This window comes from Paenibacillus sp. JNUCC-31, from assembly GCF_014844075.1.
Classification (GTDB): domain Bacteria; phylum Bacillota; class Bacilli; order Paenibacillales; family Paenibacillaceae; genus Paenibacillus.
On the sequence record NZ_CP062165.1, the window covers coordinates 3,054,458 to 3,285,143 of the forward strand.

Consider the following 230,686-nt stretch of genomic DNA (forward strand, 5'->3'; position numbering starts at 1 on the left):
AACAGTAGTCATTTCGATAAAGAACCATCCGTTACAAGCATATCAGTATCTCCTAAATTTACGAAGAAATGGACTTTCCTGAGGGTTGACTCCGTTCACTCATATCCTCACGATCGGATGACGCACGGGTGAAGTGACGCTCCAGCTTCCGGCTGGCCCACAGGGATACAGCAACAAACAGCAACACGCCGCCCCACCGAACGGGGTGCTCCATAAATTGCGCTACATTAGAACCAATATACGTGACGCAGAAGATCATAATGGCTTTACCAAAGCTCACAGCAAGCAGGAAAGACAGCAATCTCATACGTGCAATACCTGCCGCCACATTGATGATGACAAACGGACCGACCGGAAAAATACTCAGCAAAAATACATAACTGAAGGCATTCCGCCGAATCCATACCATGCTGCGCTGCACACGGGGTTTGTTGGCCCAACGTTCTACAAAAGCCGATTTCCCAATCTCCCGTACGATCAGGAATGTAACGGTGCAACCGAGTATCATTCCGATCCATGAATATAAAAATCCTGCCCATAACCCGTACACCGCACCGTTAACCCCAACAATCAGCAGCGTGGGAAGCGGAGGCACGAATGACTTCATAAAGGTAAGCAAAATGCCCGGTAGCGGGCCCAGGGAGCGAAACTTCTCCAGCCAAAAACGAATATTCTCTTCCGTAATATAGGACATGATGTCCAAAGATGCCGGGATCATCTGCTTCCCTCCAATCCATACAGTAAAATCTTTGAAGATTAGGTGTTTATTATAAGATACTTCTGGTAAGTTGATGTTAAGTATCTCTACTCGCTTCTCCTCAGTATAACGTACATATGAACTCTTTACCGTTGTCAATTTGAAGAAATATTCACATCACAACTCTGAAACACAAAGAACACACCCGGACCTGTTCAGTCCTGGTGTGCTCTTCATATCGGATATCCCGCTTGAAACGGATTGTGAGCAAGCCATAGCAAATGAAATTTATCGCTTAGCGCTTATTCCAACTGTGCTTCCTGCATGGCGAGTTCATTCAGTTCTTCCTGATGCGCAGCATTCCACTCGGGAATACCGGAACGCATGAACTCTTCGGCATCCATCGCTGCTTTGGACTGGTTGCACAGATTGCACGCACAGACACAGTTTAGCGGGGTGGTATGGCCACCTTTGGCTCGCGGCAGAAGATGGTCAATCGTATCCCCATACGATCCACAGAAGTAACAGGTATAGTGGTCACGGGTCAAAATATACCGCTTAAAGTCCTTGTTGCTGAATAATCGGCGAATCGTGTACCGATTAACCACAACAGCGGCCTTTTCCTTGACCAGCGTGACCGCCAGCTCCATATCCACTTCCTGATGCCAGCGCCGTCCTTTGTCCGTCTTGCCGCGCATGCGCACCATGCCTTGCCGGTTAGTCCGAAGCGATGCCGGATCTTCCGGGTCAATTGCTGCAGGCACCGCCGGCGCATGACGGCGGGGACGGCTTTCCGTTCCAGCCCCGTGACTGCGGCTGGAATGCGCAGGCGCCCGCTGCCCGGATGATCCGGCACGGGCTGTGTCTTCGCCGCCCGCCTTGGGCGCACGCTCCTTGCGTGCCGGGCGCGGCTTCGACCCGGGCGAGCCAAGCTGACGCCCGGGTGCAGGAGGCGCAGCCTCCATGCCAGCATCCGGCGCATGGCCGGGTGCTGGCCTTGCAGCGGCAGGCTGTGCTGCAGCCGCTGCGGTTCCGGCGACCGTATGGGCATCGCCACGGTCGCTCAGGGCCGGCGCACTGGCCTCAGCAGCGATGCTGCGGGCCTGGCCTGCGCCGGATGGGAGCGCGGCAGCACGTTTGCGGCGCCGCTTGCGTTTGCGCTTGGCTGCGGTCGGCTGACCCGCAGCCTCTGGCTCTGCTGCCGGGCCTTGCGGCTTAGCTGGCAGCACCGTCTGGGCCGCCGCAGTCTCCTGTTCGGCGGCCTGATCTTCGCCAGCGGCTATCCGTGCGCTGGCACGCTTCGCAGATGGTTCAGCACTCGCTGTATGCACCTGCGAAGCTCTCTCCGTCTGCGGTACAGATCCCGTCTGCGGATGATCTGTAGTCCCGCTTTCCTCATCCATTCGTGTGATCGGCTCCGTACGCTCCCTACCTGGTTGTAGCTCCGGGCGCTTCGCCTTTCTCCTTCTTCTCCGCTTCTTTTGGTTGCCCGAAGGCGAAGAGGAAACCGTTGCAGAATCAACCAGGTCAGCCATATCGCCCTCCACCGAAGAAAATGAGCCTATGGATGGCTGCGACTCCATACGTCTTATAGACGCGTTGACTGATGCCCCATCGACTGCATCGGTGATCCGGGCTGCAGTTTGGTTGGCAGACGCTGAAGCTTTGGCCGTATTATGCCGGGCTGCCGTGGTCCCTTTTGCGGTCTTCAACGCCTTATCTGTCTGCGGGATGGATGGGTTAACATTATCCGCTTGTCCACCGAGCTGGCGACATTGGCGGCAGGCTCCACGTCTGGCTCCGGGACCAGCCCGCTTTCCGGTTCTTCGTCGAAATTCGGACAAAGATCGCTTTTGCCCGCAATACATACATGTCTTGGTCAGTTGCGCTTCATGTTCCGTCATTTCCTGCCGGAAAGGGGCCGAGCCCGTCTCCATGTTGTCACCTCGGTTCCGTATGAATCCGGTTTCTTTCCATTGTATCACATCTGCTCGCGAACACACTCATAGCCAGATGTCTCATAGTCTTTTTCCTTGTATTCCTGGGCTCCTCCACATTCGTGAAGAATGTGTTCAACGTATTCCAATATATCTTGCATCGGTCTCCCGCATTGTTCACATGTTGTCATTTATCTCACCTTGTTCCTGTTGTTTAGGTCGTCGACTTATAAAATGATTGAAATTGCTTCCGCTTTCTCATTACCCTTCGAATATAAAAAAGAAACACTCGTTCGCCATAGGATAGTCCGCTTCGAATCCAAAAAAACCGCTTCCCGCTCAACCCTAAGGTCGACCAAGAAACGGTTTATTATTCCTGTATTGGCTATAAATTTAACGCACATCGAGTTGTCCCGAGTTTTGTTGTGGCACCAAACGAGGTTTTGGCTTCGGCAGATTGCCGAAGATGACCCAGGCCAATGGGACAAATCGGGCCGTGAGTCCAACCACGAGCCATGAAGCCAGCAAAGCCACTCCGAATCCTCCGGCATACCAGAGATGAATCAGCCAGGAGACTCCGGTTTGTGGCGGGTAGTTCCGATATACCAGCAGGAAGAACGGATGAATCAGATAAATACCGAAGGACAGCGCCCCCAGCCGATTGAGCGGCTTAACGATTAGCGATGGCCCTTTGCGATATAGCAAATATGCGATTTGGATCAATACGAGCGCACAGGCGAACGTATGCAGGTTCCAGAAAAATTCGTACCACAGCGTGTTATACGTGGCAATTTTCATACGTAACAGATAATAAATATATACATGACCGAGTCCGGCAAAAATCCATACCGCCCACAGCATAATCCATGAAACTACACGAGCTTTGGTTGCATTTTCCCGGCTGATGACAAACCACTGCTTAATCTTCGGAAAATATACCCCGATAAAAGCACCCAGCATGAAGTAAGAGAAGTACGAAAATGCCCAGCTTCCTTTATTCGGCACTTGAAATCCATATTTATTACTGACGATAAATGCCCACTGAATGAGTAACCCGATCGGAACAGACCATTTGACCACCGATGGATATTTCTTAAGCAGCCACAACACCAACGGAAATATCAAATAAAATTGCATATTGATAAATACAAAATACAGATGTGTATATGCCTTGCCCGTGAACAGTTTCGTTATGAAACTCACTGCCGATTCTCCAAACGGGCGTCCCTGATAATGTGTAATATGCAGCAATATAAAGTACATCAATGAAAATATGAAATACGGCAGTAAAATATAAACGAATCTTTTTTTGTAGAAATTACTTACCAGCTTTTTGTCCAGCGGGCGAGAATAATAGTTATAGAACAGCACAAAACTGCTCATGAAAATAAATGTTGGGGTACCATATTTCATAAAGATATTAATAAAGTTGTAAAGCCAATAATACCCCGAACCCGTCATGTCCACCGTTGCAAACGAAGTGGAATGCACACACAGCACGCCGATTATGGCCATGGCACGGACCAGATTCAGCTCTGGAATTCGCTCTCTTTTGATGGTTTCACTCATGTTCTACGCTTCTCCTTCATGTGTTCGTCAATATGTCAGATATGACTTAGTACGATAAGCTCTCTATCTATTAAAAGGCATAATGCTTAAGATGGGTAGTCCAATTTCTTAAAATATTCTGAATTCCCAACAATTTTCATCGTATTTTCATGACTATATATGTAAAAAAAGACCGCTATGGCGCGGTCTCAGGCACATTTTGAAACTTTATACATTTTTGTTGGTTCATCGGGCTGAAAATGGAAAATCTCAACCTTTTAGTCCCATCCCTGTTAGGTGATCCGAAGCTCTAAGCTCCAATGACCTCCTAACGATCGGTCTGACGGCTGGCCAAAATTTGTTTATACACGTCAATCGCTGCATGGCGAGATGCCTTCAGATCAACGATTGCATTCTCCCTTGGCATATGGATTTCTTTGCTGTCCAAATCCTTCAGACCTGGCAACCATTTGCGAATATAATCCCCTTGCGGATCATACTTCTCTGACTGTGTTACAGGATTGTTCACCCGGAAATACGGAGCTGCATTCTCACCCAGGGAAGCACACCATAACCAGTTTCCCCGGTTCTGTATGTTGTCATAGTCCCGCAGCTTACGCCTGAAATACGCCTCACCCAATGTGAATGGGCATTGCAGATTTTTGGTCAGGAACATGGCGGTCAGAATACGGAGCCGATTCGGCATATATCCAGTCTCATTCAGTTCCGTCATCGCTGCATCGATAATTGGAATGCCCGTTTCGGCTCTACACCACCGTTCGAAGTGAAGATCACTGAGCGCGGACAGATCGTAACTCTTTTCATATGTAAAGTAGTGACTCTCATACACCGCACGATACAGATAGAAGTCACGGAAACATAGCTGTCTGATCCATTCACCCGCTTGCTCCTTGCGAATCGCTTCATCGTACAGCTTGCGGATGGATACAGCCCCTACAGCTACATAAGAGCTGAGATGACTTGGTTCATATGCTTCATATTCATCTCGATGGTCGCCATAATCAGCTATCCTGTCGGACAGGAAGCCCTCCAATAACCGATAGGGGTCACTCGAGTCCGATACATTGAATGTCAGTAATTCTTGTGGTACACGAAGGGAAGCTGGCCATTCGATCTGCTGATCGCTGACCTTCACATCGGCAACCGTTGTTGTCGAAGGGGGATTGGGATGCTCATTCATGAATTCTACCCACCTACGATGGAAGGCAGCAAATACTTTATAGGGCTCAGCCTTTCCCGTAAAATCAGCAAATCCCGCCAGATCCATCAGCAGATGATCCGTCAGCTGCGTAAAAGTCACGCCTCTCCCCTCGGTCACTTTGCGTATTCCACGGTCACGCTCGAAAGCATACGGGGTCATGTCCCGATGTACAACGACCTCGTCTACACGCCCTTGCAGCTGGTCGAGGACATCATCAACGACCTTGGCTGGTTTGCCGTAGGCCACATGCAGTTTGCATCCTTCCTCCCGGTACTGCTCACCAAGCTTCGCTGCATGATGGAGAAAGTTGACACCACTGTGTTCCTTCTCACGGTTCTGCCGCAATAGAAATGGATCATAGATGAGTAGATGCAGACTTTCCGCTTCCTGGTTCCGTAAATAATCAAATGCAACCAGATCATCCGTACGCAAATCTTTGCGATGTATGAATAACTTCATGCCTTATCCTCCTGCCCGAACTTCCGTTTACCGTGCCATCAGCTTCTCATAAAGTCTGCTTGTTTCCGGCTCCGGTTGATGTCCTAGATCCTCAAGCAGAGTCCGTGTGAATGAATCGTACAATTGGAGTATGGCTTGCTGATCATCCAGTGATGCATACACATTCATCATTAACCGGCAGATTTCTTCGGCATAAGGCTCACGTTCCAATAGTTCACTCAATTGTTCAATCGCTTCCTTACCCTGTCCTTGATTCATATTCCATTCGGCGAGGTCCACGACCAGTCGTATATATTTACGTCTCAGTTCTCTCGCTTTGGCTTGAGCCCAGCGATAATCATGTTCCTCCAGATAGTCGCCGCGGTAGAGTGGAACGATATCTTTCAATTGAGCCACATTATCTGGCGTAATTGCAGCATACGCTGTCCCTTGTTCAAATTGCTCCACATCACTCACCAGATTGCCTGCTAACAGACGATAGCGATTCATATTGTATTCCAGCTTACCCGTCATGCCCCATTCTTTCAGCAACTTGCGGATCTGATAAACGGACGTATGCAGATGGGTTAACCCTTTCTCTTGGGTGACATCTGCCCACAACTGATCTAGCAGAATCTCCTTGCTTACCCATTCCCCCCTGTGATGAAACAAAAATGCAAACAGTTCCTGTGATTTGGTTGTGCGCCACCTGTGTTTCTGCGCTTTCTCATCCAGGCTTCTATAGATATCCAGATGTTTAAAGGTAAGCAATCCGGGCACATGGGTATCCACCCCGTCAACCTCTGGTTGTGAAACCTGTACCTCGGTAGTTGCAGCAGCCGGGGCAGACAGGGGGATTATGCTGGCGACAATTCGATCGATTGTTTTGGCTAGTCTTGTGGAGCTCACCGGCTTTAATACATAATCCAATGCATGCAGTTCAAAAGCTTCAATCGCATGATCGGCATAAGCCGTTACAAATATAATACGAATGGTGTTATCCAATTGCTGTATATATTCAGCCGCTTCCAGTCCATTCATTTCCGGCATGCCAATGTCCAGAAAAACAACGTCCATGCGCTCTTTTGCCAGAAAATCCAAACCATCACGGGCTGTTAAAAAACACTGCACGGGTGTAATCCGTCCGTCTGAACGTAACAGGCGCTCCAGATGGAGCTGCGCCGGTTTCTCGTCATCGATTACAATGGCTCTCACGGTTCTTCCAGCCTCCTGCCATGAAAATATTCATAAGAATACCGACCTTATCGGCATCCGCTTATTAGTCTGTTAACCACTCTCGTTTACATCAGCAACACTATTTGGAGAGATTACCCCTTTTGTACGGGTATGCGAAACCGTATCTGTGTCCCTTTACCCGAATGACTCTGAATCTCCAACCCTTGACCATACAAGGAAAGCAGACGCCGATTTATATTCTGTAACCCTACACCCCCGGGACCTTCTGTACGCCCCGACTTCACCTGGGCCAAACGCTCAGGTGGTATGCCCACACCGTCATCCTGCACCTGAACGACAACATGCTCACCTTCTATGGAAACAGTGAGGTTTACCGTGCCGCCTGCCGCTCGCTCCATCACTCCATGACGAATGGCATTCTCCACAAGCGGCTGGATACTGAGCGGCGGCAAATAGAGACGCACATCAGGGTCCACGTTATAGTTGACCACCAGACGTTCCTCAAAGCGGGCCTGTTCCAAATGTACATAAGACTCCACTAATTCCAGCTCCTTAGCCAGCGGAACCAGCTGGTCCCGGTTCTGAAAATCGAAGCTTCCTCTCAGGTATTGACTCAGTTCAATAAGTAGATCTGTCGCCTTGTCCGGGTTCACCGCACACGTCGCAATAATGACGTTAAGTGCGTTATATAGAAAGTGCGGCTTGATCTGGGCTTGCAAAAAGGCCATTTCCGTACGGATGACCTCCTGCACGGAGGTTCTCATCTCGATTAAGGTCCGTACCCGGGCACGTAATTCCCCTGCATCGACGGGTTTGCTCAGAAAGTCATTGGCACCTGCCTGAAAGCCCAACTTAATATCCTCGGGCATCCCGCGAGCCGTCAGCATCAGAATAGGCAGCTCGGACAGGGAGCTGTGCTCACGCAGTTTGCGGCACAACTCCAGCCCAGACATCCGCGGCATCATCCAGTCTGTAATGACCAGATCAATGGACGGGTGCTCTTCACGCAGCTTCAATGCCGCCGCCCCGCTATTCGCTGCAATGACACGATATCGTTCAGTCGATAACAGATTGAACAAGACCTGCCGATTCACCGGGTCGTCGTCCACGATCAGAATGGTATGCTCCGCCTCCCCGTTGTCCTCCATATCATCCGCTTCGACTGAAACGGTATCCTGCACTCTTTTTTCTTGAGCAGGTACATAACGGGCCGCTGCAGGCCGCGAGCTCGTTTGTAGCAGAGGCGTCTTCACAATGGGCAGTGTAAAATGAAAGGTTGAGCCTTGCCCTGGCTCTGATTCCACCCAGATGGTTCCTCCCCCAAGCTCTACAAGCTTGCGTGTGATGCTCAGTCCAAGACCCGTTCCCCCGCTTACCCTCTCGCTTGTTCCATTACCTTGTTCATAGGCCTGGAATATGTCCTCCTGCTTCTCCGGGGCAATTCCGACACCTGTATCCGCGACAGATACCGTTACCAGGTCTCCATCCACACGGGCATACAGGCGAATCTCACCCTGCTGGGTGTACTTATACGCATTACCCAGCAGGTTATACAGAACCTGCCTTAATCGATCCTCATCCGCCTCAACCAGCGGCAACGCTGGAGGCCAATGCTGAATCAGCACAACGGGTTTGTCCTCGAAGGTGAAGCCGGAAACTTCAACTACCGTCCGGGCCACCGATTCCAAATCAACGGCTACCCGATTTAAATCAATTTCACTATTTTTGAGCTTGGCAAAATCCAGAATATCGTTTACCAGCAGCGAAAGTCGCTTTCCGGTTGACGTAATCATGGACAGATTTTTGGCCTGCTTGGGCGTGACCGCTCCAGCTGCTCCTTCCAGCATCGACTGGGCGATATTAATGATGCCATGCAGGGGAGTTCTTAGCTCATGAGATGTATTCGCCATGAATTCATCCTTCAGACTGTCGATGGCGAGCAGACGTTCAGATAACGCTTCGACTTCACGGAATGATTGTGCGAACCGGAGCGCTGTAACAATCATCTGGGCAAAAACAAATAACAGAAGCTCGTACAGCGCGAGAAATGTCGTATCCATGGGGGTGAACGCACCCACGGTATGCAGCATAACGACCATGCATATGCTCATCATGCTAATTAGAACGAAGTGGCTGTCGTTGGGCCTTTTCTTTATCCAATGGAGCATGGCCCGCAGGGTGTAACCGATCACCACAAGTGAAATGAGCAGCATGGGCAGCTCCAGCCACGAGAACAAAACAGGAGACATGGTCAGACCGATAGTGCATTGTGTAATAATCAGAACCACACCCAGACGGACAAACCACGGATGGACCGCTCCAGGTACAAGAGCATCCATATAACGAAGCAAGTAATAATAAGCGAGAGCAGCGCTGATGAATTGAAGCCGCAGAATTTCATTGCTCGTCAGGAAGGGCAGCAGCGTTCCCAGCAACTTCTCGCCATGAGTCAGTGCGTACATCGCACCCGAAAGGCTGAATAATCCCAGATAACGAAGTTCTTTCTCACTGCGCCGCAGCCTGAAAAGAAGCAGGAAGAAGGCTGCTGGGAGAATAAATCCGAATAACGTCATCAGATCCTTAAGCCAGTCCTGCTGTTGGCTTTTCAGTATGCTATGCTCGTCCCCGAACAGAATGGATGCGACAATGCCGCCAGACGAGTAGCTGTAGTTGGATACTTGAATGATAATATCTGCAATGTCGCCATCTATGGATGTGAAGCCCGTAAATGGCAGATTGAGCTGGATGTCCGTATCCTGTGTTGGGCCGGGCAGCCCTTTACCGCCGATCTCCTTGCCATCTATGAACAAGCGATGGGCCATACGGATATTTCGAGTACGTATTCCATAATCGTTCTTTTCTGTTCTCGGGGTTATCCTGACACGCAAATGATAGGTTCCGTAGCCATGAGCTTCTCCAAGTGTCTTGTTCCATTGGGACGGGACATGAATGCGTGAAGGTGGAGAAAGCGGCTTACGCCCCGATACATTTGCCTCAAAATCGACAGGTGTCAGCATCTGACCCGGATAGAAATCCCACGTACCATTCAGAGCAGCTGCCCCCTGCCTGTCAAATTCCCATGAACTCAGATCTATGACTCCGTCTCTTGCTTGAGGATTGCTTCGTTCGGAAATCAAGTTCTGCACAATCGACCCCAGAGGGAAGACAACAATACAAATAAAGCTAATGATGAGCATAATCCAGTGTTTTTTCATCTATGTATCCTTCCGCCTCCACGGCGACAGACGTCTAATTTTGTCGTTTTATACCTATAGTCCCATGTTACACGTTTCTGTTGCTGACGGAAATAGTTGGCTCATGATATTTTCGATCAAAAAAAGCCGCTGGCTCATCTGCCGGAATGTATCCCTGGCAAAGAACCTGCGACTTCGTTTATTGGTTATTCTACGCTTGTCCGACCACCTGAGCGAGCTTCTGTACAATACCTGTCCAGCCCTGTTCCATCCGTTCGCGGACCATGGCGTGAGCCTGCCCAAATTCAGTCAATTTGTCCGCGTCCCAACCGCTGTGAATCAGTGTAAAGTCAGTACCCTGTGCTTGCTCCACCAGTTCGAAGCTCAATGTCCAATCCTTGCCCCACCGGAATGACAGCTTGTGTGGAGGCTGGACTTCGGTCACTTTGCACGGAGATTGCCCAAAGGGTCCAGCTTCCAGTATAAATTCATGCCCTTCCACCGGCTCCAGATTGCTCGGCATAAACCACGATTCCATACCTTTTGACGTCGATACGATCTCCCACACCTTCTCTATCGGAGCGTGTAGCAATACTTGCTGCCGGATATCGGGCAGTGCACTTGATGATTCCACTATAAATCGCCTCCTACTATATATTAGCATTTTGCTTCACTCCATATTGTCGCTCACGGAATTCGTGCAGAACGCCCATTTAACTTATTGTTCGAAATTAAGGGATGACTGTCAAATATGTTCCTCTAACAACAGGTGTGCTGTTGACTGCCTTTGAAGACAAACCTATAATTGGAACATATTACATAAAGGGTGTGTGATTCCTATGTTAGTCTGCTCCGAAAAATCCAATTCCAACCGTTGCAGGAAGGGATAACTCCTCTCAACCCCTCCCTTCCACATTCTAATTCAAATGATGTTGTGGAGGAATCGTAACATGTCTTTTAGTTATTATGGTCCATTATGTACCGAGGTTTACAATGCCACCAAGCCCATTGGACACTCCCTTGGAGGCGACATTGAATTTTATCGTGATATTCTGATGAACTGCAAGGGACGCATCCTTGAAGCGATGTCTGGCTCAGGTCGAATGCTAATCCCATTACTTGAAGCAGGTTTGAAAGTAGACGGTCTTGATTATTCAACCGATATGCTCAATTCTTGCCTTGCGCTTTGCACCGAGCGGGGACTGCCCAAGCCTGAATTGTTCGCTGCTGATCTGGAGACACTTGATCTCCCTTATCGCTACGAAGCCATTATTATTCCCGGAGGCTCCTTGTTGCTTATTCAAGACAGACAGGCTTCCGTGAAGGCACTGTGTAATCTGTATCATCATCTGGAACCAGGAGGCCGGCTTGTCCTTGATCTCTTCCTGCCGGATGTGACGAATACTACCCCGTACTACTCAGGCACCTCGACTGTTCAATTACAGAATGGTGACACGATTACAATGGAAAGTAAAGACATCGAATTGAATTTGCTTCAGCAGTACAAAGTGAGTCTGATTCGCTACGAAAAGTGGCGCCAGGGCACACTAATTGCTACGGAACTGCAACAGCTTGCATTACGTTGGTACGGAGTAGAAGAGTTCCGCATGATTCTGGAACAGATTGGTTTCTCCGACATATCAGTATACGCCGACTTCGATCCTCACCGGGCACCGTCCCGCTCCGATCAGAAATATGTGTTTGAAGCGACTCGAAAAGCTTGAATATTATAGAAGATAGGATCTAGATTCAGCTACAAAATCAGGCCACAGCATAAGATTATCCCATGCTGTGGCCTTTTATTACAAATATATCAATGTTAAATTAAGCTCAGTATCCGCGTGAATATTGCTCCGCAATAGCGGCTTTATCCTTGCTGACACCCAACTCCAGAGCGGCATGTGTCGCCCAGTACGGGTCACGCAGCATACCTCTGCCAACGGCAACCAGATCCGCATCACCATTTCCGATAACCGCTTGAGCCAGAGCTGAATCCTCAAGCATGCCCACCGCGATCACAGGAACGTTCAGTTCTTCCCGGAAACGACGAGCAAATGGCACTTGGTAACCAGGGTAGTTACCCGGTTTACGTTGTCCTGAAGGTCCTTCACCACCGGAGCTGATATGGAACATGTCCACGCCTGCTGCCTGATAAGCACGGGAAATTTCAATGGTATGATCAATGTCATATCCGCCATCAGCGTATTCCACCGCCGAAATCCGCATAATGAGCGGCATGTCTTCCGGCATTTCTTGTTTCACTGCACGAATGATTTCGACGCCAAAACGGGAAAGGTCCTGTCCATATACATCCTCCCGATGATTCATCAATGGAGAGTGGAACTGATGGATGAGATAACCATGAGCACCATGCAGCTCAATGGCATCGACTCCGGCAGCTACTGCACGACGTACACCGTCCGCAAACTTCTGTACCATGGCTTGTGTTTCCTCTGTAGTTAAAGCATGCGGTGTATTGAAGCTCTCTCCAGGGAAAGTAACCACTGATGGAGCTACAGGCTGTGCCGCATCCTCTGCTTTACGTCCGGCATGTGCGATCTGAATCGCCACCTTGGAGCCATAAGCGTGAATGCCATCCACCAACTTGGTAAAGGCAGGAATGTGTTCATCTGACCAGATGCCCAGGTCATTGTCAGTGATACGTCCGTCCGGATCAACATCCGTCATCTCGATCACGATCAACCCTGTACCCCCAACCGCACGGCTTACATAGTGTACCTGATGCCAATCGTTCGGGATACCGTCTTTGGCAGTTACGGAATATTGGCACATCGGTGCCATGACGACCCGGTTGTTTAATTGAAGCCCCTTGAATTGATACGGGGAAAATAATTTCTCTGTCATTCAGTTTGCATCTCCTATTCCATATAATGATATATGTTGAGGCATTCACTTGCTTTCCAGCTCGGAAAACCGCTGCCCGTTCTTACCGTTCACTAGCGATTCGAGTTATGCTCACTCTTGCTGAACACACTCTTTCACCACTACTATTATGAACAAGACTCCCCATATTACAAGTACGTACATTTTTGTTACATAGTACCCTTTTTGATACCTAGTCTGCATCCAGCTCCGATTGATCCATTACTCGAAACCGTTCCAAAACATGATATGATAGCCATACAGACATACAGGATTTAATATAAAATAAGTGGTCAACTTATATACTAACCGAGCCAAAGGAGCGATTACTGGTGAAAGATATTTTAATCCAACGACTGATTACCTATGCTCAAATGGATACACAATCCGATGAAAGTAGTGAGACATGCCCTTCCACACCCGGCCAGCTGGTCTTGGGAAAATACCTGGTTGAAGAATGCAAATCCATCGGTTTGCAGGATGTGACCATGGACGATAACGGCTATGTGATGGCGACATTGACATCCAATACAGACAAGGACGTTCCAGTAATTGGTTTCCTGGCCCATCTGGATACGGCTACCGATTTTACAGGCAAGAATGTCAAACCACAGGTCATCGACAACTATGATGGGCAAGATATTCTACTGAATCAGGAACTGGACGTGGTGTTATCCACCACCGATTTCCCGGAACTGCGTGAATATAAAGGCCACACCTTGATCACAACAGATGGCACAACTTTGCTTGGGGCAGACAACAAGGCAGGCATTACCGAAATCATGACGGCGATGGCTTATCTGATTGAACACCCGGAATTGAAACACGGAAAGATCCGCGTCGCCTTTACTCCGGATGAAGAGATTGGCCGCGGGCCACATAAGTTCGATGTTCCTGCTTTTGGAGCCAAGTATGCCTACACGGTGGACGGCGGACCACTCGGTGAGCTGGAATACGAAAGTTTCAATGCTGCTGCTGCCAAAATTACGGTTCGAGGTACCAACGTTCACCCGGGTACGGCCAAGAATAAGATGGTCAATTCGGCTAAAATCGCGATGGAACTGAACCGCCGTTTACCTGCAGAGGAAGCTCCCGAATTCACGGACGGTTATGAAGGATTTTATCATTTGCTGTCCATCGAGGGAGACGTCGAACAGACCAAGATGAGCTACATCATCCGCGACTTCGACCGGGAGAAGTTTGAGGAACGCAAAACATACTTGTTGAATGTCGTTAGTGAGCTGCAAACCAAATATGGTGAGAAAAGCATCTCCATCGAATTAAATGATCAGTACTATAACATGCGGGAAAAAATTGAACCAGTACGCCAGATCGTCGATATTGCGCATGAAGCCATGACTCGCCTGGGTATTGAGCCGATTATTCGCCCGATTCGCGGAGGCACGGACGGTTCTCAGCTCTCGTACATGGGCATGCCTACACCCAACATCTTCACCGGTGGAGAGAACTATCACGGCAAGTTCGAATATGTGTCGGTCGATAATATGGTGAAGGCCACGCAGGTCATCGTGGAAATTGCTCAATTATTTGAACAGCGTGGGGATGTTTAATCTACATTCCATTTCTGTATGTAACAGCATTGGAAAAGAACCTGTCACTTAAAGCAGGTGGAGGCAAAAGAGGCGCCCTCTGACATCCAGAGGGTGTCTTTACGTCTATGCATACAACTGGTTTGAGGCCCTGCCATCTTCCCTATTTATTCGTACATATTGCCTCCCGCAATTTCACGCAGCTGCTCCAGATTGCAGATGACGAGCTTTCGCCGTTCTTTTCGAATGATCTCGCGGTCACAGAGGTCATGAATGACCCGGTTTAAGTGCCTGTAGCTTGTACCCAGCATATCTGCCAGCTCTGTCAGCTTGGAGGTCTGGATTTCTTCCGTAATCTGCTCCCCCTGCTCCATCGTGGACAGCAAATAGCTCGCAAAACGGCTCTCGACCGGGTATAGCAGATTAAGACTCGACAAATTGGAGAAGGTATATAACTTGTGGGTCACATGGCTGAGCATAAAATGGAGAAACTTCGGATTTTCTGCATATGTATTTCTGAGATAACGATAACTCACACCGAGCAACAGGCTCCTGTTAACGGATTCCACTGTATTTTTGGCTTCCTTGCCATTAACCAGCTCCAGGTCTCCGATCAACGCAGGCGGCGTACTGAAACGCAGTAACAGAGATTTGCCATTCGGCAGTGTCGTATAAATCTTGAGCTTACCCTGAACGAGAAAATACAATCGTTCGGGACGTTCACCTTTGGCACATATAATCTCTCCCTTGGAGGCTTCCAGCAGTCTTAATTCAGCAAGCGCAGGCTCGTCCAGCACCTGATCCAGGCCATGCTCTCGAGCAAGTTGGCGCAGCAATCCAAAGTCCATGATCTCTCTCATCCCGGATTAACCCCCCATGTGTGATTCTGCATATACAAATGGACATATGTCCCATAAACCATATACACCCGTACAAATATCTTGATATAAAAATAGTTACAACTAGAACTTATATCCAATAAATCAGTTTAAATAGAAATTACTTTTAACTTTAGACTTTGAAATGACAATATTTTATTCAAAAAGGAGTACAGGATAGCGCAATCTTATCCGATGAAAGATAAAGCATGCTGTTCGTCTCCAAATTTAACCTAATTTAGATAAGTGAAAGGATGGTTCGACCTACCATGAATGTTGTAGAAGCCCTTTTGAAAGTGATGCCTTATATCCGTTTGATTCTTAGAGAACCAGCCAGTTTGACCGTGTATGATCACGAAAAGGTATTGTATTCCGTCTCCACCGATAAATTCAATCTCGGATTCAACGAAGGCGATCCTCTTTTGGACGGATATAAAAACTTCACTGCGCTCACGAACGGACGCGAAGCCACGCTGACCCACTTACCAGCTGAATTCTACGGTATTGAGCTGGATGTTCTAAACATTCCGATCTTGGATGACAATCATCAGGTTGTCGCCATCTTCTGCGTGTCGTACGATCAATCGAATCAAAATCAGCTTGAAGCTATTATACAAGAGAATCGAACCATTAATGGAACTCTGGTCGATATGGACCAACACGTCGCTGCTCATGCCGAGGAATTGCAAGCCACCAGCGAACAAATTCTGGAGAACACACGTCTAGCGGTACACAACTCTTCCCAGATTAACAAAGTGGCCGGATTCATTCGTGAAATCTCTGAACAAACCAATCTTCTTGGACTTAATGCCGCTATTGAAGCTGCGCGTGTAGGTGAAGCCGGCGCAGGTTTTGGCGTCGTAGCAACAGAAGTTCGCAAACTTTCGGTCGATGCCAAACAGGCTACCAGTGATATTGATATTAGCTTGAAAGATGTACAAGAAGTTATTAAACAGATGGAAGTTGAAGTCTCCCAGATTGCAGCCTCTTCACAGGAGCAAGCTACACTCGTATCATCCTTCACGGATGTGATCGAGAAGCTGAATGAAACGGGTGAACGCATGAAAGCTCTGTCCGAGCAACTCATTAGTTACTCTGTGAACCAATAGGAGAAATATCTCTCAGGAATGGAACTCGTTTGGGCGGATAATGCTTAAATCTTATTTCCTCATATGCAACAAACAGGACTCCGGGACTTCCGTTAAGGAAATTCCAGGTCCTGCTTGAGTTGCCTTTATCGTGGTGTATTTCACGAATTCATTCTACTTGGTCCCTGTAACCTCAGCCTCGGATTCCCAACACTCCACTTCACCCGGAATGTGAATACGATCCCTTGTAAAGATGGGGTCACGCCCCTCGGCCTTTTGTTTCCTATAATCCTTGAGCGCTTCGAATGTCACTTTGGACAACATCAGGATGGCAATCAGGTTCACTACCACCATCAGCCCCATAAACAGATCAGCCAGATCCCATACCAACTGCACCTTGGCTATAGCACCGAACAGCACCATCGCGATGACGCAGATACGATATACCCACAGCCAAATTTTATTGGACTTGATAAATTCAATATTTGTCTCTCCATAGTAATAATTCCCGATGAGCGTACTGAAGGCAAACAGAAATACCATGACGGCCAAGAATCCGGATGCCCATGAGCCGATATGCACACTTAATGCCGCCTGGGTCAATTCAATCCCGCCCAAATTCGAACCTTTGTACACGCCTGACAACAAAATAATCATGGCTGTACTCGTACAGATGACCAAGGTATCTGTCAACACGCCAAATGCTTGAATAAGCCCTTGTTTGACTGGATGAGTTGTATCCGCCGTTGCCGCTGCATTCGGGGCACTACCCATACCTGCCTCGTTGGAGAACAGCCCACGCTTGACACCATTCATCAGTGCGGCTCCCAGTGTACCACCCGCAACCTGTTCAATACCAAAAGCATTTTTCACAATCAGGGCAATCATGGCTGGAACCTGAGTGATGTTAGCCAATACAACAAATGCAGCCACACCGATGTATAACACCGCAAGAACGACGACAATGTATTCGGACGCTTTGGCAATCCGTTTCACACCGCCCATAATAATTCCTGCAAATACAACCGCCATAATGATGCCGACTGTCAACCGATCAACACCGAAAGAATTTTTGAATGCTACGGTGATGGTGTTGGACTGCACTGCATTAAAGACCAAACCGAACGACAATGTAATGAGAATCGCGAACAAGATCCCCATCCAACGTTTGCCCAGTCCCCGCTCCATATAATATGCCGGACCCCCGCGGAATCCACCATTGTCTTTAACCTTATATATTTGAGCAAGCGTGCTTTCCACAAAACTGGAGGCCGAACCAATAATCGCAATGATCCACATCCAGAACACTGCCCCTGGTCCGCCCAAAGCGATGGCCAGCGCTATACCGGTGATATTCCCGGTGCCTACACGGGCTGCCATACTGATACAGAATGCCTGAAACGGCGAAATTTTGCCAGGCTCCTTGCTTCTTGGCTCCGCAAGCACTTTGACCATATCTCCAATCATCCGGAATTGCATGAACCGGGTCTTGGTGGTAAAGTACACTCCGCATACGACCAACAAAATAATTAATAGCTTGGACCACAGAAAATCGTTGAAAACGACGACAATATCTTGTATTGTTTGCTCCATCAGCAATGCCCCTTTTCGTTGGTGTATCGTTAAAAAAGTGTCCCAGCCGTATGACTGAGCGGATAAATCTCATACTACTGCATAAAGCATGCATTTCTGTCGCCTAAACGACCGCTTCACGCTAAACACGATGGGGTTAAGTGTAACGTTTGTACCATTTCGCATAACTTTGAATCCACACTTATGGATGTTACTTATACTACAGGGACATCTACGAAAACCGACAAATACCTACATGGAATAGTTTAATTTTTTTATAAATTAGCAACGTTTATCCATTCACTGTCACTTTACCTGACATAATATTCAACTTATATTGGGATATATCTAAAGTTGGAACGGGTCTTCACACCAGGATACGCAACCAAGTATGATAAGAGTGTACATGTAGAGAGGCAAGATTAGATTCATAGAGGTAACGAACGGAATATGAAGGCACGATCACACAAATTGATTCTGAGGCGGTACAGACCGTTTCTTCACCATACATTGATTAATCGCATCATTTGCGGAGAAAGGAGTTACGACATGCGTTATTTTATCGTGGATGATGATCCAGGGGTTCGTTCCATGTTGATGGATATGATAGAGGATGAAGGGCTGGGTGACATTGCTGGGGAAGCGGAGGACGGAGCACATATCCACGCCGAATTGCTGGAGTTGCACAAGGTCGATGTCCTGCTGATTGATCTGCTCATGCCACAGCGGGACGGTATTGAAACGGTACGCGCGCTTGAGGGAAGGTTCGAAGGCAAGATCGTAATGATTTCCCAGATTGAATCGAAAAATATGATTGGCGAAGCCTATTCGCTAGGCATCGAATATTACATTACGAAGCCGGTTAATCGGCTGGAGATCCTGTCTGTTCTGCGTCTGGTGGAAGAACGCCTTCGCATGCAGCAATCCATTGCAGATATTCAGCGGACGCTGCAGGGGTTGGCCAGGCTGCAATCTCCCGAACGCGCTGCGTCACAAGCTCCAGACAAAACGATTACCACAGCAGGGCATTTCCTGCTGTCCGAGATGGGCATGATCGGAGAAGCAGGCAGCAGGGATCTGCTGGACATGCTGGAATATCTGGAGCAAGTCGAGACGGAGGACCATAAGCTGTCTCCTTACATGTTCCCTTCACTGAAGGATATTTTCCAAAATGTAGCGATACGCAAACTGGGCAGAGATGCTTCCCCGGCAGAAGTGACCAAGGAGATTAAGGCATCGGAACAGCGTGTCCGGAGAGCCATTTTCCAGACCCTAAGCCATGTTGTGTCTCTGGGACTGACGGATTATACACATCCGAAGTTCGAAAATTATGCGTCAAAGTTCTTTGATTTTACCGAGATTCGCAAAAAGATGCTGGAATTGCAAAACAATGTGGAACCTTCCCTGTCCCAGACACGGATTAACACGAAAAAGTTCGTTCAGGTCTTATATCTGGAGGCCAAACGGTTGCTGCATTAGTGTAAAGTCTCGATGCTCCTCATTGAATGCGGCAATATGCATGTACCATAGAACAAGCGGGCATGATTCAACTGGAATGACACAGCACACAGTCTTACACCCACTGCGTCTGTTCCAGCTATTTTCATGCCCGCTTGTTTTTTCATGCTCATCTATATAGTCCAAAGTAAGGTTGATATTCAAATTGTCTGCTTGCTTCGGTTCATTCGATTGTACTCATTGATCAGTTCATCCAGTGCCATGGACTGTTTTAGCACATCAGGATGTCCAAAACCACCCTCGTTATGCTCTACCAACATATGAAGGTTATGTCTAGCATTTTCGATTTGACTTTTCAATTCCATACTCATAACCATCGCCCTTAATACCTCCTTATTTCTGTGTTACATTTTAGGTTTTCCTGTCAATCTATAGTTGGATTAACATTTGGCATAGTTGGCATGGATTTTATGGTTTCTTCTCCATAAGTTGAAAGTCGCTATGTTTTTAAAAATATTAGACATTCCAAAAACGGCTTGAAATCGCCTTATTTAGGGTTCAAATGTGATTTTATAGCAGAAATTTCAATGGACTGGCTTCATCATCAAACGATTGTGACATTATTGTGTATGTTGAAAAAAAACAAAAAACACCCCTCTATCCTACAGGAGCCTCCAAGAGGGCATCCTATATATTATAGAGAGGTGCTGAGGGTTAAACTTTTTTTAACGGGTGACCTTCACCTTAATCACATCACTTGTAACCGATCCACTCGTGTTAATCCATTCCACATGGTATTCATACTCGCCTGGTGCGCGATCTGTAATCACCGCCGTTGCCGTCTGTGCATTCGGGGATGCAGCGGTCAGCGGCTGGCTGTCGATTTCTTGACCGTTCTCATACAGACGATAGGAGGTGGCATTCGTGCCCCACCACATATTCACCGTAATGGTGTAGTTTCCATCTCCATCCCAGTTGTCATGAGAAAGCACCGGTTTTGTTGGTGCAGCATCTCGCACGGTTACAGTATGTGGCGCGCATTCGGTTGTCCCCTTTGAATTGATCAGTTCGCAAGTATACACATACGTACCATCCGCCCGTCCCGAAATATCCGTAGATGCCTTTTGGGCAGAAGGGGTAGAAGCTGTAAGCTTCTGCGTATCGATCAGTTCACCATTCTCATACAATTTATACCGTGTACCGTTATTCCCCCACCACATATTCATCGTGATGGTGTAGGTTCCGTCGGCCAGGCCAGAGCTATAGCCCGCATTGTCGGACAACACAGGTACACCGGGTTCACCTGCGGCCTGGTCTGCGGCAATGACTGTCACTTCTACGGAAAGCTCGGTGATGAGTCCCACACCATTCACTGCCCGGGCTGTAAATGTGTGTTTGCCGACCAACCCCGCCAGCGTAATTTCATCACCCTGCTCTACAGCCTCACCATCCCAAGTTAATTGCAGAAGCGTGATTCCGGACTCCGGATCTTCTGCCTTCACACCAACTTTGAGTATATCCTCTTCACTCATCTGTTCCGCAGGCATTCCGGTAATGACCGGAGGCGTTGTATCTTCCATTTCTTGCGGAGCACCTACATAACGAATATTCGGTGCCGCTGGCTGATCCATGCCTACTCCCAGATGGAAGCCGGTGTGTGGCGGCTGGTTATAGGCTACATTTTGCCAAGCTACCCCAAGGCGGTAAACCGGATCATGCATCAACGTGCGAATGCGCGCAACCGTCTCATCTGTCGTCGTATAAATGCGTAATTCCGAACTGTCCTGGCTGCGCCACATCACTTCTTCACGCCAGTCGCCAAACAGATCGGCCTGCAAGCTCGGGTTGGCTTTGGTACCATTGTTCGAAGCCGCACCTGTTGCCGTCAGCAGATTAACCGTCGTTTGGTTCTGGGCATCCCATTTGTCGACACGAATGCCATCCTGCAGTTCACGCAGCAGGTCTCCGTCCCACCAGATGCCGAAGTTGGTGGACGATGGAATCTTCGTCGAGATTAGTTCGCCCTGAGCACTGTAGAGCCCGGTGATCGGAATGTGCTGTTCATTCGTAATTGTGGCTGCCCACACTTCCGACCCCGGATAATTCGGATCAATATCCGCAGCCATGCCGCGTCCGGTATCGATACCTGTGAATACACCCCAGAGAATCTCACCGGTAGCTGCATCACGCATTTCCATACCGTACTGCGAATCTTTGTGTTCGTGTACGTCGAACACCTCCAGTCCCGGACGAGTCGGGTCCAGATCACTTAGATGCATCGCATCACCATGCCCAAGTTTCGTATTGTAGAGCGGTTTGCCATCATCATCAATAGCCATTGCGCCAAATGTAATCTCATCCTTGCCGTCCCCATCCACATCTGCAACCGAGAGATTGTGATTTCCTTGGCCTGCATACTCGCCGTAGCCATCATCATTGGAGTCAAAACGCCACACTTTGCTCAACTTTCCATCACGGAAATTGTAGGAGGCCAGCACGGTACGCGTATAATATCCACGGCTAAACATGGCACTTGGATGTTCACCGTCCAGATACGCCACCGCTGCGAGGAAACGGTCCACCCGGTTTCCATAGCCATCTCCCCATGAAGCCACATCTCCGCGCGGCGGATCATATTCCACCGTATCCAGCGCAGCCCCGGTTTCACCATCGAATACAGTCAGGAATTCATCCCCAAGCAGAACGTAGCCCGAACTGTTCCGGTGATCTGCATTCGCGTCACCAATGACCTTTCCTTGCCCATCGACAGTGCCATCCGCAGTACGCATCATCAGTTCCGCTCTGCCGTCACCGTCGAAATCATAAACCAGGAACGGAGAGTAGTGCGCTCCCGCACGGATATTTGGCCCCATATTGATGCGCCACAGTCTTGTTCCATCCAGCTTGTAAGCATCCATGTATACAATGCCTGTGTATCCGGATTGAGAATTATCCTTGCCGTTGTTTGGCGACCACATCAGAATAATTTCATATTCACCATCACCATCAACATCACCTACACTGGCATCCCCCGCATAATACGAATACGGCTGTCCGTCTTTCGTATATGCATCGGCAGGCTTTTGCAGAGGTACAGACAGGTACTGCTCCTGCCAAACGCCGAATTCCTTCGTTGCCGCTTTTTCAATGCCGTTTTCTACTGTCATGACGCGGTATTTGGACGCATCCGTGCCTTCGGCATCCGTAAAGTTGGTGCTTCCCGTTATCGGTACATCGTTAAGCTTAACACCATCCCGATACAGATTGAAAGCAATCGTCTCCGCATCCAGACCCAGCATGCGCCAGCCGATATAGTTGCCGTTTTCTGTTTTTACAGCGACCGGAGCACGGTCCAGATATTCCATTTCACGATTTAGCGTTGTTGCTACAGGTGTTTCGAGTACCACCGACAGTTCGGATACCCCACCTGCATTCACAGACGCCACTTTATAAAAATAAGGAATGGTGCTGAGAATGGTGGAGTCTGTGTATGCCGTCTCCTTGGTGCGAGCGATTAAGTCATACGGCCCATCCTGCTTCACAGCACGATAGATTTGATATGCACGTGCTCCTGCTGATTCCGTCCAAGTGAAGGAGACGTCATTTTTGTTAATGCTTAGTAACGACAGACCTGAAGGGACCTGTGCCTTCTCTACAGATGAATCAATCGTCGAAACAGGTAATGCATTGGATGCTACCGATTCTGTACCTGTACGATCTGCAGCCGTTACCGTATATACATAATTCATGCCCAGGTCGACCTTGTTGTCGATATAGGTTGTTGTATCGGTAGTTGCCAGCAACTCGGCTTTGGTTGCTCCGGTTGACTGACGGTACACCTTATACTGCACGTCATCCCCAATTGCATCCCATGACAATGCAGCCGTGATCGGATCACTCTCCAGATCCAGGCCATCCAGTTTCAGATTAGAAGGGGCCACCAAGACGGGTGTAATCTCAAGTCCGTTGAGATGCGCCGTAGCCCCGCTGAAGATCAGGTTCATCTGTCCATCCTGGACGTTAATCTGGTTGATCACTTTTTCGGCTATATTTTGAGCGCCGGAAGATACCGTTCCATAATCTTTGCCTTCGATGTTCATATTGGTTTTTGCTGATCCAATCCAGTCCCCCGTGTACGTCTTGACCGAATAGGTACCATTCGGCAGATCCACTTTGAATTCATATGAACCGTTAAAATAAATGACGAAGTCACGGCGCAGATGATCCGTCCCGCTGCCACGATCCCGATCTGCCATATTGGCGGAAGACGTTAATCCATAACCGCGTTCAGGCGTATACAGTGTATTCCGATTGACTTCCGTATACCCTTCAGCAACCGGAGATCCTACCGGGCCAAAATCATACCGATACGTTGCCGATTTGGTGGTGAAGCTGACCTCATCCGAAGGTTCGGATTCTCCGCGGCCATTCACAGCGGTTACTCGAACCGTGTACGACTTGCCTTCCACCAGACCGGTTAGTGTTAAAGTAGATATAGTTGCCGTTCCTGCCAGCTTGTAGGCAGACTCCGGCTCTGTTGAAAGCTTACGGTACACTTTGTAGATGTCTGCGGTATCATCCGCCGTCCATTTCAATACCGCTCCAGCGTTGCTAATGCTGCCCGCCTTCAATCCGGCGGGTTTGGCTGGCAACTCAGCCGGAACCTCGGCATCCTGAACCGCTTCCGATAAGGGCAGATTCAGTTCACGAACCGCACCTGCAACCAGACGGGCAATCTGAATGGCCCCATATTCCTGGAAGTGGGTATTATCTGTTGCCCCGTTCGGGAACGCCTGATAGATACCCGGTGAGACATGGAGGAAGACAGACAACGTCGCTTCCGGCCCAATGGAATCATAGTACGCAATGCTTAGTGCGCTTAGATCGATCAGCTTCACATTTTTCTCCGAGGCTACTTCTTTCATCGCCTGCACATATTCAGGGAAGGACACATTGAACTTTCCTGTGTCTGCGTTAAAGTCCCTGCGACCCATTGGGGTTACCAAGACTGGGGTAGCTCCCCGCTGCTGCACACCGTCTATGTAGGTTTTCAGATAGTTTTTGTAATCGGCGGGTGAAGCATAGCGGTCTGGAACACTGATCGTTGCATCATTATGTCCGAACTGCACGAACAGATAATCTCCCGGACGAATGAGGCGCAGAATCTCATCCAATCGCCCTTCGAATATAAAGGATTTGGAGCTGCGTCCACCGATGGAATGGTTTTTAATTTCCACGGCGTCACTGAAGAAGGACGGGAACATCTGCCCCCAACCGGCTTGGGGCTCCCAATACGGATTGTACGTTTGCATCGTGGAGTCACCCGCAAGGTACACCGCAGGCTTGTTACCTGCTTCGCGTTCCTGCTGTTTGGTGATTACCAGTACATTGATATTCGCAGCCGTTCCGGAAAATTCAAAGTTCATCTGCCCATCCACCAGAGCGATATCAAAACTCATCTCCAGATACTCACCCGCTGCCTTGGTGTTCGGCTGAACCTTGTTCATGCTCTCCACCTTGATGGCTATATCTGTGTTGCCTTCACTGTCGCCAGCGACCAGGGAGACGGTATAATCACCGCTTGGCAGGTCTACCTTAAATCCGCCCCCATCGGTAATTTTGGCAAAATCCGATTTCACCGGATCACTTGTACCCCGATCCTGAACAATTACCTTGGACAAATCCGTGAAGCCATACCCCTGTTCCACCGAATAGGCAGACGTACTGTCCACCCCTGTATATTCATTCGCAACAGCTCCTGAGCCAAAGTCATATTTATAAGTGCCCCCGCCGGATGCTTCCCCATTCGATACGGCTGCACTTGCGGTTGGCGTGCCAAACATCGTACCCCAGCCCAGACTGGAAATCGTAAATACCCATAGAAGCAAAACCAAGCCAACTCGCCGCGTCTTCGCGATCATGAACACCCATCCTTTCGTTTCTCATCATGGAATGATATAGCCAGAACGATGGTACAATCCTTAAGTAAGCGCTTGCATTTTGTTGTTTTAAAAAGGATCTGCTTTTTGATTAATTGATCACCTCTTTAATTTTAGTTTTCAAGTTCTTTAATGCTTCACATCAGTAAACTTTGAGGCAAAGGTTTTCATTTCCCCTCGATACTATCCCTTCTTCCAGGGAATGAACATGTAAATTTCCGTCTTTTTCCACCAAAAAACCGATTTCTTCGTTCGTGATCTCTAACACAAGTCTCACAAGGGATCGGATTACAGTTCAAAAGGTAATAAAATCCCTTTTCATACGAGGGTCATTCAGGTACAATAGGGCGATGTGTGTGTCCGGACCAGGCGGATACGAATTACGAAGTATAGAGGACGATTCGGTTCTAACCGATCATCCTGATTTGATTATTTGGAGGCTCATCAACACCATGCAAACTGATTCACAGACTAAAGTCAAAATCATAAACGCCGATCCCAGCGCGATGGGATTATTTGGGTTGGCCATCGTCACTCTGGTCGCTTCCTCCCAGAAGCTTGGCATTACAGACGGCCTTAGCTATGCCATTCCTTGGGCCATTTTCCTGGGCGCCTTTGCCCAGTTGTTCGCATGCATTCAGGATTCCAAACGCAACAATACGTTCGGCACAACTGCCTTCGGCGCATACGCATTCTTCTGGTTCGCCATGGGCGCCAACTGGCTGATCAAAATGGGCGTGTTCGGCTCCACTCTGGCAGAACAAGCAGATGGCAAGCAGCTCGGATTTGCTTTTGCCGGATACCTTGTGTTCACCCTGTTCATGACGCTGGGTGCCATTGAAGCCAACAAAGTATTGCTCATCATATTCATTCTCATCGACTTCCTGTTCCTTGGTCTGACCTTTGACGCTTTCGGCGTAGCTCCTCATATCTTCCATACCATCGCAGCGTATGCTGAAATGGGAATTGGAATCGTATCCTTGTACGGCACAGGCGCTTCTGTACTGAATGCTCATTTTGGCTACACGTTCTTGCCGATCGGCAAACCGTCCGGCATTTTCAGACCCAAGGCTTAATATACAGCATCCAACCGCCCGCGCGCCGGTCCGCGCCAGGCGGTTTTTTTTGAATTATGCATTCAATTGAATATCCATTTGACGGACACCTATACTAGAACTAACATATAGAGACGATGGACTCGGCAATCTTCCAGAGTGCATTAGCCATACTGTCAGGAGGAAAAAGTGGATGAGAGAGATACCTAAACCTACAGAGTTTGACCAAATAGAGAAAAAATACATGCGGGAGACACGTTGTTTCAAGACGGCAAGAGTGTTCCCTACTGATGTCAACAATCATAACACGTTGTTTGGCGGAAAACTCATGTCCTACATCGATGACATCGCGTCCATTACAGCATCCAAGTTGTGCAGGGTCAATACCGTCACAGCTTCAACCGATTCAGTCGATTTCCTGTATCCGATTAACCCGACAGATTCGGTGACGTTGGAATCCTTTGCTTCCTGGACGGGACGAAGTTCAATGGAGATTTTTGTGAAGGTGATCCGTGAAGATCTCAAGACCGGGGAAAAGAAGATTGCGGCGACCGCATTCCTCACCTTTGTCGCTTTGGACGAAAATAACCGTAAACTCATCGTCCCCCGCATCATTCCGGAGACGGAAGAAGAGAAGAAATTATACGAGACCGCTCCAGCCCGGGCAGCCATGCGGAAACAACGGCGGGAAGAAAGCAAAAAATTTGCCGACTTCCTTACCGTTACATACCCTTGGGAATAAGAAAAATCACTCCAGCTTCACAAATCCAAGGGTCATCCAACATGCTTATCTGGACGATGCCGGAAATGTGGATATTGCTCTGCTATCCGGCAGTTCGCCACCCATGGCGACACACCACTGTTGATAGATGCGATAGGCAGCGCCACTCTCCAGCAAACCCTGGCATGTATAGATACCTTCTTCTATTGAATTGACACGCCCCGTCGCATATAGACGGAACCCGCCATTCAACAGAACCTGGTTCACAAAGGCGATATGCCCATTCCCTCTTAACACGGCTTCACCTACTTCAAGCTGTTTGGCTGCCGTCCACACCAGCTCCGGTGCAGGAATATCCAGGTCATAGGCAGCCGGGTCTACCAATTCAAGCCTCATTTCGCCCTGTTCCACGGCATAGACCCGAGTCGGCCGATCGATATACAGGTCTTCCGAACCCTCCATCCCCTGTACAACATAAGCACGACGATACTGGAAACGGGTGAGCAGCTTGGCAATCCGATCCAGAAACGTATTATGAAATACACCAAAAACCAAATATGGCGATTGGTTAAAATTAATCAGTTTCTCCGCCGTGTTCAGAACTGTACGAAATCCAAGCTCTTCCCGCAAAGGACGAAGTTGCCGGAGAGGGGCGCACCACTCCTCGGATGAAACATACATCACTCCTGTACGCAGGGCAGCACTTCTGGCATCTTCACGATCCATCTCCCATGTATTAATCCCCGCTTTTCTTAACAAAACCGATAACGTAACTCCCCACTTCGGTGGCAGAGGTTCACTTCCATGCAATGTCACCGGAAGGCCTGCAGCAGCGAGCACAAACGCAGTCGGAAATGTGGCCATAAAGGACTTGGTGCGTCCATCATACGGTCCAGCACAATCCAGTCCTTCCCGAAATATGGATAGACGCTCCGCATGGTTCTGACAAGCATGAACAAACGCTTCAAGCTCTTCGACATTTTCCATCTTCATTCGCTCAGCCATAAGAAAGGCAGCCGTCTGGGCAGGCGATACCTCCTGTCTGAGGATTTTTTCTGCTACAGCCAGTGCCTCCGCATAATGCAGATCACGCGAGCCTCGTTTCCCTCGCCCGACTTCCCTGAGTATTTCGGACATATCCACAAAAAAACCTCCTTCCCATTAAGACTGGAGCAGTTGATGCGCCTTTACAATGGCTGTTGCCACATCCACCATCCGTTTACGTTCATCCATCGCTTTCTTGCGCAGCAAGTCATAGGCCTCCGATTCGGAAATCTGCTTCAGATCACACAGGATTGCTTTGGCCATGTCAATCCATTTCCGGTCCTCCAGCCTGGATTGCAGCTGCTTGCGCTCCTGCTCCCACTGCTTGCGTTCCATATAACGCTTGGCTGCAAAATGAAGGGTCCAGTGAATCTCCGGCCCGCTCATGGAGGGGGTGAGTATTCCGTCAAAGGACGTCTCCACCTCGCAAGATTCTGCCGAAGAAGAGGCCGTATCCGGGGCACACCACCAGAGCAGTGGTGTGTCCGACTTCCCCTTTCCCAGAGATTGCACCCAATACTCCATGTCTGCCAGAGACAAATGAAGGATGGATGCGTCAGCTCCGCCAGCCAACTTCAGCGCCTCCGTCTCACTGTCTGTCACCTGCACATGATACCCATTCGCTCCCAGTAGTTTCTCCGGTGTCAGAGGGATTGCATCAATCGAGGCAGATAGTGTTGGCTGAACACGGATGACCAATAAAGATCGCATGATGGATCAATCCCTCCCTATTACATTTGGCATACTCAGATAAAAGGGGAGCCTCGTCTGTTCTCTGCCCCACACTTATGTCATATTACCTTACAAATTGAACAAATCTTTATTTGATGACATTCATTGTTGAAGTGAATCTATGTCGTTCGCTCCTAATGCCGATAAACCCATGTAAACATAATTAACTTTAAATTTCAAATACTTTTTTATGTTAACTATATTGACATGAAGAGATGGATCTTTTATAGTTAGGCCATAACAACTCCATATTTGAATCGATCACAGCTACAACGGCGTAGCTGGTTGAAACGGCAATGAAGCCTGTTTTGCAATCTCGGAGCAAGGGATGCGTATGTGTATGCGCAATCCTCCGAGGCATAACAGGCTTTTTCTATTTTAGAGCAATGTTTTGGGCATTTAGCAGAATGGAACCAAGGGGGCTAACTACAATGAGTACAACGAAAAAATTGGTACTGGTCGGCAATGGCATGGCAGGAATCCGAACCATTGAACATATTCTCAAGCTCGCACCACACGCTTATGAAATCACCGTCTTCGGCGCTGAGCCGCATCCCAACTACAATCGCATTATGCTCTCCTCTGTCCTCGCAGGTGGCACGAGCATTGAAGATATTGTGATCAATGATTGGAGCTGGTACGAAGACAATGGCATTCAGGTATACCCGGGTGACCCTGTCATCCAGATTGATGCCAATCGCAAGGAGGTTGTATCCCGGAATGGTGTACGCGCAACCTACGATGAGCTGATTATGGCGACAGGCTCTCAAGCCTTCATGCTGCCACTCCCGGGAGCGGACAAAGAAGGCGTGATCGGTTTCCGGGACATCAAGGACTGCGAGACGATGATGGCCGCATCGCAAACGTATCGCAAAGCCGCCGTCATTGGAGGTGGCCTGCTTGGACTGGAAGCTGCGCGGGGCCTGCTCAATCTGGGCATGGACGTGACGGTCATCCACATTAACGGGCATCTGATGGACCGGAATCTGGATTTGCCAGCAGGTCTAATGCTCCAGCGGGAGCTTGAGGAGCAGGGTATGAAGTTCCTTTTGAACAAACATACCGAAGAAATCACAGGCAAACATCGGGTCAAAGCCATTCGGTTCACAGACCAAACGGTGCTTGAAGCCGATCTGGTCGTCATGGCCGTCGGAATAAGGCCCCAGGTTGAACTGGCCCGTCAGGCGGGCTTGGACGTGAGCCGAGGTGTCATCGTGGATGATTATATGAACACCAGCATACCTGGCATCTCGGCTGTGGGCGAATGCGCAGAGCACCGCGGGATTGCATATGGACTGGTGGCTCCATTATATGAGCAAGGCATGGTACTGGCGAAGCGTCTTGCGGGTGCGGCAACGGAAGGTTATGAAGGATCTGTGACTTCGACGAAGCTCAAAGTATCCGGTGTAGACGTCTTCTCCGCAGGGCAGTTCAAGGATTCAGCGGGCACCCGCAGCATTCGCATACAGGACGACGTGGATGGTGTCTACAAAAAGATGGTCCTGAAAGACGGAGAGCTGATTGGAGCTGTATTGTTTGGTGATACAACAGATGGTGCATCCCTTTTCTCCCTCATTAAAAGTGGGGAGAACATTAGTGGACGCGAAAAAGAAATATTGCTCGGCGTACCCTCAGGTTCCGGTTCAGGCTCTGGTCCATCCATTGCTGAACGCATGGCAAGTATGCCAGTTGACGAGATCGTCTGTGGATGTAATGGTGTTACCAAAGCTGCCATCGGTGATGCTGTGCTGAACAAAGGATGCAACACACTGGGTGCCATTAAGTCCTGTACCAAAGCCTCAGCTTCCTGCGGTGGATGCAAACCGATTGTGGAATCATTGCTTGTCCATTATGCAGGCGATGCTGTGGGTGAACAGGTGAAAGAAGGCATCTGTGGCTGTACTTCCTATGACCGTGATGAGATTGTTTCCCAGATCAAGGAGATGGGACTGAAAACCGTGAAGGAAGTTATGAATGTACTCGGTTGGAATGAGCCTGAAGGCTGCTCCAAATGCCGTCCATCCCTCAACTATTATCTCGGCATGATCTGGCCGACCGAATATGAGGATGAGCGGGTATCCAAATTCACAAATGAGAGGTATCACGCCAACATCCAGAAAGACGGCACGTATTCCGTTATTCCACGGATTTATGGCGGTGTCACTTCCCCGGCAGAGTTGATGAAGATTGCCGCAGTTGCGGAGAAATACGACGTACCCATGGTGAAGTTCACGGGTGGGCAACGGCTCGATCTGCTCGGTGTACAGAAGGAAAATCTGCCGAAGATTTGGGAAGAGCTTGATATGCCTTCCGGCTTCGGTTATGGCAAGGCATTGCGAACCGTCAAGACATGTGTGGGCAACACGTTCTGCCGATTCGGAACACAGGACTCCATTGAGATGGGCATTCGTCTGGAGAAAAAACTCGACAAGATGGTCGCTCCTGCCAAAGTGAAACTCGCTGTCTCAGGTTGTCCACGGAACTGTGCAGAGGCCACAATTAAGGATCTGGGTGTTGTTGCAATTGACGGAGCATGGGAACTGCATGTCGGTGGCAACGGTGGAGTTAAGGTCCGTGCAGCCGAGCTGTTATGTACGGTGAAGACTGACGCTGAAGTGGAAGAGTGGACTTACGCCTACCTTCAATACTATAGAGAGAATGCACGATGGAATGAGAGAACAGCGGCTTGGATTGAACGGGTCGGTCTGGATCATGTAAAAAAAGCACTGGAAGACCGCGACGTACGTCTCGCACTGGTAGAAAGACTTGAATTAACCCTGGGGCGTACCGTCGATCCATGGAAAGAAATCATTGATAACGAAAAATTGCGTAAAAACTTCACCCCCTTGGCTGATGCACAGCCCACAGCCCACTAGAAGAGGAGGATCAGCCATGAATAAATTACGAATTGGACACCTTACGGATATTGATGAGAAAGGATCACGAACATTTAAGGTACTGGATACTGAAATAGCTGTCTTCAAATTAAGTGACGGAAGTCTGCACGCTGTAGAGAATCGCTGCCCTCACAAGGGCGGCAGACTGTCAGAAGGCATGGTATGCGGGACGGCAGTCCATTGCCCTCTGCATGATTGGAAGATTGATCTTCGCAGTGGCAAGGTACACGAACCGGATGAAGGTTGTCTGAACACATACCCGACAGAAGTGGATGGAAACAGCGGGGAAATCTACATCACCATTGCAGGTTAAAGGTTAAGTTACCCTGACATCAAGGAGGAATACGCTATGGATTTTGTTAAACCGGCAGAAGTATTGCAATCAATGGTCGAGGCAGGAGAAAGCAAAGCCAGAATGAACCGGGTACAGCTGCTGATCCGAGGTTTTTTGGCGGGAGCTATCCTTGCTTTTGCAACAACCCTGGCGTATACCGCTGTATCTCAAACTTCCATTGGTTTGGCAGGTGCATTGATTTTCCCAGCGGGGTTCGTCATTATCATTCTGCTGGGGCTTGAACTCGTAACCGGGAGCTTTGCCCTGATCCCGCTCGCGGTGATGAAGCGCAAAGTCAGTGTGATGGATATGCTGAGCAATTACTTCTGGGTCATTGCAGGCCATGTGATCGGATGTTTATTCTATGCTCTATTATATGGGCTGACTCTTACCAAAATGGGGACGGACATGAGCAACCCGCTCATCCAAACGCTAGTCCAGACCAGTGAAGCCAAAACATTGGGGTATCAACACCTGGGCGGAGCAGGTATCGTTCTTGTGGTCATCAAAGCGATTCTATGTAACTGGATGGTCACTCTCGGAGTGGTCATGGCGATGACCTCCACTTCCACGCTCGGTAAAATTGCAGCGATGTGGTTGCCCATTACTATCTTTTTCGCACAAGGTTTCGAACACGCTGTAGTGAATATGTTTGTCATTCCGGCAGGCATGATGCTGGGCGCCGATGTCAGTATCGCAGACTGGTGGCTGTGGAATCAGATTCCCGTGCTGGTGGGCAACTTCATTGGCGGTGCCATATTCACAGGATTTGGCCTTTATGCAGCTCATAGATGGGGAAGTCCTGTCAAGCTTTCATCCACGCTGGCAACCATTCCGGGTGGCCGTTCAGGACTAGCCAGTCCTGATACTGCATCCAAGCTGGGGACACCATCATGAGCCGGGGCCTGGTAAGTATCGTTGGTGCAGGTCCTGGAGATCCTGAGCTGATTACGGTAAAAGCCCTGAAACGCATCCAGTCCGCAGATGTCATCCTGTATGATCGACTTGTTAATGAGCAGTTGCTTGCCGAAGCCCGTGAAGGCGCGCTCCGAATTTACTGCGGCAAAGCCCCAGGCCTGCATTCAATGACTCAGGAAATGATCGGACGTATATTGGCCGCGCATGCTGCAGAAGGCAAACAGGTGGTTCGACTCAAGGGCGGCGATCCATTCATCTTTGGGCGCGGAGGTGAGGAAGCCATTGTACTTGCACAAGCCGGAATTCAATTCGAAGTTATTCCGGGTATCACTTCAGCTGTGGGGACATCCGCTTCATCTCTTATACCGTTAACACATCGCGGAGTGGCTTCATCCTTCGCATGTGTAACCGGAACCGGGAGTGACGGAAACGTATCCTCTGTCCGCTGGGACCTGCTCGCCCATAGTGTAGACACCCTGGTGATCTACATGGGCATCAGTCAATTGCCCCAGATTCAGCACGAATTGCTTCACCATGGCAAAAGCGGCTGCACACCAGCGGCGCTGATAGAACGAGGTACCACCTCGCAGGAGCGAATTATTACAGGTACACTTGCCGAACTTCATTCACTCGCCCTGTCGCAAAACGTAAGTAATCCGGCGCTAATTATGATTGGAGAGGCCGTCCGTGTACGCGAACAGGTGCTTCAACTGCAGCAGGCGGCTAATACCTCGATGACAGGGTAACCTCCCCTACCCTTCCTATCTAATCCAACATCATACGTTCATGAATCGTCCGACCCTTCTGCCCTGGTTCAATCAGCAGACGGGTCGGTTTGATGTTAATTAGCGCTGTCAGCTGCTCCCCCATGTAATGCGCCGAATATTTAAACCCGATCTCGGCCCAATGCATAATGACGCCGACCGTTGCTGAAACAAGATAACTCAGCATAATATCGTAATTAATCGTGTATTCACTGTCTTCAGTTACGAGAACGAAGTCTTCCGTTAAATAGGTGCGGAACATATTGCTTAACCGGGAAGCCATATCACTGTGCATCGTCATTAAGGCCCGAAAAATATCCTGATGAGCTTCGATATATTCAAACACCGGCATCGTGGATGGCAGCAATGTCGTCATGTCCACCTCCTTCAACTTCGCGTAAGGCTCCGCATAGGCTTGTCCCACGCCCTGCATGAAATCATCCAAAATGAATTGCAGCAGCTCCGGTTTGCCAGGGAAATGCAAATAAAAGGTTCCCCGATTATAATCCGCCCGCTCCGTAATATCACGGATCGTAACGGCGTCAGCTCCCTTTTCCAATATCAAAGAAACCGCCGCCGCAATGATGGCATCCTGCGTTCTTCGTGCTCTCCGGTCCTGAGGCTGTTCGATAATCAACATTTCCACCTCCTTTGTCCATTATTGTAACCTAAATGAACACCGCTTACATCTCTGTCCGATAGCAGACATATGCGCTGTCAATGATGATTGTCACATTCCTATGTATATCTTAACATTAAGACAGGAACGATAGACCACAGGTTGAATGTTTTCTTTTCATTACACCTGATCTTAATTCATAAGGAGCGAACAAATCATGAGTACAACATATACCCAAACAGCCGTCATTACTGGAGCAGCCGGAGGCATTGGTAAAGAATTGGCACGCCGTCTCGCTGAACGCAAAATTAATCTGGTACTGGTCGATCTGAACGAAGACGCCATTCAGCAAACCATCACAGATCTGGGTCTCGACAAAGAGCACGTTATTGCGGTAAAAGCGAACGTATCTCAGGAAGCAGACGTAAAAAACTATGTGCAGCAAGCACTTGATACGTTTGGCCGAATCGATTATTTTGCCAACAATGCCGGGATTGAAGGTCCAACTGGATTAATCGAAGACCTGAGCGTTGAAGCACTCGACCTTGTATATAACGTCAATGTGCGGGGTGTATTCCTTGGCTTGCAGAATGTGATTCCAGTCATGAAAAAACAAAAATCCGGTGCAATTCTGAATACATCTTCCCTTGCAGGTCTAATGGGCGCTCCTGCTGTATCTCCATATATCATGTCCAAACATGCCGTTGTTGGTCTTACCCGTACAGCAGCAAATGAACTTGCGCCTTACGGTATCCGGGTTAACGCCGTATTGCCAGGAACCATTAACACACGCATGATGCGTCAAATTGAAGCAAACTCCGGTAATGTGGAAGATTATCAATCCGCTACCGTAGCCAGCATTCCGATGGGCCGCTACGGTGAGCCGGAAGAAGTCGCAGCGATCATGAACTTCCTGCTGTCTGAAGAAGCTTCCTATGTGACTGCTTCACTCTACACTGTAGATGGCGGTATGATGGGTCAATAAAAAGCTGTACCGATGGGCGATCCGAAAGGACGTGTGCGAAGCCCAGACGGTACAAACTAAAAAAGACCTCAACACCACAATAACGTGGAGGTTGAGGTCTCTTTTCTAACTAGTCCTAAAGAATCCAGGAAACCTTATAACGGTCGATAGAGCTTAGTTCCCGAACTATCGAACCTCAGACACGCTAAAGCCGCAGATAAGCTGCAATTGCACCGAAAAACCACAGAAAGCGAGAGAATAACGTCACTCGGATTCCTTAAATGATCAGACAAGTGATAAATGCCTGAATAGCTTCAATCAGGTTCGTTAGATGTTTGCCTTCTTAATCCACGTAGCCTGCATGGCCTTTTTCCATTAAGTAGTCCATCTCGGCATCCAGAATGCCTTCAACGGTCAGTTCATCCAGCTTCACATCTTTGCGGCTTAGAATATAGTCGGCCAGATCATCACCGTCGATATCCACGTCACCTTTGGCATTTTCATGCGCCTTGTTAATGTAAGCTTGCTCATGCTTCAGAACAAGGGCGATATTTGCTTGGCTCGCCTTGGTCTTCTCTGCAATATACTCCATCATTTCCTGTTCATTAATCGCATTCGTTTCAGTCACGTTCTCTGTCAGCTCCTTGATTCATACATTCTGTTGCCATTGTAGCATAGGTTAACCCATTACATGCAGAACTTATGCTTGACGATCGTTAACTCTTTTTCCAGTCCCCTATTCCCGTAATTGAAATAATCACTTCATCTCCAGCTTTAGGACAAACGGACGTAGAATGTCGCACTTTCACCTACAACACTTCGAGCGTAGATCTCGCCCTTGTGCTGTTCCACAATCGAACGGGCAATCGCAAGACCCAGTCCGTGTCCACCATGTTTCCGCGCTCTGGAAGCATCCGTACGATAAAATCGATCAAAAATCCGGTCCAGATGTTCCGGCGCGATGCCGTCCCCTGTATTGGAAACCGCCAGCACAACCTCATGATTCTGTTTCTTCAGTGATACATTGACCGAACCTTTGGCTCTGGAATATTTCACGGCATTATCCAGCAGGATCAGAACGACCTGTTTAATCTGTTCGCTGTTCCCATGTACCGTGAGCTGTGGTTCAATGCTGTAATCCAGTGATATATTTTTCTCGAAAATGACAGCTTCCATCGTCAAAATAATCGTTTCGACCGCATCACTCATATTAAATTTGGAGTGAATCATCGAGGCACGCGAATCGTCAATCTGAGTCAGATATAACAGATCATTTGTCAGTCCCGACATCCGCTCTGTCTCTGACTTGATGTAATTCAGCCATTTGGCCTGATTTTCAATCGTATCCTCCCGGTTCGCGAGAAGTACGTCTGTATTGGTGTTAATAATCGCAAGCGGCGTTTTCAGCTCATGCGAGGCGTCGGCAATAAACTGCTTCTGCTTCTCAAATGCTTCCTTCACCGGAGCAATGGAACGATTGGCGAAATAACGGCTTAGGAAGTAGATGACGATGACCATGAACAATCCGACAACGGCAAACGTATAGATCAGGTTCGTGAGAATACCCTGTTGGGCCGTCACATCGATGAAAACAATCATGTGCCCCTCGCTGCTCGGATCGATCACATAAGCCCAGTCTGTTCCATCCAGTGAGAATTGGCCAGTCTTTCGGTCCCTGTCATCCACTTTATCGACCTTTTGCAGTGCTTCGGCATAGAACGTCTCTTCCATATCAAACCTGGAGTTCGTATCCGTGATCTTCCATGCACTGTCCGTCTTGATCATAAACGATACGGAACGCCCCGGCGGTGAGTTCGGATCTCCTCCCGGCGCTCCATTACCAATGGAATCAGACGGTAGTGACCCCGTCCCTGAATCCCTGTCATCGCCGCGCGGCATCTTGCTGGTGTTGTACGGCCCATGATAGAAATCGGACACTTTGAATAGCTCCATGTTGGTTTCACGCTGTACATTCTGGTATGTAATGATATAGATCGTTGCAAAAGCAACCAGCATCATAATCGAAATAGATACCAGATTCACAATCAGAAATCGATTTCTGAGTTTCTTGAACATCAGGACGTCACCTCAAGTACATACCCCACCCCACGAATCGTATTAATGCGAACTGTGGAGTTCAAGAAAGTTAACTTTTTACGTAAAAATGAGATGTACACCTCTACGTTGTTATATTCAACTTCCGAATCGAATCCCCACAACTTCTCAATGATCTGCTCTTTGGAAGTTATAGCCTGTTTACGCGTGACCAAAAGCTCCAGCAATTCATTTTCCTTCAGATTAAGTTTGATTTCTTTCCCCTGAACAGTCAGTTTCAATTGCGTCGTATTCAGTTCAATATCACCAAACTTCAGCGCATCCTCCGGCACAACCTCTCCCTTTCTTCTCAGGGCAGCACGAATCCGGGCAAGCAGTTCCTCTGTTGCGAACGGTTTTGCGATATAGTCATCAGCGCCATAATCCAATCCGGTAACCTTGTCCGACAGCTCTCCTTTGGCCGTCAGGAGAATAACCGGGGTATGATTTCCTTCGCTGCGCAGTTTCCTCAATACGGTGATTCCGTCCATTTCCGGCATCATGATATCAAGCAGCAGCAGATCATAGATGCCGCTTAGTGCATAGTCGAGTCCCGTTCTCCCGTCATGGACCAGGTCCACGGAGTAATTGTTTTTCTTCAATATTTGTGACACGGCTTCCGCCAAATGAACCTCATCTTCCGCAATAAGTATTCTCATCGGTTCTTCATTCCTCTGCATGAATTGGTTTCGAAATATTTCAATCTATTATACCAACGATTATATCAACGGAACCTTGAATCAATCTTAATTCATTTTTTCCGAGAACTATTAAAGGAAGGTAAAAAAAGATCAACGGAATGTAAAATCATTTAAGATTCATTCAAGGTTGGCCCTCTAAGATACAGACATGGAAGCAATACACGATGAGACAAAACATACAAAACATGGACGAAAGGACTGAACCCGAATGGCCATTGAAGTATTCAACCGATATGAAAGCAAGTATCTCCTGACCGATGAGCAGTACGAGAACTTTTATGCTGACTTGTTGAAGTATATGGAGCTGGATGCTTATAACAAGAAACATGAGTTTTACTCCATCAGCAACCTGTACTTCGACACTCCGCATGACTCCCTGATCCGCGCCAGTCTCTCCAAGCCCAAATATAAGGAGAAACTGAGATTGCGTGCTTACGGAGTTCCTGAAGAGAATGCCAAGGTGTATCTGGAGATCAAAAAGAAAGTGTTCGGCCTGGTGAACAAACGCAGAACTGCCCTGAAGCTGGATGAAGCCTACGATTTCGTTCATACCGGACAGGCGCCGGAACTGGCTGATTATATGAATAAACAGGTCGTTGAAGAGATCAAGTACTTCCTCCGACTGTACGACTTGGAACCTAAAGTGTATCTGGCCTATGAACGCAAAGCCTTGTTCGACAAGAACAGCCGCGATCTCCGCATTACCTTTGACACCAACATCCGCAGTCGCAGATATGATCTGAAACTGGAGCAGGGAGATTACGGTGAACCGCTGGTGAAAGACGGACGCTGGCTGATGGAAGTCAAAGCCGAGAAAACCGTCCCCATGTGGCTCTCCCAACTCTTGTCCGAACATGGCTTATATCGCACCGGGTTCTCGAAATACGGCAATGAGTACAGACATCTGGCAAGAACAACGAACCTGAATTACCAGACAGAACGTATACTCGTGCCGGGTACAGACTTCAACCCATCCATAGAATACGAAAAAACAATCACAGAAAGAGAGCGTGTAGTATATGCTTGATTCCATTTTTAGCTCAGCACTAACCGACACCACCCTGACTTTTAGTAATGCGATTCTAACGATCGGTCTTGCCATCATCATGGGGGTCATCATCAGCCTGACGTACATGAAGACCAATCAGAGCACCTATTCACAAAGCTTCACACTAACCATGGTCGTACTTCCAGTCATTGTCGCCATTATCATTCTTCTGATCGGCAGCAACATTGCCCGGGCATTCAGCCTGGCGGGTGCCTTCTCCATCATCCGATTCCGAAGCGCACCTGGTGACCCGAAAGACATCGCTTATGTTCTGTTCACCATGGCTTCCGGTCTTGCCTGCGGTGTAGGCGCATTCGGTTATGCTGTAATGTTCACCATCATCCTGTGTGTATTGATGTTTGTTCTGAGCCGCTTCAACTTCGGCGGGAAGAAAACCCAGCAAAAAACGCTGAAAGTCACCATTCCGGAAAACTTGAGCTATGAAGAAGCACTGAACGAAGTGTTCCATACATTCAACGTACCTTTTGATCTCAAAAAGATCAGAACGACCGAACTCGGCAGTCTGTACGAGCTTGTGTACAGTGTTACCATTCACGAGAGTGTAAGCCAAAAAGAATTTTTGGATGCGATTCGTACACGAAACGGCAATCTGGATATCTCGTTAACGATGAGTCCAACACCAGAATACTAATTTGAATTCGAAGGGAACGATATAAGATGAAAAAGAAAATTATAACGGGCAGCAAATTGTGGTCCATCGCCATGATTACGGCAATGGTCACGGCTTGCAGCGCTCCGGCTGCGACCAGCAGCACCGCAAATGCCGCAACGTCAACAACAGGAACAACCAAAACGGTATCCGTCAGTGAGCAAACATCTGTGAAATACACTGATCTGGTGTCTATGGATGCTGATGATACCAATGTAAGCTGGAGTGCAACGGATTCCACAACAATTAAGCTGAATGGAACGACCGCCTCCATCACAGGATCAGGTGCAAAAGCAGCCAACGGATCGGTAACCATCTCTGCAGCGGGTACCTATGTTCTTAGCGGCAAACTAACCGATGGGCAAATTGTGGTCAATGTTGCAGATAAGGGCACCGTACATCTCGTATTAAACGGGGCGACAATCAATGACAACGACAGTGCAGCTATCTATATCCAGAAAGCGGGTAAAGCCATCATCACGCTGGAGGAAGGTACCGAGAATGCTGTCTCGGATGGCAAAACTTACGTATACGCCGACGCAACAACGGATGAGCCGGATGCAGCCATCTTCAGCAAGGCAGACCTGACGTTTAATGGTACAGGCAAGCTGACGGTTACAGGTAACTACAATGAAGGCATTACGAGCAAGGATGATCTGAAAATCGTTAGTGGCACAATTAACGTCAAATCCGCCGATGACGGCATCAAAGGTAAAGATATGGTGGCGATTCAAGCCGGTACCATTACCATTGATTCAGAAGGTGACGGCATTAAATCCACAAACGATACGGATACGACCAAAGGCTTTGTTGCCATTGCTGGAGGTACATTCAACATCCAGAGCGGCAGCGACGGCATTCAAGCGGAAACCGCATTGGTTACGAATGGCGGCACATTTGACATCGTAACCGGGGGAGGCAGTGCCAATGCACCAGAAAAAGTAGAAGAAGGACCATTTGGCGGCGGTGGCGGCGGATGGGGTGGCGGTACACCTCCAACCGATATGGGCACACCACCGGATGGGGAACCACCTGCCGATATGCCTAGCAATGATGGAACGAACGCAACAGGCGCAGCACCATCCGGCTCCGCGAATGCAACAGCGACTGCTGATTCCAATGCAGATGCAGACACAAGCACAACGGCTGCAGAAGAAGAAACAACGAGTGCCAAAGCACTTAAAGCAGGAGCAGATCTTACCGTCAATGGCGGTACGTATACGATCGATTCCATGGATGATTCCCTGCACAGCAACAACAATGTGACCGTCAATGACGGCAAGTTCAGCATTGAATCCGGCGATGACGGCATTCATGCAGATCAGGCGCTTACGATTAACGGCGGAACCATTACCATTGCCAAGAGCTACGAAGGTCTTGAAGGTGCAAGCATCACCCTGAACGATGGGGATGTGGATGTGACTGCATCGGATGATGGCGTGAATGCATCTGGCGAAATCAATGCAACGGATGCGGATACTGCAACCACTACAGATGACAGTACGGAGAAAGCCGATACAACTGCAGCTTCCAACATCTCTGTTACAGAGACAACAGGCACTACATCCACAACATCAACTACGGAGCAATCCAATCAAAGTACAGACGCGAATAGCAATACTCGCCCACAAGGCGGCGCTCCAGGTGGTATGCCGGGTGAATCCGCCAGCAGCAGTGAGCTTCATATCAACGGCGGCTCTCTCACCGTCAATGCAGGCGGCGACGGACTGGATTCTAATGGCTCCATCTATATGACAGGCGGAACCGTTATTGTGAACGGTCCAACAGACAATGGCAACGGAGCACTGGACTATGACGGCAACTTTGAGTTGAGCGGCGGATATCTGGTCTCAGCCGGCAGTTCCGGCATGGCTCAGGCAACATCTGAGGCATCGACTCAAAATACCATTGCCATGACGTTCCCTGAAACGCAAAAAGCAGGAACACTGGTACATGTGGAAGACAGCGAAGGAAACAACATTCTGACCTTTGCCCCAGCGAAAGATTATCAAACATTGGTTGTTAGCTCCACGGATCTGAAAAAAGACGGTTCATACGTGATCTACTCCGGCGGGACTTCGACTGGCACAGCAGTGGATGGACTTTATACCGACGGAACGTATAGTGGCGGAACCAAAATGGTTGCCTTCCAATCCACAAGCAATGTAACTTGGGTGAATGAATCCGGTGTAACAACTGCGAATTCAGGTATGGGTGGTCCAGGCGGAGGCCGTGGCCAAGGCGGATTCGGAGGCGGAAGAAACAGAACAGAGTACAGTACAACGGGTACAACAACCGACACTACAGGCACAACCGATTCCACGAAATAGGTTAAGATTCTGGCCATTAAAGCTAATATAAATAGGGGATTAAAAAAGGGGATGTCCCATACGTCATGAATATGACGGGGGACATCCCTTATATCGCGCGGTTTAATAAAGGTTGGCATATGACGATCCCGGCAAACGGCCGAGCAAGCAACGTTTTTTTGTTCTTATGAACCCGGTACACGCTATTCGCTCCCATTTACCCAGGTCTGAGATCTAACGAATCACAGTGACGTTATTTCGGCGATCAGTCGTTTTTTTAGGTTATGACGCTGTATTCTGACGGAATAACGTTACGGAGGTTCGTTAAACGTTGCAATCCTTGATTATCGACCTTTTAAGATCTCCAAGGTTCATTAGCGCTTATTACATGATTTTCCACTAATCAAAACGTATATACATACACCTTCGTACGCAACGTATCCCGGCACGTGATGGTCCGTAGCGGTATCTTGTCTGGCAATGCAAAACAGACGCTAATAACCTTTGCTCCTGGAGGCAGTTCCCGGCTGAATTTGTCCATGAGCCGATTCATTGCGCCGGGGAACAAATAACAGATGACGCAATCTGCGTGTTCATATGAACTGGTATAGATGTTGCCACGGATGAACCTCAGCCGCCCCTCCAGAGAATGGCGTTTTCCCTTCGCCCGCCGGAAGTGGACACTTAGAAAAGCTGTCAGTTGGGAGGCCCACAAGGGAACGATTGAATTTTCAATCCCCGTAAGCCGTTTGCCAGGGCAATGCCTGACCACGTCCAGTGCCAGCGTTCCCCACCCGGAGCCCGCTTCAATGACGTCACCGTAACCGGGAATGCGATTGACCTCCTGAATGACTGTCTGCCTGACGATGCTGGATGTGGGCATCGGTGAGATTCCATTTCTCCAACTGACCAGCACGATAGATACCACGGATATAAGTGACACCACAGCAATCAGCCATGGTATAAATTGAATTATCAACATAACCTCAACCCTTTGGATTTAATTAAGAGGCAGCATTTGTACCTTCATCATAACAAAAGGAGCTTCCCCAGGTCCAAAAAAACCTGGCAGAAGCTCCCTTTTTCTTATTCTAATTTGGCTTTTATCTCATTCCATCCTTCTGCTCATTCCACGCATTCAATCCGGCACATGGGACTTCATGTATACCCCTTTTTTGTACACGGACTTGATTGTAAAATGAACCCCCAGCTTGCGATTCGTCCGGTAAATCAGCGAATTAATCTCGTCAATGCCTACAGACTCACTCTCCAGCATGCTTCGCTCCGGCCACACTTGGCCGACAATCTGCTCCCGAGTCACGAAGTGATCCAACTGGCTGTACAGCAGTTTGAACAGCTGGTACTCCTTCTTGGACAGCGGAATTTCCACTTCGCCAATCTGCACGGTTTGCAGGTGATCCTGCAAACGCACACCCTCACCCAGCAGATCGGATATCCGATACTCCCTCGTTTCTTCAAGATCTCCCTCTGTGCGAAGCTGGATCAAGCCGTTGACCAGCGTCAGGCTATCTCCCTCGGCGAAGGGGTATTTCTCATAAGGAACAAGGCGCTGCCCGTTCAATTCGGTTCCATTTTTGCTATCCAGATCCTCAATCCACAGCTGATGCTGCTCATCATAATGGATGCGGCAATGCCGCTTCGATATCAACTGATTGTAGACAGACAAGTCCAATTCATCTCCACCCGTATAACGCCCCACTGTAATGGAGCGCCCCTGGCTGACATAAGCGAACGAACCGTCACTTTCCTGCCCTGGCGTACGAATGACGATTTTTGCCGTCTCCCGCATGTTATTCTCCCACCTTCAAATATCACTCTATCTCTATGAGCGTTCCGTTTCATAAATAATGATAAATTCATCAGATTTGTTCCATTGTTTGCATTCATAATAATTTATATAGTGTATACAGGCATCGTTATATGCTTTTCTCTACTATACCAGACGTTGTGCCCTTTTTCTCATAACGGTCGTATACATGCCTTAGCCCAATCAACAAGAGAGGTACCTCACTATGAACAAAAAAAACATTTTCATATATGTGCTGCTCGCCTTCACCCTGTCCATAACATTAACCGTGTTATCTCGTATGAACGATGATGGCGGAGAATCACTGAAAGGCACAACTACAACCGAAACGTCGTGGTTGCAACTAAACACCCACCCTTAATTCTACTCTATTATAACGCGATCACCGCGAAAAACGTTTCATGAATGTCATCTTATGCTGGGTCATGCCGTGCTAGGTGAGTATTAGATTCTAATCCGTTCATCAGAATAAGGCCCCTGGACGCTAATAACCAGCGCTCAAGAGCCTCATTGTAGTGCAGTTTTATGATATGGATACCGATTAAGCTCACCTGATCATGACTTCTTTTAAAAGTGATGCTACTGCGGAATTACATGCCATCAACGCCGCTTGTTTCTCATGCGTAACTTCCTCCACCCATACACAATGAGAGCTACAGGACCAGCAATCCATAACAACTGCCATAACATGATACTCAGGTCAAATCCCATGTTCTATCCCTCCTCACATGAGTGTGAATGCTGCGTCAACTATCCCAAGATTATTTCTTTTCATCCTCCAGCAGATCCGATTCATTCAGCCGTTCGGTCTCCTTGGCCTGTATTTCCTCCATCCTGCTCGACACCTTCTGATACAGATAGGAAATCCCGAGCAGCAGTATGCCAAAGCTGAAATATGCAATGATTTTGCTGCCGGATGTGAGCAATCCTGCATCATAGAGCACCATTTTCCCGGTGGAAAACAACGTCAGGCCCAGACCGAGTCGCCGAATCATCACATATTTCCTACGGAACCCATAGGCAATGTACAAGATGGCAAGAAGCAGATAGATCAGGCTGAAAATCAGCCCAATATCTCCCCATTGGAACTGAATCGTCAGGAATACAGTGATCACACCCAGCAGATAGACCCCGGCGATAACCGGGTACCACTCAATGCTCTTGAACTGCCTGCGGATTGCCGCGATCAGCAGATCCCTTCCTGCAAAGAACACGCCCACGTTAAAGATAATCAATACAAGCAAGCCTACAACCTCCGCCGCCGTATGCTGCTGAACACCCGGCTGAAGTGCCGGCATGGTTAACGTTACTGCCAGTGCAATACAACAACCCACCGCATGCAGGAAGACGATATAACCCTGCACGATTCGATCACGCAAAAGCTTCACTTTGCCCAATCCATAAGCCAAGGCAAGGGTCAGCGCAGCGAACATCAGCCACTTGTAGAACAGGTATAACAGGAATGAGTCATCGACGACTTTCATATACAATTCATTCGACTCATACAGTACATATATCCACAGATTGGCGAGTGTCGCGTACTTGAATGCATTCAGGAAACCGATCTCTGTCAAGCTATAGTGGTATTTCTCTGCGGACAGAGAGCCGTTGCGATCCATGGCGTAATAGAGCGTAATAAGCAGCGCACCAAGCGTGATGCAGGAGTATTTTAGCATGAAATAAGATTGCTCCCCCATAATGAACAGCACCAGCACATCATAGTACACAAAGGTGAACATGCACAGCAGCACGATGCCCCATCCGGCACGCTCCACCAGCTTGAATCGCTTCAGATGTCCGAGCGTAACCAGTAGAACCCCTTCGATCAGCCAGCCCATGGACAGCCACTTTGCACCAAATTGGAACGGTATAATCAGAATGGCAAAGGTCAGAGAAGTCACGTAGAACAATAGAAGGGTCTGCTTTTCCTGAGGCATCCTCTGTTGGACAAACCGGGCAAGCCCGAAATAGACCATAGCGAAAATCAGAGCAAGCAAGCCCTGTGCGTCATTCCAACCCGCGGCATCGAACAATACATACAACATCAGACAGCTGATGCTCGTATTCATCGCCAGCAGTGCAAAGTCCCACCAGGTTAACTTCACCCGATGTTTGAATGGATAAGCCAGTGTTATGCCGAGATATAATGCAAACGTCACAATGGAATACACCATGCCGATCTGCTCACTTGGCGAGAGCCATAACAGGATGAGCATGGACGGTGTGTTGAACAGAAAACTGATATAGTGCACAATCGGCCACCGTTTGCCAAATGAAATCCATACAATAATTCCGTTTAAGAGCAACAGATAGATCATGGCAACATACACAGCCGAACCTTGAAGGCCAAAATAGGCCATGTAGGAGATTAACGGTAGATACCCTCCAACCAAACCAAGGGAGCAGATTGTCCTGGACTGATACCTCAACGATAGCAGCACGGATACCGCCGAAACCAGGACCGACAAGGCAAGGCCTGTATATAACCCGATCATATGCAGCAGAAAGTAACTGTAGAAGATGGAGCCAAACAGAACGGAAATGCCGCCGCCCAGCAGCCCCATCGCGAACGTCTGCCGTCTGCGCCGGAACAGCCACTCACCTCCGGCAAGCATGAGCACGCCAAGGAGGAAAAAAGCGCCGCCTTTCATCTCATCGTTGAACCAGGTAGCGTATGAGTAGCGAAACGCCGCTCCAACCCCGAGAATAATGAGCAGGATGGCGACCTTGTTGATCCAGCTTAGGCCAATCTTCATCTCCATCCGGTTCTGGCGAATGCGCCGCTGGATGATCTCTTCGCTTAATCCCTCTTCCGCCATATGCTCGTATCCCTGCTGCATCTGCCCACGCAGCGCCTCTTCTCTCTCCCACAGGGTCTGTCTGTGCGCCTCAATACGTTCCTGCACCTCAGCAGCCAGATAATCAATTCTCTCCTTCATCTCGGTGGCTTCGCTCTGAAGCTCCTCTGAAGCCCTGTTGAATATGGCATTCAAATTCACTTTGGCACGATGTTCATGCGCCGCGAGCCGATCATTATGTACACTCGTCTTTCCCCGAAAATACGTCTCCATCTTCTCCTGGGATACACGAATGAGATTTAATTTCTCATCCAGCATCTGTTCGGACAGAGCCATCCGAAGACGGGCATTCTCTTCCTCCATCTTGCGAGTGCGTACTTCAAGCTGTTGCAGCTTGAGTTGATGCGCCTCATATTGTGCTCGCAGATGTTCATTCTGCACGATCAGATCATCGGATTGATACTCCTGGAGCAGCGCATTATATTCCTTCAACAGCTGTTTCTGCTGCTCCTGAACCTGGTGAAGCCGATCCTTGAACTCTTTCATGAGCTTCCTCCGTTGGTTGATGTTGATTTTGTTTCCTATATTTTACTATATGTATGCCATAAAGTGGGGTTTAAGGAATAGAATCATTTACCGTTCTCTGTGGATTGGAAGTCGTTATGGGATTTATACAAAAAAATGCTTACATAACAAAAAGCCCGGGAAGCATCAGCTCCCAGGACTCTCATTCATTGATATAGTCATTCTGCACACGTATACAACTTCCGGTCATCTTACTGAGCCTCGGATACTTGCTTACGCCGGATCTTTCGTATCCGCCGTCTCCGGCTCCATAATTTCGGTGGTATCCGGGTCTAGCCAGTTCGCGATCATCCCTCGCACATATTGCAGATCACTCTCTGACAAATCATAGTACCATGTGCCGCTACGCGTTGCTCCCTCACCCTTCAGCATGTAATTGCTGATTGTTGGTGCGTTGTCTTTCATATATAGAGACTCGGCAAATTTCATAATGAAATCCGAGTTCATGTTGGTTGTAAAATTCGATCCAGCGATCTGGATAACGTCCGGGATCTTGGTGAGATTTTTGACCTCAAGCGCACGATTCATGAAGGCACTTAGAAAAAGACGGTGCCGCATCGTCCGATTGAAATCGGAATCTTCCCGGTAACGTACATAGCCCAGCGCTTCCTCTCCGCTGTAGATCGGTTTGTTGGCTTCAACAAACAGCTTCTCATGCGTTTTCAATTTGTTCTCAATATTTTTCTTAATTGGCAATTCAACACCGCCAACCGCATCAACAATATCCTTGAGTCCGTTAAAATTAATTGCGGCATAGAAATCGACTTTGTTTTCCAACAGATGTTCTACGGTATCCATCGCCATCTTGGCTTCACCATGAGCATACGCAGAATTAATCTTCGATTTCACATCCCGGCCGATAATATCGGTATAGGAGTCACGCGGAATCGACAGCAGCAACACTTTATTTTCCTCCGGACGAACGACAGAATAGATGATCGTATCCGAACGACTAGGTTCGTTATCCCGTTGGTCAATCCCTAGCAGCAACAGCGAGAATGGATCGGTATGTTCTACAACGGGTGCATCCTTATCGCCAACCGGCTTGAAGGATTCATCAAGGGCTTCCTTTACAGTACCCGAGGCAAACAGGTTAAATGCCAGCAGGACGAGTTGTTTTTGATAGATAAATCCGACTCCTCCCAGCACAATGAGTGTGCTAAGGATGATAATTAGAGGCTTCTTCCATCTCTTCTTCGGCTTCTTCGGCTTCCGTCGGGTTAAATGTGCAGCATTGTTCTCCATCATATCTCCTTTAATAACGGTCTTAGAATCATTTAACTATATTAATAACACGTTTTCAATAGATTACGTTATAATCTCCTATACAAGAAATGACAGAGAAGGAGCGATGAACGATGGAATATCGACGTTTGGGGAATAGCGGTCTACGTGTTTCCGCACTTGGACTCGGCACCAATGCCTTTGGTAAACGGGCGGACGACCCGACTTCGATCCGCATTATTCATGCGGCACTGGATCAGGGAATTAATTTTATCGATACCGCCAACATCTACGCCGGAACGGAATCAGAGCGGATTATCGGACAGGCCCTTACAGGTCGACGGGAAAACGCTGTGCTTGCTACCAAAGCCGGACTCCCCCGGCATGACGGTCCCCATGGGCGCGGTTCCTCCCGCTACCATTTGCAGCAAGAGCTTGAACATAGCCTGCGGCGCCTGCAAACGGACTATGTGGATCTGTATCAGATCCATACCTTTGATCCGCACACACCGCTGGATGAGACGCTGCGCACATTAGACGATATGGTCACTTCTGGCAAAGTCCGCTATATCGGAGCTTCCAACTATGCAGCCTGGGAGCTGATGAAAGCTCTTGGTACCAGCGAGCTGAAAGGATATGTACGTTATATCTCGACCCAAACCAGCTACTCTCTGGCTGATCGCACACCTGAACTTGAACTCGTGCCGATGTGCCTTGATCAAGGTGTCGGCATCATACCGTATTTCCCGCTGGCTGGTGGCATTCTGACAGGCAAATACAATGGCGAAGCTGGCGTACCTTCCGGTTCCAGAGCGGATACCGATCCGGCCTTCAATCGTTTCCTGCTTGAGCGTAACATTAATTTAGGTGAACAAGTGAGCCAAAAAGCAGCCGAATTCGGATGCTCCCCGAGTGTACTTTCACTCGCCTGGCTGCTGGCAAGACCTGCCGTTTCAACCGTAATTGTGGGCGCTACCCGTCCCGAACAGCTGGAGCATAATCTCGCCAGCCTGGACATGAAGCTGACCAAGGATATGATCGCCGAGCTGGATCAGCTTAGCGATTCATTCCGCCATGGTGAGCCTTTTGCCACGTACCGCTTAGATTAAAACCAACCTCCCTGCGAATAAGTTCGAGGGAGGTTGGTTGGTTTATGTTGGACATTCTGAATGTCGTATTTGTATTCGTATATTATAATTAATCCCAATTCCACTACAATCTGTAGTTTAATCGGATATAGAAAAAAAATCGCTATGAACTAACGATCTGATTTATGTTTGATAAATGTCTGCATGATCTCCATGTACTCTTCTTTCCGATCACTGATAAGGTCGAAAAATGCATTGTCTGCTGCCTCAGCCAATTCGATCCCCTCAATTGCCAATCGCGTTCCTTCCGGCGTGGTTGTAATAATGTTGGCACGAGTATCGGTCAGATGACGATTACGGACAATCAGTCCTCTTTTTTCAAGAGTTCGAAGCACCTGGGAAGTCACGTTAACATCAACGTTGGCAAATTGGGCAAGTTGGACTTGGGTTACGCCTTTCCCCTCTTGATCGTGTTCATTCAGCCATACACAGGCATGTAATAACACAAACTGGGGTTGTGTCAGTCCAAGAGGCTCCAGAACCCTACGCATTTCCTTTTGCCACATCGTGGTGACCTGCCATAACAGGTACCCCGGACTTTCTTGTGCGTTTTTATATCGTGAAATTTTCATTTTATACCTCCATCGTTGATACCTTGAGCTTAACCTTATAACGTTTGTTGAAGCGAATCCGTTTCAACGTTGTACATTCTATAGGGAATAATTAGCGCGAAGGAATAAATTGTTTCACCCATTGTCCAAATCCCTGCGGATTACGACTCTGGATCAGGACAATCCCCTCACCCCGGAATCGGCATACCAGTCCTTCACCGCTGGTCACGCTGGATAACCACCCTTGTGAAGCCTTCTCAATGCGATAATCCATATAATTGGGCCATGCCACCAAGTGAGCATTATCCACGATCACTTCTTCACCCGCAGTCAGATGGATAGCATGGATTGCACCGTATGACGACAAGAACACGGTTCCTCGTCCGCTGATCTCTATAATAAAGAAACCCTCTCCCGAGAAGAGGCCTTTCTTCAAGTTTTGCATTTTGGTATTCACCTGAATACCTTCGGTTCCGGCCAGAAATCCATCTTTCTGTACATAGAGCGAATAAGAGCCATCCAGTTCAATCGCCTCCACATCCCCCATGCTTGATGGTGAGAGCAGAATTTCCGCAGATCCCCCTGCAGCCGTCAATTCCTGAAAGAAAAATTTCTCGCCACTGAGCATTCGTCCGATTCCGCCGAACATGCCGCCCTCAGCAGATCCCTTCAAATCAACGGTTGGCGTCATGGATACCATTGCCCCGCTCTCTGCCTTGAACCGTTCTCCCCGCTGCAAGTGAATCTTGAGCATCGCAAATGCACCATCGTATAAAATTTCATAGTTCATGGCTTCATCAGCTCCTTGTTGTCCGTGTTAAAATCATTTAGCCCATTATCCTCCAACACGGAGGATTTGTCTCCGTATTCCTTAATAATATGCTGATCTCCCCAATTACATAGTGCATTTAGAATCGGTTCCAAACTTCGGCCATAGTCGCTCAGCTCATACTCTACTTTGGGAGGAACCTGATTATATACGATTCGGTTCACAATCCCGTCATCTTCAAGCTCTCTAAGCTGTTGAGTCAACATTTTCTGCGTAATTGCGGGCATAATACGCTTGAGATCACTCGTCCGTTTCTTCCCGTGTGTCAGATGGCAGAGGATGACGCATTTCCACTTGCCACCGATGACTTCAAGCGTTGCTTCAACTGAAATATTATATTTCTTTCTGATCATGCTGCATGTCCTCCCTGGGATTGTTATTCATAAAAGCAATGGCTATATAGGCACTAAAAAGTACGTAGGGTACTAAAAAGTACGTACTATTCATTTTATGTCGAATAACTCATAATAGCATTTGCCGGTACGTAAATCTACATTCTGGGGAGTTGAACAAGACAATGTTACATGATTCAAAACGCAGTACCTGGGCATTGCTGGCGCTGGCAATCAGTGCGTTTGCCATCGGCACCACTGAATTTATCAGCGTTGGTCTGCTGCCCCTTATTGCAGATGACCTGGGCATTTCCGTAACGACAGCGGGACTGACCGTTACTTTATATGCATTAGGCGTAACCTTCGGGGCACCGATTCTGACCTCATTGACGTCAACGGTGTCACGCAAGACGCTGCTGCTTGCCATTATGGTTGTTTTTATCGTTGGTAACACCATGGCGGCGCTCTCAAGTGGAATTACCATGCTGCTCATAGCACGAATCATCTCCGCTCTGGCACACGGCGTATTCATGTCCATTGGTTCCACCATTGCGGCAGACCTGGTCCCTGCAAACCGCCGGGCGAGCGCTATTGCTATCATGTTCTCTGGCCTGACCATTGCTACAGTAACCGGTGTACCCCTGGGTACACTCATCGGTCAAAACTTGGGCTGGCGCGCAGCTTTCATTCTTATCGTTGTCGTAGGTGTTGTGGCCTTTATCGGCAACATGCTTCTCGTGCCATCCACGTTGCAACGCGGAACGCGAACTGCATTCCGTGAACAACTGAAGCTGGTCACAGGCGGACGGTTGTTGCTGGCTTTTGCCATTACAGCTGTGGGATATGGGGGAACGTTTGTGGTGTTCACTTACCTGTCCCCACTATTGCACGATATCAGCGGATATTCCGAGAAAACGGTCGCGGGAATTCTGCTGCTGTACGGGATCGCCATTGCTATCGGTAATATTATTGGAGGGAAAGCAGCCAACCGCAATCCGCTCCGAGCACTCTTCTATATGTTTATCATTCAGACCGTCATTCTGGGCATACTATATTTCACAGTTCCCTTTAAGCTAGCAGCATTACTCACCATACTCGGCATGGGCCTGCTTGCCTTCATGAATGTGCCAGGGCTTCAGATGTACGTCGTGACGCTCGCAGAACGTTATGCTCCACAGGCCAAAGACGTCGCCTCCGCCTTTAACATCGCAGCCTTTAACGCAGGTATCGCAATTGGTGCATATTTAGGCGGTGTAATTACGGACTCCATCGGTCTGATTCATACCACATGGGTTGGTGCAATTATGGTTCTGGCTGCTGTGCTTCTGACTGGCTGGGCAAGAGTGCTTGATCGTAGAGATCCCTCTTCTCCATCAGAGACAGAGTCAGGTTCAGTCAGAACCGCAGGCTAGCATGCATCATTTCCCTGTGATGAAGTACCATTGCGGAACCGGTTTGCCCAATATTGTATTCTAGTATAATACGTTGATTCTAATTCGATCTATAGTGATCTATAGTGATCTAATTGAAGAATTCCTCTGGGCTAGACTGAAAAAGAAATATAATAATAATGGATACAAAATTTGAGGAGGATTTCACATGACAGCACAACATTTACAATCCACAGTAACATTAAATAATGGCATTTCAATGCCTTGGTTTGGACTTGGCGTATTTAAGGTAGAAGAGGGAGCTGAACTCATCGAGGCTGTTAAACAAGCGATTGCTCACGGATACCGCAGTATTGATACAGCTGCTATATACGGCAACGAATCCGGTGTAGGTCAAGCGATTGCCGAGGCTTTGAAGGAAAATAATCTGAAGCGTGAAGATCTGTTCATTACCTCCAAAGTGTGGAACGCAGATCTTGGATATGAAGAGACGCTTGCGGCCTATGAAACAACGCTGAGCAAACTTGGGTTGGAATACCTGGACCTGTATCTGATTCACTGGCCAAAAGCAGGCAAATACAAAGGCGCATGGAAAGCAATGGAACAACTGTACAAAGCAGGCCGCATTAAAGCCATTGGCGTCAGTAACTTCCAGATTCACCACCTTGAAGATCTGATGCAGGATGCCGAATTGAAGCCAGCAATTAATCAGGTAGAGTACCACCCTCGTCTGACTCAAGTTCGTCTCAAAGCATTCTGTGAGAAAAACGGAATTCAATTGGAAGCTTGGTCCCCGCTGATGCAGGGTCAACTTCTGGACAATCCGGTTCTGACCGAAATTGCCACTGCGAAAGGTAAATCGGTAGCACAGGTCATCCTGCGCTGGGACTTGCAGAACGGTGTCATCACCATTCCGAAGTCTACCAAGGAAAAACGTATTGTCGAGAACTCTTCCATCTTCGACTTCGAATTGTCCAATGATGAGATGGAGCGTATTAGCACCCTGAACGAAGATGTTCGCGTTGGACCTGATCCGGACAACTTTGATTTCTAATTTGAAAGATAACTAAATAAGCTAATGCCTATACAGGTAAAAAAGCAGGCAAAACCTCCAATCTTCGCTATGTGCGAAGTTGAAGGTTTTCCTTCTTTTTTGGCTTCAGTAATTCCTTCGTCCCTAAAATACCCCATCAGCTTGAATAACCTTTTGCCATTTCTATTTTAGAAGGCTCCCATTTCCCATTAACAAATGCATATCTAACGATCGCATCCCCTAAATAATGACTTGTTGAAATCTGAATTGGTAACTCCGCAATAAGCTGGTTATCCTGTATCTCAAATCTCAATATATTCTGAACCATAGGTTGTTTAAACCAATCGTTGGAATCGCTCTCGCTGAACTCAAAGGAGTGCTCCTGACCATCAACGGAAACTGTATACTGTCGAATCTCCTTATGTGTTTTTAGATCAACTTTAATATGACTGAGAACAAATTTTCTCGGGTCCGATACCAGTATTTCTGTAAAATCTGATTGAAGCACATGCACTTCCGAATCATGTACTCCAGTCCCCGTCCCTTTGGTCAGAATAATGATAATTTCATCTTCCCCATCTGCATCTAAATCAACGACCGATATTTGAGGATAAAAGGAAGGATTGGCTACATTGCTCCAATTGAATGTTTTCATTTCCCCGTTTACTTCTACATCTAAAGATGAAAATATATCTTTTTGTATTTTATCCCGAACACCATAAATAGCTATTTTCTGATCTGAAGTCTCGGATAGTCGTGTATTGAGAGTCGATGTAGCTGGTGGTGTAGCATTTAATCCAGAAGCGGCCTCATATGTATTTGCAGGACTTGAAGACTGATTATCTGCCCCACATCCAGATAACAAAATAGCTCCCACCATTGTGACAATACTGATTTTTTTCAAAAAGTGTATCCTCCAGTTCATTTTTTTTGCTATCGATCAATGTCCCGCTCTTAGACCTGAACTGCGAAGAACCTCGGCTGCCCTTAACGGTACAAGGGATATGTTCACAAGCCTAATTTAGTGCCATCTGGTGTCGACTTTTATGTGGAAGCATTTGGGCAAGAGGGCCGTGGGGACGTAAACATACGTGCTCATTTTCTAAGGAACACAGGCCGTCTTATTTAGAGCCAAAGCCCTCTTTTTCAATAGTAAGGAACACCTGACACGCTATTTTTCTAAAACACCCTATAAAAATGCTAAACACTACCTTAAATTCGGATATAACGTGTCTCCGATTCCTTAGCCTTATACAGGCGCTTCAAAACCCTGAATAAGACGTCTCAGATTCGTTAGTGCTCCGCCCACAAGCGAGAGGGGCGATTTCGAATACCCAGTCGAAACGAAGGTCTACAATACAGAAAATTACTCTTGCAACGACTAGATTAATTGCTTACCGTTCTTATTCAGCAATTAATTGCTTCTTGCTCAAATCGAGTTTATAAAGAGCGTCTTTTGCGTCTTCTTTAGGGGTACCCGCTCCAACGGGCGGATGAACAACTAAACCGTCATTTTCGACACTTGGCAAAGGTTCGGATTCAGAATACAGAAGTTTCTCAGAAACTTGGCCCTCTTTAACGATCTCTAATAGGAATGCATCTCCACTTTGTTTGGTGACCGCGAATAAATAACCTTCCAATCCATGCCCTGTTTGGTATTGTGGGGTGAGGATATAAACATCAGCATCTTCAAAACTCACCCTTTCAAAGGTTAATGTTTTGTCAGATGGCTGAACAAATAAATATGCCGGTAGTTCCAATAAAACTTTATCCTGATCTTCGTGTCTGTAGACAATAGAATAATTACTCTGGAAGGTCTGATCTCCCTCTTGTCCCTCCGTACTAGAAACGTTTAAATGTCCTCTTTCTTCCTTACCATCGGAAACCATAAGCAGGGTTCCCTTCTCCGTTTGTTGTTCTGCCTGAATTGATTGGTCTTCATTAACTGAATCAATGGTAATTGAATCCGTGAGATCCGACTTGGGAAATACACTAGATATATCACCCGAAGAATTTTGTTCTGGTGTAGAAGAATTATTGGTGGTTTCTTGATTGGTATTTTTGCCGGGTGTAGTCGCACCACTGTCTTTTTGATTATTACAGGCGAGGAGCCCACTAAACAGCAATACCGATGACGCTAATAACAAAGTATATTTCTTAATTGTAAACTCCCGCTTTCATATACAAATTTTCCTAACATTATACCAATCCATTTATCCAATAAGTTTAATAAATGTATTTCTTTGTTTAAAATCGCGTAATATTTAAGTTCTAATTTAAAATTCATTTAGAGAACTTCATCACTTTTTTCCTCATGATCTGTTAATATTAAAGGGCGAGTGAACCCGGCAAAAGTTTCTCGCCCAAAGTCGATTGTTTATTCAATCGGCTTTTTTATTTGTGCTTTCTCTCTATTATACTGATTGATTAAATCATCCAATACCATTGACTGTTTGATTACTGCGGGGTGTTGAACCCCCCTGTGCTTTTTTGCCAGGGCGTGAAGGCGAGTCCTGGCACGTTCAATACGCAACTGTATGAGAAGGCTTCTTTTCATAGAACCCCATCCTCCTTTATGATATTTTAGGATATGTTGACAGATAATAACATAATCTTTTAAAGGCACAAAAACGATGAAAGCTAACTCTTAGGAAACTCGAAAATACCTTGTGGTAAATTTTCTATTTCATGAACCCTCTCAAAGATTCAGTATTGAACCATTTGAACAAATCATTTACATAAGATCAGAATCAAACATGCGTATTCCCCAATATTGCATCCCATATCCATAATTCAGGAAAGCAATCATTTCTTAAACAAACGAAAAAGGGCGCTCCCGAGGATCAGGAACACCCTATATACTTTTGCTTCATGTTAAGTACCCCAACCATGCCCCATTGTAGCCAACATTATTGGCGTAGATACGACAATAGCAACACTACAGAGAACCAAGTAGTATAACGTTTTTTTTCGCATTGAGCCGATGCACCTCACTTGATAGTTTTTTGAATTTCTCTTTCGCTTCGAGATCCGCACAATCTCTATATTGCTCAAAAAGAGCCATACAAGTAATGATATTTTTTCCACTATTTATTGTAATCGATAAATTCAAACCTTCTAACACAAGTTTTATTGCAGTATCAGCATCCTTGCTTGCATTGAAACGATACACAGCCAGATCACCGAGGAATTGGGCGTAGCTCTCTTTTAAAATAGTCGGCTTATACTCCCCAAACTCCGTTTTGTCTGATTGATAGGGGATATATGCTGCAAAACGCTCTAAGATGCTATCAATATCCAATCCATATAAATTGGCTGCTTGGACCATGTACCTTACAGCAATAAATATTTCATCTTCTTGCGATGCTATGTAATCCGCATATACGTGCAAAACATCCACTTCTCCGGACATTAAGCGATAGAGAAATGTGTTCGCAACGGCCCATTCCGAAAATTGTCCAACAATCCGTTTGGCTTCCTCATCCTTTTCTTGAACCCAACTTTTCCCGCCAGCATACAGGGATACAAATTCCAATGCTCTTTTGTAGTCTCCACACTCTTCACTGGCCACTGATCGAGCCAGATAAGCATAAAGAATATAGTAATACAAAGGTCGTTCCGTCCCTTTCTGGGCTTCTTCTGATCGTTCAGATCGACATTGTAAATCATACTGAATCGTTGCAATCCGATGCATTTCCTTGGCTAAAGCATCGACTTTTGCCCATTTGTGAACCATTCCAAAAACGTGCATCAATTGTTTTAAAGCTTCAAGCTGATCCGCTTCATCGAGACGGTTAACGTACAGCTCAAATTGAGTTGCCGCACGCACATTCTCTTCCAAATCCTCTCCCAAATCAATCAGGAACAAACGGTAATGACACAGCGCGAGCCGCTCAGAATGCTGATACTTTTCTGCCTCACGCACACTCCTATATAAAATCCCTGCAGCCGAACGTTTGTTATTGGCAAACAACTTTTCAGCTATATCAAAAAGCACAGAGACATAGGAGAGATCATCCAATAGACGATTAACAATTTGTTCGACACAATCCAAACGATCTAATTCAGCGCAACGAATAATAAACGGCCGGATGCGCCGGATGGAGATCAAAAAGGAAAAGCATTCATCTATGTAATCATCAAAAAAGAAGTCTTCGGGTAATCCCATCCCTGCGGTAATAGCGACAAGCTGGCTCATAGATATGGGTTTATTCCCCTGCAAAATACGGCTAAGTGTACCGGAATTAATACCAGATATTTCAGCAAACTGAGAATGTATAATATAGTTACTTTGCATATGTTGCATCAGTTTTTTTCGAATTGAATTTGTAGACTCCAATACAAAACACCTCACGCAAAAAAAACCAAAAAATAGGATTACATACCTATATATAACTTATCTTAGTTAGGAATCAACCATCGGTCAACAATAAATGTATTATTTAGAAAAAAGCTCCTACAAAAATATTGTAAGAGCTTTCCCCTTCCCCTATAAATAACCCGGCAAAGGCTTCTGGAAAGCCGTTAAATTTGGCCAATCTAATTATACATAACGAACTATAGATCTACAACTATAGTACATGTTTATTAGATCGTTATAACTTCAACGCAACTCATATACAATTTTGTCTATACCATGTATAAGGGGTTATAACGTGAAATTAAAAGAGGCACGCGAAGCAGCAGGATATACACAAGAATCTCTAGTATTAAAAATCAACGAATTTATGAAATGTACCCTACGACATTATCAGAATATCGAATATGGACTAAAAATCCCCAGTGTTGTCCTCGGCCTACTTATCGCTAAATTGTGCCGGATCGATGCGAATACTGTGGACGAATGGAAGATCAGGAATAAAGAAATTCAGTAATTTGAAAAGCTCTGTATCCCTGATTCTGTTGACCACATCACGACGATCCAGACGAATTGCCGGATGCATACCACGACGAGAGCTTCATTCATATGGGCAAAAAACCACCGGATCAAGGACCGGTGGTTTTTCTTGTCTACTGCAGATTTCAGTTAAAAATGTTGTAATTCAATTTTTAACTATTGAAGCTGCCACAAGGCAGGAACGTTAGATGGCTCCCACCCTGCCAAGGAGGTGTGGGACTGCAAACATTTATACGTCTTACCGCTATATGTGACCAATTGTCCTGCAGTATAAGCTGTGTTGACCTGCCATGCGGATACGCCGGGATTCGTCGTTCCTGCCGAAGTTTTCACGCTCACAGCGTTGCTCGCTGGCGACACATTGCCTGCCGCATCTTTTGCTTTTACCGTAAATGTATACGAGGTATCCGCCGCAAGCCCGCTGATCGTTGCCGTCGTTCCGGTTACCGTGGTTGCCAGTGCCGTTCCATTGTACACGTCATAACCCGTTACACCCACATTGTCATTGGATGCTGTCCAGCTCAGCGTGATGCTGGATGTTGTTTGCGCAGTAGACGCAAGGTTCGCTGGTGCAGTTGGTGCTTGCGTATCGCCTCCTGGCTGAGCTGTTGTGCTTACAGTTACAGCATTACTGGCTGCAGACAGATTACCTGCCCCATCTTTTGCTTTTACCGTGAAGGTATATGAAGTTCCCGCTGTAAGTCCGCTGATTGTTGCTGTCGTTCCTGTGACCGTTGTCGCAAGATTAGCGCCATTATAGACGTTATAACCGGTAACCCCTACATTATCCGTTGAAGCATTCCAAGCCAGCGTCACTGAGTTTGCCGTCACACCTGTCGAACGGGCATTCCCGGGTACGCTTGGTGCCGTCGTATCTACTGGTGGCACTGTACCTCCGGTAGGCAGATCGGCTTTCAGTTTGTTTTGGAGTGTTTTGTTACGGTCACCGCTGAGCTCCCAGAACATCGCTCCGCCGAGTCCTTTGCTTTTGATATATGCCGTTTTATATCCAACGGACTCTGCATCATCATAACTGATAAAGCGCTTGTTGGACGCATTATAGAGATATGGTACTTTGGCCGTGTCATTCCAGTAACGCGTGTATCCATTTTTGTTGATGTAATTGGCTTCCAGATCGTAGAAGTCAAAGGAACCTGCTTCCCATGTTCCAACGGAAGAACCACCTGTGCACGTCTGATACTGGCCGTTTCCTGCCTGTGCACATCCATCCCAGCCACGGCCATAGAATGGAACACCAAGCACGAGTTTAGCGGCCGGTACGCCTGCATCCAGATGCCCTTGTGCTCCGGCTGCCACATTAAATGTATTGGCATCTGGCACGCCAGCGGCTGAAGCCGCAGGATCATAGTTCAATGGCGCATTATGTGCGCTGATCTTTTGCCAAGCGCCGTTAAAATCGTATGTCATAATGTTAATCCAGTCGACGATGGCGGCAATTTTTGCAAGCTCGGTATTGGCAGCATAGGTCGCAGACGCGCCGCTTGCAATCGTAAGCAGATACTTCTTGCCGTCTACAGCTCCTGCTGCATCCAGCTTTTCACGGATTTTGCTCAGGAGAAGAGTATAGTTTTGCTTATCTTCAGGACGTTTGCTGTTACCATCAAGTCCGCCTGATACCGGGTACTCCCAGTCCAGATCCACTCCATCAAAATTGTACTTCCGCAGGAAATCGACGGCGGAATTCGCAAAGACCTCTCGGGTTGCAGCCGTGGCGGCTACATCGGAGAAACGGTTGGACCACGTCCATCCTCCGACGGAGATAATAGTCTTCAGGTTTGGATTGGTTTGTTTCAGCTTGTTAAGCTGATTGATATTGCCTGCAATGGGCTGATCCCACGTATCCCCTGCAAATGTCTTGCCCGTATCGATCCATGGATCGCCGAGCACAATCGTTCCGTTCGGGACATTAATCGTTTGGCTTTTTTCATTCTGACAGGTCCAGGTTACCGGATTGGGTCCCGAAGGGTCCGGATTTCCATGAATGCCGTTCCAGCAAATATCAGCAAACGCATAGTTGATATGCGTCACTTTGGTCGGGTCGATATCGGCTACATTATAGTTTCTGCCGTACGCAGCCCAGGACGGATAGTAACCAACGATTTTATAAGAATCTGCTGCTTCGGCCGTAGCAGGTTGGAGCGTGAAGGAAGGAACAATGACGGATAAGAGCAGGGACAGACCAAGGAAAAACTTTGCAGTCTTCTTAAAAGCAGTGTGTTTATTTAAATTGATCATTTAATACACAACCTCCTCTGTCTTTTGCGTGCTAAGTCCATTCAGGAATGGACGATGTGCGTTCGAAAACTGGTTATTCGTATACGCGTCCCAGTTGATTGACCAGGTCATAATGCCCTTGAGACCGGCATAGCCCGCAGGCTGGCGCAAGGTATAAGAACCGCCGTATGTTACTCCTTTGATCAGATAGTTCAATGCCTTTTGCAGCTCGGCTGGTGCCGTATAGCCGCCTCCAGCCGCCTGCTGGGAAGCTGGTACGCCAATCGCAATCTGATCCGGGCGGAGAGGACTAAAGAATGGACCTGAGCTTCCGCCTACGTTAAACCCTTGAAGCAGCATTTCGGCCATGGCGACATGAAAATCGGCTGTCCCTTGAGCGTAAGAACGTCCATCCAGCCCCACCATCGAACCGGTGTTATAGTGCTGCACATGAAGCAGGGTCAGGTCATTGCGCAAGGCATGGATCACTGGAAGATACGCCCCCCATGGACCACCATAGTTCAGATATCCGCCCTGTACGTAGGCCGTTTCCGGTGCAGCGGTCAGGACAAAATTAGCACCAAAGTATGATTTAAGCGCTTTCACGCCGTTAATCAGGTTCACGATCTTCGGAGTCGTTGGACTGCGAAAGTCGGTATCGCCCGCATTTAAAGACAGGGAGCTTCCTTCAAGATCGATGTCGAGACCATTGAATCCGTAAGTCGAAATAATAGATTTGAGGGAATTCTCGAACTGTTGTCTCTTGGTCGCATCTGTGAGCTCAATCGTGCCATTGGCTCCTCCCATAGATATCAGTACCTTCTTCCCTTGGCTTTGAAGGTACGCAATGTCCGACTTGAACTCTTCTACCGTAGCGTTATACGGAGTAAAAGCGAGCGTTCCGCTGCCGGGTGAAATCGGCTCGGCAAAGGAGACATTAATAACGTCATAGGCTGATGACACGTTGCGCAGTTTAATATTGGTAGAGCCATTGTCGAAGTTGTGCCAGTAGCCGATCAGCCATTTGCTGCCGCTAGGCCCAGGATTCGAAGATCCGGTGGAAGTGGTAACGCTGAGAGAGGTGCTTGCTGCGGACAGATTGCCTGCCGCATCTTTGGCTTTAACTGTAAAAACATATGTGGTGCCGGCTGTCAGTCCTGTTACTACAGCCGTAGGCGTTGGAGTGTTCGCCGCGAGAGTACCGTTCCGGTACACTTCATATCCGGTGACACCCACATTGTCCGTGGATGCGTTCCAGGTAAGATTGACCGATGTCTGCGTGACGAAGGATGAGGTTAAACCTGCTGGGACGGAAGGTGGTGTCGTATCCAGAGTTGGAGTTCCCCCTCCAGTACCTTCCCCGACGTATTTCCACAATGCAGGCACATTTGAGGGCTCCCATCCGGTCAAAGCCGTATGGGGCTGAATACATTCATAATCTTTATTTAAATAGGTTACTAGATCTCCTTTTTTGTATGCGGTGCCTGCCTGCCATTGGGCAGCGGCATCTGCTCTTGGTGCAAACCATGTAATAATCAGAAGAAATGCCAAAGCGAATGTAATGACCGGGCGGAATCGAACAGCTTGATTCAAGCAAAATCCCTCCTGTATTCAAATTATTTTCACCTTGCAAACAATGCTTCACTGGTGCACATACATGTGATCCGCGATCTATAGAGCTCATACAACCGTCTAACGATGAGTATTCCTTCACTCCCTTTCCTTATCAAAATGGACCTTCCCTCTCGTTTCTCTTTTTAGCAGACATCATCCAATTTTACAGGGAATTTACAGATCCTCACCCTGTATTTAATCAGTAAAATGCAATTGAGATAAGGGATAAATTATTTCTATTGGGGGCGAAAAATGTAATATACCGCACAAAAAAGGCTCTCCACCAAGTCCTTAGGAGACTTGAAAGACAGCCTTTTATCTTTTATTTCGCAGAGAAGAGGGCATCTCTTGCCGCCGATTAGCCTCCCTCCCCTTCGAAAGGTTGCCACCCGTCCACACCAGACAGAATCAGAGGTACAGCATACTCGGCCGCCTCCTGCTCACTGAGTATTCTCGCCCATGGTACTCGGCCCATGGCATTGCCAGCCCCAGGTCCGGCACTTTGGTATTCTGCGTAAACCACCGTCGTTTCCGCATCAGTTTTGTTCCAATTATGCCAGCCCTCCTGCTTCACATGCACCCCCATCCAGCAGTTCAGGAAGCAGACTTTGGCATGATTACGCCACGGTCTCCCCAGATATACGGACTGAGCGGGGGCGTTGCTGGTCAGATCGCAATCGATAAACACATACCCATAACGAACATCCTCAGGTGTGGAAGCCGCGGTAATCCAGCCATTCACTTCTCCCTCCGCAGCAGCGACATCGCTTAAGCGATTCTTCGCAAAGATCTCACAGCCCTGGAACACCGCCGTAGCCGAGCCAAAAATAAAATCCACATCGCCCTCAATGTAACAGTTCTCATAATATTGGCGCAGCTTCCGCCGCTCTGCCCCGTCACGCGGCCCCCCGAAGAAACTCCGGTCAATCGGCTGCTCCGGCAGCGGTCCGGTAAAGATCGTGTCCTGGTGACCCATAAATCGGCAGCGGCGAAAGGCCGCCCGGTCTCCATCTACGTAAACGGCCAATGCCTGCCCCACGTCCTTGCCCGGTCCGGCAGAGTTGACAAAAGAAATCCCCTCTGCCGTAAAATCATCAGCACCGATAAAAACCGTATAGGAATGAAAGGTATGATACAACTCCCCGTTCGGGAATTTCTTGAGCGCATAATCACCATACGTAACTATCGTCTGCTCTGCGCTTTCCCCAATAAGGTGAACTTTCGATTTTACGATATCCAGCTTCTCCACATAGGTTCCCGGCTTAATGCGAATCTTGAACTTATCGTTGTAGTTGGACGGAATGGCATCAATGGCCGCTTGGATCGTGGAATAATCGCCGCTTCCATCCGCAGCAACCAGATAACCCTTCATGCCCAGATCCAGATTCGAGCCTTGTGACATAGGCTTGTTCATGGCAATCGCTCCATCTCCAGCGCAGCCAGCAGAAGCGGGGCCAAACCCATGAAAGAGTCACTTACAATCTGCTCGCCGACATAATAACTGTATGAACCATCCCGATCCAGACTGAGCCCTGCCCCGTGACAGATCGCATTCAGCTTCACGCCTTCCTCCGTTTCTTCCACCAATCGGGACGTCAATCCTTGCCATCCCTTCTTTGCGGCCTGCCTGAAATGCGGCTCAAGGTAACGCAAGCGAACACCCTTCGCCATGGCATACACAAACATGCTTGAACCGGAAGCTTCCAGATAATTGCCCTTGCGGAATCCCTGATCCAGCACCTGGAACCAGAGTCCGCTATCCTGCTCCTGTACACGTACCAAGGCATGACACATACGCTCAAAGATGCCAATGATGGTGCCCCGTTTCGGATGATGAATCGGGAAGTGCTCCAGACTATCCACGATCGCCATCGCATACCAGCCCATCGCCCGGCTCCAGAAGTGTGCGGAGCATCCGGTTACGGAATCGGCCCAGATCTGCTCCTTCGATTCATCCCAGCCATGATAGAGCAGACCCGTGCGCGGATCACGCGTCTTGCGTTCGATTAGCAAAATCTGATGAGCCACTTCATCCCACAGATCAGGCCGGTCAAAAGCCTTGGCATATTGGGCCAGGAATGGAGACGACATATACAATCCATCCAGCCACATCTGGAACGGATAGATTTTTTTGTGCCAGAATCCACCCTCCGACGTTCGAGGCTGTCCTGCGAGCTGGGTTGCGAGCAGATGTGCAGCTTCAGCGTATCGCTGATCCCCGGTAGTTTCCAGCAGTTCGAACAGGTTCTTGCCCTGATTGATCTGGTCGAGATTGTACTCTTCCAGGAAATACGTTCCGATCGAACCATCCTCCTGAACATACAGATCCATATGTCTTTTCATAAAAGAAACATACTCGTCCTTGCCGTATTGCTTACCGGTACGTGCCATTGCAATTAACGTCATTCCCTGGACATATGCCCACCGTTCTGAAGGAAACACATGATAGCCCTTTCCATCACATTGTTGGATAATCGTTTCCGCTATTCGCTCCGACCAAGATAACTGCGTTTGTACCTGCATAAAAGAACCCTCCCTGGACCTTGAATGTTGTACTCAGCCTATCATTAATGCTCAGACACTTGCTGCCGACAAACGGCCGTCGAATTGCGATGATTCAGCTTCGGTTGGATAATCACCGGATAATCCGTCTGCTCATCACGAATCAACGATACGATTAGCTCTGCTGCCTGTGCTGCCAGTTCATCCAGCGGCGGGCCAATAGTTGTTAGCGCCACTTCGGCATACTGCATATCCGGCAAATCATCATAACCGATTAACGAGATATCATTTGGCACATTGTAGCCAGCTTCCAGCAAAGCCCTCAGCGCACCTCGGGTCACCAGGTTGTTCAAGCCAATAAATGCCGTTGGCGAATCGGGTCCAAACGTATAATTCCGAATGGCAAAATACCCATCCTCCCAAGAGGAATATGCAGGCAGCACATGGCGGTGATCAAATTCGAGTCCTGTGCGCTGCAATGCTTCCCGATACCCTTCAAGCTTGATATTTTGAGAGTTTCCAATGAAACCAATCCGGCGATGTCCCAGTGATTTTAGATGCTCAACCGCTTTGTATATGCCCTCTTTCCGGTCGATCTTGATGTAAGGGGAATTCGGGGCTTCATCTGTACCAAGCACGAAACATGGCATGTTCAGTGTTGCAAACTTCTTCCAGAAGGCATCCCGATTGTCCAGCGCATAATCCCACAGGATACATCCATCCACGCGAAGCTGGCTAAAAACATCCACCCCATCATCCGCGACGACCAAAATCATCTGGTATCCCCGCTTCTTCAGCTCCGCATGCAGATTGCCCGATATATTCGAGAACAACGGATTGCTCAGTTCATCAAGAACAAAGCCAATAATGTTGCTTCTGCCGGTGGAAAGCTGCTGTGCCATAATGTTTTTTCGATATTGATGCTTCTCCGCAACCGCGAGCACCTTCTGCCGGGTCGCCGGTTTGATGCGGGGATCACCGTTGAGTGCCTTGGATACCGTGCTGTAGCTCACTCCCGCCAGTTTGGCAATGTCCTTAATGGTTATCAAAATCAATCAACACCTCTCAACCCTTGGGAAGCTTATTGCTGTGCAGCCTTATACCGGTCATATTGCGCCTGTCTGCCGGCAATAACCTGCTCAATGTTCATTTTTTTCAAAGTCTCGATATAACTGTCAAACTGATCCAGACTGGTATCTCCGCTTATAAATTTGAAGTTCATCTCTTCCACATACGTCGTAATATCCGGCATGGACATGCTCTCTACACTCGCTTCATCCGGCAGAGCATATACGAATGGAAACGGCTCGTGGATGTATGGCTCCAATTCCTTGTCGAGCTTGGCATGCCATTCGGCCACAACGGAATCGGCCGAATCCGTAGACTGAATGTTCGGCAGATTCACGGGACCAATGCCGAGTTTCTGGATATAGTCATTGTCCTTGCCTTTGTCCGTGAATGTCTTCACGCCATTTTCTTCGGTATACGTATCACCCTTAATGCCCCACGTATAATACGTCTGCGCTTCTTCACTTACCGCATAATCCAGGAAACGGAAGGCGAGCTCCGGATTTTTGCTATCCTTGGAGATTCCAAAAATGCCGCTCACAGGCGTACGTCCGATATAAAACTGGTCTCCATGCGGGCCTTTCAGTGGCAGAATGCCTTTGAAGATAGGCTCCGCCGGATCATAATCCTTGAATAGCGGACTGTAGACCATCGACATGTACCAGCTAAAATTAAACGTGGCTCCAGTTACATCCTGCGAGATACGGGAGGTCACCTGATCGCTTGTGGTACTGGCATAGTCCACCCCGAGCAGACCTTCTTTGTACAGCCCATTGAGGTATGTCAGATATTCTTTGTAGGCGGGCTCATAATAGCTGAAATGCACCTTACCCTGGTCATCGGCATAGAACTGATTGGACAGATCGAGGCCAAAAGCAGGACCAAATGCCATCGGCACAAACTTGGATTCCATGGACAACGGTATTTCATCCGCCTCGCCGTTGCCGTTCGGATCATCTGTCTTGAATTTGCGCAGCATCGCTGTGAACTCATCCAGTGTTGTTGGTTCATTCAGTCCCAGCTTCTTCAGCCAGCGTTCATTGACCATAAACAATGGCATGTAGTTTTTCGTAAGCGTTTGCTGCGGAACATAATACATTTTACCATCTGGCGTCGTTAAACTGGCTTTGACCGATGGGGATTTGTCGTATATTTTTTTGAGATTCACACCATACTTCTCTACCAGGTCATTAAGCGGAATAAACAGGCCACTATTAATGTATTTCATGAGCTGATCCTGATCCGGCAGATAGACGATATCCGGCAATCCCGTTCCAGCCGCAAGTCTTGGATTCACCGCATCCGCGTAGTTCTGCGGCGGAATGAGATCCCAATCGACCTTTACCCCGGCGTTACTCTCAATCTTCTTCACAATTTCGGCAGTCGATAGATCCACGTTGGTTGTCCATGCATTGGTCCCGAGAATGGATAGCTTGGCATCCTTCTGATCCGTTACCGGCCCTGCACCTGTGTAGTTGAACGCTGGCTCCGAGCTTGGTGAGGCACTTCCTGTGTCTCCCCCTGTCCCTGTACCGCTGCTGCATCCGGCGAGACTAATGGCAAGTATCACCGCGAGAACACTTTTTCTTCCGGCCCCTCTGATTATCATCCGTTATTCCTCCTTGTTATGAACAACCTTGGGTGATGCATGGTGATCAATAAGGCTATCCTTTCACGGCTCCGAGGGTAATCCCCTTGACGAAGTACCGCTGGATAAAAGGGTAAATCGTAACGATGGGCAGAATGCTGACCACAATCGACACATACCGAACCTGAAGGGTGGACACCGCCAGTGCGCCCGTGGTCATCGTACCCCCCATCTTTTGCATGACCTCGGGTGAAGCCATAATGAGGACCCGGCGCAGGAACATCTGCAAGGGCTGCATATCCTGTTTGCCCAGATATAGAAGGGCCGAGAAGAAGTTGTTCCAATGGAAAACCGCGTAATATAACGTCAGCACGGCAAGTGTCGGCTTAATGATAGGTACCGCCAGGCGATAAAGCATCGTCAGTTCATTGGCCCCGTCGATGCTGGCGCTTTCGAAGATTTCATTCGGAATACCCTCGAAAGCTGAGCGGCAGATCATGACGTTAAACGTAATGACCAGCACAGGAAGTACCATCACCCAGCGGGTGTTATATAGCCCCAGTGACGTAATCAGCATGTAGACCGGGATGAGCCCACCCGAGAAATACATGGTGAAGGCGATGAAAAAGTTCAGCTTTCTGCGCAGGAAAAATTGTTGTCTGGATAACGGAAATGCAGCGAGGCACGTAGCTACAATATTCAGCAGTGTACCTATAACGGTGTACCACAGAGTGTTATAGAAGGACACCCACAACTCCCGGTATTGCAGCACCATTTTGTACCCGGACAAGGTGAATCCTACTGGCCACAACGCAACCTTTTGTTTGTCGATCGCATCAACCGAGCTGAATGAAACGCTGATCACGTACAGAAAAGGATACAGCGTAACGACGACTGCCAATATGGTCAGCAGGTAGACAAATCCGTAGAATAACCGGTCACTTCTCGATTTTTGCATACAGGTCTCCTTTGGGTCGGGATATGGTCTTACCAGAGTGACATCTTGGTCAGACGCCGGGTCATCGTATTAGCCGCGAACACAAGCACAAAGGTGATAATAGAGTTGAACAGGCCGACGGCTGTCGCAAATCCGTAGTTCTGTCCTTCAATCCCCATTCGGTATACGTAGGTGGATAACACGTCTGCGGTCTCATAGGTAGCACCGTTATAGAGCAGATATACTTTCTCAAATCCTACGCTCATAATGCCTCCAAGCGACAGGAGCAGCAGGATGACAATCGTTGGTTTAATACTGGGAAGGGTTAGATGCCACAACTCCTGGAACTTGTTAACCCCGTCAATTTTGCCGGAATCGTACATTTCGGGGTCAATGCCCATAATGGCTGCAATGTAGATAATGGAGCTGAAGCCAAAGCTCTGCCAGATATCGGAGCTGGTGAATATCGTTCGGAACCATCCGGCGTCCATCATGAAGTTCACTTTCTCCATACCGAGCTTGGCAATCAGGGTGTTCACGATCCCGTCCGTGGGTGACAGGAAGTTAATAATCATGCCCGCGACCACGACGGTGGAGATGAAATGCGGAAGGTAGGTGACAGTCTGGGCGAACCGCTTGAACGTCTGATTCTTGATTTCTACAATACAGACGGCGAACAGAATGGGGATGGAGAAGCCGAACAGGAGCGGCAGGAAGGCGAGCAAAAACGTATTGCGCAGCAGCCTCCAGAAGTAGATGGAATTCACGAACTGATCAAACCACCTCAGGCCCACCCATTCCCCGCTGAACATTCCCTGCCCCGGCATGAAATTGCGGAAGGCCAGCAGCATGCCCGGCATGGGAACATACATGAAGATGACGTAATACAGAAAAATGGGTGAGAACATCAGCAGCAAATACTTATCCCGTTTGATCAGGCTGAATAGCGTGGACATGCGATTTTTCACCTTTCAGACACCCCTTCGCATTAAAATTACAACGTTTGAATTTTCAGGCACAAACATGCCGCTTCATGCATCATTCGGTGAAATCCACTTGAACATAAAATACATTTTGTCCCTTTAAAAATGGAATATTAAGACAAACAAGAAGCGAATAAAGACGTAGACATAAACACAAAACCATAATTACAACGTTGTAATTTCACCCTAAATGTATACGCTTACAAAAACTATTTTTCCCATCTTAGCAAAGTCCATCGGGTTTGGCAACAACAAAAATCAGTGTTTGCTTGCGAAGAGATCTATATGCTTTTACCGATCTGGGAGACATGTTAGCGGGCAAAAAAGCGAGAAAAAAGGGCAACGAACGAATATCTCCCGTTCTGCCCCTCTACTGTCCTGCCTCCACCAGCGTTCTGGTGCAGCGCAGAATTGTTCTATTTTTGAAACGTGTGCCTGTGGCTTCAACCTCTTCGGATTCTACATCTGGTTTCGATACTCCATCGGTGTTACACCCGTCACGCGCTGAAACGCCCTCTAGAACTGACTGACATTGGAGAACCCCAACCCAAAGCTGATGGTGGTCACAGAATCTGTTGTATGGCGCAGTCGTCGGGTGGCTTCCTCCACACGCAAATTCAGCACATACTGATACGGCGTTGAACCCGTCAGTGCCTTGAAGGAACGCATAAAGTGATATCGGCTCTGGTGCGCAATCGCCGCCATCGATTCAATGTCCATTGGACTTGTATAGTCACTGTGTATATACTCCAGCACGCGCCGCAGATGGGGGTCAATGAACGCTCCGCCGTTGCTGCTTGTTCGCTGAAGCAGATTCTGAAACTGCCCGTAAACCAGACCAGCCCCCACGCTCCCCGCCATACCTGTTCCTGAAGTTGCCAGCGTCAGGTTACGGTTACTGCCATTTGGTTCACCTGTCAGCATCCGTCCAAGATAGGTCTCTACGGCAAGCTCCGTTTCCTGTATCTGCAATGGTTCAGGCGCATCGTCCAGCAAAATGGCGTTCCAGCCTCGAAACAGTCTGCTAATTTCAGCAGGATCGAAGCTTTGTGTGGTCCGAAATTCGGTCTGCGCCCCTTGCCTCCCTGAATCCTCCAAGCCGCCAACTGGCGGATTACGAAACTTGATCACGATAACCGCCGAATCCGAACCAATCTCGAAAAAGTGCTCCATCCGGGGATGGGCAATAATCCCCAGTCCTGCTTGCAAAGGATACGTCTGCTGTTCCTGCACCAGATGACACTCACCTCTTACCGGCAGCGTTACCTGATACCAGTCATCATGCACATGGGGTTCGTTGGCGAATCCGCCAGAAGCCTTCCACAATTCCAATCCATTCAGCATCATGTTTAATTCCATCATTTCCTCACCTGCTGACATTATAGCAAATCGTGCTCACTTTCCAAGCACTTTTCACAAAGACAATATCTGTCTGTATCTTTTATCATGGTAAAAAAATAATTCGAGGTGATCTCCCGTGGCACAAGCCGCTGTAAGCAAAATGCAAATCAATCACTCCGCCAATTGGGCGCTTGCCGGAGTCAGCTTCGCCCATCTGCTGAATGATGCGATGCAGACTGTTGTCCCGTCTGCTTTTCCGCTGTTCCAGCAAACGATGCAGCTCAGTTTCGCCCAGATGGGCTGGATTGCCTTCACATTGAATATTACCGCATCGGTCCTACAGCCACTGGTCGGTTATATGTCTGATCGCAAGCCGATGCCGATCCTGCTGCCCGGAGGTATGTTGTTCTCCCTGATCGGTGTTCTCGGCTTTGCCTTGTCTTCCGAGTTATGGATGCTGCTTGTCTCCGCAGCGTTGATTGGCATAGGCTCATCCATCCTGCATCCTGAATCCTCACGCGTCGCTCATTTGGCGGCAGGTCGAGGACGCGGAATGGCACAGTCCATCTTCCAGGTCGGTGGCAATACAGGTCAGGCTCTCGCCCCGCTGCTGGTTGCCTTTATCCTGCTTCCGCATGGACAGCTTAGTTTTCTGTGGCTAATGGCTTTTGCTCTAATCGGGATCGTTATCCAGTCTTCCGTTAGCCGTTGGTATAGAGACAAATTGGCGGATAATCGCAGCCGTCAGCAACAGCCTGTACAGGCAAATGGCATTGTGCAGCCTGCTGTTCAGCCTGCAAGTCGGAGATTTATCGCTTTTACGATGGGGATTCTCATCTTGCTGCTGTTTTCCAAATTCGTATATATTGCCGGCATGACCGGATACTATGCATTCTATTACGCCGATGCGTATAACCTGCCTCTTTCGCAGGCACAGATCTGCCTGTTCGTTCTGCAATTTGCGGGTATGGTTGGCACCTTGCTCGGCGGCCCACTGGCTGACCGTTATGGACGCAAACCGATGATCTGGTTCTCCATCGCGGGTACTGCTCCATTTTCACTGCTGCTGCCGTATGCGGGACCTGCTTTATCGATAGTATTATGCGGCATCATCGGACTGATTCTCATGTCCGGCTTCAGCGTTATCATTGTATATGCACAGGAGTTGCTGCCACGTCATATCGGAACGGTGTCCGGATTGTTCTTCGGCCTGTCATTCGGCATGGCGGGACTTGGATCGGTTGTGCTTGGTTCCCTGATTGATGTGACCAACATTTCATTCGTCATCAAACTATGTTCCTTTTTACCGCTGCTTGGGGTGTGTGCTGTATTCCTGCGCCGGGATCGGCCACGAAACGCCTAATATGCATTGAAACGTCAGTTGTTTTGTGACTACAATAGGGTCAGGATATTCGAATCGAGACAGAGGCTAAACAGAAGGAAGGAATAACCCATGATCATTGATGTACAGCATGTTACTTGGAAAAGGGGGCCAATCACCCTGCTGAACGATGTCAGCTGGCGTGTAAACGAAGGGGAACATTGGGCACTGCTCGGCCTGAATGGTTCCGGTAAAACCACCCTCCTGAACATGATCACCGGATATCTCTGGCCGACAGAAGGCACGATAACCGTGCTCGGACACCGTTACGGGGATGTGGATTTGCGCGAGCTGCGGAAGTCGATCGGCTGGGTCAGCTCCTCCCTTCAGGAGAAATTATATGGCACCGACCGTACACAATATGTCGTGATCAGCGGTAAACATGCCACCATCGGACTGTACGATAAACTTTCGGATGAGGATCTGGATCAGGCAAGGGAATTGATGCGTACGCTCGGCTGTCAGCATCTGTGGGACCGCGAATACCGTACCTGTTCCCAGGGAGAGAAGCAGAAACTGCTCATTGCCCGAGCTCTGATGGCTAATCCGCGTGTGCTCATTCTGGACGAACCCTGCAATGGGCTTGACCTGTTCTCCAGAGAGCGGCTGCTGGAAAGTATCCGTGAGCTGACACAGAAACCGGACACCCCTTCGCTCATCTACGTGACCCATCATACGGAGGAAATATTGCCAGTATTCAGCCACAGCCTGCTGCTTCGGCGGGGCGAGATTGTGAATAGCGGATTAACCAGTGAGTTGATGAACCGGGATGTACTGAGCAGCTTTTTTGAAGCGCCTGTGGATGTAGATCGGCATGGACAACGGGTCTACGTAAGGGCAGCAGAACAATAATTTCTGCATCTATTCACAGTCAGAACAATCCAAGCAGCCCAAAAATCTTATCCACATGTGGACAGGTTTTTGGGCTGCTTGGCTATATTATGAATTATCCACAGTTTTCTGTGTATTATTTGCGGGCAGACAGGAATAAAAACAACGGAATGCGCTGTCTGCGCAGGTACGTCTCCTCGTTCACAAAATACGGACGCTGAGGCGCCGATTCCCGCAGATGCTGTACTTGAAATCCTGCCTGCTGTAATGCCATGTAGTAGGATTCGATGGAGCGATGCATTTTTTTCACCGTGCCTCCAAGCCATTGCTGCTCCCGGTATCCCTCTACAAAATACTGATCAACCACCCAGTTGGTTCGGGTCCCCGAAGGCTGCAACGTCGACGTAATTACAGGATGTTCTACCGAAAATATGAACGTACCATTCTCTTTTAACGTGTGGTATACCTTGCTGAACAGGCTATTCACATCTTCAATATAATGAATCGCCAGTCTGGAAATGGCCAGATCATATGTATCCGCGGGATAGCTCCAGTCTTCCATGAACGCTTGTTCAATCTGTGCGTTCTGGCCCTTTATCGATTCATGGGCAGCCTGGAAGATTATACACCTCCGGAAGTTAACTCGGGAATACCTTTCAGATTAGGAATTGGCAAACCTCGAATAAATATACATGCCAACGTCCTCTTTCTCTGCTATAGAAAAGCATGGATCAAGAACAATACAGCAAAAGCGAGACCCGATCTCAGATGCCACTGCCGATCCAGCTTCTTGTAACGGAAAAACCCAGCAATCGGAACAGGTAGCAGAGCCAGACCGGCGAGCAGACCCGTAATATGGCTAAAGTCCAGCTTAAAATCGAACAAAAAGGCTCCGACCACATGAAGCGCAATCAAACCCATCGCAACCATGGCAACCGGGACGTGTACTCGCCGGGCAATACCCAGCAGCTTTACAGCCAGCTTCCTGATTCCCGCCCAGGCGTCAAGCCACTTTCGTTTTATCACAAACAGGATCACGTAATAAGCCAGCACAACAAACAGCAAGATTCGGGCTTGAGAGCCATAAACCTTATACGCCTCGCTGATGTGATGGTCGTTCCAATTTGTTGTACTGTGATACAGATGAATTAAACTCCACAGACCGTAAGCCAAAATAACTGCGGTTAACACCAGACTGATCCCTATCCATTTGCGGTCTTTTTGAGGAATATAAGCCTTCTTCTTCACGGCTGACTTGTTCATGATCACTGTCCCTTCCCCTATCAGGGATCGAATGTAACGAAATTTAACCTCTCTGGTATTATAAGAACAGGCGGCTCTGCTTTGCAGAACCGCCCGGCTCGTGGTTGGTCAAGTAGCTTACTCAGCCAAAGCGCTGTGTTTTGTACCATTTGCTCTCACGTTTCTTGATCTTGTCCATAACCAAAGAGTAGAAAGCCTTGATCGAGATGATAATGAACAGCTGTGCATACGTAAAGTAGGATACGCAGGCGTAAATAAAATTACGCGTATTACTCTGTCCAATATCTGCCGCGAGTGCAAGATTAATCTGTAATACATATATAAAGTACATTAATGCCCATCCAATGACGAGGAACACATAGGCATCTCCGGCAAACTGGAACGGCGAACTCACGTCCGGTTTAAATATTGCAATGATCTGGTAGACGAGATTAACAAGAAAGATAATATCCGATACAATAATGGCGAGCATAAACCAAAAATAGCTGACCGCATAATAGAGAACTAATAACTTGTTGCGCCAGCTGGATCGGTTGAACAGGTTATGGATATTATCCAGAACGACCTGATAGTTCCCTTTTGCCCACCGTTCACGCTGCTTCATATACACGCTGAGCTTCTCCGGCTCTTGCTGGTACGCTTCTGCTTGGGGTGCAAGGGCAACAAACTGACCACGATTCAGAATCTCAAAGGATAATGCTGTATCTTCCGTGATCGCTGTAACATCCCAGCCGCCGATCTCCCGGATCAGCTTTGTTTTAATTATATAATTGGTCCCCGGAATGGAACCGAGCTGGAATAATTCCCACAGCCCTGTATGATACACCCGCTGAGATGTGATAATCTCCAGATTAATGCATTGGGAAAGGAAATTTTGTCCCCGGTTCCGTGCTTTATTCCGGCCAAACACCACACCGTATTGTTCCGGGTTTTCCAAAGCCTTCTGTGTCAAGAACATCAGGGAATTCCGCTCAGGGGCAGCATCGGCATCAAAGATGCAAATCCACTCTCCGGTGGATATGTCCAGACCGTCATTCAATGCACCGGACTTGCCTCCTGTACCCTTACGCTCCATAACGGTCACATTCCGATGTACATAACTGGTTTTAGTCAAAAATGTCCGAAGCTTCTCCGCTGTATCATCGGTGCAGTTATCTGCAATAACGATAACCTGGACTTTATCCTCCGGATAATTCAGGCGCAGGATATGCTCTACAGTAGCCACAATAACCAAACCTTCATTATGTGCAGGTACCATAATGGTTACGGTCGGATAATGATCCATATTTACGGGAATCTGAATCCCCTTTTTATCCTGTTTTTGGATAAAACGAATGGCTCCAGCCATAATGACTATGGATTCAAATACGGCAATCCATATACTAAATATCGATAACAGCAATATAAAGTCAGCCACTTACCTTCCTCCGATCGTACTTGCGATTCACCTTGGAGCGAAAACGAAGAGTGGCAATCGTTAATGCAATTGTAAAAACTGCGAGTATACAACTGACGATGATACAGATCGGGATGAACCAGGACATATATTCCACAGAGCATCTCTCCTTTCCTACTAGTTTAGATATACTCTCCTATGAGATCTGTCTCTGTGTTCCGTTCCAGTGCAGCAATAACAGCATCAATATCCTCATACTTTCCGAACTGTTCCTTCTGGAAAACCAGTGCACCGGATCGAATAACCGTCTGTAGTTCATTTCCTTTTTTATCAATCATCTGCAGATCCATCATCGCTTTTTTGATCCGTTTTGTAAGCACTGGCAAGTACTCCACATCGGTCATCGGGCAAATGATCACAAACCGTCCCCGACCCACAAAAAACTTGTAATCCTCATACCGGATTTGCTTCTGGATCGTATTGGACAACTCTAGCAGAAACTGTGCATATCGTATGGAACCAAGCGATTCCAGCACCAGTGGCAAAAATTCAATCTTGAACATCGCCATGCTGAACCCATAGTGCTCCGAGTAACGTCTGGCGAGATTGCTTTGCTTCATGACCGTATCGGCAAGAGCTTCCTTGTTGCCCAAGGATGTATCCGGGTCAATCTGCGGAATACGTTCTTGCAACTCCTGCAGACGTTCCATGACGCGGGCAGTGCGCACAAGGCTTGCCTTGATAAAAGCAGCCACAGCCACATTGGCCGGGATTAATAGCCACCATGAGAACGTAAGCACATTCGCATCCGCATAGGTAACAAGCCAGACAAAATAAGAGACCAGATATACAAATCCGGCAACGACAGACACCCCGACAGGTATCACAAAACCAAGAACCAGCGCTACAAGCGATGCGATGCTGAACACCACATCCAGTGGGGTATAGCTCTGATTCATTTCAATTTTTAGATAGACAACGAGTTGCTGGATCACAGCTAATCCGATCAAAATGGCATATCCCCATGCCATACGAAGAATGGGTGCTTTGTTCCTCATAGTGACCTTCTCTCCGGTTAATGGATTTGTGATGTCTAAGTGATGTCTAAGTTACGACAAATTACGACATGAAAACACAAATATTATGCTAACACATTAACCAAAATATAAAATGACATTTATATTACTTTTTAAGTGTTTTTTGCAATTCAGTCTCACCAAGCAGCGGAAACAAGTTGTCAAACATATGTGTATTTCCATCAAATACATATCCTCCTGGATAAGCTTTATCCAGATTGCGAAGGGTGATCATATGGTTATACAGCTGCTTGGCCCATTTTGGATCACCCGATCGAACAGCGAGCAGTATGGCGAGTCCATAGACGGATGGAGATTCATAGGATACCGCAGAGGTTCGCTCCGAGCGTTTATATTGACCCGGCAACCGATGACGGGTATTGAATTCCTTTTTCAGAAAGGTAATGAGCTTGTCCGGTTTCCGGCCGGTTACCGTAAGATGATTAGCCACAATCAACTGGTCAATCAGGTTGACCGTGTCATCATATGTATATTTTTTCGTTTCGACATCAAAGGTTTTAGGATAAAACAAGCCGTCATCCGGCATGCTTTTCAGCAGTGATTCGTATTTAGCATAGGTTCCAGGCTCCAGCATCTCATGCTGTTCCATCGCCTGGAGAGCCCGCAGGTCAACATAAACCAGGCTTAATGTACCCGTATCGGGGGTGTTTCCATGGGCGAAATCGTGAAAATCAACATAATATCCCTTGTTCTGAACGGATTGTGTCAGGGTACGAACAATATCCGACGCTGTGGTCAGCTTCTCTTCCCGGCTCTGTCCCCATTGATCTGCTGCCTTCAATAAAGCATCGACAATTCGAAAATCATCACCAAGCGCATTGGTAGTCACATGTGATGCCCCGTTCGCGTCCAGTTTCCAGGCAATGTAGTTTTGCGGCATCAGAAAATAGGTCGTTAACCGATCATAAGCCTGCTCAAATAACACTTGATCGTTCTTGGCGACGGCGTATTGCATCCACAGACCAAGAGATTCAGACAACGCCTCTCGGCCTGCCACGATATCTTCATCTTCTGACGGAGCATCCTGGAGATACGTTGCCAGTGTGCCATTGGGGTTGGTCATATGATGCTGGACAAATGAAACGGTTGGGGACAGCTCGTTCATGACAAATCGCTCCTTTATGAAAATAATCCATGCTGCTGCGATGCTGACGGCCAGTATGACCAGCCATACCAGTCTTTTCCGATTCATGATCTGCATGCTGTCCTCCTGCGTTGTTTCAACTTTCGAATAACTACTCTTCTCCTTGAGATAGGGCTTGCTAAGTTCTGGGATGTAAGGATCAAGGGTAGAGGTATGTTTCATTCAGATTGATCCATATAAGGCCGGCGGCCGCCCTTTTTGACAAATTTCCAATCCACTTCAATGTTATGACGCATCCGGCGCAGAAGCTGAACGGCAATCTCGATCTCTTCATCCGTTAAGCCCTCCAGCGTTACCTGGTCGGAATGAACACCCTCTCTGCGGATAAACTCCCAAGCTTCCAGGCCAGCGTCAGTCGGATATAACAGCTTATTCTTTTTATTACCCATTGCCGACTGTTTGACGACAAACCCGTCCGATTCCAGTTTACTAATGGCTCTGGCCGCCGTGGTACGATCGACTTTAATTAATTCAGCCAACTGGTTGGGAATAATGCCTGGATTTTCGCAAATGCGATAAAGATACAGATACTGTCCACGAGACAGGTTTAAATGTTGGAATTCAACGTTACTAATCGAATCCAGACAGCGGGCAATCATACCAATTTCACGCAACACTTCTTTTTTTTCAGTCAATGTCTTCACTCTCCTTATTAAATTGTTGCATTCGCAACATAATTGATGATATAAATGATTGGAATCGATTTAAATTTTAATCATAACAACACATGTAATAGGTTTACATTCATGCTATGTACCAGTTTACCATGTCAGGATAGGATTACTATTGACCAAAGGAGAAACATTCATGAAAACAACTATTGTTGAAGCGAATAACCAGGAGGTGCTCGACGCCTGCTTTGCCATTCGTACCGCTATTTTCGTTGAAGAACAAGGCGTGTCTGCCGAGGATGAGTTTGATGCCTATGACGCCCTGGGTACAGAAGCAAGACATATTCTACTTTACGTGGACGGTGTACCGGCCGCTTCATCCAGACTGCGTGTGGTCGAAAATGTTGCCAAATTGGAGCGAATCTGTGTGATGCTGAATTATCGTAAACATGGACTGGGTCGTGTTCTGATTGGTAAGCTTGAGCAGATGGCGCTCGATCAAGGGTTGGAGAAGGCCAAGCTGCACGCACAGGTACAAGCCTCTGGGTTCTACGAACGTCTCGGATATATGGCAGCCTCGGACATATTTATGGAAGACGGCATTCCTCATCTGCTGATGACCAAAAAACTGAAATAACGACAAAAAGAGCATCCTCAAAGGTCTGGAACAGGACTTGGGGATGCTCTTTTTGAGTTCTAAGGAACCCAGCAAGTGTTATTATTGGCGATTTAGCCATTTGGGGAATGTAAGGAATCTTACACACCTTATTTTCTGTTTTGTAAACCTAACTTGTACTTCTTATCCTCATCCCAAAGCCAGACGGCCTGGCTGAGGTTCAGCGGCGTTATTTTTCATCTGTTTACTGCGCAATTGTCCGCAAGCCGCATCGATATCGGTACCATGCTCCATACGCACAGTGGCGTTAATGTTATTCTTTTTCAATGTATCATAGAATCCCAGAATGGATTCTTCTGTACTCCGCTGATATTGACTGTGCTCATCCACCGGATTATACGGAATCAGATTGATGCTGACCATACTTTTGCGACTGGACAACAGTTCAGCCAGTTCTGCGGCATGCTCCCGCTTGTCGTTGACGTCCCGAAGCAAAATATACTCAAACATAATACGCTTGTTTGTCGTAGCCAGGTAATAATCCACCGCGTCCATCAATTGTTCAATCGGGAAGGCCCGGTTGATCTTCATGATCTGTGTACGCAGTTCGTTATTCGGTGCGTGCAGGGAAATCGCCAGATTGACCTGAAGATTGCTGTCTGCAAATTCCTTGATCTTGTCAGGCAGCCCACTCGTGGATACGGTAATCCGCTTGGCAGCAAGCGCCAGACCTTTACGATCCTTGATCACTTCGATGAAGTCAGACATGTTCTTGAAATTATCAAACGGTTCGCCAATACCCATTACGACCACGTTCGTTACCCGCTCACCTTGACCAGCTGCATCAAGATACTGTTGTACATGCATAATCTGTTCCACAATTTCGCCACCGGACAGATCCCGGCTCTTCTTGATCAGCCCGCTCGCGCAAAAGCTGCAGCCAATGTTACATCCCACTTGGGTGGTTACACATACAGTTAGCCCATACTTTTGGCGCATTAAGACCGTTTCAATCAGATTGCCGTCCTGCATACGAAGCAGAAATTTCACCGTACCGTCCGCCGATTCCTGCTTCACATGTTCACTCAGCGAGTTCATCGTGAAATGCTCGGCAATGACATCCAGACATTCCTGACGGACGTCGGTCATCTCTGTAAAATCATTCACACGTTCCTGATATAACCACTCCCAGATGCGGGAAGCGCGGGATTTCTTCTGCCCGTGCTCCGGCAGCCAGGCACGTAATTGCTCTAATGTTAATCCATATATGGATGATTTAATCATGTTATTGTCCTCTTTTCGCAAAAAGCATATGGCTCATCGGTTCAATCGAAAAAACCTCTACTCTGTATTGTCCCAAAATTGACGAGGGAACACAAGGGCTTTTGCATTTCTTCCAAGAGGTTTTATTCATGGCAAATCTGCACAGCAGCTTTATGTCAAACAACTACACTCCTCTGTATTTAGAAGTGGATAATACCGGAGGTATGCAGCAGAACCAGAAACACCAGAATCGGCGCTACGTAACGCAGCATAAACAGCCATACCCGGAACCAGCCTGCACGCAGGCCGGATGCTTCGGCTGCCTTTTTCCAGAAGTAACCGGCAAAAATGGTCACCAGCAATCCACCAATCGGAAGTAAAATGTTGGACGCCACAAAGTCCATCCAGTCGAACACACTCTTCGAGCCAATGGTCCATTCAGGGAACAATCCGAGTGACAGTACCGATGGAAGCCCAACGATGAAGACTGCAAGTGAGATAATCCATACCGCACGGCTTCGGCTCCAGGACAATCTCTCCATAAAATATTTCACTGGAACTTCCAGCAAGGATACCGCCGATGTTAACGCCGCAATCGCGAGGAGCACGAAGAACAACCCGCCAAACAAGAAGCCCAGCGGCATAGCTGAGAAGGCTGCCGGAAGAGCCACAAAGATCAGCGACGGTCCCTGATCGGGTGCAATCCCAAAGGAGAATGTCGTTGGGAAGATAATCAAACCTGCAATGAACGCATAGATCAGGTCTCCCGCACCCACGGCTATCGTTGCTGCACCGAGGGATTGATTTTTATCAACATACGAACCATACGTCACAAGAATACCCATACCCAGCGATAGGGAGAAGAACGCATGTCCAAGCGCAACCAGTGCTGATTCGGTCGTAAGCTGCGAGAAGTCAGGATTCAGGAAGAAGGACACTCCCGCACCGGCTCCTGGCAAAGTCACTGCACGGACCATCAGGATAATGAGCAGTACAAGCATTGCGGGAATCAGTACCTTGTTAAACTTCTCAATCCCGTTGGATACCCCTTTGGCAACAATCCAGCCTGTGATCAGGACTGCAACCAGTTGCCATACAATCGGCAAATAACCACCCACGAAGTTGCCAAATTGTCCGGCATAATCCGGATTGCTATACAACGTACCACTGAAGGACGTTACTGCATATTGAAGCGTCCAGCCCGCAATAATGACATAAAAGGAAAGGATGATAAACGGCGTCAGTACTTGCAGCAAACCAGCCGCAAGCCACCCTTTTTGCCCACCTGCCTTGATAAAGGCCGTAGCCGCGCTACCTCTGCCGCTCCGACCAATTGCAAGCTCAGCCAGCAGAACAGGCAGACCAATCAACAGGAGGCAGACGATAAAGAGCAGGAAAAACGCAGCTCCCCCGTTCTCTCCCGTAATATAAGGAAACTTCCACATGTTGCCGAGACCGACTGAACTGCCAATGGCAGCCAGAATGAAACCGGCCTGTGAGAAGCGTTCACCCTTGTTGGCTCCGTCTTGATTCAAATTGGGATTATTAGACTTACTCAAATTCATTCTATCTACTCCATCTGTTCTAAGATTTTCCGTTATTATATAACAGTCGTCCCCTCAGGTCATTCGAAAATCGAAATTAATCGAAATGTTATTTATTTACAGCAATGTCTGCATTAAATATGGCTCCCCTTCCTTCTTCGCTTAACAAAGAAAGCAGTGTGCAATGTGCAGCCCCTGTGAACCTCCTCAGAAGCAGTATGTGATAAAAAGGAGCGCGCCAACCCTGCCCTGTTGTTCGGCACATCCGCAGATGAGCTGCAAACCTAACTAAACCATGTAACCAGGCAAATCATTCGTTTTCTCTAAACCTCAACTACCACCTAACCATAAGGGAGGCCCTGTTAGCTTGTCCTCAAAAAAAAGAGGTGTTCCACACAGCCAATTTCGTAGCTGAAGGGACACCTCTATCCATATATCCATATTAGATTTTAATTTCAAGCAACTCATATTTGATAATGCCCATTGGCGCATTGACATGAATGACACTGCCTACTTCTTTGCCCATCAGTTCTTTGCCAAGCGGGCTCTCATACGATATTTTGTTATCGGCAACATCAGCCTCGGCTGGACCAACCAGCTTGTATTCAATCTTCTCGGCAAATTCAATATCATTAAGCAAAATGGTTGAGCCAATGCTTACTTTATTCGAATCGATATTGTCCGAAGTGATGACTCTTGCTTTGGTCAGCATTTTCTCCAGAATCAAAATGCGGGTTTCCATAAAAGCCTGATCATCTTTGGCTGAATGATACTCACTATTTTCCTTCAGGTCACCGTAACTGATTGCGAGCTTCAGACGCGCCGCCAGTTCCTTACGCTTCACCGTCTTTAAATCCCTCAGTTCGTCCTCCAGCTTTTCCAAGCCTTCCTGTGTCAAAATCACTTCATCATTAGCCATTTTTCCATCTCCTAATCCTGCTTTCTATCTATATTCTAACCTATATCCCCTCCAAACGGTTAACATACCCCAGAAAAAGAAATTACACTCCCATTCATGGAAAGATGTGTATGCGGCATAACCTTTATAGTTCACTATCCCCTAAACTGTACTGGTACAATCACAGTAAACCTATATGTTCATCTTAACTATTCACTTTTACAATGAAATCAGGGAGCAGCCCTTCATAACGGGTACCTGCAGCCCACTACATGACTTGAGGTGATCTGGATGAATGTTACATTGACTCAACCTGAAATACGGGCCTACCTGAAACGGATAGGCATTGATGATATCAAGGAGCCTACACTGGAATTTCTATCCGAAATCCAGCGGGCACATGTGCAGCATCTATCCTGGCAAACGGTCGATATTTTTGCTGGTCGGCCTGCGGGCATCGATCTTCAGGAATCGATCCAGCTTATATTACAAGGACGCAGTGGTTACTGTTTCCATCTGAATGGAGCATTCAGTATTCTGCTTCGCTCCCTGGGATATATGGTGCATTGGCATCGTGCCGGAGTTCAGCCACATGGAGAGCAGCCCCGAGTGAACTCGTTCCATCTTGGTCTTTCCGTCCTTCTGCCAGATGCAGACCCGAATGTGGAGCGTTGGATTGTGGATGTCGGCCTGGGCGGCATGCCCTTTGAACCTCTCCCTCTTCGTTATGGAACCTACGGTAAAGCGCCGTTTACTTATACATTGTTGCCATCATCCGTTGTCTCTGGCGGATGGCGACTTGAATATGAACCCAATGGGCCAAGTGAAGGTGTCGACTACGCTCCCGAAGAGCTTACCCGTCTGGAAGAGTTCCTTCCCAAGCATGAATTCTACAGTCAGTCAGCCGAATCACCTTGGCATAACGCATTTTTGCTCCGTCAGAGGGATGCAGCCCACAGCAACGAGCTGCGAGGATGCATGCTCCGCACGCATGGGATCGAAGGTATACGCAAAATGGAGATTCAAACCTACAGCGAATGGAAAGATGTACTAGCTGAGCGATTCCACGAACCGTTGGTGAATTATACGGAACTGGAACGCAGAGAAATGTGGAATCGAGTACGGGCTGCACATGAGGAATGGAAAAGAACACAACTGGCCTGAGGCGACATGAGGAAGACGCGAGAAACCGGAGGAATATAAAGGAAAGCCCGCCATAGATGCCGAATACATCGTCAGGTGATAAATGATGATAACTATTCGTGTTCTGCAAGTTCCGGCAGAATTGCCGGAAGGCTACTGGAACTTTTTCCTGTCGCACGTATCGGAGGAAAGACGGGAACAAGCTTCACGGTTCGTTCGTCTGGCGGATGCATATCGCTCTGTTCTGGGTGAGGTGTTGACTCGGGTGACGCTAAGCAAGCTGACTGGCCAAAAGCCGGGGGAGCTGTTCTTTACCCGTAACCAATACGGCAAACCTGCCCTCAGTCACGCTTCCAATGTCCAATTTAATGTTTCACACTCCGGGGATTGGATTGCTTTAATCTCTGGCGCTGGCGCTACCGCTGATCTGGGTGTAGATGTGGAAAAAATAGCGCCGATCGACATGAAGATTGCGGAACGCTTCTTCTCGCTAACAGAGAGCAGCTTTCTGGCTGCCGAGCCCGCTGAGATGCAGCTGGAGACGTTCTATCGCCTATGGACGCTCAAGGAAAGCTACATCAAGGCCGTCGGCATGGGTCTGTCCATGCCGCTCGATTCTTTCTCCATGATCCGCAACGCTGACGGGAACTGGCACTCGCCGGAAGCCGCTTCTTATCCATTCCTTAGTCTGCGGCTGGATCAAGGACATATGTTGGCAGCTTGTTCCGCAGGTGAAGAATTGCCTGCCCAGCTTGATGTCATCACAATGGAAGAGTTGTATCAGGCATTAATATGACAGAATCCCTGGCGAACCCCGCCAGGGATTTTTGATATTCAATGGACTGCATCCACATACTCTGATCTGAATGGATATCTTGTTCAACTGGGTTAATCCCCAGCTCCTCACTGATAATTCGTCGTATTTTGTTCAAGAAAGTTCCATTCATGCCCCCATCTAGCAGCATCAGCACGTAGACAATAATGACAATGGCGAGCCTAGGATTCAGACCGAATTTCATCTGATACTCTCATGAACAGCACCAGGCATGCCTAGTTCATCACAGAGGCTCAATGGTTTCAGATCTGTCCATTGTTCAGCGATGTAATCGAGGCATACCCGACGCTTGGCTTTGCCAAGCATCATGGTCCAACCTGCGGGTACCGCAAGGGAAGCAGGCCAAAGGGAATATTGACCTTCCTCATTAATTAACACCAGATAATTGCTGTCTTCATGTTCAAAAGGGTTACTCATCGCCTTATCCTCCTATTTATGTTGAATGTTGCGCTTGTTCAGCTCTTCCAGCTTGGCAGCCAGTGTTCGGCAGATGTCCTCCAGCGGGCCAGGCTGACAGAGGTCCTTGTGACGACAAGCAATATCATGACGCTCCAATTGGCCTCCGATATATGCATTCCACATTTCCGGTTCAATCGGGTCGAACCATTCCGGAATAATGGTGGAACGGAAGAAGATCAGCTCCCCCTCGAATCGGGATGGCGTGTAGGCCCCCAAGATTCGTACGGAATTTTCATAGGTCTTCCGCAGCTTCATGATGGTTTCTTCGTCCAAACTCGCCAGCGCACTGCCCTCACTGCGCAGTATGCGCATAGCTGTTGCCATATCCAGCGGCCCATCCCCAATGCTGTCCGGATCATAGCCACCCAGTGCAAGCAATGCGGTTAACGCTTCTTCCTCATCCGGTTCTCCACGAATCGGCAGATAATGGCTCGGATACGCATCCAGCATGGCGAGGAACTCTACTTCTTCGCCTTCGGACTCCAGCTGCACCGCCATGGCCTGAGCAACGTTACCTCCGAGAGACCAGCCCAGCAGACGGTAAGGCCCTTCAGGTTGTATCGAGCGGATATGACGGATGTAATCGGCCGTCATCTCTTCCAGTGTCGGCGGAAGTTCCTCAATCTCGGCAATGCCTCTGGCCTGTAACCCATAGAGCGGATACTCCATGCCCAGATGTTTCATCAGCCCCGCATAACACCAGCTTAGCCCTCCTGCTGGATGGACACAGAATAGGGGCAGATGCTTCCCATGCGTTCTAAGCGGCAGTAACACCTGAAGCGAACTTTTCCCTGAATCCGAATCCATCTCCAACCGCTCTGCCAGTCCCGCTACGGTGGCTGTTTCGAACAGAATGCCGATTCCCGGCTCCCGGCCCATAGCCTCACGAATGCGACTCATCAGGCGAACAGCGAGCAGGGAATGCCCACCCAGTTCGAAGAAACTATCGTCGATGCTTACACTTCGCAACCCCAGTACTTCGGCAAATAAATCACAGAGGATCTGCTCTTGCGGGTTACGGGGTGCTCTGCCACCTGTCGTTAACTGCATCTCCGGTGCAGGAAGTGCTTTGCGATCCAGCTTGCCATTCGGAGTAAGCGGCAGGGTCTCCATCGCAACGACCGCCGATGGAACCATATAATCGGGAAGGCTGGCGGATGCATGACGACGCAAAGCAGCAGATTCCAGCTCCCCCCCATCTGATGCCGGAACGATATAAGCTACAAGACGCTTATCTCCCGGCTGATCTTCACGGACAATTACTGCAGTCTGGGCCACGCCTGAAAATCTTGCCAGTGCCGCTTCAATCTCGCCAAGCTCAATACGGAACCCACGTATTTTCACCTGCTGATCCGCCCGGCCCAAATAATCGAGCGAGCCATCGTACAGGCGCTTTGCTAGATCTCCCGTCCGGTACATGCGGGTACCCGGGGGGCCATATGGATCAGCGACGAATCGCTCTGCTGTAAGATCCGGCCGATTCCAATAACCACGGGCCAGGCCCGCTCCGGCTACATACATCTCTCCGGTTACTCCTGTCGGTACAGGCTCCAGATGATCATCCAGCACGTATACCCGAAGATCCGGAATAGCGCAACCGATCCAACTGCTCGCCCCCTCCGTAGAACTGCCTGCATGCAGTTCCTGGTAGCTAACGTGAACCGTCGTCTCGGTGATGCCATACATATTGATGAGTTTTGGTGCATCATCCGCATGACGTTCATACCAATCGGCCAAGCGGCCAAGCTCCAGTGCCTCGCCTCCAAAAATCACGTAGCGGAGCGCGAGCTGCTGCCCCCAGACCGGATTTTCCCGATCCGCCTGCATGAGTTGGTAGAATGCGGATGGCGTCTGGTTCAATACGGTTACCTTTTGCTTAACAAGCAATTGCAGGAACGCTCCCGGTGAACGGCTGATCTCATGAGGCACAACGACCAATCGCCCTCCATGCAGCAATGGTCCCCAAGTTTCCCACACGGAGAAATCAAATGCATAGGAATGGAACAGGGTCCACACATCGCTCGCGTCAAAATGGAACCAGTGCTGCGTAGCATCCAACAAACGGATGACATTGGCATTCGGAATAACAACCCCTTTGGGCTTACCTGTCGAACCTGAGGTATAGATCATGTAAGCCGGGCTCAGCTCAGTTACACGTCCGTTACGTTCACTGTCTGCCGGATTTCGCTCATCCATGGCTTCCAATTGCCACAGGGTATGCGGATCGTCCATATTAATACACTGAACTTCCGCTACCTGCGGAAGCAAGGCATACACCTCTGTACTCGTTATCATCACTTTTGGTGCTGCATCTGTCAGCATATGTCTCAATCGGTCTGCCGGATAATTCGGGTCCAGTGGTAGATAAGCTGCGCCTGCTTTGAGTACGGCAAGAATACCAATGACCATCTCCACCGAGCGAGGCAAGGCCAGCGCCACCATCTGTTCCGGCCCAGTACCTTCAGCGATCAGTAACCTGGCAAGCCGGTTGGCTCTTGCATTCAGTTCCCCGTAGCTCAAGGTGATATCCTCATAATTCAGGGCTGTCGCTTCCGGATGGGCTGCTGCTGTTATTTCAAACCGCTCAGCTATGGTCAAATGCGCATCTTCACTCAACGTAAAGGACCCGTCCTTTTCAAGCTGCGCCTGCTCTGTCGGAGTCAAGACATGAAATCTGCTGATCCGTTCATCCATCTGTTGCACTGCATCCTCAAGCACCTGAATCCATCGGACCACAAGTTCGCCTGCGGTAGATTCCCGGAAGAGATCCGCACTATATTCCAGCACACCTTCAATTCCGGCTGGAGATCCGTTATGCTCACGCCGCTCTGTCAGCTCTAGCGTCAGATCAAATTTGGATGAACCCACACCATGCATGCAGGTTTCCGCCGTAACACCCGGCAGATCGAGACGAATGTCCGGTGTATTTTGCAGTACAAGCATCACTTGGAAGAGTGGATGTTTGGAACGGGATCGCGGCGGATTTAACACTTCAACCAATCGTTCAAAGGGCAAATCCTGATGTTCATATGCAGCCAGATCGATCTCCCGCACACGGGCCAGCAGTTCGCGGAATGTGGGATCACCTGAAGTATCGGTACGCAGCACAAGGGTATTAATGAACATGCCAACGACTTCATCCAGCGCATCATCGTTGCGTCCGGCAATTGGTGTTCCTATTGCAATATCCGTTCCTGCCCCCATTCGGGTAAGCAGCAAGGACAGTGCCGAGTGCAGCACCATGAACAGGCTGACTTTATTCTCACGTGCGGTTACCATCAGTTGCTCATGCAGACGTTGGCTGATCGTAAAGGGAACTGACCCGCCGCGGTAACTGGACACGACTGGACGGGCATAGTCAGTAGGGAACGTAACCTGCTCCGGTAAATGGGCCAGCTGGTTGGTCCAGAATTCCATCTGCCTTGCCATCAAACTGTCCTGCTGCTTCTCATCCCCCAGCAATCTCTCCTGCCATACCGCATAGTCGGCATATTGAATGCGAAGTGGCTCCCAAGCAGGGGCAGAACCCCGCAAACGTGCCGTATAAGCCTCCGACAGATTCCGGATCAGCGGCGACAATGACCATCCATCTCCGGCAATATGATGGAGCAGCAACAGCAGCACATGCTCATCTGCCCCGGTTCTGAATAATTCGGCGCGGATGCCCGGCTCAGTGGAGAGTTGAAAGCTGTAGCGTGACGCTTCTGTCAGAAGCTCGGGAAGCTCCTCCTCGGTAGCAGCGGTTACATTCCATTTCACTTTGACATCAGCGGCATTCAGGATATGCTGGCTCGCAGAACCCAGTTCAGGCGGATACAACGTTCGTAATGTCTCATGACGGTGTACAATATCCTGTAGAGCGTTCTCCAAAGCATCCGCATCCAGCTCCCCGGTCAAGCGGGCAACCAGCGGAATATTATACGTCGGATTGGCGCCTTCCAGACAATACATGAACCATAATCTCTGCTGGGCAAAAGAAAGTGGAAGCTCGCCCTGACGTGGAACAGGCTGAATAACAGGTCTCACCGATTTCGTCTGATCCAATCGTTGGGCTAGTCCTGCTGCGGTTGGAGCTTCAAATACACTGCCAATGGTTAGATCTGCACCGAAAACATCACGGATTCGTGCTGTAATTCGCCCGGCAAGCAGGGAATGTCCACCCAGTTCAAAGAAATCATCGTCAATGCCCACACGACCTACACCCAGAATTTCAGCAAACAGACTGCACAGAATTTCCTCCTGTGGTGTACGCGCCTCCCGTCCATTGGCATTTGATAGCAAAGTGGGTACAGGAAGCCGTTTACGATCGATCTTTTTATTCGGTGTCAGCGGCATCTCGGGCAGCAGCATGAATGCAGAAGGCACCATGTAATCCGGCAACGCATCAGCTACATATGCTCTCAGTTCTGCCAGATCCATACGATTTTCGAGTTCATACTCAGCTACTACATACGCTGCCAGCCGCTGGTTTCCCGGTTGGTCTTCGCGAGCCATGACCGTGACCTGAGTTACGCCCGGATATCTGGAGATTACCGATTCGATCTCGCCCAGTTCAATTCGGAATCCTCTAATTTTGATCTGATGATCTGCGCGACCCAAATAATCGATGGAACCATCCGGCAGCCATTTCGCCAAATCACCTGTGCGGTACATCCGACTGCCTGGCTGACCGAAGGGATTGGCTACAAAGCGTTCTGCGGTCAGATCAGGCCTGCCCAAATACCCCCGCGCAAGTCCCTCACCCGCGATATACAGCTCCCCTGCTACACCCGGAGGTACTGGCTTCAAGCCTTGATCCAACACATATAACTGCGTGTTGCGAACCGGACCACCAATCGACGGTTTCCCCATTGCCCCTGTCTCCAGTGCTGCTGCCGTCGAATAAATGGTCGTCTCGGTCGGTCCGTACTGATTATTGACGTGACACCCCAGCTCCTGCAAAGAAAGCTTCAGTTCCACCGTCAATGCCTCTCCTCCGGTAATCACGGTTAGCCCGTCGAATCGCCCCGGACGGCTCGTCACCAAAGACTGCCATAACGTAGGCGTGGCCTGCATGATGGTGGTTTCCCGTTCTCTCATCTTCTCAGCGAGAGCTACCGGATCAAGAATTGTCTCTTTATGTGCAATATCCAGCCGGGCCCCCGTCGTAAGCGGCAGAAATACTTCCAGTACGGATATGTCAAAAGCAATCGTCGTTACCGACAGCCAGCGGTCCTGCGGACCCACCCGTAATCTCGTCTTCATATCCTCAAGCAGGTTCGCCAGCCCCAGATGGGTTACGGCTACGCCCTTGGGCTTACCTGTGGAACCTGAAGTATAGATAATATAAGAAGGATTGAGCAGAGAAGCTGTTCCTGTCAGATCATCACCTTCGGGATTCGTTTTGAGCTGGCTACTGACTTTCATTGCCATAGCCGGTTCATCCATCACCATGACAGGTGCACTGGACAGGGTCGGCAGATTGGAAACATTGCTCATCACCGTCACTACACAAGCAGGCTTGGCATCCTCAAGCATGTAGATCAGGCGCTCTTCGGGATAGTCAGGATCAAGCGGCAGATAAGCAGCCCCCGTTTTGTGAACAGCCACAATGGCAATAATCACGTCCAGTGAACGGGGCAGAGCAATGGCTACCTTCTGTTCTGGTCCTGCCTGATATCGCTGTATCAATTCATGCGCCAACTGATTCGCCCGTTCATTCAGCTCCGCATACGTCAGGGATTCCCCTTCGAATGTCAACGCCGTTGCAGAAGGCGTGCGGCGGACCTGCTGTTCAAACCGTGCTGCCGAATGGCTGTCGGCTGGCACCTCTCCTGTTCCATTCCATGTAACCAGTACTTGCTCACGTTCGAAAGGGAGCAGCAATTCCAGACGCCCAACCGTTTCCGTCTCCATCCCTTCCTGCATCACCTGGTTCAGAAGCTGCATATAACGCAGCTGATGGTTCAGCAGTTCGGAATCACTGTAGATGGACGGATTGGCATCAAAATCAATACTTAGCCCATAACCATGACCCTGGTCCACCACATGAATGGACAGATCATCCACCGGACCCGTGGACAGATTATGAATCATGCCGCGCTGCCCCGCGAAGTTCAATTCATGGTGGAATGGCATCACATTAATCATGGGTCCGAACAACCGACGATTCTCCCCAAGCAGCTTGAGATCACGCCGCAGATCCTGGTGACGATAGCGCTGATGTTTGCGTACCACCCGAATCTCCTGGACAACCTGTTTCAGCAACTCTGACACGGTCATTGTTGACTCCACGTTGAGACGCAGCGGAAGCACGTTCATGACCATGCCCGGTACCCGAAGAGATGCTGATCCCAATCGGCACATTACGGGCAGAGCCAGCACAACGTCCGTCGCCCCTGTCATCCGGTGAACGTAGATGGCCGTTGCCGCTATAAACAAATCCGGCCAGGTCGAACCGAACCTTGCCGCTGCCGCCTGCATTTGCTCGCGCTGTGGCTGTGTAAGCAGACCGCTCTGCCGCAGGAAGTAGGTAGATGTTCGCGAAGCTCGTTCCCCCAGACTGACAACATCCGGTTTGTCTGTGTAGCGGTCCATCCAGAACTGACGATCCTGCTCTTTGTCCGCCGAGGCAAGATACGCCTCGTCTTCCTGAAGAACGGCGGATAACGAGCCGAACGATGCCGCTCGCTGTACTTGGTCTGCAGCTTCCCCTCTTACACTTGCGGAGTATAGGCTGGCCACCCTGCGGGTAATGAGTGAAACACCATATCCGTCAATCGCAATATGATGAATGCGCTGGTACCAGTAATAACACTCATGGCTCACCTGGAACAGCGCCTCCGTGAAGAGTTGCCCTGTCGCCAGATTGACGGGATGGGCCAGATCCTTTTTCATCCACGTCAGTGCTGCTGTATGGGGCTCCGCTTCTTCCCTCACATCAATAACATGAAATGTCCATGTATCCGTGGCATTCAAAGACTGCCACGGACCTTGTTCATTTTCGCCATAAACCATATTCAGCGACTCAGCTTCCGAAACGGTCTGACGCACACTCTCTTCGAATCGTCTGGCGTCTACGTTGCCCTGAATGACCACATACTCGGCGGTGTTGTACATCGGATTGTCCGGATTCAACTGCTGCGCGAACCAGATGCCGGACTGTGCAGAGGATAGGGGCCAAGCCGTGTTCCGACTGTGCGGCGTATGCACGGCCCCGCTCAAAAGTAGTCTCCGTTCGGGAGTACTTTCGTATAGGCCTTATCCAGCAACGCCGCCCATGCAGCCAATGTAGGCAGTTCTGCCAAATCCACAAACGTTATTCCCGCTCCTTCCACACGAAAGCGCTCAGCCAGATTCATAATACGAATGGAATCCAGTCCCCAGTGCTGAATCAGATCATCATGCTCTCCAATGTGGGCAGGCTGCTCCTGCAGCATCTCTCCGACCTGGTTTCTCAATGCTTCCAATGTCACATGGTCAACGCCATGACTTCCCTCCTGGAGCCTCTCCGCTACAGATGCCCTCTGCTGCTCAGCCTCCGATACAACCTCCTGAGCAGGTGAGGCATAGGATTGGCCCTCTTGCTTACCCGCCTCGGATTTCAGCACTCCTCCAATTATGTCTGTGGCTGAATCATTTAGAGCCTCAAGCAAACGCCCGGTTGTCAGTGTTACCGCGCATCGTTCTGCTGCATACGTCAGAGCCATGCGATGTTTTTCAGCCGAAAAATCAGCTACTGCATCCGCAACCAGGAATGCCTGAATGTCACGCATAAAGGCTTCACAAGAGGTCATCAGACATCCGATATGGGCATAAATGCCGCAGACGATCAGTTGATCGCGACCATGCTGCTGCATGAGTTCAAACAATTCTGTCTTTTGGAAGGCGCTGTATCGCCATTTGGTCATGAAGGTATCTTGCGGAGCGGGTGTGAGCGTTTCAATAATTTCTTTTTGCACAGGCCCTCCATCAATCCCAGCCCCCCAAAAGTCCAGCTGTAACCCGCGCTGCTCCGGTGTCTGTCCGCCCGGTTGTGCGGAGTAGACCACCGGAATGCCAAGCTCATGACACTTCGTACGAAGTTGTGAGATATGATCGATCAGCTCTACTACAGGGGATTCCCCTGCCGTAAAGGCGTTCATGAAATATTGCTGCATATCGTGAATCAGGAGTACTGAGCGCTTCGCATCCGGCGTCCACGCTACCTTGTTGCCAGGAAGCTCCGACTCTATAGGCATTGCATAAGGTTGAATCTTTGGAAGTGCCATGAATATCCCTCTTTTCACCTATATTTATCCCAATCTTGTTCATGGTTCATCGTTGCCCTGCAACGCTATCGTTCAGGAATCACTATCAGGAGATGGGCTGTTTGGTGGTAATCATCTCGCGTAACGCTTTTTTGCTGACCTTGCCAACTTGCGTCTTGGGAAAAGATTGTACAAACTCAATCCGATCCGGGATCTTATAGCTGGCCAGTCCCCTGTTACGCAGAAAAGACTTGATCTCGGCAGCAGCCGGAACCTCACCACTCGGCACGATAAACGCACAGGAACGCTCACCCAAATATTCATCCGGCATGGATACAAGTGCCGCATCATGTACGGCAGGATGGGCCAGCAGATGATTTTCCACTTCCTCGGCTGCCACTTTATCGCCGCCACGGTTAATCTGATCCTTCGCCCGTCCTTCCACAACGAGATATCCATCAGCCGTAAGGCTGGCAATATCCCCCGTACGGTAGAAGCCCTCCGTGGTAAAGGATCTGACATTATGTTCGTCTGCCTTGTAATAACCTCGAATCGTGTATGGTCCCCGCGTCAGCAAATGTCCCGATTGTCCCTGTTCCACTTCAATGTCCTCGTCATCCACGATTCGTACTTCGTCATACGGAGACATTGGCTTACCCTGAGTGTTAACGATGACATGCATCGGGTCATCCAGACGGGTGTAGTTCACCAGTCCTTCTGCCATGCCGAACACTTGCTGCAAGGTGCAGCCAAGGACAGGTTGGACACGCGCAGCTACCTCGGCGCTGAATTTGGCTCCCCCAACCTGAAGCACCTCAAGTGAGGGAAACTTGATCCCCCTTGTAGCCGCTGAGTTCAACCATATGAGCGCAAGTGGTGGTACTAGAGCCGTGATAGTCACCTGATGGCGCAGAATGAGTGGAAAAGCTTCATCCGGGCTTGATCCCCGTGACAGCACAATCGTTCCACCCGCGTACAGCGTACCCAGAAAACCTGGTGAGCTCATCGGATAGTTATGTGCTATAGGCAGCACGGCCAGATAAACACTCTCCGGGCTAAGCCCGCAGACCTCCACACTTCTACGCAAACTGTAGATGTAGTCATCATGGGTGCGGGGGATCATTTTGGACAGCCCGGTACTTCCACCGGACAACTGTAGAAAAGCAACGTCGGAAGAAACCGGCTCATCCGGCAATTTAATCGGATCTGCATAGACATCTTCCAGAGCCGTGAATCGCCCCGCTTCTCCCGCCACGAATACATGCTGAAGCCCCGGGACCTCTGCCTGAACCTCTTCTGCCAGTGTTCGGTAGTCAAACCCTCCGTCCTGATCAGGAATGACGTATGCTACGGCTTCGGAGAACCGGGCAAAATACGTGATTTCGCTCTTCCGATGCAGAGGTAGTGCGTATACAGGCAGTGCACCAATGCGGAATAAAGCGAAACACACCTCGATAAACGCTGTGATATTGGGCAGCTGGATAATAACTCGATCATGCTGTCGTATTCCCTTTGCATATAAGCCAGAAGCCAGACGATCCACCCGTTCGTTCAGCTCCGCATAAGTTAATTGTTGTTCACCGCTGATAACGGCTACTCGATTGCCATATAGATCCGCGCGCTGGCGTAGCATTTTTCCAAACGTAATGCCTTCCCAGCAGCCTTCCTGACGATAACGCTTTGCAACTTCTTCAGGCCAGGCCTGAAATCCTGATAGCATCACTCATGCCTCCTTCATACTGGACACAGATGAATTCAAGCCCATGGCAAGCAGCATCGTTCTGAACTTCGCTGAGGTCTCTGCCAGCTCCGCTTCTGCTGTGGAACCTGCAACAATACCTGCTCCAGCGAATAGTTTAAGGGTTTTGCCTCCCACTTCCGCACATCGGATCGTTACGGCCCACTCGCCGTCACCGTCACTGTCACACCAGCCCACCATGCCGGTAAATAGCCCACGTTCGAACGGTTCCTGCTCTCGGATGGTTTCCCGGGCGGCCTGGACAGGCGTGCCGCAAATTGCAGGTGTAGGATGAAGAGCAAAGGCCAGTTCCAAGGACGATGTATTCATGTCGGCAAGCTCCCCGTGAATTTCCGTAGATAAATGCCACATGGTCCGTGTCTGGATCAAGGAAGGTTCTGCCGGGACGGATAGCTGCTTGCACAGCGGACGCAGTGCTTCCGCGACAGACTCAATGACTACGGCATGTTCATGGCGATCTTTGGCTGAAGCCAGTAGCGCTTCTGCGCGGCGGCGGTCCTCAGCCGGATCTTCACTCCGGGCAGCAGACCCGGCAAGTGGATTGGCTCTGACTTTGGACCCTTTTCGGGTAACCAGCAATTCGGGACTTGCCCCGATGTAAGTCCGATGGGTTTCTTTCCCCACCTCAACATTGGCACGTTTATCCGTTGTTATATTACTTTTTAAAGAAGGGAGATTCGTAATCGGAACGGCAAATGTATACCCATGTGTGTTATCCCTGAACAAATTACGGAGTAATTGATGCGTGTCCACGAAGCTCTGTGAAGTTATCTGCAGCGTACGGGATAGAACAACTTTGTCCAGATTCCCTAGGTTCAGATCAACCAAAACGTTGTTGACGCTTTGCTGAAATATAGCTCCGGCAGGTTCTTCACGCACCTTACAACCCAATGCGACTGGACGTTTTTCCACCTTTGCTCTGGAGTCCGGGGATAGCGGTTCAGCCCATTGCACCGTCTCTGGCACAAATAGCTCAGTAGAAGAATCAAGCGGATCAAATGGAATGGCCCCGACCACCATGGGTTTGGTTTGCCCTGCACGTCTGGCCTCATCCATAAGCTTTTCTATTCGATCAATGAAGAGATGCGTTTCTTCGCCACGCTTTTGCTCACTAATATCCATGGCAGCATAAGAATTTGGGTTGTTTTCATCTGTAACATTTACATCAGACCATCGAATTCGTTTCCCTTGAGCCAGCAAGGTATGTTGCGGCGAAGACCAGAAAAAGGACGTCCCCTCCCGATATTGATCCAGAAGGTGTAAGGCGGAAGCTGTAACAACGGTACCCGCTTTTGACATGATTATCATCTCCTTATCTTGATTCAGGCACCCAGCGTGGCGCCTCCATCCACACACAAGTCATGCATCGTAATATGTCTGGCCTGATCCGATACCATAAACAGCACACTATCCGCGATATCCGATGGCAGGGCCAGACGGTTTAGCGGTATGCCCAGACGGTAATCCTCTTGGGAACCAGCGATAACCGCCTGAGCTCCCTGCTCGTCCTGCCATAATGCTCGCTGCATGGCAGTATCCGTCGAGCCTGGGGACACAATATTGCAGCGAATATGCTGTGAGGCGTACTCCAGGGCCAGGCATTTGGTGAAGATGGTCGAAGCCGCTTTGGACGCTGCGTAGGCAGACATATGCATCCGGGGTACGCCCGAAGCATTTGAACCAACTGTGACGATCGCCCCCGATTGACGTTCGGCCATGTTTCGTACCACTGCACGTGACATGTAAAATACGCCATGCGTGTTCACATCAAAGGTCTTTGTCCATTCCTCATCACGAAGTTCACTCACTGCCCCCGTGTAGAGTACCCCTGCTGCATTCACCAGAATGCCAATGGGGCCCACGGTTTCTTCAATTAGTTGAACGACTGCTTCGACGGCTTGGTGATCCGATATATCCACAGGACAGGCTGTTGCCTGATGGCTCTGATTTCGCAGATCTGTGACCAGCTGATTCAACTGATCCTCGCGTATGTCGACAGCGGCAATTATAGCCCCTTGCTGCGCAAGCAATCTCGCCACGGCCTCACCGATGCCTTGCGCAGCGCCGGTAACCACGGCTACTTTTCCATCAATCCCTGTGTAACTCACTCCTGTTCCTCCCTTAGCATTACTGCTACCTCTCCTGTTAGAGAGATATGTTAGCCTGCTGAACCCGATTGGCTCATCCGTAAATCCGTAACATTTCTGTCCGCTTGTCTTTCGCCCAATCTCCCATACCGATCCCTCTGATTGAAAAATGCTCCGTCTCTTTCCACCTACGACTCCGGGCTGCAGGCAAAACGCATCGTACGACTAATCAGAAACGGCAATACGGATACATGATTCTCTTCTTCAAACTCGGTATATTTAATGTCCAGACCCGGCTGATTCAGCGCAGATAACCGTTCCGTAAGACTCGAAGCCTTATCATTGTTGCGCGCAGGATGTGTCTTCTCCTGTTCACCCATGCCAATCCACACCTTGACGTTCACAGGATGCTGCTCCAGCCGTGCGACAAATTCCTGTTCCTCCGCCTGCATGACGTTCTGATTCCAGTGAAGCGAAGGGCTGCCTGCAATGTAATAGTGAAAAGCTTCCGGTTTCTTGAACAAGGTATGCAGCACGAACAATCCACCAAGCGAATGTCCAAATATGGCCTGTCTGCTCCGATCGATCCGGAACTGTTGTTCAATATCCGGTTTCAGCTCCTCCTCAATAAACTGCAAGAACTCATCGGCCCCGCCCTGTTCCGGCAAAGGGGTTCCGTCCGACTTCCGGGTATATTCCGTAGTGGCCTGCGGGGTAAAGTCATAGTATCGGTGCGGCGAAAAAGGGCCTGACGTTGGATATCCAATGCCAACAACAATGGCCGGAAGTGCTCCGGTCTTCTCCGGTCTGCGTCCCTGTACACGAACGGCTTCCACCATCGTTCCGAACACAGAGTTGGCATCCAGCAGATAGATCACCGGATACCCCGAAGGCGGTGGCGCTTCTGCCGGTTGGAACACCATGATCTGATAGGCATGATTGCCGTTGCGGGATTTCATGGTCCATTGTTCGGCGCGCGGAATCTGTATGGTACTGCGTTCGATATGTTTAAGGGGGTCAGATGCGGGTTGATTGGGCTGAAACGTCATTACGGATGGTTCCTCCTCGTTGTTCTGCGTATATAAGTTGAATACTGAACTACACATACACTCCGCCGTCAGAATAACCTTCCAATCGCTGTTATCTCCAGATTTCCTCTATCCCCTTTTATAAAGGGAGAAATCCGGAGATAAAGGCGAACGCTCCGCTTCTCCAGGTTGTTTCTGACGTCTCCGTTTCTGTGTAGTCATAAACTCAACTTATACTGTTATGTTTAATAATATTATTGAAATGTGTGAGATTGATTCTCATTACCAATTATAAGAGAGTCGATCCGGCTGTCCCATGGACGATATCCAGAAATGATTTTGATTATCTCCATATTTCTATATTTGTGTAATCGACCTGGTTGCACGTAAAAACAAAAGAACTCCCTCACGGCATACCTGAAACGCTGGAATCATGTCCGGTTTCGGGTGCTCCGCGGGGAGCTGTACTTCTCATGTCATATGGAAGATCAATTCATTAATAAAATTCCTGGGTTATTGCGTTAACGCCTTCAACGTATCGTCAATGACATGACCATAAGCGATCAAACCTCCACCCAGCCACGGGGCCGGCTCCACAGCGTATACATGTCCTGCCTTAACCGCAGGCATGCTATTCCAGACTTTGGTATCCGTCAGTTCTTTCATGCTGCCAGGACCTTGTTCCACCGTAAAAATAAAGTCGGCATCAATCTCAGGCAACACCTCGGTAGACACCGTTGCGCTGTTCTCGGTTTGCACCAGTGCAGGCTTGCCAAGCCCTAATTGCTGATAAACCACATAACCGCTGAAATAGTTACCGCCCATCATGCTGATACCCCGAGGAGCAAAACGAATAATGGCTGCTTTCTTGCCCTCGGTCACTTTTGCGAGCTTGGCTTTCGCGTCATCGACCTTCGCATGGTACGTCTCAATGGCTTTTTCAGCCTCAGCCTTTTTGCCCAGCAAATCGCCGATTACCTGCAAAGACTTCTCTACATCACCTGAAGCATTCGTAAATACGTAGGTGGGTGCAATTTTGGAATAACTCTCATATACACCGTTCTCGGCATATTGGGCCGTGTGTAAAATGATAAAATCCGGATTGTACGCCATCAGCGCTTCCGGGGAGGGCAATCCGCTGGAGAAATCGAGGGTAGGTATACCGCTCAGTTGATCCTGGAGGTAAACATGCCCTTGCGTTCCGCTTGCCCATTGGGCTACCGGTTTGATACCTAGTGTCAGCAGAGAATCCTCCAGGTACGGTGCAAAGACACGCTCTGTATGCTCAGGAACGAGTACATCATGTCCCAAGTCATCTTTTACCGTTCGTTCACCTGTAGTTTCTTCCTTTGCATCTTCTGCCACTGACGTTCCAGATGATGCCGTGGTCGATGCCTCCGTTGTTGGCTGCTCTTTCTGTGCTTCTCCCGCATTTTCTGATTTGGTACCACAGGCAGACAGCAGCCCCGTAATCAATACCAGTACGAGCATGGCCGAGAAACCGGCACTACGAAATGGACGAACGGAACGGAGTCCGTAATCTTTTTTCTGTTTAAACATGACTTATCCCCCTTGATAAACATTCTCATTTAGATAGATGGATTATATGTCATGTTGCCCGGGAATCACCATGGACGTTATCCAGATATACATTTGGACAATATCCCGTGAAAATCAGCAGAGCTTCATCCAGCATACGCATCACGCCTACGGCGGAGTAATCAAACCAGGGATCACCTGTAATCAGATGAATCTGATATTGCTTTACTGCCTTAAGCTGACGCCATACAGGCGAATGTTGTAAGCTGAGCCAGTATGCCCGCGATGCTGCCTCAGGACACACCATAACGAGAATCCGATCCGGATTTAGCAAAGCCAGCTGTTCCAATGTTAACGGCGTGTTGGCCTGAACATCAGGGAACGTATCCAGCCGTAAACCATTATCGTACAAAACCTCTTCAATACCCGGATTACGATATAGATATAGATGCTGCCCGTACACTCGGACAACGATGACCTTCTCCCGGCCCACTTTCTGCTGTACGGAATCGCGCGCCTTCTGGACTCGTTGGTTGTATACACTGATCCATTGTTCCGCCTGTTCTTCCCTCTCCAGAAAAGCGGCAATCATGCGTAACTGTGCACGCCAATCCAGGTGATACTTCGGCACAAAACAACAAGGTGCAATCTCAGCCAGTTTGGCCTGATCCTGATCACTGATCTGATCCGTACCCACAACAGCGTCCGGCCGAATATGAACCAGTCGTTCCACGTTGGCTTCAAATCTCAAGCTGGTATACGGATCTGTCAGTCTCAAGTGTGACTGAATCTCTGTACGGTGCGCGTTATAATAATAAGCGGTCCATTTGGGATCAATCGGCGCAGCGACAGGCATGACATTAAGCGCCAGAAGCTGTCCAATGATGCTGGAGGAGCAGGTGGCGATGCGTTTTCTCGCATTTTTGGCATAATCCGAAGGAGATACGCCCACTTCCTTTTTAAATTTGCGACTAAAATAATACTCATCGCTATAGCCTACCCTCAGCGCGATTTCACGAAGTTTGTACCCGGTTTCTTTCAGATATCGTTTGGCCCGATTGATGCGAAGATCGGTCAGATATTCCATTGCACTCTGTCCATAGGTCTTCTTGAAGAGATCCACGAAATATTTCGCACTGATATTGGCTTTGTGGGCGAGATCCGCAATAGACAATGGTTCGTCATAGTGCTCGTCCATATATCCTTTTACCTTGGCAAGATCCGTCTTGGGACTGCGGCCGGTAACGGGCAAGTGCGCAGAGGTCTGCGAATCATTTTCCAGTAACATAAGGCCACTCCTTTCGATCTGCTTGATCGGTTTGATATGAGATGTACAGTGAATTAAAGCTGTTACTATATCGCCTTAACGAAAATGATAATCATTATCAATTAAAATATCACATTCTTTTCCATTCAGTCAATTCATATATGAAAAAACGGACACAATCCGATGTTAAGACAATCCAATAAACGCCGAAAAAGCTAACTGCATGCTTGAGCACGAGTTAGCTTTTGATGATGAATTGCATGATTGGATTGGATTGGAAAAGTTGAAGTGAATTAATCCCGGCTCCGCAGCTTGCCAAGCAGACGAATGATTTCAATATATAACCATACCAACGTAACCATTAATCCGAATGCACCGTACCACTCCATATATTTCGGAGCACCGTTGTCGGCACCACTTTCAATAAAATCAAAATCAAGCACCAGATTCAACGCGGCCACAATGACGATTACGACAGAAATGCCAATTCCGATCAGGCTATTGTCATGCAGATAGGGAACGGTAATACCGAAGAAACCAAGTACAAAACTCAGGAGATACATGATCATGATGCCCCCGGTTGCAGCTACAACACCCAGCTTGAAGTTCTCCGTAGCTTTGATCAGTCTTGTCTTGTATGCCATCAGCAGCGCGATGAATACTGCCATGGTCAATAAAGCAGCCTGCAACGTAATGCCGTTGTACAACGACTCATACGTAGCCGAGAGCGCACCCAGAAACAGCCCTTCTGCGACCGCATAGATCGGTACAAGGTAAGGCGCCGCAACAGGCTTGAACGAAATAATCAATGCGAGGATAAATCCGGCGATTGCCCCTCCGTATGCGAGAGGAAGCACTTCCTGCCCATTGAAAAACATCATCCAGGTTGCAAATGCACTGCCCAGCAGGATGATCAGCGTAATAAACGCCTTGTTTACCGTACCGTTGATCGTCATGTTACTTTGATACCGATCATCTCCATACCCGCTGGAGTTTTCAAATGTACTATCTTTGAGTGTTGGGTTACCGCTACGTCCGATCAAAACAATCACCTCTTCTATGTATTTGGTTCATCCTGTACTACCATCTCTACGTTCTACATTGCTCATTTTACGAATTACATATTAAAAAAATCTAATGCTACTAAGCAGACGTGGGATGCAATCCGCAGATCACATCCTTGTCTGTTGACGCAAGGTATAGGCTATATGTCCCAAACGTTACGAAGAATACTTTTACACTTATTCTGCACATTCCATCATTTGATTCTGATTCTTATCGCTCTTGGGCTATATTCGAGATACCTATTTGTACAGCACCTTGTCTACATTGTATTTCGCACGCATCGTGTTGATGATATAGGTCTCGTAAATTTCGCGATCGACCGGATCTTCAATAACACACACTTCGATGGTGGTTACTTCCTCGCGGTGTGACTTCATGGGTGATACGGTATCTTCAAAATGCTTTTTGATGCGCGGTCTTAATTTTCGTGCTTTACCGACAAATAACAACTCACCAGCGGCATTGTAAAACATAAAGATACCGCCTTTTTCCCTTGTAATCAGGTGGAAATCGGTGAATCCATAAATGTGGCTGAGCTGTGGGTCAGCCTGCTTCGTGATGGTGACATCTGGTGTTGGCACAGTAATATTAATCAATAGGCTCACTTCCTCGTTATCTATAGGTTTACATCCTATCATATATCCCATAAGGACACCATTTCATTCTATATGACGCACAATTCACGCTTTTTTCAACTATTACGACAAATATTTCAAAAAAAAGGTTAACTTCCCTGATTCAAAGTGGTACTATAGGGGTATGAGGAAGAATTTGGGCACTAAGACATACGTCTTTATATCTACTTCCGTCTATTGTACCCTATGATTGATGATCTTTTTCATACTGAATTCTGTTACGCGCGCACGACAGGAGTACAGTTAGCAAGAACCCAGACCTATAGCTTTCCGATTCAACATCTATTCGACCCTTGCAGCAAGCAAACGAAGAAAGATCCTAGAATTTTAACTGGCCATTGTAGAAATGGATTCACTTAGAAAGCCTGCAATTATAGCCGTACGAGAGTAAATAGACACACGTAGAAGGACAGATAGCTATCGATCCTAGAGAGATTAGTCATGCAGCGCCACCTAGAACGTCATAGCAGCAGAACTATAAAAAGACGGATCACCGTTTCACCCCAGCCCGGCATAATGCCTGGGCTTTTTTACGTTTGCGCAAACAACCAACCACTCCGTAGGGAAACAGAGGTATCGTGGTTCTTTCTGCTGGGGTTATAATATGGCAAGATTGCAAAAGAGGGAGTGATGGGATGTATTCCGATCTGCAACTCACGGAGGACCGCCCTGTATATATACAAGTCAAAGATTATATGAAGCGATTGATGCTTAAAGGCGGCCTGCAAGCCAAACAAAAGCTTCCTTCCACCCGTGAACTCAGCACACTTATGAAAGTGAGCCGCAGCACGGTCCTGCTCGCCTATGCTGAACTAGAAGAGGAGGGTCTGATTTACGCGGTCAAAGGCAAAGGCAACTACGTCAGCTCCACTGTTGAAACGCCTGAGGCTTCAGCCGGGTGGCAGGTGGACTGGAACGAGCGTGTCAGCGACTACGCGATTCAGGCGGAGCAATATGATCTGATGAAGCATGGCTCCGGCTCGGAGCGCGGTGAGATTTCATTTACCAGCATTGCACCCGATGAGAAGCTGTTTGACATGCACAATGTAAAAAGGGCCTTCCTCGATCGGATGTCTCTTGAAGGCGAAGTGCTGCTGAATTACGGATATGCGCAAGGCTACAGGCCTCTCATGAAGTATCTGCTGCGTTATATGGAAAATAAGGGTGTTGACCTAAGCGGCAAAGATATTCTAATCACCAATGGATTTACGGAAGGTTTCGATCTGGTCCTGAGCGCACTACGCAAAAAAAGCGGCAGGGCCCTGTGTGAGAACCCGACACATCATACTGCGGTCAAAAATCTGAGGCTTCATCAATTTCAACTCACTGGTGTCGATATGGAGCCAGATGGCCTGAATCTGAGGCAGCTGGAACGGGAACTTGCAGCAAATCCGTATGATCTGGCCTATCTCGTGCCCTCCTATCACAATCCAACCGGGATCGTGACATCACCTGCCAAACGTGCCGAGATTATTCGGTTGATGAACCAGTACCAGGTACCGATCATCGAAGACGGCTTTAACGAGGAATTGCGCTATTCCGGCTCCCATGTCTCTCCCCTTATTGCCAGTGTGGGCAAAGGGAACGGGCTGGTGTATCTGGGCAGCTTCTCCAAGGTGCTGTTTCCGGGCCTGCGCGTAGGCTGGGTCATTGCGGATGCGGCATTGATTGATTATCTGGAAAGCATGAAACGAGCGCGCAGCATTCATACCTCGACACTGGACCAGTCCCTGCTCTATCAGTATTTGAGCAATGGCAATTTCGAGAAATATCTGAAGCGGGCCCGTACGGAATATAAGCGTAAATATGAGCTGGTCGTTCGCTGCTTGCGGCAGCATCTGCCGATGTGCCGGGTTTCAGGCGAAGGCGGTCTTCACCTGTTCGTACAATTCCCACCGGAATACCGGACGAGAGATCTGCTCACCGCTTGCAAGGCAAAGGGCGTTACCTTTATGCCCGGCGATACCTTTTATCTTGAACCGGGGCAGGGACAACATACGATGCGTCTGGGCTTCTCCCGGGTCAGCGATGAGAACATTCGCAAAGGCATTCGTATCATTGGCGAAACCATTGCTCAAATGAGATGAGGAGGATACACATGAAAGTTGGCGTGATTATGGGTGGCACATCTTCGGAGCGGGATATTTCCCTGCTCACCGGACAGGAGATGATCAATCATCTGGATACAGTGAAGTATGAAGTTATTCCGGTGGAGATCAACAGCAAACGGGATCTCATTGAAAAAGCGGCGGGACTGGATGTCGCACTGCTCGCTCTGCATGGTAAGTATGGGGAGGATGGTACCATACAGGGCACGTTGGAGTCGCTCGGCGTTCCATACACAGGCTGTGGTGTACTCGCAAGCAGCGTATGCATGGACAAAGATATGTCCAAACGCCTCATCCAGCATGCGGGCGTACCTACCGGCGAGTGGCTTCAGGTGAGCAGTTTGGATGAATTGTCATCAGCCACTGTGCAGCAATTAACCTATCCTGTGGTGGTAAAACCCAATTCAGGCGGTTCCAGCATCGGAACGCAAGTCGTGCAGGAACCTTCGGCTCTTCATGCAGCTGTAGAAGCGGCGCTTGTTTGGGACGAAGTTGTCATGATCGAACAATATATCGCTGGCGAGGAAATCACCTGCGCCGTTCTCGATGGTCAGATGCTTCCAGTAATCTCAATTCGTTCAAATGCGGAGTTTTTCGATTATACCTCCAAATACAATGATGGCGGCGCTGAAGAGCAGGTCGTCCATTTGCCTGCGGATTTGCATAAACGTGTAGAAGCTGCCGCACTCACCTGTTACCGGGTTCTAAAATGCAGTGTCTATGCCCGTGTGGACATGATGATTCGGAACGGCATGCCCTATGTACTTGAGGTGAATACGCTGCCGGGGCTTACGCGGAACAGCCTGCTGCCCAAAAGTGCAGCCGCTGCAGGTATTTCCTTTGCCAGTTTGCTGGATTCCATCATTGATCTCTCGTTAAAAGAACGTCAAAAGGAGGCGACTCGATCATGAGTCTGAATATAACGATTCGTCACAGTTCAAACGAAGATCTGCAGGACATGGTCATTCTTATGGATCAACTCGGTTATCCAACCACGTATGCCGAGATGAAGGAGCGTTATTCGCACATCGCTGCGGATTCAAATTTTGCAACGTTGGTTGCCGAAGTCCGTGGCCGTGTCGTTGGATTAATTGGGTTACAGACATCTTACCTGTATGAAAAGAACGGACGACATTGCCGCATCCTGGCTCTGATCGTGCATGACCAGTTCAGAGGCACCGGCATAGGTCGTCAGCTTATTTTGGAAGCGGAGCAGTGGGCAGCCACTCATGGCGTGGACTCCTTGTCCCTGAACAGCAGCAATCGCCCGGATCGTGAAGCTGCGCATAAATTCTACCAACAGATGGGCTTTACTGCGGGAAGTACCGGGTTTAGCAAAAAGCCGAAGGCCTTGCAGCATAGCTGACGCTGATGACATCATGACGGCTTCCGGATTGAATTCACCATTCTTTACAGGGTAACCACAAAAACGCCCGTTTCCAGCACAAAGGCCGGAAACGGGCGTTATCTAGGATTTCTACTAATTATGGCCGGTCGATGAAAATCCAGCCTGTTTCTTTTTCCTGATCTACAGATGCTCCAAGAGATTCTGCCATAAAGCGCAGCGGAACATAGGTTTTGCCGTTTTTGCCTACATAAGCGGGTTCAACCATCGTTACTTCCTTGCCTGCAACGGTTGCCTTCTTGGAACCTACAGTCAGGACAATCTCATTGCCAGTGATATCGTCAATGACAACGATTTTCTCCGATCCTTTGGTCCATTTTACTTCAGCATCCAATTCCTCGGACAGATAGCGCAGAGGAACAAATGTTGTATTTTTAACGGTGATTGCGCCATAGGATTCGTCGTCCGGATACAGCATGACATTTTTACGCGTAATGCCCGCTTCATCTTTCAACAGCTGATACATAAGTGAATTGGAATCAAAATTACGCAGCATCTGACCTGGCGTGATGTCTCCTTGCATCAGATCGATTGCGCCACCCGTTTTGTCCACGGCATCCACAGTCACCGGTCCGCCAATATTCCACAGTTCGCTATCACCGTATACGGATACCGATTTAATCGGCAGATCTTCCGAGGCAGGCAACGCTACTTTGAAATCGTAGTTCTGTTTACGAATATTCAATGCGCTGTCCAGATAGAAGTCCAATTTGAGCTTGGTCTCTGTTCCGAACACCGTCTTCAGTTCAGGTGTCTCAGTCAACAAACTGTTGAGTTCCTTGTCGTAATTGGCCAGAATCTCGTCAAGACCACCCTTAATCATTTCGTACAATGAAGCAACCTCAGCATCCCGTGATTCGCTAATAACAGAAGGCAGGGCACTGCCGTCGCCAGGATCAACCGTGTTTATCGTAACGAGGATAGGGTAGAACACATCATACAGATCCCCAATCAGATCCTTGAGTCCTTGTTCATCCTGAGCAACACTGGTCAGAAACGGTTTAACCATGGCAAGAAGCTCTTCCCCACTGATCTCCACATGCAGCTTGGAGAGGCTGAGTGATTCACCGTTAACCGATTCCTGTACCGGAGTTACCGAAATATTTTTCGGGTTGGACAAATGCTTCAGCGCAAAGTTCAGCAGTTTCGGGGAAAGCTCCTCGATCTGCTTCTCCAACGCCTTCGTATCTAGCATAGGAAGCGTGTTATCCGCCAAAGATATGTATAGAGGCTTCTGCGCTCCGTCAACATCAATGACCATTTCCGATTTATCCATCGACAGATGGAAAGGCAATTTCTTTCCTTGCATACTCAGTGTACCTTTGATAGACGCCGTGCTGGAGTCCTTCACTTTGGCATCATCAATATTCAATGAAACGGAATTAATGAGTTCAATCATTTGAAACGCATCCTCATCGACGAGGTTTGCTGCAGGTTCAACTTTTATATGCATGGACTGTTTGGATTCACCGGATTTGACGGTTGTACTGTTGGCAATGGCTTTGCCAATATCTACGCCACCTACGGCCTGACATCCCGTAAGCACAACCATCATTAAAACGAGTGGTACGGCAATCCACTTCAATAGCTTGTGATTTTTGATACGATCTCCTCCTTAGGAAAAATGTGGTTCACTCCTATTATGAGGGTTACAGGTAATTGTTGTAAACCGGATCGACAAATAAATACCAAAAAAAGGCCGGACAGCTGTCCGACCTCTGATTGACGTTATTTTTCAACATGTATCGCCATTGAGTTTAATCGCACTATTGATGCAATCATCAACAGTAAGTTTACTCTTGTTCTTTGCCCTCTGCCTCGCTGTCGCTGTTCTCATCCGCTTCTTCGCCATCGGCGCTTGCAGGGGACTCGAATTGATCCGGTTCGTCATCCTGAATGGCCTTGTTTTCTTCATTCTGGTCCTGTGTCATATCGTATTCCCTCTCTTCTACCGGATTTTAAGCAAATATGCCCTCGTTTCTATCCATAACCGGAATGATGATGAATTAAACAGACGGAGACAGGAACTTAGAAAATATAAAAGACAATCCCGTTCCCGCTTGCAGCCGTTGCCAGATATAAAGCCTGAACATCGTCCAGTGTCTGAACGATTTCCTGGAATGTCTCCTCTGCGTCCCAATCATCCATGACAGGGTAAACACCCTCAGCCACCATTTGCTCCAGGCTAAACCGTTTCTTCAATTCCTCAGGTGTCAGTTGTTCTAACGCCATGTACGCCTCAAGGACCTGTTCGTTGGTCAGGAGGAACAGATCCATATCTGAATAATTGCCTATATATTGTTCACCTGCCATAGGGACCACATAGCCCAGAGGGGGCTCTCCGTGCACCATGTCACCAGTCAATGTAAACTGAATCATCTGCCACATTTTATCGATATCCAGATCGACCGAACAATCATGCACACTGACTTCCCCTGATTTGATGGATTCAATCAATTCCTTGGTCACCACAAGATATCTGCCGGACATGCCCATACCCGTATCCCTCCTACGCATTGACTTCTCTTCTTTCCCATTAACCGTGCACGTTGTACAAGAATCGGGGTAAAGAGGTGAAAAGGAACAAAACTTACAAGGAGGCACAAATTCCACAAAAAGTTTGATTATAGCCTCAATTATGATGAGCTTGATCTGCGCAAACAGCCCGAGCTGTATACCGTTGGCCGGGGAGAGCAAGGGGTATTAATGGTGGATCACTACAAAAGCGAAATCTTACCGCACTGGCGGTTCAAAACACCTGAAATTGCGAAAGAATCCTCGTGACCTCTCAGATCTTGGAGTGCGCCCGGTCCAGTTACCGTCATGCGCTCCCAAGCTTTCTCGAAATGGCTTCTCGGGATTTTTATGCTCGTTGTGCTGAGTATAACCGCATTCTGGACAAGTTTATATGTAAAAGCCTTTCCTCTCATTTGATGAAAACCAGAATCCTCATACTTACTAATAACGTTCCAAACTTGATCAGATGGTTTCATAATTCAAACCTCCTTTGTATTACTCCATAAGTCCAGGCTTGGTGAATGTAGCTTTGAACCTTCATAGGCAGGGAGTCCAATTATTTGTACTATTCAGTTTTGTTTGTATTATCTACACGGGATACCCTTCATATACTTATGGCTTGTTATTTCCGTTACCAGGCATAACCTCTCAAACTAAAAAACTGTTGTCATTTATCACCCATTGCAGTGACGGGAGTAAATGACAACAGTTTTTTAACATGAAGCCGCCGTATGTTAGTCAATTATTATAGATTCTCATTTTAGGAAGAATGCTTTTTGACAATTTTACCGGGCTAATTTATAGGTGTTAGTTTTATCTGTTTGTTTACTTTTATATTTGAATAAAAGATCGCCATTGCTGTCCACTTTATCAAACAAAATGATGTGGTCGTATTCCATTTCATTATTTCGATCTAGTCCCGCTGTTATTAAGTAGTCTTTTTCATATGCTGGAAGATTAATTGCCTGATGAACATATGTTCCTTTTTCTTCCTTAAAATCATACACGATAAGATGCTGTGAATTGTATTCCCTTAAAATCATGAAATCTTTATTGTATTCTTCAATCATATAGACTTGGTCTATTCCCATGATCTCTGTCAAATCAATAGAAGTTTGAACTTTCCCCTCCTTATTAAGCAATTCAGCATGTTTGCCATCAGTAATTAATACATTGTCTTGTGCCTTTTTATTGTTTGATACGGGGTAGTACCCCATGACTGAAAAATTAGCTTGATCGATTAACTTATCATTAACAACCATTGCCTGTCCCGAAACCTTAACCGTTCCGGATGGTCCCGATATCTGGTTATAAGCAATGTACGACGAAGAGTCGGATAACTGGGAAACGTAGAAATCGTTTAGAACAGATAACTTAGTATCTAACTTCCCTATTTTTGCTCCAGCCTCTCTTGATTCTGCTTTACTCAGTTCACCTGTTTTGAGATTGATCCAATAAGTTATTGTCTTATCGCTGCCCATCGCATAAGTTCTTGACACAGTCAATGTTTTCAATGAAGAATTCCAAACAACAGACTCTCCTGTGGCAGTAGCCACAAATTTTAAAGGAATATATGTTTTTCCGTTGATTACTTTGGCTGCTACTTCTAGAGAAGTTGGATTGTTGTTTACAAAGGCTGTTTTACTACCTGCTGTCATTTTGATTTCTTTATTAACCCCATATAAATAGGCTGTTTTTGATGGCTGATCCCAATAAACTTTTAGGTTTAGCGCCTCGCCAACTTTTCGAATAGGCAATAGTACCCTTCCGTTGCTCACAATTACAGGTTCGTTTAATTCACTTAGTTCTTTATCTATCCCTGACTCTACAACAACATCCTTCACTGTAATATCCTTCGCCTCAACTTCCTTTGCAAAACCAATACCAACAAGGAATAACATCGATAAGAAGCATACAATACCTTGTTTTTTCAACATAACCATCCTCCTTTTTTTTCCATCACTCTTACTTAACGAACTTTCTACATTAAAAGTTACATCTTGAACTGCTTCGATCATAAAAAACCTCTGCCCCATAATGGAGCAGAGATTTAGTGCCATATTAGAACATGAGTAATTACTCAGGTAGCGTTGAATCAACAATAATAGTTGCACTATTTCCACTTATACTTACAGTTGCTCTATCCGTCGCCCCCAACACCGGGGTTTTGGCTACTCCATCCAAAGTAATGCCACTAAATGTAGCACGTACTTTACCTGGAGGTTGTTCACCACCGGCAATTGTGACCAGAAATTTAAAATATTGTTGGTTAGTCATATTAACATTGTTTGTCTCAATGATATTAATCAGAGTAGTATCCGTTGAATCTGAACAACCAGCATTTGCACAAATAGCTAGCCCAGTTGTTTTCAAACGTACAGCTTTGCTGATATTTCTTGCCTCATCACTATAACTTCTCCAAAATGCCGTAGTTATGGTTGAACCCAACTTATAACCATTACTTGAATGGACTTTATCATATCCAGGCTGCGTTACTGCACCCATACATTGCTTCGTTGAGTTAGGTTTCACGCAAAGTCGAGGTCTAAATCTAGCCTCTCCGCTGGCGTTGTTGTAAGTAACATTGGCATCGACTTCTATAGATGAATTTCTTAAACCTGTGTAAATATATGTAGCTTCACTAGGTGCGCCTGTAAGTTGACTGGCAGTAGGAAGCTGCCACTTGGATTCTAACAAATTACCAGTGGTGCTATTAACTAAAATTCTCCCACCAATTCCATCATCAATATCATTTGAAAATGGTTTGATCTCTGTTAGGGATTGATTATCAACTTGATCCTTCTCCTCAACAAATAAACTTTTACCATTTTTCGTTTCTTCATAGAAGTAATAATGGCTGTCATCATCAAAGTAATAGTTAATTACAACATCCTCTGTTGAGCTGGTTTTAAAACTTGTAGAACTTGAGTTATATGATGCTTTCTCATCAGAAGCAATTCCTTCTGCTCTATTAATGACATCTAAGAGCACACTTTCAGAGAGACTTAAATTATCTGGGTTGGTTACTTCAACCGAACTCAAAGAAAAAGTAGTTGTACTATACTCTGTGCTTTCGGCAAACACAGATGCACTAAAACTAGTTGTTAGAAGAATGGAAAAACAAGTTAATAAAACCTTTCTAATTCTCATAAACAGCCTCCCGATACCATTATTTGTTAGATTCCATATAGAAGTATACCAATGAAGTTTGTAATTTTCAATAAGAATATTCAATAAATTAAAATAAATGTTTTTATTTGGAATAATTACATTTTTTTATTTTCGCTCAATCCACTTGCTGTAAAAAAAATCCACGAAAAACACGCTACTATGATGCGATGTTCTTTTTATATGTCTTCTCATAGGGGAATTAACTGGATTGTCATCAGTAAATTAGACAGCTTTTTTAAGGGCTTCTTGGCGATAATGAACAGGTGTCAGATATCCCAACGTTCCATGAATCCGATGTTTGTTAAACCAGTTAACGTAATCGTATAATTCTAATTCCAGATGGCGAAGGCCCTGAAAGCTCATCTGGTGGATGAACTCGGTTTTCATGACTTTGTAGGTGGCTTCGGCCACGGCATTGTCATACGGACAGCCTTTCATGCCTAGTGATCGACCGATCTCAAAAGTTTCTAAAGGCTCATCCATTTTGTGATTCTTAAACTCGCTCCCACGGTCGGTATGAAACTATTGAACTTGACGCAAATCGCCTTGTACCTTAGCAAGGGCACGTGAAACCAGAGCAGCATCCTTATTTGGGCCTGCACTTTAAACAATAAGCATCTACCTACTGAGCCAGATCCAAATTATGATACACTCACTTATCTTGTTGGTGGGGCTGCGTTTTTAGCTGTTGTTATTACAGCAGTCATATTTGCCCCCTCTATTGGGATAGGTGGGGCTGTATGCGAACTGCAACGGCAATTATTGCATTCTTCGCATCTAGATTTGCTGGCGTTGATGGCGGAGGAGCTTAAGTTTCTGACATAATGAAAGACCAAAAAGAAATCGGACACTGTTATCCTATCAGTGTCCGATTTCTTTTAAGACAAATCACTTCAGTTGAGACTTCCCCCATCTAAATTATGTTGAAGTTGAGTAGATGAGAATTACTCAGTGATAATATCAGATTGATTGCTTTCCTCCACTAAAAAATCAAGTACTTGTTCCTTCAGTAGAGAGTAGTGGTCCTTTTGTTCATCTTCAAAATGAACAGTTTCAATACTATTGCTAGTAAGGCTTTGTGTATTAAGGTCGGAATCAATTTGATATTGGCCTTGATACATTCCTATAATTCTATAAGCTCCGGTTTCTGTTGCTCCCAAGAAGAGAACATAGTTATCGAAGGTGTTCATTAAGTTATATCCTTCAATTGTGTAAATAGCCTCTTCGTCTTCATAAGCAGGTTCCGCCACTGTAATTACACTGTCTGGTTGATTGCCCTTGTAAATTTGCTCAATTTGAAACTCAGATTTACTTGCCCGAACAACGACTTCTCCTTGGTCATCTGTTTGAAAGTATGCACTTCTATTGCCAGTATATTTTCCAGAAACAATTAGATCTGCATGTTCTTCAAGCTCATTAACTGTATTAACGACAGGGTAGTCTGCATGAGCAGAATAAACTTTTTTCTCACTCTGAACTGTTTCAGACGCTTCAATACTCTTAGGGATAAAAAGGATGCAAGCCAATGCAGAGAAAGCGATCAATGCAAAAATGAAATATGGTTTTTTGAAAGTTTTAGTAGTATTCATATTTTTTAGTCCTCCTCTACCATCTGTATTGAATATTTGCTATATCAAGTGGGGTAAATGTAGTAATGTTCTTTTTGCCAGGTTTCATTATGGAGGATACATCTAAATACTCTTGGTGATCTAGAGAAACAAGGTGTCCCACTTCATGAGTTACAGTACCTTGCTTGTTAGAAGATGTAAACCCCCATTTATTCATTACACCATGATTAAGTATCATTGTTGCATAACTCCACGTTTTTGACTCTTGTTTAGTTATAGCTTTCCCGCTTGAGTCGTAGGGTTGAACCACTGCAAAGTAATCCAGATCAGGATTAGTGTTCACAGAAATCCTAACTTGAGCTGTTGTAGAAGAAGTGTTAGTAAAACCAATATTTGCATTAGTTATATTATCTAACTGATTCAATGCATTTGAAACAAATGATGAATAGCCGTATGTAGATACCGAAGCTGCCTGATAAACTGAAATATTGCTTACAGAAGTGAACGAATTTGGCACAAACGCAGCTGAATTAACAAGTCCTGATGATGTTCCATTAAATTCAATTTTATCGATTACATATCCAGTACTAGTAAGCCCATCTTTGTTTGTGATTAGGTTTACATAAGCTTGTCCGGTAATCCAAGGAGTCCAAACATCAGTCGTATATCCTCCGTTAGAAGAATAGTATATCGTTCCTGCCTCTTGAGTTGTTGAATTATATGCGGATGAAACGGAAACACGGTCTCCATTAGCTAAACCAATTCTAGCAAAATGTAGCCTGTAGCTGGTGATTGTAGGAGATAAGTTGATCATAATATCCTCCACCTTCAACGTAGTTATTTGGATAATTGCTTGAGCGCAGGTCAATTTCTTCAACCGTGGCAGCGTTTGCTGGTGGTACATATGCATTTTGTGATAAAACAAACAAAATAACTAAAAAAGAGTAGAATAATTTACTTCGTAACAAGATCATAAATACTTCCTCCTATTGAATGTATTGTAATAACAAAATATAATATAAATTTCATCCAAAATTTATCAATAGAGAGGTGTAATAAAATTAAAAAAATATTCATTTATGTAATTATTTTGTCGATTTTGTGTATTCCTGTTGCAGCATTTGCAGCATCAGGCGTGTCACAAAAGATTGGTATTTGGGTAAACAACAAAGAAATAAAACCAACAGCAGGTGCTGAGGCAACTATGATCAACAATCGTATATATGTTCCTGCAAGTATTTTTAGAGATGCTGGATTTTCAGTTGAGTATAAAAAGTCGAAACTTACGATGATCAATAAAAATCTCTTGTATATCCGAAACTTAGATGTTCTAAATGCGTTTCATTATACTTTTATCAATAATTTCGAAAAAATTGATCAGGAAATAAGCAACATACTTGGTAACTTGTTGTTAGAAAAAGATGTTGATACGACTAAGTTATCGGAGTTAGTCAAAACTGTAGATCTTGATTCTAATAGTTTTGATAATGCTAATTTCACACCGGTTGGAGATTATTCATCCTCCTTTGACTTTGCCAGTGCTAGTAAAAGTTTTAATGTCTACAAAGAAGCCATTGACTTACTAAAAAAATACATTGAAGGTGGGGAAAAAGAACAATTAGAAGCGTTTTATGCAAAGCGAGAGACTGCCCTTCAATATTACGCTCTATTTACTGAGGAATTTGATCAGGTTTTCAAACGCAGTTCTCTAAATGCTATTAAATAAATTCAAATCGATGGCAAAGGAAAACCCACTGTTACGGTCTATGGCCTAATTAGTGGGTTTTTCTTATGTAGCAGATTAGTTTGGACTTAAGCATCCGAGCTACAGTAATAGACTACAAGAGATTTTCCATTAATGTTATGAAAGCTCTCTTATGAAGTGCTCGTCAATCCGAAAAAACAGTCACCCCCATCATTCCTTTTGAGATGATACGAATGAATTGGAAATTTTCGCTTAGTTTCCTCACTAGATACAGCCCTTTTCGGAATGATGATACCCTGGCTGTCCGTTAGATATAAAAAACAGTGCTTTCATCTTCTCATACAATGGAGAAATGTGAAGCTTTAGACGATTATGCTGCATCGATCCATTCTATAGTTTTTTCACAAGACTTTGTTCCAAAGGTTATTCAAAGCCTGCTCAATGGTTTTTCGCAAAAGATTTTTTGCGCGCACCTAGTGTCAATGCCAGAGATTTCGAAAATTATATCGATCGCACGTATACCCTTGGAAGTAAAGGGGGGACGAATAATGAACCTCCAGTAATGGAGGATGTTATTCGTAAATACACAATCGAGGAGCCTAATGTAAGTATCCCCACTTATATTATTTTTTTTAGCGATGGTGGAGTCAGTCAAAAAGGAAAAATTATGCGGCTTATCTGAAAGTTCATACAAAAATCTGTTCTGGCAATTTGTTGGCCTGGGACAAGCAAATTACGGAATCCTTGAAAAACTCGATGACATGTCCGGACGCTTTATTGATAACGCTAACTTTTTTGCTCTGGACGATATATCCAAGATCAGTGATGAAGAATTATATGATCGGCTTCTTAGTGAGTTTCCAGATTGGATCAAGGAAGCACGATCCAAAGGTATTCTCGCCTAAACAGCTCGTTTGCCAAGCAAGTCATATATTCAATCAAATTTCTCTTCGTTATTAAAGACGCTGCCAGTGAGTATTCCCTCTCTGGTAGCGTCTTTTGGTTTGCACGTTTATACCCGTGCCTTTTGCGGCTTACCACTCTTCGAACGAGGTTGAAGCATGCCCCCTACAACCCGCAGCATTTGTCTGCGCGGCATAAGGCGGGCCAACTGGGCCGTCCAGTAATTGGAGGCCCCTGGCACAGCATACGGCTTGCCTGACTCCAATGCCTTCATCGCCACTTCCACAACATGCTCGGGCGTATCCCGTTTGCCTACCGAGGCCTCTTCGGCTCCTACTACGTCAAAGAATGAGGTCTCTGTTGCTCCGGGACATAGTGCTAGGAACTGCACGCCACGTTTCCTGTTCTCTTCATACAACGCCTCTGTAAAAGAAAGGACGAAGGATTTCGTAGCCCCATATACAGCCATGTATGGATCAGGTTGAAAAGCAGCCGTAGAAGAGACATTAATGATGGTACCACTCCGCTTTTGCAGCATGCCTGGCAGGAATAGATGGGTCATGTTCATAACCGCGAGTACATTCAGCATAATCTCTTCCTGCTGCCGTGCTCCATCCACCTGCTCAAATATTCCATGCGTAGCAAATCCCGCATTGTTGATTAATGTATGGACCTGTATGCCCCGATCCTTACATTCCTCATAAACACGTTGTGGTGCATCCGCTTGGGATAAATCCGCTACAATGACTTCCGTCTTCACTTGATAGGTTCGTTCAATGCGCTCTGCCAGTTGACGCAGCTTGGACTCTGACCGGGCGACCAAGACCACATGTTTCCCTTTTGAGGCCATTTCCAATGCAAAAGTCTGCCCAATTCCTGAGGAAGCTCCTGTAATGAGTACCCATTGATTTTGAACCTGCTTCATATCTCATCCACCTTTTCAGAACACTCGTTTTTTATCGGAAACATTGTTTCCTAATGAAATCATCGTACCCTTTTGTCTTCTTCCTGTCAACTGCTTTTCAACATTTGACGATTTCCAGCGTAAAACAGTAGAATGACGATAAGAAACAAGGTTTTCGTTAAACAACAATATGGATGTATGAGGATGATATAGATGAAAGACAACAATACGGGTTCCAAAGAATCCACTCACACGGTCACTACCTTTCAGGAAGCCAGACTTCAGCACTCCGAAAATCTGCGCCAGAACATCGTGCATGCCGCTGCAGCCTTGCTGCAAGAGCACGGTCCCGAAGCTGTCACGGTAAGGCGTGTGGCAGAACGCATGGAGTGCTCGACCAAAATTATATATAACCTCTTCGGCAAGAAAGAGGGGTTAGCCAAATACCTATACTTGGAGGGGTGTACCCTCCTGTCCCAATCGTTTGAATCTGTACCTGAGCAAGCATCATTTGAGAATTATTTTCGCGATCTCGCTTATGCGTACTGGGATTTCGGGATATCACAATCCAGCTTCTATCAGCTCATGTTTGGTGGTTCATTTGCAGAGTTCAAACCGGATGAAGAGAGTCTGCAAGGTACAGCAACAGCCCTTAAACAAATTACGGCCTTGGTTGTGGCTGCAATTGAGCAGGGAATGCTTCAGGAGAATGACCCCCTGCTTGCAGTCCGTATGATCTGGGCCCCCCTGCATGGTGTCATTCATCTGTACTTGGGAGGTCATATTGAGAGTGAGGAAGCTGCCAAAAGACTATATGATCATACGTTGTCCATGGTTATTCTCTCCCTTGTTGGAGCATCTTCCAAATAGTTAAGCCAGGAATTGAAAAGTAAAAGAAAGAAGGAGCAGGCACTTCACCGCAATGCGATGAAGACCTGCTCCTTCTTTCTTAACTAGATATAAAAGGAATTTACGTTGTCAATTAACGCGCAACTTCGTTCTCAGCTTCCCAACGCGAGATTTCAGCACGAACTTTCGGTGCTACCTCTTTACCGAGCAACTCTATGGCTCTCATGACATCCTCATGCGGCATTGTACCGAGGGGGGTGTGTAACATGAAGCGGGTAATACCGACTTCTTTGCGCAGGTAAATAATTTTCTCAGCCACCGTATCCACATCACCCACATACAGTGCTCCTTCGAGACTTCGTGCCGCGTCAAAGGTTGCACGGCTATAGTGTCCCCAGCCACGTTCCCGGCCCAACATATTCATTGTAGCCTGCGCTGGCGGGAAGAATTTCTCTACCGCTTCATCGGTTGTATCTGCAATGAACCCATGAGAGTGGGAAGCCACAGTCAGCTTGGAAGCATCATGTCCCGCGTGTGCGGCTGCTTTTTTGTACAACTCCACCAGTGGTGCGAATTGAACAGGGCGACCACCAATAATGGCGAGTACAAGCGGTAATCCAAGCAGACCTGCACGGACAACCGATTCCTGGTTACCGCCACTGCCGATCCATACGGGCAGCTTTTCCTGTACCGGACGCGGGTAAATGCCCAGATTGTTAAAGGAAGGGCGGTGTTTGCCTTCCCAGGTTACCTTTTCAGAATCACGCAGTTTGAGTAGCAAATCCAATTTCTCGTCGAATAGTTCATCGTAGTCATTCAAATCGTAGCCGAACAAAGGGAAGGATTCAATAAACGAACCCCGTCCTGCCATAATCTCCGCACGCCCATTCGAAATGCCGTCCAATGTTGCAAAATCCTGAAATACCCGTACCGGATCAGCCGAAGACAAAACGGTCACTGCACTGGTCAGCCGAATGCGTTTGGTTTGTGAAGCTGCTGCTGCCAGAATGACAGCTGGTGATGAAGCGGCATAGTCGGCACGATGATGTTCTCCCACGCCATATACATCCAGCCCCACCTGATCTGCCAAAACAATCTCTTCAACGACGTCGCGAATACGCTGCGCATGACTTATAAGTTCTCCTGTTTTTACATCTGGGTTCGTCTCCACAAATGTACTGATTCCAATTTCCATTGTCTGTTCCTCCCTGTTATGAAGCGATCCCCGTTCATCTAACCTATTGTAAGTAGATCACCTTTTGTTATTTATCTTAATATTGAACTATTTTGATGAAAAATACAAGTGCCCCCTGTTATCCAGAGGACACTTTCGTGAAATATTCTTCTCAAAATACAATAATTCCATGATTATTTCTTTCTACCAATGTACAGCAGATGAGATGAGATTCCCAATATCGACGGGTCTTTGGCTGCCTCAATCATGTACTGGATCAGTTCATCGTATTCTCCGCGTTCTTTCCAATATTGCTGCTGCTCTTCGGTGAGCATCGACCTCAGACTGGACGATCCGATCAGGTCTACCGTCTCAAATCCGTGCTTCTCCATATATGGGTTAATATCCTGAATGTTAAAATAGTATGCGCCCGTAAACCTTCCTTGATCCGAATGATCGAAAATCCCCTTTTCCATAAAAGACCGGATGGCTTTCATGTGATCATGTGGTTTCCATTGCTGCGGAAATTGCAACGATGTAATGCCCATTCGCATCCGGCTCTGCATCGCTACGTACACAGTTCCCCCACGCTTAGTCACCCGATGCAGCTCCCGTACCGCAGCCACCCGCTCTTCTTCTTTCTGCAAATGATACAGCGGCCCCAGCATCAGAGAAGCATCATATGTCTCATCTGCAATACCGTTCAGATGGGTCGCATCCAATACATGAAATCCGTCAAACTGCTGAGTCAGATCCAATTCCTTTGCCTTCTGCCGGGCCATATCCACAGATGCAGGGGTCAGGTCTGACAGCGTGACATGGTATCCAAGTTTGGCAAGCTCCATCGCATATTTGCCTGGTCCTGCGCCGTTGTCCAGCACAAGTCCGGTTGCCGGAAGTGACTCTCGGATATAATGCATGTTAATGATGAACTCCAGCGGTTCCCGGTCCAACCTTCCCCACTCGTCAAATCTGGAATAATACTCAATCACACGCGATCTTTCCATGATTCTGCACCTGCCTTTTCTCAACATTAAGGTCATATAAAAAAATAAAAACCTGCCGCCTCAACTAAGAGGCGACAGGTCTGACCTTCGCGGTACCACTCTTCTTGCCATGAACAGGATTGGAAACGACATGCTCCAACCTATCCTTCCATAACATCTCAGGACCTGATGACGGAGGTTAACCGTCAGAATCTACATGAAGTCAGTATATATCATCATTCTCAACATCCAGCCCTTCGTTCGCTGAATAATGACGATACTCACGTAACTGCTTTTCGATTCTGCTGCTCACAGGTGAGTTGGGGAAGATTGGACTGCCTTGCACCAAATCGACAGTTCTCTGGACCAAACCTTGAACCTTAATGCTCCTGATCATTGCGTTTGACTGTTAAATTTTATCCAGTATAGTACTTCTAAATATTTCCTGTCAACTCTTGTTTTCCAATGAGTTCCAGATCTTTTCTTGCCTCAAATACATCAAGCAGCTCTATTTCGTTTTCTCTTCCAGCTGCACAGCCACTTCACGATCAGGCTCCTCTGTACTGTACATCCAAGGATATACGATTGCCGTATCCGATGTGTACTTCTCATAGCGATCAATACCCAGGTTTTTTCCGTCACCGGCAAATTGAGTTTTGGCCGGAGTACCATAACTTCGTTTTCCCTTCTGGATCGTATAGGTCTGATTAATTCCACCAAAATGCAGATCATCACTATATCTCTCCACGTACAAATCACCGTCCTTGCGGTAATATGTCCAATGGATTATAGAACCGCCCAGATTTGAATCAAGTTGCTGTGGTTTCTCACTAATCGCGGATAACGTAACTGGCTCAAATTCACCCTCAAAATAATTGACTTTATGATGGGCATAAAGGGTCATTGGTGTATCTGGATTGATTTCCAGACCAGCGCTCACTTCAAAACGTAGTTCCGCTTCATGCTTCGAATCCTCTGACAGCCATACTCCTCCATCTAGCTGGGCTCCATTCACATCAAGTGTGTATCTCAAATAGGGTAGTTGCAAGAACGGTTCATGATGAGCAAGGGTCACCCTGATTTGGGTAGGTGTAATGATGGTTTCCTTAACGATCACTTCATCCGATTGCTGATCCAGAGGGATATTCAGCACTCTTTTACTCGTACCACTAAGCATCTCTGTTTTATCCAGACGTATACCGATATCTAGCGATTGATCCATTTTGCCTTCTTCTTTACTGTAAGCCAGTACATAAGATGATGCTTGTTGCTTCAACGTCTTCAGGTTATAGAACTGTTCTGATATATATTCACCATGTTCTCCAGGTTTACCGTTTATACTCGGTGCATTCTCCTCCAACGTCTGACCATTCTGATCGTATATCTTCAAATAAGGAAAGGCATAGTCACGAACCTCCGGCTGATCAAAGGTTAATGATGTAGACAACATCATCTTATTTTCCTTCTCGTTGAATGCGCTCACTACAAGTTTACCCAAACCATCCTTGTTAATATTGAACACCTGTGATTGCTGCTGAGAAAGATCTAGGGTAATTTCCTTTTCTTCCGGAACTAACACTTGGATTCCACCTACAGTGAAGTCAACATTTGCTTCTTTTTCTGATGGTGTCCACTCCGTCTCAAAGTACCCTTTAAACTTGCCATCGGTCTGATCAAGAACATGATAGTACCTGCCTTCGATCAGCTTGCCGCTCTCGTCCCGCAGGCCAATAGAAGGGAATCTTACGGTATCACCTTTATACTTACCAGGGTCCAGCGAATACAAAATAACCGTGCGATTATCATCGGAAAAGGCTGTATCCAGCGTTAATGTTACCCCTTTTACTGTCACGGACTGATTCAGTTTCTGTCCAAGCTCCTTTTGTATGGCATTCTGGATACCACTGCGGTGATTTAAAAGATCACCCCAATTATAGTGGACTGCTGCATATACCGGCGTCGCCATGAGAATAACTGCAGCGGTTCCGATCAGTGCAGTCTTTTTCCATTTGAAGTGTTGTGGCCCATATGCTTTATTCTCTGATACATGAAGTTCAGGGCAGCGCTCCTGATCCTGCCCTATCTGATCCCACATGGCATCGAAATCGGGATAGCGAATATCCGCATCATTTTTCAGATGACGAGACAACAGATTTTCCGTATGCTTCACTATACATTCCCCCTTTCTGATGTTGCTTTCTGGCTTGATCCCATTTTTTCCTAAGCAATCGAATTCCCTTATAAACTCTAGACTTCACCGTACCCAGTGGTACTTCCAGAATCTCTGCAGCTTCGGATAAACTCAATTCATTCATATAACGCAGCAGAATCGCTGAACGTATCTTCTCAGGCAGCTCATGAACCCATTGTGCCCAGACCTCGGACTCCTCCACATGCTCGATCAACGTATCAACCGGATCAGCGGTTCGTTGAGGCGTGAGAATAAACTGCTTTTTCTCCCGCTGCTTGGCTGTGCGCTCCTTCTTCAGAAAGTTAAGACAATGATTCACCGTAATTCTCATCAGCCATGTCTTCAAGTACTCAACCTTCTGCCAATCCTGACGAAACACCGTAATAAAGACATCGTGGCATACATCTTCTGCATCCTGAGCATGGTGGAGCATGTAGTAACAGGTTCGGTACACATCCTTGTTGTACATTTCAAACAATTCCTTTTCGTTCAAAAGCTTTACCTCCTCTCTCTGCATCAGCCTTTTCAAATCTATAGACAAAGCCGATCCTTCAAAGGTTCATTCTTACCCTTTCTCCACACAACAAAAAAGAACCTCCACTTCCACAGCATTGCAGAAATGAACGTTCTTTATGGCTTAAACCGAGGCCAGTAACATGGAATCCAGCCCGCCTAAAGGAGATTTGCTAGATTTTTTTCACAAACTCGGACTTCAGCTTCATCGCGCCCAGACTGTCGATTTTGCAGTCGATGTCATGGTCACCGTCAATCAGACGGATGTTTTTGACTTTGGTACCCTGCTTAACCACCAGCGAGCTGCCTTTCACTTTCAGATCCTTAATGACCGTAACGGTATCGCCATCATTCAGGACATTACCATTCGAATCACGTACGACTTTCGTTTCTTCTGCACTCTCTTGTTCAGACGCTGGCGCCCATTCGTGCGCACACTCTGGACATACCAACAAATTACCGTCCTCGTACGTGTATTCGGAATTACATTTGGGGCAGTTAGGCAAATTAGACATATGTATTAAACTCTCCATTCATTTTGTGGCTTCCTCGCAAGTATACGGGATCGAAGTCCATTGTTCCACAGGAAGACTTATTATGTATCGCCTTATCATCTCTACAGCTCCATGTTAAATCCAAAATGGAAGAGGTTAATTGATTTTAAACTAAATTTAAGATTGCCCCGCCCTCTGATTTAAGGAAGGCTCCTTATACTGAAGTTCCAGAACAACAATTGTAGATCATCACAACAAGTTACTATTCTTATAAGTCGTGTCTCACACGAATTGCTGATATACATTTCCGATTAGAAGGAGTTTCTGCTTATGTCACCCTATATATTTCCTGTCCAAACGGCATTCTTGATTTTTGTCATTATCGCCATGTTTTTACTGGTTCCTTGGTTGATCTACGGATATCGAAAAGATGGATTTTTTAGCTGGTCCCGATTCGGTATCAGTTTTTCATTTATTTTCTACCTGCTGGCTGCGTACTGTCTGGTCATTCTTCCTTTTCCGACCACGCGTAATACATGTGCACAGCAAGCAGCGGATACGGTCTATTACAATCTGGTTCCATTCACCTTTGTAAAGGATATTATGAAAGAAACACCAATCGTCTGGTCTCAGCCTTCCAGTTATATGGGGATGATTCAGGGCAGAGCTTTTCTGCAAGTTCTGTTTAACGTCCTGCTTCTTATGCCACTTGGCGTGTATATCCGTTATTTTTGGCAAAAGAGATCGTACTGGAAGCAGGCCTTGTTAAGTGGATTCGGCTTGTCTCTGTTCTTTGAGATTACCCAGATCACCGGCTTCTACGGTTATTATGATTGCCCGTATCGGTTGTTTGACGTGGATGACCTGCTGCTGAATACTTCAGGAACGGTACTCGGTTTTTTTGCAGCACCCATCGTACTTGCCTTATTCCCGTCTCGTGCAAGTATTCAGGCGAAAAGCGAACAAATCCTCGAACAAAACAAGGTCTACCCTGTAGCCCAACTGCTCGCGCTCATTATCGATAGTGTAGTTGTTGTGTTTGCAACCAATTTAATGTCTATTTTCAATCTGACTCATACAAATGCCATGACCCTTATGCTAAATACCATGATCGCGATGCTGTTTGTATTTTTCTTTATCCCATCCCTGAAAGAAGGCAGAACACCAGGTTCAGCCCTGATGCGATTCAGATATGTTGATCAACGGACTGGCGAGCCTTCCAGCACTTCCCTGTTCAAAAGATTGCTTGCACTTTACGCCCCTTGGCTGTTTGTGTCCATTGCTCAAATGATAAATGAGTATGCTTTCTTAAACGAAAATGCGATGCTCCAGCCCTACAAAATATGGCTTTCTGTCGGCATTGTTGGTTTGCATGTGCTGGTTCTCTTGGTATTGTTCGTTCATGTCATGGTAGTGCTATTCTCCCGAGGCAAACGCGCATTCTATTGTGATGTGGTATCCAATACAAAAGCATCCCGAAAGTAAACTTTGGACTCACACAATTCACAGCACACAGGTACAGATGAAAAATAGTACCCTAGCGGACCGTCCTTAAAGTCGACAGGTTCGATCCCCTCATAACAAAAGGTGTGCCTCGTCAGCCAATGACAAGGCACACCTTTTGACTATATAAGATAAAGTCCCGATGGGATTGAACTATAGCCCCAGCAGCTCACGTTTGGAAGCATCAGGGTCATGAACCAACTGCACTTCATGATTGAAAATCAGCGTAGCCCGGTTGTCCTCATAAGCAGACCAATCTATTCCCGCTGTCTCTGGCTTGCCCTGCTTGGCAAATGAAATCCATGCATCCTGCACCTTACCTGCCAGTTCTGCTGCGGCGTTATCCGGTTCGGCATTCATAAACTTCAATACAGGCAATGTATTAAAAGCAAAGAATATATCGATGCTATGAATTGATTTTTGCAACAGCGGATGCTCCGGCATGACCCAATCGAACCGATACATCCATACAGGTGCATGCTTCTGCTGAGCTGCCGCATATTGCACAGCCGAGCGCCAGAAGAACAGATCCGTCATCACTTGGGCCTGACCATCTGCAGTCTTGGGATAACTGTCCGCAATGGCAGCCCGGTTCTCCAGATCAGGGGTCATGAAATCAACCGCATTCACCATGTCGATCTCTTCGGAATATGGCACATGGGGCTGAATGAACAACGATCCTTCATGCAAAGTGGTTCCGATCAGTACAGGGATATTCTGTGCCGCGCCCTCTTCTATCGCCTGGAGAGGTGACTTCGGAAGTGTAACTCCATCCAGTACGGGCTGGAATAACAGGGCCATGCCTGCACCGCTTTGTTGTTTGACCGTCTCGCCAGCAGCGATAATTTGTTCCACTGGCATGGTTTTGAGTTGTTGCAGGTCGTCTGGTGTTACACCCAGTGCCTTCAGCATGCCATCACGAATGGCTGAAGCCTGCTCTGCTGGCACAACCTGTGAAGCTCCACTTTGCATAATGGCACGATGGAACAATCCCTTGGCTGCTGGCATCGCCATCAAAGCCGCAATACTCATGCTGCCCGCAGATTCTCCAAATACAGTGACGTTACGCGGGTCACCGCCAAAAGCCTCGATGTTATCCTGTACCCATTGCAGTGCAGCAATCTGATCCAGTAAACCCACATTGGATGCAAAGCCTTCTCCAAGCGGAGCCAGATGCAGGAAACCGAGTGGTCCCAGGCGGTAGTTGATTGTCACAACGATAACCTCTCCGCGCAGAACAAGTTGTGTTCCATCGTACATCGGCTGGCTGCCAGCGCCTGAGACGAATGACCCACCATGAATCCATACCATCACAGGAAGTGCATCATGGCTTTCTTTTTCAGGTGCCCAGATATTCAGGTAAAGACTATCTTCCGATTCCACCGGAGGCTGTCCGGATATGCCCTCGGTTTGAGGATTTCTTGGCTGTATATTTTCAGGGCCAAATTGCTTCGCGTCTCTGACTCCATCCCACGACTCGGGTGGTACCGGAGCCTGAAAGCGTAATTCACCCACGGGTGGCTTGGCATAGGGAATGCCTTTCCATACACTTGCTCCATGCAGAAGCTCTCCTTGAACCGTGCCATATCTAGTGTTCACTTGAAGTTCCTTCATGCGCATATACATCCTCTCTACTGATCGATAGTTCCGGCTGACGACTGGGTTGCTCAGATCCGATTGTAACCTTGTCACGACATGAAACCCTGGCTATGTGTTTATTAAAACGTACAGAAAGAGTGACTTTCATTGCTTCAACGTTCTCACCTATGTACTGACAGGCGCGTTTCCACTTATTTGAGTATAAATCCCAGCAAGACCCATTTACAAGTTTACCCTAATCCACCTTTACCACTACGTTTCACGTGGAACTTTTACATCCAGAATAAAGACTTCGCTTCAATTAACGAGCGAAGTCTTCTATTGCTGCCCTGCCTATGGACATCCTGCAATGAAAAGAAAGGATGAGGGCATACATTGCACCTTGATCTGACTTTATCAACTTTTCCCGATGAATGGATCAAGTACCGCCGTTTACTTTTACCGGATAATGAACCGTATATTCCGTGCCTTCCATCCAGCTGCCCGTCACATGGTCACGCCCCTTAACGACAACGCGATCACGGTATACGTCCACCTGTAAACTCTCACTTCCCTCCAGATGCTCATCCTCATCGGTCCAGAGATAAGCTACGGAAGAGGCATTAAACATCGTTGGCATCTGTCCTTTACCTTCGTACATGGTACGCTGGGCCTCTAATTGCCAATGGGTGTGCCCGGAGAAGAGGATCACCTGCGGATAACGACTTAGAACAGCCTTTAATGCTGCGTCCTGATTCACGCCATACCAACCCTGTTCCTTCATGGAACCCGCCACCGTATCCATTAGCGGTTGATGGAGAAATACGAATATCGGCTGCTCAGGCAAAGCTTGCTCCGACAATTTCATTTCCAGCCATTGCAGTTGAGCGACAGACATATCACAATCTTTCGGATGAGGCTGCTCCGTACCCAGAAAGATATAATGATAACCGTTGATCCAGTGGTCGTGGTACGATCCGTTCATCCCTGTGGTTGCTGTAAAATCGTTCAACCGTTTCTGCCACAATGCATCCATTGTAATAGAACGCCCTGATTCCTCAATCTCCCCTGCCTCCGGTCCGTCTTGGTCAACCTGACCATCCCTGCGTACAGATTTATTTTGGCCTATAACTTCTGAATGCCCCAGCACCTCACCCACCTCATGCTGGGTCATTGTGGTTAGGTTCAACGGCGGATCTCCCCATAGAATGGCTCCTATATCATGATTACCTAGGGTGTAACGTATTGGAGGCAGTGAATCGCCTTGAGCCTGGAATATACGCCGCAACTCCTTGTATTCTTGCGGAAGGCCACGATCAGTCACATCGCCCACGTGCATAATTCCACTGCTGCCATGGCTATATGTTGCCATGTCTTCCAACGCTTTCTCCAGATGACGGTTATGGATATGGTCCGCCTGATCCCGTACATGTGTGTCTGTAATAACCTGGAAGCTGACTATCGGCTGTTCAAATTTATTTTCATTTTGCATCAGGAATCACTCCATTTCAGTCCAATAATGCCAATCAGAATGAAGCCCATCCAGACGATCGACATCGCCTTCAGACGTTCTCCCAAAAAGTAATGTCCCACGATACCAATCAACGTGATGCCTACGCCCGACCAGATGGCATAAGCAACACCCAGCGGCATATACTTCACAGCAAAATTTAACAGGGTAAAGCTCGCTCCATAACAGGCAAACATGAAAATGGAAGGCCATAATCGGGTAAACCCATCCGAGACCCTCATCAGAATGGTACCGCTGAGCTCCAATCCAATCGCCAGGGCAAGCAGTATCCATCCCGTATACGAATGACTCGTCATCGATTTACCTCGACTTCCAGCAATTCATGAAATGAACGGACCGTAAGATCCGCAAGCTTGATATGAGCAGGTTCACCGACAGCAATCTTCCAGGCTGCTCCCGCAGCACGAGCCATCTCCATATCACCATCCGTATCGCCGATCACGACAGCTCTTGCAGTAGGTACACCCAGACGCTCACACGCCAGCAACAACATGTCAGGAAACGGCTTTCCCCGTCCTACCTGATCCGTTCCTACAACTACGGTGAAAAAAGATTCAATACCCATCCACTTCAAATGACTTAGGGCATTTTCTGTCTCATCTGCTGTGACAACGCCCATTTTCATTCCCTTGCTTCGGCACTGCTCAAGAAAGGCAAGGACGCCCGGGAGGGGCTGAGCAGGGCGTTCCTTATTCATGGCGTATTCTGCCTGTAGCAGGCATTCCCTCACGATTATTTTCGCTTCCGCCCAGCTTAATCCTGCACGGTAGCCATGCCAGGTCAATACGGCGTAGACTTCCTCCATCGTTCCCATGGCAAGGGGCCCCCGCACATCATAGCCGTTCATCCGGCCTTGCTCATCATGGGATGTTCCCCATATATGAGGAATCTCTGCTGAATTGAATGGAAGACCACGGGCAACAAGCTCCTCCCGGAAATTCTCCATCACACGAACTGTCCAGAAACCCCACATGACTGTAAAATCAAGCAGAGTCCCATCCTTGTCAAACAAAATGGCCTCTACCGGGGTAGACAGGCTCCCCAAGTTTAATTCGGGCATCGATTACGCTCCTTGTCTGCTGAATTACTAGGTCAGAAAAGCGGTACATGTCTGCACCGCTCCTCCAAGTTAAGCTTGTTTCCTTTGTTATTTCACGCGATCCAATTCTTTTTGAGCCTTTTCCTTGGCTTCTTTCAACGCTTGTGCTGCTGGAATGTTATTAATCTGTACCTGATCTGCTGCATCCTTCAGCGCATCATTGATTTTGCCTCCGGTCGGGTCCTGGAAAGGAGCCGAAGCATGGGAAGCCTGCTGCAGTGGAACCTTGATTTGCGGGTTCTCTTCACTGAACGTTTTGAATGTAGGATCTTCCTGAGCCGATTGACGAACAGCAATGTAACCTGTGTTCATGGACCAAGCTGCTGTATTGGCTGTTTCCGAGAAATACGTCAGCCACTTATAGGCTGCTTGCTGCTGTTCCGGACTTGCTACAGCCGGGATGCCTGCCATGATGGCACTCGCTACAGGTTTGCCTTGGCCCACACCTTCCCAGCCCGGTTGTTCCATGGCTGCAACGATACTGAAATCCAGATCTCCCTGATCACCACTGGAACCGGTGTATCCGGCTGCTTTATTTTTCATGACATCATCAATCGTTTTGTACCAGTACTCCCAGCCTTGGCCGCCATAATGAATTCCCATGGTCTTGTCCTCATTAATCCACTTGCGGAACAACTCCCACGTCTCTACCCATTCCGGTGAATCAATCATTACGGTCTTGCCATCATCACTCAGAATTTTCCCGCCCTTACCCAGCACGGCGTCGATCATGTTATCGCTACCCCACATCGGCTCCCAGCCGTAGAAGGTTGTCTTGCCATTCTCCTGTTTGCTCATCTTCGCTGCCGCTTCAGCAAGTGCCTCCCACGTGGTCAGAGTGGCAGGATCGATATGATTCTCTTTCAGAGTATCCATACGGTAATACATGATCTGAGTTGTTCCATACATCGGTAAGAAATACTGCTTGCCGTCTACTTTTCCCTGCTCCAGGAAGGTCTGCACGTAATCTTCCTTGTTAAAGCTCTGATCGGCAGTGATCAGCTCATCCAGGGGTGTATAGTACCCTTTGCGCGCCCAGTCGATATTGGAGCTTAGTACAGCGGCGGGTACTTTTTTCGAAGCAATGGCAGCCTGAAGTTTTTGTTCGGTTTCCGTGTAATCTGCTTGTACAATCCCTTTCACAACAACCTCACTCTGGGATGCATTGAAGGCATCAATTGTCTTCTTCATGTTATCGCCCAGGTTACCACCCAGACCATACCAGAACTCAATCTCTACCGGACGACTTGATGCAGAATCAGCTCCATTCGCCGCTGCTGCTTCTGAACCCTTGCCTGTGCCGCTATCGGCCGAGGAACCACATGCAGTGATCAGGGCGAAACTCGCCGCCAGTACCAGCGACATGCCCCCTCTCCACCTGAGCTTTAATTTGTTCCGCCATTTCATACTCGCTTGACCCAATTTCATTTTGATTCCTCCTATATAAAGTATGTTGTGAAAATCAGTTCTTGTTCACGCCGGCAGTAATATTCACACTCTGCATGATCGTTTTCTGGGTAAACAGGAAAAGGATAAGCAGCGGTGCAATGGTAAAGGCACTGGCAGCCATGATCTGCGGCCATGCCAGACCGTAGGCTCCACCTTCCACGAAAAAGCTGCGCAGACCTGCGGATACCAATTGCAGATTCGGGTCTTTGGTAATAAGCATTGGCCAGAAATAGTTGTTGTACTGGTCAATGAATGTAATCAACACCATCACGGCAAACGACGAACGAACCAGCGGCGTCATAATGGTCCACAGAATGCGGAAGTGGGACGCTCCATCCAACTGTCCGGCTTCCACCAGTTCGTGAGACACCTGCATGAATGCCTGACGGATCAGGAAGATGGAGAACACACTGACACAGTTGGACACGATCAGTCCGGTATAGGAATCCAGCAATTTAAGCTCGCTGAGCACCAGATAACTGGGCAGATAAACAGCTGTACTCGGAATCATGTAGCCTACCAGGATCAATCCGGTGAGTACCCCTTTCATGCGAAAACGCATATGGGTAAGTGCGTAAGCCATCATGCTGGAGTTGATGACCTGGATCAGACATATCGCTGCCGCTACCCCTGTGCTGTTCAAAATGTAGCGGAAAAATGGCGCAGACTGCCACGCATCCACATAATTGTTCCAGCGGAACGTTTCAGGCCAGAAGGTTGGCGGGAACTGCCAGATCTCATCATTGGTCTTGAAACCGCTAATGACCATCCAGTAGAACGGAAATGCCATCGTCAGACTGATCAGGGCAAGCAGCAAATAACGGAGTGCGGTGGCAAATCCTTTTCTCCCACCAGGGATCTTCCGTTTCTGCGTTTCCTCACGACTATTATCTTTTCTGGTTTGTTTGCTTAGAGCGGTCATGTTCATCAGTAGTGCACCAGGCGTCGGCCGAGCAGGAAGGATACCCCTGACAGCAGAACGCAGATCAGAATAATAACAACGGCAATGGAAGAAGCCTCGCCTACATTGAAGGATTCAAATGCAGATTGATAATACATATAGAGCAGCGTCCTTGTTGATCCAGCCGGTCCCCCTTGAGTCATCACGTTGATCTGGTCGTAGGCCTGAAGCGACTGGATCGTCAGGATGATGGACAGAAAAAACGTAGTTGGCGAGATTAACGGCAGTGTAATGCTTCGGAACTTGTCCCAGCTGCCTGCCCCATCAATCGATGCTGCTTCAAGCAAATCGGATGGCAGATTACGCAATGCGACCAGGTAGAATACCATGGACCAGCCGATCGATTTCCACAGCGTGACGATGAGAACAGCTACCAGTGCCCAGTTTGCATCTCTCAGCCAGCCGATCGGGGAAATCCCGACCCAGCCAAGCAACAGATTAGCAAGCCCCACTTCCGGCTCGAAAATCCAGGACCATGCAATGGAAACCGCGACAGTCGGGGTCACCCAAGGGGAGAAAAGAAGCGTCCTGAATAGACCGGAAGATTTAATCTTGCTGTTCATGAGCAGTGCCAACGCCAATCCACCAACGATCGTGGGCACGACACTTCCAAGACCGAACAACAGCGTAACTTTTAATGAACGGTAAAATTCAGAATTGGTTAGCAGATAGCTGTAGTTATCCAAACCGACGAATAATTTGTCAGGACTCATGAAGTCCCAATCCGTAAAACTCAGATATACAATGTATCCCAAAGGCCCCAGCCAGAAAATGAGTAATGGGATAAGGGCAGGAAGGGTGAAGAGAACCGCTTCTGTCTCCCTCCATAGTTTCACACGCAATTCCGCACACTCCTAATCGTCCAAATTTTATTTAATTTTTCTAAAAATCAATCCTTCAAACACCCTTTATTCTCTTCTGTACAAAAATGATTGTATAATACATTTGAAAAATGTAATTCCGGGTTATGTTAAAATAACGGGAGGTCATGTAAAATATGAAATGAAAACAGGGAGTCCCATCCATATACTAGAGGTGAGATTGTGGGAAAAGAAGCTGCCGAGGACCAAAATCATTCTTCGTTGTCCTATCGGCCTGAGCTGAGGGAGAAAGTGATTGGCGCGATTGCCAATACGATGGATCTATACGGAGTCAATCATTCATTTGGCCAACTGTATGGCATTATGTACTTCGAAGATCGGCCCATGACGCTGGAAGAGATGAAAACGTCCATGAACATGAGCAAAAGTAATATGAGTTACGCTGTTCGTTCTCTTACCGAATCTCAGATGATTTATAAATTGGAGGAAAAGCGGGAACGTCAGGATCAGTATCTGGCCGAAACCAACTTTTTCCGTACGTTCCAGAACTTCTTCGGGGCCAAGCTTCAACGGGAAATCGACGTGATGCAGGAAAGCCTTCGGGAGGTCATTCCGCAGTTATCGGAGATTATTCTCGCCAGAACCACTCCGCCGGAGGAACGGGAAGAGGCTTTGCGGGATCTGCATAAGCTTCAGCATGCCGAGCAGTATTATAATTGGTTACAGGGATTTGTAAATCAACTGCGGGATGGCGCGTTTTACAAAGACGCTCCGCATGAAAGTGATTAATGCAGCGAGCGACGATGGTTGCAGGACTTGTTCTGGCTTTAAATGATCAAAAGGGGAGCCCCGCCATGTTTTTCATGGTTGGGGCTCCCTTTTTGTTGTTATAGATATGGTTCCCTTATTTCTGTGCCGCAGCCTCAATGTCTGCATAAGCCCAGTGTGTTGCAGGTACGTCTGTAAAAGATGGTGTATTTACGCCTGTTGCCGGCGTCCGTTTGAACAGTACATTTAGTACTTTCACAGCTTCAGCGCGGGTCAGTTTGTCGTCCGGTTTAAATGTACCATCGTTGTATCCAGTCATCAGGCCAGCCGATTGTACATAGGTAATCGCATCCGAAGCCCAAAGGTCAGCAGATACATCGGTGAATACAGCGCCATCTGTTGCTTGTGATGTGCTGCTTGTTGCGTCTGTACTTTGTTGCTGCATCCAGCGGTACGCAATGGTTGCCATTTGTGCACGGGTGATCGAACCCTCTGGTGCAAATTGAGTGGCATTCATGCCATTCATGATGCCTGCGGATTGCGCTTTTTGAATATCACTTGCTGCCCAATGGGTGGCAGATACATCGGTGTAGTTTACAGAGCTCGCCGATGCGGTTCTCGCTTCCTCAGACAGATTACGAGCCAGCATCGCTGCCATTTGCGCACGGGTTACGAATGCATCCGGGCGGAAATCAGCACCAAAGCCATTGATATACGGGTTGTGCGAGCCTTGGGAAGCGTTCAGTCCATCCACCACAACGAGCGTGAACGTACTGAATTTGTTAACTGTAAACTCGATGCCTTCACTGGAGTCGCTGAGCTTCACCAGTTTGCCTCGAATCAACTCTCTCGTACCGTCACTGTGTTCAATGTATACAGCCAGGTTGTCCAATACTTGCTGACGGGCAGCAGGATCGGTTGGAAGACTATCGCGCAGCGGCAATGTCAGTGTTACTTCATGGCTTTGCATATTCGTTTCGATCTCAACTGGACGAGCCAGTACTTTTACGTTGGAATTTGGAGTAATCTGTTGGATCAAATGCTCCTTCTTCGCACGTTCTTCCACTTCTTTGCGTTCGGATTCCTTTTTCAATGGAACGACGCGGAAGTACAGATCCTGATCAAATCCGGCAATCGACCTCGTTGGAACCGAGATAACCGCGTTCGCTGTGGAAATCTCAAGGTTAAGCCCACCATCATTCAGCTGCTTCACCGCTGCTTTTGGCAGTTCGATGCTTGTCTCGGACACCGCATCTTTGGTGTCAGGAATGACAATACGTGCTGTGTTCATGTTCAATTGCTTCGCTTTTTCCACCGATTCCTTGGCAATCGCCTCAGACATCTTCACGAGGTCCTTCATCATACCGTTGGCCTCGGTTGTACGTGTAATTGGTGTTTTGGTCAGGTTCGTGCCGTTAGCTCCGTTGACATCCACCACGATTTGTTCCTGTTTGCTTGTTGGCGCAGGCGTGGAGGTTACCGGTGCAGTTGTGGACGATCCACCACCTGTACTTCCGCCCGGGTTAGGGGTTGAACCATTTCCATTACTGCTATCGCCATTTGCCGTGAAGACAATCTTCACCGCACGTCCTGGCATTTCGTCACTGATTGCTTTGTAACGAACCCATACCGTTTTGTCGCCACTAAAATCAAATTTCTGAATGGAGGCAACATCAATCCAGTTCAGTTTACCATTAAAGGAGATCTCCATCCTGTCATCCAAGCCAGTTATGGTGTTGTTGATATCATTTCCCGTTACATTCGGGGCCGTGAAGAATTGGTTAATTACATATTGTAGATTTCCAACATCCTCGTAGCTGTCTTGTTCGTTAAGCACCCATTCCGCCAGTTCCTTACGACCTTCTGGGTTGAGTTCAGCTCTCTTGGATAAGTCAAGGGCACCTGTACGTCTAAATTTATACTTATTGAAGAACGCCTCCCCCGCAATCCATTCGTTCATGGCATGATCTAGCCATTGATCCATTAGCGGAATAGAAGCAGCTTTCTCAAAGGACTCCAAAGGCATAGAAAAGAGGTTCAGCACAATGTCCGGATTAACAATATCCCCTTTAAATGCTCCTTCCAACCTTTCAAAAGCCACTAGATGCAGGTATTTATAAGCGAAAACACCTTTATCTACTTTGCTACGGTCCAAATGTTGTTGCCCCATACTGCGTAGCACATATGTCTGTTGGTCATTAAAATAATTCGGTCCATCTACTAATTGCTGTGCAAGCAGATCCAATTTGTTCTGAAGAAGATCGAGTTCCTTCTGCCCCCAAATGGATTGCGCCAAAACTCCCAGATCAATCATATATTGAACCTGATCTTTATTCTTATAATCATTTTTCACATAATCGATCAGGAATTTAGCGACGAATGTTCTCTCCTGCAATGATAAAGCACCGTACCCATTAGGCAGAGTAATACCCAGTTCAGGATCTTCCATAGCCAAAATCATAGCATTAATATTGCTGTTGCTCTTTGCAGCATTCACGGCAGCCAACGCATCAGTTTCATTGCCAGGGAAAAATTGATTAAATGCAGTCTGAATGGCTTCAAAACTTGCATAACCACCACTCGGTCTTTGATTAATCATGTGATCAATCAATTGCTCCAGAACTTCTGGCGCCAGGTTATCCATTTTGCTCATATCCAAAGGAAAGCTCATCATCGGGTTTTCCGGATTGGCAGTGTTGTATGAGAGAATATCCCTCTGAATGTCACGAAACTTCTGCAACGATCCCAACATTTCCTCAATCGTATTCGCACGATTAATGAAAGGCGTCTTTTCCACAGCTGTTTCTGTATATTTCAGAACACGAGAAATGGACGTTGTGTTTTTGAGTCTAAGTTCGTACAGATAAGCAGTCGTACGTTTATCAATCTCGGAGGAGTTGAGATACAAGTTAATGAGCTGATAAAATCTGTCTTCTGGACTAGGGTAATCAAAATGCTGCCCGCGTTCTGCCTGTTTCGCATACAAGTCATCAAGTGCAAACCTTGAAGCTGGTCCCCCGATTTGGCGAGTCACTTCAAGGGCTTTCAGAGCTAATTGCACCAAAAACTCAACTTGCCCCTTGTTCTCATATCCATTGCTTGTTGGCGGCTCAATATCTAATAAATATTGTGCAATAGCCTCCTGATCTCCTACAGGCAAAGATTTAAAATCAGGCTCGACTATGAATTGCTCATTACTAAGCAGCGAAATAACTTCTGGGATAAAGTCATTGCTGTTGCCTCGGTCTGCATTTTTTTTGAGTTCGTTGTATTGATCCAACTCACTCAGCTGCACAGTGAATTCGATAGATTGCATTTGATATGCAGTTTCCAAATTTCGATCTTTAACAACTACATTGAAATAGTACGTATCGCCTTCAATTAGATCTGTGATTATTTTTGAAAATGTACCATCTGTAGATTCTGAACCATTAATCGGATCACCGTAGGGATGACCTAACGTCCCGCTGATTTCTTCCATATTTTCAAGATCAGAATCGTTGGATATGTAAACCTGGTAATTTACATCAGGTGGGGTAGAAGATCCGGATTCTGCATACTTCCATTGCAATTCAATTGAGTTCTCGTTCACATACTTTATCGTTAATAGACCATTATTTCCTGGTGCTAGATACGATGCTTCTGCACTTACCTTTCCTGCTGGTGCTGCCAACCATGGAGCTATCAACACCAAAATGAGCAGCATGCTAATTATTTTTCTGAATTGCATATATTCTTTCCTCCCTCATCTCGCTTATCGAAATATAGGCCTATTGTATTATGCAACTCTGAACGGATTCTGAACATTCGCTCCAATAAACGGAAAAAGATCCGGTCTGTAGGTAAAGAACAGGCCGGATCTCAAACTTTTTTCGTCATTATTCATCATTTTTATTTCTTCGAGTAATTATAGAGACCTACATTTCACAAAATTTAAGACTCTGCTGGACACGCTTCGCAGTTTCATTTATCAAAATGGCAGCACGTCAACGACTGCGGCAAGATCTGCACAATACACTGTAATGCTCCTATCCATGTAGACATCCACCGTTCAGTCTCTTACACGCTTAACACCCTCATAACCTCATCACAGGATTTTAAGAGATCAGACCCAATTTCAGCACTCTCGCAATATTCTCGGTTGTACGCTCCACATTCTCCGGGCCTTCGCGTAAAAGTTGTTCCACATCTGCATGTACCAGCTTCTCACGCAAGCTCGTGTATTCAATGACAATCTCAATGCCTTTGCGAAGCACGGCCTGTGTAAAAATCAAAAGCCCTGCGCCCAAACCACCTGCTGCACCAGCACCGGGCACATCACGTATATCCTTGTTCAGCTGCTGCTTCACCACATCCGCAAAATGGGACAGATTTGCATCCAGTAGCTGCACCATTTCCGGTGTAGCCCCTTTCTGCGGCCCGAATACCCGTGAAGCGCCATGCTCCCCGCATAACGGATTGGTCACGTCGCATGCGACAATGAATTCCACGTCCTGCAATCGCTCATCCAGGCCGGATACATCGATATGAGCAAGTTGATCAAGTGCCCCACCTCCACGCGCAAGTGGCTGGCCTTGTGCATCCAAGAACGTTGCACCAAGCGCTTCGGCCATGCCTGTACCGCCATCATTGGTTGCGCTGCCGCCAATCCCAATAATGATTTTCCGAATACCCTGATCCAGACATGCCCGAATCAGCTCTCCCGTTCCATAGGTTGTCGTATGAAGCGGGTTACGGGTTTCCTTGGTCACCAGATGGATGCCACTGGCCGATGCCATCTCAATCGCTGCCGTTAACCCATCGCCCAGAATGCCATACTGCGCAGTTACGGTCTGCCCAAGTGGCCCGCTCACCTCTCGCTGGTGAATCGCTCCCCCAGAAGCATCCACCAGCGACTGCACTGTGCCTTCCCCTCCGTCAGCCATTGGTACATGAATATAACTCGCAGATGGGTAGATTTTACGCAATCCTTTTTCCATCGCCAAACATACTTCTTTCGCTGTCATGCTCTCCTTAAACGAATCCGGCGCCAGTACAAATGTCGTCTCTCCCATCTTCTCTCACTCCATCCGTATTAATGGATAAATATTGGATCTCATTTGGTGAACTCCCGCTTCAAGTTCGAAATGCGGTTGTGCATACTCCGAAACACAAACAGAACAGCCTGTTGCCCGGACATCCGTGGCGGCAGGCTGCTTCATGCTTTTATTCCTTGGAACCCGGATCTTCGTTTCCCGGCTTATACTCCCTTAACTTCCCTTCATATACCAGCCGTAGTTGTTCACTCTGGCGAAAATCATCCGGGGTCACTAGCGCAGGCAGCTTGTTCCACAGTTTAATGCCTGAGCGTTGCAGAATCTCGGCAACAAATTGCGAGCAAAAGTAGGAGTTGCTGAACTCCACCGGCTCCTTTAATGTAATGCCAATCACACCCAGCAGATTGTACATATATTTCTGGCGGCTGCGAATGAAGATGTGCAGCACCCGCTTCATCTTTTCCACTTCACGTTCCGTCACCTGAAGCTCATAAATGACACATGTAGTATTCGGATATTTGCTGTATGTACCTGTCTGAATGTCTTCCTTAACGAACCCGCCATTCAGCGGATTGCTGGGATGCTTGCGACCGAAGCTATAGAGCTCGGATAATTCCCGGTCAAAGGAGATGGAGGCATGATTATATGGCGCTCTGGTGTAGCTTTGAATAACTTTGGTAAACAACGTTCCCGTATTGGTAAGCAGGATATAGATCGAGCGTTTATCTGTCATAACGAAATTTCCCCTTATCAAGTTCACACTATTCCTTCATAATAACATAGGTACCCTATATTGAAATCTTACTTCTGGATAAGCAGGTGATCATACTTGAGCAGTTCACTCTTTACTTTAACACTGATTTTTATAGCTTTATTGGTCATACATATCGTATACAAAATCATTACGAAGCTTCAGCCGGACAAGGACTATTCGGGCATTGGCAACAAAATTAAAACCTGGTGGGGCATGTTGGTCATCTTCTGTCTTGCCACTCTCTTTAATCCGATTGTCTCCTTGATCTCCCTGATGGTACTCACATTTTTCGCTCTCAAAGAGTACTTCTCCATGATCCGCAGCACCCGCAAAGCAGATCGCCGGCTGTTTCTATGGGCGTACCTGGCGATTCCGGTGCAGTTCTACTGGATCTATATTGGATGGTATGGGATGTTTATTGTGTTTATTCCACTGTATGTCTTTTTGGTACTGCCCCTGCCACGTCTGATTAATAAGGGAACGGTTGGCTTCCTGCGTAGTGTCAGCTCGACGCAATGGGGATTGATGCTGATGGTATTTGGACTTAGTCATCTGGCGTACTTTCCGTTTGCATCACCGGAATATGGTTCAAAGCTGGTTCTGTTTCTGGTCGTGTTAACCCAGCTGAATGATGTGGTGCATTATCTGGCCTCGCTCTATCTGGGCAAACGCAAAGTGGTGCCCACGGCCAATCCATTTTTGACATGGGAAGGGTTCGCCTGTGCCTTCGTTGCAACCACCGCTGCCTCTTATTTCATTCATCCATATCTGACCCCGTTTGATGCACGGTTTGCGCTTTTCATCGGTGTGTTAATTGGTCTGGCGGGATTCTTCGGAAGTCTGACGGTTTCTGTCCTGAAACGGGACTTGTTAATCGGGGATGACAATAAGTTCGATGCACTGAAAAAAAGCTACCTGAGCCGGGTCGACAGCCTGACGTACACCTCTCCGGTCATGTTCCATGTCGTTCGTTATTTCTTCGACTTTATGTAGGCAAGCAGTCGTATCCGTTAAGATACGAGAGCGTGGTACACCCTGGATTAAAAATAAGATATAACATGGCGTCATTACAAAAAGCAGCCTTAATGGCTGCTTGCACATTTATGAGGGAATGAGAGACGCACGCATAGTGCGTCTTCTCCACCCTTTCTCCATTGGAATCAAATGATAAAAACACGCACATAACTAAAGCTCTGCCGTATTATTATTTTAATTTAATTTCCTTCTCCGAGGTGACTTCGTTCCCCTCTTCATTGGTAAAGACAAATGTCGCTTTGCCCCGTTCACCCTTCATCTCTTCCGAATAGATAAATCCGGAGAATTGCCCGTCACCACTAATATAAAATCCTTCTTTTCCATTCGCGCCATGCTCGATCGCTTCCTTATAGGAATTCACAATCGTTACCGTGTTGGACGTCCAGCGCATCTCGGATAAAGCGTAGCCCTCAGGAATTTGTTTGATCGCAAAGTCAAAGCTGTTGCCTTTAGACGGCTTATCCGTCTGGTCAATCACGATCGTGACCTGTTCTTCCGCATTGGCGGAAGATTCCGATTTAGCCGAGAGCTTGCTCTCATTCCCGCTTTCGTCCGCCTGATTATTGTTATTCTTTGCCTCAATATTGGGAACGGAACTCTTTCCTGCTTCCTCTATGGGCTGCTTCGATTGCGGATAGGCATGTTCCTGTACGGACTCATTATTGTTTTTCGCTCCACATGCACTGGTCAACAGCAGGATACATAGAGCAGACACCCAGAGTATAGCTTTATTTGTATTGATATTCATCGTTGGAACTCCCTCCATATTCCTCTAAAGTAACAAGCATTATGCAATCATCCCAAGAGAACTTTCCAATCAGCACCTTCTATAGTAATTACTACACCATATCGTCTCACATTAAGCTCCATATTATGTAAATGAGTTATAAGATAGCTCGATCATTTCATTGATTGTGCGTGTTCACCAGAATGGATCAGGCGTAAAAAGGGGTCAAAGCAAGCGATCGGAACGTTCCCGCGGAGGACTAAGCACCAAAATTCAATTGCTAATTGTGATTTAGATAACATAAAGTTAACCTTATTCATAAATAATGTAAATGTTATGTCACTCATCGCTTCAATTGCTCTGATATAATTTCTGCTAGAGCGAGCCTCCCAGTAAACAAGTAACAACTCAACCGGAAAAAAAGGTGATATAAAACGAAGAAACAGGAGATTTTAATCCATACGGGGATTAACTCAGTTATCAAGCGAGAAAACATGCGAAAACATAACTTTATAGTAGGAGTGTGAGATATGAAAAAAACATTATTGGCTTGTATGATGATAATGCTGATGTTAGCATCAGCTTGTGGAAAGGTTGAAACGACTTCAAGTTCAAATACATCTAGTGAGCCAAAACCTGAAGCAAAGGAGTCTACCAGTCCAGCTAGCACCTCCGAGTATTGTTCGCAAGGACGTGAAAAATTGGATAGTGAAACTGAAAAATTTATTTACGGAACTTGGAAAGTCAAGAAGCACCTTGGGTTTGCAAATTCTTATAATGATGCTTCTGAATATCCAACAGGGCAAAAATTTATCGGGGATGACCTTATAATCGAAAAAGACCTTTTTTCATCTAAAGGACTTAAAAACTATAGTGATTATCAATATGAGCTGAAGAATCCATTATATGAAATTACATCAACATGCGATAACGCTGACGCATTTTATAGACTATATAAAATAGATATGCCGGATCTGAATGCTAATGATGTAGTAAAAGTCATCAATATAAGTGATCCATCAACAAAGCTCAGTATACCTGTTAGCATAAGTTTCTTTGTTGTTAATAACGATAGGCTGATCTTATTATCAGAGGCGACTATTTTTGAGCTTGAAAAACGGATGACTAAATGAGTTTGCCTGTGGTAATAAATTTTGTGATAAAAGAAAGGTCAGTCATAAAGGCTGACCTTTCTTGTTTGTGTTGTAAGACGATTGAACTATAGTGTATACACTGGATATTTATGAGTATAACCCGAGCCTTTACAGAATAGTTCAGCTTCTTCATTTCTACGTCTTTGCAAACTTCTATCATATGAAAATGCTTTACTTACTAGTTTAGAACAATTGTCAAGTTCCTGAGTTGAACGTGGCCCTTGGAAAGATGGGTAGATTAGCTTGTATGCAAGCAGAGCTACTACATCATCGGTACTAAGCACCCCAGAGCCTGCATTAAAAGTAAGCGAAACAAGTGCATCAAACTGATTTTGGGAAAGGGACATACCTGCAGGAAGTGCCACTTTATTTACGGATGATACAGCACTTGCAGTATCATTGGTGAAAAATGTATTTGCCTGAGACTGAGTAATTGGAGAAGTATAACTGAGTCCCAAAGATTTTGATAGAGCGTCAGCTTGTGCTTGGGTTAAAGTTGTATTCGCTGTGTATGTTTTAGACTTTGTTATCAGATGTCCATACCCAACTGTTGGAAAACCTTTTGGATCGGCATAAAATTTTAAGTTAAGTCCCTCATGCCCTTTCATAAATGTTGCTCCATTAGCGCTTAGATTTGCCATAATAAATCACTCCTAAAGTTATTTTTATTCGTTATGAGAGCAATAAGGAGGAATCATAGCCAGAACAACCATTCCCAAGTTTTCTGCGATGCCGTATTGCCTTCACATATATATAAAGAGAAATGAGTCTCTTTTTTTACAACCACGCTCCAAATTTTATTTCAATTCACTAGAATCGAAAGTCTGTATCACCTCAATCATTTTGACATAGAGTTCCTGTCTTAAATCATCTCGATGATCGTGGGGGACTTGTCGCAAGGAGGCTTTGATCTTTGGTATAAAAGATTCTAGGATATGTAATGTTGCCTCCTGATCGTGGTGTTGCTGTGCTTGTACTAAAAGTTCGGCCAACATAAAATTACCGCTTTACGTTTTTTGTATTTCATTCTTCAAGGCATTAATGACATCGCTTAGATTAGATATTTTTTTCGCCCTGTCAAATAGTGAACATTATCCTTTAAAAAGTTGTTTTGCCGCAGGTGGGGCAATCGGTGTCTTATCCGGCTGGCTGCTTCTGGGCGAAGTCATTCGGGATTGCGTCTATATGGGCGGGCTATGCATATTCCTGGGGATCTTTCTGGTAAACTGGACTGGACGGACAAATCAAAAGAAAACATCTTCCCAATAAACATGCTACTTGGTGAAATAAAAATATTCATGCCTGATTTTCGGCGATGCCCAGTGCATCGTTTTTTTATAATATCAACAAGGATCAATTCTACTGATATAAGGACGTGCGCCAATGATTTCTGCCGAACGGAAAGAACAATATTACCATGCTCTGGTTGCCAAGGATTCGGAATATGAAGGTTTATTCTACGTTGGAGTCAAGACGACGGGCGTATTCTGCCGGCCTACTTGCCCTGCGCGAAAGCCAAAATTCGAAAACTGTGAATTCTATGAGACGGCGCAGCAGGCATTGCTTGCTTCGTATCGCCCTTGCCAGCGCTGCCGCCCGTTATCCCATCCCAATCAGGTATCTGATGTGGTACGCGTATTGGTGGAAGCCGTGGAAAACAATCCGGAGAAACGTTGGAAAGGCCAGGATTTCAAGGCGTTATCCATCGACGAATCCACCGCCAGACGTCAGTTCAAGAAGCGATTCGGCATGACCTTTGTCGAGTATGCTCGTGCCCGCCGCATGGGATTGGCCCTGAAGAATATTCGCTCTGGTCGCAAGGTCATTGATGCCCAGCTGTCCACCGGTTACGAGTCCGGCAGCGGGTTCCGGGATGCCTTCTCGCGAATCATGGGCGCAGCGCCTACACAAGTGGATGAAGAACATGTGTTGAAGGCGTCCTGGATCGACACCCGTCTTGGACCCATGATGGCTGTAGCTGATGAGAAAGCATTATATCTGCTTGAATTTGTGGATCGCAGAGGTCTGGAGCGTGAGGTGGAACGATTGCGCAAACGGACGAAGTCGGCCATTGTACCTGGGATTACAGAGCCCATTCGTTCAATCGAACGGGAACTTGCGCAGTATTTCGAAGGGACATTAACTTCATTCCGCACCCCGTTGTTCTGTTTAGGAACACCATTTCAGAAGAGCGTCTGGGAGCAGCTGATAGCGATCCCTGCGGGGGAAACAAGGTCATATCAGGATATCGCGAATGCACTGGCTAAACCCACAGCATGTCGAGCGGTAGCACAGGCGAACGGAGCCAATCAGCTGGCCATTGTTATTCCTTGTCACCGTGTGATCAATGCCAGTGGTGAACTGGGTGGATACGGCGGAGGCCTGACACGCAAAAATTGGCTTTTAACTCACGAAAAGCAGGGTGGTAGCTGAATAACCCAAGAGGTAAAAAACACCAAGCAAATATTGCAAAGCAAATGGCATGATATAACGGAGGAGATCAACCTTATGAATACCTTACAAGAAAAAGCAGCGATTTTTCACCAATCCCATGTGAAAGGGAAGCCATTGGTGCTGGTCAATATATGGGATGCCGGGAGTGCACACACCATCCAATCTGCTGGAGCCACAGCAATCGCTACCGGAAGCTGGTCTGTAGCTGCAGCTCATGGTGAACAGGATGGCGAAGCGATGCCATTCCAGCTGGTTCTGGACAATCTGGCCCGGATTACAGCGAGTGTGGATTTGCCTGTAACGATTGATATGGAGGGAGGGTATGGCAGGTTTGCGTCAGAAGTGAAGGAAAATGTGAGCCAAGTGATCCATCACGGTGCCGTGGGAATTAATATTGAGGATCAGCTCCCCTCTGGCGCGGGACTGTACGCTGTGGAGGAGCAATGCCTGAGACTGTCGGCTGCCCGGGAAGCTGCGGATGAGGCAGGAATTCCGCTGTTCATTAACGCCCGCACGGATATCTTTTTGCAAAATGCACCTGAACGACACAATCATGCTCTCCTGGAAGAAGCGCTTATCCGTTCCAATGCTTATGCAGAAGCAGGCGCCAGTGGTCTGTTCGTTCCGGGCTTACAGAATCAACAACTGATTCAGGAATTATGTGAACGTTCATTGCTTCCTGTCAACGTGATGGTTACATCCCATGAGCCTTCACCGGAACAACTTGCCAGGCTGGGTGTGGCGCGTGTGAGTTATGGGCCTTATCCTTATCTGCAAGCAATGGAACATTTGAAAGAGCTGGGACGAAGTATTCTATCTGGAAAATAACAGAAAGGCGCGCTTCTCATTTCCCCCAGAGGGAGGCGTGATTTCTCACGACTTTCAATAAAGGCCTCTATTATAAAGCGATCATCTATGATGTGAATCCTCAAACAGGTGTTAGACTTCACCTGTTTTTTGATGCTTATTCCTTTTCACTTATGTTATAATCACCACTATTGAACATTTACAGGAGGCACATATGCTTAACGTTGAACAAAAGCTTGAAGTGCTACAATCGTATCCCCAACTGCAACGCAAAGATGTTTCTCTCGGTCGTGTTAATTTCCACTACGAAGATAGTGCGTATGATAAAAAGATTGTTGCTTTGCATATTCATCCTAACGGTAACGGTTATATCTATGCAGGGCTGCTGCCCAACTATGAGACCGATGATAGAGGATTCGTCAATATTCGTGATTACTCCGAAGCGGATCTACGCACATTGCTAGATGAAACGATCAAAGCGATGTCTTACAATCCCAACGCCGTAGAATCAAATGAGCCGGAACAAGCAAAAGCTGCTCCTACATTGTCTACAACCTCTGCTGGTGGCGGAACATGGATCGATGAAGATGGACATACACTTACTTTAAAATATGAAGATGACATGTGGTATGTATATTCCGGTCTAAATCTGGATATGGCTTTCGAATCTCGTAGCGAAGCTGGCGAGTATCTCAAAGACGAAGGATTCAAACCACAGGCCCAGGCTTAACTCAACCCAATTCATTTGGGATGCACAAAGATTCACCAAGTTATATAAAAAACACGAGGCGTATTCGCACTCGTGTTTTTGTATTCACAATGAATCGTTGTCTGGCTTCCTTCATATAACAGTTTCCCATCAGTCTTTTTTGCCTTTCATGGAAATCGGCGCGTTCTTCATCATAGGATAAGTGCTCAGAAGTAAAACACCTCCAATGACCCCCAGAACCGTGAACAATGCGATGAGATTGACATTCGTAAACCACTGTACCCACATACTCAGGTCGGATAAAACAATTACCAGCGTAACAATAAGACTGACCCCAAAGAACAGGACGAAAAAATTGCGCATCCCCAATCTGATCCAACAGACGGTTGAGAAGGTGGAGAGTCCCAGCACCAGAAAACCAATCATCAGATCGACCCATAGATAGGTGAAAAAATGATATTCGCTTGAATACAGCATGCCTGGTTGATAAAAGGTTACGTTAAGCATTCCATATTCGTGGAGAAGATGTGTTATAAGATAGATTACATTCAGTATGGTAATGGTACCTACGACCATCCAGAGCGAAATCATATAGAAGGATTTCATGAACTGAATTCGTGTACTGCCTATACCTATCGCAACCGGAAATAATGTGATGATCCCCGCGATCGCGAAAGCACAGATCCCTCCGTACATCGGACCAAATAATTGCGTTGTATACGTTACATCAAATATGAATCCAATGGCCAGATAGACGACAGTAAGCATAAGGGTTATGAAGGAGAAGATCATTAAATACCAACGCATATCATCCAAAATCAACCGATTCGTACCTTTTGTTGCGTTCATCGCTTAACCCCCTCTTGATTACGGGTCCTGTGAATCAGATAATCTTGTAATGTCGCTTTCTCAATGGAAAGCCCCTGTGCATGAGCGATATCTTTCCATGCTTTGGAGTAGGGCTCATCAATCATCACTTTCATGGTCGTTCCCATCCGGGACGATTCTATGACCTCCACGTCTGCTGTTACGCGGTTGATATCATCTATTCCCCCTGTTAGAAGAACTCCTTTTTCGCGCATCTCTTCCATCGGCTGATTAAACAATACTTTTCCCGCTTTCAGAACGATTAGAGACTCACATAATGGCTGAATCTCCTCAATATGATGGCTTGATATCAGAATGAGACGCGGGTTATCTTCATAAGTCTCCAATAAAGCATTGTAGAAATATTTGCGTTTCTCGGCATCGAGTCCGTTGGTTGGCTCATCCAGGATCGTTACCCTTGCATTACTGGCCAGACCCAGTATCATCTGGGCGGCGGTCTTCATGCCTTTTGAGAATTTGCTGATCTTCTTTTTCACTGGCAATTCGAACCTATCGATTAATTGCTCTGCAAAGGTCTGATCCCACTGAGGATGAAAGTATTGACCGAACCGAACCATATCGTTGATCGTCCAATTCCTACCCAGGGGATGATTCTCCTGGATATAACACAGATTCTCCTGTGCTGTCAAATTGTTGTATGGATTCTGACCCATCACTTGAATGGTTCCAGCATCAGGTCTATTATGGCCTGCGAGCAGACTCATCAGGGTTGTCTTGCCTGCGCCGTTTCTCCCCCACATTGCACTGATGATTGGCTCGCTTTCATGTATAGTTACGTTATCCAGCACCTGTGTCTGTTGATAGCTGTAGGTCACCTGCTCGATCTGAATCATAGTTCACTCTCCTTATCCTTCTTGCCTCGGATCAAATCAACAATCATGTCCTCGTTCATGTGAATGCGTCTGGCCTCTTCAAGTAAAGGCTTGATAAATTCTTCGTAGAAATGCTGCTTTCGTTCAACAAGCAATGCTTCCCTGGCTCCCTTCGCAACAAACATGCCAACACCTCGCTGTTTGTATATAATACCTTTGTCTACGAGCGATTGAAGTCCTTTCCGTGCCGTGGCTGGATTAATATTGTAAAAGCGAGACAGTTCATTGGTTGAGGGAACCTGTTCCTCCACCTTTAATCTGCCGTCCACAATGTCATCCATAATCATCATGGCGATCTGATGAAAAATAGGCTGAGATTCATCCAAAGTCGATTTCATGCGATTCCAACTTTCATTCAATGGTTAATTAGTTAGTCGGTTAGTTACTCATGTGACTAACTATAGTATACAGAAACCAAATTGTAAATAGGCGAAGCATTAATTGATTATTTTTTTTATTTTGGCTCGATTGTATTGATTAATAAGGCCGTCGAGAACTACAGATTGCTGGATAACTTCAGGATGAAGCAGGCTGTCGTATTCTGACTGCAGGCGGTAAAGCTGTTGTCTGGCCTCTTCGATCTGTGACATCAACTCCAGGCAATCCATAATACCCCTCCTTTTTGTCATATTTTAGTTTATTATGCCAATCGATAGGCCGCAAGGGGTACGACATACTTTTTCTTCCACCAGACGCAAAAAAAGACGCCTCTGAATGAATATTCAGAAGCGTCCCTTGGCTCAGGATTATGTCCCTAAACCGTGGTCATTAGTTCGGTAAATTGATGGGTTTGGAACTTCCTCAGTAGGGACAGGTCCAATAACAGGTGTAACGATGTTCACCACTATACTACATGTAACTATCAGCAAAGCCAGCTTTCTCTTCATTGAGCTTCTGCACCTCACTAATCAAAATTTTGTACTGCTGTATAGCTGTGTCAGACGCATAATCCCTATATTGCTCAAATAGCCCGACACCTCTAAGCATACCTCGTCCACTACAAATTTCAATAGAGAATCTTAAACTATCGAGGACAAATCCTAATCCCGTAAAGTACTCGTCTTTCTTTAGATAATATGCACCCAAATCCGCTAATAGACGCAGATATCGATCATCTGTAACCTGTCTGCTGACTTTTCCAATCCGGTTACTCTGCTCCTGGTACGTAAAGTAAGATCCATATTGTTCGAGCACATCATCAATATTCTCATCATAGCGAATTGCAGCAGTCACGATATCACAAAGTGCTGGAAATATCTCATTTTCCTTGGTTGAGATGTAATTCAGATACTCAGGCAAAACTTCAAACTGTCCGCCCATTAATTGATATATATAACGGTTGCCCTCAGCCCATTCCTGAAATTGATTAATGACAATCATTTCATCTGCATTAGGCTCTCTCACCCAACTATAATCCGCATATAATGACACATATTTCAAGGCGATTTCATAGTTATTTAAATGAAAATTGGCACTTCCAGATGCCAAATATGCATACATAATATAGAAAACAATCGGCCGCTTCGTTTCTTCCTGTTTCCTCCTGCCATTCAGCTCATAATGAATAGTTGCTTTCACTTTAAGCTTTTCAGAGAGCTCCTGAACTTTGCTCCACCTGTGAAGGGATGCAAAGGCATTAATCAATTCGTTGAGAGCATCAAGCTGGTAACGTTCATCCAGTCGATCCACATAGTATTCGAATTGAGCGGCAATGATCAGATTTCGTTGCTGATCATTGGTTAGTCCCAGTCGGAACAGTCGATACTGACACAGTGCAAGCCGTTCGGAGTGCTGCATTTTCTCACTTTCGGCTATCGTTTCATATAGTAGAACGGCTGGTTCGAATCTACCTGCATGATAGAATTCCTCAGCCAGATCAAATAACAAAGGAATATAAGATAGATTATCCATCATTAACCGAATAACCTCTTCAATACAGTTCAATTTATTCAACTCAGCACAACGATGAAGGAAGGGTCCCAGTCTTCGCCAGTCAGGGGTAGCATGGACAAAACACTCATCTATGTACAATTCATAGAAGAAACCTTCTTCAAGTCTCATAGCTGAAGTGATTCGATCCAGCTGCTGCATTGCAATCGGACGATTCTTGTTCAAGATATTGCTCAGCGTACCCGAATTAATTCCTGATATTTCCGAAAAAAGACTAATGGACATCTGCTCACGTTTCAAATAACTTTCTAAATGATCACGTATCGTGGTTGTTGGCTCCAAACTAACACCACCCTCCAAAATAAAAAAACCATAAACAGGATTAACGGTATGCAAAAGTAATTATATGTAATAATTAAGCAAGGGTCAATAAGATAAATTCAACTAATTTGTATTAATTACAAAATAATCCTTTTGTCGATATGGAGAGCTCTATCCTTATTTTATACCGTGGACGAGCCTGCATCAATTAAAGGATAAAATAAAAACACGAGCGAAAAAAACGCTCGTGTTTTACATGCAATATAACAGAATGATCTGCTATATATTGATATTGATTTTGGTTTAAGGCAGTACATTGCCAGCCGCACGATAAATTTCGTACCACTCCTGGCGTGTAAGGTGAACATCGCCTGCTTTGATGCAATCCTGCAAACGCTGGATATTCATCGTACCTGTTACTGGCTGCATGTGCGCCGGGTGTCGCAGCAACCAGGCAATCGCGATGGTGGTATTGCTCACTTCATATTTTGCAGCAACCTCATCGATTTTTGCATTCAGTTCCGGGAACTTGTCGCTGCCCAGGAATACGCCTTCGAAGAATCCGTATTGGAACGGGGACCACGGTTGAATCGTGATATCGTGCAGGCGACAATAATCAAGAATACCGCCATCACGGTTAACCGCGGCATCATTCTCCATATTCACGTTGATTCCACTGTCAATCATCGTAGTGTTGGTAATACTCATCTGCAACTGGTTGGCTACCAGTGGCTGTTTAACGTATTTTTTCAACAGTTCGATCTGGTTCGGGTTCTGGTTGGATACCCCGAAGTGACGAACTTTGCCTTCACGCTCCAATTGGTCAAAGGCTTCAGCCACTTCTTCAGGTTCAACCAATGTATCCGGGCGATGCAGCAACAGAACATCCAGATAATCGGTTTTCAAGCGTTGCAGAATGCCATCCACCGAATTCAAGATGTGCTCTTTCGAGAAATCAAACATGCCTTTGCGAATACCGCACTTGGACTGAAGAATCATATTTTCACGAACCTGGGGATTCATCTGCACAGCGTCTGCAAAGATCTCCTCACACGCTCCGTTTCCGTAAATATCTGCATGATCGAAGAAGTTCGCGCCTGCTTCCATCGCGGAATGAACAAAATGTTCAGCTTCTTTGCTGCTTAATGAATTAATTCGCATGCAGCCAACAGCTACAACTGGTATTTCAAGTTCGCTGCTGCCCAGTTTAATTGTTCTCAAGATGCTTTCCCTCCATATTCGGATCGTATTGTATACCTGTGCCCAACATCATTGCCTGCTGGTATATACTTGTCTTCCATCTATGATTGTGACACAGAACTGCAATCGTTTTCAATGGAATTATAGAACTCTTATATGGAATAATGAAGGTTTTTTTATTCACCGCTCCCCCACTTATATTTCTTCCGGGACAATCACTTCAATATGCCGAGGCAATACACGGATTCGAATGGGCAGAGAAGGCCCTTCCTCCCCGTCCACATTCGTACGAATGGCTTCCGTGGAGCGGACGTGTACTTCTTTTGCCGTAAAGTAATCCACATCCTTATGGTTCTTCAGATTGCCAAACAGCAAGGACGTTCCGAGAGTAACCGTATTAAAGACGTTCATGCTCCGAATCACAAAACAATGAATTAACCCATCATCCACCGCTGCTTCCGGAGATAATTTCTCAAAACCTCCAACCGAATTGGTCAGCGCCGCGAGAAAAAGTGGGGATTCACCTTCCCAGAACTGCCCGTCATACTCAATAGTTAGTAGCTTGGCGGTTGTGTTCATCAGGTCTTTTAAGCCTTCTTTCATATAAGCGAATGAACCCAGCCTCCACTTTTCTTCCGATGATACTGAGAACAACGCCTCTGCCAATGAACCGGCTGCCACCACGTTGGCAAACAGACGATCATTAACTTTACCCAAATCCACCCTATGGATCTGGTCTGAACGCAACTGCCGAATGGCTTCCTCCGGGTCAAGCGAGATATTCAGCGCACGCGCAAAATCATTCACCGTGCCCAGTGGCACCACACCCAGTCTGGGACGATGTTCCTGATCCATCATGCCGTTTATCGTCTCATGCAAGGTCCCATCCCCACCGATAGAAACAACGAGGTCACAACCATCTTTGCAGGCACTCAGACAGAAGCTCGTCGCATCACCTTCTCCGGCTGTCACGTTGACCACTACTTCATACTGCACTGATTCAAGAATTTCTTGCACTTGGGACACATATTGCCGAGCCTCTTCCTTGCCTGACGATGGATTGCTAATGATCATGGCTTGACGCATACCCGCATCTTCTCCTCCAAATGGCATTCTTTACTTCATCTATACCCTAACTGCCCTCATGTTGAATAGGTTATGGGGAAGTTGTACGATTTTTTTGAAAAAGATGGCTGGAAAAGTGCAGTGTAAGGTTCATATCATATAGAATAGAAGTATAGTTATCTGCTCGTCGTGAATTTCTTGTTCCTTTTACCTGATGATGGGTTAATAACTATAGATGTGTTTATCTATTCTATCTGTCCATATCGTAACTATAATATTTTATCAACATAAATGGGTACTCACAAAGTACATAAGAACAGTACATTTATCTATCCTCAAAATCGGAATCGGAGGGAATTCATGCAATGAGAAGAATGACTCTACTATTTCTAGTCTTTATCCTGAGTATCGGGGCAGCCGGGCAAGCGATGGCCTATACCGCATCAGACTTGGGCGAAGGAATAATCAAAGATCCTGCACTGGAGAACGGACTGAAGCTGATTCTGAACAAACCGATAGATTCCCCTCTAACCTCATCTGACCTGGAGCAGCTGAACGTCGTGGATCTGAGCAATGCAGGCATTCAAAGCCTGGCCGGTCTGGAATACGCCACGAATCTGACTCACCTCCGGCTATATGGCAATGAGATTGAAGATCTGACACCGCTGGAGCATCTGACTCAGCTTCGCGAAGTTGACGTTCGCAATAATTACATTACATCCATTGATGCTCTGGCTGAACTAAAAGACCTGGGACGGCTGTTTATCAGCAACAACTCCATTTCTTCCATAGACGTTGTACGGGGATTCACCAGACTACATACGTTTCACGCCAGCGGAAACCAGATTGCCAGTCTCTCCGCGCTGGCAGATGCAAATGATCTGCAATGGCTCGAAATCTCCAATAATGCAATAACCGATCTGACACCACTAGGGGATAAAAGGAAGCTTCACCAACTCAACGTGGCCAACAATCACATCCACACACTGGATGTACTGGCTGATCTGCCAAATACACTTCAGAAGCTGAATGTGGCAGGCAATCAGATTACCGATCTGATGCCTCTGGAGCATATGACACGTCTGCGGACACTCGACTTCTCCGGGAATCAGGTTCAGCACCTGACGCCTCTGGAAGAATTGGTAGATTTGAGGGAACTGAATGCGGAGTCCAATCAGATCTATGATCTGGAACCATTACGACAGCTGTCCAAGCTGGAGGTACTGAAACTGTCTAACAACCGGGTGTGGGATCTGACACCCATTGCAGGTTTTACTTTTACAAGAAATAACACTGCCCCTACCATAACGGACATCTCTGCTTCCACCTCCTTATCTTCCGGTACCCAGACTTCGATCTCGGAGCCGGAGCCTGCCGGACTAACGGTACAAAATAATTATCTGGATGTTGCGAGCGGCAGTGATACGATGCGCCTTCTGAACCAGATGAATGTACGGGAGCAGAAACGCACCCCACAAGGGAGATTTCAGCGGCTGATTGAAGGGTCCACAACGGCTTATATCGGGGATCATGCTTACGCTCTGGAGGCTGCGCCTTTTATCGATGAAGGTCGGACCTATGTACCGCTCCGATTTGTCTCCGAACAGTTGAACGCCAGCGTGAACTGGAATCCGGATACACAGGAGGTTCAGATTGCGCAGAATGAAACATCGGTCCGGTGGACGGTAGGCGACAAACAGGTGGTTGTAAACGATAGGCTTGCAATGAACGATGCACCTCTATTGATGAAGGATGGAAAGACGTTTGTTCCGGTACGTTTTATTTCGGAGCAATTCAATACAACAGTTGGTTATATCGGAAGCAGCAAAACGATTTTGATCTTCGAAAATAAAGCGCAAGATGAGAGCGTGCAACAACCTTAATTATGCAATTGCAATTACATGATCAAGCACCAAGCACTTATCTCAATGTACCATTCAATTCATAAGCCATCCCTGTAGATTATTACATGCACAGCGAAGTCCCCGTCTGAACATCAGCGGGGATTTTTGCTGAGCATTAAACGGGATACGAGCACGCGCACATGCGATTTAATCGAAGAAACGAATGCTGCCCATCGTCTGCCTGTATTCACTGGGACTCATGCCAGTCCATCTTCTGAACTGCCGGCTAAAATGCGCAAGACTGGAATATCCAAGCATCGCAGCAACCCGAGTGAGGTTCAGATCAGGTTGATGTATCAACTGCTTGGCCTCGTGAAGTTTCAGTTCGGACAAATATCTGCGCGGGGAGATGCCATATACTTTCTGAAACGTCTCCAGTGCATAACCAGGACTGATTTGAAGCGAAGCCGCGATCTCTTCCATCCGAATCTGCTTGTCCCCCAACCCTTCCCGCTGGATATTACCGGCATTGAACTGACTCTTGATGGCCTCGGCAATCAGCGTTGCATAATGGGCCACAGTAGGCGATACGGCTTCTTGGGAACGGGAGGAACTCTGCTCTGCCAATATCGCTAAAATCTCCAGCAAACCAGCCTGCATACGGAACAAATCCGACGTTGTATATTCTTCTTTATCCTGAAGCAGGTCCACCCATTTCATCATGACCTCCGTCAATCGATGGTTATCCTCACTGTCATACGGGAATAACAGCTGTACATGTCGGCTCATCTCCTGGCGAAACAGAACCTCGTCCACATTGAAATGGGCAATAAAATAAGTCAGCCCCTGCTCCTGATTGCATTCATTGGTATGTTTGCATCCGGGCGGAATGAGCAAGATATCTCCTGCCTGGAGATCATATCGGATGTTCTCCAGTATCGTCGTCTGCGCCCCTTCCAGAATCAGTATCAATTCGAAGGCCAAATGTGATTCAAGCGGCACTTGCCATCCTTGCTTCACCTTCTGCATGTGAGCACCAAACAGCTTGACGTTCCAGTCTGTCGCAGGCAGCCATCGGCTCTCCGGAGATAGATAAGAACGATATGGTTCTGGGATGATCATGAATTTCACCACCTTGGATTAGGGCAAATTTTACGCGGTTCAGCGTATCTTCTTTTGCAACAGGCCTTGATATACTGACTGTACATCATACCTGAGATTCAAGCGAGGAGGAAATTCCAATGTCCCTGACGTTACATGGTTATTCCACCACACCAGATCATTCGTGGAAAGAGATTTCTTATACACTTACAAATGAAAACGCTAACTTAAAACTCACAGGTGAACAGCATCAGCTTGTTGAAGGATTTGGCGGTTGTTTCAATGAGCTTGGTTATATGGCACTGTCCCACTTGAATGAGGAACAGCGCCATGACGTATTTTATTCCCTCTTCCATCCGGAGGGAGATCAGAAATTCAGCATCTGCCGCCTGCCAATTGGCGCGAGTGATTATGCAGAGCAATGGTATAGTCACAATGAGGTGGACGGTGACGTGGCAATGGAGCATTTTTCGATCGAGCGTGACTTCAAATATCTGATTCCATACATCAAAGAGGCCCTGACCTACAATCCGAATCTGCAATTCTTCGCCTCGCCGTGGAGCCCGCCAACCTGGATGAAATCGCCGAAAGCCTATAACTACGGAACGCTGCGCTGGGAGAAGGATATTCTGGAAGCGTATGCGCTGTATTTCGTCAAATTCGTACAGGCATACCGGGACGCAGGCATTACCATCCATCAGGTTCATGTGCAGAATGAAGTGATCGCCGATCAGAAATTTCCTTCCTGCATGTGGACAGGCGAGCAGCTGCGTGAGTTTATCGCCGATTACCTGGGGCCTGCTTTTGACCAGCATGGTCTGGACACGGAAATCTGGCTGGGAACGATCAATGCACCTGACCCATGGGAAGAATTGATCAAGAAGAAAACGAATGATTTCGACGAATATGCCGGACTGGTGCTTAGTGATCCCAAAGCGTACGCCTATATTAAGGGTGTCGGTTATCAGTGGGCAGGTAAAAACGCCATTCAACGTACCGCAGCGAGCTACCCGGAGCTTCGTTACATGCAGACCGAGAATGAATGCGGTGATGGCGACAACACGTGGAACTATGCCAAGTATGTATTCAATCTGTATCAGCATTATTTCAGCAATGGAGTGAATGCATACATTTACTGGAACATGGTTCTGGAGCCAAAAGGCCGCAGCACGTGGGGATGGGAGCAAAACTCCATGATTACAGTAGATCCGGATGCCAAAGAAACCATACGGAATCCCGAGTATTATGTGATGAAACATTTTGCTCATGATGTCGTTCCTGGTGCGCGAAGAGTAGGATTGTCTGGAGCCTGGAGCGGCAAAGCAGTCGCTTTTCGCAACCCGGACAATAGTCTCGTCATTGTCATCAACAACCCGTTCAAGGACAGACGCGACCTGCATCTGGCGTATGAAGGGCAGACACTCCGGTTCGAGCTGGAAGCTGATTCCTTCAACAGTATTGTCATTCCGTCCTAGTCAAGACGTATTAAAAAATAGCGCTCTGACCGCTACTTGATCTGCGGAACAGGCGCTATTTTTGGGATACAAGTGATAGCAGGAAGAACGTGATTATTATGCTGCTTAAGGATTGTTAGCCAGATAGTTTCTCAGCCACTGCATTGCTGGACGCTCTGTACCATTGCTGTTCACCAGATGGGAACCTGGTTGCCAGGTTTGATTCTGGTTGTAGCCCCACAGCGTCACCCCTTTAACGGCAGAGTGCTGCCATAGTACAGGGAATTTCTGCTGATAGCGCTGTAACTGCGTATTGTCATCACCCGTCATGTCCAGTTCGGATACATAAATCGGCAGACCGGTCGCAGCCAGCTTGTTCAATACGGTATTCATTGTGCTTACGGAAACGTTATCCATATTAAAGTAATGGGCCTGAATACCAATCCCATCAACAAGGCCTCTGCTCTTCAGAATATTGATAATCTGTATATATTGATCCGCTTTAGCCGGATCACCGATGATGCCGTATTCATTGATCAGCAATTTGGAGTTGGGAAAGGCTTGTCTTGCCTGTTGGAAAGACCAAATGACCCAATCCCAGCCCGTTGCTCCATCCCCACCAATAGCGTTTCGATAGGAAGGCTTGGCATGCAGCGGCTCATTGACTACATCCACAAATGCGGCTTTAGGGTAACGTTGTCCTGCTGCTTTTATCCACTGTGTCACTTCAGCCTTCTGATCAGCAGCCGAAAGACTGTTTATCCATCCTGGCTGCTGATTTCCCCACACCAAAGTATGGAACTTGAAAGGAAATCCATTATTGACGGCATGATTGTATGCCATGTCTGCCTGAGACCAGTTCATGACGTTGCGTGTACCCTCAACCGCATCCCATTTGGTTGAATTCTCGGGAGTCACCTGATTCCAGTAGGGATTAAAATTGGAAGGCACACTGCTTGCGATGATATTCCCTAGAAATTTGCTGCCTTTCGCCAAACCGGCACTCACACTGCCCACGGCTACGGATGCAGCAAGTACACCCACTAAAGCGAGCGAACCCACCGTTTTGAACCATTTGGACTTAAACAATGTATTTCCTCCTTTAAAAGTATAATAGTTGACCATATGGTAAGCGCTTACAAATTCATTTTACTGGATATATTTGTAATTATCCATGTAAAAAGTATAGCTTATCCCTCAATAATTATAGGTATTGGATAGTAATTATATTTACAAATCTATAAATCTAGATATAATGTAATCCAGAGAACCTGATTTTTTAGCGATCATTAATATAAGATAAGGAGGTGTTTCTTCAGCTTATTGTATCTATTTTTCTATATATATAAATATAAGATCAATTGGAGGTCTACTTTTTAAAATGAAATCACAACAGGTTAACCCACTGCTCATCCTCATTCTGGCATTGGGTGTATTCGCCATCATCACTACAGAAGTAGGCATTATAGGTGTCCTGCCCCTGATTACGCAGAAATTCAACATCACCGCTGCTCAGGCTGGATGGCTGGTAAGTATTTTCGCTTTAGTCGTTGCCGTGTCTGGCCCTTTTCTGACCTTGCTTGTATCTGGTATCAATCGTAAAACGATTTTGTTAACGGCTGTACTGTTATTTGCCATTTCCAATGTAGTCTACGCCTACACAACCCGTTTCGACATGATGTTCATCTTTCGGATTATCCCGGCCATCTTTCATCCGGTCTTCTTCTCTGTTGCTCTCGTCACGGGTGCCAAACTGGTCCCACCGGAAAAGAGCAGTCAGGCGGTTGCCAAAGTGTTTACCGGGATCACCGCTGGTTTTGCATTCGGCGTGCCCCTAACTTCCTATCTTGCGGAACGAGTCTCGTTGGAGGCTGCGTTTTGGTTCGGAGCGGCTGTCAGTCTCATTGCTTTCGTCGGGATATGGATTTGGCTGCCTTCGATGCCTGTGCAAGAAAAGATGTCCTATGGCAAACAGATCGGTATTTTGCGTAAACCTGCGCTGTGGTTGAATATTACTACTGTCGTTTTTATTTTTGCAGCCATGTTCTCCGTGTACAGTTATTTCGCCGAATATCTTGGGCAAGTCACTCATATGGGTGGTTCCTGGATTAGTGTAATGCTCTTGGTCTTTGGCGTCATTATGATTGCCGGGAATTTGGTGTTTGGACAGCTTCTGCATCGAAATATTCCGAGGACCGTTCTCCTTTTCCCAGTGCTATATATGGCAGCTTATTTACTCGTTTATTATGCAGGCTCCTACTTCATTCCGATGATCCTAATGGCGTTCGTCTGGGGTGCCATTCACTCTGGTGGTCTGATTGTCAGTCAAACTTGGCTAACAACGGAGTCTCGGGAAGCACCGGAGTTCGGAAACAGTCTCTTTGTCTCTTTCTCTAATCTGGGAATCACCTTCGGTACTTCCATTGGCGGCTGGTTCATTGCCCAACTTGGAATTCATCAGGTTATCTGGAGCGGAATCATCTTTGGTTTGCTTGCTTGGGTATCTATCGTTGTCAAGATAAAATTCTTCACCTCTCGTAGTCATAGTTCAATTGAGACGCTTTAAGAGTTAAGGAGCCCGTTGTTCTGGAGCAAAGTGCTCTCTTCCATAACGAGAAAATCCCTTCTTCATCAGTAACATGCTCATACTGAAGTGCCAAGCGTCACATACAATCAATTATGATTTGGGTGTTGTTGAGGAAGAAGTTTAACATATAAAAATACGTGTAGAGACTACTCTGATCATTTTCCAGTGAATTCCTACGGAATGATCCAGAGCGGTCTCTTTTATTTGTCATTTTGTGGTTTACATTTACCAAATGTTTATCTAGTATTAACTCCAATGACACCTATCTTTACATAACACTAGATAACAAGGGAGATTACAACATGCGCAAATTTTCACCGAAACGATTCGCAGGATGGCCCTTATCATTCCTCCTATGTGCCTCCATCCTCTTCGCCCCCTTCGCTTCCACACCGGCTCAGGCTGCTGAAGCAGACAAGGAAACCAAGATTACGTTGCTGGGAACATCGGACATTCACGGCCGATTTATGCCGTGGGACTATGCTCTGGACGGTCCGAATCCGACAGGGAGCATGACGCAGCTGTACACCATCGTGAAAAAAGTGCGTGCTGAGAATCCGAATACAATCCTGCTGGATGCAGGCGACATGATTCAGGACAACTCGGCTGAACTGTTCAACGATCAACCTCAATCTCCCATGATGGTCGCCATGAACGAAATGAAATATGACGCATGGGTCATGGGCAATCATGAGTTCAACTTTGGATTGGACGTATTAGAGAAGATTTCCTCACAGTTCAAGGGACAACCCTTGGTAGGTAACATTTTCAAAGAAAACGGCGATCGCTATATGCCTGCCTATACGATTATTGAGAAAGACGGTATCAAGGTTGGTGTCATCGGAATGAACACACCTATGATTACCGAGTTCGAGAAAGGAACGGATCACCTGGACGGTATCATTGTCAAAGACCCTGTGGAAGAGACCAAGAAGGCTGTCGCCGAGCTGAAAGGCAAAGTGGACGTCATGGTTGGACTCATGCATATGGGACTGGACAACGAGAACGGGAACCCGGGGACCGGGGTCACGGATATCGCCAATGCCAACCCGGAGCTGGCTGCCATTTTTGCCGGACACATGCATACGCTGATTGAATCCCAAACGGTTAACGGCGTATTGATCTCCGAACCGAACAAATATGGCTCACACATTTCACGGATTGACCTCACGTTTGCCAAAGAAGGCGACAAGGTTGTACTGAAAAGCAAGGAAGCTCAAGCACTCGCTGTAAAAGCAGCTGATGGCTCTTATGAAGTGTCCGATCCCGGACTGGAAAATACACTGCATCCGTTCCACGAGTTCGCTCGTGCCGATGCCAACATTGAAGTGGCTGAACTGAAAGGAACCAACCTGGTACCGGCAGATGAGATCAAAGGCATTCCTGCCGTGCAGATTCAGGAGACACCACTCTCGGACTTCTTCACCGAAGTCATGCTGCATTATAGCGATGCCGACGTTGTCGCACACCAGATTGATAACGATAAAGCCAAACTGGACGTTGGACCGATCAAGAAAAAGGATATTGCGTTCAATTACCAATACACCTTCGGTGAAGTAACCGTATATGAAGTGACCGGACGTGATCTGAAGGATTACATGGAATGGTCTGCGGGTTATTTTAACTCCACACGCCCTGGCGATGTGACGATCAGTTTTGATCCGAAACGACGTGCTTCCAAATACAGCACCGACGATTTCTTCGGCGGCGTGACGTATGAAATTGACCTGACCAAGCCTTACGGCAGCCGGATCACGAACCTCAAGTACAGCAATGGTACCATGGTCAAGGAAGACGATACGCTTAAGCTCGGCATGAATGCTTACCGGATGGAAGCGCTGATTGCCAAAGGCGGCGCACTGGAAGGACGTAAGTTCAAACAGTTGTGGTCCTCCAAGGACGCTTCGGCATTCGGCGAGATACAAGGTACGATCCGTAATCTGTCGATTGCTTATCTGAAAGATGTGATGAAAGGCGTCTACGAACCGAAGATCCAGCACAACTGGAAAATCACCGGTGTCGATCTGACAGCACCTGCACGTGCAGATATCGTAGAGTTGATCAACGATGGCATTATGACCGTTCCGACAACGGAAGATGGCAAGTATACCAATATTGCGTCCATTAACATTTTGGATGCGGTGACGGAAGACGAAATGACCGCACTTGCCACCAAAGCGAACGTAAGTATGGCGCAATTGTCTGGCGCGAAAACCAAGGGCGAGTTCTATCAGGAGCTGAATAAAGCTCGCAAGTCTTCCACTGGGAGTGGTGAAGAGGTGACTACACCTGAGAAGCCAACGAAGCCGACAGAACCAAAACCGAAACCAACGCCAACACCAGGAACATCAAAACCCGGCAAGCCATCGACATCACCAAGCACAGGTAAACCAGGTACAGTCGTTAAAGGCAAACAAGCCAAGGTTACTGCAGCCTATCTGAACGTGCGTTCCAGCGCATCATCCAAAGCCAAAGTAGTTACTGCCGTACCGAAAGGCACCGTTCTTGAGGTAATCAGTACAGATAAGTATGGTTGGGTAAAAGTGAAACTGGATGGTCGCGTAGTTTATGTCTACGGTAAATATGTAAGCATGCTGCCTTAACTTTAACAGCTATATATTGAGGAAATGACCTGCATCGCTAGAAATCGAAAAAACCAACTCAGCCTGTTAGCTGGGTTGGTTTTTTGATTGTAATGAACTATCTGACGGTAAGCTCAGGTTCAGACAATTCTGGCAAAAAGCTGTTTATCCCCGCAATTACATTTCCCCAAGTCCCAAAGTATAGTTGCCGCTGTAGATCTCCCGATACAAATATACATTAAGCTGGGCCGTTTCAAGCGTATTATAATCATAGAATTCGATGCCCGTACCTGGACCATTGCCAAAAATGCCAACCAGCATGTAATTCGACGGATACGATACCCATGAGTTACCCGGTCCCTGGCTCTCCTGGTGTTCCTTGAGCCAATAATTGAGTTGTTCACCCGCTCCGGCACTTCGTAACATGCCAACAATATCAGGCGTGGGAGACATGCCGCTGTCAATGCCAAAAGAACTGATAATCAGGATATTTCCAGCCGTATCCAACTTGCCCTGAATGTCCTGCTTCATCTGATCAAACAACACATGGTAAGTCGTGACCCACCCTTGCTCTTTGGGAACCGTATAATAGCGGTCGAGCAGTACATGGCTCAGATTGCTACTGTCCAAAATAACGACTTGATATCCGGCTGGACCGTCCGGTTGCCCGGAGGAGGGCTCGTAGGGAACAGATCCGATGTAGATATCGGGTACGATGGCCTTATCTTCAATCGGCCAAGTGATTCCACGGCTGCGCGTCCCAATAGCTAGGTGCGGGTGCATACTTCTTGCGTACTTTTCCCAGGCGGCCTGCACAGCTTGCCGCTTCTTCCCGCAAATCTGCCAGATCCCTTCAAGCGTAAAATCAATAATGGCGGGCTCGGATGAGACGCTGTCCACCCACTTACGGAACAGATTTACCGTGTTCTCCCCGGGTTCCAACGGATTGATCAGTGTCAGATCTGTCACCTCCGAAGGATTGCCTCCATGGGCACGAACCGTTGTGCTGCTATGTGACGCGTACTGCTTCCACGCACTGCTGTTCTTGACTCCGGCATCCAGACTGCCACTGCTGAACAGTGCCTCGTACTGTGCCTTCATCATGGCGGAGATTTCCTGCACATTGGATAGGCCTTCCACACTTACAGCGGTGTAAAATTGCAGTGAACCGCCAAGTACGATTTTATTGGTAAAATACATGCCAAAGTCATTGAAGAAGCTGCTGAACACGTCCAAATTTTCATCCGACAGCTCATACGGCAATTCGTTCAGTCGTTCGTTAAATTCATCGGATAGAAAACGGGCGTCATACTGGAATTGCAGCGTTGCCGCTTCAGCGTAAAAATTCCGGTAGGCGTAGGCATACTGGCTGTTCTTGTTGAATTCACCCGAGTAATCAAGAGCCATCTCCCCGCTGAACGCACCATAGCTTCCCTGTATGCCTACATGAGCAGCCAGACTGTTCTGTACTTCTTCACGTGTTCGGAACGCGCCGCCTTCATCATAGGTTTCCGTATCCTGAATCAGGTTCACATATTCGGGAACCTCATAGTCTTTCCCCAGAAAGGTAACCGTCTTGACCGCGGCCTTGGCCGGAGAAACCAGCAATTTGATAAACGAGGATACGTCACGTGTACCATAAATATTCATTCCCTGGGCAAGTGCGTTTGCTTGTGACATTATCGGGGTCTGTTCTGTGTTTTCAATTTTCCCCATGTGGATAATCCTCCTCTGTATTCACATGATTCGTTCACGCTCTTATTTCAGCGTAACTTCAAAGTATTGAACATAGTGATCCGATGCAAAATTGTCGGCTTTGCCGGGAATTCCCCTGATCCAGCGAATTCCGTTGCCCGGAGTGGATAGTATATTTCGGCTGACTACATAGTCCAACTTGCCACCGCTGATCTGGGTTTGTTCCGAACCCGCCGTAACGATCCAATCCTGCTTCCAATCCCCTGTTCCCTGATCCAGCTCGGAGGGTTCGCAGTTGAAATCTCCCGCATAGATCCATTGTGACTTTCTAATTTTGGGCAGCATAAGCCGGGTATACCTTGAAGCAAACTTGGGATTTGAGGAAGGAGCATGCTGGGAGTAGATATACAACCCTCCCGTATGGGCTATCTCCATACCTACAACAGAACGAAGTCCAGATTGACGCGGTGGCGGGAAGATGGCTTCCACATTCCCGGTTGCCAGATCCGCTCGGGTCACAATGGCCAGATTGGTCCGATTGTTATCGACCTCCGCCTCGTAGTAGACCACAAACATTACCTGCCTTGAACTAAAACGGATATCTCCGGCGGATACGGATGATTTGGGACTAATGGGTCTCAATTGTTTGAACTCATCAAGCTTGCCGCACTCCTGTAGACAAATGACCGGATTTTCGACAGCTCCGGAAAATAACCAGTTCTTCAGCGCGCTCATTTTATTGCCCATTTTATCCGGGTCTTTGGAGTCCTTTCCTTGCATATTCCATGTCAAAAGGGATAGCTTCAATGCGTTTTTCCCTCCAATCTCTGCAATTCCTGGTCAAACAGTTGTTTCCATCGCTTTGCGATTTCCTGCCACCTCCATTCCGGAGAAGTTGCGTATTGATAGGCCTGCCAGGATCGGTCTTCCAGATAAACAGGGGAGGTATACAATTCCTCCAGAACTTGGGCAGTTGCCTTGGCAGATACCACGGGCATGTTTCCTGTCTCTGGCTTGGAAGGAATACAGATTCCTTCCGCCCGCCACAATTCTCCGCAGGCACTATGATCCGGCACCACCTGGGCTGCCCCGGTGGCCGCATGTTCAAAAGCAACGAGTCCCCATCCTTCGCCACTGCTGGTGTTTAGCCCCACATCAGCTGAGTTGTATATAAGGTTCAGATCGATTTCGTTCGTACGCGGCCTTTGCCTGGCACGGGTTGTTGTCAATAGTCGGTCCATAATGCCGTACTCGCTCGCCAGTTTGAGCACGTCAACACCGCAATCGCGCATCCCCATGTGCAAATAGAGATAGACATCCGGCTTGCCCTGAGCAAACTCGGCAAAAGCCTCAAGGGTAATATCCACCCTTTTTCGCTGTCCGTTACGATTGGCATTCAGTACAATGAATGCGTCCTGCAGCTCCGGTCGATCTGGAAACATGAACTTCCGTGCATGACGTCTTTCTCTTGTCAGCCCTTGCTTCTGAAGCGGCTGGGACGTCAAAGGGTAGAACTGCGATGTCTCCACCCCATGAGGAAGAATGTACATCCGCGGGCTTCCGACATGTACGCCCCTACTCCTCTCTTGTTCAAAGGCCTGGGATACCATATTGAATCCAAAATGGGTGTAAGTGACTACTACATTGGCATAACTCAATGCCTTCAATCGGGATGAATCCACCGGGGTATCGATCGGACAGTATACAACCGTGATTCCCTCATAATGCCGAAATGCTTCTTCATGCAGTTCATAAAAGCCAAAATCATCGCACATCAGCACCAGATCAGGCCGATATTTACGTAATAGCCCCGGCAATTGCAAGCAGCCGTACTTGTCACCCAGCATCTGATTGATTTCCAGCTTCCATGTGGTATCGCGTGACACATCACCATAGTCACTGATGGCAAAGTAGACCAGATCAAAATCATCCTTCAGGTAACCAGCCAGGCTCTCCAGAACCCGGGCATAACCGGTAGCGTTCCCGCCTTGCCCAACGACGAGCACCCGTGGCTTATCCAAATCTGCATCCCTTAAAAGATACCCATATGTCATGGACACCCCCCTTTCCGTATCACCTTTCTGTATCACTTGAAAAGTAGCACACCAATCATCCAGAAAGAGAATAACACAGGCGTCCATTCACCGCGTCTACCTCCAGTTAGATACCAAAAGAGCCCATTCTATAACCGCTGTTATAGCGTAAGAGTTTTACTCCCCTCAGGGCTTTTGCTGCCAGGTCGTACATAACAAACCCTGGATCAAGAACAAACCAAAAAGCGATCCCCCACACTAATGGAAGGATCGCTTTTTCAGTTTCTAACTTTGGCTTAGTATTTTAATCCCGCTTGACATCCCAGCTCGCAAGCATGCCTCTCGCCATTTCCATATTAGACTCTTCTCCGGTGATTAACGCAAACCGCGCAACGATCGCCGGGTATGCCGCCCACTGCTCCCGAATATGTTCCAGCATCCGGGGCCACGTCCTTCCCCCTGCCTTCTCATAACGTTTGAGCAAATCCCGCAACCCTTCCTCTTCGAAGAGCGCATAATAGATGACAAAATCCTTCCCTGGGTCGGCAATCTCGGCTTCTGTCCAGTCAATTAACCCGGTTACCCGCTGAGCATCGTCGACGATAATATGCGGCGGATGCAAATCACCATGATTGAACGTTGAGTGCTCAGGCCAATAGCTGTCCGTTGTTAGCCACGCTTCCCACCGACTGGCCAGTTGATCTGGCACCTCAAAGCTTTGTTTAATCTCCTCGATATTGGCTGCAAAAGCTTCACGAGCTTCTGTAGGCGTCTTGCTGCGCACTCCGCCCTTTACCGCCTCATCAGGATCAATGTTATGCAATGCGACTAGTGAAGCAGCGAGCGAATCGAAAAAGTCATCCGATAAGCTTTCCTGTGGAAATCGCCATGCGTACCCTCCCCCTGCCGGATCGACGACCGCAATCGGTTCTCCATCAAGTAAAGGATAGGCGATCAGTTCCGGCGTAAAGATCCGCCATTCTGGTACCTCTACCGGCAAACACCCTTTTACAACATCCAGCACCTTGCGCTCATTTTCAGCCCGTTCCCATACATCCTCGCGCCGTGGCTGGCGCAGTATCCACTGTTGTCCCTGTTTATCAGTGGCAAACGCCACACGAAAGTCCATACCGGACTCATTGATTTTCATCGATTTCCCAGCAATCTGAAGCCCGTTCTGTTCAGCTAAAGACGATAGTTCTTTTTGAAATTCCAAATGCTCATTCACGTTCGATTTTGTCATCTCAGGTACTCCCCTTTTCCTCAATAAAATAAAAAACACAGACATCCATGCCTGTGCAGTACATTTCGGATATTAGGTATACCTGAATGCTCGCAGAAAAATAGTAGTACATCAAAGAACCACTCTTGGAGAGCGTTCTTTAACGACTAGCGGCATACGTGTTAATCAGGCAAACCAATCCCGATGAGCTGCACACAGGCAGTAAAACAGCAAGCGCAAACAAACGTTTCGCCATACTATCTCAATCGGAAAAAATTTGCCACACGTATCCCTCCGTTCCGTAAGTTACCCACATGTTAACATATTCCATTTCCCGGTTCCAGATTAAATGGAGGTATTTTTTTATTTTTTCAACGATGTGCAGGAACTTTGGTAGCTCAGAAACCGTCATACGTATAAATACATAAAAAATGGAGGAGGTGAGCAACGAATGTCTATTGTACGAAAATTACTCCCTTTTTCGCTGATTTTGCTTTTGCTAACGATAGGGTGTTCAGAAGAAGTCGCGGAAAAGGAGGAGGGGAAAGCTCATGTTAGCGGGGTGATTACGAAATTTAATGAAGAAAAGGGGCAGGTCCTCATCGATAATGAAGAAGATCGCGGTGATAAATTAAGACCCATCTGGATTTCACTGCAAACTAATGCCGAACTCATCATCAATGGCGAGACTGTCACTGTCCCTTTGGATGGAACATTGGTTGGACGCAGAGCTGAAGTGTGGACAGGTCCGTCTATCGCCAAATCTTCTCCCCCGCAAACCACAGCCTTGAAGATGGTTATTCATTAATAGAAAGCATAATAACCGATACATTTCGTTTCACGTGGAACGCTCTGATACACCTTCATTTTCAGAAGTAATGGCTTTCATAGAGGGACAGCGGCAGACCTTAGCCCCGAAAAGTGACAATAATCTTGTTGCTCACTGCAATTACTCCGTTAGCGCACCTATATATAGAGTATAATGAAGAGGTATACGATAAATGTACGGTGCAATGCTTATATGTAAGCATATCGCAAAATGCGATTCCAAACGCCCCTGTATTCAAAACTAACGTAAAAGAGGTTAACGATGAGTAAGCAACAATTTAAAGATTATGGACTTGGCGAAGAAATCGTAAAAGCGCTGGATAGCCTGGGCTATGAAACCCCAACGGAGGTTCAAACCAATGTTATTCCAGTCGCCCTTGAAAATAAAGATCTTGTGGTCAAATCCCAAACAGGCAGCGGGAAAACAGCCGCCTACGGCATTCCAGTCTGTGAGCTGGTAGATTGGAACGAAAATAAACCCCAGGCTTTGATACTCACGCCAACCCGCGAGCTGGCTTTGCAAGTCAACGAAGACATTACCAATATCGGACGCTTTAAGCGTATTAAAGCAACCCCATTATACGGACAGTCTCCTTTTCATGTTCAAAAAGCCGAGTTAAAACAAAGAACACATGTCGCTGTAGGCACACCTGGACGGGTACTGGACCATATCGAACGCGGCACCCTGCCGCTGGATCGGATCTCTTACCTTGTCATTGACGAGGCGGATGAGATGCTGAATATGGGCTTCATCGAGACGGTACAATCCATTATTCAAGCACTGCCTAGCGAGCGAGTGACGATGTTATTTTCCGCGACGTTCCCTGAAGATGTAGCCAAGCTGTCACGCAAATACATGAACAATCCGGTCGAGATTGAGATCAAGGCAAGTGGTCTTACCACAGCCACGATTGAACATGCCGTGATTCACGTGCCAGAGGTGAACAAAACGGCGCTGCTTCAAGACCTGTTTATTGTTGAAAATCCAGATAGCTGTATCGTGTTCTGTCGTACGCAGGAGAACGTGGATAAACTGTTCCGGGTCATGGCTGATCTCGATTATCCAGCGGATCGCATCCACGGAGGCATGGAACAAGATGAGCGCATCGAAGTGATGAATGCATTCAGAAGAGGACAATTCCGTTATCTGATTGCAACGGATGTAGCCGCCCGCGGGATTGATATCACGAATATTACCCATGTCATCAACTACGATATTCCTTTGGAAAAAGAGGGATACGTACACCGTACAGGCCGTACGGGTCGCGCAGGTAAAACAGGTAAAGCCTTTACTTTTGTTACCCCGAAGGATGGCAGACGTCTGGCCGAGATCGAATCGTATATCGGATTTGCAATTCCTGTTGTTAAAGCTCCTTCCGAGGATGCTGTGGACCGTCGCCGGGAAGAGTTCGAGAAGCGTTTGAAGATCGTGCCTGAACGTAAAAAGGACAAGCGTGAACAGTTGAACCAACAGATCATGAAGCTGAACTTCAACGGAGGCAAGAAAAAGAAACTTCGTGCGGTAGACTTCGTGGGCACCATCGCCAAGATTGAAGGCGTCACTGCAGACGACATCGGGATTATTACCATTCTGGATAATGTAACCGATGTGGAAATTCTGAACGGCAAAGGACCACTCGTGCTTGAGGTAATGCAGAATACAACGATCAAGAAAATGCAGCTCAAGGTTCGCAAAGGTCATAAATAGATTTTGAACCCGTGTAAATAGAGTATTATTCAATAAGGGATAGTGGCTTATTTTATAAGTCGACTATCCTCTTTTTTATATATTGAAATGAGATAAAAGCACTCGCTATCGCCGCTATATTCGGGATAAAGTTCCATTTGTTCATCAGGGTACACATTGTTCACTTGTACAAGATTCCATTTTAATTACACTAAATATGTAAACGCTTCATAAAGGACCGATATTAGGAGGTGTGTGTAATGGGCAACAGGAAAGCAGTCTGGATTCTGGTCTTCGCGCTCACGCTAACCATGTTTGGCCTTCATCCCGAACGGACCAGCGCGGCAAGCGTGACGATCACCAACGGTTCCGATTGGCTGGATACTGCAGGCAACCCCATTCAGGCCAATAGCGGAAACATTCTGAAAGTCGGCAGTACGTATTATTGGTACGGCGAGCATGCGGTCAGCGGTAAGTTTGACAGCGTTAATGTCTATACTTCAACCGATCTGAAGAACTGGACGTTCAGCAATGCCATCCTGACCAAGGATTCGGCCACCGAGCTGGCCTCCAGCAAAATCGAACGTCCCAAAGTCATCTACAACGCCGCTACGAAGCAGTATGTGCTATGGGCGCATTACGAGAACGGCACAGATTACAATCTGGGACGGGTGGCGGTAGCAACCAGCAGCACACCAAACGGTAAATTCACGTATGAGGGAAGTTTTCGGCCTTTGGATTACGAGTCACGCGACATGACTGTTTTTGTAGATACAGACGGTACAGGTTATCTGATCACAGCATCCCGCAAGAATGGCGGGGCCAATGATACGATGGCTATTTTCAAAATGAACGCCAGCTATACCGGTGTGGAAGCCTTTGTGGGTTGGCAATTTGAGAATGCCTACCGGGAAGCTCCTGCCGTTGTGAAAAAGGGCAATCGCTACTACCTCTTCACCTCCCAAGCTGCTGGCTGGTATCCGAATCAGGGCGCGTATGCAACCGCATCGTCCATGACAGGCACATGGTCCGCTCTCACACCTTATGGCAATCCATCGGCCTTCGGCTCCCAGATCCATGATATTGCCACCATTACAGGCAGCAGCACCACATCCTATATTTATATGGGCGATCGCTGGAATCCACTCAATCTTGGTGAACATAAACATATCTGGCTTCCTTTAACCTTGAATGATTCAAACGGAACCGCCTCACTGGAATGGTACAAAGAGTGGAATATCGATGCTGTGACAGGCACGGTAACGCCACCTGCTCTTGTTAATCACGCCCAAGGCAAAACAGCTACAGCCATCTCCACAGCCTCCGGCTCATCTGCATCCCATGTCAACGACGGCAACTATCAGACTTCTTGGGCAGCATCGTCCAATACTTGGCCAGCCTGGTGGCAGGTCGATTTCGGCGCACCGAAGACCATTACGGAGATCGATATCTCCTGGTTTATGTATAAAGGCTCGGAAGGCTATTATAAGTACAAAATGGAGATCAGCAATGATGGCGTTAATTACTCCACGCTAGATCGAACCAGCAATACCACCTATGGGTTTACGACCGACGCTGTTCATTTTACCGCCCGTTATGTACGTATCAATATGGTCAACGCTGTTCTGTGGAACAATCCGGGTAACTGGTACACCCCAACCCTGCATGAGGTCAAAATGTTAGGCCCGGCAACACCTGATGCAACGAATTACAGCCGCTTCAGCTCCTTCAATTATCCGGATCGGTACATCCGTCATTCCAACTTCACTGCACGGATCGACACGAACGTCTCACCTGTACTGGATTCCCAGTTCCGCGTTGTACCCGGCTTGGCCAGCTCTACAGGCATCTCACTGGAGTCCATCAATTTTCCGGGCTACTTTCTGAAGCGCAATGCCAGCAACAAAATCGTACTTGAGGCATACACGGATACCCCCGCCTATAAAGGAGATGCCACGTTCCTGAGCAGCCCCGGCTGGGCTGACAGCACCAAAGTATCGCTCCAGTCGTACAGCCAGCCCGGATATTACATCCGGCATTACGACTATGTATTGCAGCTAGATGCCATCAATGCCTCCAGCAGCGCAACGGTGAAGGGTGACGCCACGTTTGGGCGAAGCGATTTTTAAGAGAATGAGCATCTACTTCTCGGGAAAAAGGCCGCTTCTTCAGAACTCACAACTGAAGATGTAGCCTCTTTTGCTGTATAAAATTTGTGATTGGTGCGTACGGAAATATGCAAATGGGGAGTACACAACGTACCCAACACGCAGACTCTATATAACTAAAATATATTTTCTAAAAAAATGATTACTGATTTGAAAATCTGAAGATCAACTTTTCTCCATCATGCGTTTGGTCTTTCAATTCCATATAGTTTCCCTGGGTATAGTCCGATACGGTCTTTCGCCAAAAGTGTTGACCGACTCTATTCTTCTCCGAGGGATTCGTAAATATCTCCCATCTGCCCTGAAATCTCCGGAATACCTCTTTTGCAGCGTTCTCTGCAATCCCCATACCTCTGAATGGCTGCATCAGAAAGAATTCATGTACAAAGAAATCCGTGTCTGCCGAACAATGAGGCGCATTAGCCACAAATACAAAACCTGCTGGTACGCCATCTACTCTAATCAAAAATGTATAGAGAACGTTCGGTTTTTCCCACCATATGTTCTGGACATCATATTGATCTTGCAACGTTTTGTAATCATCACCCATTTCGAAAATCCCATGTTGATTCGGAATGTGTTCTGCATCCAGCCCATAATGTCCAGATAAATCATGAAGGTATAGAGGATACATGTTTTTGATGATGTATGCCTCATGGTTATGCGCTATCTGCACGTCAATTTTCAAACGTAACTCCCCCCCATGGATATTGTACTGTTTTGTTAGTAAACGTTCTGTAATCAAATTGTATTGGTCTTCTCCTGCACAATATAGGCAACAAACCATTTAATCCAAATCCTGCACAAAAAGCCACATTCGATTTCTCGAATGCAGCTCTAAGCCTTAAATCACTTTTTGGAATATACAATTTTCTTGATACTGTCGATGGACAAACAAAATTGCTCTATGAGTTGGTCAATGGACATGCCCGCAGCGAATAACTGGCGGATTTCATCGTTCCTTTGCTTCAAAACCATCCGGCTGCCTGAATTCTCGCCCCACTTTTGATGGGCTTCCTTCGGTTTGGGGATATACACCAACCCACCAGGGATGTGGCGCTGGATCTCCTTTAGCAATGATTCCGGAAAAACCGTATCTGCATTAACATATTTCATATTTGCTCCGCTCCTTAAAAGTTAAGATCTTTAAGGCAGCAGAGTCAACCGATGAACACTTGTTATACGCATTATACTAATGTGGCGGAAATGGAATTCAAGCTCTATACAAACAACCGCCGTTGTTCATCGCATGGACTCTGCATAGAGCGGATCGTGAAACTTCTTATGAATTGAATCATGGTAGCCCCCCATTCGGTGAATCCTATATAAGCTACTTTCATAGTACTCTTATATGTTCCATATGAGAACGCGATATCCTTTTACAACGTATTGTACTGCTTCAAACTCCGTTCCAGCATCTCTTTCACTTGTTGTTGCAGCTCCAAAGGCTCCATCACCTTCACTTCAGGCCCATAGGAGAGCAGCTTCCGCGCTGTAAAAGGAAACTCCTCAAGCGGAACCAGTCCTCGCCATTCATTATCTTCAACCGACTTGAACAGTACATCTGATCCTGCCAGTCTCGCCCCAAAATCCGTGAATTGCAGCACGACTTCTACGCTTTCTCTCTCTTCCTTGAAATTCAACCACTCTTGCAAACTAGGAACCGACTCGTCGATGGAACCCAGCATAACCAGCTCCTGCATGCGATCCACCCGATACAACAGCACCCGATCCTTCCTCCGGGCCGGCATATACCAATACCCGTGATCGTAATAGATACCAATGGGGAAGGCCTGTACTTTTTTATGTCCCTGCCGGGAATGATATATAAATTCAATTTCTCTTTTATCTACTGCCGCGCCTAATATCTCTGTTGTCACTGCCTCGACCTGCACAGCATGATGTTGAAGGAACGTAATGTGCTGCCTCATCCGTGTAATCAGATCCTGTACATCCTGAGGCAAAGTTGAATAATATTCCTCTGCCAGATGTTCACGAATTGATCCATACGGAAAATCCGGGACGTTCTCCAAATATTCAATCATCATAAACAACCCCAACGCCTCATGTTGTGTGAGTTGAAGAGGTGGCAAAATCCGATTAGGCAGCACTCGGTAACCCCCGTTCACGCCAACCTCTGTATACAAAGGAAAGCCCAACTCCTGCAGATCATTCAAATCTCGCTGAATCGTACGGATCGACACCTGAAAACGCTCCGCCAATTCACGAGCCGTAAATTTTTTTCTCGAATCCATGAGTCGCATCAATGCGAGTTTTCGATTATTCATATTCACCCCACCTAACTACGTCAACATTTGTCATAGTTGGAGTGTATCATACATTTCAGAAGGGAGCGATTGATATGTCTACCAATAAAGTTGTGCTATACATTGCGATGAGTCTGGATGGGTACATTGCAAGACCGGACGGTTCGGTGGATTGGCTGTTCGATGTGGAAGGTGACGGTGGCGATAACGGGTATGGCGAGTTTTATTCAACGATTGGATCGGTGGTTATGGGACGTCTTACGTATGAAGAGGTGCTCAAGCTGTCAGAGGATTTCCCCTATGCGGATCGCCCGACGTATGTACTTTCCCGTTCCAAACAAGCCCCTGCACCACATGTACAATTTACGGACGAGGCTGTGGAGAACCTGATTCCCCGATTGAAGCAGGACTCCGGCGGTGACATTTGGATTGTGGGCGGAGGTCAGCTGGTGCAAGCCGTTCTGGAACAACAACTGCTCGATGAGGTTGAGATTGCCATTATTCCGAAGGTTCTTGGTGAAGGAATTCCCCTATTTCCAATAGGAACGGTACCAACCCATTTCAAAATGATTCATACGTACACGCTGGGGCAGATCATTTCGATCCGCTATCAGGTACAAGGGAATTAACTTTAGCGTATTTGACACATCCCTTTCGATGTTTAAGGTGTACTAAAAGAAGAGCCAGGCCTCTCTACCTAAGAAAGGTCTGGCTCTTCCGATTACAAATGTAAATTAAAATTATTTTAAAATTTCCTTTAAATAATCCGCTAACGCATCAGCAGTCCTTCGATGAGATAACTCACCCGGATGACTTCTGGCGCCTACCGTCTCCTCGGTCGTATTGGGAAGCTGTATCACCGAGACTTTCGTATCTCCGGACTGTCTCGTATAAGCGTCAACAGCACGATAAATCGCTGGCATCATCGGGAATCCAAGCATGCCGTATGCCCATACGAGATGCGGTTCTGGATTGTTTTTTCGAAGTTGGGTCAAGAATCGGGTCACGGCATTCTCAAAAGCAGCCAGATCCTCTTCATGGTAAGTGCCGTCTTCGTTCAGGCGTTGCTTGTACACCTTTCCGGTAACGGGGTCCTGCCACGCCGGGGTTTGAAAGGCCCCTCCATCATTGCTTCCCAGATTAACGACCACTACATCCGGCTGCCAGGAGTTAAAATCATGTTTGTCCCCTGCCCCAAGTGCTGCGTTCTTATCTCCGGTCACCAATCCACAAACTTGCTCGTAATAATCAGGGATATTTGCATTCGGATTGTTATCCCAACTCGTCAGCACACCCCAGCCGCTCTGCGAGATGACGCGGTATTCTGCATTCAGCGCTTCTGCTGTCATAGCCGTATAATTATGTATGGCACTGAACCACATCGGAATCCAATCCTCTTCTGTTTTGGCTCCAATTGCGCCTTCTCCGGATGTAATACTGTCGCCGATAAATTCAATCTTGTACGGTTTTTCCTCTACAGGCGCGAAGTCACCATCGGACTTCACCGCATGAATCTGCAAGGAACAGCCCGGATCTCCATTCATGGCCTGTACATCTTTGACGATGCGTACATTTTTCACCACATTCTCGTTCATTCCTCGAAATACGCAGATCCAATACCTTCCCGCCGTTAACATCTGTCTGCTCACCGGGACACCGTTAATCAGAATGCTGATCCAGGGTTCATACAGGTCATAATCGGACTCGATCTCCACCCACAACTCAGAGGCTTTTGCATTAAGCTCAACCGCACTTCCGGTCCAAAACAAAGTTAAGGGCGACCGTTGTCCTGTCGTTCTGCCATGTATTTTGAGATTGCTGACATCAGATAACGCATACGTCTTTAGTTTCTCATTATCCTTCACAATGTGTTCCTCCCGCAGATTATTGCCCAAGGGGGCAGTCTCATATGACTAGATTTTAAGAAAGCAGTCCACATGCTTCTGGTATTTTTCGTACCAGATTTTCCATTCCGCTTCACGAGATTCCAAAGTACGGCCATCAAGTAATGCCTCAATGACATTCAGACAGACATGCCATCCTGCGAGATCCTTAGGTGTATGACTTGTGATAGAGTGAATGGTTTCGATCAGCAGCAGGCGACACCCATCCGACTCTGGATATAGCTCGAACCGAACCCGGTCTTCTGCCCATGTAAATTCGAGAACGGAATGCGGCACAAAGTCCAGAATTTGAAGAACCAGGAACGTACCATCCGGCATATTGAACTTGATGCTCCCACCTGCACGAAGGTCCGTTACTTCGAGTTCGGAGAACCACTTTGTGAGCTTTTCATTTTCCGTTAAATAGGACCATACCTCTTCCACAGAGTACTTCCAATGACGTTCGAAACTGGCTATTGTACCATTCGGTACTTGATTCAACTCTGCAATCATAAAGATACCTCCTCCATAAGGATAGATCATGGCTTACCACTCTGAATGTGGAATTAACCCGGGAATGAACAGGATGATGTGGAGCAACTCGTTTCCACATGTTCTCCCAATATCGGCACTCCAGCTGACTATTGTTATTGGACAGGTGGGGCGCTCGCTCTCACATCATCCTGATTATTTGTTCAATATGCCTTATTTCATCCCGTTATTCACAAATGTTGATTCCCTAATCCATCGAGAACATTCGGAATTTTAACGATATGTGATTGTTTATGATAAAACATACAATACACCCGTAAATTATCGATGTGTATTTCTTTGTTTAAGGTAAATCCCCATTTGCAATACATATTAACATTTTCTTGGTTTTCCGTGTCCAGTGCAATTCCCTGTGAATGTGTGTCCCCATTAATCGTTTTCATGAGGTGCATCAGCAACGATTTACCAATTCCCTTTCCCTGAGACTTAGGTATTACGCCAATCATAATGAGGTAATGATGCGATAGCCGGGGAGCGGCGGATCTGGTGACTCGCATATAGGAATTAAGGAGCCATAAGGATTTTACGGACATTTGAAAAAACAACGGAATGAACCGCCCCATGAGCAGAAACCCTTCTTTCATATTTTGAAGCTTGTTCTTTTCTGGTTTTTCTACGATGTACGCACCGAGCAGGCACTCATTTTCAAATAAACCCCAGACCTCCTCACTGACCAAAAAAGCTTTATCAAACATAAAGGAAACAAAAGCTATCACACGGCTCCTTGCCTTCTCATCCATCTCCGAATCACCAAATAAGTACAGGAATAATGGATCTCGGGCAAAGGCTTTGCTCAAAACGAATACAAATGAAGGTTTGTCTGATTTCGTTAGCCTGGCGATTGTATACGGAGTGCTCATGTTTCTTCACCGAGGCTGTTTGTTGTTCTGCCATAATGATCGACGGCGAAGCTGAATAACACTTTAAGCATAAATAATGAACAGGTAATCAGCATATACGGCTTCATATCTGGCAGCATGGGCATACAACCCAGGCCGATCGACAGGAGCAAACCTGCAACAAATCGTTGTGATTGCTTACCCATAAGGGAATTTACGATAAATGCTCCCAGAATGGTATAAGCCCAGATTCCTATTGCATACCCAATATCCGTATTCAATAGAAACGCAACAATCACGATATGAAAATGTATTGCAATGAATACGATGCGATTGGTTTTGCGTACAGCGTAAAAATTGCTGGTTGAAGGTGAGAAGTTGGCTATACAACCGGAGAATATATCAAAAATGAGCAATAACGCCAGAACGATGCGCCAAACTGGCAAATTTCCTGTAAGTTCCGGGAAAATCAGGCCCATCGTTGTGGTCAGGAGACCACCAAAGAGCAGTACGGCTAATAGGGATGCAATGCTCTGTTTCTCACCAAAAACATCATGCAGAAATGTGGGAATCCGTATTTGTTTCATGTAAATACACTCCTATCCTAATTGAATGTTTTAAAATGCATTTCTAAGCAAATAAAATTATGTACTATATATAGTAAATGACTACAAAAACATTATAACTACATCACATCAGGATTTCAACAGATTTATACTTATTATATTGAATTACTCTAAAACTTGAGCTACACTACATTTGAGGTGGAGAAGATGAATGGCTATGAACGACGGAAACAGAAAAAGATCGAGCAAATATACAGTGTGTCCTTTCAATTATTTTCAAAATTCGGCTTTCAGAAGGTTAGTGTCAATGAAATCGCTCAACATGCAAAGGTTTCCCCTGCGACCATTTATAACTACTTCAGAACCAAAGAGCAGCTCTATTCCGATATGCTTATGAACTGGATGGACAAGCAGTTGGAGCAATACGAAAACATTCTTGATTCAGAGCTCTCTTTCCCCGAGAAAACCAAGGAAATCATGATGATGGAGGCCAAAAATCTAAAAATGATATCGGATGAGTTTCAGAAAACGCCATCCCCTGAGATGAGTGGCTTGGTAGAGTTAATGGAAAGTTACACCGAGCAGAAAATCATGCAATTTTATATGAGGTTTGTGGCAATGGGAAAGCAAGAGGGGTATATTCAAAGAGATCAAACGGTTGAGATGATAACGATGTACTTCACAATGTATAAAAATGAGCTGGGTCGTTATTGGAAAGCGTCGAATCAAGAGGCCGTGACTCAAAATATGGATCAACTAATGGATTTGTTCTTTTATGGTCTGGTTGGGCAGAGGAACAAGCAGGAGTAGCAGATCGGATGAAAAAAATGTTTTACCGAAGAGTTCTTCGAACGAAAACCAAACTTGCGGGAGGAATGTATCGTGAAGGCGAATTCCACATCAGATGTATGCGTTATCTGATGTGGAAAACCTCAAGATACACGGCAGAACAACAGGACATCTGGCCCCCTTAACGTTGTTTTGGACGGGGAGTGCGGTCCACAGCGTGCTTCCAATGACGTTCAAAACAGGCCACTGTGCCAATCGGTGCTAGCTTCAAATCTGCAATCATAATGGTACCTCCTCCATAAGGATTAATCGATGGGGCTTACCGCTCTGAATGTGGAATTAATCTATATTATGCAAAGCCTGAAGTGCTTCCTCTTTATTTTTCAAAAAGAATACATGCTTGCCATGGTTGCACTCATAGATGAAGTCTCTGAGACTTTTGCTGTTGTATCCGTCAAAATCTCCGACTATGGCAAGTTTCACCTGGTAATTCACGTATTTCTGCAAAATATCACCTGCAAGTTTGGTCTTCAGTTCGAAGAAGTCTTCGGTAAGGTTAGATTTATCAATCAGGATTTTATGAGCATCATCCGTGTAATTCACAGAAGCCATTAAATCCAGTGCATCTTGAACATTGTTAATGATGATATCGCTACTTTCGATAATAGCAACCTTGGAGCTGCCCTGTTGATCAATGGTTATATTCATTTAAATTTCTCCTTCCGCATCGCTTTTCTTTATACTATCTCGCAGTTCTATAGTGAAAGGCAACGACTTTTTGAGCATGTTGATATATTCATTTGAACATTCCAATTGCGATAAACTTTTTCCCATGATTGCAATTATTTACAACAATTCTTCTGCTATAATGAGGGTGTTTCCTATAAAGCTTAATTTCTTGTAGAATTCTCAAAGAAAGAAGGAGTTATTTATGGACATGAAGTGGTTAGAATGGGCAAAACAAATACAAGCTATCGCACAAACTGGTTTAACCTATGCCAAAGATGTTTATGATATTGAACGTTATGAAGAATTAAGACGGATTAGTATCGATATTCTAGCCAACTACACTTCGGTTAACAAAGAAAAAATTGCACTCACATTTGCAAGTGATTCCGGTTATGCAACGCCTAAAGTTGATATTCGTGGTGTTGTTTTTAGGGGGAATAAAATATTGTTGGTTCGCGAAAAAATAGACGGGGCGTGGGCATTACCAGGTGGATGGGGCGACATCGGCCTCTCACCAGCGGAGGTAGCCGTGAAAGAAATTAAAGAAGAATCCGGGTTCGATGTCCTGCCGATAAGACTTTTAGCAGTATTGGACAAGAAATTTCATGATCATCCACCCGAACCCTATCATGTATATAAAATGTTTATTCAATGCAATATTGTTGGAGGAACCGCCGAAATTGGTGTAGAAACCAGCGCAGTTGAATTCTTCTCATTGGATGAATTGCCTGAGCTTTCGCTGGAAAGGAATACGGTGGAACAAATTAAAACCATGTTTGAATTTCTTGAACAACCCGATAAAGAAGTCATTCTGGATTAGATCAATAACCACCATATTCCAAAAAAAGTGCATACCCTATCGGGCCTCAGCTCTAGTCATCCAAGGCTCGATGTGGGCATCTTGCAGCATATTTCTGCTCACGATATCATCATCCACGATCATAATATAAGGCGTCGTCCGCACCGTCCCCATTGACCAGATTTGCTTTCGGAATGGATACGACAAATGCGGAGCCCTTATCGCCTTGCGGAGCCGATTCCACACTGATTCGTCCTTCCAGGGACTGAACGATATCACGTACATGGGACAACCCAATTCCGGTTGCCGCAATGCCTACTTCATTGAACTTGGTCGTATAACCTGGTTCGAAGATGATATCTCGCTTCGCCTCGGGTACACCTTTTCCAGAGTCGATAACCACAAATTGCACATCCGCCCCTTCTTCCAAAACGCCAATCCGAATCGTTCCGTCGTTCTCAATGGCTTCCACGGCATTGGCGATCAGATTATTCATGACAGTTAAGAGAGGAATATAGTAAGGCGAGTCACAGTCATACTGCTGCTCGATGCGAATCTCAATCTTTCTGTTCAGCATTTCGCTATACTTCCGGTTTCCTTTGATCGCAAAGTTTAATACCTCGGAAAGACTCATATTCACTGCTTTTTCGCTATCATACAATTTCAACAGACCTGCAAGGATACGTTGGGAGTCCTTTTTGACCTCATGAATCTGTTGAGCAATGCCGAGCGTCCGCTGGCTATATTGGTTCAATTCCTGCTCTCTCAGATCCCGATAAAGATCGTAGCTGTCTACAGCAATGCCTTCAATCGTATTCATGGCTTTTTGCAGATAAAAGGCCTCGCCATACAGACCCGAATTCACGCTCAGCATCTGCTCCATTCGCTTCTCCTGCTCTGCATGCAAGAGCCGCATCTGCCTCACCGCAAAACTGTTGTAGAGCCCAATCACAAAGTAACTTCGCAGACCGCCCACCACAAGCAGATACAACCATTCCTTCATATAAAAGATATTGGTTCCACTTAACATTCCGCGAAGAAGCAGCTCAACAAAATTAGATGAGAAATCGATACATGTGATCAACCCGCCGAGTAGAAGAGGCTGCATCTCATGAAATCGATGCCTCAACTTGCTCAGCCCATAGGCAAAGACCACGTAATACACGCCTGCCCCCAGATTGTCCCGCATACTTTCCAGAATGGACACGGTCTGTACATGATTAATGAGATCTGCCGACTGAAACAGCAAATTCGCGATGCCTGTCAAGATTCCTGTCTTCACATAAGACAGGTGCGGCATAATCATCAGCAGAAATAAAAGGATGCTGACCCCCAACCCGATTCGGAAATAATCTTCCCGGAACGGATTAATCTTGAATTGCGCACCTACTGCTGTGGCAAAGGCAATGGCCGTCATCTGCACATTCTCATTTTTGACCCAATTGCGCATCGATCTCTTCACCCACTATAGCAACGTTTAGCGCCAATACCGAAACCTGCGCTTCTAATGTTAAATATACTAACATATGTAAGAAGCATTAGAAAATAATAAAAATTAGGGAATCGACGCGCAAGCAAAACAAAAAGGCCGGAAGTCTTCACTTCTGCGGCCATTTCCTTATATCTCATCCGGAATATCAAATGACACCATTGTTCCCTCACCTGGCTCACTTACAATAGATAACCCCTGACCATACCGTTGCAGCAATCTGCGGTTCGTATTCACAATGCCTATTCCGCCTTTTCCACCTGGCGTAGCATGTAGCAGCTCTGCAACCTTCTCCGGTTCGATGCCTTTGCCATTATCTTTCACCTCAATACGGGTATAACCCTCATGGCGAGAGATGGACAGGCATACCGTCCCGCCCACATTTCGGCTTAACAGCCCATGTCTTACGGCGTTTTCAATCAAAGGCTGAATCGATAGCGGCGGGAGAAGCAACGAAAGATCCGGCTCTACGTTCAATACCACAGACAAGCGATCTTCAAATCGCGTTTTCTCAATAAAAAGATAGGCTTCCACGAGTTCCAGCTCGTGTGATAATTTCACCAGTTCCCCTGTATTGAGATAGTTGAAGCTGATCCGTAAATAGGATGAAAAGGCTTCACCGAGCTTCCGCATATGCTCTGTATCAATATCACTTAAGACCATAAGCGAATTCAGCGTATTGAACAGGAAGTGGGGCTGAATCTGAGCCTGCAAATAGGCGGCCTCCATGCGCAGGCGCTCTTGGATGGACTGATTTAACATGGTCAATGCACGTATCCGATATTTCAGCTCCAACGCATCTACAGGCTTCGTGACATAATCATTTGCCCCCGATGCAAAACCGGTATATATATCCGGTGGCTGGCTTCGTGCAGTCAACAATAACACCGGAAGCTCCGACATGGAGAATTGTTCCCGCACCTTCTGGGTTAATTCATAGCCGGACATATTAGGCATCATCACATCTGTAATGAGCAAATCCCACTGGCGTGTGCCCAGCAATTCCATCGCTTCCTGGCCTGAACGGGCCGTAGTTATCGTGTAGGGTTCGGTCGAAAGAATACTGACCAGCACATCCAGATTCACCGGATCATCATCCACAGCCAGAATGGTGGCTCTCCCCTCTTTTAACAACGGGGCCATCTCCGCTGTCGCCGAAGATTCTACGTCGCCCATACCGGGGCGAGGTAGCAGAAATCCACCAGGAGCATCTTCCATTATCTCCATCGCCTGTTCCCAGATCAGGGGGAGCTGCGACTGAGCCTGACGGGTTTCATGCGCAAGCGGCAGGTCGAAGCTGAATACCGAGCCCTTTCCGATTTCCGAGTGAACCGTTAGTGCCCCGCCGTGCAGTTCTACGAGCTGTTTGCAGATATTCAGTCCAAGCCCGATGCCTTGTCCATCACTTATTCCATACGACCCTTGTTCATATGGAAGGAATATCCTCATCCTAGTATCCTCATCCATGCCAATGCCCGTATCCGTCACATGGATCAAGGCATGTCCTTCACGAATTTCGGCGCTTACGGAGATCGTCCCTTCCTCCGTATGTTTGAGCGCGTTATGCAGCAGATTATACAAAATCTGCACAAGTCTTTCTTCATCAGCCAGGACCAGAGGGAATGATTCTGGAATCTCCATATGAAGGCGGACCGGTTTCCGTTCTGCCATGAATTGCAGCATAGCGATAATACCAGGTACCACTGACTGTATTGAAAGGGGGACCTGACGCAGCACAATTCGATGCTCCTTCAGCCGGACTACATCCAGCAGGTCCCCAAGCAGATGGGACATTCGTCGACCGATCGTGATGAGCAGTTCCATATCCTCCTGGCTCCGTTCATCCAACCTGCTCTTCTCTCGGGTGACCACGTTGTGAGCGATGTTAATGATTCCGTGCAGCGGAGTTCGCAGTTCATGGGATGTATTAGCCAGGAATTGATCTTTAATTTTGTCACTCTTCTGCAATTCTGTATTCAGTCTCATATTCTCTCGGACATTCCTGAAGTACTTCTTGAACCAGTAGGCTGAGAAGCCGGTAATCGCAAAAATGATATCGATTGGATAGTACACTGTCGTCACATCTCTGACAGTCTCGGCCACACTCCATAACAGGTTGGATGTAATGCCTCCTGCGGTAAGCAGCAGAAACACAATGTCCCGATCCCCCTGTTTCCTGAAGATCATTGTTCCGACGATGTATAGATACCAGATTAATGATAGAAGAAAGAATACGTTAATGACGTTGTAATGGATCATGGCAAAGGTAATATGAATGGGCACCACCACAATCATGGCGGTATAGATTAAAGTAATAACAACATGCAACTGAAGCCATGCCTTTCGTACATGAACCACCGTTAATCTCTGGAATAACAGAAGGATACATATATTTTGCAACAACAATGAGATTAATCGAATTTTAATGCCCCAGGTATAATTAATCGGAAGCCATAACATCAAAATATTATCATGACCCATCATAACTGCTGTGCCCACAGATAAAGTTAATATGGCCGCAACCAGCAAGGCGCGTTCCTGCGGATTAAATGCGTAGAGAATACAGGCATATATGCCGTGAAGGACCAAAATCAGAAAGGTAACCATCTGAAATCCAATGGAGTACCACCGCGAAAAATCAACGGCTGCCTGTGAGCCGAAGCGAACAGGTTTACTAATTCCGCCCATATATGGGCTATCGTAATTGGCTACGCGGATCAATAATTCAATAGATGTTGTTCCTTCCCGATCATAAGTCGCTGTATATGAAGTACTTCTGGGCATATACGTACTGCTATCCGCGGATACCTCACCCATACCGCCATCGGCGACTCCATTCATCTCAATCTCGGATGAACTTCGAATTCCTTTGAACCAGAAGGTAACAGGCGTCTGAAGCGGATCTGTCAAAATACGCAATCGATATGTTCCGTAACCGTACGAACTCTCTTGTTCCTGATTCTGTGCAGTCCCCCAGTCTCCTGGGACCTGAACACTCTTTGCACCGCCATCCCTCTTTGCAATCTCTTTCTGGGTTAGCAACTTATCCAAGTAGAGTTCCCATTCCCCATTCAAATACATGATCGGAGAGTTTTCCAGATCCACGCCCCTTAAGTCAAGCACTCCATTAACGGCGCGATGCTCATTTGCCGTATGGAAAAACGCCGACCATGCCGAGCGCATGCCTATCAATACGCCAACAATGATTAGCATGACGATCATATATCTGTAACGGTTCATAGGTTTCGTTTGAAGTGATTTCATCAATTACGTTTTCATGACTTTAGTTAAACCGAACTTCCAGTCCTGATACCATGCGCTAATATTTTCACTGATTGGTATCTCCAAATCATGCTCCATTCTGGTGGTTAAGAGACGATACTGCTCCTCCACACCGAGATCGTTGTTCATTTCATTATATAGTTTCATTAAAACGAAATAACTTTCCTCTTCATCTGGAAGCATCTGCTGGATACGCCGTGTACACTCAATTACTTTCTCACCCAGTCCCTGTTGCTGGTAATACAGACTAAGTTGTCGCATATGGTACAACCACATGTATCTTAATCTTTCCCGTTCAGGTTCAGCCCACATGTATTGGTAATTCCCAAGATACGTGCCCTTGTATAGATGAAGCGCTTGCTCATAGGCATGAATGGTACTGGCGTTCACAACTTTCCATTGCCTGATTTCCTGCTCCCACTGCTCACTATCCAACTGAGCTTCACCCAATTCAAGTCTATATCCCGCTTCCAAGTGTCCACTGTGAATGGTGACCATATCCATATTGCATGCTTTCAGGGTTTGACGGACATGATACATTGCGGTATAGAGTTGATGTACCGTCTTTTCCTCTTCTAATTCAGGCCACAGCATCTCCAGCAACACACTGCGATGAATCGTCTGATTCCGGTGATGGAGTAAATATGCAAACAGCTCCTGCGCCTTGCTTGTGCGCCATTTGGCAACCTGGATATCCTTGCCTGGAAGCTTAAACTGTATCTGATTAAAACAGCAAATTAAAGGTACGTTTGTATCCTTTGACTGCAGCTCGCGTTTTACGCTTAGTTTCTCCCGGACTCGGCTCACTGTCTGCTTCAATCGATCCTTCTGGATGGGCTTCATCAGATAGTCCAAAGCCTGTAACTCGAAGGCATGCACTGCATATTGGTCGTAACTGGTCACAAATATAATTTCGGTGCCCGGTGTTGCTGCCTGAATCTGCCTTCCCAGATCCATACCATCCATCTCTGGCATATGAATATCCAGAAATACAACATCAGGGCGGTGCCTCACAATACCTGCCATGGCCTCTGTCGGGTTCATATATGTAGCGATAATTTTGATGCCGCTTACTTCTTTTTCTAGTGATTTTTGAAGGCCTATCAACGCTAGACGTTCGTCGTCAACCAATATCACTTTCACCGGAGCTTCCTCCTCGACCCTAGAGTCTTGAGATTTATTTCCCTATTATACCATGTAAGTTTAAGTATTTTGGTTTGCGATTACCATATTTTAATTTTTCGCAATTTAATTGTATAATTCTTATATAGAGACGGGTTGATCGACCTGATCCAGAGGAAAGGAAGATTCCACATGTCAGATGCTAATCAAAGCTTTGGACAAGCCCTTGTCAAATCATTGGTGGGAGAACGCGGACATATCCGCATCGCCCGTGCATTACCCGATATTGATGTTACACTTGCCGCACATACACATGAGGCCATGCCTTACACCATCTATCAGTTGGTGAAGCACATGCATTATTGGCAGCAGTTCATGCTTGAACACTTGGAGGGACGCAAGCCGCAACTCCCCGGGAACGTAAGTGAGAGCTGGCCTGAAGAGACAGGTCCTCAGGATGAAGCCACATGGCAGACGGATATCCAGGCATTCCTGGATGGGGTTGACCAAGCGGTAACCATTGCCGAAACTGCCCAATTGGATGATCCGTTACCTTATTTCCCGGGCGAAACCAAAGCTGGACTCCTGCGCAACATCGCGTCTCATAACTCATACCATTTGGGTGAGATTGTTCTGCTTCGTCGCTTCTACGGCGTGTGGCCACCACTGGGAGGCGGATTCCCGGGCTAACCGCATTAATCAGTATGCCAATGGCAATGGCCCATAAACATGCTCCGTGCTCATATATTACTTTCAAGTGCGTATATCACTTCGAAGTGCGTACTTTTCATCTTTCTTTTTCTAACTCACAATAATGAGCAGAGGAAGAAGAGGAGCATGCCTAATGAAAACCGATCCATCTGTTACAACCCACACCGCGCTTGTCGTTGGAGCTGGCGGCGTCATTGGAAGAAACCTGATCGATTATCTGATGACACTTCCGGAATGGAATGTCATTGGTGTATCACGGCGTGGGGGAGAAGATGCCCCAAGGCTGCATTATATATCGGTAGATTTGCTGAACGAAGCGGATACTCAGGCCAAACTGGGCCATTTAACGACGGTCACTCATATTTTCTACGCTGCTTATCAGGATCGCTCGACCTGGGCCGAATTGGTACAGCCCAACCTGGCGATGCTCGTCAACGTCGTGAACGCCATCGAACCGATTGCCCCCAACCTTCAACATATCAGTCTGATGCAAGGGTATAAGGTATACGGCGCACATCTGGGCCCATTCAAAACGCCTGCACGGGAGACGGATGCACACCATATGCCGCCCGAATTCAACGTTGATCAGCAGCAGTTCCTTGAAGAACGGCAACCCGGAAGCGGATGGACCTGGTCGGCCCTGCGCCCGTTTGTTGTGTGTGGAACGCAAGGTCATTCCATAATGGATGCTGATACGATCAATAAGCCGGTTCCTGAACTTCAGGAATCGGCTTTTCTTTTTGTACATCAACGGTCTGAAACCGGCAGCTTGAACAGGATCTTGCCTCTGTCGCCATATACTTTTTCCACATGCATATCTCCCCATCTGCACATCAGATGAAGAATCTCTTTCAGACTCCATCCATAATCCGTCAACTCATATTCAACTTTTGGCGGAACTTGGTGATAGGAAATACGGGCAACGATGTCGGCTTCCATTAATTCACCCAGCTGCTGAGTCAGTACTTTCTGCGTAATGGCGGGCATCAACCGCATCAGTTCACCGTTACGTTTCTTGCCAAACGTAAGATGGAATAGAATAACAGGCTTCCACTTGCCCCCGATCACTTCCAGAAGAGCCTCGACTGCGGTGTTATATACTTTGGTTCCTGCATGACACCTTCCGTTTCCATGCTCATCCCCCTTAAGGTTTTCAATGCCTCAAAAAATATCCTTTTTACATCATAACTAAAATTCTGCCTGTATTGGTAGTACCCTAGAACAAAATAAATAGCCTGAACCCTTGTTTAAGAGGCTCAGGCAACCTTCATTTTTTGATTTCACTCTTTTGATCTGGATAAAGTTTTCCTTCCGGATCACCCTTAGTCTGAACGTACCAGTGAGTATATACGGGTTCACCCTTATCCGTTTCGACTTTCTCTGGCTTACAGATGAACTGGTAGACAGCTGCATCCTCTCCGCGAACCGTTAAAGTAATCGCGAGCTCTGGGTCGCCCCAACTCGGATATTCTTTGCGGTACTGACCATCAACCACCTCACTTTGAAAGGATGAACTCGTCATGAATTCTTTGGTCTTGGTAAAAAGAAGCTGCACCTCTTCTTCATTAGGTTCCTCTTTGAGCGTGTAAGTAACTTCGACCCTAGGAGTGGAGTAACGAATGTCCGTCTTTTGAATATCAGGAAAGTTCTGCTTGATATCCTGTCGGAAAGCTTTAACCCCTTCCGAAGACACTTTGGTGTAGGAAGTGCATGCCGTCATGAAGAGAACCAGAGCCAGAATGGTCACCATCCGGAACGCGCTTGAGTATGGCTTAGTGCTGAACATCCGATCACCTGCTTTATTTGAAATACATGAATCCTCCGCCCAATGAGCGGTAGCTCGTTATGGCATCGAAATGAGTTCGATAATTGATACTTCTGCGTTGTCCCCAGGTCGACACGGCTATCCATCTGCTATCCGTAGTATCACGATAATACTTGGTAATGGTCATCCAATGCCATTCATAATCGTAATCAGAGAATTTGGACAGATTCAGGGTCGCCACTGGCGAGTTGAGTTTAAGTCCAGCTTTGATATAGGCAGCCGTGTTATCAAGCGTAAACGCTGAATTATCGGTTACTCTGTTTAAGTTCACCTTTTTATCCTTCGCATAACTTTCTACCGCTGAAGCAAAGCCACTCACCGAAATTTTACCCAAAATTCCCGGACTTACGTAATCATACATCGTATCCATATGTGCAAGAAAGTCCTGCTTGGATGTTGTGTTCCCGCTGTACAAGGCACCGTAAGTAGAGGGGTTTGTAATCTTGGCTAAGTAGTTGGTGATATTGGCAGCAGCAACCGGACCGCAACCACGATCTTTATGCGTATTTTGGGAGTACCAGTTCTGGTTCCCCCCATAGCTGTAACCTGAACCATCCTGTACGGGAACAAACATGGATTGATTGGCTTCAACTGTGAGACTCACATCTTCTTTCGCAACAGCAGCGGCGGCTCTGAAACCAACATAACCATCCAGAATTTGATCCATGTATTCCTGATTTTCTTCTGATCGGATGGTTTCATATGTTTGCTGAAATTCATCCATATTTTCTTCAACAGATTCAGTCACATCCCGCAAGGATTGAAGGCCCTCATTCATTTCAAAATATTGTTGTCGGCCTCCATCCGTAACCTGTAGCATATAAGTCATTGGCGGTACAAATATAATTCTTCTTTCCTCAGAGGCAGCCATAATGGACGGATTGGACAACGATTGATGAAGCCGCTGTACTGCTGAATCGTCTATAAAGATATCGTATGCATCATACCCATCCCGTAAAGCTCCTACAGAAATATAACCGATCTCTCGTTCTCTCTCCAGTAGAGGAACTGCGTAAGCAATAATCTGATCACTCAAATCATAGAGCGGAATCAGATTGGTTGAAGCTGTAATGGTGCGATCTTTGGTCTGAATATCATCTGCCAGATAACCCTGTATATGCTTTTTGGCGATTTGTAAAACTTCCGGGTAAGACAGCATTTGGCTTTCGGAGATATCTTTTAGTCTACCATCTTCTTGTACAAGCAAGCTGTCATCAAACGGAACGTTTCCTGCATCAGCAGAAGTTGTGGGTACAGATGAAAAAATAAGCAGGAAAATGAGTACAGAAAGAAGCACCGGCATTTTAGCTCGCATAAAAAAAGCCTCCATTCTAATTTTAACCGCTTTCATCAATATACTATTTAATCCCAATTGATACAAGTATATGTAACTCAATGCACCGAAGAGAATACGGTTGGAATCATGCTGTATTTGATAGCTGCCCGCAAAACCGATGGTGTACACGAATCCAGATAAAAAAATGACGACCGCCCCTGGAACCATTCCGGAGATCGATCGCCCTTACTTCCCGTTTCAAAAATATCCATTAAACGTTTCCGTTTTTATCCATGCCACCTGAATCAATGGTAGTGAATTTCAATTGTTAACTGTCGGGATACTCTCGTAGTATACATACACTCTTACGTCGCAGCAGTTGTGGTTACTCCGCTCTCTTGGAACTCACATGCGACCTATGACTACCAACACAGCTAACGCCAAGAAAACGATGTTCACGCCAATTTCTTTATATTCCTTACGCCAAATATGGAATATGGCACCGAGCAAAACAATTACGGCAAGGCCGATGGCAGCAATTGGCGTCAGTCCAGGTGCGATATTCGCCGCTTGAGGTACAATTATACCAAGTACCCCGAGTAACTCCACAACCCCAATAAAAAACACCAACCCTTTTGAAACTTCGTTCACCCAGGGCCATGATTTCTTTGCCTTTTCATACTGGAACGCCTTCATCCATCCTGAAAAAATAAATCCAACTCCCAATATGCCTTGTACAATCCATAACGCAATATTCATGATTCTTTAGCTCCCCTTCTTGTACATGTTCAGTGCCTAGGCATATAATATTTTATGGGGTAACTATTTGGAAGTAGGCACTTCAAATAAACATAGTATACAAAAAGAAACCTTAGATGAATAAAGGATTGGAGGATTCCCCGTGACTACATATTGCAAATTTGAAACGGCATTAGATATCCTTGTTGGAAAATGGAAACCTGTTATCCTGCTTCGTCTTTTCGCAAATGGCACAATGAGATTTAGCGAACTTCAAAAGGCAATTCCGGATATCACCAAAAAAATGCTAACTCAACAATTAAGGGAATTAGAGTACCACGATATCATCCATCGCGAGGTCTATCAGCAAATCCCTCCCAAAGTCGAATATTCCATTACGCCATACGGTCAACGAATGACCCCATTATTGCAGGCCATGAATGATTGGGGCGTGGGCCACATCACTCATTTGAACGAACTTTATGGGGAAGAATCAACGCGGGAGCTGACTGAACGCAGCTAAACAGAACATACGATGATTTCGGCAATGCCGTGCTTCTTCTACCGCATAGAACGGGAAGTAATCACTGAAATAGCTGCAAAAAAAGCTGCATCCTTTGTTACGGATGCAGCTTCTTCAAACCATTTGAATACGTGAAGCTATGACCTTCTTTACAGTGAATTACAGTGAACCCTCAAGGTTAGCTGGCTGATTATCCTCATTTACCAAACCTTGAATAAAGGTCGCAACATCAGGCGCAAGCCAAGTGATCTTGTAACCCTCTGCTTTATTCACATGAACAACCTCGGGCTCACCGGCATTGCCGGATTCACGATAATCCAGCATCACCACCTCCGAATCGGAGGGGCACTCACATAGAACGACACCGATTTCCGGATACCCTCCCTGCTCGATCATTACCCGACTGCCCGCTGATCCACACAGTGAATGTGCCTTCTCCCGTCCAACACCCAGGATATTCGAAATTTCAATATGGATCTTCCCATCATTCTCTGCCTGGCTAACCGGAAAATAACGATAGTGGGGAACACCACCATTATGTAGTTTCATCATGTTCGTATAGAATGTCGGGAGCTTGAACACCAGTTGCTCCTCCACTGCTTCAATTTGCTCATCGGTAGGCGGGGACAATACATATTGATCGATGTATGCTGGACTGTCATTCCAAAAGCCCGTCGATTCCGGATGGATACCAGGTACAGGCTCAATGGTGATTTCAGTAACAGAGTGGACTGTATCCACGGGCTCCTCTACAGATTCCTCTGTGAGCTCCTCTGTTGTTTTATTCCGAATCCATTCCAGGAACTCCTGTGTATCCTCATCTCCCGGCTCCAATCGGTCCGATGTTTCGAAAGCTACACGCGCATTCTCATACTGCTCCAAATAATAATACGCCAGACCAATGCGGTAATGCCAAAGCGGGTCATTCTCCCCCTCTTCAGCAACCGACAAGAACTGTTCCACCGCCTCCTGGTAACGCTCCATATTACTCAGCGCTCTGCCCAGATGGTTGACCAGAACATAATCCCGCTCTTCCTCCGGAATCTGTGTAATCGCATCCACAATCTCTTCATATTCATCCTGTTCATGCCAAGCCTCTAGCCGTTCCAAGAGTTCATCATCCATTGATCTTGCCTCCCCTGCTTCGTTGTAGTGATTATATCATTTAGGTGCTGCCCACTCCAAAAAATGGCGATCGATATCAAGCATCAGTAGTCTAAAACCGCCAAAAAACAAAATAACCTCTGCCGACTTTAGTATCAGCAAAGGTTGTTTAATTCACTTTTATTTATCAATTAAATTAGTGGTTTTCAGCAATCTTGCGATCAGCGCTGTCACTTCTGCACGCGTCATCGTTAGCTTGCGGGCTGAGTACTTCAGGATCATTGCCCCGAATAATGCCTGCTTCGATCAATTGCGCCACATCCATTTTAGCCCAGTTCGATACGCTTGCTCCATCTTTATATTGGGACAAGGCGGAAGTGTCCTGTCCATACCCCCGATCTCTATGCCTATGCATGGACGAAATCGCCCAGTGTTTTGTTAACTTAATTGGCGTTGAATGAAAGCCGTTTCCGAATCGGTATCCATATCTCGCTTCTGTACTGCGGCAAAGTCATATCCTTGTGTTCGTTCCAAAGTATTTCCGGCCCTTCGCTCAGTTCGTAATCCGAGGAGGGAAACCATTCCGCATAGATTCGTCCCCACACCTCCTGAAGCGTACTCGGAAAAGGACCAACAGCGGTAAATACCGCCCATGTCGAGGCCGGCACCTCCAGCTGTACCAGACCCTCAGGCGTCGCTTTTGTCGTAGCTGCACCAATGTAATGATCCAGCTCCCCCTTCTCCTCCATCCGCCCCTCGCTGAAATGGGCTGAAGCACTGATTAACCCGAACGGCTGAACGTTGGATAACCCCTTAATCGTCTCGATCCATTCCGGCGTAAGACTTTGATACATCTCGGCAATATCCGGATTCACCCCTTGAAACACGATTGGCACCCTTTTGCTGATACCTACAATCCGAAAGGTCTCTTTGTCTTCGATACGGTAATTCATTTCGCTTCCTCCTTGAATGGTCAGTTGAAATGTCATCCGTGGGAAGGCTTTGAGCGATGGGCCATGACTCCGTGCTTCAGAGGGCGTAACCCCATGCATGCTTTGAAAAGCCCTGGTGAAGGAATCCGGCGAAGCATACCCGTATTTTAGGGCAACATCTATGACTTTGTTGTCATTCCGGCTTAACTCCAGTGCCGCCAGCGTCAAGCGCCGACGTCGAATATATTCCGACAACGTAATTCCGCTTAAAAAAGAAAACATGCGCGTAAAATGGTACTCGGAGCAGCAGGCGATCTGTGCAACTTCTTTCATATCCACGTTGTCCGTCAGATTCTCCTCAATATAACCCAAGGCTTTGTTCAATCCCGCCAGTGTATCCACGTCATCCCCTCCCCCGTTAATTTCAAGGATAGCAAAACCGCTCTCTTCACATCCGACATTGCCTGCACCATTCTGCAGGCAGCTCATCTCTTGCAAAAATTACGCTTGTTCATGCAGAAGGTTGGGGTTGATTTACTTCAACATGCAGAAGTCTGGTCTTCGTTACCATTCCCGCACTCTCCAATGTTCGTTTAGATGGGTCGTTATAGTACCAGCATCCAGCTATAGGGGATATGCCAAGTTCACTGCACCATTTACGCAATTTTGACACTCCCACCCCTAAAGGGGCAAGATCACTAAAGTGATTGAGATTCTTAGCTAAGCTTAACGTCCTCATTTCATTTCTGCTTTGGACAGATGCTAAGATTAGGGTATGCCATTACCCCTCCTAAGACAGTGCATATAGCACCTTAGGCTGATTGACTGTTACCGCCAATCACAGTTGCGTAGCGAATATTCATCGCCCCAACGATATCACGATGTTTCTTGAATCCACATGGGCACTTATATCTTCTATCTTGCGCCTTGTTCTTTTTTGAACATTCTGGACAGGTTTGACTTGAATATGCAGGGTTCACATATTCCACTTTGATCCCTGCCATATTTGCTTTGTATTCAATGAAGTGTGCCAAACGGTAGAATGACCATGTGTGTAGATTCTTTTCGTTTTTACGACTTGTTCTTGTCGTCTGCCTAATATTCGTTAGTTGCTCTAAGCGAATGACAGAAGTCTTATTTTCGACTGCGAAATTAACGATTTCACGACTGACTTTGTGGTCTTTGTCTTTCATCCATCGTTGTTCTTTATCATCTAACTTGCGAATAGCGTTCACTTTCTTTTGTTTTCCTAGCTTTTGACGAACACTACGAAACTTCCGTTTCTTGTATTTGTTTTCTCGCCCATTCCCAAAGAAGCGAGCGTGATCATTATCTGTGATGGCTACGGCAGGGACTTTCAGACCTAAATCAACGCCCAAAATCCGCATACCCGTTTTTTCAGTTGTTGGCATGGTGACAGCAATTTGGGCTACCCACTTACCTGAGCTTTTCGTAACACGGAGCGTACCAAGTTTATGCTTCAAAAGGTCAACGTTTCGATGGTCTTTGTCGATGAACAATGCACGAATTTTTAAACGCTTAGATTTTCCCTCTACCATGAATGGAATGGAAATGTGCGTGAAGTCAAGAGAATAGTTTTGGTTATTCCATACGCAAATCGGTTTCTTTAGGATCGGTATGATTGCGTATTTACTTTTCTTAACTTTGGTATAGAATACACTATTCGCATCTTTAATCGCTTGATTTTTTACTGCACTTGGTAGATTAGCAGGAATGTCTTTTGTTGTCTTCTTCAACCTTTTCTTTTCTTCTACCATCTCGGCCACGAGTGTATTCACAACTCGGATATATTCATGACTACTTTGTTGCAATAGTTGGATCTGCTCTTTAGTCGGCAGCAGCTTTACCTTAACCGTTATGGTCTGAGACATATACTTCACCCCCTTGTCTTTTGTTGTTCAACATAACGCTTGATGGTCTCACTTGATACATTTCCAGCGGTAGAAACAAAATAGGAACGTGTCCACAAACTGGGCAAATGCAGAAGGTGTGGAAACTCTTCTCGTAGTTTTTTTGATGTGACTCCTTTTATTTTTGCCATGATATCAGCAGGGCTTAATGTTGGAAGTGCATTGAGAAACATATGTGTATGGTCTTTGTCGCACTCCATGGCAACAATCACAATTTTAAGCTCTGCACATACCTCATGCACCAGTTCCTTGAAGCGCTGTTCTACCTCTAATTTGAGAAATATCTTTCTCCTGTATCGTGGGCAGAACACAAAATGATAGTTTAATAGATAAATTGAAACAAGCTAAAAATTTAAGAACGCAGACATTTCGGATACTTGAAGCATCACAATAGTGATACTCCGTATCCGACCTCACTTTCATCCCACATCTAAAGAATTGGGCTTTCTCGTTCGTGGATTCTGTAAGAAGTTCATTGTTATGTATAGCCATGTAACCCACATCGTTCGAATCGTCCTGAAACAGGAAAAAGTTGATGAAAGGATATGCTCCTCTAGAAAAGAATCGAATGGAGAAGACAATTCCTCAAGATATTCGGAACTAAGATGTTGAATTTCGGTGATCGTACATGGTTTCGTAATCATTCAGTTCACCATTCAAGACAAATCATCAATTTGTTGCCATCAGGATCTTTCACGACAAACCAATGTTCATGCTCGATTTCTGTAACGAGGTTTACACCCAGCTCTTTCATGTAGTCAAACGAGCCCTTCAGATCTTCTGTCATTAACATAAAAGCGGGCGTCTCGATAGACGCAGCACCACCCGGTTGATCGCCTCCCCACTTTGGCATAGTATCCAAAATAATTCCAACCCCATCCATTGGCAGCGGGCACAAGTGACCATTCACGATTTCACAGTCAGCTTCATTCAGCCCCAAAACCTGACAATACCAACTGCGGGACTTCTCAATATTTCGAACAGGGACAAAAACACTTCCCACTTTATTTTTGATCGGGCTGGTTGGTGTGATACCGCTTTGGGCTGGTTGTTTCTTGTTCATCATTTTCCCTCCATTTTTATTCTCTTTCTCTAATTATGCCAGGACTTGCGCTGTCTGTATTGACAAGTTTTTGTGTGTATTCTCCATTTTGTAGATATGCCGTTCCTCTTAATTGCGGTTGACATATTTTATAGAGAGATAGTTTTGATCATACGGATAAGGGGAGCGATTCAAATGGGAGCGAAGCCAAAAAATTCTATCATAAAGCAGGGAGTTTCTATTATTGCCTGCACGAAACGCCAAAGCTATATAAGAAACCTGTTTAATAACTTTAGTCGACAGAACCACGCCAAGAAAGAACTTATCATTATCGTCAACAACGATAACATCCCCCTTACTCCTTATTTAAGCTTAGCCAAAAAACTTCCAAACGTACATGTTTATCGTCTTCCGGAACGTACCTCACTCGGTGCTTGTCTAAATTACGCTATCAAGAAAACAAAATATAACTATATTGCCAAGTTTGATGATGATGATTATTACGCTCCCTATTATTTGACGGAAAGCTTGCAGACCTTTCAAAGAACCAATGCTGATGTCATTGGCAAGCGGGCACATTACATGTATTTGCGCGGATCAAAAACGTTTATCCTTCGTTTTCCACATGATGAACATCGACCTGTAACCCTAATCCCTGGCGCAACTCTTGTCTTTAAACGAGATGTATTAAACAAAGTTCAGTTTCCGAATCGAAGCGTCGGTGAAGATGATCTTTTTTGCATTAGAAGCAAACGAAAGGGGTACAACGTTTATTCTGCTGGAAAAAATAATTTTGTCGCGATACGCAGAAGAAACTCATCCAACCATACATGGGTCATCAGCGATAAAGAACTTATCTCTCAAAGCCGAAAAATACCATCCGTTACGGATTACAAGAAATATGTTCAGAAAAAGCCAAAGGGCGTATTATAATGGCGAACCCGGGCAATTCTCGTGATCTGAAAGGGGTTTCCATCATTGTTTGTACCAAACGGCGACAATGCATGGACAATCTTTTTCATAACTACACCCGGCAGAATTACAGGCATAAAGAGCTTATCGTCATATTAAATAATGATGAACTGAAGTTGAACGAATATATGAAGGCTGCAAAACAATATAAGAACGTAAGGATATATACCTTACCGGGACATGTCTCGCTAGGCCAATGCCTTAATTATGGCGCTTCATTATCTAAATACCATCTTATTGCTAAATTGGATGACGACGATTATTATGCCCCGCGCTATTTAACGGATAGTGTACGAACCCTGATAAAGACCAATGCAGATATCGTGGGAAAACGAGCCCACTATATGTATTTGAGCAGCAAAAAACTCCTTCTGCTCCGTTACCCTACCAAGGTGAATCAATATGTCCCCCTGATTCAAGGAGCCACCCTTCTCGTAAAACGACATGTGGTAAGCAAGGTTGGTTTTCCCGATCAAAATCGGGGAGAGTGCGTAAAATTTTGTTCCGATAGCCTGGCAAAGGGCTATAAGATCTATTCAGGAAGTCCATCCAACTTCCTTGCGATGCGCAGGAGGAATTCTAAAGATCATACGTGGATCGTAAGTGATAAAGACCTTTTAAAAAGAAATGTGAGGGTGCTAAAAGTGGGAAACCCAAGAAAATTTGTATGTGAACGCTAGACTTTTGTAGCTGATAACGTATATTCCATACACTGCGGAATGGGTTATAGTTATGGTTTTCCCTGAAGCATGCATAAAACCAACAGTTGATAAGGTAATCCTCACCAGTCATGAAGTTATGTACCAACCCCCTCTTCGGTTTGCCCATGAATGCTGTTGGTTTTCATATCAAACTCCTCTGTTGTCATCCAAACATGAAGAAGCTCCCCCTGTCCTGTTTACAAGGGGAGCTGATGCTCCAAGGAATGATTATTTCGTGGTAAATCGTTTGCGGCCTAACACACCAAGAACGATGAGTCCGAGACCAACCAAATAGAACGGATAACGGCTTGACTCTCCGGTTTTCGGAAGCGTCGATATCGTAATCCCCGATGCCGGAGTTTGCGAATCCGGCGTCGGTACTGCTGGCTTCTCCGGCTTCTGTGGTTCTGGTTTCTGCGGTTCTGGTTTCTGTGGTTCCGGCTCGCCTACACCGCGCGGAATTTCATCCTCACCGATATCAATGGTAGGTGTCCCCGGATCTTCCGTCGGTGGCGTCTCCGGATAGTCTGTCGGAGGCGTTTGAGGAGTTGTCGGTTCGCCTCTCGGGATGTCTTCATCCGGTACCTCGACGGATGGGGTCCCTGGATCGGACGGAGTAGCGGGCTCTCCCGGCTTGCCATCCGTGGGGTTACCCGGTGTTCCCGGATCTGTCGGGTCAGTCGGGTTGGTTGGGTTTCCAGGATCCGTTGGATCTGTTGGGCCCGTTGGGTCCGTTGGATCTGTTGGGTTCGTTGGGTCCGTTGGGTCCGTTGGGTCCGTTGGGTCCGTTGGGTCCGTTGGGTCCGTTGGGTCCGTTGGGTCCGTTGGGTCCGTTGGGTCCGTTGGGTCCGTTGGGTCCGTTGGGTCCGTTGGGTTGGAAGGCTCGCCAGGTTGAACGGGCTCTTCTTTGCGGTTCGTTACGGTCAATTTTTTCACATTGTCTTGACCCTTGATGCTGGAGTCGATCGTTACGCTCCACGTTGCCTGTTCGATCTTATATCCTTCCGGAGCTGCAAGCTCCTCCAAAATATAGTCGTCATACAACAGTTTCGTAAAAAGGATTTTTCCGTCAGCATCCGTTGTTTTTACGATCGGCGTCCATTTGCCTGCTTTATCGTAAAGCACGAACTTCGCTCCTGCCAGCGGCTTTGTCTTATCATCCTGGTCAACCTTCGTCACTTCCAGGCTGCCCGTTACGCCGCCTCCCGAACCTGAACCGGATGAAGTACGGACAATAACCTCTTCCGTCGTTTCTCTAAGCTCGGTTTTTAGCTGATCTCCTTCGAGCGCCACTTTATTTTGTACTGCTTCTTTATCTCCGGCGGTAATGAACGACTGATATTCCAAAACATAAGCCGTGGAGATATCGCTTGTGAACTTTAATTCAAACGTCTCTTGATCTCCGTCAAGGCTTGCGATGGTTAATGTATAGTCTTTTCCTTTGATCAGTTCATCTGCTTTGAGCGCTTGACCGTTTGCACTGGTCTTGGTTGCATACAGGTGGAACGAATCCTCGATCAAGATCTGATTCACACTTGGATAGTCGATAATCTTCGCGTTGGAAATATGTGATTGCCCTTCGTTGATTCGAATGGACCAATCGATTTTATTTCCGTTCTGGGCACCACTTTTCTTCACATATTCGCCGCCGTGCGGAACCGTCACTCTGGCGTTCCATGTCGCCGCTTTATCGCTGCCATTCCACAGCTCAGCGGTATTATCGATATCCTTGACAATCACCGTGCCTTGCAGCGATGTTTTGAACTCAATCCAGTATGCGGATGAGATCGGGTTGGCAAAACGAATGGACAGCTGGTTTCCGTTCGCTTCGGACGGTTCCGTCACCTCATATAGAGACGCCGGAACTTCGGTGCTCTTCGCAATGCCATTCCGTTCCCCCGTCAGCTTCATCTCGTACACCTTAACCGAGTTTGGCACAAGCTTTTGTCCTTGCTTTAGGACATCCGTTACGCTCGCTTGGGCAAGCGAATCGAGATTGTAGTTCATTTTAATGTTCCACGTGATCTCTTTATGGACCGGATTGTAGCTGCCGTCTTTCCCACCGTTATTTTTCGTATATCCGTCGGAGGAGAAGCTTGCATCCCGCACTATCGGCCCTTTTATCTCGCCGTTTTCGCTCCATGTCATGGAAGCTCTGTTCATGAAATCCAGCTTGCTGTCCTTAAGCCAGCCGATGTTGAACTTCGTTTCATACTCAATCGTATAGGTCGTATTCACGGTCTTGGAAAACTTGATTGCAAAGCCGCTGCGAACATTATCGTACTCGATTTTATAATCGCTCGCAGGAACAGGGTTCCCGTCTGCTTTTACGATCACCGAATCCGGAACGAATTCGAGGCCGTCATGCGGGAATGTATCCGTGATAACTACGTTTTCCATGCTGTACTTGCTGCCGTCCGGCTTTTTATCGCCGTTGAAAGTAATAAGCCATCTTGCCGTTTTGTTGGCAAAATCGACTTTCCAGGTTCCTTTCACCAGAGCACGGCTTCCTTGAGCCGGAACCGTTACTACTTTGGACGAATCCCCCGACACGACTTTGTTCTTCACCTGTTGTCCGTCAGCGATCGTCCGATCAACCGGCTTCGTTTGGTAAACGATTGTATACGGCGAATCAATATCCTTCGCGAATTGAAGTTTGAATCCGTTCGTACCTGTCGGTGTAGTGGTGTATTCATCCGACGAAAGCAATGCCTTGTCATCCGTAGCGTTCCCTTTGTACACCTTCAGCGAATCCGCAACCCATGCATGAATCGCACTGAATTCATCCGTGATGACTGCCTGATCTTTCGAAACCTTCTTCTCGTTGAAATTGTACTTCACCGTCCACGTGATGACTCCGGTATCCTTATCCCGGCTAAACGACTTATCCAAAAATTGGCCGCGGTCCACTGTTACCGTAGCGGTCGATTTGGCATCTTCCATCCCCTCGCCAGACAGTACAGCGGTGTTCTCAAAGCGAGATTGCTCGCCGGCAGGCTTCGTCGAAAAGCGAATCTCGTAGGCTTTGCTAATCGTCTCATCCTGGAACGCAAGCTCCAGTTTGGTGCCGCCATTCGTTTCGACCGTATACTTGCCGGCCTCTACCTTATCGCCAGGGAGCGCCGATCCATCACCATTTACCTGCAGGTGGTAAACTTCCACAGAGTCGGCGATGAGCTCCAAGCCTTCAGGCATCGCATCCGTGATGACCGCATGCTTGATTTTATCCAGGGACTTGTTGACCTGAACCGTCCAATCGATCCGGTCTTTGCCAATCGCTTTCCCCTGCTTATCGATCAGCTTTCCGCCATTCGGCTTCAGATTCACGATGATGGTCTGCACTCCGCTTTTTATCGGAATGGCAATAATGATTTCCGTGCTTCCTTTCAAGACTTCCTTTTTAAATTCCGTACGAATTTCCAGCTTGCCGCTGATGTTGGAGTGGCTCTCCACGTAATCGTTAAAGGTCATCACAACTTTTCCGTCCCGATCGACCGTAAATCGGCCAACTTCGCCTTGACCAGCAACGAGCGGTGCATCAATATCCGTAAAAATTTCAAACTGCTGCGGCAGGTCGAAGGTAAATGTATCCCCGTTCTTGTAGCCGTGTCCGTTCGGAAGCTCCCATTCGTAACTGAGATTGACAGCTGCGCCAATGTCCAGGCTGCTGTCCGGATTATATACCGCATCAATCACGGTCCCGTTCATATCGGTTAACACGGCTTTTGTTAAAATACCCTCTGTATTGGCGACTGGCGCCGGCTGGTTATATACATCATCCGTCACTGATTCCTGCATGTTAACCGCTGAGTTCTGCTCGCTAACCGTTGAGTCCTGCATGCTAGCCGCTGAGTCCTGCTCGCCAGCCGCTGCACTTACCGTCCAAGCGGAAGTGCCAAACAACGTTTGAATCAGTAGCAGTAGCATAACTAAAATTCCACTTACTTTTTTCTTCATATTCTCTCCCTCTGTCTCTCATAACCCTCATTATATCCGGTTCCTATCTTGCTTTTCGTGTCCAAATTGGGCCATCCATCCATAGGATTGCATGCCGATAAAGGGACTTTCTAGTCCATCACCTCCACTACTTCCTATTGGCGCACGATCTCATTGGTGCCTGTATTTTTCTTAAGAACCAAATGGGTTTCTTTCATTGTAAAGTCTGAAACTATACATTTTCTGTACAAACTCAAATAAGCTTTGGACATATCGTCCAAAGCTTAGGTTTATCATGCAATAATTAGAAATATTTAGCTGTGGAATAACGGGAGGCGTCTTTAATCATTTTGAATTCGGCTCCACTACTTTTCCAGCTCGCATCGACAGTGGTGTCAATGGTTACCCATTGCCCATTCAAATAAACTTCATTCCAAGCGTGGTACACATCGACGTATTCCGAATTCCCCATCACAAGCTTTGTCGGAATATCGATACTCCGCAGCATGGAAGCGAATAGGGAGGCGTAATCATAGCACATCCCTTTCTTCCCTGCCATTGTACGATTGATATCGGGAAGGTAGCCCGACAGCTCACTGGATGCAAGAGCTTTATCGTACCGGATTGTTCCAACAATATATTCATAAACAGCCTGTACTTTCTCTTCATCGGACTGGGCAGATCGGGTTAGCTTCTTAGCGAGCTGAGCTGCCTTGTCCCGTTCACTCCAATCGATATTTTGTACAGAGTTCAAAAACACTTTGCTACTGTTCTTCAGTTGAAGCGCAACTACCGTTTCCTGAACGACCTTATATTTGGTGCCGCTGACTTGTTCCAGCACAGTCACCATGTAATCACCGTTGCCCATCTGCAGCGGAAACACTTCCTGCTGCTTGTCCGGTGAAAGCGCATATGTATATTTCTCCTGACCCTTCGCAATCATGATCTTCGTCTTGACGCCGGCTTTCACATCATATCGAATGACGATCACACCACGGTCAAGCTGCTCCAAGCCCAGCCAATCTTCAGATTGTGCAGCTTGTACAACCGGAGTCCAAATCAGTAACATTAAAAGACCTACTATAGCGAGCACTGCATTTCGCATGCTGTAAACTCCCTTCGGTGGCCAGGCTGCCATTGACATTACGTCAAGAAGGCCCTGTAGCTTTGCGTCCTAGTCTTTCGACAAGTTTGCCGTTATCGTATTAGAGTTTCACAGATTTTTATGGATGTTTGTCCAATAAAAACAAAAAAAAGCATTTTCGTTCGGTAACTGGCTGCCATTTGACATTACGTCAAGAAGGCCCTATAGCTTTGCGTCCTTGCCTTTCGACAAGTTTGCCGTTATCGTGAGTAGCTTTTCATGGACACATCATATCAAATATGTGGGTTTACATCAAGAGAAATTTCCGAATATTGTCGAATATCCATCTATACATTCTGCTATTATTCTTTGGATAATTACAATGTACTCTCCATTAGTAGTATAGTCCTATATTGCACCACCCCAATGAGGTCATAACAAGCGAATACTTTTTGAAAAACCATGAGTCCTTCAATTCAGGTACGGAACCCAGAGCTTTCTACATAAGCAAAAGTAAAAGGACGAAGATAGTTCACGTTACATGAACCATTTTCGTCCTTTTGAACCCTGACGGGAGTGCTGTTCACTTCAGCCGAATCTTCCGCTCTCGTTCACAGCAGCACCTTGTCTTGCAGTCCTGTTTTACAACCCTTCGATCAGTGCCTTGATTGAGCTATCGCTCTCCAGTGCGCGGATGATCATCGTCACAGCTTCAGCCCGTGTAGCTTTGCCGCTCGGCGAGAACACGGAAGAGGATCGTCCTTGCACCAGGTTGGCCGATGAAGCCTGCGCAATTGCAGCCGCTGCCCAGTTACTGCTGTCCACATCATTAAAGCTGGCCGGAGCACCATTTGCAAGTGTGTTCAGATCAAGCACACGTGCAATAATCGTCACCATCTCGGCGCGGGAGATCGTCGCATTCGGCTTGAAGCTTCCGTCCGCATAACCGGTAATGACTCCCTTGTCAGCCAGGGCACTAATATATCCGGCCGCCCAGCTTGACCGTGTATCCTTGAAGCTGGCGGAAGCCGAATTCTCGCCAAGGCCAAACGCCCGGGCAATCATCGCGGTAAATTCCGCTCGGGTAACGGATGCGTTAGGTCGGAACGAGCCATTCTCGTAACCATCCACCATGCGCAATTTCATGGCAGTTCCAATGCTTCGGTCGGCCCAGTGGCCAGAAATATCACTGAAAGTCTTTTGCTCATTTTTCGTTGCGGCAATTGCTTCGTTAACTGTCTTCAGCACCGTTTCCTGGCTCACAACACCTGATTTGAACGGATGAACCTGTGCTGTCGGCGGTACTGTTGGTTCAGTTGTAGGAGACGTGGTAACTGTACCCGAATCCGTTCCAGAACCTGTTGATGGTGTGGACGGTGTTGGAATAGTGACTGAACCGCCTCCAGTACCAGGAGTAGATGGCGTTGTCGGCGTAGTCCCTGGATTTGTTATTGTATCCGTAATCACCAAGGCGATTCGGTTGCTCTCATACTTCACCTGGGCATTATATTGGCTTGGCAGGCCATCCACCTGAACAGAAGCAAATTTACCGCTTTGCTGATTGACGCCATGGCTTACAAGCGTAATCTCACCCGGGACAGGTACATAGTTGCTGGCAAAATTAACATGCAATGTTCCAGCAGTACTAACTGTACCTTTAACGTCGAGCACGTCATTTGCGGAAGCTACGTTGAGCTCCAGCATACCGTCAGCGGCCTGCGTGAAGTTGCCCTCGATGTTCCATTTGCCAGTTACGCTCTCCGTAACCGTACCGCCGCTGTTGACTACATCGCCACTCCCGAAAGCAGTAGCTGTATCCCCTTCCAATGTGCCTGCACTAACCTGAGTACCGCCGGAGTACGTATTCGCTCCCCGCAGCTTCAATGTACCGCTGCCTTCCTTCGTGAGCTTGCCTGTACCGGAGATGTTGTTCCGCCAAACGTCTACGGCGTTGAAACCACCCTTGCCAGCATCCATCATGACCGTTACATCACTATTGAATGCACCGTATCCATCTGCCGCAGCGAACAGATTGAGACGTCCCCAGCCTTCTGGATCATCCAATACCGGATAACCGGATTCAATGCCCGTTGTTGCCAGTACGGCACGGCGTTGCTGATCTGTCAGGTAAGGCTGTCTGGTTTCAAGTAGCACTTCTGCGCCTTTAGGTACAGCTGCGGGTTCGGTAGCAGAATTGATCTGCTGGAATCCGTAAGTTAAACGTTGTGTGTATTCGTCTTTATTTTTTTGGTAATCCGTAAAACGATCTTCTGCTGTTCCGTTTTGTTTCAAAAGGATATCATGCGCCTGCTTGTACGCATCTTGTTTCAGCTGCTGATTATCTGGATCATTTAAAGCCGAAGCTGCGAATGCCGTCGCAAGTACCCGACCTCCCATAACATCAAGTGGAGAGTGCATGCCGGCTACAATCCGGTCATCTCCCATTTCGGATGCACGTGTCAGCAGCTCCTGAAAGCGCTCAGGAACGGAGTATGCCAGTGCAATCGCGGCAAGATAAGATGCATTGGTGTGTCCACTTGGGAAGCCACCGTCGCTGGACGGATTGCTACTTTGTACCGCAACCAGTGTAGGAACGATCACAGACTGATCTTTCCAACGGAAAGGTCTCATATATTGGTAGAATTTCTTCGCTTGTTGCGTTGAGGCATAATCCCCCCGCACTTTACCAACCAAATCCACCATTTTACCTAGCTCAGAGTTGGAATCTCCACCCTTATTGGAATCATTCGTATCTGTAAATTTCGTTGTCAACGCTTCTTGTGGAATATACGTAATAGAAGTTACCGTTCCTGATTTCTCACGATATACATCTGTCAAAGCACCCAGGCCCTCTGCAGCTCCATACGTCTGGTTTCTTCGATCCGTATAGTAAGCATCCTCCTCGTCCTTGGCGGTACGCGTTTTGGAACGATCTTCTACATAATCAATATTGTAGTCCAACACCTGTGGATTCAGTTTATTACCGTCATTCCAGGATGAACCTGGTGTCCATAATGTTAGAAACTTGGAAAGAGTACCTATTGCCGGATTGCCATCGATAGTCATGCTTGCTCCCGTGTTATTTTTGTACGTATCTACAAAATACCCCCACGCCGGCTGCGGCGGCAATGGAATGGTCGTCTCATCCGATGCGGCGAGCACGTTGCTTGCGGCAAAGGTATTTGATAAAAGAACAACTCCCATCGCTGCGGCGAACAATCTCTTCTTGTTGCTTTTGATCACTTTCGTTTTCAAATTTGTCGACTCCCATCGTTTAATAGTTGGTCTCAGTTCGGTCCCAATGTAGCATTAGGCCCGCCAAACCAGCAATAAAACAATTTCGTCTTTGTATCAATTTCGGAACAATATCATAAAATCGCAACATTTTACATGAAGTTAATATAAATCGTGAACTCAAGAATAAACGTGTAGTGTATAATTTTCGCCGGGAGGTGTGCGTGATGAAAAAATGGAGCTCTGCATGGGCCGGTTTGGCCATTTCATACGGTTCAATCGTGGTCACCATCGTGCTGCTGATCTGCTCGTTTTTCTATATCTATTTCTCGCGCAGCTACAATGAAGAATTAAGGAATAAGAATCAGTTGATTCTTGAGAATACAGCTCGTACCATTGAAGGAACCGTATTGCAACGAGTGCAGCAAATGTATGTAGATCTGTCACTCGATAAATCTGCCAACATCCGTCTGTTCGCGGATAACGCGGATCGAAGCGGGCTGGATCAGGTCGTTGACCTGCAAGAACTGCTCAAAGCGAAGGTAGCAGGCAATGCCGATATCGTTCAGGGCATCCATCTCTACTATCCTGAACGTAATATCATGTTGTCTTCCCTGTATGGGCTACGCTACAACGCGGATCACAGCGAAGGTTCCGCTTATTATAAGGACTGGCTTCAGAAGATGCGGACCAACAAACAAAATAGCCTCTGGACACCATCGCGTCCCATCCCGAAGGACATCTTTACCAGTCATGCGGGGGAGAGCAGCAATGAATTATTTACGTATGCGCACAGTTACCCTTTTCGTTCAACGGGTGAAACCAGTGATGTCATCATTGCGATTGATGTAAAAGAGGATGCAGTTAACCGTATCATTGAGAACATGATGCCTTCCGAATATCAACGGACTTTTATCGTCAATTCAGCAGGAAGTACCGTGAGTAATTCGCAAGAGCAGAGTCCGGGGCAGTCCAATAAGTATGCGACAAGTCTAAAGAAGATGCTTGATCTCGGTAGTACAAAGGGCAGCTTCGACGATACAATCGGGGATGCACCTTACGTTGTTTCCTATCAGACGCTTCCCTCCGCGGATTGGACCATCTATAGTGCAACACCCTCCAGCTTCTATTATGAACAATCCATCATGATTCAGAAACTCATTCTAGGCATCTGTCTGATTGCCCTGTTCATCGGGCTTGTCTTAGCCGCCTTGCTGGTACGGGCCAACTACAATCCGATCAAACGTCTGGTGGGACGCATCAAGGATCTGTCTGGCACAGGTGCAGCACCTAACCCGATTATGAACGAATATCACCTGATCGACAGTGCATTCATTCAGTTGAAGGATAAAGTAAGTAATCTGGAAGAAACATTGCTGGCGAACACCCCGGCAATCAAACATAAGGTGATGCTTAACCTCTTGCAAGGTAACCCTGAGCAGAGAATGGGGGAAGAGGAACTGACTGCTCTCGGCATAACACGGCAATACGCTGATTACTGCTGCATACTTCTGAATACCGGAGTTTTCCATATGGGGAAAGACTCACATAGCCAGCCTACTGCAATCTCCAAGGTGATTCACGGGCTTGGATCCCTTTCTCTGCAAGACAGCCGTCTGATTGCCGAAGAGCTGCCTGACCAAAGGCTCGCCGTCATCCTGTGTACCGATGTTGCCTCGGAAGCAATGCTGAATACATTCGCTCAGCTTCTGCTGGCTGAAACCAGACAGCAGTTGCAACCGGATATCCAGCTGTCCACGGGCTGCTGGGTCAATGATCTGGGTGATGTGCACCGCAGCTTCAATGAAGCACAGGCTTATATGAAATATGCTTATTTCCTGCCTGAGCTGAACATCTTGAAGGATCGTGCCATACTCCAGCGTGAACACAGCCAGGATGAAATTCCTCAGGCTATGCTTGCCAAGTTCAGGGACAAGCTCCAGGGCAGGCAGATGGATGAGGTGATCGAGACTATTGAACAGGTGGTTGAACATATGCGGGAGGGACAGTATCCCGCTGACTATTGCCATTTTATCCTGTCAAACATGGTATTTATCTATTCGGATGTGGTGAAAAACGTACGTTACAAGCATCCCCTTCAGTTCGGTCACCCCGATCTGTATCATGAGTACACGAATCTCCATGATGTTCTGGCGTACCGCAACTGGCTGGTGGAATCGGTCACAGCATTTATTGAAGAAACCGAGAAGCGCAACAGTGATCGGGCCGTCTCGACCATTGAACTGGCGAAGCAGTATATTGAAGCCAATCTGTCCGAAGACCTCTCGCTGGAGGCTGTTGGAACGAAGGTATTTCTTAGTCCAAAATATCTGAGCAAGCTCTTTAAGGAAGAGATGGGTGTTACCTATACCGACTATGTGACATCCCGCCGAATGGAACAGGCGAAGGTATTGATGGAGAACAACAATATGACCATTGATCGGATCGCAAGCTCCGTCGGGTATGGCACCACGGCCTATTTTATTAAACGATTCAAGGACATGTACGGCTGCACACCGGGTCATTATGTACGCAACCTCTCTTCGGCAGTGATGCCAGAGGCTGGATCAAGAGCGTGAGGAGGATTGGCGGATGAGTACGAAGAAGCTCTATCACGATAAGCTGTTTCTGACCGTATTGCTTCTGACCATCATTGCTGTCGTTCTTGGCGGCTGTGATCTGCTGTCCGGAACCAGGGCCATTGCAGAACGACAACAGGGCGAAATGATTGATACCGATGCCGGGATAGCCAAATACCATATTTCATGGACGATGCATCAGAACGTGCCCGTGCCGAGAGATGCGGAGATGCTGAAGGCCGTAGAAGAACAATATGGTGTTGATCTGGACGTTTGGAATCTGGAAAACAATAAATACGAGTCGCTTCTCGACATGAAACTGGCCCAAGGGGCCATTCCTGATCTGTTTCGCATTCGTCAGCCACAGGACCTGCTAAAGTACCAGCAGCAAGGGGTACTTGCCGAGATTCCCGTGGAGACGCTGAACACATATGCCCCGAATCTGATGCGCATCATTCATGAACAGGCGCCTGCCTATGAGCAAGCTGGTGTAATTGACGGCAGATATTACGGAATTCCTGTCATCAATCCCACCAACATCTACCGTACACCTGTAGTGTATCGGCAGGATTGGCTGGACAAGCTGGGTCTGCCCGTTCCGCAGACACTGGCGGAATTCGAGAAAGTCATCTATGCGTTTACGTTTGAAGATCCCGACGGCAACGGCATCCAGGATACGTATGGCTTGTCCAGTGAAGGCATGAACGTTGTATTTGGAGCCTTCGGTCAGATCATTTTTGCCGATCAACTTTACTTCAGCACGAAGGATGGAAAAAAGGCCATTGGTGCACTGGAACCCGAAATGAAGGAAGCATTAACCTACTTGCGTAAATGGTACAAAGACGGCGTGATTGATCCCGAATTTGTGACTGGCGAGAATAAGGGCGGCTACAAACATCTGTCCCACCCGTTCATTAACGGAAAAATCGGGATGACCTCCATGGGCAACTACTACCACTGGATTCAGGATGGTGATTACGAGGATTGGCACGTTGAACGTGGCGGAAAAGTGGTAAAAAGCCCAGTACAAGCTGCATTTAATGTAAAAGAACTCACGGCCAAGTTCCCGGAAGCAAAGGTTGTCTTTGGCAAACCTTTCACTGGACCCCATGGACAACGCGGCTCCAAAGGCTACGATATGCTGATGAGCTTTACGGCAATTGGCGCTGATGCAGTCAAAGAACCAGGCAAGCTGGAGATGATCCTCCGCATCCTGGACGAGGTTAGTGCAAGCCCTGATCCAGACAAAGCAGCAAGCATGACCTACGGCGTGGAAAATAAACACTGGGTCTGGACACCCACCGAGCCCCGGAATATCGTCATCATGCCACCGTACGACACGATGTTCGGGTTTCAGAATACGATTGGTGCCAATATCGGCATGACCGTTCCGCTGAAACAGACGGGAGAACGGGAGCAGTGGGCCGCTACGCTACATCTGGATCAGGACGGCATTTATAATGCGCTGGAGGTCGCTACCCCCGCTCTCGCCAAGTATGGCGATTCGTTGATCCGTTTAAAAAACAAAGCCTATATCGCGTTTATTACAGGTGAGCGGCAGCTCAGTGAGTTCGATGAGTTCGTACAGGAGTTCATGTCCGCAGGCGGCGCAGAAGTGGTGAAGGAAGCGAACGCGTGGAAGCAGTAGCGAGTAGTGCTTAGAGCGAAGGTGAGATATCCAGCAGTCTAGCGTGGCTCTTTATTTTCTAACGATCACCAGAAACCTTATTCAACTGATTTTCGCCCCGTTAGAATTGTAACGATCCCCAGCGACGCTATTTCCGAACAAATGCAGCGTAAACGATGATTTCACACCAAAAACACGCAACTAGCGTTTCTCAGGATCGTTACATTTTCAACAGGTTAAAATGCATCAAATAGCGTCATCTGTGATCGTTAGCCGCTATCAGCAACTTTAATGGACATCTCCATCTCTAAGAAAGCTGAACAGGGCGATTACGGCTAGAATGACAGAGCAATGCTCATATTTCATGCCCCTCCGCCTTAGCCACCGTCAGATATGCCCAATCTTCTCCAAGCCTGATCGGACTGCTTCCATTCATTAGCTTGCACGCCAGATTTGCATGAATCCCCCACGTAATCTGTTCCTGTGTATCTTCTGAGCCAAAAAGAGCAGCCTTGCGGCTGCTTCTTCCTTTCTCTATGCATTTTTACACGCATCCATTTCACTCGATTTACAACTCCACAGCATTCCTATTCATTCAGCTCTCTATGCCTTTCCACATGCGCCAGTACGACGCTACGCCACACCACTTAGGCCAAGTACTCCGCCATAATCTGTTCAATATCATATGGTGTCACGCCTTCATCGACCGCATAGATGGTATCGGCCTGCTCTTTCGTATCCACCAGTTCACCTCTCGCCTTGGCGTGCAGCATGAACAAGTCGTACAAGTCGGGTTTGCGTAATGTGGTCATCGCTTTCCCCATCAGCACAATACCTTTCTGATTGCCCTCCACATTGTTGTTATAGTCCGGGTATCTGGTCAGAGCCAGATCCGTCCAGATGATCGTACGCTCCACCAAATCCAGGATAACAGGGATCGCGATCTGCGTATCTGCGGAGATATCCACTTTGTTCTCCACCGTGGATGGCTCGTAGATTTCACCCGATCCGGGTTTCTTGCGCATCATCCAGCCTGCAAAGCATTCCGGCAGATTACAGTACGGATGGCTGGTGAAGGAGTGCAGTGTCGTCACCACATAACGCCCGCCATAATTCACAATCGAAGGCATATGCAGATCAATAAATTCACTTGCACCGTTAGGCGCAGTCACAATATCCCCGCTGTGGACGGCCTTGTATTTGACAGACCGCAGATTCGTATACGAGATATGTTCAACGTAGTTCCAGTTCTCGTCATACATGACCGCCGACAGGTCAATATCCACGCGCCCGGTTGGTGTACCGTCCACCTCTCCCTCCTTCCACCAGCTGAAGAAACGAATCGTATCCCCCTCACCCATTGGGATGCGGCTTCCCCGTACAATAGTCCGTAAAGCTTTACTTGCGGATCGTTGTGAAAATGGAACCAGATAATGCTGCAGCCGTTCATCGATGTACGTCTTCCCAAGCACAGGAAAGTCAGCAAACCGTGTGATTAAAGCCTGCTCGCACAACTGCACTACTTCCAGGCAGACTGCCTCGTTAAGCTCCGGCAGCTCATTCGGGATACCAAAGGCCTTGGCCACATTGCCTTTGGGGAAAAAGACACGCAGGCCCTGCGGTTCATTACGCTGGGCAAAATGCTGCCTCACCTGCAATAGCACGGGTGTAGATACCTGTGCAGCCACCTCGCCAAACGCCAGCAACACATAGGCTTCATCCTCGGTGATTCGCAGCAAGTGATCCAGCTTCCTGGCGAATTCTCCCGGACGCTGTGACAGCAGATCGATCAAGCTCCAGACATTCCGATACTGAAATGCCAGCTCTACGCTTCCATTAAAGGTTGTAAACGGTTTATCATTGCGCAAAATATCAAAGGCTTCCTGACATCGCGGATATCGAAGCTTATATTCGGATGGATGCAGGATTTCGCCCAGGCGAATCCAGCGATCCTTGTAGCGGAGCATATCCTCCGTGATGGAGCCGCATTGCTCCAGCAAGCTAAGGAGCAAGCGGCGCTCACGGCGTTTGAATTTACGAAAAGGTGAGGCTGTTGCCAGACTGACGTCACCGTCCGACCAGGAAACCGCCAGTCGGAGTACATCGCTTGCCGTTTTAAAATACGACCCGATTCGTTCCATGCTTGCCAGTTCATATTTCAACAGCACCGCAACGACAAAGCCCACATTCTCCTTAAACGGAATCTCTGCAGGCAAAATAATCTCGACATCGCTCGGATCTGAATGTTTCAGCACACGTTTGATATCTTTTTTGTCCGTATCGGAGATGGAGCCTTTCGCTTCAACTAACTGACGGATCAGCTTCAAGAACGCTGGCTTGCTCCCCAGATCAATGACTTTCAGCTTTCTTTGCTCCAGCAAAGGAGACCGAGCGCCAGTAGTCGCAGCCGAAGGATCGAAATCGTCCAGCGTAAGATGCGTCAGATAATGAAAAACAGCGTTCAGGTACAGCTCGGCTTCGTCCTCTCCCATCACCTGCTGCGGGAATCCCGCATACATCGGTTTGTACTCCACATGGGCACCGACCATGACTTTGAGGTCTTTCACCAGTTGTTGATATAACGCTTCGAATTGTTCCTCGGACAGCTTTCGCATCGCCTGCATAAGTTCATTTGTGAAAGTAAACCCGAGGGACTCCATATTTTTGAGAGCTGTCGCCAGAACATTTTTGGGTAACTGTTGTTGCAGCCCTTCACTTGGTTCGATCATAAGTTTGCTGGCTCTGCGCACATAGATGCTGTTCATTCTGATATGGTTGTTTGCATTGATATTGGCATTGTTGGTGTTATTGGTATTGTTGTTATTGTTCATGATTAAAGAGTCCAGGAAAGCCATATCCCTATATAACATGAAAGGTTAGGTTTAGAAGGAAGGAATACGATAGCCTGGACGCCTCCTCTCTGAAATTGAAATTATTCAGGAAAGCGGCGACCCTAGGATCTCCAATGATGTAGAAGGAAGGATCGCCATAGCCTGAAGGCCAAAGGTCCGAAGTTCGTGACCCGAACCTTTGATGAACCCATCATCTCAGATTCCACGATCTCCCAACAGGGCGAAAGTATTACGACTGGTTAAATTAAGGGGGGAACGCTCCGATAGGCGTCGAATAGTTTTGAAGAGCGGCGTATAACTGACGGACAGGAATCCAGAACATGAACAGAGGACTGATATGAAAATGGATAATAAGATGAAGATACAACTTCAAACCCTATATAACGAGTATCTCAATATAAAGTGGAAAAGAGGGCTGTCACCTGTTCATACGGAGCCATTTGAATATGGCTTATACGAAGATGATAGCGCAGACTTATTCCTTTCCGGTCATTCGGAAGCAACGTTTACGAACTGGATGAGCGAGCTTCGCCCAGAAGATCCATACTATGGTAGCAAACCAAATGGGATGCCCGTTCTCGCGGATATCTTCAACCAACTGGATGTATACGACGAACTCGTGCTGTATTATCTGCTCTTTACCCTGAATACAACAATGTCCATTCACACACATAATTCCTACAGCGAAATGAATGATTGGATGAAAAACTATAGCTTCTTTCAGCTCGCCCAATTGAATGGACTATCTAGCTTAAACGATGAACAGAAGGGTGAGTTGAGAGACTTTTTCTTCTTTTTCTACCTTTATACGCATCCGGTCAATGAGGAAACCCTTTACGCCTGTTCGTTTCGCGAGCAGGACCTTATACATACCAAAACCAATATCAAGCTGGAGCACTACTTCTCGGCGTTTCACGACCACTACAGCGAGAATCGGGATAAATATGGAGAGCAGTTCCTCATCGCTCCACATGAAATACAGGCCTGCGAACAGCTTACACTGGAGCTGCTACGAATCATCGAGGGCAAGTCCCCCAAGCTGAGCATGCCCTCGGAAGAAGGATTAGAGGCTGTAGTGGATTTGATTAATAACGTGGAGCAAATGCTGCAAATGTACGCGAAGAATAGAACTTTAGTATTTGATGTCATGAGAAACTTTCTGGCTGACCCCCGTACCGGTCTCTATCGGAATCACTGCTTCACAATGCTGCTCCAAAACTATGCTTCATATATCCTGTATTTTAATTTTGATGAAATCCATGCATTAGTGAATGACTTCAGAGACACTCCGGCATGGTGCGGGATCATCATTAATAAAATCTTTACGGATGCCATCTTTATTCATAAGATCATGAGAAAGAACGCTATTGATATCAGAGAATACCCGAATGTTATCGAGTTCTTTGACGAGCAAGCAAGAGAATTTTGTCTGTGATGGCCTAGAATGCTTGTTTTCGAAAAAGGAAAACTAAAAAGCCTTTGCTGACCCCAAAATATCAGCAAAGGCTTTTCAGTATAGATGGTTTACTTATCGCATATAGATGGTTACTTATCGATCAAGTTGGTTATTTTCAGCATTCTTGCGATCAATGCCGTGACTTCAGCACGTGTCATGGATGCTTTCGGACTAAGGACTTCTGGTCCATTGCCTTGAATAATTCCCGCTTGGATCAGCTGGGCAACATCCTCTCTAGCCCAAGAAGATACGTCAGCGGCATCCTCGTAACGTGCTAACTCAGAGGCAATTTGCTCCTGATTAGGCACGTCCCCGGATTGAATCAAGCGATATGCACGAGCAACCATGGCAAAGCCCTGCTCTCTTGTGATTTGCTGACTGCCTTTGAAGTAGCCGTCATCATAACCGGTAACAATATCAAAATCGCTTGCGATCGCTACTGAATTCCTATACCAATCCGATGGGGACACATCCGGGAAGTGAACCTGTGGAGCATCCTGAGCCATCAAACCCAAACCATTTACCACGATCTCTGCGAATTCGGAGCGTGTTACACTGCGGTCCGGTGAGAATGTATTATCTCCGTTCCCTTTCAAATCCAATCGGGCTGCGATGTTGTTTACATCCATTTTACCCCAATGAGTTCTGGCATCCTCAAAATCCTGCGGATTCCAGATCACCGAATAGCTTCCGCTGCTGCGCAAATCATTGATGAGTGCGTAATAACGGTTGTCTATTTTCGTCACAACCGTTGGCACATGGAAGATGTTGCCATCCGGGTTGACAATGACGCCTGTTGTAATCCGGTTCGGATCTATTCCTTCTGGAAGTGCAATATATTTCGGTGCGTATCCGTTGAGTTGACCAGATCTTACCGTTTGTCCGTCTTTCGTAAAGGTAAGGTCGAGATCAACCGGATTCACCAGAAGCTCATACCCTCCGGTTGCAGCCTTGTTTTTTGCACTACTGATCAAAGCGTCCGAAGAACGTGCAATGTCGACATGTACAGCAATATCTTTCATTGCAACGTTGCCAAGTTCCTTGGACACACCGTTCAGGTCCATTTTGCCACCAGGTACCGGATAGATCGCCAGCGGATTGCTGATGTTCAGTTTGGAGCCTTGATCCGTTAATTGTTTCAGTGTTTCCAAGGTTAAGCCGTCTACCTTCATATCGCCTTCATTCGGTGAATGAATGGCAAACTGCTGTCCTGTACCTTGGGACATGGCAGTGTTCAGCTTGGCTGGATCAACTTGAACCAACGTTTGCTTGTCACCCGATGGTTTGGAAGTCGCGAATGGCTGATAATTGCCATCCCGAGTGGTTTCCAAGTTATCTTTTGGTGCTGTCGGGGTTGGTGTTGGTACTGGCGTAGGCGCAGGTGTAGGTGCTGGTGTGCTGCCTCCATTGCCTCCGGTATTGCCACCGCCATTGTTGCCTCCACCGTTGTTACCATTGTCGCTGGATGCTCTGTTTACGTTGATTCTATATTCAGTTACATGGCCGAGCGAATCTGTGACTTTAACGATTATCATATTTCCGCCGACTTGGAGTGGCAGATTCTCGCTGGCAACACCATTTGAAGCGTCTTGCCAAGCACTATTTCCAACAGAAATTTCAATCTTGGCATGTGGATCAAGTGCCGTTGGCGTTAACTGAAATTGATATACGCTATTAGGCACAGACATAGTATAAGTATCTTTACCCGGATCAAAAGCTGGGGATAAGCTTCCTACGGATGGAATCAATGTTTGCAATGTGGAAGTGTTCGTACCTGGTACTTTGGTGAGACCATTCCGGGCATCATTTAACGCTTGCAGTGCTTCGTCAACTGCTGTTTGTGTTGCACTCTCATCGTTGAACACGGTTTGAGCAGCTTCTAATGCCCCTTGCAGCGTTTGCCAAGTCTCTGGCGTGTACTCCTCTTTGTTCAGTTCGCCAGTTTCGATCTTGCCGTTGATCTCATCGGCTTTGGCTTTCAACTTCGTTTTATCAACCCCTGGAGCAGTGGACACCTTTTCCAGATTTTCATAGGCATCATTTAACGCTTGCAGTGCTTCGTCAACTGCTGTTTGTGTTGCACTCTCATCGTTGAACACGGTTTGAGCAGCTTCTAATGCCCCTTGCAGCGTTTGCCAAGTCTCTGGCGTGTACTCCTCTTTGTCCAGTTCGCCTGTTTCAATCTTGCCGTTGATCTCATCGGCTTTGGCTTTTAACTTCGTTTTGTTAATAAAAATATATTGTTCCTGATTTGACTCTTCTGAATCTGAATATGCTGGATTGTTTGTCTTCGCTGTTACTGTCACCGTGTAGGTGCCGGATTCCAGCGACGGTTCCAATTGCGACAGGTTCAGTGCCGTTCCGGGCACCTCCACCTTCCGCGTTGTGCCGTCTTCCAGTTGAATTGTTACTTCATATTTATCTGCATGCTCAACCGCTTCCCATTTCAACTCATCACCGATTAGTTTGACCTCTGGTGCTGTTAAAGGAGTGGCAGCCGTTGCAATGGTAAAGTACGAATTCGGACCAAAATTGGAGGTGTTAATGGTTACTTGGCCGTTCTCAATTAAATGGATCGAGTCTTGATCATCAAATTGCTCATCATCGCTAATCACAACATATTGTGGCCGTTCCGTAGTGCCTCCCGCTTGGTCTACTTGAAGTGTAATCTGTGTATCATTCCAATTTGTTTTCTGTACTTTGTAGATACGCTCCATTAGAAGCAGTTTTTTTTCATCTTTAGTCATCGGCGTTTTGAATCCAGTATTTGCTCCATTGTCACCGAATGTAAAGAAAGAAGAATTATTCAGTAAATCATTTTGATTTGCAGAGTTTGTATCCTGAACACTGTTGCCCAATGCAATCGCCAATATCGATCCCTGTTCCTGCGCTTTGGCTTGTTTCTGCATCAAGCCGCTCTGATCATCTCGACCGATGCTTGTAACGCGATGGGTATAGACTGCGTTCACATTTGAATCCCAGATGGTAGCCATGTTTGAATCGACATATGAATTTGCTGTCGTCTGATCTAGCGTATAGCCGTATTTGATCGCCAGATATGTGCTGACTTTTTGGCGTTCTGCGTCCGTAAGAGCATGATCGTATACGATAATTTCTTCAATTGTACCCTGCCAATAGCTAAGGTTATTAGCTTCCGGAATAAGTTTACCGATTATAGCTCCTTCAGAGTTGCCAGTATCCCATAACTTAGCATTATCTTTTCCCCAACCATTCAGTTCCTGTACCTGCTTCATTTTACTGTACAATCTAGCTTTATTTGTATCACCGTCCCCGCCCGTCCAAGTCACAAATTGCTCGTTCGGGAACATCGTTCCTAGAAATCCTCCGGCAGTGTATAATGTTTGGTCCATTGCTGTGTTAAATGGCGTCAATCCGCCCCTTGTTCCATTTTGAAGCATCCCTATGCCAGAATAAGCCTCAGGATCGCTCTTTCCCCAGGAAATGATATAACTGAGACCTGAAGCTCTATTGGTTTTACTAACCGTAACGATCGATCTCGGGCTTTTCCCTTGTGGAAGCTTGTCTACATCCAGTTTCATAAAATTACTCGTTCCGTTATATTCCAATACCGGATTGAAATTAATATTATGACTCCTATCATCCCAATAAGTCGGTTGATTAGCTTCTACGTCTTGCGTTGCGTTATTTATTTTACTTCCTTGATCTTCCCAGTTACTCACCTTTTGGCCGCTGGCAACTCCCATCCCCCGATCTGATCGTAGCCATAATGCAGGGGCACCAACTCCACCCGGACCAACAGGAGTTTCGGTAATCTCATCCGCGTGCGCCAAACTCATTGGCAACGTTCCAAGCGTCAGCATAAAGGAAAGAACCAGCACGATAAGTCTTTGCCATGGTTTCTTACGGATTCCTGCTGTGTACATAGTTTACCTCCTACTTACCCAACTTATTTTTTGACTGCTCACCGACGACAACACTTCCTACGAAACTTTGCTGAGCTATTATAGTGGTACACCATTGCTAGATTGGTGAAAGTTAAACTGGCGCTTTCTTCCAATCGGTTCAAGACCGTTCCACCTGCTACATAACCGACACCTTAAAACTCTTTTTTCCACTTCATCCTCCCCGCTGTTATTTTTGTTGTTGCTTCATGTAGGGACGCATATCGTTTTAATTCTACACAAAGCCTCTTACCAAACTCTTACCAAGCAACTGAATAGTCGTAGCAAAAGAAAAAACAGCCTCGCAGGTGAGGCTGCAAGGCTGTCCATTTACATCAAATATTTAATTTTTTCCACTTTTGATACCAAGACTCGATTTCATAACCAAGACTTATGCCAGCCTCTTGTCGTAACGCAGTAGCCACCTGATTATATTGGGCAATTACTGGATCTTTATGGCCTAATCGATCATATATTTTCATCAAAGCTAGGCCGACTTCCTCCAATATCGGATCGAATTGTTGTACTCGGTGATATATCGTTAGTGCTTCTGTATCCATCCCCAGACCAACATAATATTGGGCAAGCTGCATTGCATGGTTACGCCATAACGCATGTAAGCGCTGACGCTCCAGCTCAGCCCATACGTAGTCGTCCTCACCAAAGTATCTGCCCTCATATTGATCCGAGATCTTCCGGTGCTCGGCGACTATAGAGGATGATAATGGAGACAATCGATTAAGACGACTTTCCCATTCCTCCGCATCAATCCTGAATTCTCCTGTTTCCAGTATGTAACCATACTGTTGATAGCGAATGGATATCTTGTCCTCGCCCATGAATTCGTTCATCATGCTGCGCAGGCGATGGATACCGCTGTGAAGATTGGAAATGCCCCTCTTCTCATCCAGCTCTGGCCACAACAATTCAAGTAGTGAATCCCGCTTGATCGGCTTGTTCCGATGGTGAAGCAAATAGGCGAATAGCTCTCTGATTTTGGTTGTTCTGAACTTCAGATGCATCGGGGGCTCGTTTGGATGAAGTTGTAACTGAAGCATTCCCATACACCGGATCAACATGGACGGCTCTTCTGCCGAGTTCAGACCTGCTGGCATAATTCGGCGTTGATACATCTTCATCGTTTTTTCCAAACGGTCCCGTGTGACGGGCTTCATGATATAGTCCAGCACTTCAAGCCCATAGGCCGTTAGTGCATGTTCGTTATATGCTGTTGTAAATATAATCTCTGTTCCAGGAGAAACCTCATGAATGCGTTCAGTCGCCTGAATCCCGTTCATTCCCGGCATGTGAACATCCATGAAGACGATTTCAGGCTGATGACGTTCGATATGATCCATGGCCTCTTCTGCCGCCAGAAAAGAGCCAATGACTTCGCAATCCTCTCGCTCCAGCAAAAGTTTGTTTAACCTGCTCAGAGCGAGGTATTCATCATCTACCAAAATCATTCTCATAAATCTCAACTCCTCCGGCTCACTGACCTTCCTCTAAACAGTAATTTTACCATAATTCCATTTGTTGAAACGCTATCATTTTAATAAAAGATTTCTGTTTAGACCATGAATAAAATGTTCTACATGCGGCCCAACGTGCAGGAATTTAGATTATCATGTCGAAAACTAGTTTTTGCCATGAAACCAATAACTTTTAAAAAGATACCCCGATATGTCGTGCTGTCGATTCTATTCCTTACGTTCTTAATCGGATTTCGCTGGATATGGTCCGAGTCTTTCTCCATACCCCAACACCCTGCCCCAGCACATGGTGTGCTTGATCTTCGAGGATGGGATCTTGCTAACGCCTCACCGATCTCCCTTGATGGCGAATGGGAGTTTTTCCCCCAAGCCTTAATCTCTAATCACGAAGCAAAAGTACTGAACCAACCTTCAAAGTGGATTCAAGTACCTGGAGATTGGCGCAGTGCGTTACCACCATCTTCATCATCATTCGGGTATGGAACGTACCGCATTCGCATTCTTCTGGACCCATCGGTTGAGGAAGTCAGTCTCTGGGCACAGAAAATCCAGGCTTCATCCATCGTAGAAATGAACGGGACCATTGTAGCCGAATTCGGTCAACCTGCGACCCATGCCGAGGCCTATCGCCCAGAAAGGACGGCGTTTACAACCTCCTATGCCCTTAACGGGGCCAAGGAGCTTGATCTTCTCGTGCAAACAGCCAATTTTGATGATCCTTCTAGCGGTGGGATTACACGTTCCCTTTACTTCGGTTCTCCGGAGGCGATCGCAAGTGAACGGGGATTTTCAATCGATTTACAGAAAATTACCTTTGCCATACTGCTGCTGCATAGCTTGTATGCTTGTGTAATGTTCTTTTTTAACCGTAAACAACGCGCTCTGCTCACGTTTTCCCTGTTAACCCTGGCAGCAGCGCTTACAGTTGCTTCCGATCATGATAGTCTTTTATTGAACTGGATTCCGCTCAACTTTACTTGGATGGTCAAAGCCAAAGCGTTATCCTATCCCTTGTTTTCGTTCTTCATGCTTCTCATGGCCAGGAGTTTCTCACACAGTTTGCGAGGTCGCAGACTTTTCCGAGTCTATGCCAGTACGCTCGGTGTCTACAGTGTATTTTTGCTAATCGCACCAGTGAACCTGATTTACTTAGTCCTTGGGTCCGGCGTCTCTGATTTCCTCTATCTGTTTGCTGTTTCCTGGTCTGTGTGCCTGTTCTTCAGAATGGCGGTCAGAAAACAAAGTGATGCCAGCTTCTTGCTATTCGCAGCAACCGGTAGTTTCTCCAGTGTGCTGTGGGGATTCGTGAACTCACATAACGAGATTACCAACGTGTATTATCCAATTGATGTCATTGCGGCCATATTCGGCTTCTCGACCTACTGGTTCAAAAAATACTTTCGTAATTCCAATGAGATCGAGAAGCTGTACGAACAGCTCAAAGAGGAAGATCGGCAGAAGGATCAGTTTCTTGTCAATACGGCTCATGAGTTACGAACACCATTGCATGGCATCATTAACATTGCTGAGAGCATCGCGGTACGTGAACGGCGTGGATCAGGAGAGCTGCATGCAGAAGAGATGAAACTGTTAATTACGATCGGCCGCCGAATGTCCCAACTGGTTGACGACCTGCTTGATGTGATTCGCCTGAAGGAAAAACGCATTAACCTTCAGAAAAAACCATTGTCCCTAGCATCCGTAATCCCCGGCGTTATTGGAATGTTCAGGTTCATGGCAGAAGGCAGGCCTATCCAAATAAACGTGGATATTCCTGAATCGCTCCCCCTTGTTCAGGCTGATGAGAGAAGACTGGTTCAGATCCTTTACAATCTGCTGCATAACGCCCTGAAATTTACCGAAGAAGGCACCATTACCGTTTCTGTACGCAAGCGTGGAGAGTGCGCCGTGATTCAGGTCTCCGATTCCGGTGTGGGGATCAGCGAACAGATGCAGAAGCGAATATTCGATGCATATGAACAAGGGACCCCGGAGGCTCGTTTGAGTGGAGGGATCGGCTTGGGATTAAGTATTTGCAAGCAGCTTACAGAACTCCACGGCGGCCATCTAACCGTCCAATCTGTGCTTGGGCAAGGTTCAACCTTCCAAGTCTCACTCCCATTGGGAGATACGGCATCACTGCCTGATCAGAGTGAGCAGGATTGGGATCGTCATAGCTTCGAGGAAGTCGCGGTTGCAGAGCAACAACCCACTTCTCATGAACCGGTTGTTGCCCATATTCTCGCCGTCGATGATGACCCTGTGAATCTGAGAGTACTTATTTCCATGCTTTCGAGCGAGCCTTACCATATTCAAACTGCATCTTCAGCGCGTGAAGCCCTTCAATTACTCGATTCCAAGCCTTGGGACTTGCTTATTGCCGATGTCATGATGCCTCATATGTCAGGCTATGAACTGACAGAGAATGTACGCAAGCGTTATTCCGTGTCAGAGCTTCCGATTTTGCTGCTCACGGCTCGTAACGAATCGGCCGATATCCACGCTGGATTCATGGCGGGTGCTACGGATTATGTCACCAAACCCGTTGATGCGCTTGAGTTGAAACATCGTATCCGATCACTGGCCGTCCTGAAACAGTCCATCGATGAAAGGCTACGGATGGAAGCTGCCTATTTGCAAGCGCAGATCCAACCCCATTTTCTATTCAATACGCTGAATTCCATCATGGCACTTAGTGACCTGGATACTGAGAGAATGCAGAAGTTAGGAGATGCCTTCATTCATTACCTGCAAACGAGCTTCCATTTCCTTAACGCAGAGAAAACAGTGGATATCACTTATGAGATAGATCTTGCACGAGCCTATGTGTACATTGAGAAAGAACGCTTCCCGGATAGATTGGAAGTGCTCTGGGACATTCCTCATAATCTAAGCTTATCTATTCCTCCGTTAACCATTCAGCCGCTTATCGAGAATGCGGTGAGACACGGTGTTCTGAGCAAGCGCACGGGTGGGACCGTACAGATTCGGATTATCGAACAAGATGATCAGGCCATCATTGAAGTTCAGGATGACGGCGTGGGAATGGATCAGGCTCAGATCGATAACGCGCTGGAATGGCCGAAGAGGAGCCCCTCCGGTTCCGGGGGCGTTGGATTAACCAATACACATCGAAGGCTTAATCAAAGATACGGTCAAGGTTTGGACATACGCAGCAGTCCAGGGGAAGGAACGACCATCTCTTTCGTTATCCCGTTCACCCAGTCGAGGTGAAGGTCGCTTTACTGGTTTAAATTAAGTAATAGGAATTACAATACGCGCAACTATCGCAAACCAAGCCAAAGAGCTAAGCACGGTCTTTATACCGGCTTAGCTCTTTATTACACCCATTATAGAAAAGGTAACCTACGGTCGTTACATCCGAACGACTGATTTCTCAGCCGTCAGCCCAAGCACCCGAGCGGTTGAAGCATGTACCTGGTTCAGTAAACTAAGATTTTCAACCAGTGATTCGCCATAGGAAGGAACCATTTCCTTGATCTTTGGCTCCCACGCGTCCATATGCTGCGGGAAGCACTTCTGGAGGATCTCCAGCATCACATGAACAGCGGTTGAAGCCCCCGGTGAAGCACCGAGTAATGCCGCAATCGAGCCATCCGCTGCAGTCACTACCTCCGTACCGAATTGGAGCGTTCCTTTGCCACCTTGAGCTGTGTCTTTGATCACCTGCACGCGCTGTCCCGCCAGAACCATATCCCAATCCTCGCTCTTGGCATCTGGGACAAAGTCGCGCAGTTCTGCCATACGTTGTTCCTTGGATAACATCAGCTGTTGGATCAAGTATTTGGTTAGTGAAATTTCTTTGACACCAGCGGCGAGCATCGTAAGCAGGTTGTGCAGCTTCACGGACGTAATCAGATCGGCATTGGAGCCTGTCTTTAAGAATTTTGGCGAGAACCCGGCAAACGGTCCGAATAACAGCGATTTCTGGTTCTCGATAAATCGGGTATCCAGATGCGGAACAGACATCGGCGGAGCACCCACCGAAGCTTTTCCATATACTTTGGCATGATGCTGTTCCACGACTTTCGGATTTTTGCACACCATAAAGATGCCGCTAACCGGGAAACCGCCAATATGTTTACCTTCGGGAATGCCGGATTTTTGCAGCAAGTGCAAGCTTCCGCCACCCGCACCGATAAAGACGAATTGCGCGGTGTGCCGTTCGACGGTTCCGCTTTTCAGATTTTTAACGGCTAATTCCCATGATCCATTGCTTGTGCGTTTCATATTCTTCACGCTATGTTGGTAGTGGATATCCACGTTTTGGCTCTTTAAGTGTTCCATTAGCATACGCGTTAAAGCACCAAAGTTAACGTCCGTACCGGAGTCAATTTTGGTGGCTGCAATCGGTTCATTGCCCGTGCGGTTTTTCATCATCAGCGGAATCCATTCCGCCAGTTTTTTCTTATTATCCGAGAATTCCATGCCTACGAACAACGGATGTTTCGCTAACGCTTCAAAACGTCTTTTAAGAAACAGAACATTCTGCTCTCCATGTACATAACTCAAATGAGGAAGCGGCATAATGAAGTCCCGCGGATTACGAATCAGATTGCTTTTGACAAGATAGGACCAAAACTGCCTTGAGATTTGAAAATGCTCATTCACCTTAATGGCTTTGCTAATATCTACGGATCCGTCTGGTCGTTCAACGGTATAGTTAAGTTCGCACAATGCTGAATGCCCGGTTCCGGCATTATTCCATTCGTTGGAGCTTTCCTCCCCCGCACTGGCGAGCTTCTCAAAAATCTTAATATTCCAGTCTGGTGCCAATTGTTTAAGCAAAGTTCCCAAAGTTGCACTCATAATTCCGGCACCAATCAAGATAACATCTGTACTCGTTTGTCCCTGGCTCATGTCTACCGTCCTTATATCCTATATTTGCCAAAAGGATGTAAGCGTTATCGATTTGGCATTGCAGCAAGCCCCATTCTTGAACAGGCCCGCCCCTTCTCTGAATGAATATAACCTTGATCTAGTGTATCAATAATATGGGTTAATTTAAATATGAAATTTGAAGATATTTGCTATTCCATCAGTATACGCTAGTTTATGTCAGATAGATAACCCGGTTATAGGGCTGAAAGATTAATTTGTTCAATAAAAAGAGACATTTCTGGCTGCGAGGCCTGAATTGTCTCTGAAAGGTGAGAGAAATTGATGTTTGCACACCATAATAGTATTTTAATGAGACTCCAGTTCCCGCAAACTGTTCTCTAGTATTTGAATGTTTTTACTCTCCATTATTTTAAAATTCAGTACAGCAACAAAATTTATAAATTCTCGTGCATTACTCACGATTTCCTTAGTAAAAGAAGCCATGTTAACATTAGCGCCTTTCCAAGTTGAATATCTAAATTCCTTAAACGGTTCAATAATAAACAGATTCAAAATGACTTCTCGATCAATATCTTCAATTAAACTGACTTCTAATTCCTTTTCCTGCGTTTTAAACTCAAGCCACAAATTAGTGCTATCTGGAATTCGATATGCAACATAATTATGGACTTTAACCATTTTGGCAATGGTTATTAAGTCAATAAACCATCTAATAAGTCTTTCATTACCAAATGGACAATCTTCGAAGAACATGCCGTACTTATTACCGTTAAAATCCAATTCAATAATTCCCTCTATATCTTGTTTCGTCTGATCAAATTGCTCCGCGGACAATTGTTTAATTTCATCAAAGTTATCAATTGCTTTAAAAGAAATAGTGAACATATTCAAGTGCCCCTAATCAAATAAATTACCAATAAAAAGTTGATTAATAGCTAGAACTTGTTTTCATACTGGGTGTGTGACGAGAACGCTCTAACGGTTTAGACTTATCTCTACCCTTTGTAGTCATCCTCTATTTTGGGTATAAATGGTGAGAGGAAAGGATCATGATGCTCCTTAATCTCCCCCCGAATTAACGAATACACCTTAAATTGATTGGAAAATTCCAAATCATCGCTATCTCTTACATAAAGAACACCATAAGAACCAGGAGCTATTTCCCCAACCTTTTTCATCACTTCGGTTGGATCATACTTTAATACAGGCTTGTGATTATTGAGACCCGCTATCCAAAGTTGAAAATCACCATTTACTGCTCTTAAGTCCAAAACGCCTGAAGGCCACTCTAACTCTTGCACATATTCTTTAAGCTGTTGAATAACCAATTCATATTGATCCTCATCTTCTTCAAACGAAGCACTCTCTCTAATTGTTGCCCATCCATGATACTCGTACATATTCTGTTCATCCTCTCATAATTAAAGGGCATCACAAATAGTCTGAGCCTCTCATTTAAGAAGTTCAGACTACCCAGATAAGTAAATGTTCTAGAAGAAAATTCGCTTCATAAACCTTTTAATCGTAAACTATATATACATTACTTCCATTCGATTTGGCTGCTTCTAGAAACATTGATATCTGTTGTGCGACTTCCGGCAGATCAGGGACGATATTCTCTGAATTCTCTATTTGCTCACTACTTAATTTATCCATATCAAAGGATTTAAATAAACGAATAGCAGCATCAAGATTCTGTATTTCCCATGGACTTTCTTCATACCAACCTTCATGAGCATAGTACTCATATAAGATACCTTCATTAGAAGGCTCGTACTGACACATAACATCTAATAATGTCTCAAAATATCCATTCCACATTTTCAGAATATTCTTTTCGGTAGGGTTTTCAAAAAGAATTATTATCTCCGGTTGCCCTTCAAATCCAACATAAAGAGAATCATTAACTACTTCTTCTTTCATCTTGTTACTCCTTCCAATGTCCTTGATCTAAAATCCTGACTTGTTCCGGCGTGGCAGTACCTGATCAAGCTGCCCTTCAGGCGTATGAGAAGGATCAAGGCCATCTGGATATAAATCGCATGCAAGGTGTGAAGGTTGAACCACCTGGGGAGGATATATTCCATATCACGGTTGTTTGAAGAATCCATTTCTCTGCCAATACCCTGAACCCGACTCGCAAACATATGTAAAACTCGATCAATCTGCCAACGATACCGGACTGCCGCCTCAATGATCGTTCTCAGACCTGCTATACATTCCTCTGGATGCTCTAGCAGAAAATTCACATACGCCTCCAGCAACTCTGCATTCCCCGCATCAATCTCCAGCGCATACCGATTCACCTGGGCTCGATGTCTAAACTCCTGCACTACCTGCGTTCCCGCCTCATCCAGCTCTTCCATCCCCCCCAGCTCTGCATACTGATCGATGCACGCCCGCGCCTGATCCACCTGTCCCATCTTTTGGTGAGCCATGCCCCGCATCTGGAGACTGAACCCGTGATAATAGATCAACGGACGTTCGGTATGGATAAAGGGTAAAGGCAATCTCTTTGCCTGATACTCCTGTCGCTCTTCATGGATGCACTGCACACACTGATACAACATGTCCGCCCTCTCCATCACTTTGCTCCAATTTTCAAAAGCCACAGCCATGTCCAACATTTCAACAATGATGTCCGGTTTGAGTGATTTAAGAATAGATTTCCGCAAAAGGAAGCCCCCCTTATTTATCCATTTTTTAATAATTGTATAGTTGAATCAAAAGAAGGTCAATATAAATTGTACTCATAAGTACTTTTAAACCCAAAATCACTTTGCATATATTGGTCTGTAACGATTCCTCAACCTCTTCTAACCTTAAGTGGAGGTGATCACATGAATTTACCAGAAAGTGTAGGAAATCGGATAAGGGAGTTAAGAAAGGCAAAAGGCTGGACTCAAGAACAATTAGCAGAAGCAGCAGGTCTTCATTACAGTTACATTGGTGGAGTTGAACGGGGAGATCGAAATATTTCTCTGGAGACTTTAGAAAAAATAATAAATGGTTTTCAGGTTCCTGCCGAAGAAATCTTCAAATTCAAGGAAGAATCCGAGTACAAAAGAGCATTGGATGAACATATAGTATTAATAAGTGGTAAAAGTTCAGATGAAATTGCATCATTAACGAAAATTAATAAAGAGATTCTTAATACTATAGAAAAACTACAAAAAAGTGCTGATTAAACACATCAGCATCAAAATTAAAAAGAGTGGAGTACACCTCTCACTCTTTCTTAATTTCATCAATTTACAAAACAACTCCCTCAAACTCCGCAAACTCAATCCGATTACGCCCGTTCTGCTTCGCCTGATACAACGCCTTGTCTACCGCAGCGAACAGCTGAATCAGATACCCCTCCGGATTGTCCGGTACATGCTCGTACTCAAAATCCTCAATAGATAGAATTCCTATACTAATCGTAATGGACACCTGTTCGATCTCGTGATCCACCACAATCAGGTTCGACTCCACCGATAATCTCACGCGTTCCGCTAATTGTTCGGCTAAATTGCGCTCGGTATGCGGGAGGTAGATCATGAATTCTTCCCCTCCATATCGGGTCAGAATATCGGTACTCCGAATGGATTGTTTGACGGCCTGAGCCGTGCGATGCAGCACTTCATCCCCGATGACATGTCCATAGCGATCATTGATCGCTTTGAAGTAATCAATATCCAGCAGTATGAGTGAAAATGGCGTTTTATATTGAATGTTGGTGATGACCTCATGATTCAGGTGTTGGGTCAGGTATCGGCGGTTGTAGCAGTCGGTCAGACTGTCCGTTAGGGCGAGTTCTTCCAGCTTACGATTGGCGTCGGACAACTCCAGGCGAATGCGATCCAGGGCTTGATTACGCTCCTGGAGCGTTTCATTCTGCCGATTCATTTCTTTTACATAGAAGCGCTCTTGAGAGACATCCTGAAACGTAAGGATATGACCGATGGGTTTACGATAAGAACCCACAATCGGAGACGATTGAAGGATATAATGACGGATGTCATCCCGCTCCACGATCACTTCAATTTGAGATAAGATATTCTCTTTTTGTTTATACTCATTCAGAAACTTCTGGCGGCTGCCCTCTACACGAACAGACCCCAGAAATGCTTCCATATCAAAAGAATCCCCCACATGCAGATCCATGAAGGATCTGGAGGCTTTGTTCAATTCAATAATCATCTCATTCTCATCCAATACAATAATGCCGTAAGGAATGGTATTGATCACATCCTCGTGCGCAATGGAAACCAGATCGAAGACATTGTATCTTTTAATAACATAGACGAAGAAAAGATCGGACAGAAAAATCCCCAGTGAAGTCATTCCGGGAATGATGAACGGTAAATACGCTCTAAGAACCACATTAAGCAGAGCATCAATTGTCGCAAAAACAGCCAGCACGAATATGCCCCATAGTGTAACTTTCACCTGATTCTTAATCATGGAGGACGTTCGAGAAGAATATAGTGCCCGGAACAGAATGAAGAGGGATGTTACAAAATAGCTCACAAGAATAACCATGACAACCCAGAACCAGGGTCCGTATGCCCGCTCCACATAACCGCCCTCCAGCGGTGTTACAAACCAGCTCCACGGGTTCAGGATCACGCCAACGGCTCCAATAATCGCGGGGATGAACAGCAGGAGGGATCTTTTTATGCCTAATCGCTCCGCCTCACCCGTAATGAAGAGCGTAAGCAGAAGCCAACCACTCCCTAGCAAAGAGACTGCGACAAAGGACAAGGTTACATAAAACAACTGTAATCCCGGATCATCCGTCAACGTACTCGCAAATTGACAGAATGGCCAGAGCATCATCAAACCATGAAACAGAAAATAAACCTTATGTAAGTTCGTAACTCTAACTGTTGCAAAAACATATACGTATACACCAAACAATAGGACGAATAGAACAAGATCATACCATACTAATGGGCTCACGAATCTTCTCCTTTTTGCATGCGACAACTATAATGTCAATGGATTAGCATACTTCTTAATTGTTAAATGAACCTTCAAAAAAACGTTTAAAAGGTATCTCTACATTACTGCTATTGGTTAAATTAACCACATCTTATCACACTGCTAATGGGGTGAGTAGCCCATACAATGGCAATCCCACCAACCTCTGATTGAATTTTGCGTTATTTTTGCGTTTTTGTGAATGAATTTGAATGTTTGGGATGCAAACCAGGAGGAAAGAAGTCCTTGTTAGCTGCCGTAAGAGCGAAGAAGGTAAAGTATGAAGAGCCCTCCGTCACCGGACGGCCCTCTCCTTATTCGTGTACAGTAGCCAAAGGCAAATTGTCTGAAAATAAATCCGGATTATCTTGGAGCATGTCCGTAATCACTTCCGTCAACATGGCCGCATCACACACTCTGACGAGTGCATCGCCAAGCTGTCCCTTACGCATCGCGCCTTTACGTTCAAGGACATCATCCACTTTCCAAAAGTGCTCCGACCACGACAACCCACAATGTCTGCGCGAAGGCACCGAAATTTCGGTTCCATCGGGTAAAACTGTGCGTAACATCTCAGGCTCATCCGTTAATCTGCCCGGGATATCCACCCATTCTTCAATACCATGGATAAACGTGTTCCTTTTCAGATCAACGCCGACCAACAGGATGGTTGCCTTCCGATCAAGCAGCTTCCCCCAGGCCGATCCTCTCGCACATGGTGTATCAAAAAGATGATCGTCCTTCGTAAATTCTTCGGCATCCCGTCCCAGAGCAGCTACCGAATGCGTAGGATGCCAAGAACGCACGACCTCAGGTCGTTTGCGAAACAGCTCAGGCAGAATAC

The 230,686-nt window shown here is 46.9% G+C and carries 190 protein-coding genes, 5 pseudogenes and 2 riboswitches (1 of these 197 only partly in view); of the genes and pseudogenes, 58 read left to right on the forward strand and 137 right to left on the reverse strand.

What is annotated here, in order from left to right:
* Positions 1-58: 58 nt before the first annotated feature.
* The 7 genes and pseudogenes from JNUCC31_RS13160 to JNUCC31_RS13190 form a co-directional block, all read right to left on the reverse strand.
* The gene (locus JNUCC31_RS13160; RefSeq protein WP_192271740.1) at positions 59-718 is read right to left on the reverse strand and encodes a TVP38/TMEM64 family protein; all 660 of its coding nucleotides are present in this window, start codon (positions 716-718) and stop codon (positions 59-61) included.
* A gap of 281 nt (positions 719-999) precedes the next feature.
* Positions 1,000-1,437: pseudogene (locus JNUCC31_RS33300) on the reverse strand (HNH endonuclease); the annotation flags it as partial.
* Between the two features lie 1,590 nt (positions 1,438-3,027).
* Entirely contained in the window at positions 3,028-4,203 is a 1,176-nt protein-coding gene (locus JNUCC31_RS13170) for an acyltransferase (RefSeq protein ID WP_192271742.1), read from the reverse strand.
* Positions 4,204-4,510: 307 nt separating this feature from the next.
* On the reverse strand, positions 4,511-5,863 hold the full coding sequence (locus JNUCC31_RS13175; RefSeq protein WP_192271744.1) for a cryptochrome/photolyase family protein: 1,353 nt from the start codon (positions 5,861-5,863) through the stop codon (positions 4,511-4,513).
* A gap of 27 nt (positions 5,864-5,890) precedes the next feature.
* The gene (locus tag JNUCC31_RS13180) at positions 5,891-7,057 is read right to left on the reverse strand and encodes a response regulator (RefSeq protein ID WP_192271746.1); all 1,167 of its coding nucleotides are present in this window, start codon (positions 7,055-7,057) and stop codon (positions 5,891-5,893) included.
* 113 nt (positions 7,058-7,170) lie between these two features.
* Positions 7,171-10,254 carry an ATP-binding protein gene (locus JNUCC31_RS13185; RefSeq protein WP_192271748.1) on the reverse strand — a complete coding sequence of 1,028 codons (3,084 nt, stop codon included), beginning with the start codon at positions 10,252-10,254 and terminating at the stop codon, positions 7,171-7,173.
* Between the two features lie 190 nt (positions 10,255-10,444).
* Positions 10,445-10,867, reverse strand: a complete 423-nt coding sequence (locus tag JNUCC31_RS13190; RefSeq protein WP_416234408.1) for an SRPBCC family protein — start codon at positions 10,865-10,867, stop codon at positions 10,445-10,447.
* 316 nt (positions 10,868-11,183) lie between these two features.
* On the opposite strand from JNUCC31_RS13190, the gene JNUCC31_RS13195 reads away from it, so the two are divergent.
* Positions 11,184-11,957, forward strand: a complete 774-nt coding sequence (locus JNUCC31_RS13195; RefSeq protein WP_192271752.1) for a class I SAM-dependent methyltransferase — start codon at positions 11,184-11,186, stop codon at positions 11,955-11,957.
* A 106-nt stretch (positions 11,958-12,063) separates the two neighbouring features.
* Here the strand turns inward: JNUCC31_RS13195 and JNUCC31_RS13200 are convergent, their stop codons facing one another.
* Positions 12,064-13,098 (reverse strand): NADH:flavin oxidoreductase/NADH oxidase, encoded by a 1,035-nt coding sequence (locus JNUCC31_RS13200; RefSeq protein WP_192271754.1) that lies wholly within the window; start codon positions 13,096-13,098, stop codon positions 12,064-12,066.
* A gap of 350 nt (positions 13,099-13,448) precedes the next feature.
* Between JNUCC31_RS13200 and pepT the strand changes: the two genes are divergently transcribed.
* Positions 13,449-14,687, forward strand: a complete 1,239-nt coding sequence (gene pepT, locus JNUCC31_RS13205) for a peptidase T (RefSeq protein ID WP_192271756.1) — start codon at positions 13,449-13,451, stop codon at positions 14,685-14,687.
* A gap of 146 nt (positions 14,688-14,833) precedes the next feature.
* On the opposite strand, the gene JNUCC31_RS13210 is transcribed toward pepT, so the two are convergent.
* Positions 14,834-15,526, reverse strand: coding sequence for a Crp/Fnr family transcriptional regulator (locus JNUCC31_RS13210; RefSeq protein WP_192271758.1), 693 nt, complete (start codon positions 15,524-15,526; stop codon positions 14,834-14,836).
* Positions 15,527-15,813: 287 nt separating this feature from the next.
* On the opposite strand from JNUCC31_RS13210, the gene JNUCC31_RS33925 reads away from it, so the two are divergent.
* Complete coding sequence (locus tag JNUCC31_RS33925) at positions 15,814-16,653, forward strand: methyl-accepting chemotaxis protein (protein ID WP_192271760.1); 840 nt, start codon at positions 15,814-15,816, stop codon at positions 16,651-16,653.
* Positions 16,654-16,806: 153 nt separating this feature from the next.
* Here JNUCC31_RS33925 and JNUCC31_RS13220 read toward each other — a convergent pair whose 3' ends face one another.
* Entirely contained in the window at positions 16,807-18,225 is a 1,419-nt protein-coding gene (locus JNUCC31_RS13220; RefSeq protein ID WP_192271762.1) for an alanine/glycine:cation symporter family protein, read from the reverse strand.
* Positions 18,226-18,753: 528 nt separating this feature from the next.
* Here JNUCC31_RS13220 and JNUCC31_RS13225 point away from each other — a divergent pair.
* Positions 18,754-19,683 (forward strand): response regulator, encoded by a 930-nt coding sequence (locus tag JNUCC31_RS13225; protein WP_192271763.1) that lies wholly within the window; start codon positions 18,754-18,756, stop codon positions 19,681-19,683.
* Positions 19,684-19,862: 179 nt separating this feature from the next.
* Here JNUCC31_RS13225 and JNUCC31_RS13230 read toward each other — a convergent pair whose 3' ends face one another.
* Both JNUCC31_RS13230 and JNUCC31_RS33930 read right to left on the reverse strand, forming a co-directional pair.
* Complete coding sequence (locus tag JNUCC31_RS13230) at positions 19,863-20,039, reverse strand: aspartyl-phosphate phosphatase Spo0E family protein (protein ID WP_192271765.1); 177 nt, start codon at positions 20,037-20,039, stop codon at positions 19,863-19,865.
* Between the two features lie 348 nt (positions 20,040-20,387).
* Positions 20,388-25,583, reverse strand: a complete 5,196-nt coding sequence (locus JNUCC31_RS33930; RefSeq protein WP_192271767.1) for a rhamnogalacturonan lyase family protein — start codon at positions 25,581-25,583, stop codon at positions 20,388-20,390.
* A 470-nt stretch (positions 25,584-26,053) separates the two neighbouring features.
* Here JNUCC31_RS33930 and JNUCC31_RS13240 point away from each other — a divergent pair, with 470 nt between their 5' ends.
* Both JNUCC31_RS13240 and JNUCC31_RS13245 read left to right on the forward strand, forming a co-directional pair.
* Complete coding sequence (locus tag JNUCC31_RS13240; RefSeq protein WP_192271769.1) at positions 26,054-26,677, forward strand: acetate uptake transporter; 624 nt, start codon at positions 26,054-26,056, stop codon at positions 26,675-26,677.
* A gap of 172 nt (positions 26,678-26,849) precedes the next feature.
* Positions 26,850-27,398: an acyl-CoA thioesterase gene (locus JNUCC31_RS13245; protein WP_379383682.1), complete on the forward strand. Its 549-nt coding sequence runs from the start codon at positions 26,850-26,852 to the stop codon at positions 27,396-27,398.
* A 45-nt stretch (positions 27,399-27,443) separates the two neighbouring features.
* Here JNUCC31_RS13245 and JNUCC31_RS13250 read toward each other — a convergent pair whose 3' ends face one another.
* The gene (locus tag JNUCC31_RS13250; RefSeq protein ID WP_192271771.1) at positions 27,444-28,520 is read right to left on the reverse strand and encodes an anthranilate phosphoribosyltransferase; all 1,077 of its coding nucleotides are present in this window, start codon (positions 28,518-28,520) and stop codon (positions 27,444-27,446) included.
* Between the two features lie 18 nt (positions 28,521-28,538).
* On the reverse strand, positions 28,539-29,132 hold the full coding sequence (locus JNUCC31_RS13255) for an ANTAR domain-containing response regulator (RefSeq protein WP_192271773.1): 594 nt from the start codon (positions 29,130-29,132) through the stop codon (positions 28,539-28,541).
* 452 nt (positions 29,133-29,584) lie between these two features.
* Between JNUCC31_RS13255 and nirB the strand changes: the two genes are divergently transcribed.
* Genes nirB through cobA form a run of 4 tightly spaced genes read left to right on the forward strand, consistent with a single transcriptional unit; the run spans position 29,585 to position 34,048 of the window.
* Positions 29,585-32,029: a nitrite reductase large subunit NirB gene (nirB, locus tag JNUCC31_RS13260; RefSeq protein ID WP_192271775.1), complete on the forward strand. Its 2,445-nt coding sequence runs from the start codon at positions 29,585-29,587 to the stop codon at positions 32,027-32,029.
* 16 nt (positions 32,030-32,045) lie between these two features.
* Entirely contained in the window at positions 32,046-32,363 is a 318-nt protein-coding gene (nirD, locus tag JNUCC31_RS13265) for a nitrite reductase small subunit NirD (protein ID WP_192271777.1), read from the forward strand.
* A gap of 36 nt (positions 32,364-32,399) precedes the next feature.
* Positions 32,400-33,281 carry a formate/nitrite transporter family protein gene (locus JNUCC31_RS13270; RefSeq protein WP_192271779.1) on the forward strand — a complete coding sequence of 294 codons (882 nt, stop codon included), beginning with the start codon at positions 32,400-32,402 and terminating at the stop codon, positions 33,279-33,281.
* Positions 33,278-34,048: a uroporphyrinogen-III C-methyltransferase gene (gene cobA / locus JNUCC31_RS13275; protein ID WP_192271781.1), complete on the forward strand. Its 771-nt coding sequence runs from the start codon at positions 33,278-33,280 to the stop codon at positions 34,046-34,048. Before JNUCC31_RS13270 ends, cobA begins: the two co-directional genes overlap by 4 nt.
* A gap of 19 nt (positions 34,049-34,067) precedes the next feature.
* Here cobA and JNUCC31_RS13280 read toward each other — a convergent pair whose 3' ends face one another.
* A complete protein-coding gene (locus JNUCC31_RS13280) occupies positions 34,068-34,706 on the reverse strand; it encodes a TetR/AcrR family transcriptional regulator (protein ID WP_192271783.1) in 639 nt (212 codons plus the stop codon).
* 196 nt (positions 34,707-34,902) lie between these two features.
* Between JNUCC31_RS13280 and JNUCC31_RS13285 the strand changes: the two genes are divergently transcribed.
* Entirely contained in the window at positions 34,903-35,670 is a 768-nt protein-coding gene (locus JNUCC31_RS13285) for an SDR family NAD(P)-dependent oxidoreductase (RefSeq protein WP_192271785.1), read from the forward strand.
* A 322-nt stretch (positions 35,671-35,992) separates the two neighbouring features.
* On the opposite strand, the gene JNUCC31_RS13290 is transcribed toward JNUCC31_RS13285, so the two are convergent.
* From JNUCC31_RS13290 to JNUCC31_RS13300, 3 genes are all read right to left on the reverse strand, one after another.
* Positions 35,993-36,244, reverse strand: a complete 252-nt coding sequence (locus JNUCC31_RS13290; protein ID WP_192272987.1) for a hypothetical protein — start codon at positions 36,242-36,244, stop codon at positions 35,993-35,995.
* Positions 36,245-36,423: 179 nt separating this feature from the next.
* Entirely contained in the window at positions 36,424-37,725 is a 1,302-nt protein-coding gene (locus JNUCC31_RS13295) for a sensor histidine kinase (RefSeq protein WP_192271787.1), read from the reverse strand.
* Positions 37,725-38,402: a response regulator transcription factor gene (locus JNUCC31_RS13300; protein WP_192271789.1), complete on the reverse strand. Its 678-nt coding sequence runs from the start codon at positions 38,400-38,402 to the stop codon at positions 37,725-37,727. Before JNUCC31_RS13300 ends, JNUCC31_RS13295 begins: the two co-directional genes overlap by 1 nt.
* A 250-nt stretch (positions 38,403-38,652) precedes the next feature.
* Between JNUCC31_RS13300 and JNUCC31_RS13305 the strand changes: the two genes are divergently transcribed.
* The 3 genes from JNUCC31_RS13305 to JNUCC31_RS13315 are packed head-to-tail and all read left to right on the forward strand — an operon-like array spanning position 38,653 to position 42,492.
* On the forward strand, positions 38,653-39,471 hold the full coding sequence (locus JNUCC31_RS13305; RefSeq protein ID WP_192271791.1) for a polyphosphate polymerase domain-containing protein: 819 nt from the start codon (positions 38,653-38,655) through the stop codon (positions 39,469-39,471).
* Positions 39,464-40,144 carry a DUF4956 domain-containing protein gene (locus tag JNUCC31_RS13310; RefSeq protein WP_192271793.1) on the forward strand — a complete coding sequence of 227 codons (681 nt, stop codon included), beginning with the start codon at positions 39,464-39,466 and terminating at the stop codon, positions 40,142-40,144. Before JNUCC31_RS13305 ends, JNUCC31_RS13310 begins: the two co-directional genes overlap by 8 nt.
* A 26-nt stretch (positions 40,145-40,170) precedes the next feature.
* A complete protein-coding gene (locus JNUCC31_RS13315; protein ID WP_192271795.1) occupies positions 40,171-42,492 on the forward strand; it encodes a carbohydrate-binding domain-containing protein in 2,322 nt (773 codons plus the stop codon).
* A gap of 382 nt (positions 42,493-42,874) precedes the next feature.
* Here the strand turns inward: JNUCC31_RS13315 and JNUCC31_RS13320 are convergent, their stop codons facing one another.
* Both JNUCC31_RS13320 and JNUCC31_RS13325 read right to left on the reverse strand, forming a co-directional pair.
* Positions 42,875-43,453, reverse strand: a complete 579-nt coding sequence (locus JNUCC31_RS13320) for a class I SAM-dependent methyltransferase (protein ID WP_192271797.1) — start codon at positions 43,451-43,453, stop codon at positions 42,875-42,877.
* Between the two features lie 156 nt (positions 43,454-43,609).
* Positions 43,610-44,281: an FHA domain-containing protein gene (locus JNUCC31_RS13325; protein WP_024629750.1), complete on the reverse strand. Its 672-nt coding sequence runs from the start codon at positions 44,279-44,281 to the stop codon at positions 43,610-43,612.
* Positions 44,282-44,504: 223 nt separating this feature from the next.
* On the opposite strand from JNUCC31_RS13325, the gene JNUCC31_RS13330 reads away from it, so the two are divergent.
* A complete protein-coding gene (locus JNUCC31_RS13330) occupies positions 44,505-44,660 on the forward strand; it encodes a hypothetical protein (protein ID WP_192271799.1) in 156 nt (51 codons plus the stop codon).
* A gap of 400 nt (positions 44,661-45,060) precedes the next feature.
* On the opposite strand, the gene JNUCC31_RS13335 is transcribed toward JNUCC31_RS13330, so the two are convergent.
* Both JNUCC31_RS13335 and JNUCC31_RS13340 read right to left on the reverse strand, forming a co-directional pair.
* Positions 45,061-47,643: a DUF2339 domain-containing protein gene (locus JNUCC31_RS13335; RefSeq protein WP_192271801.1), complete on the reverse strand. Its 2,583-nt coding sequence runs from the start codon at positions 47,641-47,643 to the stop codon at positions 45,061-45,063.
* Between the two features lie 252 nt (positions 47,644-47,895).
* A complete protein-coding gene (locus JNUCC31_RS13340) occupies positions 47,896-48,930 on the reverse strand; it encodes an LCP family protein (RefSeq protein ID WP_323374377.1) in 1,035 nt (344 codons plus the stop codon).
* A gap of 110 nt (positions 48,931-49,040) precedes the next feature.
* Here JNUCC31_RS13340 and JNUCC31_RS13345 point away from each other — a divergent pair, with 110 nt between their 5' ends.
* Entirely contained in the window at positions 49,041-50,015 is a 975-nt protein-coding gene (locus JNUCC31_RS13345) for an aldo/keto reductase (RefSeq protein WP_192271803.1), read from the forward strand.
* 149 nt (positions 50,016-50,164) lie between these two features.
* Here JNUCC31_RS13345 and JNUCC31_RS13350 read toward each other — a convergent pair whose 3' ends face one another.
* The 3 genes from JNUCC31_RS13350 to JNUCC31_RS13360 form a co-directional block, all read right to left on the reverse strand.
* Entirely contained in the window at positions 50,165-50,626 is a 462-nt protein-coding gene (locus JNUCC31_RS13350; RefSeq protein ID WP_192271805.1) for a MarR family winged helix-turn-helix transcriptional regulator, read from the reverse strand.
* 91 nt (positions 50,627-50,717) lie between these two features.
* Positions 50,718-51,395 carry a TIGR00266 family protein gene (locus JNUCC31_RS13355; RefSeq protein WP_192271807.1) on the reverse strand — a complete coding sequence of 226 codons (678 nt, stop codon included), beginning with the start codon at positions 51,393-51,395 and terminating at the stop codon, positions 50,718-50,720.
* A complete protein-coding gene (locus JNUCC31_RS13360) occupies positions 51,392-51,787 on the reverse strand; it encodes a winged helix-turn-helix transcriptional regulator (protein WP_053782581.1) in 396 nt (131 codons plus the stop codon). The genes JNUCC31_RS13355 and JNUCC31_RS13360 overlap by 4 nt, the downstream gene beginning before the upstream one ends.
* 164 nt (positions 51,788-51,951) lie before the next feature.
* On the opposite strand from JNUCC31_RS13360, the gene JNUCC31_RS13365 reads away from it, so the two are divergent.
* Positions 51,952-53,178, forward strand: a complete 1,227-nt coding sequence (locus JNUCC31_RS13365; RefSeq protein WP_192271809.1) for an MFS transporter — start codon at positions 51,952-51,954, stop codon at positions 53,176-53,178.
* Positions 53,179-53,365: 187 nt separating this feature from the next.
* Entirely contained in the window at positions 53,366-54,211 is an 846-nt protein-coding gene (locus JNUCC31_RS13370; RefSeq protein WP_192271811.1) for an aldo/keto reductase, read from the forward strand.
* A 136-nt stretch (positions 54,212-54,347) separates the two neighbouring features.
* Here the strand turns inward: JNUCC31_RS13370 and JNUCC31_RS13375 are convergent, their stop codons facing one another.
* The 4 genes from JNUCC31_RS13375 to JNUCC31_RS13390 form a co-directional block, all read right to left on the reverse strand.
* The gene (locus JNUCC31_RS13375) at positions 54,348-55,094 is read right to left on the reverse strand and encodes a hypothetical protein (protein ID WP_192271813.1); all 747 of its coding nucleotides are present in this window, start codon (positions 55,092-55,094) and stop codon (positions 54,348-54,350) included.
* A gap of 499 nt (positions 55,095-55,593) precedes the next feature.
* On the reverse strand, positions 55,594-56,337 hold the full coding sequence (locus tag JNUCC31_RS13380; RefSeq protein ID WP_192271815.1) for a hypothetical protein: 744 nt from the start codon (positions 56,335-56,337) through the stop codon (positions 55,594-55,596).
* Between the two features lie 230 nt (positions 56,338-56,567).
* Positions 56,568-56,747, reverse strand: coding sequence for an aspartyl-phosphate phosphatase Spo0E family protein (locus tag JNUCC31_RS13385; RefSeq protein ID WP_192271817.1), 180 nt, complete (start codon positions 56,745-56,747; stop codon positions 56,568-56,570).
* A 381-nt stretch (positions 56,748-57,128) separates the two neighbouring features.
* The gene (locus tag JNUCC31_RS13390; RefSeq protein WP_228469645.1) at positions 57,129-58,529 is read right to left on the reverse strand and encodes a helix-turn-helix domain-containing protein; all 1,401 of its coding nucleotides are present in this window, start codon (positions 58,527-58,529) and stop codon (positions 57,129-57,131) included.
* Positions 58,530-58,845: 316 nt separating this feature from the next.
* On the opposite strand from JNUCC31_RS13390, the gene JNUCC31_RS13395 reads away from it, so the two are divergent.
* A complete protein-coding gene (locus JNUCC31_RS13395; protein WP_192271819.1) occupies positions 58,846-59,064 on the forward strand; it encodes a helix-turn-helix domain-containing protein in 219 nt (72 codons plus the stop codon).
* 179 nt (positions 59,065-59,243) lie between these two features.
* Here the strand turns inward: JNUCC31_RS13395 and JNUCC31_RS13400 are convergent, their stop codons facing one another.
* The 9 genes from JNUCC31_RS13400 to JNUCC31_RS13440 form a co-directional block, all read right to left on the reverse strand.
* Positions 59,244-61,343, reverse strand: a complete 2,100-nt coding sequence (locus JNUCC31_RS13400; protein WP_192271821.1) for a glycosyl hydrolase family 18 protein — start codon at positions 61,341-61,343, stop codon at positions 59,244-59,246.
* Positions 61,344-62,915 carry a chitinase gene (locus JNUCC31_RS13405; protein ID WP_228469646.1) on the reverse strand — a complete coding sequence of 524 codons (1,572 nt, stop codon included), beginning with the start codon at positions 62,913-62,915 and terminating at the stop codon, positions 61,344-61,346.
* Between the two features lie 379 nt (positions 62,916-63,294).
* The gene (locus JNUCC31_RS13410) at positions 63,295-64,350 is read right to left on the reverse strand and encodes a pectinesterase family protein (protein WP_192271823.1); all 1,056 of its coding nucleotides are present in this window, start codon (positions 64,348-64,350) and stop codon (positions 63,295-63,297) included.
* Complete coding sequence (locus tag JNUCC31_RS13415; protein WP_192271825.1) at positions 64,347-65,459, reverse strand: glycoside hydrolase family 88/105 protein; 1,113 nt, start codon at positions 65,457-65,459, stop codon at positions 64,347-64,349. Before JNUCC31_RS13415 ends, JNUCC31_RS13410 begins: the two co-directional genes overlap by 4 nt.
* A gap of 44 nt (positions 65,460-65,503) precedes the next feature.
* Positions 65,504-66,487: a LacI family DNA-binding transcriptional regulator gene (locus tag JNUCC31_RS13420; RefSeq protein WP_192271827.1), complete on the reverse strand. Its 984-nt coding sequence runs from the start codon at positions 66,485-66,487 to the stop codon at positions 65,504-65,506.
* A gap of 32 nt (positions 66,488-66,519) precedes the next feature.
* Entirely contained in the window at positions 66,520-68,115 is a 1,596-nt protein-coding gene (locus JNUCC31_RS13425) for an extracellular solute-binding protein (protein WP_192271829.1), read from the reverse strand.
* 55 nt (positions 68,116-68,170) lie between these two features.
* The gene (locus JNUCC31_RS13430) at positions 68,171-69,052 is read right to left on the reverse strand and encodes a carbohydrate ABC transporter permease (RefSeq protein ID WP_192271830.1); all 882 of its coding nucleotides are present in this window, start codon (positions 69,050-69,052) and stop codon (positions 68,171-68,173) included.
* Positions 69,053-69,081: 29 nt separating this feature from the next.
* On the reverse strand, positions 69,082-69,999 hold the full coding sequence (locus JNUCC31_RS13435; RefSeq protein ID WP_063565906.1) for an ABC transporter permease: 918 nt from the start codon (positions 69,997-69,999) through the stop codon (positions 69,082-69,084).
* 531 nt (positions 70,000-70,530) lie between these two features.
* The gene (locus tag JNUCC31_RS13440; RefSeq protein WP_192271833.1) at positions 70,531-71,376 is read right to left on the reverse strand and encodes a helix-turn-helix domain-containing protein; all 846 of its coding nucleotides are present in this window, start codon (positions 71,374-71,376) and stop codon (positions 70,531-70,533) included.
* Between the two features lie 115 nt (positions 71,377-71,491).
* Between JNUCC31_RS13440 and JNUCC31_RS13445 the strand changes: the two genes are divergently transcribed.
* Together JNUCC31_RS13445 and JNUCC31_RS13450 are read left to right on the forward strand one after the other, a co-directional pair.
* Positions 71,492-72,718 carry an MFS transporter gene (locus JNUCC31_RS13445; protein ID WP_416234409.1) on the forward strand — a complete coding sequence of 409 codons (1,227 nt, stop codon included), beginning with the start codon at positions 71,492-71,494 and terminating at the stop codon, positions 72,716-72,718.
* A gap of 90 nt (positions 72,719-72,808) precedes the next feature.
* Positions 72,809-73,588, forward strand: coding sequence for an ABC transporter ATP-binding protein (locus tag JNUCC31_RS13450; protein ID WP_192271835.1), 780 nt, complete (start codon positions 72,809-72,811; stop codon positions 73,586-73,588).
* A 115-nt stretch (positions 73,589-73,703) separates the two neighbouring features.
* Here the strand turns inward: JNUCC31_RS13450 and JNUCC31_RS13455 are convergent, their stop codons facing one another.
* The 7 genes from JNUCC31_RS13455 to JNUCC31_RS13480 all read right to left on the reverse strand — a co-directional run bounded on the left by JNUCC31_RS13455 (position 73,704) and on the right by JNUCC31_RS13480 (position 79,066).
* Positions 73,704-74,192: a class I SAM-dependent methyltransferase gene (locus tag JNUCC31_RS13455; protein ID WP_323374394.1), complete on the reverse strand. Its 489-nt coding sequence runs from the start codon at positions 74,190-74,192 to the stop codon at positions 73,704-73,706.
* Positions 74,193-74,281: 89 nt separating this feature from the next.
* A complete protein-coding gene (locus tag JNUCC31_RS13460) occupies positions 74,282-74,836 on the reverse strand; it encodes a hypothetical protein (RefSeq protein ID WP_192271837.1) in 555 nt (184 codons plus the stop codon).
* 115 nt (positions 74,837-74,951) lie between these two features.
* Positions 74,952-76,247 carry a glycosyltransferase family 2 protein gene (locus JNUCC31_RS13465; RefSeq protein WP_192271839.1) on the reverse strand — a complete coding sequence of 432 codons (1,296 nt, stop codon included), beginning with the start codon at positions 76,245-76,247 and terminating at the stop codon, positions 74,952-74,954.
* Entirely contained in the window at positions 76,240-76,374 is a 135-nt protein-coding gene (locus JNUCC31_RS33825) for a hypothetical protein (RefSeq protein ID WP_267132535.1), read from the reverse strand. The genes JNUCC31_RS13465 and JNUCC31_RS33825 overlap by 8 nt, the downstream gene beginning before the upstream one ends.
* A 34-nt stretch (positions 76,375-76,408) precedes the next feature.
* Positions 76,409-77,284 carry a diguanylate cyclase domain-containing protein gene (locus JNUCC31_RS13470; protein ID WP_192271841.1) on the reverse strand — a complete coding sequence of 292 codons (876 nt, stop codon included), beginning with the start codon at positions 77,282-77,284 and terminating at the stop codon, positions 76,409-76,411.
* Between the two features lie 124 nt (positions 77,285-77,408).
* Positions 77,409-78,524, reverse strand: coding sequence for a glycosyl hydrolase family 8 (locus JNUCC31_RS13475; RefSeq protein ID WP_192271843.1), 1,116 nt, complete (start codon positions 78,522-78,524; stop codon positions 77,409-77,411).
* Between the two features lie 101 nt (positions 78,525-78,625).
* On the reverse strand, positions 78,626-79,066 hold the full coding sequence (locus JNUCC31_RS13480) for a MarR family winged helix-turn-helix transcriptional regulator (RefSeq protein ID WP_192272994.1): 441 nt from the start codon (positions 79,064-79,066) through the stop codon (positions 78,626-78,628).
* Positions 79,067-79,274: 208 nt separating this feature from the next.
* On the opposite strand from JNUCC31_RS13480, the gene JNUCC31_RS13485 reads away from it, so the two are divergent.
* Positions 79,275-79,715, forward strand: coding sequence for a GNAT family N-acetyltransferase (locus tag JNUCC31_RS13485; RefSeq protein ID WP_192271845.1), 441 nt, complete (start codon positions 79,275-79,277; stop codon positions 79,713-79,715).
* A 168-nt stretch (positions 79,716-79,883) separates the two neighbouring features.
* Here JNUCC31_RS13485 and rlmN read toward each other — a convergent pair whose 3' ends face one another.
* The 3 genes from rlmN to greA all read right to left on the reverse strand — a co-directional run bounded on the left by rlmN (position 79,884) and on the right by greA (position 83,420).
* On the reverse strand, positions 79,884-80,978 hold the full coding sequence (rlmN, locus tag JNUCC31_RS13490; protein ID WP_192271847.1) for a dual-specificity RNA methyltransferase RlmN: 1,095 nt from the start codon (positions 80,976-80,978) through the stop codon (positions 79,884-79,886).
* A gap of 179 nt (positions 80,979-81,157) precedes the next feature.
* The gene (locus JNUCC31_RS13495) at positions 81,158-82,522 is read right to left on the reverse strand and encodes a sodium-dependent transporter (RefSeq protein WP_192271849.1); all 1,365 of its coding nucleotides are present in this window, start codon (positions 82,520-82,522) and stop codon (positions 81,158-81,160) included.
* Between the two features lie 421 nt (positions 82,523-82,943).
* Positions 82,944-83,420: a transcription elongation factor GreA gene (gene greA / locus JNUCC31_RS13500; protein ID WP_192271851.1), complete on the reverse strand. Its 477-nt coding sequence runs from the start codon at positions 83,418-83,420 to the stop codon at positions 82,944-82,946.
* Positions 83,421-83,690: 270 nt separating this feature from the next.
* Here greA and JNUCC31_RS13505 point away from each other — a divergent pair, with 270 nt between their 5' ends.
* A complete protein-coding gene (locus JNUCC31_RS13505; protein WP_192271852.1) occupies positions 83,691-84,563 on the forward strand; it encodes an arylamine N-acetyltransferase family protein in 873 nt (290 codons plus the stop codon).
* A gap of 82 nt (positions 84,564-84,645) precedes the next feature.
* Positions 84,646-85,338, forward strand: a complete 693-nt coding sequence (locus tag JNUCC31_RS13510) for a 4'-phosphopantetheinyl transferase family protein (protein WP_192271854.1) — start codon at positions 84,646-84,648, stop codon at positions 85,336-85,338.
* Here the strand turns inward: JNUCC31_RS13510 and JNUCC31_RS13515 are convergent.
* The 12 genes from JNUCC31_RS13515 to JNUCC31_RS13570 all read right to left on the reverse strand — a co-directional run bounded on the left by JNUCC31_RS13515 (position 85,304) and on the right by JNUCC31_RS13570 (position 103,405).
* On the reverse strand, positions 85,304-85,561 hold the full coding sequence (locus JNUCC31_RS13515) for a hypothetical protein (RefSeq protein WP_192271857.1): 258 nt from the start codon (positions 85,559-85,561) through the stop codon (positions 85,304-85,306). The two genes, JNUCC31_RS13510 and JNUCC31_RS13515, sit on opposite strands and share 35 nt — an antisense overlap.
* Positions 85,558-85,794, reverse strand: a complete 237-nt coding sequence (locus JNUCC31_RS13520) for an MbtH family protein (protein WP_192271859.1) — start codon at positions 85,792-85,794, stop codon at positions 85,558-85,560. Before JNUCC31_RS13520 ends, JNUCC31_RS13515 begins: the two co-directional genes overlap by 4 nt.
* A 12-nt stretch (positions 85,795-85,806) precedes the next feature.
* Positions 85,807-93,039: an amino acid adenylation domain-containing protein gene (locus tag JNUCC31_RS13525; protein WP_228469647.1), complete on the reverse strand. Its 7,233-nt coding sequence runs from the start codon at positions 93,037-93,039 to the stop codon at positions 85,807-85,809.
* Positions 93,036-94,085 carry an isochorismatase family protein gene (locus JNUCC31_RS13530; protein ID WP_192271861.1) on the reverse strand — a complete coding sequence of 350 codons (1,050 nt, stop codon included), beginning with the start codon at positions 94,083-94,085 and terminating at the stop codon, positions 93,036-93,038. The genes JNUCC31_RS13525 and JNUCC31_RS13530 overlap by 4 nt, the downstream gene beginning before the upstream one ends.
* Before the next feature lie 85 nt (positions 94,086-94,170).
* Positions 94,171-95,784 carry a (2,3-dihydroxybenzoyl)adenylate synthase gene (locus JNUCC31_RS13535; RefSeq protein ID WP_192271863.1) on the reverse strand — a complete coding sequence of 538 codons (1,614 nt, stop codon included), beginning with the start codon at positions 95,782-95,784 and terminating at the stop codon, positions 94,171-94,173.
* Between the two features lie 3 nt (positions 95,785-95,787).
* A complete protein-coding gene (gene dhbC / locus JNUCC31_RS13540; RefSeq protein ID WP_192271865.1) occupies positions 95,788-97,122 on the reverse strand; it encodes an isochorismate synthase DhbC in 1,335 nt (444 codons plus the stop codon).
* A 23-nt stretch (positions 97,123-97,145) separates the two neighbouring features.
* Positions 97,146-97,931 carry a 2,3-dihydro-2,3-dihydroxybenzoate dehydrogenase gene (locus JNUCC31_RS13545; RefSeq protein WP_192271867.1) on the reverse strand — a complete coding sequence of 262 codons (786 nt, stop codon included), beginning with the start codon at positions 97,929-97,931 and terminating at the stop codon, positions 97,146-97,148.
* 167 nt (positions 97,932-98,098) lie between these two features.
* On the reverse strand, positions 98,099-98,959 hold the full coding sequence (locus JNUCC31_RS13550) for an alpha/beta hydrolase (protein ID WP_192271869.1): 861 nt from the start codon (positions 98,957-98,959) through the stop codon (positions 98,099-98,101).
* 492 nt (positions 98,960-99,451) lie between these two features.
* Entirely contained in the window at positions 99,452-100,498 is a 1,047-nt protein-coding gene (locus tag JNUCC31_RS13555; RefSeq protein ID WP_228469648.1) for an ABC transporter substrate-binding protein, read from the reverse strand.
* Between the two features lie 49 nt (positions 100,499-100,547).
* Positions 100,548-101,765, reverse strand: a complete 1,218-nt coding sequence (locus JNUCC31_RS13560) for an ABC transporter substrate-binding protein (protein WP_192271871.1) — start codon at positions 101,763-101,765, stop codon at positions 100,548-100,550.
* Positions 101,766-102,037: 272 nt separating this feature from the next.
* Complete coding sequence (locus JNUCC31_RS13565; RefSeq protein ID WP_192271873.1) at positions 102,038-102,787, reverse strand: Bax inhibitor-1/YccA family protein; 750 nt, start codon at positions 102,785-102,787, stop codon at positions 102,038-102,040.
* Between the two features lie 261 nt (positions 102,788-103,048).
* Complete coding sequence (locus tag JNUCC31_RS13570) at positions 103,049-103,405, reverse strand: nucleotide excision repair endonuclease (protein WP_062323036.1); 357 nt, start codon at positions 103,403-103,405, stop codon at positions 103,049-103,051.
* 674 nt (positions 103,406-104,079) lie between these two features.
* Between JNUCC31_RS13570 and pdxR the strand changes: the two genes are divergently transcribed.
* Genes pdxR through JNUCC31_RS13585 form a run of 3 tightly spaced genes read left to right on the forward strand, consistent with a single transcriptional unit; the run spans position 104,080 to position 106,918 of the window.
* A complete protein-coding gene (gene pdxR, locus JNUCC31_RS13575; RefSeq protein ID WP_192271875.1) occupies positions 104,080-105,531 on the forward strand; it encodes a MocR-like pyridoxine biosynthesis transcription factor PdxR in 1,452 nt (483 codons plus the stop codon).
* Positions 105,532-105,542: 11 nt separating this feature from the next.
* Positions 105,543-106,463 carry a D-alanine--D-alanine ligase gene (locus JNUCC31_RS13580; RefSeq protein ID WP_192271877.1) on the forward strand — a complete coding sequence of 307 codons (921 nt, stop codon included), beginning with the start codon at positions 105,543-105,545 and terminating at the stop codon, positions 106,461-106,463.
* The gene (locus tag JNUCC31_RS13585; RefSeq protein WP_228469649.1) at positions 106,460-106,918 is read left to right on the forward strand and encodes a GNAT family N-acetyltransferase; all 459 of its coding nucleotides are present in this window, start codon (positions 106,460-106,462) and stop codon (positions 106,916-106,918) included. The genes JNUCC31_RS13580 and JNUCC31_RS13585 overlap by 4 nt, the downstream gene beginning before the upstream one ends.
* A gap of 118 nt (positions 106,919-107,036) precedes the next feature.
* Here JNUCC31_RS13585 and JNUCC31_RS13590 read toward each other — a convergent pair whose 3' ends face one another.
* The 3 genes from JNUCC31_RS13590 to JNUCC31_RS13600 form a co-directional block, all read right to left on the reverse strand.
* Positions 107,037-108,542 carry a copper amine oxidase N-terminal domain-containing protein gene (locus tag JNUCC31_RS13590; protein WP_228469650.1) on the reverse strand — a complete coding sequence of 502 codons (1,506 nt, stop codon included), beginning with the start codon at positions 108,540-108,542 and terminating at the stop codon, positions 107,037-107,039.
* 208 nt (positions 108,543-108,750) lie between these two features.
* Complete coding sequence (locus JNUCC31_RS13595) at positions 108,751-108,888, reverse strand: hypothetical protein (protein ID WP_192271879.1); 138 nt, start codon at positions 108,886-108,888, stop codon at positions 108,751-108,753.
* A 97-nt stretch (positions 108,889-108,985) separates the two neighbouring features.
* The gene (locus tag JNUCC31_RS13600; protein ID WP_192271881.1) at positions 108,986-109,453 is read right to left on the reverse strand and encodes a YfbM family protein; all 468 of its coding nucleotides are present in this window, start codon (positions 109,451-109,453) and stop codon (positions 108,986-108,988) included.
* A 156-nt stretch (positions 109,454-109,609) separates the two neighbouring features.
* Here JNUCC31_RS13600 and JNUCC31_RS13605 point away from each other — a divergent pair.
* A pseudogene (locus JNUCC31_RS13605) lies at positions 109,610-109,738 on the forward strand (DUF4385 family protein); the annotation flags it as partial.
* On the opposite strand, the gene JNUCC31_RS13610 reads toward JNUCC31_RS13605, so the two are convergent.
* The 6 genes and pseudogenes from JNUCC31_RS13610 to JNUCC31_RS13635 all read right to left on the reverse strand — a co-directional run bounded on the left by JNUCC31_RS13610 (position 109,675) and on the right by JNUCC31_RS13635 (position 115,027).
* Positions 109,675-109,950, reverse strand: a complete 276-nt coding sequence (locus JNUCC31_RS13610; RefSeq protein ID WP_192271883.1) for a hypothetical protein — start codon at positions 109,948-109,950, stop codon at positions 109,675-109,677. The pseudogene JNUCC31_RS13605 and the gene JNUCC31_RS13610 sit on opposite strands and share 64 nt — an antisense overlap.
* Before the next feature lie 309 nt (positions 109,951-110,259).
* The gene (locus JNUCC31_RS13615) at positions 110,260-111,411 is read right to left on the reverse strand and encodes a copper amine oxidase N-terminal domain-containing protein (RefSeq protein WP_192271885.1); all 1,152 of its coding nucleotides are present in this window, start codon (positions 111,409-111,411) and stop codon (positions 110,260-110,262) included.
* A gap of 139 nt (positions 111,412-111,550) precedes the next feature.
* A complete protein-coding gene (locus tag JNUCC31_RS13620) occupies positions 111,551-112,624 on the reverse strand; it encodes a YrpD family protein (RefSeq protein ID WP_192271887.1) in 1,074 nt (357 codons plus the stop codon).
* A gap of 243 nt (positions 112,625-112,867) precedes the next feature.
* Positions 112,868-113,248: pseudogene (locus JNUCC31_RS13625) on the reverse strand (transposase); the annotation flags it as partial.
* A 341-nt stretch (positions 113,249-113,589) separates the two neighbouring features.
* Entirely contained in the window at positions 113,590-114,234 is a 645-nt protein-coding gene (locus tag JNUCC31_RS13630) for a hypothetical protein (RefSeq protein WP_192271889.1), read from the reverse strand.
* A 16-nt stretch (positions 114,235-114,250) separates the two neighbouring features.
* Positions 114,251-115,027, reverse strand: coding sequence for a zinc metalloprotease (locus JNUCC31_RS13635; RefSeq protein WP_192271890.1), 777 nt, complete (start codon positions 115,025-115,027; stop codon positions 114,251-114,253).
* Between the two features lie 321 nt (positions 115,028-115,348).
* Between JNUCC31_RS13635 and JNUCC31_RS13645 the strand changes: the two genes are divergently transcribed.
* Positions 115,349-115,939: a hypothetical protein gene (locus JNUCC31_RS13645; protein ID WP_192271892.1), complete on the forward strand. Its 591-nt coding sequence runs from the start codon at positions 115,349-115,351 to the stop codon at positions 115,937-115,939.
* A gap of 442 nt (positions 115,940-116,381) precedes the next feature.
* A pseudogene (locus tag JNUCC31_RS13650) lies at positions 116,382-116,823 on the forward strand (VWA domain-containing protein).
* Positions 116,824-116,930: 107 nt separating this feature from the next.
* Here JNUCC31_RS13650 and JNUCC31_RS13655 read toward each other — a convergent pair.
* Positions 116,931-117,746: an SDR family NAD(P)-dependent oxidoreductase gene (locus JNUCC31_RS13655; protein WP_192271893.1), complete on the reverse strand. Its 816-nt coding sequence runs from the start codon at positions 117,744-117,746 to the stop codon at positions 116,931-116,933.
* Between the two features lie 192 nt (positions 117,747-117,938).
* Between JNUCC31_RS13655 and JNUCC31_RS13660 the strand changes: the two genes are divergently transcribed.
* Complete coding sequence (locus tag JNUCC31_RS13660; RefSeq protein ID WP_192271894.1) at positions 117,939-118,595, forward strand: TetR/AcrR family transcriptional regulator; 657 nt, start codon at positions 117,939-117,941, stop codon at positions 118,593-118,595.
* Positions 118,596-118,707: 112 nt separating this feature from the next.
* Here JNUCC31_RS13660 and JNUCC31_RS13665 read toward each other — a convergent pair whose 3' ends face one another.
* The 6 genes from JNUCC31_RS13665 to JNUCC31_RS13685 form a co-directional block, all read right to left on the reverse strand.
* Entirely contained in the window at positions 118,708-119,769 is a 1,062-nt protein-coding gene (locus tag JNUCC31_RS13665) for an LLM class flavin-dependent oxidoreductase (protein WP_192271896.1), read from the reverse strand.
* 173 nt (positions 119,770-119,942) lie between these two features.
* A complete protein-coding gene (locus JNUCC31_RS13670) occupies positions 119,943-120,755 on the reverse strand; it encodes a class I SAM-dependent methyltransferase (RefSeq protein ID WP_192271898.1) in 813 nt (270 codons plus the stop codon).
* Between the two features lie 202 nt (positions 120,756-120,957).
* Complete coding sequence (locus JNUCC31_RS33325) at positions 120,958-121,131, reverse strand: hypothetical protein (protein WP_228469651.1); 174 nt, start codon at positions 121,129-121,131, stop codon at positions 120,958-120,960.
* Between the two features lie 111 nt (positions 121,132-121,242).
* Complete coding sequence (locus tag JNUCC31_RS13675; RefSeq protein WP_192271900.1) at positions 121,243-122,904, reverse strand: DUF4179 domain-containing protein; 1,662 nt, start codon at positions 122,902-122,904, stop codon at positions 121,243-121,245.
* Positions 122,861-123,418: an RNA polymerase sigma factor gene (locus JNUCC31_RS13680; protein ID WP_192271902.1), complete on the reverse strand. Its 558-nt coding sequence runs from the start codon at positions 123,416-123,418 to the stop codon at positions 122,861-122,863. The genes JNUCC31_RS13675 and JNUCC31_RS13680 overlap by 44 nt, the downstream gene beginning before the upstream one ends.
* Positions 123,419-123,611: 193 nt before the next feature.
* Positions 123,612-123,953, reverse strand: a complete 342-nt coding sequence (locus JNUCC31_RS13685) for a zinc ribbon domain-containing protein YjdM (protein ID WP_192271904.1) — start codon at positions 123,951-123,953, stop codon at positions 123,612-123,614.
* A gap of 309 nt (positions 123,954-124,262) precedes the next feature.
* On the opposite strand from JNUCC31_RS13685, the gene JNUCC31_RS13690 reads away from it, so the two are divergent.
* Entirely contained in the window at positions 124,263-125,417 is a 1,155-nt protein-coding gene (locus tag JNUCC31_RS13690; protein WP_192271906.1) for a VanZ family protein, read from the forward strand.
* A gap of 171 nt (positions 125,418-125,588) precedes the next feature.
* Here the strand turns inward: JNUCC31_RS13690 and JNUCC31_RS13695 are convergent, their stop codons facing one another.
* The 7 genes from JNUCC31_RS13695 to JNUCC31_RS13725 form a co-directional block, all read right to left on the reverse strand.
* Complete coding sequence (locus JNUCC31_RS13695) at positions 125,589-127,049, reverse strand: carboxylesterase/lipase family protein (protein WP_192271908.1); 1,461 nt, start codon at positions 127,047-127,049, stop codon at positions 125,589-125,591.
* Between the two features lie 403 nt (positions 127,050-127,452).
* Positions 127,453-128,505 (reverse strand): metallophosphoesterase family protein, encoded by a 1,053-nt coding sequence (locus JNUCC31_RS13700; RefSeq protein WP_192271910.1) that lies wholly within the window; start codon positions 128,503-128,505, stop codon positions 127,453-127,455.
* Positions 128,505-128,840: a DMT family transporter gene (locus tag JNUCC31_RS13705; RefSeq protein ID WP_192271912.1), complete on the reverse strand. Its 336-nt coding sequence runs from the start codon at positions 128,838-128,840 to the stop codon at positions 128,505-128,507. The genes JNUCC31_RS13700 and JNUCC31_RS13705 overlap by 1 nt, the downstream gene beginning before the upstream one ends.
* The gene (locus JNUCC31_RS13710; RefSeq protein WP_192271914.1) at positions 128,837-129,604 is read right to left on the reverse strand and encodes an HAD family hydrolase; all 768 of its coding nucleotides are present in this window, start codon (positions 129,602-129,604) and stop codon (positions 128,837-128,839) included. Before JNUCC31_RS13710 ends, JNUCC31_RS13705 begins: the two co-directional genes overlap by 4 nt.
* 87 nt (positions 129,605-129,691) lie before the next feature.
* Entirely contained in the window at positions 129,692-131,071 is a 1,380-nt protein-coding gene (locus tag JNUCC31_RS13715; protein ID WP_192271916.1) for an ABC transporter substrate-binding protein, read from the reverse strand.
* A gap of 34 nt (positions 131,072-131,105) precedes the next feature.
* Positions 131,106-132,020 carry a carbohydrate ABC transporter permease gene (locus JNUCC31_RS13720; RefSeq protein WP_228469652.1) on the reverse strand — a complete coding sequence of 305 codons (915 nt, stop codon included), beginning with the start codon at positions 132,018-132,020 and terminating at the stop codon, positions 131,106-131,108.
* Positions 132,020-132,895, reverse strand: a complete 876-nt coding sequence (locus JNUCC31_RS13725; protein ID WP_192271918.1) for a carbohydrate ABC transporter permease — start codon at positions 132,893-132,895, stop codon at positions 132,020-132,022. The genes JNUCC31_RS13720 and JNUCC31_RS13725 overlap by 1 nt, the downstream gene beginning before the upstream one ends.
* Positions 132,896-133,096: 201 nt before the next feature.
* Between JNUCC31_RS13725 and JNUCC31_RS13730 the strand changes: the two genes are divergently transcribed.
* The gene (locus tag JNUCC31_RS13730) at positions 133,097-133,663 is read left to right on the forward strand and encodes a GbsR/MarR family transcriptional regulator (RefSeq protein WP_192271920.1); all 567 of its coding nucleotides are present in this window, start codon (positions 133,097-133,099) and stop codon (positions 133,661-133,663) included.
* Positions 133,664-133,778: 115 nt separating this feature from the next.
* Here JNUCC31_RS13730 and JNUCC31_RS13735 read toward each other — a convergent pair whose 3' ends face one another.
* The 3 genes from JNUCC31_RS13735 to JNUCC31_RS13745 form a co-directional block, all read right to left on the reverse strand.
* The gene (locus JNUCC31_RS13735; RefSeq protein ID WP_192271922.1) at positions 133,779-137,372 is read right to left on the reverse strand and encodes an S-layer homology domain-containing protein; all 3,594 of its coding nucleotides are present in this window, start codon (positions 137,370-137,372) and stop codon (positions 133,779-133,781) included.
* 367 nt (positions 137,373-137,739) lie between these two features.
* Entirely contained in the window at positions 137,740-138,696 is a 957-nt protein-coding gene (locus tag JNUCC31_RS13740; RefSeq protein ID WP_192271924.1) for a glycerate kinase, read from the reverse strand.
* A gap of 151 nt (positions 138,697-138,847) precedes the next feature.
* Positions 138,848-139,411, reverse strand: a complete 564-nt coding sequence (locus JNUCC31_RS13745) for a hypothetical protein (protein WP_192271926.1) — start codon at positions 139,409-139,411, stop codon at positions 138,848-138,850.
* Between the two features lie 96 nt (positions 139,412-139,507).
* Here JNUCC31_RS13745 and JNUCC31_RS13750 point away from each other — a divergent pair, with 96 nt between their 5' ends.
* Positions 139,508-140,425: a phosphatidate cytidylyltransferase gene (locus tag JNUCC31_RS13750; RefSeq protein WP_192271928.1), complete on the forward strand. Its 918-nt coding sequence runs from the start codon at positions 139,508-139,510 to the stop codon at positions 140,423-140,425.
* 211 nt (positions 140,426-140,636) lie between these two features.
* Here JNUCC31_RS13750 and JNUCC31_RS13755 read toward each other — a convergent pair whose 3' ends face one another.
* A complete protein-coding gene (locus JNUCC31_RS13755) occupies positions 140,637-141,215 on the reverse strand; it encodes a hypothetical protein (protein ID WP_192271930.1) in 579 nt (192 codons plus the stop codon).
* Between the two features lie 509 nt (positions 141,216-141,724).
* Here JNUCC31_RS13755 and JNUCC31_RS13760 point away from each other — a divergent pair.
* Positions 141,725-142,327: a hypothetical protein gene (locus tag JNUCC31_RS13760; protein WP_192271931.1), complete on the forward strand. Its 603-nt coding sequence runs from the start codon at positions 141,725-141,727 to the stop codon at positions 142,325-142,327.
* 86 nt (positions 142,328-142,413) lie between these two features.
* Here the strand turns inward: JNUCC31_RS13760 and JNUCC31_RS13765 are convergent, their stop codons facing one another.
* Both JNUCC31_RS13765 and JNUCC31_RS34105 read right to left on the reverse strand, forming a co-directional pair.
* Positions 142,414-142,989 (reverse strand): lysozyme, encoded by a 576-nt coding sequence (locus tag JNUCC31_RS13765; protein ID WP_192271932.1) that lies wholly within the window; start codon positions 142,987-142,989, stop codon positions 142,414-142,416.
* Between the two features lie 156 nt (positions 142,990-143,145).
* Positions 143,146-143,343: a helix-turn-helix domain-containing protein gene (locus JNUCC31_RS34105; RefSeq protein WP_192271933.1), complete on the reverse strand. Its 198-nt coding sequence runs from the start codon at positions 143,341-143,343 to the stop codon at positions 143,146-143,148.
* Positions 143,344-143,731: 388 nt separating this feature from the next.
* Between JNUCC31_RS34105 and JNUCC31_RS13775 the strand changes: the two genes are divergently transcribed.
* The 3 genes from JNUCC31_RS13775 to JNUCC31_RS13785 all read left to right on the forward strand — a co-directional run bounded on the left by JNUCC31_RS13775 (position 143,732) and on the right by JNUCC31_RS13785 (position 146,339).
* The gene (locus tag JNUCC31_RS13775) at positions 143,732-144,781 is read left to right on the forward strand and encodes a bifunctional transcriptional activator/DNA repair enzyme AdaA (protein WP_192271934.1); all 1,050 of its coding nucleotides are present in this window, start codon (positions 143,732-143,734) and stop codon (positions 144,779-144,781) included.
* A gap of 75 nt (positions 144,782-144,856) precedes the next feature.
* On the forward strand, positions 144,857-145,630 hold the full coding sequence (locus tag JNUCC31_RS13780) for an isocitrate lyase/PEP mutase family protein (RefSeq protein WP_192271935.1): 774 nt from the start codon (positions 144,857-144,859) through the stop codon (positions 145,628-145,630).
* 193 nt (positions 145,631-145,823) lie between these two features.
* On the forward strand, positions 145,824-146,339 hold the full coding sequence (locus JNUCC31_RS13785) for a hypothetical protein (protein ID WP_192271936.1): 516 nt from the start codon (positions 145,824-145,826) through the stop codon (positions 146,337-146,339).
* A gap of 129 nt (positions 146,340-146,468) precedes the next feature.
* On the opposite strand, the gene JNUCC31_RS13790 is transcribed toward JNUCC31_RS13785, so the two are convergent.
* From JNUCC31_RS13790 to JNUCC31_RS13820, 7 genes are all read right to left on the reverse strand, one after another.
* The gene (locus tag JNUCC31_RS13790) at positions 146,469-147,167 is read right to left on the reverse strand and encodes a hypothetical protein (RefSeq protein WP_192271938.1); all 699 of its coding nucleotides are present in this window, start codon (positions 147,165-147,167) and stop codon (positions 146,469-146,471) included.
* Positions 147,164-148,039 (reverse strand): ATP-binding cassette domain-containing protein, encoded by an 876-nt coding sequence (locus tag JNUCC31_RS13795; protein WP_192271940.1) that lies wholly within the window; start codon positions 148,037-148,039, stop codon positions 147,164-147,166. Before JNUCC31_RS13795 ends, JNUCC31_RS13790 begins: the two co-directional genes overlap by 4 nt.
* A complete protein-coding gene (locus JNUCC31_RS13800) occupies positions 148,036-148,416 on the reverse strand; it encodes a GntR family transcriptional regulator (RefSeq protein WP_062323109.1) in 381 nt (126 codons plus the stop codon). The genes JNUCC31_RS13795 and JNUCC31_RS13800 overlap by 4 nt, the downstream gene beginning before the upstream one ends.
* Before the next feature lie 99 nt (positions 148,417-148,515).
* The gene (locus JNUCC31_RS13805; RefSeq protein ID WP_192271942.1) at positions 148,516-148,686 is read right to left on the reverse strand and encodes an aspartyl-phosphate phosphatase Spo0E family protein; all 171 of its coding nucleotides are present in this window, start codon (positions 148,684-148,686) and stop codon (positions 148,516-148,518) included.
* 241 nt (positions 148,687-148,927) lie between these two features.
* Entirely contained in the window at positions 148,928-150,310 is a 1,383-nt protein-coding gene (locus tag JNUCC31_RS13810) for a transcriptional regulator (RefSeq protein ID WP_192271944.1), read from the reverse strand.
* Positions 150,311-150,592: 282 nt separating this feature from the next.
* Positions 150,593-151,510, reverse strand: a complete 918-nt coding sequence (locus JNUCC31_RS13815; RefSeq protein WP_192271946.1) for an aldo/keto reductase — start codon at positions 151,508-151,510, stop codon at positions 150,593-150,595.
* A 174-nt stretch (positions 151,511-151,684) separates the two neighbouring features.
* Positions 151,685-152,575: a diacylglycerol/lipid kinase family protein gene (locus JNUCC31_RS13820; protein ID WP_192271948.1), complete on the reverse strand. Its 891-nt coding sequence runs from the start codon at positions 152,573-152,575 to the stop codon at positions 151,685-151,687.
* A gap of 353 nt (positions 152,576-152,928) precedes the next feature.
* Here JNUCC31_RS13820 and JNUCC31_RS13825 point away from each other — a divergent pair, with 353 nt between their 5' ends.
* A complete protein-coding gene (locus tag JNUCC31_RS13825) occupies positions 152,929-154,437 on the forward strand; it encodes a leucine-rich repeat domain-containing protein (protein WP_228469653.1) in 1,509 nt (502 codons plus the stop codon).
* A 168-nt stretch (positions 154,438-154,605) separates the two neighbouring features.
* On the opposite strand, the gene JNUCC31_RS13830 is transcribed toward JNUCC31_RS13825, so the two are convergent.
* A complete protein-coding gene (locus JNUCC31_RS13830; protein ID WP_192271952.1) occupies positions 154,606-155,520 on the reverse strand; it encodes an AraC family transcriptional regulator in 915 nt (304 codons plus the stop codon).
* A 119-nt stretch (positions 155,521-155,639) separates the two neighbouring features.
* Here JNUCC31_RS13830 and JNUCC31_RS13835 point away from each other — a divergent pair, with 119 nt between their 5' ends.
* On the forward strand, positions 155,640-156,974 hold the full coding sequence (locus JNUCC31_RS13835; RefSeq protein WP_192271954.1) for a glycoside hydrolase family 30 protein: 1,335 nt from the start codon (positions 155,640-155,642) through the stop codon (positions 156,972-156,974).
* Positions 156,975-157,079: 105 nt separating this feature from the next.
* Here the strand turns inward: JNUCC31_RS13835 and JNUCC31_RS13840 are convergent, their stop codons facing one another.
* Positions 157,080-158,078 (reverse strand): endo-1,4-beta-xylanase, encoded by a 999-nt coding sequence (locus JNUCC31_RS13840; protein ID WP_416234411.1) that lies wholly within the window; start codon positions 158,076-158,078, stop codon positions 157,080-157,082.
* A gap of 256 nt (positions 158,079-158,334) precedes the next feature.
* Between JNUCC31_RS13840 and JNUCC31_RS13845 the strand changes: the two genes are divergently transcribed.
* Together JNUCC31_RS13845 and JNUCC31_RS13850 are read left to right on the forward strand one after the other, a co-directional pair.
* Positions 158,335-159,519 carry an MFS transporter gene (locus JNUCC31_RS13845; protein WP_192271958.1) on the forward strand — a complete coding sequence of 395 codons (1,185 nt, stop codon included), beginning with the start codon at positions 158,335-158,337 and terminating at the stop codon, positions 159,517-159,519.
* Between the two features lie 323 nt (positions 159,520-159,842).
* The gene (locus JNUCC31_RS13850; RefSeq protein ID WP_192271960.1) at positions 159,843-162,143 is read left to right on the forward strand and encodes a 5'-nucleotidase C-terminal domain-containing protein; all 2,301 of its coding nucleotides are present in this window, start codon (positions 159,843-159,845) and stop codon (positions 162,141-162,143) included.
* A gap of 156 nt (positions 162,144-162,299) precedes the next feature.
* On the opposite strand, the gene JNUCC31_RS13855 is transcribed toward JNUCC31_RS13850, so the two are convergent.
* The 4 genes from JNUCC31_RS13855 to JNUCC31_RS13870 form a co-directional block, all read right to left on the reverse strand.
* Positions 162,300-163,838 (reverse strand): MAC/perforin domain-containing protein, encoded by a 1,539-nt coding sequence (locus JNUCC31_RS13855; RefSeq protein ID WP_192271962.1) that lies wholly within the window; start codon positions 163,836-163,838, stop codon positions 162,300-162,302.
* A gap of 42 nt (positions 163,839-163,880) precedes the next feature.
* Positions 163,881-164,609: an endonuclease/exonuclease/phosphatase family protein gene (locus JNUCC31_RS13860; protein ID WP_228469654.1), complete on the reverse strand. Its 729-nt coding sequence runs from the start codon at positions 164,607-164,609 to the stop codon at positions 163,881-163,883.
* Between the two features lie 11 nt (positions 164,610-164,620).
* A complete protein-coding gene (locus JNUCC31_RS13865; RefSeq protein ID WP_192271966.1) occupies positions 164,621-165,871 on the reverse strand; it encodes a glycosyltransferase family protein in 1,251 nt (416 codons plus the stop codon).
* Between the two features lie 283 nt (positions 165,872-166,154).
* On the reverse strand, positions 166,155-167,093 hold the full coding sequence (locus JNUCC31_RS13870) for a macrolide 2'-phosphotransferase (protein ID WP_192271968.1): 939 nt from the start codon (positions 167,091-167,093) through the stop codon (positions 166,155-166,157).
* 430 nt (positions 167,094-167,523) lie between these two features.
* Between JNUCC31_RS13870 and JNUCC31_RS13875 the strand changes: the two genes are divergently transcribed.
* The 3 genes from JNUCC31_RS13875 to JNUCC31_RS13885 all read left to right on the forward strand — a co-directional run bounded on the left by JNUCC31_RS13875 (position 167,524) and on the right by JNUCC31_RS13885 (position 171,716).
* Complete coding sequence (locus tag JNUCC31_RS13875; RefSeq protein ID WP_192271969.1) at positions 167,524-167,880, forward strand: hypothetical protein; 357 nt, start codon at positions 167,524-167,526, stop codon at positions 167,878-167,880.
* A 282-nt stretch (positions 167,881-168,162) separates the two neighbouring features.
* A complete protein-coding gene (locus JNUCC31_RS13880; protein ID WP_192271970.1) occupies positions 168,163-169,608 on the forward strand; it encodes a DEAD/DEAH box helicase in 1,446 nt (481 codons plus the stop codon).
* A 290-nt stretch (positions 169,609-169,898) separates the two neighbouring features.
* Positions 169,899-171,716, forward strand: a complete 1,818-nt coding sequence (locus JNUCC31_RS13885; protein WP_228469727.1) for an AbfB domain-containing protein — start codon at positions 169,899-169,901, stop codon at positions 171,714-171,716.
* Between the two features lie 181 nt (positions 171,717-171,897).
* On the opposite strand, the gene JNUCC31_RS13890 is transcribed toward JNUCC31_RS13885, so the two are convergent.
* The 3 genes from JNUCC31_RS13890 to JNUCC31_RS13900 form a co-directional block, all read right to left on the reverse strand.
* On the reverse strand, positions 171,898-172,443 hold the full coding sequence (locus JNUCC31_RS13890; RefSeq protein ID WP_192271972.1) for a GNAT family N-acetyltransferase: 546 nt from the start codon (positions 172,441-172,443) through the stop codon (positions 171,898-171,900).
* A gap of 161 nt (positions 172,444-172,604) precedes the next feature.
* Positions 172,605-172,871 (reverse strand): CD3324 family protein, encoded by a 267-nt coding sequence (locus JNUCC31_RS13895; RefSeq protein WP_192271973.1) that lies wholly within the window; start codon positions 172,869-172,871, stop codon positions 172,605-172,607.
* Between the two features lie 263 nt (positions 172,872-173,134).
* Positions 173,135-174,043, reverse strand: a complete 909-nt coding sequence (locus JNUCC31_RS13900) for a helix-turn-helix transcriptional regulator (RefSeq protein WP_192271974.1) — start codon at positions 174,041-174,043, stop codon at positions 173,135-173,137.
* Positions 174,044-174,117: 74 nt separating this feature from the next.
* On the opposite strand from JNUCC31_RS13900, the gene JNUCC31_RS13905 reads away from it, so the two are divergent.
* Complete coding sequence (locus JNUCC31_RS13905) at positions 174,118-174,651, forward strand: dihydrofolate reductase family protein (RefSeq protein ID WP_416234412.1); 534 nt, start codon at positions 174,118-174,120, stop codon at positions 174,649-174,651.
* A 111-nt stretch (positions 174,652-174,762) separates the two neighbouring features.
* On the opposite strand, the gene JNUCC31_RS13910 is transcribed toward JNUCC31_RS13905, so the two are convergent.
* From JNUCC31_RS13910 to JNUCC31_RS13925, 4 genes are all read right to left on the reverse strand, one after another.
* A complete protein-coding gene (locus tag JNUCC31_RS13910) occupies positions 174,763-175,887 on the reverse strand; it encodes an SGNH/GDSL hydrolase family protein (RefSeq protein WP_192271975.1) in 1,125 nt (374 codons plus the stop codon).
* Positions 175,888-175,935: 48 nt separating this feature from the next.
* The gene (locus JNUCC31_RS13915) at positions 175,936-176,418 is read right to left on the reverse strand and encodes an SRPBCC family protein (RefSeq protein WP_192271977.1); all 483 of its coding nucleotides are present in this window, start codon (positions 176,416-176,418) and stop codon (positions 175,936-175,938) included.
* A gap of 209 nt (positions 176,419-176,627) precedes the next feature.
* A complete protein-coding gene (locus JNUCC31_RS13920) occupies positions 176,628-177,197 on the reverse strand; it encodes a GNAT family N-acetyltransferase (RefSeq protein ID WP_228469655.1) in 570 nt (189 codons plus the stop codon).
* A gap of 116 nt (positions 177,198-177,313) precedes the next feature.
* Positions 177,314-177,883 (reverse strand): hypothetical protein, encoded by a 570-nt coding sequence (locus tag JNUCC31_RS13925; protein ID WP_192271981.1) that lies wholly within the window; start codon positions 177,881-177,883, stop codon positions 177,314-177,316.
* A 186-nt stretch (positions 177,884-178,069) separates the two neighbouring features.
* Between JNUCC31_RS13925 and JNUCC31_RS13930 the strand changes: the two genes are divergently transcribed.
* Positions 178,070-178,672, forward strand: a complete 603-nt coding sequence (locus JNUCC31_RS13930; protein ID WP_192271983.1) for a TetR/AcrR family transcriptional regulator — start codon at positions 178,070-178,072, stop codon at positions 178,670-178,672.
* Between the two features lie 318 nt (positions 178,673-178,990).
* On the opposite strand, the gene JNUCC31_RS13935 is transcribed toward JNUCC31_RS13930, so the two are convergent.
* Positions 178,991-179,359: a DUF4180 domain-containing protein gene (locus JNUCC31_RS13935; protein WP_192271985.1), complete on the reverse strand. Its 369-nt coding sequence runs from the start codon at positions 179,357-179,359 to the stop codon at positions 178,991-178,993.
* 223 nt (positions 179,360-179,582) lie between these two features.
* On the opposite strand from JNUCC31_RS13935, the gene JNUCC31_RS13940 reads away from it, so the two are divergent.
* Positions 179,583-180,200, forward strand: a complete 618-nt coding sequence (locus JNUCC31_RS13940) for an NUDIX hydrolase (RefSeq protein WP_192271987.1) — start codon at positions 179,583-179,585, stop codon at positions 180,198-180,200.
* 109 nt (positions 180,201-180,309) lie between these two features.
* Here the strand turns inward: JNUCC31_RS13940 and JNUCC31_RS13945 are convergent, their stop codons facing one another.
* The 3 genes from JNUCC31_RS13945 to JNUCC31_RS13955 all read right to left on the reverse strand — a co-directional run bounded on the left by JNUCC31_RS13945 (position 180,310) and on the right by JNUCC31_RS13955 (position 186,093).
* On the reverse strand, positions 180,310-181,629 hold the full coding sequence (locus tag JNUCC31_RS13945; RefSeq protein ID WP_192271989.1) for an ATP-binding protein: 1,320 nt from the start codon (positions 181,627-181,629) through the stop codon (positions 180,310-180,312).
* 168 nt (positions 181,630-181,797) lie between these two features.
* A complete protein-coding gene (locus JNUCC31_RS13950) occupies positions 181,798-184,932 on the reverse strand; it encodes a hybrid sensor histidine kinase/response regulator (RefSeq protein WP_192271991.1) in 3,135 nt (1,044 codons plus the stop codon).
* 3 nt (positions 184,933-184,935) lie between these two features.
* The gene (locus tag JNUCC31_RS13955; protein WP_192271993.1) at positions 184,936-186,093 is read right to left on the reverse strand and encodes a response regulator; all 1,158 of its coding nucleotides are present in this window, start codon (positions 186,091-186,093) and stop codon (positions 184,936-184,938) included.
* Positions 186,094-186,264: 171 nt separating this feature from the next.
* Here JNUCC31_RS13955 and JNUCC31_RS13960 point away from each other — a divergent pair, with 171 nt between their 5' ends.
* Together JNUCC31_RS13960 and JNUCC31_RS13965 are read left to right on the forward strand one after the other, a co-directional pair.
* On the forward strand, positions 186,265-186,762 hold the full coding sequence (locus JNUCC31_RS13960; protein ID WP_192271995.1) for a DinB family protein: 498 nt from the start codon (positions 186,265-186,267) through the stop codon (positions 186,760-186,762).
* Between the two features lie 154 nt (positions 186,763-186,916).
* Positions 186,917-187,447 (forward strand): annotated as a pseudogene (locus JNUCC31_RS13965) (NAD-dependent epimerase/dehydratase family protein); the annotation flags it as partial.
* 83 nt (positions 187,448-187,530) lie between these two features.
* Here the strand turns inward: JNUCC31_RS13965 and JNUCC31_RS13970 are convergent.
* From JNUCC31_RS13970 to JNUCC31_RS13985, 4 genes are all read right to left on the reverse strand, one after another.
* Positions 187,531-187,851 (reverse strand): winged helix-turn-helix transcriptional regulator, encoded by a 321-nt coding sequence (locus JNUCC31_RS13970; RefSeq protein ID WP_323374380.1) that lies wholly within the window; start codon positions 187,849-187,851, stop codon positions 187,531-187,533.
* Between the two features lie 199 nt (positions 187,852-188,050).
* Entirely contained in the window at positions 188,051-188,569 is a 519-nt protein-coding gene (locus tag JNUCC31_RS13975; RefSeq protein ID WP_192271997.1) for a hypothetical protein, read from the reverse strand.
* Between the two features lie 13 nt (positions 188,570-188,582).
* Positions 188,583-189,923 (reverse strand): cysteine peptidase family C39 domain-containing protein, encoded by a 1,341-nt coding sequence (locus JNUCC31_RS13980; RefSeq protein WP_192271999.1) that lies wholly within the window; start codon positions 189,921-189,923, stop codon positions 188,583-188,585.
* A 366-nt stretch (positions 189,924-190,289) separates the two neighbouring features.
* Positions 190,290-190,643 carry a DoxX family protein gene (locus JNUCC31_RS13985; RefSeq protein ID WP_192272001.1) on the reverse strand — a complete coding sequence of 118 codons (354 nt, stop codon included), beginning with the start codon at positions 190,641-190,643 and terminating at the stop codon, positions 190,290-190,292.
* A 142-nt stretch (positions 190,644-190,785) separates the two neighbouring features.
* On the opposite strand from JNUCC31_RS13985, the gene JNUCC31_RS13990 reads away from it, so the two are divergent.
* Positions 190,786-191,145: a winged helix-turn-helix transcriptional regulator gene (locus JNUCC31_RS13990; protein ID WP_192272003.1), complete on the forward strand. Its 360-nt coding sequence runs from the start codon at positions 190,786-190,788 to the stop codon at positions 191,143-191,145.
* A 159-nt stretch (positions 191,146-191,304) separates the two neighbouring features.
* On the opposite strand, the gene JNUCC31_RS13995 is transcribed toward JNUCC31_RS13990, so the two are convergent.
* The 7 genes from JNUCC31_RS13995 to JNUCC31_RS14025 all read right to left on the reverse strand — a co-directional run bounded on the left by JNUCC31_RS13995 (position 191,305) and on the right by JNUCC31_RS14025 (position 196,175).
* Entirely contained in the window at positions 191,305-192,270 is a 966-nt protein-coding gene (locus JNUCC31_RS13995) for an SMI1/KNR4 family protein (RefSeq protein ID WP_192272006.1), read from the reverse strand.
* 175 nt (positions 192,271-192,445) lie between these two features.
* Positions 192,446-192,664, reverse strand: coding sequence for an S-layer homology domain-containing protein (locus tag JNUCC31_RS14000; RefSeq protein ID WP_192272007.1), 219 nt, complete (start codon positions 192,662-192,664; stop codon positions 192,446-192,448).
* 28 nt (positions 192,665-192,692) lie between these two features.
* Positions 192,693-193,583: an AraC family transcriptional regulator gene (locus JNUCC31_RS14005; RefSeq protein ID WP_192272008.1), complete on the reverse strand. Its 891-nt coding sequence runs from the start codon at positions 193,581-193,583 to the stop codon at positions 192,693-192,695.
* A 410-nt stretch (positions 193,584-193,993) separates the two neighbouring features.
* The gene (locus tag JNUCC31_RS14010; protein ID WP_192272009.1) at positions 193,994-195,073 is read right to left on the reverse strand and encodes an RNA-guided endonuclease InsQ/TnpB family protein; all 1,080 of its coding nucleotides are present in this window, start codon (positions 195,071-195,073) and stop codon (positions 193,994-193,996) included.
* Positions 195,074-195,078: 5 nt separating this feature from the next.
* Complete coding sequence (tnpA, locus tag JNUCC31_RS14015; protein ID WP_192273005.1) at positions 195,079-195,447, reverse strand: IS200/IS605 family transposase; 369 nt, start codon at positions 195,445-195,447, stop codon at positions 195,079-195,081.
* A gap of 84 nt (positions 195,448-195,531) precedes the next feature.
* Positions 195,532-195,756 carry a hypothetical protein gene (locus tag JNUCC31_RS34110; RefSeq protein ID WP_192272010.1) on the reverse strand — a complete coding sequence of 75 codons (225 nt, stop codon included), beginning with the start codon at positions 195,754-195,756 and terminating at the stop codon, positions 195,532-195,534.
* A 5-nt stretch (positions 195,757-195,761) separates the two neighbouring features.
* Positions 195,762-196,175 carry a VOC family protein gene (locus JNUCC31_RS14025; RefSeq protein ID WP_192273006.1) on the reverse strand — a complete coding sequence of 138 codons (414 nt, stop codon included), beginning with the start codon at positions 196,173-196,175 and terminating at the stop codon, positions 195,762-195,764.
* A gap of 174 nt (positions 196,176-196,349) precedes the next feature.
* On the opposite strand from JNUCC31_RS14025, the gene JNUCC31_RS14030 reads away from it, so the two are divergent.
* Positions 196,350-197,087, forward strand: a complete 738-nt coding sequence (locus JNUCC31_RS14030) for a glycosyltransferase family 2 protein (protein ID WP_192272011.1) — start codon at positions 196,350-196,352, stop codon at positions 197,085-197,087.
* Positions 197,087-197,806 (forward strand): glycosyltransferase family 2 protein, encoded by a 720-nt coding sequence (locus tag JNUCC31_RS14035; protein ID WP_192272012.1) that lies wholly within the window; start codon positions 197,087-197,089, stop codon positions 197,804-197,806. The genes JNUCC31_RS14030 and JNUCC31_RS14035 overlap by 1 nt, the downstream gene beginning before the upstream one ends.
* Positions 197,807-198,055: 249 nt before the next feature.
* On the opposite strand, the gene JNUCC31_RS14040 is transcribed toward JNUCC31_RS14035, so the two are convergent.
* The 3 genes from JNUCC31_RS14040 to JNUCC31_RS14050 all read right to left on the reverse strand — a co-directional run bounded on the left by JNUCC31_RS14040 (position 198,056) and on the right by JNUCC31_RS14050 (position 206,087).
* The gene (locus JNUCC31_RS14040) at positions 198,056-201,754 is read right to left on the reverse strand and encodes an LPXTG cell wall anchor domain-containing protein (protein WP_228469657.1); all 3,699 of its coding nucleotides are present in this window, start codon (positions 201,752-201,754) and stop codon (positions 198,056-198,058) included.
* 313 nt (positions 201,755-202,067) lie between these two features.
* Positions 202,068-202,832: a transglutaminase-like domain-containing protein gene (locus JNUCC31_RS14045; RefSeq protein WP_228469658.1), complete on the reverse strand. Its 765-nt coding sequence runs from the start codon at positions 202,830-202,832 to the stop codon at positions 202,068-202,070.
* A gap of 49 nt (positions 202,833-202,881) precedes the next feature.
* A riboswitch (cyclic di-GMP riboswitch) is annotated at positions 202,882-202,969 on the reverse strand.
* 59 nt (positions 202,970-203,028) lie between these two features.
* A riboswitch (cyclic di-GMP riboswitch) is annotated at positions 203,029-203,116 on the reverse strand.
* Positions 203,117-203,489: 373 nt separating this feature from the next.
* Positions 203,490-206,087, reverse strand: a complete 2,598-nt coding sequence (locus JNUCC31_RS14050) for an S-layer homology domain-containing protein (protein ID WP_416234436.1) — start codon at positions 206,085-206,087, stop codon at positions 203,490-203,492.
* Positions 206,088-206,308: 221 nt separating this feature from the next.
* On the opposite strand from JNUCC31_RS14050, the gene JNUCC31_RS14055 reads away from it, so the two are divergent.
* Positions 206,309-208,660, forward strand: coding sequence for a helix-turn-helix domain-containing protein (locus JNUCC31_RS14055; protein WP_192272016.1), 2,352 nt, complete (start codon positions 206,309-206,311; stop codon positions 208,658-208,660).
* A 13-nt stretch (positions 208,661-208,673) separates the two neighbouring features.
* Positions 208,674-210,308 carry an extracellular solute-binding protein gene (locus JNUCC31_RS14060; protein ID WP_192272017.1) on the forward strand — a complete coding sequence of 545 codons (1,635 nt, stop codon included), beginning with the start codon at positions 208,674-208,676 and terminating at the stop codon, positions 210,306-210,308.
* A 626-nt stretch (positions 210,309-210,934) separates the two neighbouring features.
* Here the strand turns inward: JNUCC31_RS14060 and JNUCC31_RS14065 are convergent.
* Complete coding sequence (locus JNUCC31_RS14065) at positions 210,935-213,016, reverse strand: TerD family protein (protein ID WP_416234437.1); 2,082 nt, start codon at positions 213,014-213,016, stop codon at positions 210,935-210,937.
* A 478-nt stretch (positions 213,017-213,494) separates the two neighbouring features.
* On the opposite strand from JNUCC31_RS14065, the gene JNUCC31_RS14070 reads away from it, so the two are divergent.
* Positions 213,495-214,574 (forward strand): hypothetical protein, encoded by a 1,080-nt coding sequence (locus JNUCC31_RS14070; protein ID WP_228469660.1) that lies wholly within the window; start codon positions 213,495-213,497, stop codon positions 214,572-214,574.
* Positions 214,575-214,684: 110 nt separating this feature from the next.
* Here JNUCC31_RS14070 and JNUCC31_RS14075 read toward each other — a convergent pair whose 3' ends face one another.
* On the reverse strand, positions 214,685-218,500 hold the full coding sequence (locus JNUCC31_RS14075; RefSeq protein ID WP_192272018.1) for a DUF8202 domain-containing protein: 3,816 nt from the start codon (positions 218,498-218,500) through the stop codon (positions 214,685-214,687).
* A gap of 353 nt (positions 218,501-218,853) precedes the next feature.
* On the reverse strand, positions 218,854-219,990 hold the full coding sequence (locus JNUCC31_RS14080; RefSeq protein WP_192272019.1) for a response regulator: 1,137 nt from the start codon (positions 219,988-219,990) through the stop codon (positions 218,854-218,856).
* Positions 219,991-220,167: 177 nt separating this feature from the next.
* Between JNUCC31_RS14080 and JNUCC31_RS14085 the strand changes: the two genes are divergently transcribed.
* Complete coding sequence (locus tag JNUCC31_RS14085) at positions 220,168-223,245, forward strand: hybrid sensor histidine kinase/response regulator (RefSeq protein ID WP_192272020.1); 3,078 nt, start codon at positions 220,168-220,170, stop codon at positions 223,243-223,245.
* 141 nt (positions 223,246-223,386) lie between these two features.
* Here the strand turns inward: JNUCC31_RS14085 and JNUCC31_RS14090 are convergent, their stop codons facing one another.
* The 5 genes from JNUCC31_RS14090 to JNUCC31_RS14110 form a co-directional block, all read right to left on the reverse strand.
* Positions 223,387-224,892, reverse strand: coding sequence for a malate:quinone oxidoreductase (locus JNUCC31_RS14090; RefSeq protein WP_192272021.1), 1,506 nt, complete (start codon positions 224,890-224,892; stop codon positions 223,387-223,389).
* A gap of 327 nt (positions 224,893-225,219) precedes the next feature.
* On the reverse strand, positions 225,220-225,759 hold the full coding sequence (locus JNUCC31_RS14095) for a hypothetical protein (RefSeq protein WP_192272023.1): 540 nt from the start codon (positions 225,757-225,759) through the stop codon (positions 225,220-225,222).
* A gap of 110 nt (positions 225,760-225,869) precedes the next feature.
* A complete protein-coding gene (locus JNUCC31_RS14100) occupies positions 225,870-226,274 on the reverse strand; it encodes an Imm7 family immunity protein (RefSeq protein ID WP_192272025.1) in 405 nt (134 codons plus the stop codon).
* A 118-nt stretch (positions 226,275-226,392) separates the two neighbouring features.
* Positions 226,393-226,797, reverse strand: a complete 405-nt coding sequence (locus tag JNUCC31_RS14105) for a hypothetical protein (RefSeq protein WP_192272026.1) — start codon at positions 226,795-226,797, stop codon at positions 226,393-226,395.
* The gene (locus tag JNUCC31_RS14110; RefSeq protein ID WP_192272028.1) at positions 226,794-227,549 is read right to left on the reverse strand and encodes a DNA-binding protein; all 756 of its coding nucleotides are present in this window, start codon (positions 227,547-227,549) and stop codon (positions 226,794-226,796) included. Before JNUCC31_RS14110 ends, JNUCC31_RS14105 begins: the two co-directional genes overlap by 4 nt.
* A 165-nt stretch (positions 227,550-227,714) precedes the next feature.
* Here JNUCC31_RS14110 and JNUCC31_RS14115 point away from each other — a divergent pair, with 165 nt between their 5' ends.
* A complete protein-coding gene (locus tag JNUCC31_RS14115) occupies positions 227,715-228,062 on the forward strand; it encodes a helix-turn-helix domain-containing protein (protein WP_192272030.1) in 348 nt (115 codons plus the stop codon).
* 64 nt (positions 228,063-228,126) lie between these two features.
* Here JNUCC31_RS14115 and JNUCC31_RS14120 read toward each other — a convergent pair whose 3' ends face one another.
* Complete coding sequence (locus JNUCC31_RS14120; protein ID WP_192272031.1) at positions 228,127-229,821, reverse strand: histidine kinase N-terminal 7TM domain-containing diguanylate cyclase; 1,695 nt, start codon at positions 229,819-229,821, stop codon at positions 228,127-228,129.
* Positions 229,822-230,156: 335 nt separating this feature from the next.
* Positions 230,157-230,686, reverse strand: the 3' portion of a protein-coding gene (locus tag JNUCC31_RS14125) for an AAC(3) family N-acetyltransferase (RefSeq protein ID WP_192272032.1). 241 nt of this gene lie beyond the right edge of the window; only the last 530 of its 771 coding nucleotides appear in the window; its start codon lies off the right edge, out of view; its stop codon occupies positions 230,157-230,159.

What these genes read in the sequence shown, in the direction of transcription:
- JNUCC31_RS13160 (WP_192271740.1), bottom strand. Translation starts at nt 718, where the DNA reads ATGATCCCGGCATCTTTGGACATCATGTCCTATATTACGGAAGAGAAT.
- JNUCC31_RS13170 (WP_192271742.1), bottom strand. Translation starts at nt 4,203, where the DNA reads ATGAGTGAAACCATCAAAAGAGAGCGAATTCCAGAGCTGAATCTGGTC.
- JNUCC31_RS13175 (WP_192271744.1), bottom strand. Translation starts at nt 5,863, where the DNA reads ATGAAGTTATTCATACATCGCAAAGATTTGCGTACGGATGATCTGGTT.
- JNUCC31_RS13185 (WP_192271748.1), bottom strand. Translation starts at nt 10,254, where the DNA reads ATGAAAAAACACTGGATTATGCTCATCATTAGCTTTATTTGTATTGTT.
- JNUCC31_RS13195 (WP_192271752.1), top strand. Translation starts at nt 11,184, where the DNA reads ATGTCTTTTAGTTATTATGGTCCATTATGTACCGAGGTTTACAATGCC.
- JNUCC31_RS13200 (WP_192271754.1), bottom strand. Translation starts at nt 13,098, where the DNA reads ATGACAGAGAAATTATTTTCCCCGTATCAATTCAAGGGGCTTCAATTA.
- JNUCC31_RS13210 (WP_192271758.1), bottom strand. Translation starts at nt 15,526, where the DNA reads ATGAGAGAGATCATGGACTTTGGATTGCTGCGCCAACTTGCTCGAGAG.
- JNUCC31_RS33925 (WP_192271760.1), top strand. Translation starts at nt 15,814, where the DNA reads ATGAATGTTGTAGAAGCCCTTTTGAAAGTGATGCCTTATATCCGTTTG.
- JNUCC31_RS13220 (WP_192271762.1), bottom strand. Translation starts at nt 18,225, where the DNA reads ATGGAGCAAACAATACAAGATATTGTCGTCGTTTTCAACGATTTTCTG.
- JNUCC31_RS13225 (WP_192271763.1), top strand. Translation starts at nt 18,754, where the DNA reads ATGCGTTATTTTATCGTGGATGATGATCCAGGGGTTCGTTCCATGTTG.
- JNUCC31_RS13230 (WP_192271765.1), bottom strand. Translation starts at nt 20,039, where the DNA reads ATGGTTATGAGTATGGAATTGAAAAGTCAAATCGAAAATGCTAGACAT.
- JNUCC31_RS33930 (WP_192271767.1), bottom strand. Translation starts at nt 25,583, where the DNA reads ATGATCGCGAAGACGCGGCGAGTTGGCTTGGTTTTGCTTCTATGGGTA.
- JNUCC31_RS13240 (WP_192271769.1), top strand. Translation starts at nt 26,054, where the DNA reads ATGCAAACTGATTCACAGACTAAAGTCAAAATCATAAACGCCGATCCC.
- JNUCC31_RS13245 (WP_379383682.1), top strand. Translation starts at nt 26,850, where the DNA reads ATGAGAGAGATACCTAAACCTACAGAGTTTGACCAAATAGAGAAAAAA.
- JNUCC31_RS13255 (WP_192271773.1), bottom strand. Translation starts at nt 29,132, where the DNA reads ATGCGATCTTTATTGGTCATCCGTGTTCAGCCAACACTATCTGCCTCG.
- nirB (WP_192271775.1), top strand. Translation starts at nt 29,585, where the DNA reads ATGAGTACAACGAAAAAATTGGTACTGGTCGGCAATGGCATGGCAGGA.
- nirD (WP_192271777.1), top strand. Translation starts at nt 32,046, where the DNA reads ATGAATAAATTACGAATTGGACACCTTACGGATATTGATGAGAAAGGA.
- JNUCC31_RS13270 (WP_192271779.1), top strand. Translation starts at nt 32,400, where the DNA reads ATGGATTTTGTTAAACCGGCAGAAGTATTGCAATCAATGGTCGAGGCA.
- cobA (WP_192271781.1), top strand. Translation starts at nt 33,278, where the DNA reads ATGAGCCGGGGCCTGGTAAGTATCGTTGGTGCAGGTCCTGGAGATCCT.
- JNUCC31_RS13280 (WP_192271783.1), bottom strand. Translation starts at nt 34,706, where the DNA reads ATGTTGATTATCGAACAGCCTCAGGACCGGAGAGCACGAAGAACGCAG.
- JNUCC31_RS13285 (WP_192271785.1), top strand. Translation starts at nt 34,903, where the DNA reads ATGAGTACAACATATACCCAAACAGCCGTCATTACTGGAGCAGCCGGA.
- JNUCC31_RS13290 (WP_192272987.1), bottom strand. Translation starts at nt 36,244, where the DNA reads ATGATGGAGTATATTGCAGAGAAGACCAAGGCGAGCCAAGCAAATATC.
- JNUCC31_RS13295 (WP_192271787.1), bottom strand. Translation starts at nt 37,725, where the DNA reads ATGTTCAAGAAACTCAGAAATCGATTTCTGATTGTGAATCTGGTATCT.
- JNUCC31_RS13300 (WP_192271789.1), bottom strand. Translation starts at nt 38,402, where the DNA reads ATGAGAATACTTATTGCGGAAGATGAGGTTCATTTGGCGGAAGCCGTG.
- JNUCC31_RS13305 (WP_192271791.1), top strand. Translation starts at nt 38,653, where the DNA reads ATGGCCATTGAAGTATTCAACCGATATGAAAGCAAGTATCTCCTGACC.
- JNUCC31_RS13310 (WP_192271793.1), top strand. Translation starts at nt 39,464, where the DNA reads ATGCTTGATTCCATTTTTAGCTCAGCACTAACCGACACCACCCTGACT.
- JNUCC31_RS13315 (WP_192271795.1), top strand. Translation starts at nt 40,171, where the DNA reads ATGAAAAAGAAAATTATAACGGGCAGCAAATTGTGGTCCATCGCCATG.
- JNUCC31_RS13320 (WP_192271797.1), bottom strand. Translation starts at nt 43,453, where the DNA reads ATGTTGATAATTCAATTTATACCATGGCTGATTGCTGTGGTGTCACTT.
- JNUCC31_RS13325 (WP_024629750.1), bottom strand. Translation starts at nt 44,281, where the DNA reads ATGCGGGAGACGGCAAAAATCGTCATTCGTACGCCAGGGCAGGAAAGT.
- JNUCC31_RS13330 (WP_192271799.1), top strand. Translation starts at nt 44,505, where the DNA reads ATGAACAAAAAAAACATTTTCATATATGTGCTGCTCGCCTTCACCCTG.
- JNUCC31_RS13335 (WP_192271801.1), bottom strand. Translation starts at nt 47,643, where the DNA reads ATGAAAGAGTTCAAGGATCGGCTTCACCAGGTTCAGGAGCAGCAGAAA.
- JNUCC31_RS13340 (WP_323374377.1), bottom strand. Translation starts at nt 48,930, where the DNA reads ATGATGGAGAACAATGCTGCACATTTAACCCGACGGAAGCCGAAGAAG.
- JNUCC31_RS13345 (WP_192271803.1), top strand. Translation starts at nt 49,041, where the DNA reads ATGGAATATCGACGTTTGGGGAATAGCGGTCTACGTGTTTCCGCACTT.
- JNUCC31_RS13350 (WP_192271805.1), bottom strand. Translation starts at nt 50,626, where the DNA reads ATGAAAATTTCACGATATAAAAACGCACAAGAAAGTCCGGGGTACCTG.
- JNUCC31_RS13355 (WP_192271807.1), bottom strand. Translation starts at nt 51,395, where the DNA reads ATGAACTATGAAATTTTATACGATGGTGCATTTGCGATGCTCAAGATT.
- JNUCC31_RS13360 (WP_053782581.1), bottom strand. Translation starts at nt 51,787, where the DNA reads ATGATCAGAAAGAAATATAATATTTCAGTTGAAGCAACGCTTGAAGTC.
- JNUCC31_RS13365 (WP_192271809.1), top strand. Translation starts at nt 51,952, where the DNA reads ATGTTACATGATTCAAAACGCAGTACCTGGGCATTGCTGGCGCTGGCA.
- JNUCC31_RS13370 (WP_192271811.1), top strand. Translation starts at nt 53,366, where the DNA reads ATGACAGCACAACATTTACAATCCACAGTAACATTAAATAATGGCATT.
- JNUCC31_RS13385 (WP_192271817.1), bottom strand. Translation starts at nt 56,747, where the DNA reads ATGAAAAGAAGCCTTCTCATACAGTTGCGTATTGAACGTGCCAGGACT.
- JNUCC31_RS13400 (WP_192271821.1), bottom strand. Translation starts at nt 61,343, where the DNA reads ATGATCAATTTAAATAAACACACTGCTTTTAAGAAGACTGCAAAGTTT.
- JNUCC31_RS13410 (WP_192271823.1), bottom strand. Translation starts at nt 64,350, where the DNA reads ATGAACAAGCCTATGTCACAAGGCTCGAATCTGGATCTGGGCATGAAG.
- JNUCC31_RS13415 (WP_192271825.1), bottom strand. Translation starts at nt 65,459, where the DNA reads ATGCAGGTACAAACGCAGTTATCTTGGTCGGAGCGAATAGCGGAAACG.
- JNUCC31_RS13425 (WP_192271829.1), bottom strand. Translation starts at nt 68,115, where the DNA reads ATGATAATCAGAGGGGCCGGAAGAAAAAGTGTTCTCGCGGTGATACTT.
- JNUCC31_RS13430 (WP_192271830.1), bottom strand. Translation starts at nt 69,052, where the DNA reads ATGCAAAAATCGAGAAGTGACCGGTTATTCTACGGATTTGTCTACCTG.
- JNUCC31_RS13440 (WP_192271833.1), bottom strand. Translation starts at nt 71,376, where the DNA reads ATGATGGAATTAAACATGATGCTGAATGGATTGGAATTGTGGAAGGCT.
- JNUCC31_RS13450 (WP_192271835.1), top strand. Translation starts at nt 72,809, where the DNA reads ATGATCATTGATGTACAGCATGTTACTTGGAAAAGGGGGCCAATCACC.
- JNUCC31_RS33825 (WP_267132535.1), bottom strand. Translation starts at nt 76,374, where the DNA reads ATGTCCTGGTTCATCCCGATCTGTATCATCGTCAGTTGTATACTCGCA.
- JNUCC31_RS13470 (WP_192271841.1), bottom strand. Translation starts at nt 77,284, where the DNA reads ATGAGGAACAAAGCACCCATTCTTCGTATGGCATGGGGATATGCCATT.
- JNUCC31_RS13475 (WP_192271843.1), bottom strand. Translation starts at nt 78,524, where the DNA reads ATGCAGATCATGAATCGGAAAAGACTGGTATGGCTGGTCATACTGGCC.
- JNUCC31_RS13480 (WP_192272994.1), bottom strand. Translation starts at nt 79,066, where the DNA reads ATGATTGCCCGCTGTCTGGATTCGATTAGTAACGTTGAATTCCAACAT.
- JNUCC31_RS13485 (WP_192271845.1), top strand. Translation starts at nt 79,275, where the DNA reads ATGAAAACAACTATTGTTGAAGCGAATAACCAGGAGGTGCTCGACGCC.
- rlmN (WP_192271847.1), bottom strand. Translation starts at nt 80,978, where the DNA reads ATGATTAAATCATCCATATATGGATTAACATTAGAGCAATTACGTGCC.
- JNUCC31_RS13495 (WP_192271849.1), bottom strand. Translation starts at nt 82,522, where the DNA reads ATGAATTTGAGTAAGTCTAATAATCCCAATTTGAATCAAGACGGAGCC.
- greA (WP_192271851.1), bottom strand. Translation starts at nt 83,420, where the DNA reads ATGGCTAATGATGAAGTGATTTTGACACAGGAAGGCTTGGAAAAGCTG.
- JNUCC31_RS13505 (WP_192271852.1), top strand. Translation starts at nt 83,691, where the DNA reads ATGAATGTTACATTGACTCAACCTGAAATACGGGCCTACCTGAAACGG.
- JNUCC31_RS13510 (WP_192271854.1), top strand. Translation starts at nt 84,646, where the DNA reads ATGATGATAACTATTCGTGTTCTGCAAGTTCCGGCAGAATTGCCGGAA.
- JNUCC31_RS13515 (WP_192271857.1), bottom strand. Translation starts at nt 85,561, where the DNA reads ATGAAATTCGGTCTGAATCCTAGGCTCGCCATTGTCATTATTGTCTAC.
- JNUCC31_RS13520 (WP_192271859.1), bottom strand. Translation starts at nt 85,794, where the DNA reads ATGAGTAACCCTTTTGAACATGAAGACAGCAATTATCTGGTGTTAATT.
- JNUCC31_RS13530 (WP_192271861.1), bottom strand. Translation starts at nt 94,085, where the DNA reads ATGGCACTTCCAAAGATTCAACCTTATGCAATGCCTATAGAGTCGGAG.
- JNUCC31_RS13535 (WP_192271863.1), bottom strand. Translation starts at nt 95,784, where the DNA reads ATGCTATCAGGATTTCAGGCCTGGCCTGAAGAAGTTGCAAAGCGTTAT.
- dhbC (WP_192271865.1), bottom strand. Translation starts at nt 97,122, where the DNA reads ATGTCAAAAGCGGGTACCGTTGTTACAGCTTCCGCCTTACACCTTCTG.
- JNUCC31_RS13550 (WP_192271869.1), bottom strand. Translation starts at nt 98,959, where the DNA reads ATGACGTTTCAGCCCAATCAACCCGCATCTGACCCCCTTAAACATATC.
- JNUCC31_RS13555 (WP_228469648.1), bottom strand. Translation starts at nt 100,498, where the DNA reads ATGTTTAAACAGAAAAAAGATTACGGACTCCGTTCCGTTCGTCCATTT.
- JNUCC31_RS13560 (WP_192271871.1), bottom strand. Translation starts at nt 101,765, where the DNA reads ATGTTACTGGAAAATGATTCGCAGACCTCTGCGCACTTGCCCGTTACC.
- pdxR (WP_192271875.1), top strand. Translation starts at nt 104,080, where the DNA reads ATGTATTCCGATCTGCAACTCACGGAGGACCGCCCTGTATATATACAA.
- JNUCC31_RS13580 (WP_192271877.1), top strand. Translation starts at nt 105,543, where the DNA reads ATGAAAGTTGGCGTGATTATGGGTGGCACATCTTCGGAGCGGGATATT.
- JNUCC31_RS13585 (WP_228469649.1), top strand. Translation starts at nt 106,460, where the DNA reads ATGAGTCTGAATATAACGATTCGTCACAGTTCAAACGAAGATCTGCAG.
- JNUCC31_RS13595 (WP_192271879.1), bottom strand. Translation starts at nt 108,888, where the DNA reads ATGACACAGGACCAGAATGAAGAAAACAAGGCCATTCAGGATGACGAA.
- JNUCC31_RS13600 (WP_192271881.1), bottom strand. Translation starts at nt 109,453, where the DNA reads ATGGGCATGTCCGGCAGATATCTTGTGGTGACCAAGGAATTGATTGAA.
- JNUCC31_RS13610 (WP_192271883.1), bottom strand. Translation starts at nt 109,950, where the DNA reads ATGAAACCATCTGATCAAGTTTGGAACGTTATTAGTAAGTATGAGGAT.
- JNUCC31_RS13615 (WP_192271885.1), bottom strand. Translation starts at nt 111,411, where the DNA reads ATGTTGAAAAAACAAGGTATTGTATGCTTCTTATCGATGTTATTCCTT.
- JNUCC31_RS13620 (WP_192271887.1), bottom strand. Translation starts at nt 112,624, where the DNA reads ATGAGAATTAGAAAGGTTTTATTAACTTGTTTTTCCATTCTTCTAACA.
- JNUCC31_RS13630 (WP_192271889.1), bottom strand. Translation starts at nt 114,234, where the DNA reads ATGAATACTACTAAAACTTTCAAAAAACCATATTTCATTTTTGCATTG.
- JNUCC31_RS13635 (WP_192271890.1), bottom strand. Translation starts at nt 115,027, where the DNA reads ATGATCAACTTATCTCCTACAATCACCAGCTACAGGCTACATTTTGCT.
- JNUCC31_RS13655 (WP_192271893.1), bottom strand. Translation starts at nt 117,746, where the DNA reads ATGAAGCAGGTTCAAAATCAATGGGTACTCATTACAGGAGCTTCCTCA.
- JNUCC31_RS13660 (WP_192271894.1), top strand. Translation starts at nt 117,939, where the DNA reads ATGAAAGACAACAATACGGGTTCCAAAGAATCCACTCACACGGTCACT.
- JNUCC31_RS13665 (WP_192271896.1), bottom strand. Translation starts at nt 119,769, where the DNA reads ATGGAAATTGGAATCAGTACATTTGTGGAGACGAACCCAGATGTAAAA.
- JNUCC31_RS13670 (WP_192271898.1), bottom strand. Translation starts at nt 120,755, where the DNA reads ATGGAAAGATCGCGTGTGATTGAGTATTATTCCAGATTTGACGAGTGG.
- JNUCC31_RS33325 (WP_228469651.1), bottom strand. Translation starts at nt 121,131, where the DNA reads ATGATCAGGAGCATTAAGGTTCAAGGTTTGGTCCAGAGAACTGTCGAT.
- JNUCC31_RS13685 (WP_192271904.1), bottom strand. Translation starts at nt 123,953, where the DNA reads ATGTCTAATTTGCCTAACTGCCCCAAATGTAATTCCGAATACACGTAC.
- JNUCC31_RS13690 (WP_192271906.1), top strand. Translation starts at nt 124,263, where the DNA reads ATGTCACCCTATATATTTCCTGTCCAAACGGCATTCTTGATTTTTGTC.
- JNUCC31_RS13695 (WP_192271908.1), bottom strand. Translation starts at nt 127,049, where the DNA reads ATGAAGGAACTTCAAGTGAACACTAGATATGGCACGGTTCAAGGAGAG.
- JNUCC31_RS13700 (WP_192271910.1), bottom strand. Translation starts at nt 128,505, where the DNA reads ATGCAAAATGAAAATAAATTTGAACAGCCGATAGTCAGCTTCCAGGTT.
- JNUCC31_RS13705 (WP_192271912.1), bottom strand. Translation starts at nt 128,840, where the DNA reads ATGACGAGTCATTCGTATACGGGATGGATACTGCTTGCCCTGGCGATT.
- JNUCC31_RS13710 (WP_192271914.1), bottom strand. Translation starts at nt 129,604, where the DNA reads ATGCCCGAATTAAACTTGGGGAGCCTGTCTACCCCGGTAGAGGCCATT.
- JNUCC31_RS13715 (WP_192271916.1), bottom strand. Translation starts at nt 131,071, where the DNA reads ATGAAATTGGGTCAAGCGAGTATGAAATGGCGGAACAAATTAAAGCTC.
- JNUCC31_RS13720 (WP_228469652.1), bottom strand. Translation starts at nt 132,020, where the DNA reads ATGAACATGACCGCTCTAAGCAAACAAACCAGAAAAGATAATAGTCGT.
- JNUCC31_RS13735 (WP_192271922.1), bottom strand. Translation starts at nt 137,372, where the DNA reads ATGCAATTCAGAAAAATAATTAGCATGCTGCTCATTTTGGTGTTGATA.
- JNUCC31_RS13740 (WP_192271924.1), bottom strand. Translation starts at nt 138,696, where the DNA reads ATGGGAGAGACGACATTTGTACTGGCGCCGGATTCGTTTAAGGAGAGC.
- JNUCC31_RS13745 (WP_192271926.1), bottom strand. Translation starts at nt 139,411, where the DNA reads ATGACAGATAAACGCTCGATCTATATCCTGCTTACCAATACGGGAACG.
- JNUCC31_RS13755 (WP_192271930.1), bottom strand. Translation starts at nt 141,215, where the DNA reads ATGAATATCAATACAAATAAAGCTATACTCTGGGTGTCTGCTCTATGT.
- JNUCC31_RS13760 (WP_192271931.1), top strand. Translation starts at nt 141,725, where the DNA reads ATGAAAAAAACATTATTGGCTTGTATGATGATAATGCTGATGTTAGCA.
- JNUCC31_RS13765 (WP_192271932.1), bottom strand. Translation starts at nt 142,989, where the DNA reads ATGGCAAATCTAAGCGCTAATGGAGCAACATTTATGAAAGGGCATGAG.
- JNUCC31_RS34105 (WP_192271933.1), bottom strand. Translation starts at nt 143,343, where the DNA reads ATGTTGGCCGAACTTTTAGTACAAGCACAGCAACACCACGATCAGGAG.
- JNUCC31_RS13775 (WP_192271934.1), top strand. Translation starts at nt 143,732, where the DNA reads ATGATTTCTGCCGAACGGAAAGAACAATATTACCATGCTCTGGTTGCC.
- JNUCC31_RS13780 (WP_192271935.1), top strand. Translation starts at nt 144,857, where the DNA reads ATGAATACCTTACAAGAAAAAGCAGCGATTTTTCACCAATCCCATGTG.
- JNUCC31_RS13785 (WP_192271936.1), top strand. Translation starts at nt 145,824, where the DNA reads ATGCTTAACGTTGAACAAAAGCTTGAAGTGCTACAATCGTATCCCCAA.
- JNUCC31_RS13790 (WP_192271938.1), bottom strand. Translation starts at nt 147,167, where the DNA reads ATGAACGCAACAAAAGGTACGAATCGGTTGATTTTGGATGATATGCGT.
- JNUCC31_RS13795 (WP_192271940.1), bottom strand. Translation starts at nt 148,039, where the DNA reads ATGATTCAGATCGAGCAGGTGACCTACAGCTATCAACAGACACAGGTG.
- JNUCC31_RS13800 (WP_062323109.1), bottom strand. Translation starts at nt 148,416, where the DNA reads ATGAAATCGACTTTGGATGAATCTCAGCCTATTTTTCATCAGATCGCC.
- JNUCC31_RS13805 (WP_192271942.1), bottom strand. Translation starts at nt 148,686, where the DNA reads ATGGATTGCCTGGAGTTGATGTCACAGATCGAAGAGGCCAGACAACAG.
- JNUCC31_RS13820 (WP_192271948.1), bottom strand. Translation starts at nt 152,575, where the DNA reads ATGCGTCAAGCCATGATCATTAGCAATCCATCGTCAGGCAAGGAAGAG.
- JNUCC31_RS13825 (WP_228469653.1), top strand. Translation starts at nt 152,929, where the DNA reads ATGACTCTACTATTTCTAGTCTTTATCCTGAGTATCGGGGCAGCCGGG.
- JNUCC31_RS13830 (WP_192271952.1), bottom strand. Translation starts at nt 155,520, where the DNA reads ATGATCATCCCAGAACCATATCGTTCTTATCTATCTCCGGAGAGCCGA.
- JNUCC31_RS13835 (WP_192271954.1), top strand. Translation starts at nt 155,640, where the DNA reads ATGTCCCTGACGTTACATGGTTATTCCACCACACCAGATCATTCGTGG.
- JNUCC31_RS13840 (WP_416234411.1), bottom strand. Translation starts at nt 158,078, where the DNA reads ATGGTCAACTATTATACTTTTAAAGGAGGAAATACATTGTTTAAGTCC.
- JNUCC31_RS13845 (WP_192271958.1), top strand. Translation starts at nt 158,335, where the DNA reads ATGAAATCACAACAGGTTAACCCACTGCTCATCCTCATTCTGGCATTG.
- JNUCC31_RS13850 (WP_192271960.1), top strand. Translation starts at nt 159,843, where the DNA reads ATGCGCAAATTTTCACCGAAACGATTCGCAGGATGGCCCTTATCATTC.
- JNUCC31_RS13855 (WP_192271962.1), bottom strand. Translation starts at nt 163,838, where the DNA reads ATGGGGAAAATTGAAAACACAGAACAGACCCCGATAATGTCACAAGCA.
- JNUCC31_RS13865 (WP_192271966.1), bottom strand. Translation starts at nt 165,871, where the DNA reads ATGACATATGGGTATCTTTTAAGGGATGCAGATTTGGATAAGCCACGG.
- JNUCC31_RS13870 (WP_192271968.1), bottom strand. Translation starts at nt 167,093, where the DNA reads ATGACAAAATCGAACGTGAATGAGCATTTGGAATTTCAAAAAGAACTA.
- JNUCC31_RS13875 (WP_192271969.1), top strand. Translation starts at nt 167,524, where the DNA reads ATGTCTATTGTACGAAAATTACTCCCTTTTTCGCTGATTTTGCTTTTG.
- JNUCC31_RS13880 (WP_192271970.1), top strand. Translation starts at nt 168,163, where the DNA reads ATGAGTAAGCAACAATTTAAAGATTATGGACTTGGCGAAGAAATCGTA.
- JNUCC31_RS13885 (WP_228469727.1), top strand. Translation starts at nt 169,899, where the DNA reads ATGTTTGGCCTTCATCCCGAACGGACCAGCGCGGCAAGCGTGACGATC.
- JNUCC31_RS13895 (WP_192271973.1), bottom strand. Translation starts at nt 172,871, where the DNA reads ATGAAATATGTTAATGCAGATACGGTTTTTCCGGAATCATTGCTAAAG.
- JNUCC31_RS13900 (WP_192271974.1), bottom strand. Translation starts at nt 174,043, where the DNA reads ATGAATAATCGAAAACTCGCATTGATGCGACTCATGGATTCGAGAAAA.
- JNUCC31_RS13905 (WP_416234412.1), top strand. Translation starts at nt 174,118, where the DNA reads ATGTCTACCAATAAAGTTGTGCTATACATTGCGATGAGTCTGGATGGG.
- JNUCC31_RS13915 (WP_192271977.1), bottom strand. Translation starts at nt 176,418, where the DNA reads ATGATTGCAGAGTTGAATCAAGTACCGAATGGTACAATAGCCAGTTTC.
- JNUCC31_RS13920 (WP_228469655.1), bottom strand. Translation starts at nt 177,197, where the DNA reads ATGGATGAGAAGGCAAGGAGCCGTGTGATAGCTTTTGTTTCCTTTATG.
- JNUCC31_RS13925 (WP_192271981.1), bottom strand. Translation starts at nt 177,883, where the DNA reads ATGAAACAAATACGGATTCCCACATTTCTGCATGATGTTTTTGGTGAG.
- JNUCC31_RS13930 (WP_192271983.1), top strand. Translation starts at nt 178,070, where the DNA reads ATGAATGGCTATGAACGACGGAAACAGAAAAAGATCGAGCAAATATAC.
- JNUCC31_RS13935 (WP_192271985.1), bottom strand. Translation starts at nt 179,359, where the DNA reads ATGAATATAACCATTGATCAACAGGGCAGCTCCAAGGTTGCTATTATC.
- JNUCC31_RS13940 (WP_192271987.1), top strand. Translation starts at nt 179,583, where the DNA reads ATGGACATGAAGTGGTTAGAATGGGCAAAACAAATACAAGCTATCGCA.
- JNUCC31_RS13945 (WP_192271989.1), bottom strand. Translation starts at nt 181,629, where the DNA reads ATGCGCAATTGGGTCAAAAATGAGAATGTGCAGATGACGGCCATTGCC.
- JNUCC31_RS13950 (WP_192271991.1), bottom strand. Translation starts at nt 184,932, where the DNA reads ATGAAATCACTTCAAACGAAACCTATGAACCGTTACAGATATATGATC.
- JNUCC31_RS13960 (WP_192271995.1), top strand. Translation starts at nt 186,265, where the DNA reads ATGTCAGATGCTAATCAAAGCTTTGGACAAGCCCTTGTCAAATCATTG.
- JNUCC31_RS13975 (WP_192271997.1), bottom strand. Translation starts at nt 188,569, where the DNA reads ATGTTCAGCACTAAGCCATACTCAAGCGCGTTCCGGATGGTGACCATT.
- JNUCC31_RS13980 (WP_192271999.1), bottom strand. Translation starts at nt 189,923, where the DNA reads ATGCGAGCTAAAATGCCGGTGCTTCTTTCTGTACTCATTTTCCTGCTT.
- JNUCC31_RS13985 (WP_192272001.1), bottom strand. Translation starts at nt 190,643, where the DNA reads ATGAATATTGCGTTATGGATTGTACAAGGCATATTGGGAGTTGGATTT.
- JNUCC31_RS13995 (WP_192272006.1), bottom strand. Translation starts at nt 192,270, where the DNA reads ATGGATGATGAACTCTTGGAACGGCTAGAGGCTTGGCATGAACAGGAT.
- JNUCC31_RS14000 (WP_192272007.1), bottom strand. Translation starts at nt 192,664, where the DNA reads ATGCATAGGCATAGAGATCGGGGGTATGGACAGGACACTTCCGCCTTG.
- JNUCC31_RS14010 (WP_192272009.1), bottom strand. Translation starts at nt 195,073, where the DNA reads ATGTCTCAGACCATAACGGTTAAGGTAAAGCTGCTGCCGACTAAAGAG.
- JNUCC31_RS34110 (WP_192272010.1), bottom strand. Translation starts at nt 195,756, where the DNA reads ATGATTACGAAACCATGTACGATCACCGAAATTCAACATCTTAGTTCC.
- JNUCC31_RS14025 (WP_192273006.1), bottom strand. Translation starts at nt 196,175, where the DNA reads ATGAACAAGAAACAACCAGCCCAAAGCGGTATCACACCAACCAGCCCG.
- JNUCC31_RS14030 (WP_192272011.1), top strand. Translation starts at nt 196,350, where the DNA reads ATGGGAGCGAAGCCAAAAAATTCTATCATAAAGCAGGGAGTTTCTATT.
- JNUCC31_RS14035 (WP_192272012.1), top strand. Translation starts at nt 197,087, where the DNA reads ATGGCGAACCCGGGCAATTCTCGTGATCTGAAAGGGGTTTCCATCATT.
- JNUCC31_RS14040 (WP_228469657.1), bottom strand. Translation starts at nt 201,754, where the DNA reads ATGCTACTGCTACTGATTCAAACGTTGTTTGGCACTTCCGCTTGGACG.
- JNUCC31_RS14045 (WP_228469658.1), bottom strand. Translation starts at nt 202,832, where the DNA reads ATGTTACTGATTTGGACTCCGGTTGTACAAGCTGCACAATCTGAAGAT.
- JNUCC31_RS14055 (WP_192272016.1), top strand. Translation starts at nt 206,309, where the DNA reads ATGAAAAAATGGAGCTCTGCATGGGCCGGTTTGGCCATTTCATACGGT.
- JNUCC31_RS14060 (WP_192272017.1), top strand. Translation starts at nt 208,674, where the DNA reads ATGAGTACGAAGAAGCTCTATCACGATAAGCTGTTTCTGACCGTATTG.
- JNUCC31_RS14065 (WP_416234437.1), bottom strand. Translation starts at nt 213,016, where the DNA reads ATGATCGAACCAAGTGAAGGGCTGCAACAACAGTTACCCAAAAATGTT.
- JNUCC31_RS14070 (WP_228469660.1), top strand. Translation starts at nt 213,495, where the DNA reads ATGAAGATACAACTTCAAACCCTATATAACGAGTATCTCAATATAAAG.
- JNUCC31_RS14075 (WP_192272018.1), bottom strand. Translation starts at nt 218,500, where the DNA reads ATGTACACAGCAGGAATCCGTAAGAAACCATGGCAAAGACTTATCGTG.
- JNUCC31_RS14080 (WP_192272019.1), bottom strand. Translation starts at nt 219,990, where the DNA reads ATGAGAATGATTTTGGTAGATGATGAATACCTCGCTCTGAGCAGGTTA.
- JNUCC31_RS14085 (WP_192272020.1), top strand. Translation starts at nt 220,168, where the DNA reads ATGAAACCAATAACTTTTAAAAAGATACCCCGATATGTCGTGCTGTCG.
- JNUCC31_RS14090 (WP_192272021.1), bottom strand. Translation starts at nt 224,892, where the DNA reads ATGAGCCAGGGACAAACGAGTACAGATGTTATCTTGATTGGTGCCGGA.
- JNUCC31_RS14095 (WP_192272023.1), bottom strand. Translation starts at nt 225,759, where the DNA reads ATGTTCACTATTTCTTTTAAAGCAATTGATAACTTTGATGAAATTAAA.
- JNUCC31_RS14100 (WP_192272025.1), bottom strand. Translation starts at nt 226,274, where the DNA reads ATGTACGAGTATCATGGATGGGCAACAATTAGAGAGAGTGCTTCGTTT.
- JNUCC31_RS14105 (WP_192272026.1), bottom strand. Translation starts at nt 226,797, where the DNA reads ATGAAAGAAGAAGTAGTTAATGATTCTCTTTATGTTGGATTTGAAGGG.
- JNUCC31_RS14115 (WP_192272030.1), top strand. Translation starts at nt 227,715, where the DNA reads ATGAATTTACCAGAAAGTGTAGGAAATCGGATAAGGGAGTTAAGAAAG.